Annotated in this window: 193 protein-coding genes and 1 pseudogene (1 of these 194 cut by a window edge); 95 read left to right on the top strand and 99 right to left on the bottom strand. The window is 70.6% G+C overall.

The genetic code is table 11. The features are described from left to right. On the top strand, positions 1 to 858 hold the 3' portion of the coding sequence (locus AB0I66_RS05475; protein WP_363206359.1) for a hypothetical protein. It extends 24 nt beyond the left edge of the window; 858 of the gene's 882 nt are visible here — the last part of the coding sequence; its start codon lies beyond the left edge, outside the window; its stop codon occupies positions 856 to 858. A gap of 95 nt (positions 859 to 953) precedes the next feature. After that, on the top strand, positions 954 to 1,811 hold the full coding sequence (locus AB0I66_RS05470; RefSeq protein WP_363206358.1) for a pectate lyase: 858 nt from the start codon (positions 954 to 956) through the stop codon (positions 1,809 to 1,811). A gap of 63 nt (positions 1,812 to 1,874) precedes the next feature. On the opposite strand, the gene AB0I66_RS05465 is transcribed toward AB0I66_RS05470, so the two are convergent. The 12 genes from AB0I66_RS05465 to AB0I66_RS05410 form a co-directional block, all read right to left on the bottom strand. Then, positions 1,875 to 2,981 (bottom strand): pectinesterase family protein, encoded by a 1,107-nt coding sequence (locus AB0I66_RS05465; RefSeq protein WP_363206357.1) that lies wholly within the window; start codon positions 2,979 to 2,981, stop codon positions 1,875 to 1,877. An 82-nt stretch (positions 2,982 to 3,063) separates the two neighbouring features. Next, positions 3,064 to 4,371, bottom strand: a complete 1,308-nt coding sequence (locus AB0I66_RS05460) for a polysaccharide lyase family 1 protein (protein WP_363206356.1) — start codon at positions 4,369 to 4,371, stop codon at positions 3,064 to 3,066. A 2-nt stretch (positions 4,372 to 4,373) separates the two neighbouring features. Next, positions 4,374 to 5,186 carry a rhamnogalacturonan acetylesterase gene (locus AB0I66_RS05455; protein ID WP_363206355.1) on the bottom strand — a complete coding sequence of 271 codons (813 nt, stop codon included), beginning with the start codon at positions 5,184 to 5,186 and terminating at the stop codon, positions 4,374 to 4,376. After that, positions 5,183 to 6,553 carry a sugar ABC transporter substrate-binding protein gene (locus AB0I66_RS05450; protein WP_363206354.1) on the bottom strand — a complete coding sequence of 457 codons (1,371 nt, stop codon included), beginning with the start codon at positions 6,551 to 6,553 and terminating at the stop codon, positions 5,183 to 5,185. The genes AB0I66_RS05455 and AB0I66_RS05450 overlap by 4 nt, the downstream gene beginning before the upstream one ends. A 67-nt stretch (positions 6,554 to 6,620) precedes the next feature. Next, entirely contained in the window at positions 6,621 to 8,177 is a 1,557-nt protein-coding gene (locus AB0I66_RS05445) for a family 43 glycosylhydrolase (RefSeq protein WP_363206695.1), read from the bottom strand. 11 nt (positions 8,178 to 8,188) lie between these two features. Further along, entirely contained in the window at positions 8,189 to 9,043 is an 855-nt protein-coding gene (locus AB0I66_RS05440; RefSeq protein ID WP_363206353.1) for a PmoA family protein, read from the bottom strand. Between the two features lie 7 nt (positions 9,044 to 9,050). Further along, entirely contained in the window at positions 9,051 to 10,298 is a 1,248-nt protein-coding gene (locus tag AB0I66_RS05435; RefSeq protein ID WP_363206352.1) for a Gfo/Idh/MocA family oxidoreductase, read from the bottom strand. Further along, positions 10,295 to 11,170 carry a carbohydrate ABC transporter permease gene (locus AB0I66_RS05430; RefSeq protein WP_363206694.1) on the bottom strand — a complete coding sequence of 292 codons (876 nt, stop codon included), beginning with the start codon at positions 11,168 to 11,170 and terminating at the stop codon, positions 10,295 to 10,297. Before AB0I66_RS05430 ends, AB0I66_RS05435 begins: the two co-directional genes overlap by 4 nt. Positions 11,171 to 11,202: 32 nt before the next feature. Next, positions 11,203 to 12,159, bottom strand: a complete 957-nt coding sequence (locus AB0I66_RS05425; RefSeq protein ID WP_363206351.1) for a sugar ABC transporter permease — start codon at positions 12,157 to 12,159, stop codon at positions 11,203 to 11,205. A gap of 107 nt (positions 12,160 to 12,266) precedes the next feature. Further along, positions 12,267 to 13,982, bottom strand: a complete 1,716-nt coding sequence (araD, locus tag AB0I66_RS05420; RefSeq protein ID WP_363206350.1) for an L-arabinonate dehydratase — start codon at positions 13,980 to 13,982, stop codon at positions 12,267 to 12,269. Then, on the bottom strand, positions 13,979 to 14,905 hold the full coding sequence (locus AB0I66_RS05415; RefSeq protein WP_363206349.1) for a dihydrodipicolinate synthase family protein: 927 nt from the start codon (positions 14,903 to 14,905) through the stop codon (positions 13,979 to 13,981). Before AB0I66_RS05415 ends, araD begins: the two co-directional genes overlap by 4 nt. After that, complete coding sequence (locus AB0I66_RS05410) at positions 14,902 to 15,546, bottom strand: GntR family transcriptional regulator (protein ID WP_363206348.1); 645 nt, start codon at positions 15,544 to 15,546, stop codon at positions 14,902 to 14,904. The genes AB0I66_RS05415 and AB0I66_RS05410 overlap by 4 nt, the downstream gene beginning before the upstream one ends. Positions 15,547 to 15,847: 301 nt before the next feature. Here AB0I66_RS05410 and AB0I66_RS05405 point away from each other — a divergent pair, with 301 nt between their 5' ends. From AB0I66_RS05405 to AB0I66_RS05385, 5 genes are all read left to right on the top strand, one after another. Next, positions 15,848 to 17,149, top strand: a complete 1,302-nt coding sequence (locus AB0I66_RS05405) for an extracellular solute-binding protein (protein WP_363206347.1) — start codon at positions 15,848 to 15,850, stop codon at positions 17,147 to 17,149. Beyond that, positions 17,125 to 18,150 (top strand): sugar ABC transporter permease, encoded by a 1,026-nt coding sequence (locus AB0I66_RS05400; protein WP_363206346.1) that lies wholly within the window; start codon positions 17,125 to 17,127, stop codon positions 18,148 to 18,150. Before AB0I66_RS05405 ends, AB0I66_RS05400 begins: the two co-directional genes overlap by 25 nt. Next, the gene (locus AB0I66_RS05395; protein ID WP_363206345.1) at positions 18,147 to 19,049 is read left to right on the top strand and encodes a carbohydrate ABC transporter permease; all 903 of its coding nucleotides are present in this window, start codon (positions 18,147 to 18,149) and stop codon (positions 19,047 to 19,049) included. The genes AB0I66_RS05400 and AB0I66_RS05395 overlap by 4 nt, the downstream gene beginning before the upstream one ends. Before the next feature lie 39 nt (positions 19,050 to 19,088). Next, the gene (locus tag AB0I66_RS05390; protein WP_363206693.1) at positions 19,089 to 19,640 is read left to right on the top strand and encodes a hypothetical protein; all 552 of its coding nucleotides are present in this window, start codon (positions 19,089 to 19,091) and stop codon (positions 19,638 to 19,640) included. Positions 19,641 to 19,728: 88 nt separating this feature from the next. Beyond that, entirely contained in the window at positions 19,729 to 22,455 is a 2,727-nt protein-coding gene (locus tag AB0I66_RS05385; protein WP_363206344.1) for a Tat pathway signal sequence domain protein, read from the top strand. Here the strand turns inward: AB0I66_RS05385 and AB0I66_RS05380 are convergent. The 5 genes from AB0I66_RS05380 to AB0I66_RS05360 are packed head-to-tail and all read right to left on the bottom strand — an operon-like array spanning position 22,452 to position 28,843. After that, entirely contained in the window at positions 22,452 to 23,165 is a 714-nt protein-coding gene (locus AB0I66_RS05380) for a hypothetical protein (RefSeq protein ID WP_363206343.1), read from the bottom strand. The genes AB0I66_RS05385 and AB0I66_RS05380 overlap by 4 nt on opposite strands. After that, positions 23,162 to 25,198, bottom strand: a complete 2,037-nt coding sequence (locus AB0I66_RS05375) for a beta-galactosidase (protein WP_363206342.1) — start codon at positions 25,196 to 25,198, stop codon at positions 23,162 to 23,164. Before AB0I66_RS05375 ends, AB0I66_RS05380 begins: the two co-directional genes overlap by 4 nt. 9 nt (positions 25,199 to 25,207) lie before the next feature. Then, positions 25,208 to 26,134, bottom strand: a complete 927-nt coding sequence (locus AB0I66_RS05370; protein ID WP_363206341.1) for a carbohydrate ABC transporter permease — start codon at positions 26,132 to 26,134, stop codon at positions 25,208 to 25,210. After that, the gene (locus tag AB0I66_RS05365; RefSeq protein WP_363206340.1) at positions 26,131 to 27,156 is read right to left on the bottom strand and encodes an ABC transporter permease subunit; all 1,026 of its coding nucleotides are present in this window, start codon (positions 27,154 to 27,156) and stop codon (positions 26,131 to 26,133) included. Before AB0I66_RS05365 ends, AB0I66_RS05370 begins: the two co-directional genes overlap by 4 nt. A gap of 1 nt (position 27,157) precedes the next feature. Further along, positions 27,158 to 28,843: an extracellular solute-binding protein gene (locus tag AB0I66_RS05360; RefSeq protein WP_363206339.1), complete on the bottom strand. Its 1,686-nt coding sequence runs from the start codon at positions 28,841 to 28,843 to the stop codon at positions 27,158 to 27,160. Positions 28,844 to 29,084: 241 nt separating this feature from the next. Between AB0I66_RS05360 and AB0I66_RS05355 the strand changes: the two genes are divergently transcribed. The 3 genes from AB0I66_RS05355 to AB0I66_RS05345 are packed head-to-tail and all read left to right on the top strand — an operon-like array spanning position 29,085 to position 35,079. After that, positions 29,085 to 31,952, top strand: coding sequence for a glycoside hydrolase family 3 C-terminal domain-containing protein (locus AB0I66_RS05355; protein WP_363206338.1), 2,868 nt, complete (start codon positions 29,085 to 29,087; stop codon positions 31,950 to 31,952). Next, positions 31,949 to 34,216, top strand: coding sequence for an alpha-xylosidase (gene yicI, locus AB0I66_RS05350; protein WP_363206337.1), 2,268 nt, complete (start codon positions 31,949 to 31,951; stop codon positions 34,214 to 34,216). Before AB0I66_RS05355 ends, yicI begins: the two co-directional genes overlap by 4 nt. A gap of 32 nt (positions 34,217 to 34,248) precedes the next feature. After that, positions 34,249 to 35,079 carry a pectate lyase gene (locus tag AB0I66_RS05345; protein ID WP_363206336.1) on the top strand — a complete coding sequence of 277 codons (831 nt, stop codon included), beginning with the start codon at positions 34,249 to 34,251 and terminating at the stop codon, positions 35,077 to 35,079. A 54-nt stretch (positions 35,080 to 35,133) separates the two neighbouring features. On the opposite strand, the gene AB0I66_RS05340 is transcribed toward AB0I66_RS05345, so the two are convergent. The 7 genes from AB0I66_RS05340 to AB0I66_RS05310 are packed head-to-tail and all read right to left on the bottom strand — an operon-like array spanning position 35,134 to position 43,466. Then, a complete protein-coding gene (locus AB0I66_RS05340; RefSeq protein ID WP_363206335.1) occupies positions 35,134 to 36,288 on the bottom strand; it encodes an aldose epimerase family protein in 1,155 nt (384 codons plus the stop codon). A gap of 33 nt (positions 36,289 to 36,321) precedes the next feature. Continuing rightward, on the bottom strand, positions 36,322 to 37,551 hold the full coding sequence (gene mmsB / locus AB0I66_RS05335; protein ID WP_363206334.1) for a multiple monosaccharide ABC transporter permease: 1,230 nt from the start codon (positions 37,549 to 37,551) through the stop codon (positions 36,322 to 36,324). Between the two features lie 10 nt (positions 37,552 to 37,561). Then, a complete protein-coding gene (gene mmsA, locus AB0I66_RS05330) occupies positions 37,562 to 39,121 on the bottom strand; it encodes a multiple monosaccharide ABC transporter ATP-binding protein (protein WP_363206333.1) in 1,560 nt (519 codons plus the stop codon). Continuing rightward, positions 39,118 to 40,236, bottom strand: a complete 1,119-nt coding sequence (chvE, locus tag AB0I66_RS05325) for a multiple monosaccharide ABC transporter substrate-binding protein (RefSeq protein ID WP_363206332.1) — start codon at positions 40,234 to 40,236, stop codon at positions 39,118 to 39,120. Before chvE ends, mmsA begins: the two co-directional genes overlap by 4 nt. A 3-nt stretch (positions 40,237 to 40,239) precedes the next feature. Next, positions 40,240 to 41,256: a hypothetical protein gene (locus tag AB0I66_RS05320; protein ID WP_363206331.1), complete on the bottom strand. Its 1,017-nt coding sequence runs from the start codon at positions 41,254 to 41,256 to the stop codon at positions 40,240 to 40,242. Between the two features lie 33 nt (positions 41,257 to 41,289). After that, positions 41,290 to 42,309, bottom strand: coding sequence for an alcohol dehydrogenase catalytic domain-containing protein (locus tag AB0I66_RS05315; protein ID WP_363206330.1), 1,020 nt, complete (start codon positions 42,307 to 42,309; stop codon positions 41,290 to 41,292). Next, on the bottom strand, positions 42,306 to 43,466 hold the full coding sequence (locus AB0I66_RS05310) for a mandelate racemase/muconate lactonizing enzyme family protein (RefSeq protein WP_363206329.1): 1,161 nt from the start codon (positions 43,464 to 43,466) through the stop codon (positions 42,306 to 42,308). Before AB0I66_RS05310 ends, AB0I66_RS05315 begins: the two co-directional genes overlap by 4 nt. 254 nt (positions 43,467 to 43,720) lie before the next feature. Between AB0I66_RS05310 and AB0I66_RS05305 the strand changes: the two genes are divergently transcribed. Continuing rightward, complete coding sequence (locus tag AB0I66_RS05305) at positions 43,721 to 44,488, top strand: IclR family transcriptional regulator (protein WP_363206328.1); 768 nt, start codon at positions 43,721 to 43,723, stop codon at positions 44,486 to 44,488. On the opposite strand, the gene AB0I66_RS05300 is transcribed toward AB0I66_RS05305, so the two are convergent. The 7 genes from AB0I66_RS05300 to AB0I66_RS05270 form a co-directional block, all read right to left on the bottom strand. Next, positions 44,485 to 45,003 carry a methylated-DNA--[protein]-cysteine S-methyltransferase gene (locus AB0I66_RS05300; protein ID WP_363206327.1) on the bottom strand — a complete coding sequence of 173 codons (519 nt, stop codon included), beginning with the start codon at positions 45,001 to 45,003 and terminating at the stop codon, positions 44,485 to 44,487. The genes AB0I66_RS05305 and AB0I66_RS05300 overlap by 4 nt on opposite strands. 97 nt (positions 45,004 to 45,100) lie before the next feature. Further along, positions 45,101 to 47,398: a glycoside hydrolase family 3 N-terminal domain-containing protein gene (locus tag AB0I66_RS05295; protein WP_363206326.1), complete on the bottom strand. Its 2,298-nt coding sequence runs from the start codon at positions 47,396 to 47,398 to the stop codon at positions 45,101 to 45,103. Next, positions 47,395 to 49,329 carry a cellulase family glycosylhydrolase gene (locus AB0I66_RS05290; RefSeq protein WP_363206325.1) on the bottom strand — a complete coding sequence of 645 codons (1,935 nt, stop codon included), beginning with the start codon at positions 49,327 to 49,329 and terminating at the stop codon, positions 47,395 to 47,397. Before AB0I66_RS05290 ends, AB0I66_RS05295 begins: the two co-directional genes overlap by 4 nt. 53 nt (positions 49,330 to 49,382) lie before the next feature. Beyond that, positions 49,383 to 50,432 carry a LacI family DNA-binding transcriptional regulator gene (locus AB0I66_RS05285; RefSeq protein ID WP_363206324.1) on the bottom strand — a complete coding sequence of 350 codons (1,050 nt, stop codon included), beginning with the start codon at positions 50,430 to 50,432 and terminating at the stop codon, positions 49,383 to 49,385. Beyond that, entirely contained in the window at positions 50,429 to 51,256 is an 828-nt protein-coding gene (locus tag AB0I66_RS05280; protein ID WP_363206323.1) for a carbohydrate ABC transporter permease, read from the bottom strand. The genes AB0I66_RS05285 and AB0I66_RS05280 overlap by 4 nt, the downstream gene beginning before the upstream one ends. 7 nt (positions 51,257 to 51,263) lie before the next feature. Continuing rightward, positions 51,264 to 52,196 carry a sugar ABC transporter permease gene (locus AB0I66_RS05275; protein WP_363206322.1) on the bottom strand — a complete coding sequence of 311 codons (933 nt, stop codon included), beginning with the start codon at positions 52,194 to 52,196 and terminating at the stop codon, positions 51,264 to 51,266. Positions 52,197 to 52,239: 43 nt separating this feature from the next. Continuing rightward, on the bottom strand, positions 52,240 to 53,532 hold the full coding sequence (locus AB0I66_RS05270; RefSeq protein ID WP_363206321.1) for an ABC transporter substrate-binding protein: 1,293 nt from the start codon (positions 53,530 to 53,532) through the stop codon (positions 52,240 to 52,242). Between the two features lie 259 nt (positions 53,533 to 53,791). Here AB0I66_RS05270 and AB0I66_RS05265 point away from each other — a divergent pair, with 259 nt between their 5' ends. Then, positions 53,792 to 55,813, top strand: a complete 2,022-nt coding sequence (locus AB0I66_RS05265; protein ID WP_363206320.1) for an NADPH-dependent 2,4-dienoyl-CoA reductase — start codon at positions 53,792 to 53,794, stop codon at positions 55,811 to 55,813. Between the two features lie 59 nt (positions 55,814 to 55,872). Next, complete coding sequence (locus tag AB0I66_RS05260; RefSeq protein WP_363206319.1) at positions 55,873 to 56,424, top strand: PadR family transcriptional regulator; 552 nt, start codon at positions 55,873 to 55,875, stop codon at positions 56,422 to 56,424. Between the two features lie 91 nt (positions 56,425 to 56,515). Here AB0I66_RS05260 and AB0I66_RS05255 read toward each other — a convergent pair whose 3' ends face one another. After that, entirely contained in the window at positions 56,516 to 57,028 is a 513-nt protein-coding gene (locus AB0I66_RS05255; RefSeq protein ID WP_363206318.1) for a hypothetical protein, read from the bottom strand. 200 nt (positions 57,029 to 57,228) lie between these two features. Continuing rightward, on the bottom strand, positions 57,229 to 58,119 hold the full coding sequence (locus tag AB0I66_RS05250) for a fibronectin type III domain-containing protein (RefSeq protein ID WP_363206692.1): 891 nt from the start codon (positions 58,117 to 58,119) through the stop codon (positions 57,229 to 57,231). A 363-nt stretch (positions 58,120 to 58,482) separates the two neighbouring features. Between AB0I66_RS05250 and AB0I66_RS05245 the strand changes: the two genes are divergently transcribed. Further along, the gene (locus AB0I66_RS05245; protein ID WP_363206691.1) at positions 58,483 to 59,112 is read left to right on the top strand and encodes a glycoside hydrolase family 75 protein; all 630 of its coding nucleotides are present in this window, start codon (positions 58,483 to 58,485) and stop codon (positions 59,110 to 59,112) included. 9 nt (positions 59,113 to 59,121) lie between these two features. On the opposite strand, the gene AB0I66_RS05240 is transcribed toward AB0I66_RS05245, so the two are convergent. The 3 genes from AB0I66_RS05240 to dhaK form a co-directional block, all read right to left on the bottom strand. Beyond that, entirely contained in the window at positions 59,122 to 59,532 is a 411-nt protein-coding gene (locus AB0I66_RS05240) for a PTS fructose transporter subunit IIA (RefSeq protein WP_363206317.1), read from the bottom strand. After that, complete coding sequence (gene dhaL / locus AB0I66_RS05235) at positions 59,525 to 60,133, bottom strand: dihydroxyacetone kinase subunit DhaL (protein WP_363206316.1); 609 nt, start codon at positions 60,131 to 60,133, stop codon at positions 59,525 to 59,527. The genes AB0I66_RS05240 and dhaL overlap by 8 nt, the downstream gene beginning before the upstream one ends. 95 nt (positions 60,134 to 60,228) lie before the next feature. Continuing rightward, positions 60,229 to 61,221: a dihydroxyacetone kinase subunit DhaK gene (dhaK, locus tag AB0I66_RS05230; RefSeq protein ID WP_363206315.1), complete on the bottom strand. Its 993-nt coding sequence runs from the start codon at positions 61,219 to 61,221 to the stop codon at positions 60,229 to 60,231. Between the two features lie 578 nt (positions 61,222 to 61,799). On the opposite strand from dhaK, the gene AB0I66_RS05225 reads away from it, so the two are divergent. From AB0I66_RS05225 to AB0I66_RS05170, 12 genes are all read left to right on the top strand, one after another. Continuing rightward, a complete protein-coding gene (locus AB0I66_RS05225; RefSeq protein WP_363206314.1) occupies positions 61,800 to 63,143 on the top strand; it encodes a hydroxymethylcytosylglucuronate/cytosylglucuronate synthase in 1,344 nt (447 codons plus the stop codon). Beyond that, positions 63,136 to 64,122, top strand: coding sequence for a cytosylglucuronate decarboxylase (gene blsE / locus AB0I66_RS05220; RefSeq protein ID WP_363206313.1), 987 nt, complete (start codon positions 63,136 to 63,138; stop codon positions 64,120 to 64,122). Before AB0I66_RS05225 ends, blsE begins: the two co-directional genes overlap by 8 nt. After that, a complete protein-coding gene (gene blsF / locus AB0I66_RS05215) occupies positions 64,110 to 65,033 on the top strand; it encodes a CGA synthase-related protein (RefSeq protein ID WP_363206312.1) in 924 nt (307 codons plus the stop codon). Before blsE ends, blsF begins: the two co-directional genes overlap by 13 nt. Before the next feature lie 32 nt (positions 65,034 to 65,065). Then, positions 65,066 to 66,241: an arginine 2,3-aminomutase gene (gene blsG, locus AB0I66_RS05210; RefSeq protein ID WP_363206311.1), complete on the top strand. Its 1,176-nt coding sequence runs from the start codon at positions 65,066 to 65,068 to the stop codon at positions 66,239 to 66,241. Further along, positions 66,238 to 67,416 (top strand): DegT/DnrJ/EryC1/StrS family aminotransferase, encoded by a 1,179-nt coding sequence (locus AB0I66_RS05205; RefSeq protein ID WP_363206310.1) that lies wholly within the window; start codon positions 66,238 to 66,240, stop codon positions 67,414 to 67,416. Before blsG ends, AB0I66_RS05205 begins: the two co-directional genes overlap by 4 nt. Continuing rightward, positions 67,413 to 68,657 (top strand): ATP-dependent carboxylate-amine ligase, encoded by a 1,245-nt coding sequence (locus tag AB0I66_RS05200; RefSeq protein ID WP_363206309.1) that lies wholly within the window; start codon positions 67,413 to 67,415, stop codon positions 68,655 to 68,657. Before AB0I66_RS05205 ends, AB0I66_RS05200 begins: the two co-directional genes overlap by 4 nt. 46 nt (positions 68,658 to 68,703) lie before the next feature. Beyond that, positions 68,704 to 69,972, top strand: a complete 1,269-nt coding sequence (locus AB0I66_RS05195) for an MFS transporter (RefSeq protein WP_363206308.1) — start codon at positions 68,704 to 68,706, stop codon at positions 69,970 to 69,972. A gap of 128 nt (positions 69,973 to 70,100) precedes the next feature. Then, positions 70,101 to 71,981: a hypothetical protein gene (locus AB0I66_RS05190; protein ID WP_363206307.1), complete on the top strand. Its 1,881-nt coding sequence runs from the start codon at positions 70,101 to 70,103 to the stop codon at positions 71,979 to 71,981. A 49-nt stretch (positions 71,982 to 72,030) separates the two neighbouring features. Beyond that, positions 72,031 to 72,672, top strand: a complete 642-nt coding sequence (locus AB0I66_RS05185) for a class I SAM-dependent methyltransferase (protein WP_363206306.1) — start codon at positions 72,031 to 72,033, stop codon at positions 72,670 to 72,672. 10 nt (positions 72,673 to 72,682) lie between these two features. Continuing rightward, positions 72,683 to 73,684 carry a thymidylate synthase gene (locus AB0I66_RS05180; protein WP_363206305.1) on the top strand — a complete coding sequence of 334 codons (1,002 nt, stop codon included), beginning with the start codon at positions 72,683 to 72,685 and terminating at the stop codon, positions 73,682 to 73,684. Next, on the top strand, positions 73,681 to 74,202 hold the full coding sequence (locus tag AB0I66_RS05175; RefSeq protein WP_363206304.1) for a hypothetical protein: 522 nt from the start codon (positions 73,681 to 73,683) through the stop codon (positions 74,200 to 74,202). Before AB0I66_RS05180 ends, AB0I66_RS05175 begins: the two co-directional genes overlap by 4 nt. Before the next feature lie 164 nt (positions 74,203 to 74,366). Next, positions 74,367 to 74,738 carry a VOC family protein gene (locus tag AB0I66_RS05170; RefSeq protein ID WP_363206303.1) on the top strand — a complete coding sequence of 124 codons (372 nt, stop codon included), beginning with the start codon at positions 74,367 to 74,369 and terminating at the stop codon, positions 74,736 to 74,738. Between the two features lie 6 nt (positions 74,739 to 74,744). On the opposite strand, the gene AB0I66_RS05165 is transcribed toward AB0I66_RS05170, so the two are convergent. The 10 genes from AB0I66_RS05165 to AB0I66_RS05120 all read right to left on the bottom strand — a co-directional run bounded on the left by AB0I66_RS05165 (position 74,745) and on the right by AB0I66_RS05120 (position 85,851). After that, a complete protein-coding gene (locus tag AB0I66_RS05165; RefSeq protein ID WP_363206302.1) occupies positions 74,745 to 75,389 on the bottom strand; it encodes an endonuclease in 645 nt (214 codons plus the stop codon). A 16-nt stretch (positions 75,390 to 75,405) separates the two neighbouring features. After that, positions 75,406 to 75,738 (bottom strand): hypothetical protein, encoded by a 333-nt coding sequence (locus AB0I66_RS05160; protein WP_363206301.1) that lies wholly within the window; start codon positions 75,736 to 75,738, stop codon positions 75,406 to 75,408. 36 nt (positions 75,739 to 75,774) lie between these two features. Further along, the gene (locus AB0I66_RS05155) at positions 75,775 to 76,263 is read right to left on the bottom strand and encodes a flavin reductase family protein (RefSeq protein ID WP_363206690.1); all 489 of its coding nucleotides are present in this window, start codon (positions 76,261 to 76,263) and stop codon (positions 75,775 to 75,777) included. A 14-nt stretch (positions 76,264 to 76,277) separates the two neighbouring features. Further along, positions 76,278 to 77,846 (bottom strand): FAD-dependent oxidoreductase, encoded by a 1,569-nt coding sequence (locus AB0I66_RS05150; protein ID WP_363206300.1) that lies wholly within the window; start codon positions 77,844 to 77,846, stop codon positions 76,278 to 76,280. Between the two features lie 149 nt (positions 77,847 to 77,995). Beyond that, the gene (locus AB0I66_RS05145) at positions 77,996 to 78,175 is read right to left on the bottom strand and encodes a hypothetical protein (RefSeq protein ID WP_363206299.1); all 180 of its coding nucleotides are present in this window, start codon (positions 78,173 to 78,175) and stop codon (positions 77,996 to 77,998) included. Between the two features lie 115 nt (positions 78,176 to 78,290). Continuing rightward, positions 78,291 to 80,321 (bottom strand): glycoside hydrolase, encoded by a 2,031-nt coding sequence (locus tag AB0I66_RS05140; protein ID WP_363206689.1) that lies wholly within the window; start codon positions 80,319 to 80,321, stop codon positions 78,291 to 78,293. Positions 80,322 to 80,432: 111 nt separating this feature from the next. After that, positions 80,433 to 82,484, bottom strand: a complete 2,052-nt coding sequence (locus AB0I66_RS05135) for a beta-galactosidase (protein ID WP_363206298.1) — start codon at positions 82,482 to 82,484, stop codon at positions 80,433 to 80,435. Positions 82,485 to 82,547: 63 nt separating this feature from the next. Next, the gene (locus tag AB0I66_RS05130) at positions 82,548 to 83,888 is read right to left on the bottom strand and encodes a sugar ABC transporter substrate-binding protein (RefSeq protein WP_363206297.1); all 1,341 of its coding nucleotides are present in this window, start codon (positions 83,886 to 83,888) and stop codon (positions 82,548 to 82,550) included. A 63-nt stretch (positions 83,889 to 83,951) separates the two neighbouring features. Next, positions 83,952 to 84,920 carry a carbohydrate ABC transporter permease gene (locus AB0I66_RS05125; RefSeq protein ID WP_363206296.1) on the bottom strand — a complete coding sequence of 323 codons (969 nt, stop codon included), beginning with the start codon at positions 84,918 to 84,920 and terminating at the stop codon, positions 83,952 to 83,954. Positions 84,921 to 84,924: 4 nt separating this feature from the next. Continuing rightward, a complete protein-coding gene (locus AB0I66_RS05120) occupies positions 84,925 to 85,851 on the bottom strand; it encodes a sugar ABC transporter permease (protein ID WP_363206295.1) in 927 nt (308 codons plus the stop codon). Between the two features lie 294 nt (positions 85,852 to 86,145). Here AB0I66_RS05120 and AB0I66_RS05115 point away from each other — a divergent pair, with 294 nt between their 5' ends. The 6 genes from AB0I66_RS05115 (at position 86,146) to AB0I66_RS05090 (ending at position 92,417) form a co-directional block, all read left to right on the top strand. Further along, positions 86,146 to 87,165 (top strand): LacI family DNA-binding transcriptional regulator, encoded by a 1,020-nt coding sequence (locus AB0I66_RS05115; protein ID WP_363206688.1) that lies wholly within the window; start codon positions 86,146 to 86,148, stop codon positions 87,163 to 87,165. Positions 87,166 to 87,216: 51 nt separating this feature from the next. Then, positions 87,217 to 88,770, top strand: coding sequence for an SDR family oxidoreductase (locus AB0I66_RS05110; protein WP_363206294.1), 1,554 nt, complete (start codon positions 87,217 to 87,219; stop codon positions 88,768 to 88,770). A gap of 73 nt (positions 88,771 to 88,843) precedes the next feature. Then, positions 88,844 to 89,428 carry a sigma-70 family RNA polymerase sigma factor gene (locus AB0I66_RS05105; RefSeq protein ID WP_363206293.1) on the top strand — a complete coding sequence of 195 codons (585 nt, stop codon included), beginning with the start codon at positions 88,844 to 88,846 and terminating at the stop codon, positions 89,426 to 89,428. Beyond that, positions 89,425 to 90,180 (top strand): anti-sigma factor, encoded by a 756-nt coding sequence (locus AB0I66_RS05100; RefSeq protein ID WP_363206292.1) that lies wholly within the window; start codon positions 89,425 to 89,427, stop codon positions 90,178 to 90,180. Before AB0I66_RS05105 ends, AB0I66_RS05100 begins: the two co-directional genes overlap by 4 nt. Positions 90,181 to 90,193: 13 nt before the next feature. Further along, positions 90,194 to 91,552, top strand: coding sequence for a deoxyribodipyrimidine photo-lyase (locus AB0I66_RS05095; RefSeq protein WP_363206291.1), 1,359 nt, complete (start codon positions 90,194 to 90,196; stop codon positions 91,550 to 91,552). Positions 91,553 to 91,778: 226 nt separating this feature from the next. Continuing rightward, positions 91,779 to 92,417, top strand: a complete 639-nt coding sequence (locus tag AB0I66_RS05090; protein ID WP_363206290.1) for a fasciclin domain-containing protein — start codon at positions 91,779 to 91,781, stop codon at positions 92,415 to 92,417. 105 nt (positions 92,418 to 92,522) lie between these two features. Here the strand turns inward: AB0I66_RS05090 and AB0I66_RS05085 are convergent, their stop codons facing one another. After that, positions 92,523 to 92,801, bottom strand: a complete 279-nt coding sequence (locus AB0I66_RS05085) for a metal-sensitive transcriptional regulator (protein WP_363206289.1) — start codon at positions 92,799 to 92,801, stop codon at positions 92,523 to 92,525. An 82-nt stretch (positions 92,802 to 92,883) separates the two neighbouring features. On the opposite strand from AB0I66_RS05085, the gene AB0I66_RS05080 reads away from it, so the two are divergent. Next, positions 92,884 to 93,444, top strand: coding sequence for a rhodanese-like domain-containing protein (locus AB0I66_RS05080; protein WP_363206288.1), 561 nt, complete (start codon positions 92,884 to 92,886; stop codon positions 93,442 to 93,444). Positions 93,445 to 93,465: 21 nt separating this feature from the next. On the opposite strand, the gene AB0I66_RS05075 is transcribed toward AB0I66_RS05080, so the two are convergent. From AB0I66_RS05075 to AB0I66_RS05060, 4 genes are read right to left on the bottom strand one after another with little or no spacing between them, the layout of a single operon-like run. Continuing rightward, entirely contained in the window at positions 93,466 to 94,050 is a 585-nt protein-coding gene (locus AB0I66_RS05075; RefSeq protein WP_363206287.1) for a hypothetical protein, read from the bottom strand. Further along, complete coding sequence (locus AB0I66_RS05070) at positions 94,034 to 94,996, bottom strand: DUF6286 domain-containing protein (protein WP_363206286.1); 963 nt, start codon at positions 94,994 to 94,996, stop codon at positions 94,034 to 94,036. Before AB0I66_RS05070 ends, AB0I66_RS05075 begins: the two co-directional genes overlap by 17 nt. Beyond that, positions 94,993 to 95,178: a hypothetical protein gene (locus AB0I66_RS05065; RefSeq protein ID WP_363206285.1), complete on the bottom strand. Its 186-nt coding sequence runs from the start codon at positions 95,176 to 95,178 to the stop codon at positions 94,993 to 94,995. Before AB0I66_RS05065 ends, AB0I66_RS05070 begins: the two co-directional genes overlap by 4 nt. A gap of 46 nt (positions 95,179 to 95,224) precedes the next feature. Further along, positions 95,225 to 95,746 (bottom strand): Asp23/Gls24 family envelope stress response protein, encoded by a 522-nt coding sequence (locus AB0I66_RS05060; protein ID WP_363206284.1) that lies wholly within the window; start codon positions 95,744 to 95,746, stop codon positions 95,225 to 95,227. 174 nt (positions 95,747 to 95,920) lie between these two features. Here AB0I66_RS05060 and AB0I66_RS05055 point away from each other — a divergent pair, with 174 nt between their 5' ends. The 4 genes from AB0I66_RS05055 (at position 95,921) to AB0I66_RS05040 (ending at position 98,108) form a co-directional block, all read left to right on the top strand. Continuing rightward, positions 95,921 to 96,508 carry a sigma-70 family RNA polymerase sigma factor gene (locus AB0I66_RS05055; RefSeq protein WP_363206283.1) on the top strand — a complete coding sequence of 196 codons (588 nt, stop codon included), beginning with the start codon at positions 95,921 to 95,923 and terminating at the stop codon, positions 96,506 to 96,508. Next, a complete protein-coding gene (locus tag AB0I66_RS05050) occupies positions 96,499 to 97,161 on the top strand; it encodes an Asp23/Gls24 family envelope stress response protein (RefSeq protein WP_363206282.1) in 663 nt (220 codons plus the stop codon). Before AB0I66_RS05055 ends, AB0I66_RS05050 begins: the two co-directional genes overlap by 10 nt. Continuing rightward, positions 97,158 to 97,505 carry an Asp23/Gls24 family envelope stress response protein gene (locus AB0I66_RS05045; protein ID WP_363206281.1) on the top strand — a complete coding sequence of 116 codons (348 nt, stop codon included), beginning with the start codon at positions 97,158 to 97,160 and terminating at the stop codon, positions 97,503 to 97,505. Before AB0I66_RS05050 ends, AB0I66_RS05045 begins: the two co-directional genes overlap by 4 nt. Positions 97,506 to 97,604: 99 nt before the next feature. Beyond that, entirely contained in the window at positions 97,605 to 98,108 is a 504-nt protein-coding gene (locus AB0I66_RS05040; protein WP_363206280.1) for an SRPBCC family protein, read from the top strand. A 152-nt stretch (positions 98,109 to 98,260) separates the two neighbouring features. Here the strand turns inward: AB0I66_RS05040 and AB0I66_RS05035 are convergent, their stop codons facing one another. Further along, on the bottom strand, positions 98,261 to 99,733 hold the full coding sequence (locus tag AB0I66_RS05035) for a UDP-N-acetylmuramoyl-L-alanyl-D-glutamate--2,6-diaminopimelate ligase (protein ID WP_363206279.1): 1,473 nt from the start codon (positions 99,731 to 99,733) through the stop codon (positions 98,261 to 98,263). A gap of 564 nt (positions 99,734 to 100,297) precedes the next feature. On the opposite strand from AB0I66_RS05035, the gene AB0I66_RS05030 reads away from it, so the two are divergent. After that, positions 100,298 to 101,032, top strand: coding sequence for a chitinase (locus AB0I66_RS05030; protein ID WP_363206278.1), 735 nt, complete (start codon positions 100,298 to 100,300; stop codon positions 101,030 to 101,032). Between the two features lie 177 nt (positions 101,033 to 101,209). Further along, positions 101,210 to 102,436 (top strand): cytochrome P450, encoded by a 1,227-nt coding sequence (locus tag AB0I66_RS05025; protein ID WP_363206277.1) that lies wholly within the window; start codon positions 101,210 to 101,212, stop codon positions 102,434 to 102,436. Positions 102,437 to 102,478: 42 nt separating this feature from the next. On the opposite strand, the gene AB0I66_RS05020 is transcribed toward AB0I66_RS05025, so the two are convergent. The 6 genes from AB0I66_RS05020 to AB0I66_RS04995 all read right to left on the bottom strand — a co-directional run bounded on the left by AB0I66_RS05020 (position 102,479) and on the right by AB0I66_RS04995 (position 108,056). After that, a complete protein-coding gene (locus AB0I66_RS05020) occupies positions 102,479 to 103,750 on the bottom strand; it encodes a cytochrome P450 (RefSeq protein WP_363206276.1) in 1,272 nt (423 codons plus the stop codon). After that, positions 103,747 to 104,361 (bottom strand): ATP/GTP-binding protein, encoded by a 615-nt coding sequence (locus AB0I66_RS05015; protein WP_363206275.1) that lies wholly within the window; start codon positions 104,359 to 104,361, stop codon positions 103,747 to 103,749. The genes AB0I66_RS05020 and AB0I66_RS05015 overlap by 4 nt, the downstream gene beginning before the upstream one ends. Then, on the bottom strand, positions 104,342 to 104,704 hold the full coding sequence (locus tag AB0I66_RS05010) for a DUF742 domain-containing protein (RefSeq protein WP_361840052.1): 363 nt from the start codon (positions 104,702 to 104,704) through the stop codon (positions 104,342 to 104,344). The genes AB0I66_RS05015 and AB0I66_RS05010 overlap by 20 nt, the downstream gene beginning before the upstream one ends. Further along, complete coding sequence (locus tag AB0I66_RS05005; protein WP_363206274.1) at positions 104,701 to 105,120, bottom strand: roadblock/LC7 domain-containing protein; 420 nt, start codon at positions 105,118 to 105,120, stop codon at positions 104,701 to 104,703. The genes AB0I66_RS05010 and AB0I66_RS05005 overlap by 4 nt, the downstream gene beginning before the upstream one ends. A gap of 115 nt (positions 105,121 to 105,235) precedes the next feature. Beyond that, positions 105,236 to 107,020 carry an ATP-binding protein gene (locus tag AB0I66_RS05000; protein WP_363206273.1) on the bottom strand — a complete coding sequence of 595 codons (1,785 nt, stop codon included), beginning with the start codon at positions 107,018 to 107,020 and terminating at the stop codon, positions 105,236 to 105,238. Positions 107,021 to 107,306: 286 nt separating this feature from the next. Beyond that, positions 107,307 to 108,056, bottom strand: coding sequence for a hypothetical protein (locus tag AB0I66_RS04995; RefSeq protein ID WP_363206272.1), 750 nt, complete (start codon positions 108,054 to 108,056; stop codon positions 107,307 to 107,309). Between the two features lie 162 nt (positions 108,057 to 108,218). Between AB0I66_RS04995 and AB0I66_RS04990 the strand changes: the two genes are divergently transcribed. Next, positions 108,219 to 108,617 (top strand): VOC family protein, encoded by a 399-nt coding sequence (locus AB0I66_RS04990; protein ID WP_363206271.1) that lies wholly within the window; start codon positions 108,219 to 108,221, stop codon positions 108,615 to 108,617. A gap of 16 nt (positions 108,618 to 108,633) precedes the next feature. Here the strand turns inward: AB0I66_RS04990 and AB0I66_RS04985 are convergent, their stop codons facing one another. The 4 genes from AB0I66_RS04985 to AB0I66_RS04970 all read right to left on the bottom strand — a co-directional run bounded on the left by AB0I66_RS04985 (position 108,634) and on the right by AB0I66_RS04970 (position 113,938). Further along, a complete protein-coding gene (locus tag AB0I66_RS04985; protein WP_363206270.1) occupies positions 108,634 to 108,882 on the bottom strand; it encodes a hypothetical protein in 249 nt (82 codons plus the stop codon). Positions 108,883 to 109,073: 191 nt separating this feature from the next. Beyond that, entirely contained in the window at positions 109,074 to 113,027 is a 3,954-nt protein-coding gene (locus tag AB0I66_RS04980; RefSeq protein ID WP_363206269.1) for a hypothetical protein, read from the bottom strand. A gap of 6 nt (positions 113,028 to 113,033) precedes the next feature. Then, positions 113,034 to 113,342 carry a trypco2 family protein gene (locus tag AB0I66_RS04975; protein WP_363206268.1) on the bottom strand — a complete coding sequence of 103 codons (309 nt, stop codon included), beginning with the start codon at positions 113,340 to 113,342 and terminating at the stop codon, positions 113,034 to 113,036. Between the two features lie 62 nt (positions 113,343 to 113,404). Beyond that, positions 113,405 to 113,938 (bottom strand): GNAT family N-acetyltransferase, encoded by a 534-nt coding sequence (locus AB0I66_RS04970; RefSeq protein WP_363206267.1) that lies wholly within the window; start codon positions 113,936 to 113,938, stop codon positions 113,405 to 113,407. Positions 113,939 to 113,964: 26 nt separating this feature from the next. On the opposite strand from AB0I66_RS04970, the pseudogene AB0I66_RS04965 reads away from it, so the two are divergent. Both AB0I66_RS04965 and AB0I66_RS04960 read left to right on the top strand, forming a co-directional pair. Then, positions 113,965 to 114,482 (top strand): annotated as a pseudogene (locus tag AB0I66_RS04965) (CGNR zinc finger domain-containing protein). Positions 114,483 to 114,689: 207 nt separating this feature from the next. After that, positions 114,690 to 116,288 carry a phosphodiester glycosidase family protein gene (locus AB0I66_RS04960; RefSeq protein ID WP_363206266.1) on the top strand — a complete coding sequence of 533 codons (1,599 nt, stop codon included), beginning with the start codon at positions 114,690 to 114,692 and terminating at the stop codon, positions 116,286 to 116,288. On the opposite strand, the gene AB0I66_RS04955 is transcribed toward AB0I66_RS04960, so the two are convergent. Continuing rightward, a complete protein-coding gene (locus AB0I66_RS04955) occupies positions 116,278 to 117,594 on the bottom strand; it encodes a cytochrome P450 (RefSeq protein ID WP_363206265.1) in 1,317 nt (438 codons plus the stop codon). The genes AB0I66_RS04960 and AB0I66_RS04955 overlap by 11 nt on opposite strands. A gap of 229 nt (positions 117,595 to 117,823) precedes the next feature. Between AB0I66_RS04955 and AB0I66_RS04950 the strand changes: the two genes are divergently transcribed. Then, entirely contained in the window at positions 117,824 to 120,043 is a 2,220-nt protein-coding gene (locus AB0I66_RS04950) for an NADP-dependent isocitrate dehydrogenase (protein WP_363206264.1), read from the top strand. A 162-nt stretch (positions 120,044 to 120,205) separates the two neighbouring features. Continuing rightward, entirely contained in the window at positions 120,206 to 121,384 is a 1,179-nt protein-coding gene (locus tag AB0I66_RS04945; RefSeq protein WP_363206263.1) for an acyl-CoA dehydrogenase family protein, read from the top strand. Positions 121,385 to 121,400: 16 nt separating this feature from the next. On the opposite strand, the gene AB0I66_RS04940 is transcribed toward AB0I66_RS04945, so the two are convergent. Further along, a complete protein-coding gene (locus AB0I66_RS04940) occupies positions 121,401 to 121,790 on the bottom strand; it encodes an ATP-binding protein (protein WP_363206687.1) in 390 nt (129 codons plus the stop codon). Positions 121,791 to 121,990: 200 nt separating this feature from the next. On the opposite strand from AB0I66_RS04940, the gene AB0I66_RS04935 reads away from it, so the two are divergent. Then, positions 121,991 to 122,368, top strand: coding sequence for an STAS domain-containing protein (locus AB0I66_RS04935; protein WP_363206262.1), 378 nt, complete (start codon positions 121,991 to 121,993; stop codon positions 122,366 to 122,368). A 35-nt stretch (positions 122,369 to 122,403) separates the two neighbouring features. On the opposite strand, the gene AB0I66_RS04930 is transcribed toward AB0I66_RS04935, so the two are convergent. The 6 genes from AB0I66_RS04930 to AB0I66_RS04905 all read right to left on the bottom strand — a co-directional run bounded on the left by AB0I66_RS04930 (position 122,404) and on the right by AB0I66_RS04905 (position 128,210). After that, a complete protein-coding gene (locus AB0I66_RS04930; protein ID WP_363206261.1) occupies positions 122,404 to 124,011 on the bottom strand; it encodes a fused response regulator/phosphatase in 1,608 nt (535 codons plus the stop codon). Then, entirely contained in the window at positions 124,008 to 125,414 is a 1,407-nt protein-coding gene (locus AB0I66_RS04925) for a HAMP domain-containing sensor histidine kinase (protein ID WP_363206686.1), read from the bottom strand. The genes AB0I66_RS04930 and AB0I66_RS04925 overlap by 4 nt, the downstream gene beginning before the upstream one ends. Before the next feature lie 69 nt (positions 125,415 to 125,483). Continuing rightward, a complete protein-coding gene (locus AB0I66_RS04920; protein ID WP_363206260.1) occupies positions 125,484 to 126,542 on the bottom strand; it encodes an ATP-binding SpoIIE family protein phosphatase in 1,059 nt (352 codons plus the stop codon). Positions 126,543 to 126,571: 29 nt separating this feature from the next. Further along, on the bottom strand, positions 126,572 to 126,994 hold the full coding sequence (locus tag AB0I66_RS04915; RefSeq protein ID WP_363206259.1) for an ATP-binding protein: 423 nt from the start codon (positions 126,992 to 126,994) through the stop codon (positions 126,572 to 126,574). After that, on the bottom strand, positions 126,991 to 127,362 hold the full coding sequence (locus tag AB0I66_RS04910) for an STAS domain-containing protein (RefSeq protein ID WP_363206258.1): 372 nt from the start codon (positions 127,360 to 127,362) through the stop codon (positions 126,991 to 126,993). The genes AB0I66_RS04915 and AB0I66_RS04910 overlap by 4 nt, the downstream gene beginning before the upstream one ends. Beyond that, on the bottom strand, positions 127,359 to 128,210 hold the full coding sequence (locus AB0I66_RS04905; RefSeq protein ID WP_363206257.1) for an STAS domain-containing protein: 852 nt from the start codon (positions 128,208 to 128,210) through the stop codon (positions 127,359 to 127,361). The genes AB0I66_RS04910 and AB0I66_RS04905 overlap by 4 nt, the downstream gene beginning before the upstream one ends. 260 nt (positions 128,211 to 128,470) lie before the next feature. Here AB0I66_RS04905 and AB0I66_RS04900 point away from each other — a divergent pair, with 260 nt between their 5' ends. The 7 genes from AB0I66_RS04900 to AB0I66_RS04870 all read left to right on the top strand — a co-directional run bounded on the left by AB0I66_RS04900 (position 128,471) and on the right by AB0I66_RS04870 (position 138,272). Continuing rightward, the gene (locus AB0I66_RS04900) at positions 128,471 to 129,844 is read left to right on the top strand and encodes an MFS transporter (protein ID WP_363206256.1); all 1,374 of its coding nucleotides are present in this window, start codon (positions 128,471 to 128,473) and stop codon (positions 129,842 to 129,844) included. 64 nt (positions 129,845 to 129,908) lie between these two features. Further along, a complete protein-coding gene (locus AB0I66_RS04895) occupies positions 129,909 to 130,769 on the top strand; it encodes a shikimate dehydrogenase (RefSeq protein ID WP_363206255.1) in 861 nt (286 codons plus the stop codon). A gap of 26 nt (positions 130,770 to 130,795) precedes the next feature. Beyond that, positions 130,796 to 132,604, top strand: a complete 1,809-nt coding sequence (locus AB0I66_RS04890) for a TIM barrel protein (protein ID WP_363206254.1) — start codon at positions 130,796 to 130,798, stop codon at positions 132,602 to 132,604. Positions 132,605 to 132,641: 37 nt separating this feature from the next. After that, on the top strand, positions 132,642 to 133,319 hold the full coding sequence (locus AB0I66_RS04885; protein ID WP_363206253.1) for a TetR/AcrR family transcriptional regulator: 678 nt from the start codon (positions 132,642 to 132,644) through the stop codon (positions 133,317 to 133,319). Between the two features lie 39 nt (positions 133,320 to 133,358). Continuing rightward, positions 133,359 to 134,312, top strand: a complete 954-nt coding sequence (locus AB0I66_RS04880) for an oxygenase MpaB family protein (RefSeq protein ID WP_363206252.1) — start codon at positions 133,359 to 133,361, stop codon at positions 134,310 to 134,312. Beyond that, a complete protein-coding gene (locus tag AB0I66_RS04875) occupies positions 134,294 to 136,531 on the top strand; it encodes a serine/threonine-protein kinase (RefSeq protein ID WP_363206251.1) in 2,238 nt (745 codons plus the stop codon). The genes AB0I66_RS04880 and AB0I66_RS04875 overlap by 19 nt, the downstream gene beginning before the upstream one ends. 190 nt (positions 136,532 to 136,721) lie before the next feature. Further along, complete coding sequence (locus tag AB0I66_RS04870; protein WP_363206250.1) at positions 136,722 to 138,272, top strand: NAD(P)/FAD-dependent oxidoreductase; 1,551 nt, start codon at positions 136,722 to 136,724, stop codon at positions 138,270 to 138,272. 14 nt (positions 138,273 to 138,286) lie between these two features. Here the strand turns inward: AB0I66_RS04870 and AB0I66_RS04865 are convergent, their stop codons facing one another. Next, the gene (locus AB0I66_RS04865) at positions 138,287 to 140,095 is read right to left on the bottom strand and encodes a serine hydrolase (RefSeq protein ID WP_363206249.1); all 1,809 of its coding nucleotides are present in this window, start codon (positions 140,093 to 140,095) and stop codon (positions 138,287 to 138,289) included. Between the two features lie 186 nt (positions 140,096 to 140,281). Here AB0I66_RS04865 and AB0I66_RS04860 point away from each other — a divergent pair, with 186 nt between their 5' ends. Further along, positions 140,282 to 141,385: a nitronate monooxygenase family protein gene (locus AB0I66_RS04860; protein WP_363206248.1), complete on the top strand. Its 1,104-nt coding sequence runs from the start codon at positions 140,282 to 140,284 to the stop codon at positions 141,383 to 141,385. 58 nt (positions 141,386 to 141,443) lie between these two features. Continuing rightward, positions 141,444 to 143,000 (top strand): acyl-CoA synthetase, encoded by a 1,557-nt coding sequence (locus AB0I66_RS04855; RefSeq protein WP_363206685.1) that lies wholly within the window; start codon positions 141,444 to 141,446, stop codon positions 142,998 to 143,000. A gap of 50 nt (positions 143,001 to 143,050) precedes the next feature. Here AB0I66_RS04855 and AB0I66_RS04850 read toward each other — a convergent pair whose 3' ends face one another. Together AB0I66_RS04850 and AB0I66_RS04845 are read right to left on the bottom strand one after the other, a co-directional pair. After that, the gene (locus tag AB0I66_RS04850; RefSeq protein ID WP_363206247.1) at positions 143,051 to 143,617 is read right to left on the bottom strand and encodes an EF-hand domain-containing protein; all 567 of its coding nucleotides are present in this window, start codon (positions 143,615 to 143,617) and stop codon (positions 143,051 to 143,053) included. 138 nt (positions 143,618 to 143,755) lie between these two features. After that, positions 143,756 to 146,176, bottom strand: a complete 2,421-nt coding sequence (locus AB0I66_RS04845; RefSeq protein ID WP_363206684.1) for a penicillin acylase family protein — start codon at positions 146,174 to 146,176, stop codon at positions 143,756 to 143,758. A gap of 167 nt (positions 146,177 to 146,343) precedes the next feature. On the opposite strand from AB0I66_RS04845, the gene AB0I66_RS04840 reads away from it, so the two are divergent. Continuing rightward, complete coding sequence (locus AB0I66_RS04840) at positions 146,344 to 147,852, top strand: acyl-CoA synthetase (RefSeq protein WP_363206246.1); 1,509 nt, start codon at positions 146,344 to 146,346, stop codon at positions 147,850 to 147,852. An 18-nt stretch (positions 147,853 to 147,870) separates the two neighbouring features. Here the strand turns inward: AB0I66_RS04840 and paaK are convergent, their stop codons facing one another. Then, positions 147,871 to 149,157 (bottom strand): phenylacetate--CoA ligase PaaK, encoded by a 1,287-nt coding sequence (gene paaK, locus AB0I66_RS04835; RefSeq protein ID WP_363206245.1) that lies wholly within the window; start codon positions 149,155 to 149,157, stop codon positions 147,871 to 147,873. A 178-nt stretch (positions 149,158 to 149,335) separates the two neighbouring features. Here paaK and AB0I66_RS04830 point away from each other — a divergent pair, with 178 nt between their 5' ends. After that, positions 149,336 to 150,181, top strand: coding sequence for an alpha/beta hydrolase (locus AB0I66_RS04830; RefSeq protein WP_363206244.1), 846 nt, complete (start codon positions 149,336 to 149,338; stop codon positions 150,179 to 150,181). 22 nt (positions 150,182 to 150,203) lie between these two features. Here the strand turns inward: AB0I66_RS04830 and AB0I66_RS04825 are convergent, their stop codons facing one another. Continuing rightward, positions 150,204 to 151,817, bottom strand: coding sequence for an acyl-CoA synthetase (locus AB0I66_RS04825; protein WP_363206243.1), 1,614 nt, complete (start codon positions 151,815 to 151,817; stop codon positions 150,204 to 150,206). Between the two features lie 205 nt (positions 151,818 to 152,022). On the opposite strand from AB0I66_RS04825, the gene AB0I66_RS04820 reads away from it, so the two are divergent. The 6 genes from AB0I66_RS04820 (at position 152,023) to AB0I66_RS04795 (ending at position 157,605) form a co-directional block, all read left to right on the top strand. After that, the gene (locus AB0I66_RS04820) at positions 152,023 to 152,823 is read left to right on the top strand and encodes a crotonase/enoyl-CoA hydratase family protein (RefSeq protein ID WP_363206242.1); all 801 of its coding nucleotides are present in this window, start codon (positions 152,023 to 152,025) and stop codon (positions 152,821 to 152,823) included. A gap of 107 nt (positions 152,824 to 152,930) precedes the next feature. After that, a complete protein-coding gene (locus AB0I66_RS04815; protein WP_363206241.1) occupies positions 152,931 to 153,890 on the top strand; it encodes an OB-fold domain-containing protein in 960 nt (319 codons plus the stop codon). Beyond that, positions 153,891 to 154,970 carry a thiolase domain-containing protein gene (locus AB0I66_RS04810; RefSeq protein WP_363206240.1) on the top strand — a complete coding sequence of 360 codons (1,080 nt, stop codon included), beginning with the start codon at positions 153,891 to 153,893 and terminating at the stop codon, positions 154,968 to 154,970. Further along, positions 154,967 to 156,151 (top strand): thiolase domain-containing protein, encoded by a 1,185-nt coding sequence (locus AB0I66_RS04805; RefSeq protein WP_363206239.1) that lies wholly within the window; start codon positions 154,967 to 154,969, stop codon positions 156,149 to 156,151. The genes AB0I66_RS04810 and AB0I66_RS04805 overlap by 4 nt, the downstream gene beginning before the upstream one ends. Positions 156,152 to 156,258: 107 nt before the next feature. Next, positions 156,259 to 156,522 carry a DUF397 domain-containing protein gene (locus tag AB0I66_RS04800; protein WP_336605706.1) on the top strand — a complete coding sequence of 88 codons (264 nt, stop codon included), beginning with the start codon at positions 156,259 to 156,261 and terminating at the stop codon, positions 156,520 to 156,522. Positions 156,523 to 156,690: 168 nt separating this feature from the next. Beyond that, positions 156,691 to 157,605 (top strand): universal stress protein, encoded by a 915-nt coding sequence (locus tag AB0I66_RS04795; RefSeq protein WP_363206238.1) that lies wholly within the window; start codon positions 156,691 to 156,693, stop codon positions 157,603 to 157,605. Positions 157,606 to 157,654: 49 nt separating this feature from the next. Here AB0I66_RS04795 and AB0I66_RS04790 read toward each other — a convergent pair whose 3' ends face one another. Continuing rightward, positions 157,655 to 158,386, bottom strand: coding sequence for a leucine-rich repeat domain-containing protein (locus AB0I66_RS04790; protein WP_363206237.1), 732 nt, complete (start codon positions 158,384 to 158,386; stop codon positions 157,655 to 157,657). 158 nt (positions 158,387 to 158,544) lie between these two features. Between AB0I66_RS04790 and AB0I66_RS04785 the strand changes: the two genes are divergently transcribed. The 3 genes from AB0I66_RS04785 to AB0I66_RS04775 all read left to right on the top strand — a co-directional run bounded on the left by AB0I66_RS04785 (position 158,545) and on the right by AB0I66_RS04775 (position 164,512). Then, positions 158,545 to 161,436, top strand: a complete 2,892-nt coding sequence (locus AB0I66_RS04785; protein ID WP_363206236.1) for an AAA family ATPase — start codon at positions 158,545 to 158,547, stop codon at positions 161,434 to 161,436. A gap of 96 nt (positions 161,437 to 161,532) precedes the next feature. Continuing rightward, entirely contained in the window at positions 161,533 to 162,033 is a 501-nt protein-coding gene (locus AB0I66_RS04780) for a hypothetical protein (protein ID WP_363206235.1), read from the top strand. Between the two features lie 136 nt (positions 162,034 to 162,169). Continuing rightward, entirely contained in the window at positions 162,170 to 164,512 is a 2,343-nt protein-coding gene (locus AB0I66_RS04775) for a glycoside hydrolase family 95 protein (RefSeq protein WP_363206234.1), read from the top strand. A gap of 71 nt (positions 164,513 to 164,583) precedes the next feature. Here AB0I66_RS04775 and AB0I66_RS04770 read toward each other — a convergent pair whose 3' ends face one another. Both AB0I66_RS04770 and AB0I66_RS04765 read right to left on the bottom strand, forming a co-directional pair. Next, positions 164,584 to 166,596, bottom strand: a complete 2,013-nt coding sequence (locus AB0I66_RS04770) for an N-acetylmuramoyl-L-alanine amidase (RefSeq protein ID WP_363206233.1) — start codon at positions 166,594 to 166,596, stop codon at positions 164,584 to 164,586. A gap of 208 nt (positions 166,597 to 166,804) precedes the next feature. Then, positions 166,805 to 167,998 (bottom strand): ROK family transcriptional regulator, encoded by a 1,194-nt coding sequence (locus AB0I66_RS04765; protein WP_363206232.1) that lies wholly within the window; start codon positions 167,996 to 167,998, stop codon positions 166,805 to 166,807. A gap of 191 nt (positions 167,999 to 168,189) precedes the next feature. On the opposite strand from AB0I66_RS04765, the gene AB0I66_RS04760 reads away from it, so the two are divergent. The 6 genes from AB0I66_RS04760 to AB0I66_RS04735 all read left to right on the top strand — a co-directional run bounded on the left by AB0I66_RS04760 (position 168,190) and on the right by AB0I66_RS04735 (position 177,020). Then, a complete protein-coding gene (locus tag AB0I66_RS04760) occupies positions 168,190 to 169,707 on the top strand; it encodes a sugar ABC transporter ATP-binding protein (RefSeq protein WP_363206683.1) in 1,518 nt (505 codons plus the stop codon). A gap of 32 nt (positions 169,708 to 169,739) precedes the next feature. After that, positions 169,740 to 170,708, top strand: a complete 969-nt coding sequence (locus tag AB0I66_RS04755) for an ABC transporter permease (protein ID WP_363206682.1) — start codon at positions 169,740 to 169,742, stop codon at positions 170,706 to 170,708. Next, entirely contained in the window at positions 170,705 to 171,715 is a 1,011-nt protein-coding gene (locus tag AB0I66_RS04750) for an ABC transporter permease (protein ID WP_363206231.1), read from the top strand. The genes AB0I66_RS04755 and AB0I66_RS04750 overlap by 4 nt, the downstream gene beginning before the upstream one ends. Next, positions 171,715 to 172,938, top strand: a complete 1,224-nt coding sequence (locus tag AB0I66_RS04745; protein ID WP_363206230.1) for an ABC transporter substrate-binding protein — start codon at positions 171,715 to 171,717, stop codon at positions 172,936 to 172,938. The genes AB0I66_RS04750 and AB0I66_RS04745 overlap by 1 nt, the downstream gene beginning before the upstream one ends. Then, positions 172,935 to 173,807, top strand: coding sequence for a sugar phosphate isomerase/epimerase family protein (locus AB0I66_RS04740; RefSeq protein WP_363206229.1), 873 nt, complete (start codon positions 172,935 to 172,937; stop codon positions 173,805 to 173,807). Before AB0I66_RS04745 ends, AB0I66_RS04740 begins: the two co-directional genes overlap by 4 nt. Positions 173,808 to 173,876: 69 nt before the next feature. After that, positions 173,877 to 177,020 (top strand): ThuA domain-containing protein, encoded by a 3,144-nt coding sequence (locus AB0I66_RS04735; RefSeq protein ID WP_363206228.1) that lies wholly within the window; start codon positions 173,877 to 173,879, stop codon positions 177,018 to 177,020. 106 nt (positions 177,021 to 177,126) lie between these two features. Here AB0I66_RS04735 and AB0I66_RS04730 read toward each other — a convergent pair whose 3' ends face one another. Then, positions 177,127 to 178,266 carry an aminoglycoside phosphotransferase family protein gene (locus AB0I66_RS04730; protein ID WP_363206227.1) on the bottom strand — a complete coding sequence of 380 codons (1,140 nt, stop codon included), beginning with the start codon at positions 178,264 to 178,266 and terminating at the stop codon, positions 177,127 to 177,129. A 235-nt stretch (positions 178,267 to 178,501) separates the two neighbouring features. On the opposite strand from AB0I66_RS04730, the gene AB0I66_RS04725 reads away from it, so the two are divergent. After that, positions 178,502 to 180,001, top strand: a complete 1,500-nt coding sequence (locus AB0I66_RS04725) for a hypothetical protein (RefSeq protein WP_363206226.1) — start codon at positions 178,502 to 178,504, stop codon at positions 179,999 to 180,001. 21 nt (positions 180,002 to 180,022) lie between these two features. On the opposite strand, the gene AB0I66_RS04720 is transcribed toward AB0I66_RS04725, so the two are convergent. The 3 genes from AB0I66_RS04720 to AB0I66_RS04710 form a co-directional block, all read right to left on the bottom strand. Beyond that, the gene (locus AB0I66_RS04720) at positions 180,023 to 181,447 is read right to left on the bottom strand and encodes a SpoIIE family protein phosphatase (protein WP_363206225.1); all 1,425 of its coding nucleotides are present in this window, start codon (positions 181,445 to 181,447) and stop codon (positions 180,023 to 180,025) included. Positions 181,448 to 181,616: 169 nt separating this feature from the next. Further along, on the bottom strand, positions 181,617 to 182,261 hold the full coding sequence (locus AB0I66_RS04715; protein WP_363206224.1) for a response regulator transcription factor: 645 nt from the start codon (positions 182,259 to 182,261) through the stop codon (positions 181,617 to 181,619). 12 nt (positions 182,262 to 182,273) lie between these two features. Further along, positions 182,274 to 183,740, bottom strand: a complete 1,467-nt coding sequence (locus AB0I66_RS04710; protein WP_363206223.1) for a sensor domain-containing protein — start codon at positions 183,738 to 183,740, stop codon at positions 182,274 to 182,276. 727 nt (positions 183,741 to 184,467) lie between these two features. Here AB0I66_RS04710 and AB0I66_RS04705 point away from each other — a divergent pair. From AB0I66_RS04705 to AB0I66_RS04685, 5 genes are all read left to right on the top strand, one after another. Further along, positions 184,468 to 185,058, top strand: a complete 591-nt coding sequence (locus tag AB0I66_RS04705; protein ID WP_363206222.1) for a hypothetical protein — start codon at positions 184,468 to 184,470, stop codon at positions 185,056 to 185,058. A 316-nt stretch (positions 185,059 to 185,374) separates the two neighbouring features. Next, positions 185,375 to 189,331, top strand: coding sequence for a P-loop NTPase fold protein (locus AB0I66_RS04700; RefSeq protein ID WP_363206221.1), 3,957 nt, complete (start codon positions 185,375 to 185,377; stop codon positions 189,329 to 189,331). Positions 189,332 to 190,130: 799 nt separating this feature from the next. Then, positions 190,131 to 190,652: a transposase gene (locus AB0I66_RS04695; RefSeq protein ID WP_363206220.1), complete on the top strand. Its 522-nt coding sequence runs from the start codon at positions 190,131 to 190,133 to the stop codon at positions 190,650 to 190,652. Positions 190,653 to 190,778: 126 nt separating this feature from the next. Further along, positions 190,779 to 191,162: an IS110 family transposase gene (locus AB0I66_RS04690; RefSeq protein ID WP_363206219.1), complete on the top strand. Its 384-nt coding sequence runs from the start codon at positions 190,779 to 190,781 to the stop codon at positions 191,160 to 191,162. 432 nt (positions 191,163 to 191,594) lie between these two features. Then, entirely contained in the window at positions 191,595 to 192,212 is a 618-nt protein-coding gene (locus AB0I66_RS04685; protein WP_363206218.1) for a hypothetical protein, read from the top strand. Between the two features lie 14 nt (positions 192,213 to 192,226). Here the strand turns inward: AB0I66_RS04685 and AB0I66_RS04680 are convergent, their stop codons facing one another. Then, positions 192,227 to 193,390: a hypothetical protein gene (locus AB0I66_RS04680; protein ID WP_363206217.1), complete on the bottom strand. Its 1,164-nt coding sequence runs from the start codon at positions 193,388 to 193,390 to the stop codon at positions 192,227 to 192,229. 3 nt (positions 193,391 to 193,393) lie between these two features. Continuing rightward, a complete protein-coding gene (locus tag AB0I66_RS04675) occupies positions 193,394 to 194,470 on the bottom strand; it encodes an XRE family transcriptional regulator (protein ID WP_363206216.1) in 1,077 nt (358 codons plus the stop codon). A 1,383-nt stretch (positions 194,471 to 195,853) separates the two neighbouring features. Between AB0I66_RS04675 and AB0I66_RS04670 the strand changes: the two genes are divergently transcribed. Both AB0I66_RS04670 and AB0I66_RS04665 read left to right on the top strand, forming a co-directional pair. After that, the gene (locus AB0I66_RS04670) at positions 195,854 to 196,210 is read left to right on the top strand and encodes an IS110 family transposase (RefSeq protein WP_363206681.1); all 357 of its coding nucleotides are present in this window, start codon (positions 195,854 to 195,856) and stop codon (positions 196,208 to 196,210) included. Positions 196,211 to 196,456: 246 nt separating this feature from the next. After that, positions 196,457 to 197,452, top strand: coding sequence for a hypothetical protein (locus tag AB0I66_RS04665; RefSeq protein WP_363206215.1), 996 nt, complete (start codon positions 196,457 to 196,459; stop codon positions 197,450 to 197,452). A 97-nt stretch (positions 197,453 to 197,549) separates the two neighbouring features. Here AB0I66_RS04665 and AB0I66_RS04660 read toward each other — a convergent pair whose 3' ends face one another. Continuing rightward, positions 197,550 to 198,047, bottom strand: coding sequence for a hypothetical protein (locus AB0I66_RS04660; RefSeq protein WP_363206214.1), 498 nt, complete (start codon positions 198,045 to 198,047; stop codon positions 197,550 to 197,552). A 1,311-nt stretch (positions 198,048 to 199,358) separates the two neighbouring features. Between AB0I66_RS04660 and AB0I66_RS04655 the strand changes: the two genes are divergently transcribed. The 9 genes from AB0I66_RS04655 (at position 199,359) to AB0I66_RS04615 (ending at position 209,533) form a co-directional block, all read left to right on the top strand. Beyond that, positions 199,359 to 199,571, top strand: a complete 213-nt coding sequence (locus AB0I66_RS04655; protein ID WP_363206213.1) for a helix-turn-helix domain-containing protein — start codon at positions 199,359 to 199,361, stop codon at positions 199,569 to 199,571. Positions 199,572 to 200,000: 429 nt separating this feature from the next. After that, positions 200,001 to 200,906 (top strand): hypothetical protein, encoded by a 906-nt coding sequence (locus AB0I66_RS04650; protein WP_363206212.1) that lies wholly within the window; start codon positions 200,001 to 200,003, stop codon positions 200,904 to 200,906. Between the two features lie 261 nt (positions 200,907 to 201,167). Continuing rightward, complete coding sequence (locus tag AB0I66_RS04645; protein ID WP_363206211.1) at positions 201,168 to 202,040, top strand: AraC family transcriptional regulator; 873 nt, start codon at positions 201,168 to 201,170, stop codon at positions 202,038 to 202,040. 166 nt (positions 202,041 to 202,206) lie between these two features. Beyond that, positions 202,207 to 203,106, top strand: coding sequence for an ABC transporter ATP-binding protein (locus tag AB0I66_RS04640; protein WP_363206210.1), 900 nt, complete (start codon positions 202,207 to 202,209; stop codon positions 203,104 to 203,106). Positions 203,107 to 203,165: 59 nt separating this feature from the next. After that, the gene (locus AB0I66_RS04635; RefSeq protein ID WP_363206209.1) at positions 203,166 to 204,230 is read left to right on the top strand and encodes an iron-siderophore ABC transporter substrate-binding protein; all 1,065 of its coding nucleotides are present in this window, start codon (positions 203,166 to 203,168) and stop codon (positions 204,228 to 204,230) included. Continuing rightward, the gene (locus AB0I66_RS04630; RefSeq protein ID WP_363206208.1) at positions 204,227 to 206,326 is read left to right on the top strand and encodes an iron ABC transporter permease; all 2,100 of its coding nucleotides are present in this window, start codon (positions 204,227 to 204,229) and stop codon (positions 206,324 to 206,326) included. Before AB0I66_RS04635 ends, AB0I66_RS04630 begins: the two co-directional genes overlap by 4 nt. Before the next feature lie 67 nt (positions 206,327 to 206,393). Further along, the gene (locus AB0I66_RS04625) at positions 206,394 to 207,479 is read left to right on the top strand and encodes a peptidase C39 family protein (protein ID WP_363206207.1); all 1,086 of its coding nucleotides are present in this window, start codon (positions 206,394 to 206,396) and stop codon (positions 207,477 to 207,479) included. Positions 207,480 to 207,503: 24 nt separating this feature from the next. Beyond that, positions 207,504 to 208,742: a GNAT family N-acetyltransferase gene (locus AB0I66_RS04620; protein WP_363206206.1), complete on the top strand. Its 1,239-nt coding sequence runs from the start codon at positions 207,504 to 207,506 to the stop codon at positions 208,740 to 208,742. 59 nt (positions 208,743 to 208,801) lie between these two features. Continuing rightward, positions 208,802 to 209,533: a hypothetical protein gene (locus tag AB0I66_RS04615; protein WP_363206205.1), complete on the top strand. Its 732-nt coding sequence runs from the start codon at positions 208,802 to 208,804 to the stop codon at positions 209,531 to 209,533. 21 nt (positions 209,534 to 209,554) lie between these two features. On the opposite strand, the gene AB0I66_RS04610 is transcribed toward AB0I66_RS04615, so the two are convergent. The 10 genes from AB0I66_RS04610 to AB0I66_RS04565 form a co-directional block, all read right to left on the bottom strand. Next, positions 209,555 to 210,169 (bottom strand): hypothetical protein, encoded by a 615-nt coding sequence (locus AB0I66_RS04610; RefSeq protein ID WP_363206204.1) that lies wholly within the window; start codon positions 210,167 to 210,169, stop codon positions 209,555 to 209,557. 67 nt (positions 210,170 to 210,236) lie between these two features. After that, on the bottom strand, positions 210,237 to 210,812 hold the full coding sequence (locus AB0I66_RS04605) for a hypothetical protein (RefSeq protein ID WP_363206203.1): 576 nt from the start codon (positions 210,810 to 210,812) through the stop codon (positions 210,237 to 210,239). Between the two features lie 199 nt (positions 210,813 to 211,011). After that, complete coding sequence (locus tag AB0I66_RS04600; RefSeq protein WP_363206202.1) at positions 211,012 to 211,866, bottom strand: endo alpha-1,4 polygalactosaminidase; 855 nt, start codon at positions 211,864 to 211,866, stop codon at positions 211,012 to 211,014. A gap of 127 nt (positions 211,867 to 211,993) precedes the next feature. Next, entirely contained in the window at positions 211,994 to 212,869 is an 876-nt protein-coding gene (locus tag AB0I66_RS04595) for an SIS domain-containing protein (RefSeq protein ID WP_363206201.1), read from the bottom strand. 73 nt (positions 212,870 to 212,942) lie between these two features. Further along, the gene (locus AB0I66_RS04590) at positions 212,943 to 214,253 is read right to left on the bottom strand and encodes an alpha-glucosidase/alpha-galactosidase (protein ID WP_363206200.1); all 1,311 of its coding nucleotides are present in this window, start codon (positions 214,251 to 214,253) and stop codon (positions 212,943 to 212,945) included. Continuing rightward, entirely contained in the window at positions 214,250 to 215,209 is a 960-nt protein-coding gene (locus AB0I66_RS04585) for a carbohydrate kinase family protein (RefSeq protein WP_363206199.1), read from the bottom strand. Before AB0I66_RS04585 ends, AB0I66_RS04590 begins: the two co-directional genes overlap by 4 nt. A gap of 45 nt (positions 215,210 to 215,254) precedes the next feature. Continuing rightward, the gene (locus tag AB0I66_RS04580; RefSeq protein ID WP_363206198.1) at positions 215,255 to 216,145 is read right to left on the bottom strand and encodes a carbohydrate ABC transporter permease; all 891 of its coding nucleotides are present in this window, start codon (positions 216,143 to 216,145) and stop codon (positions 215,255 to 215,257) included. Continuing rightward, positions 216,145 to 217,107, bottom strand: a complete 963-nt coding sequence (locus AB0I66_RS04575; RefSeq protein WP_363206197.1) for a sugar ABC transporter permease — start codon at positions 217,105 to 217,107, stop codon at positions 216,145 to 216,147. The genes AB0I66_RS04580 and AB0I66_RS04575 overlap by 1 nt, the downstream gene beginning before the upstream one ends. Positions 217,108 to 217,115: 8 nt before the next feature. Then, the gene (locus AB0I66_RS04570; RefSeq protein WP_363206196.1) at positions 217,116 to 218,444 is read right to left on the bottom strand and encodes an ABC transporter substrate-binding protein; all 1,329 of its coding nucleotides are present in this window, start codon (positions 218,442 to 218,444) and stop codon (positions 217,116 to 217,118) included. A gap of 115 nt (positions 218,445 to 218,559) precedes the next feature. Continuing rightward, positions 218,560 to 219,378 (bottom strand): endo alpha-1,4 polygalactosaminidase, encoded by an 819-nt coding sequence (locus tag AB0I66_RS04565; RefSeq protein WP_363206195.1) that lies wholly within the window; start codon positions 219,376 to 219,378, stop codon positions 218,560 to 218,562. A 269-nt stretch (positions 219,379 to 219,647) separates the two neighbouring features. Here AB0I66_RS04565 and AB0I66_RS04560 point away from each other — a divergent pair, with 269 nt between their 5' ends. Continuing rightward, positions 219,648 to 220,406 (top strand): DeoR/GlpR family DNA-binding transcription regulator, encoded by a 759-nt coding sequence (locus AB0I66_RS04560; protein WP_363206194.1) that lies wholly within the window; start codon positions 219,648 to 219,650, stop codon positions 220,404 to 220,406. Between the two features lie 21 nt (positions 220,407 to 220,427). Here AB0I66_RS04560 and hemC read toward each other — a convergent pair whose 3' ends face one another. Then, complete coding sequence (hemC, locus tag AB0I66_RS04555; RefSeq protein WP_363206193.1) at positions 220,428 to 221,363, bottom strand: hydroxymethylbilane synthase; 936 nt, start codon at positions 221,361 to 221,363, stop codon at positions 220,428 to 220,430. Between the two features lie 189 nt (positions 221,364 to 221,552). Here hemC and AB0I66_RS04550 point away from each other — a divergent pair, with 189 nt between their 5' ends. After that, positions 221,553 to 222,032 carry a GNAT family N-acetyltransferase gene (locus AB0I66_RS04550; RefSeq protein ID WP_363206192.1) on the top strand — a complete coding sequence of 160 codons (480 nt, stop codon included), beginning with the start codon at positions 221,553 to 221,555 and terminating at the stop codon, positions 222,030 to 222,032. A 15-nt stretch (positions 222,033 to 222,047) separates the two neighbouring features. On the opposite strand, the gene AB0I66_RS04545 is transcribed toward AB0I66_RS04550, so the two are convergent. From AB0I66_RS04545 to AB0I66_RS04535, 3 genes are all read right to left on the bottom strand, one after another. After that, positions 222,048 to 223,565 carry an MFS transporter gene (locus AB0I66_RS04545; RefSeq protein WP_363206191.1) on the bottom strand — a complete coding sequence of 506 codons (1,518 nt, stop codon included), beginning with the start codon at positions 223,563 to 223,565 and terminating at the stop codon, positions 222,048 to 222,050. Positions 223,566 to 223,584: 19 nt separating this feature from the next. Then, positions 223,585 to 225,111 carry an MFS transporter gene (locus AB0I66_RS04540; protein ID WP_363206190.1) on the bottom strand — a complete coding sequence of 509 codons (1,527 nt, stop codon included), beginning with the start codon at positions 225,109 to 225,111 and terminating at the stop codon, positions 223,585 to 223,587. A 128-nt stretch (positions 225,112 to 225,239) separates the two neighbouring features. Continuing rightward, positions 225,240 to 225,653, bottom strand: a complete 414-nt coding sequence (locus tag AB0I66_RS04535) for a VOC family protein (RefSeq protein WP_363206189.1) — start codon at positions 225,651 to 225,653, stop codon at positions 225,240 to 225,242. 326 nt (positions 225,654 to 225,979) lie between these two features. Between AB0I66_RS04535 and AB0I66_RS04530 the strand changes: the two genes are divergently transcribed. From AB0I66_RS04530 to AB0I66_RS04510, 5 genes are all read left to right on the top strand, one after another. Continuing rightward, positions 225,980 to 227,590: an ABC transporter substrate-binding protein gene (locus AB0I66_RS04530; RefSeq protein WP_363206188.1), complete on the top strand. Its 1,611-nt coding sequence runs from the start codon at positions 225,980 to 225,982 to the stop codon at positions 227,588 to 227,590. A gap of 11 nt (positions 227,591 to 227,601) precedes the next feature. After that, a complete protein-coding gene (locus tag AB0I66_RS04525; protein WP_363206187.1) occupies positions 227,602 to 228,555 on the top strand; it encodes an ABC transporter permease in 954 nt (317 codons plus the stop codon). A gap of 65 nt (positions 228,556 to 228,620) precedes the next feature. Next, entirely contained in the window at positions 228,621 to 229,442 is an 822-nt protein-coding gene (locus tag AB0I66_RS04520) for an ABC transporter permease (RefSeq protein WP_363206680.1), read from the top strand. Then, a complete protein-coding gene (locus AB0I66_RS04515) occupies positions 229,439 to 230,476 on the top strand; it encodes an ABC transporter ATP-binding protein (protein WP_363206186.1) in 1,038 nt (345 codons plus the stop codon). The genes AB0I66_RS04520 and AB0I66_RS04515 overlap by 4 nt, the downstream gene beginning before the upstream one ends. Continuing rightward, complete coding sequence (locus tag AB0I66_RS04510) at positions 230,473 to 230,661, top strand: hypothetical protein (RefSeq protein ID WP_363206185.1); 189 nt, start codon at positions 230,473 to 230,475, stop codon at positions 230,659 to 230,661. Before AB0I66_RS04515 ends, AB0I66_RS04510 begins: the two co-directional genes overlap by 4 nt. The last annotated feature ends 25 nt before the right edge of the window (positions 230,662 to 230,686 follow it).

Below are 230,686 nucleotides of genomic sequence, written 5' to 3'. Positions count from 1 at the left end.
CGCGATGCCGCGGCCGAGCACCGCCCCGACAGGGAACGGATGCTCGCCCGCGTCGAGCGCGGCATGGAGCGTGGCGCCGTCGACGACCTCGGGGCGGCCTCCTCCCGCGGCAGGCTGCGCCGGCCCGCCCCCTGGCTGCGCGTCGCGGGCGCTACCGCCGCCGTGGCCGGGGTCTTCGCGCTCGGCGGATACGCCGTCGCCTCCGTCGTCCAGGGCGAGGAGCCGCCGCCGAGCACCGTGGGCACGCCCGCCGCCCCCGATACCCCGGCCGGGCCCGGCCCCTCCGCCTCCGCGCCGGACGACGAGAACGCCGAACCCAGCTCGCCGGCGGAGCCCGCGCAGCCCTCGGGCAAGGCCACGAAGGGCACGCCCGGCAAGGACACGGACCCGGACACGAAACGGCCGCCGAAGAAGTCCGATCCGCCGCCCTCCACGCGGCGCCTGGCGCCGGATGCCAAGGGCGTCGAGGACGGCTACCTCTGGAGCGATGGCTCCGTCGACCCGCAGAGCAACGACTTCTGGGCGCAGAGCACTCTCACCTTCAAGACCGGAAAGCCGCTCACCGCGCTCAGCGTCGAACTGCGTGTCGCGCAGACCGGCGGAGTCAGCGACACGGGCAACTGGCGCTCCCTGCCCGCCGACGACTTCACGGTCTCCGTGCGCGAGGAGGGCGATGAGCTGGTCTACCGCTGGACGCTGAAGGCGGGCCGGACCGTCCCGGAGGGCGAACACGTCTTCGCGGGCCAGTACAACCACGCCGAGGGCGGCAGGGACGCGGGCGAGGACACCTACGCGGCGGAAGCGGCCGCGGCGGGCCAGGAGGCCGCGGTGCGCGGCGACTTCGCCCGTACCTCCTAGAGAATTCCCCGCAGGGCGGCAACCTTCCGCACCCGGGCGGAGACCAGCAGACGCAAGGTCCGCAAGGTCATCCCCCCAGCGAAAGAGCGGTCCCCATGACCACGCAACTGACCCCGCAACGAGCCGAACTGCGCAGGAACCGGAAGCGCCGCCTCACCCGCCGCCGCGCCGTGGGCGCGGCGGGCGGCGCGCTCCTGCTGACCGGCGCCACCCTCGGCGCCAACGTGCTGCTCTCCCCTGCCGGAGCGGCGACCACGGCGGCAGCCGCCTGGCCGACTCCCACCGGCAACAAGGCCGTCAGCAAGACGATCGAGGTGTCCGGCACATACGACGGCGGGCTCCAGCGCTTCTACGGCAGCGGAGACCTCGGCGGCGACGGCCAGGAGGAGGGCCAGGACCCGATCTTCAAGCTGAAGGACGGCGCGGTCCTGAAGAACGTAGTCCTGGGCAAGCCCGCCGCCGACGGCGTGCACTGCTCGGGCAGCTGCACCATCCAGAACGTGTGGTGGGAGGACGTCGGCGAGGACGCGGCCAGCTTCAAGGGCACCTCGTCCGGCGCGACGTACAACGTCACCGGTGGCGGCGCGAAGAAGGCCGACGACAAGGTCTTCCAGTTCAACGGCGCGGGCAAGCTGAACATCAGCGGTTTCCAGGTCTCGGACTTCGGCAAGCTGGTCCGCTCCTGCGGCAACTGCTCCAAGCAGTACAAGCGCACGATCACCGTCAACGACGTGGACGTGACCGCGCCCGGCAAGTCGCTGGTCGGCATCAACACCAACTACGGCGACACGGCGACCCTCCGCCAGATCCGCATCCACGGCGACTCCAGCAAGAAGATCAAGCCCTGCATCCGCTACACGGGCAACAGCTCGGGCGACGAGCCCAAGGAGACGGGCAGCGGCCCGGACGGCACGTACTGCAAGTACAGCGCGTCGGACATCAGCTACCAGTAGCCGTCACAGCGGACCACCAGTGACCAAGTCCCGGTCACTGGTGGTCCGTTGCCGTCGGTGCTCTCAGCGGAGCCGAGGTGTCCAGTCCCTCAGGTAGGCGGAACGTGTCGCGGACCGGGCCTGTGCACGCGTGAGTTGGGGGCGGTTGTCCGGGACGGTGACTGCCGCGCCGGGCCCCGTGTTGTGGTACTCCGCGAAGCGTTGGGACTGCCAGGGGTGGGCTTCGCGCATGTTCGCGTAGGGGGTTGTCGCGTCGATGCCGGGGCCCAGGCGGGTGTCGCGCACCGTGAGCATGGGGCGGGCCGTCGTGTCGGAGGTGGGGACCCAGGGGCGGGCCAGCTTGTAGTACGCGTCCGGGGCGCCGCTCGTCACCCGGCCGCGGGTGACCAGGTAGCCGCGCGGGTTGGCGACGGCGGTGGACGGCGCGAAGACGAAGCCGTACGGCGCTGCCGTCAGGTCGCTGCGGGTGAGCGTGTGGAAGCGGCAGCGCTCGAAGACCGCGGTGGCCCGGCCGAAGACGAAGTCGACGTCGCCCTCCACGTGGCAGTCGCGGAAGTACTGGCGGGCGAAGACGCCCAGGTCCACGGTGTCGGCGTAGAGGGTGTCCTGGTGGCCTAGGAACCGGCAGCGGAAGAACGCCGAGCGGTCGCCCATGACCTTGAGGGCGACGGCCTGCGTCCCCGTGTACTCGGGGTGGTCGGCGCGCAGCCAGTCGTTGGCGAACGTGATCGCGTGCGCGCTGAGACCGGCGGCCCGCACGGTCGTGGTGGCCGAGCCGCTGGTGCCGTAGGTGCCGGACCCGTCGGGCTTCGGGGTGCCCGCCGCGTTGTCGTACACGATGACCGTGTCGCGCGGGTCGCCGCTCGCGCCGATGAGCGTGAGTCCCGCGCTCGTCTCGGGGACGGTCACGGTCTCGCGGTACGTGCCCGGGGCGAGGACCAGTGTCCATCCGGGGCCGGAGGCGGCGTCCACCGCGGCCTGGACCGTGGTGTGGTCGCCGCCGCCCGCCGGGTCGACGTACAGCGTCCGGCGGGCGGGGCGCCGCTCGGCGGCGTGGGCGGGCGGCGTGCTGCCGAGGGCGAGAGCGGCCCCGGCACCCGAGCCCGCCGCGAGCAACGTACGCCGTCCGACAGGGGAGTTGAGGCGAACAGGGGAGTGGTGCGAGGGCATGGCTGCTCCTTCGCCGTGCGGTCAGGTGAGGTGAGTTGAGGAGAGGAGAGGAGAGGAGAGTGAGGTGGGAGGGTCGACCCGCTCAGTGGCGCTTGCCGGCGCCCGCGTGACGCGCGAGCAGTCCCGGCAGCTTGCGCGGGTCGTCCACCCGCGTCCGGAGGCTCGGCGTCCAGCCCGCACCCGACTGGAGGGTCTCCTCCGGGATCTCCGCGTTGTGCACGGCGATGAGATCGACGCGCTTGCCGTTGACGTAGTTGGCGTCGGCGGTGACCGGTGCCTCTTTCCACTTCTTCAGGATCTTCGCGGCGCTGATCCCGCGCGGCACCGTGAACGCGTTTTTCTGCGCGACCAGTCGGGACTCCTGGCCGATCCCGAACGAGTACTGGTAGCCGTTCGCCGGGACCACGTAGTGGTTGTTGTAGGCGTCGACCTGACCGAAGCGGACGCGCGGCGCACGCTCGACGATGTCCTTGAAGACGTTGTGATGCAGGGTGACCCGCAGCTTGCCGCGGTCGGTGGCGCCCGCGCTGTCACTGTTGCCGATCATCAGGGTCTTGTCGTGGTCGGCGAACACGTTCCAGGAGGCGGTGACCAGATCCGCGCCGCGCACGACGTCCAGCTCGCCGTCGTGCTGCTGATAGATCTCGCCGTAGTAGGACGGCAGTGAACTGTCGGGGTGCTCGCCGTCGGTGAACGTGTTGTGATCCACCCACACATGAGTCGAGCCGTACACGACCATGCTGTCGTACTCGGAGTTCCAGGCACCCCGGTCCCCGTCCGTGGGGTCCCACTGCGGGAAGCAGTCCAGCGGGCTCTCCAGGGTGAGGTTACGGACGACGACATTGTCCACGCCCTGGATCTGCAGGCTGCCGCCGACGATCCCGGCGTTCCTGCCGACGCCCACGATGGTCGTGTCGGCGGGTACGTACGCCTTGATCGCCGCGGCCTGCCGCGTCGCCGACGCCGCCCGCAGGTCCTCCTGTACGCCGCTGACCGGCGTGTCACGTCCCCACACGGCGGGGTCGTAGTCGGCGAGATAGCGGTCGAAGTCGTAGCCGTCCGCCTCGAACGCGGCGCAGCCCTGTGCCGTCGCGTTCAGCGTGCCCTTGATCTTGATGATCCGGGGAGCGCCCGCGTCGTCCGCGAGCGCGGCCCGCAGTTCTTCCCAGGTGGTGACGGTGTACGTGTGCGCCGCGTCGGCCCCGGCACCGCCGGTGGTCCCGCCGTCGGCCGACGCCCACCCGTCGCGCGGCGGCAGTACGTCGTGCCGGTGGGAGCCGGAGGCCGAGGCCGGCGCGCTGGTGACCGCCATCACCAGGGCGGTGCATCCGGCGAGCGCCGCCAAGGATCTGCGCGCGGCCACTCTCGGCGTGGCTTTCGTCGTCCTCATCGTCACGGTCCTTCCGGCCAGGTGATCCAGGATGGGGGTATCGCGGCGTCCAGCCGCCGCACGTCGCGCGGCGCGAGCACCTTGTGGTGCAGCAGCCCGGCCGCCACCAGGCGGGCCACTTCGATCGCGCCCGGCGGATTGAAGTGCGTGTTGTCCTGCTCGGTGGCGGTCCAGTTGAAGTACGCCTTGGTGGCCTCGACGCCGAGCTTCTGCCACAAGGCAAGGGACTGGGTCTGCACGTCGAGCAGCGGCACGTTCTCCGCCGCGGCGAGCGCGCGCATCGCCGCCGGGTACTCGCCGTGCGTGGGCAGAGCGGTGCCGTCCGCGTCGAACTTCCTGCGCTCCACGGCGGTTACGAGCACCGGCCGCGCGCCACGGGACCGCGCCCCGTCGACGTACTGCCTGAGGTAGTCCTGGTACGTCGACCAGGGCTCGGTGTAGCGGGTCGGGTCGGCGCTCTTCTCGTCGTTGTGCGCGAACTGGATCAGGAGGCGGTCGCCGGGTCTGATCGTCTCCAGGATCACCGTGAGCCGTCCCTCGTCGACGAAACTCTTCGAACTCCGGCCGTTCATCGCGTGGTTGGAGATCCGCATGCGGTCACGCAGAAAGAAGGGGAGGGCCATGCCCCAGCCGGTCTCGGGCGCCGCGTCCGCGTACTTCTGTGCGGCGGTGGAGTCGCCGGCGATGTAGAGGGTGGGCCTGGTGCCCGCCGGGCGGGCGAACGCCGCCGGGGCCGCGGCCGCCGCGAGCGGAAGGCTCGCGAGGGCCGCGACCGCACGGCGTCGGCCGACGCCGTGCGCGGGGTGCGCTGTCACTTGTTCTGTTCGTTCCACTCGGCCTGAGCCTTGTTGAGCTGCTCGGCGAGGGTGTCGAGGAAGTCCTTCGCGGACATCTTGCCGAGCAGGACCTTCTGGTAGTTCGGCTCGTTGTCGGCCTTGCTGATGGTGTTCCAGTCGGGCAGGTAGTACGGCAGCTGCACGATCTTCAGGGAGCCGTCGTTGAGCGCGGCGGCGGCCAGCTTCGTGGGCTCGGCCTCGTTCACCCAGGCGTCTTTGGAGGCCGCGGTGTTGGCGGGGATGGCGCCCGCGGACTCGTTCCACTTGCTGTTGGACTCGTGCGAGGCGGCGAACTCGATGAACTTCCAGGCCGCGGCCTTCTTCTTGCTGGACTTGAACAGGCCGAGCCCGTCGACGGGGTTGGAGACCTGGACACGGATGCCCGCGTCGGTCGTCGGGTTGGGCAGACCGCGGAACTTGCCCTCACCGAGCGCCTTCACGTGGTCCGTGTAGGAGCCGAGGTTGTGGCTGAGCATGCCGATCTGGCCGGTGTCCCACTGCGCGTTCATCTTCTTGAAGTCGTTGTTGACGTCGGCCTCGGGGGTGTTCTTCTTGTAGAGCCCGACGTACTTCTCCAGCGCCTTCACGTTCTTCGGGTCGTTGACGGTGGTCTTCTCGCCGTCCCAGAACGATCCGATGCCGGACTGGCCGTAGGCCGCGTCGAGGGCCTGCGCGATGGAACCCTCGCCGCCGCGGATGGTGTATCCGAACTTGTTGGAGTCCTTGTCGGTGAGCTTGTCGGCCGCCTTGTAGAACTTGCTCCAGGTGGTGGGGGCCTCCAGGCCCGCGGCCTTGAACAGGTCGGTGCGGTAGTACAGGACGCCGTTGCTCGCCGACGTGGGCACCGTGAAGAGCCGGTTGCCGCCGCCCGCCGCCCGGACGCTGTCCACCATGCCCGGGTTCAGCTTGCCTTCCAGGGAGCTGCCGTTGAGCCGGTCGTCCAGCGGCTCCAGGGCGTTCTGCGCGGAGATCCCGGCGAGCATCGCGGCACCGACGCCGCCGACGTCGGGCAGGCCGCCGCCCTGGATCGCGGTGTCGTACTTGGACTGGACGCTCTCGGCGGGGATCGGAACGTACTTGACGTGGATGTCCGGGTTCTTCGCCTCGAAGTCCTTGATGATCTCCTTCCAGACGTCGGTGCGGACACCGCCGTTGTTGTCCCAGAAGGTGATCTCGCCCTTGCCCGAGCCCTCCTTGCCCTTGTCTCCGCCCGCCCCGCTGCCGTCGTCGCCGCAGGCGGTGGCGGTCAGCGCGAACGCGGCGGTGAAGGCGACGGCTGCCACCGCGCGACGGCTTCTGCTTCTGTTTCCGAGTCCGCTTCTGTTCTTGCGGATGGTGAGGTTCATGGTCGGCTCTCTTCGTCGGATTACGGGTGGTGCGAGGTGATGTGGGGTCAGGGGGTGCGGTCCGGACTCAGTGCGTGGTGATCCGGAAGTGCGTGAACAGGGCTGTCCCGACCCCGTTCCGTCCTGTGGGCGCCGCGGCGAACAGGCCGAGCAGTGCGCCCACCCATCGCCATGGCGTCGCGGCGAAGACCTGGCCCGAGGGGCGGAAGCCGTCGCCGGTGTCGGCGGAGAAGCGGCAGCGGGCGCCCTCCGCGACGTCGATCCGCAGCCGCGCGGTGCCGTCGGCGGCGAGGCGCGGGTGTCCGGCGTCGCGCTCACGTTCCGCGACCGGTTCCGCGAACCGGTGCACGAGGCGGACCGTGCCGTCCTCGCCGCGCTCAAGGCCGATCCAGGCGAAAGCGTCGCCGAGCACGGCGAGCCCGGCCCTGGCGCCGTCCGCGGAGCCGTCGAGCCGGAGCCCGACCTCGACGGTGCACGGCGTGAGGGGAAGGCGCTGGGTCAGGACATGCGGCAGGCGGCGCAGGTCGTGGACTTCGGCGGACCTGACGCAGGTCAGCCGCAGTCCGTCCGACCCGTGCGAAGTCGCCCACCCCTCGGCGGGGTTGGCGGACCACTGCCACTGGCGGCCGTGCCGTCCGCCGGGGAAGTCGTCGTCGGTGGCGGGCGCGGACACGGGCTGCGGGGGCAGGGCGGGCTTCTTGTGTACGGCGACGGGGGCGCCGCCGTCCCCGATCACCGGCCAGCCGTCGGTGTCCCAGCGCATCGGCTGGAGGTGGACGACCCTGCCGTACGCGCCGCGCTGCTGGAAGTGCAGGAACCAGTCGTCGCCGGAGGGGGTGCGTACCCAGCCGCCCTGGTGCGGTCCGTTGACGTCGGTGTCGCCCTGCTCCAGGACGATCCGCTCCTCGTAGGGGCCGTGGAAGGTGCGGGAGCGGAAGGCGCCCTGCCAGCCGGTCTCGACCCCGCCGGCGGGGGCGAGGATCCAGAACCAGCCGTCGTGGCGGTACAGCTTGGGGCCCTCCAGCGTGAACCAGCCGGGCAGTTGGTCGGCGTCGATCAACACCCGCCCCTCGTCCAGGAGTTCACGGCCGTCAGGGCTCATGCGGTGACCGGTGAGCCGGTTCTTGATCCCGGAGCGCGACCTGGCCCAGGCGTGCACGAGATAGGCCTCGCCGCGCTCCTCGTCCCACAGCGGGCAGGCGTCGATGAGGCCCTTGCCCGCCTTCACGAGGTGCGGCGCGCTCCAAGGCCCGCGGATGTCGGGGGAGTTGACCTGGAAGATGCCGTGGTCCGGGTCGCCCCAGAAGATCCAGAACCGTCCCTCGTGGTGCCGGATCGACGGCGCCCACACCCCGCAGTCGTGCCGTGGCGCGGCGAACGACTCCGCGGGTTCGAGGCGCTCGAGGGCGTGCCCGATCAGGGTCCAGTTCACCAGGTCGCGGGAGTGCAGGAGCGGCAGCCCCGGGGCGCGCCCGAAGCTGGACGCGGTGAGGTAGAAGTCGTCGCCGACCCGGACGACGTCGGGGTCGGACCAGTCGGCGGCGAGGACGGGATTGCGGTAGGTCCCGTCGCCGAGGTCACCGGTGCGGCCGGTGAGACCACCGGGTTCGTAGGGGCCGCTCATCCGGGGGGCGTTCACGCGGTCACCGCCTTGCGGACGAGCCCCGCGGCCTCGGTCCGGCTCGGGCGGCCGTCGGAGACGACGGTGATGACACGGCGTACGACGGTCTCGCCGGGGCCGATCGGCAGGCGGCGTGAGTGCGCGAGCGAGGAGCCGACGCCGGGATACTCCGTGGTCCGCACGAACCACGGGTCACGCCGCGTCTCGGGCGTGGCCCCGGCGAAGACGAGCGTCCAGCCCTGACCGGAGAGGGCCACCCAGTCGGCCGTCGCTCCGTGCGCGGCGGCCTCGCCGTCGGCGTCCGCGGTGAACACCTCGGGGGGCCGTGTCTCCTTGGGGGCGCGCCAGAAGAAGCCTCCATAGGCGGCGCCGGAGCGGCCGTTGGTGGCGGGACTGCCGATCGAGATCTCCGCTGCGGCCGGGTTGGTGAGGGAGAACGTGAAGTCGAGGGCCCAGGCGGACGGGGTGAGGGGTGTGACGGCGACCGTGCGCCGCTCGCGCAGCAGCTCGCACTCGCCGTCGAGCCAGCCGATCTCCTCGACGAACCCGTCGGGGTCGCGCAGCTTGAACTCCAGATGGCGCTGTTCACCGTGGTTGTCGAGCTCGGTGGGCCCCTGGTCGCGGACGTAGGTGCGCCCGCCCCAGAAGTTGCGGCCCGCCGCGTCGGGCACGGCGACGCCCACGCCGAGGTGGTGCGGGTGGTCGGCCGGGCCGTACTCGGTGACGGGGAGGCCGCCGAAGGTGCGGACGGGGTGGAGGTAGGGGCGGGGCGCAAGGCGTGGGCCGGCCGAGGGGTGGATGACGTAGCGGCCGACGGGGCGGCCCGAGCAGCGCAGCATGAGCGCGGTGTCGGTCGCGGTTCTGTTCATGGCGTACTCACCTCGGTGGGGTTTCGGCGGTGGGTGACGGGGACGTGGGGGACTTGGAGGTGGAGGGCTCAGGGGCGGGCGGGCTGCCGGGCAGCGCCCAGAACGTGCCGAGCTCCGCGAAGCCGCACAGCGTGTCGGCGCTCGCCGCGACGAGCCCGTCGATGCCGTGCACGACCCGGCGCCGCACCCCTTCGTGCTCGCCGGGCACCGAGCGCCAGGCCTCGACCGGCAGGGGGAGTGGGTCGGGCGCCGTGCGGACCGCCTCGACGACCTTCATGAAGGCGCCCGTCGACGCCGGCGGAACCAGCAGTTCGGCACGGCCCGCGAGGTGATCGACAAGGTTTTCGAGGAGGTCCGTCCGCCCGTGAAGGACCTCCTCGGGCCCGTGCCCGGCGCGCTGCACGAGCACCCGGTCCTGCTTGTACCAGAACGTGATGCGGCCCCGGGTGCCGTGGACGATGACGTACGGCTCGTCGGGTCGCTCGGCGCAGAGGGTCGCGGCGACACCGATGCGGCCGCCGCGCGCGGTGCTGATCCCCACGAACGAGGTGTCGTCCGACTCGATGGCGTTGGCGCGGAACAGCTCCGTGTCCACCCGCGCGATGTCCTCGGCCCGCGTGGACCCGTCCACCGCCAGGGCGGTGGCGACGGCGTGGGCGAGGGGGTTGGTCAGGACCCCGTCCACGACGTCCACACCGTCCAGGCGGCGCCGCCCCGCCCAGGCCGCGCGCCGGTAGTACGCCTCGTCGCGGGCCCAGGCCCCCGCCGCGCCGACGCCCATCGGCTCCCCGACCGCGCCTTCGGCGACCAGGGCGCGGATGGCGGGCACGGCGTGCGAGCCGAGCGACTGGAACCCGACCTGGCAGACCACGCCCCCGGCGGCCACCGCGTCGGTGATCCGCCGGAACGCGGCGTACGAAGGGGCGGGCGGCTTCTCCAGGAGCAGGTGCACGCCACGCTCGGCGGCGGCCACGGCCAGGTCGGCGTGGGTGGGGATGGGCGTGCAGATGACGGCGACGGCGGCCTTGGTGGCGTCGAGCAGTCCCGCGAAGTCCGCGGACTGCGCGGGTTCGCCGAGTCCGTCGAGTTCGGCACCGGTCAGCGGTGCGAGCTCGCAGATCCCCACGAGGCGTACCAGACCCGCCTGTTGAAGGCGCCGGATGTTCTCCAGGTGCCATCTGCCGTGCCCACGCGCTCCGGCGAGGACCAGCGGCAGCGGGGTGCGGGGCGCCTTCGGGCCTGGGCCAGGGCTCATCCCTTCACCGCCCCGGCGCTGAACCCGGTGACCAGCCACTTCTGGATGAAGGCGAAGACGATCACGACGGGCAGGGCCGCGATGACGCCGCCGGCCGCGAGCGCGCCGAGGTCGACGCTGTCGGCGCCCATCAGCGTGGCGAGGCCGACCGGGATCGTCTGCTTGTCCTGGTTGGACAGGAACATCAGGGCGAACAGGAAGTGGTTCCAGCTGTGCACGAAGGCGAAGGAGCCGACGGCGATCAGGCCGGGCCGCAGCAGCGGCAGGACGACGGCGCAGAAGGCGCGGAAGCGTCCGCAGCCGTCGACCCAGGCGGCCTCCTCCAGGGAGTACGGCACGTTCTTGATGAACCCGCTGATCAGGATCATCGAGAGCGGCAGCTGGAAGACGGCCTCGGCGATGATGACGCTGCCGAGCGAGTTGATCATCTGCAGGTTGGCGAAGATCTGGAAGAGCGGCACCAGCATCAGCGCGCCCGGGATGAACTGCGAGCACAGAAGCGCCAGCATGAAGCCGCGCTTGATCTTGAAGTCGAAGCGGGCCAGGGCGTAGCCGCCGGCCAGGGCGACGACCGTGGTCATCACCATCGAGAGGACGCCGACGATGAGGCTGTTCTGGAAGAAGAGGCCGAAGCTGCGCTCGGTCCACACCTTGTCGAAGTGCTCGAAGGTGATCGGCCAGGGGAGCAGCGACGTCGAGCCCGCCGGGCGGATCGCGAAGAGCAGCATCCAGTAGAACGGGATGAGGGTGAAGAGGAGGTAGAGGCCGAGCGGGAGGTAGATCTGCCAGCGGGGGGCCTCGTCCCAGGGGCGCCGCTTCGGTGTGCGGGGGCCGCCGCGGCGGGGCTCGGCGGTCGCGGTGATGTCCGCCATGGCGCTGTCCCTGTCCAGGTGCTGAGTGGTGGTCACTTGTCCTGACCTCCGAACTTGCTCAGCCGCAGATAGACCATCGAGCAGAAGAGAAGGATCACGAACGCGATGGAGGTCAGCGCGGAGGCGTAACCGAAGTCGTGCGAGTCGACGGCGATGGAGGCGATGCGCAGCGGCAGGGTCGTCGTCTCGCCCGCGGGTCCGCCGCCGGTGAGGGTGTAGAGCAGGTCGACGTTGTTGAACTCCCAGACCGCGCGAAGCAGCGTGGAGAGGATGATCGCGTCCTTCAGGTGCGGCAGCGTGATGTGCATGAACTGCCGGAAGCGGCTCGCGCCGTCGACCTCCGCCGCCTCGTACAGGTCCTTCGAGACGGACTGCAGGTCGGCCAGGATGAGGATGGCGAAGAAGGGGACGCCGCGCCAGAGTTCGGCGACGACGACGGCGGGGAAGACGGTGCTGGTGTCCGAGAGCCAGGACGTCCCGTACGAGCCGATGCCCATGTCCGCGAGGTAACGGGTGATTCCTGTCTGCGAGTTGAAGATCAGCAGCCAGATCGTCGAGGTGAGCACGCCGGAGACGGCCCACGGCGAGAAGACCATGGCGCGGGCCATCGCGCGGCCGATGAACGTCTGGTTCACGATCAGCGCGAGCCCGAGGCCGAGCAGCAACTGCAGGACGACCTCGACGACGACCCACTGGAGGCTGAAGCCGAGCGTCTGCCAGAACTGCGGGTCCTCGGTGAACGCGGTGACGAAGTTGTCGAAGCCCGCGAAGCCGTCACGCCAGGGCTTGGTCGGGTTGTGGTGGCGCAGGCTGTAGTAGAAGACGCTGATGACGGGATAGGCGATGAAACCCACCATCAGGAGTCCGGCCGGCGCGATCAGCAGATACGGGAGCCTGCGCGGGGTCGCTCCCGTTCGGCGCCGGTGCGCACCCGGCACGCGGCGCCGGGGCGGTGGCTGCGGTGGCGCTTTCGCCACAGCTGAGGCCATGTCTGCTTCTCCGTTCTCAGGGGCGGCACACGGTCCGCGAGATGAAGCGCTTCGCAGACGTCGTTCGATATCTCGTACAAATAGAGAGCTGGGGACAGAGGCGGCGTTCAGCCCACGTACGGGTCGGGGACCTCGCCGTCGCGGGCCAGGAACGCGAAGTCGCAGCCGGTGTCGGCCTGGGTGATCTGCTCGTCGTAGAGCGCGCCGTAGCCGCGTCCGAAGCGGGCGGGCGGCGGTGTCCACGCGGCCCGTCGCCGGGCCAGCTCCTCGTCGGACACGTCGAGGCTGAGGGAGCGCGCCTCGACGTCCAGGGTGATCAGGTCGCCCGTGTTCACCAGGGCGAGCGGCCCGCCCACGTGCGACTCGGGCGCGATGTGCAGCACACACGCGCCGTACGACGTGCCGCTCATCCGCGCGTCGGAGATCCGCACCATGTCGCGCACCCCCTGCTTGAGCAGATGGTCGGGGATCGGGAGCATGCCGTACTCGGGCATCCCGGGGCCGCCCCTGGGGCCCGAACCCCGCAGCACGAGGACGTGATCGGCGGTGATGCCGAGCTCCGGGTCGTTGATGGTGCGCTGCATCTGCCGGTAGTCGTCGAAGACGACGGCCGGGCCGGTGTGGCGCAGCAGGCGCGGCTCGGCGGCGATGTGCTTGATGACGGCGCCGTCCGGGCAGAGGTTGCCGCGCAGCACCGCCACGCCGCCCTCGTCGGCCAGGGGCTTCGTGCGGGGCCGGATGACCTCGGGGTTGTGCACGACGGCCCCCGCGAGCTGTTCGCGCAGGCTGTCATGGGCGACGGTCGGCCGGTCAAGGTGCAGTACGTCGGTCAACTGGGCGAGGAACGCCGGGAGTCCGCCCGCGAAGTGGAAGTCCTCCATGAGGTACTGCCCGCCGGGGCGCAGGTTGGCGAGCACCGGCACGGTCCGCGCGATCCGGTCGAAGTCGTCGAGCGTGAGCCGTACGCCGCTGCGGCCCGCCATGGCGATCAGGTGGATCACCGCGTTGGTGGAACCGCCGAGCGCGAGCACGGTGGCGACCGCGTCCTCGTAGGCGTCAGCGGTGAGGAACCGCGACAACTTCAGGTCCTTGCGCACGAGTTCGACGATCCGCAGGCCGGACGCGGCCGCCATCCGGTCGTGCCCGGAGTCCACCGCGGGGATGGCGGAGGCGCCGGGCATCGTCACGCCGAGGGCCTCGGCCGCCGCGGTAAGCGTGGAGGCGGTGCCCATGGTCATGCAGTGCCCGGGGGAGCGGGCGAGGCCGTTCTCCAGCTCGGCCAGTTCGCAGTCGCCGATGAGGCCGGCGCGCTTGTCGTCCCAGTACTTCCACATGTCGGTGCCGGAACCGAGCACCTCGTTGCGCCAGTGGCCGGGGAGCATGGGCCCCGCGGGCACGAAGACCGTCGGCAGGTCGACGCTCGCGGCGCCCATGAGCAGGGCGGGCGTCGTCTTGTCGCAGCCCCCCATCAGCACGGCGCCGTCCACCGGATAGGACCGGAGCAGCTCCTCCGTCTCCATGGCGAGGAGATTCCGGTAGAGCATCGGCGTCGGCTTCTGGAACGTCTCCGAGAGCGTGGAGACGGGGAACTCCAGGGGGAAGCCGCCCGCCTGCCACACGCCGCGCTTGACCGCCTGGGCGCGGTCGCGCAGGTGGACGTGGCAGGGGTTGATGTCGGACCAGGTGTTCAGGATCGCGATGACGGGCTTGCCCAGATGCTCCTCGGGCAGATACCCGAGCTGCCGGGTGCGCGCCCGGTGACTGAAGGACCGCAGGCCGTCCGTGCCGTACCACTGGTGGCTGCGCAGCTCGTCGGGCCTCATGCCGACCACGCCTTCACCAGGGCCGCTATCTCGTCACGCCGCTCCTCGGGCAGCACCCGGCTCGGCGGGCGCACCTCGCGGCGGCACAGACCGAGCGCCGCCAGGGCTTCCTTGACGACCGTGACGTTGTCCGCTGACTGGTCGGCGGCGCGCAGTTCCTCGAAGCGGCGGATCCGCTCCCAGACGTCCATGGCCGCCGGATAGTCGCCGGCCCGCAGCGCCCGCAGCATGCTCAAGCTCACCTCGGGCGCGACGTTGACCAGGCCCGAGGTGAAGCCGGTGGCACCGACGGCCCAGTAGGCGGGCGCGTACAGCTCGGCGAGCCCCGCCACCCACACGAAGCGGTCGAGCCCCGCGTCCCGGGCGAACGCGGCGAAGGCGGCGGCGTCCGGGGTCGCGTACTTCGCTCCGATCACGTTGGGGCACAACTCGCGGAGATCCGCCAGACGTTCGCCGGTGAGGCGCGGATTGCGGATGTACGGGACGACACCCAGCTCGGGCACGGCGTCGGCGACGGCACGGTGGTAGTCGACCCAGCCGTCCTGCGACACGTACGGATGCACGGGCTGATGGACCATCACCATGTGTGCGCCGGCGTCCCGCGCATGCCGGGCCGCGGAGATCGCCGTCGGCAGATCGTGGCCGACACCGACGAGCACGAAGGCGCCGCTGCGGCTTGCCTCCTCCATGGTCAACTCGGTGACCAGGCGCCGCTCTTCGGGGTCGAGCGCGTAGAACTCGCCGGTGTTCCCGTTCGGGGTGAGTGTGCGCACGCCCCCGTCGGTGAGCCGCCTGACCAGGGCGCGGTAGGTGTCCTGCTCCACCGATCCGTCCTCGGCGAACGGTGTCACCGGGATCGCGACCACATCGGCGAGCGCCGAACGCAGTGCACCGAAGCGGGAGTCGAGGATCGGGCCGGTCATGAAAGCTCCCCTTCCGGGAACGCCCGCTGCACGAACGAGGCGATGTGGTCATGGAGTCCGCGTGCCGCCGCGTCGGCCTCGCCCGCGAGCGCGAGCCGCAGGATCTCCCGGTGCTCGGCCGCCTCCCGCTCCCAGGAGGGCAGCGTCGCCCAGGCGACGGCGGAGACCAGGGCCGCCTGGTCGCGCACCTCGTCGAGCATCCGGGAGAGCAGTGGGTTGCCGCACGGGACGTAGAGAGCGCGGTGGAACTCCCGGTTGGCCAGCGAGCGTTCGGCCGCGTCGGCGGCCGAGTCCGCACGCTCCAGGGCGTCGCGCGCCTCCTCCAGGAGGGCGCCGCTGCGGACGGTGCGCCGCAGGGCCTCCGGTTCGAGGAGCAGGCGTACGTCGTAGACCTCCTGCGCCATGGCCGCGTCGACCGTGCGCACGGTGGCTCCCTTGTACTGGCTCATGACGACGAGACCGGTCCCGGCGAGCGTCTTCAGCGCTTCCCGGACAGGCGTCTTGGAGACGGCGAACTGGGCGGCGAGCTCGGTCTCGACGAGGGGCTGGCCGGGCGCCAACTGCCCGGTGAGGATGCGGTGCTTGACCGCCTCGAGCACGTACTGCGTGCGCGAGGGGATGGGGTGGGGCGCAAAGTTCATCGATGCTCTCAGTCGTCGTGCGGCCCGTCGTGCGGTCACCGCTCAGGGCCGTCGTGCAGTCATCGCGTATCGCGTCTCATATATGACGTACGAAGTACGACGCGATGAAGCTAGGGCGCCAACCGGCTCGCGTCAACGTTTCGCGCAGGAAAACTCGTTCGAAATCTCGGAGTTGGAGGCCGCCGCCTCGAAGCGCTTCGACTGTTACCGCCCGACCCGTTGACGTACTCATCGCAGCTCCCTACCTTGTCCCGGCAAGCGCTTTCCTAAAACGATTCAATCGCGTAGCGGAGGACGAACTGTGCCGACGAATGGGGAAGTTGACAGGCGCGGCCTGTTGAAGCTGGCCGGTGGCTCCTTGGCGGCCATCGGACTGACCGCGGCGGGCTGCGGCGGCGGAAGCGGCTCCGGGGACGGGACCGTCACCATCCGGTACGCGTGGTGGGGCTCCGACGACCGCGCCAAGCGGATCAACCGCACCATCGAGCTCTTCGAGAAGAAGCACCCGAAGATCAAGGTGAAGACGGACTTCCAGCCCTACCTCGACTTCTGGAAGAAGTTCAACACCCAGGCGTCCGGCGGGAATCCGCCCGACGTCTTCCAGAACGCGATCGGCTTCCTGCGCAAGTACGACAAGCGCAACGTGCTGCTCGACCTGAACGCCCAGGCCAAGGCGGGCAACCTGCGCCTGGACGGATTCCGCGCGGGCCTGGAGAAGTTCGGCGAGGTCGACGGCAAGCTGCTCGGCGTCCCCGTCGGCAGCAACTCCATGGCCCTGGTGATCGACAAACCGGTCTTCGAGAAGGCCGGTGTCACCCCGGAGATGGGCTGGACCTGGGACGACTTCCACACCGCGATGGAGAAGATCCACAAGCAGGGCAGGGCGGGCGACAGCGGACTCTACGGCGTCATGTACCTCTACGACCCCTACCTGCGCCAGCAGGGCAAGGCCTTCTTCACCGAGAACGGCCTGGGCTTCGACGAGGCCGACCTCAAGGAGTGGTGGACCAAGGGGTACGCCGGGGTGAAGTCGGGCATCTACGCCGACCCGAAGAAGGTCGCCCAGATCAAGCCCAAGTCGGCCGTGGCCGCCGAGATCGCCGCGTCCGAGTTCACCTGGGACAACTTCACCGTCCGCTACAGCGCCGAGGGCAAGAGCGAGTACGGCCTGGCCCCGCTGCCGACCACCGACGGCAAGAAGACGGGCCAGTACCTCGGCTCGCTGATGCTCAGCGGCTCCAAGCGCACGCAACACCCAAAGGAAGTCGCGCAGTTCATCGACTTCATGGTGCACGACCCCGAGGTCGCCAAGATCATGGGCTACGACCGCGGGGTGCCCACCACGACCGCGCAGTACGAGGCGTACAAGCCCGCCGAGGAGCAGGACAAGGCGATCGCCTCGGTCAACAAGGAGATCGCCGCCTACGAGGAGCAGCTGGTCGACTCCGGTGTCCTGGGGACCATCACACCGCACCCGGCGGGCGCGGACGTCTGCGAGGCGGCGTTCCTTCGCATCGCGGAGGAACTGGCCCTGGGGGAGCGGTCGGTGGACGAAGCGGTGAAGCAGTTCTTCACCGAGTGCAAGACCGCGCTCGGTTCCTGATGGGCGGCACGATGGCGTCCCTCCAGGCCTCGGTGGCCGCGCCCGCCCCCGAGAAGCCCTCGCCGCCGGGCAGCCGACGCCTCCCCGAGGCAGCCCGGCGGCGACGGCGGGGCGAGAACATCGCCGGGTTCCTCTTCATGTCGCCGTGGCTCGCGGGTTTCCTGCTGCTCACGGCCGGGCCCATGGTCGCCTCGCTCTACTTCGCATTCACCGACTACAACCTGTTCGACGCCCCCAAGTGGATCGGCCTCGACAACTTCACCGAGATGTTCGGCGACCCGCGCTGGCGCAAGTCGGTGGAGGTGACGCTCTTGTACGTCGTCGTCGGCACCCCGCTCAAGCTGGCGGCCGCCCTCGGCGTGGCGCTGCTGCTCAACCAGAAGCGGCGCGGACAGGCCTTCTACCGGGCCGCGTTCTACGCGCCGTCCCTGATCGGAGCCAGCGTCTCGATCGCCGTCGTCTGGAAGGCGATCTTCTCCGACGACGCCATCGTCGACCGTACGCAGCGGGCGATCCTCGGCATGGACGTCGGCGGCTGGACCGGTGACCCGCAGTGGATCATCTACAGCCTGGTGGCCCTCACCGTCTGGCAGTTCGGCGCGCCGATGGTCATCTTCCTGGCCGGCCTGAAACAGGTGCCGCGCGAGCTGTACGAGGCGGCGGAGGTGGACGGCGCGGGCACCTGGCGGCGGTTCTGGAACATCACACTGCCGATGATCTCCCCGGTCCTCTTCTTCAACGTCCTCCTGGAGACCATCCACTCCTTCCAGATCTTCGCCTCGGCGTACATCGTCGGCGGCGGGGCGGGCGGCAACGCCTGTGGTCCGGCGGACGGTTCGCTCGTCTACACCTGCTATCTCTACGTCCAGGGCTTCGAGAACAGCCGGATGGGCCTCGCGTCGGCCATGGCCTGGATGCTGCTGCTCGCGGTGGCGCTCGTGACGGCGGTCCTGTTCTGGTCCCAGAAGCGCTGGGTGCACTACGAGGAGGGCGCCCGATGACCGCGTCGCACACACAGCCCGCACCGCACACCCAGCCCGCACCGCACGCACAGTCCGGCCGCCGACGGCGTTCGGCCGGGTCGCTCGCCTGGCACATCGGGTCCCTGGCCGTTCTCGCCGTGGTCCTCTACCCGGTGATCTGGGCGCTCGGCGGTTCGTTCAAGCCGAACGACGAGATCGTCGGCAGCCTCGTCCTGTTCCCGACCGACCCCGTCGTCGCGAACTACGCCGGTCTTGCCGACGGGATCGCCGACATCTCCATCTCCACCTTCTTCTCCAACTCGCTTTTCCTGGCGCTGGGTTCGGTGGCGGGAGTGCTGTTCTCCTGCTCCCTGGCGGCGTACGCCTTCGCGCGGATCAAGTTCGCGGGCCGCAACCTGCTCTTCGCCCTGATGATCGGCACCCTGCTCCTTCCGTACCACGTGCTCCTGATCCCGCAGTACGTCCTCTTCCAGAAGATGGGCCTGATCAACACCTACACGCCGCTCCTGCTCGGCAAGTATCTGGCGGTCGACGCCTTCTTCGTCTTCCTGATGGTGCAGTTCATGCGCAACCTGCCCAAGGAACTGGACGAGGCGGCACGGCTCGACGGCTGCGGGCACCTGCGGATCTACTGGTCGATCGTGCTTCCGCTGTGCAGGCCCGCGCTCATCACCAGCGCGATCTTCACCTTCATCAACTCCTGGAACGACTTCATGGGGCCGCTGATCTATCTCAACGACCCCTCGAAGTACACGGTCTCGCTCGGCCTGAAGATGTTCGTCGACCAGGAGGGCCTGGCCAACTACGGCGGCATGATCGCCATGTCCCTCGTCGCACTGCTGCCCGTCCTCGCGTTCTTCCTGGCCTTTCAGCGCTATCTGATCGACGGCATGGCCACGTCGGGTCTGAAGGGCTGAGGCCGCGTGAGCGGGACATCCATCAGAAGGTCCGTCTTCATGGACCGCTTCGGCGCCTTCGCCGAATGCCTGCTGACCGGGGTGTGGATCGCACTCGCCGCCCTCCCCCTGGTCACGCTCCCCGCCGCCTTCGCGGCGGGCTGCCGCCACCTGAACCGGCATCTGGCCCACGAGCCCTCCGGGTGGCGGGAGTTCACCGCGGATCTGCGTGCGGCGGCCCGGCGCGGCTGGCTGGTGGGTCTCGCCGGCTGGGCGGCGCTTGCCCTGCTCCTCGCCGACATCGCGTTCGTACGGGCGGGGCTGCCCGGTGGCACGTTCGTCGGCGCGGTCGGGGTCGTCGCTCTGTTCGTCCTGGTCGTCGCGGGGTTGCGGGCGGCCGCGAACTGGGGGCCCGGGGCTTCGTGGCGGGCACTCCTGACCGGGGCGGTGCGCCGTACGCTGCGCGATCCCGCCGGTTCGTTGGTGATCGTGTGCGGATTCGCCGTGGTCGTGGCGTCCGCGTGGTTCGCCCTGCCGCTCGCCGCCCCCGCGTTGGGGATGGTCGCCGCGGCTGCCCTGGCCGTCGAACGGCGTGGCGCGCCGGCGGCCTGACGCACGCCTCCCGAAGCCGACTCCGCCCGCGCCACCCCTGCACTGATCTGTCATGCCCACGTAAATCGTGCACCCAGAAAGGACCACCATGTCTCCGATCCCCCGCAGGTCCCTCCTCAAGGCCGCGGCCGTGGCCGGTGCCGCCGCGCAGTTCAGCTGGGTGCTCGGCCGTGGCGACGCCGAGGCGGCACCCCGTGCGGCGGCGGACGATGGGCCCGTCGGCATCGGCTGGCTGGAGAAGGGCGGGCTCGGTGCCGCGCCGGGCTCCACCTTCGGCGTCCCGTGGCCCGAGGGCGCCCACCCCGCCGGGCAGCCGTTCGCCCTCGCCACCGCCGACGGCAAGGACGTCCCCGTACAGACCTGGGAGACCGCCCACTGGCCCGACGGCTCGCTCAAGTGGAGCGCGCACGCGGTGGGCCCCGCGGCGGCGGGCACCGAGAAGTTCACCCTCAGGGCGGGGTCTCCCGCCGCACCGGACCAGGAGGTCAAGGTCACCGAGACCCGCCGGGCGATCACCGTCGACACGGGCGTCATCAAGGCCGTCATCGCCAAGGACGGCGAGAAGCTCGTCGAGTCCGTCACCCGCGACGGCGTGAAGATCGCCACCGACGGGCGGCTCGTCCTCCTCCGGCAGGGCGACCTCGACGACGGTGACCACGGCAACGCCAAGTGGGACCGCTTCGACGGCGAGATCAGCGGGGCCAAGGCCGAGCAGGACGGTCCCGTACGCGCCGTGGTCCGCATCGACGGCAAGCACCGCAAGGGCAGCCGCAGTTGGCTGCCATTCAGCGTGCGGCTGTACTTCTACGCGGGCGCCGACTCGTTCCGCATGGTGCACACCATCACCTACGACGGTGACGCGGAGAAGGACTTCATCCGCGGCCTCGGCGTCCGCTTCAGCGTGCCGATGCGCGACGCGGCGTACGACCGGCACATCCGTATCGCGGGTGAGGGCAAGGGGTTCCTGACCGAGGCGGTCAAGGGGATCACGGGACTGCGCCGCGACCCGGGCGCCGCGATCCGCACCGCCCAGGTCAAGGGCGAGAAGCTGCCGGACCCGGCGACCTGGGACCAGCGGGTCACCACCCGCCTGCAGTACATCCCCACCTGGGGCGACTACACCCTCGCCCAGCTCTCCGCCGACGGCTTCACCCTGCGCAAGCGGACCAAGCCGGGGCACACCTGGATCACGGCCGGGGGCGGTGGCCGGGCGAGTGGATTCGGGTACGTCGGCGGGGTCGGCGGCGGGTTCTCCTTCGGCCTGCGCGACTTCTGGGAGAAGCATCCCGCCCAGCTCGACATCCGGGGCGCCGCCGGCGACGAGGCCGAGGTCACCCTCTGGCTCTGGTCGCCCGAGGCCCAGCCGATGGACCTGCGCACGTACCACGACGGCCTGGGCCAGGACACCTACCCCGAGCAGATCGAGGGCCTCAACATCACCTACGAGGACTACGAACCTGGCTTCGGCACCCCGTACGGAATCGCCCGCACCAGCGAGCTCATGTTCTGGGCGAACGCGGCCACCCCTTCGGCGGCCACCCTCGTCGACCAGGCCGCCGCCGTCCGCACCCCGCCCCAGCTGGCCGCCGTTCCCGAGCACGTGACGAAGGCGGGCGTCTTCGGCGGTCTCTTCTCGCCCGTCGACCGCTCCTCGCCCGCGAAGGCGACGATCGAGGACCACCTCGACTTCCTCTTCACGTACTACAAGGACCAGGCCGATCAGCGCCGCTGGTACGGCTTCTGGGACTACGGCGACATCATGCACACCTACGACGAGGACCGTCACCAGTGGCGGTACGACGTCGGGGGCTACGCCTGGGACAACTCCGAGCTCTCGCCCGATCTCTGGCTCTGGTACGCCTACCTGCGCTCGGGCCGCTCCGACATCTTCCGTTTCGCCGAGGCCATGACCCGGCACACCGGCGAGGTCGACTCCTATCACCTGGGCAAGTGGGCGGGCCTGGGCACCCGGCACGGCGTGCAGCACTTCGCGGACAGCGCGAAGCAGCAGCGGATCTCCACCGCCGTCTACCGCCGCCCCTACTACTTCCTCACCGCCGACGAGCGGGTCGGCGACCTGATGCACGCCCTGGTCGACTCCGACGAGACGTTCCTCGTCCTCGACCCCCTGCGCAAGATCCGCACCGAACCGTACGAACCCGACCGCAACGCCCTGTCCATCGGCTTCGGCACCGACTGGAGCGGCCTCGCCGCGGCCTGGCTCACCGAGTGGGAACGCGGCGGCCCCAAGGCGGACAAGGCCGAGGCCCGTCTGCGCTCCACCATGGAGACCATCGCGGCCCAGCCCAACGGCTTCGTCCAGGGCAGCGGCCTCTACGACCTGGACACCGGGAAGTTCGCGGTGGCCGCCGAGCCCGCCGTGAACGTCTCGCACCTCTCCGCGATGTTCGGCCTGGTCGAGATGTGCGCCGAACTCATCGACCTCGTCGACCAGCCGAAGTTCAAGGAGGCATGGCTCGACTACTGCCGCTACTTCAACGCCACCAAGGCCGAGCAGAAGGAGCGCTACGGCAAGGACTTCGGCAGCCTGCTGCTCTTCCAGGGGCACTCCCGCCAGGACGCGTACGCCGCTGCTCGGCTGAAGGACGAGCAGCTCGCGGCACGCGCCTGGCAGAAGTTCCACGACAGCGACGGCTACACGAAGGCGATGAGCTGGGCCAGGACGGACCTGGAGGGCCCTGCGGTCCTGGAGCCCGGCTACGAGAACCTGCGGATCAACACCAACGAGACCGCGCTGTTCGGGCTCGCCGCCATCCAGAACCTCGCCCTGGTCGGCGACGAGCTCCCCGGCTAACCGCCGGACACGGTCAGGGAGTTGGTGGTGAAGTCGAGACCGCCGGCCGAGCCGCTGATCTCGTAGCCGAACTGCACGTCGCCGATGGTCTCGTTGCCCATCCAGCCCTTGGTGTTCTTGATCCACTTGAGGATCGGGAGGATGTCGACGGTCCCGGACGAGGAGTCGGAGGTGCGCAGGAAGGAGAACACCTCGTTGGCGCCGTTGGTGCCCTTGTAGACCGCCCAGGTGTGACCGCCCAGGCTCACCGTGCCCTGGGCGGTGCCGAGGGGTCCGACGTTCCCGTTGTAGTTGACCCAGAGCATTATCTCGTAGTCGTAGTCGGTGTCCCAGATGTCGTACGAGGAGTTGTAGTCGCCCGCCGACGGGACCTTGACGTTGTACGAGCTCTTCAGCGAGGACAGCGAGTCGACGGGCTTGCCGATGACCTTCTTGGAGTTCGGGTACGACTTGATGCCGCCGGTGTCGGGGTGGTCGGCGCGCACGCTCCACTTCGTGCCCGAATCCGCCGATATGCACTGGCTGCCCGCGCCCGAGCCCCAGATGTTGTTGTAGAGGGTGTAGCCGTTCAGGCTCGTGTTGCCCCACTGGTCGCAGGAGCTCCAGACGGCGGCCTGGGCGGGCGCGGAGGCGAGGCCGAGTGCCGCGCCCGCCGCCAGGGCGGGGGCGAGCAGCAGGCGGGTCAGCGTGCGGCGGGGGTGTCGTGTCATGTGTCGTCTCCAGGGTGGGGGGAGCACCACGGGTCCGGGGCGGGCCCGCGGTCGTCTTGTGCGGTGGGGCGCAGGACGGCCACACCGTGGCGGCCCAGGGTGATCGCACCCTCGGCCGCGCGGCCGGTCAGCAGATCGAGGTGCCGGCCGGGCAGGGGCACGGTCACCTGCTCGCGGCCGTGGTGCAGGAGGAACAGGAGATCGCCGCGGCGTACGGCCTCCACCGCGCGGGGGAGGCCTGCGAGCGGGGGCCGTACGCCTGCTTCGGCGGCCACGCGCGCGAGCAGGTCGCGAAGGGCCTCGGGCTCGGGGAGCGTGGACAGGTACCAGGCGCGGTCGCGGCGCAGCAGTGCGGGCAGCCCGTCGAGTTCGCCGCCCCGGTAGGCGGCGAGCGTCTTCGCGCTGTCGTCGGCCTCCAGCTCCTCCGACCAGAGCGTGCCGGTGAACTCCCCGCAGTCCACGCTCTCCCCGGCCTCCAGCGGCCACCATTCGTGCACGGTGCGGATGCCGAACAGCGCGCGGAGCCGGGCATCCATCCCGCCCGGCCGCACCCGGTCGTCCGCGTCGGCGACGCCGGTGAGGAAACCGCAGACGAGAGTGCCGCCGACGCGCACGTACGTCAGGAGGTTGTCGATCGCGGCGTCGGTGAGGAGATAGAGGTGCGGCACGGCGACCAGGCGGTACGGGGTCAGATCGTGCTCGGGGTGGGCGAAGTCGACGGGGGTGTCCGCCTCCCACAGTGCACGGTGCCAGGCGCCGAGCACCTGCGCGTGATCGACCAGGGAAGAGGGGCGGCCCTCCTGTCCGCTCGCCCACCAGGAGTCCCAGTCGTGCAGGACGGCGACCTCTGCGGTGACGCGGCTGCCCGCCACCTCGGGACCCACCAGGGCCAGCTCGGCACCCAGCTCCTTGACCTCCTGGAAGGTGCGGCCGTGCTCGCCCGCGTGGCTCAGCATCCCGGAGTGGAACTTCTCCGCGCCCTGCCGGGACTGGCGCCACTGGAAGTAGCAGACGGCGTCCGCGCCGCGTGCCACCGCCTGCCAGGACCAGAGGCGGTTCAGGCCGCGCGGCTTGGGGTGGTTCACGCCACGCCAGTTGACCGGACCCGCGGCCTGCTCCATCAGCATCCACGGGCCACCGCGTGCCTGCGAACGCGTCATGTCCTGTACCAGTGCGCCTTGTTGGGCGCCGAGCGGATCTCTGGGGTCCGGGTAGATGTCGACGGAGACGACGTCCTCCTGCGCGGCCCACATCCACGCGTCCTGCCCCGCCCACATCGGCATGAAGTTCGTGGTGACCGGCAGGTGCGGGGTGTGCGCGGTGACGATGTCCCGCTCGGCGCGGAAGCATTCGAGGAGGGCATTGGACGTGAAGCGCTTGAAGTCGAGCACCTGGGCGGGATTCTTCAGGTAGTGGGCGCGGCGGGGCGGCAGGATCTCCGCCCAGCTGTCATAGCCCTGGCCCCAGAAGGCGCTTCCCCAGGCCGAGTTGAGCGCGTCGATCGAGGGGTACTTCGCCCGGAGCCAGCGGCGGAACGCGACCGCCGCCTCGTCGCCCCAGTCGTAGGTGCAGTACTCGTTGTTGATGTGCCACATCGTGAGCGCGGGGTGGTGTGCGTACCGTGCCGCCAGGTCCTCGGTGATCGCGGCGGCGTAGCTGCGGTAGACGGCGCTGGAGTGCGCGAAGTGCTGGCGCGATCCCCACCACTCCACCTGCCCGTTCTCGTCCCGTGGCAGCGTCTCGGGGTGCAGTCGGCCCAGCCAGGGCGGGGGAGCGGAGGTCGGTGTGGCGAGGACGACCCCGATGCCGTGGTGGTGCAGCAGGTCCATCAGCCGGTCGAGCCAGCCGAACTCCCGTGCACCCGGGCGTGGTTCGAGTCTCGCCCAGGAGAAGACCCCGAGGGTGACGGAATTGACCGAGGCCTCGCGCATCAGGCGTACGTCGTCGAACCAGACCTCCTCGGGCCACTGCTCGGGGTTGTAGTCGCCGCCGAACAGGATCCGGCCACGGGTGGTGTCGTCGAGGGAAGGCATCGGTCGGGGTCAGCCCTTCACTGCGCCGGTGAGCATGCCCTGCTTGAAATGCCGCTGCACGAACGGGGAGAGCACGGCGACCGGCAGCAGCGCGAGGACCATCACGGCCATCTGGATGGCGAGCGGCGACAGATGTCCCGTGTTGATCGCCTGGGTGAGCCCCGTCGGCTTCTGCTGCTTGATCACCAGCTGCTGCATGACGTTCTGCAGCGGCATCATGTCCGGGTCGCTGAGGTAGATCGACGCGTTGAACCAGGCGCTCCAGTAGCCCACCGCGTAGAAGAGGGTGATGACCGCGATGACCGCGCGGGACAGGGGCATGACGATCCGCCACAGGATGCGCAGGTCACCGGCTCCGTCGATGCGGGCGCTCTCGATCAGCTCCTGCGCCGTGCCCATGAAGAACGCGCGAAGGACGAGGATGTTGAAGACGTTCACGGCGCTCGGCAGGATCAGCGACAGGTAGGTGTCCGTGAGTCCGAGGCCCTGCACCACCAGGTAGGTGGGGATGAGCCCGGCGCCGAAGAACATCGTGGCGACGATGAGCAGCAGGATCGGGCGGTGCAGGACCGATCCCGGGCGCGACAGACCGTACGCGCACAGGACGGACACCACCATGCTGAAGAGCGTGCCGACGACGGTGACGCCCACGCTGACCAGCGTGGCCCGCGACACCTGGCCGCCGCCGAGCAGCTCCTGGTAGTGGACGAAGGTGACGCCCCGGGGGATCACCACCAGGCCGCCGGTCTCGGTGATCGTCTTGACCGAGGAGAGACTGGTGACGACCACCACCCACACCGGGAAGAGGACCGCCAGACAGACCAGGGTCAGTGTCACGCCCTTGGTGGCGAGGCCGGCCCGCGTCGGGGGCTCCTCCCACACCGGACGCAGACCGGTCCTGCTGCCGGGTTTGATGCCGAAGTCGAGCACGCTCACCGCTTGTACACCCCCTGCTCGCCCATGAGGTGGGCGGCCTTGTTGGCGCCGAGCACCATCAGGAGGCCGAAGACGCCCTTGACGATGCCGATGGCGGCGCCGTAGCCGAAGTTGCCGTTGTCCAGGCCGGTGTTCCACACATAGGTGTCGAGGACCTCGGAGGCCGTGGGGCCCACGGCGGTGCGCTGGAGCAGGATCTGCTCGAAGCCGACCGTGAGCGCGTTGCCGACCTGGAGCACCAGGAGCAGGGCCACCACCGGTCGCAGGGCGGGCAGCTGGATGTGCCACATGCGCCGCCAGCGGTTCGCGCCGTCCATCGCCGAGGCCTCGTACAGGTCCGGGCTGACGGCGGCGAGCGCGGCGAGGAAGACGATGACGCCCCAGCCCGCGTCCTTCCAGACCATCTCGAAGGTGACCAGGAACTTGAACAGGCCCGGGTCGGTCATCAGGTCGAAGCCCTCGTGCCCGTGGTCCCGCAGGACCTGCGCGACCAGGCCCGCCCCGCCGAACATCTGCTGGAAGACCGTGATGACCAGGACCCAGGAGAAGAAGTGCGGCAGATAGAGGATCGCCTGCGCGACCGCCCGCACCCGGGGGCGCACGAAGCTGTTGATGAACAGCGCGAGCGCGATCGGCAGCGGGAAGAACAGCGTCAGCTGGATCGCGAAGATCGCCAGGGTGTTCCTGACCGCCTGCCAGAACAGCCGGTCCTCGACCATGTGCCGGAAGTGCTCGACGCCGATCCAGGGGCTCTGCGTCATCGCCTGGAACGCGTTGTCGGCGATGTAGGGGTCGTAGTCCTGGAAGGCGACGACGTTGCCGATCAGCGGCACGTAGTTGAAGACGAACAGGAGCAGCAGTGCGGGCAGCACCATCAGGAGCAGTACGCGGTCGCGGCGCAACCGGTGCCGCAGCGGGGCACGGGCAGGTGTCTTCTTCTTGACGGGGGGCGCGGCCCCGGCGGGCTCGGCAGGTGCCCGCCCGGTGGTGCTCTCGCGCGCGTGAGCGGTGCTCTGCGCCATGTCAGGACGCCGAGTCGCCGGTCGCCCCGGTCTCATCGAGCAGCTTCTTGTACCAGTCGCGCAGCTTGTCGCCGCCGCCCGACTTCCAGTCCGAAGCCGCCTGCTGCATGTCGGAGACCTTCTTGCGGCCCCGCACGATGTCCTTCTCCAGGTCCTCGAACTCGGCGTTCAGCTCGGTGTACCGGGTCGGCTCGATGATCATCATGCCGTGGAAGAGCGGCTTCTTCATGTGCGCGCCCTGACGCTGCTGCCACCCGACCATGCCCTCGGTGACGTCCGGCAGATCGGGGTAGGCGACGAAGGGCGCGGGCGACGCCAGGTACTCGTACGTCGAGAAGACCTCGTTGTTGCCCTTGCCGTTCTTGGTGAGGACGCCGTCCTTGTACGTGTGGTGGACACCCTCGACGCCGTACATGCGAAGGCGCTGCTCCTTGGAGCCGTAGGGCGCGGCCGTGAAGTTGGCGAGGGCGAGGATGTCGCGGACGGTCTTCTCGTCGGCCTTCTCGCTGATGAACGTCCAGATGTCGGCCGGCGGGCGCGCGTACAGCGTGGGCGCGCCGCCGTCGGGGGCGAAGTAGTCGAACGCCTCCATGCGGAACTTCTTGTTGTCCACGCGCTGCACGGCCGCCTTGCCGTACCAGTCGGAGAGGTCCTGGCAGTACATCCAGACCTTGCCCGCCGCGCACAGGTCGCCGATGCTGCCGGTCTCGGCCTTCGCGTCGGGGTGGACGAAGCCCGCCGAGTAGAGCTTGCGCGACCACTCCAGGGCTTCCAGGTACTCGTCGGTCTCGTAGCGGTTGACCAGCTTGCCGCCGACGCGCTTCCAGTAGTACGGCTTCTCGGGCAGCACCCCGAAGATGTTCCAGGCCGCCCAGCTCATGTCACCGCACGCCCACACCTTGCTCTTGGGGGCGTTGAGCTGCTTGCACAGGTCGTAGAACTCCTGGGCGCTGGTGGGAGCTTCGAGCCCCTCCTTCTCGAAGAGGTCGGTGCGGTAGAAGGGTGCGATGTTCGGGGTGGTCGCGGCGGGCATCGGCAGACCGCGCAGCTTGCCGCCGAAGATGGAGCGCTGCCAGGCGCCGCTCGGGATCGCCGCGAGGTTCGGGTACTCCTTGACCTTGTCGCCGCTCAAGTACGGCCCGAGGTCGAGGAACTTGTTGGCGACGGCGCTGGGTATCTTGCCGGTCAGTTCCCAGCCGGGCACGACCACGGCGTCCGGGACACCGCTGGAGGCGAGGACGGCGCCCAGCTTCTGGCCGTACGTGTCGCCCTGCTGGTTCTGCCACTTGACGCGGACACCGGCGGCCTTGTCCATCGCCGTCCAGTAGGGGTTGCCCTGCTTGGGCACGTTCCCCCAGATCGGCGCCATGACGGTGAACTCACCGCCCTTGCCCAGCTTCTGCGGCACCGACGTCTTCAGCTCTGCCGCGGGCAGGGCCTTGGTGAAGCCCGCGGCCGAGCCGTTCTTGGCGGGGATGTCCGGGCTGACGAGCTCCGACGCGGTGTACGCGGGGAGCAGGTCCTTGAGCTTCTTCCCCGTCGTGGTGCCCTCGTTGTTCGACCCGCTGCCTCCGCAGGCCGCGAGCAGAGGCGCTCCGCCGGCCACCGCGATCGCGGCGAGGCCCGAGGAGGCGAGGAAAGATCTCCGGCTCGAACGAGAGCTGTCGGAGAGGGAGTTCGGCGTCATTGCGTCAACCCTTCGTGGCGCGTGCCCGGACACACGGCGGTCACCGCCGGTCGGCTTTCGAAGCGCTTCGATATTGCTGCGAGGTTAAGTGAAGGCATGGGCTGTAACAAGAGGTGTTGCGCGAATGCCGCCTTGACATCGGCTGGAGCTGCGCCGAGCATCGAAGCGCTTCGAAGAACAAGCCGAAGAATGCCCACGAGCCACTTCCGCCGTGCCCACCGCTCGCCAAGGGGACCCGCACGTGACCGCAAGCCCGCCGCCTTTCCGTGACCCCGAACTGCCCCTGGACCAGCGCGTGGACGACCTGCTGTCCCGGCTGACCACCGACGAACGCGTCGCACTCCTGCACCAGTTCACGCCCGGCGTCGAGAGACTGGGCATCGCCCCGTTCCGCACCGGACAGGAGGCCCTGCACGGCGTCGCCTGGATGGGCCCCGCCACCGTCTTCCCGCAGGCCGTCGGGCTCGGCGCCACCTGGAACGACGGGCTCGTCCGCCGCGTCGGCGAGGCCGTCGCCACCGAGGCGCGCGCCATGCGCGCACGGGACGACCGCGTCGGCCTCAACGTCTGGGCGCCCACCGTGAACCTCCTGCGCCACCCGCTGTGGGGCAGGAACGAGGAGGGCTACTCGGAGGACCCCCGGCTCACCTCCGCGATCGCCGTCGCCTACACCCGGGGCCTGCGCGGCGACCATCCGCACCATTGGCGCACCGCCCCGGTGCTCAAGCACTGGCTGGCCCACAACAACGAGACGCACAGGGACACTTCGTCCGCCTCCGTGCGCCCGCGTGTCCTGCACGAGTACGACCTGCGGGCCTTCCGGACCGCCGTCGAGGCGGGTTCCGTGGCGGGGGTGATGCCCGCGTACAACCTGGTCAACGGCCGCCCCAACCACCTCTCGCCGTACCTCCGCGAGCAGTTGCGCACCTGGACCGACCAGGATCTTCTCGTCTGCTCCGACGCGGGCGCCCCCAGCAACCTCGTGGACTCCGAGAAGTACTTCGACACCCACGAGGAGGCCACCGCGGCGGCCCTCGTCGCGGGCGTGGACAGCTTCACCGACCACGGAACCGACGCGAGCATCATCACCGGGCGCATACAAAGGGCTCTGGAACAGGGCCTGTTGAGCCAGGAGGGCATCGACACGGCGGTGCGCCGTCAGTTGTCCGTCCGCTTCCGGCTCGGCGAGTTCGACCCCGGGCAGGGGCCGTACGCGGACCCGGCGACGCATGCCTTCGACACCCCAGGACACCGCGCGCTCGCCCGGGAAGCGGCCGAGCAGGCCGTCGTCCTGCTGAAGAACGACGGGCTGCTCCCGCTGGACGAAGGGACCCGGATCGCGGTCGTCGGACTCCTCGCCGACGAGTGCAAGACCGACTGGTACAGCGGCACCCTGATCCACCGCAGCACCCCCCTCGACGGACTGCGCGAACGGTTCGGCGCCCAAGGCGCGGACAGGGTCACCTTCACCGAAGGCGTCGACCGGGTGCGCCTGAAGTGCGCGGCCGGCTGGCTCCACGTGCCGCACCACGCGGAGGACGAGCGGACCGCCGCCGCCGAGATCGCCCTGGATCCGGCACTGCTCGCGGGCCGCACCGACCTGCCGCCGCTGACCTGCGGCCCCGAGCCCACCGAGTTCGCACTCGTCGACTGGGGAGGCGGCGCGTGGACACTGCGCGCCCCCGACGGCCGCTACCTCTCGGTCGCCGACGACGGCTTCGTGCGCGCCTCGGCGGACCGGCCGGGCGGCTGGGTCGTACAGGAGACGTTCGCGCTGGTCGGCCACGGTGACGGGTACCTCATCGCGCACACAGGGACGGGTGGGTACGTCTCTGTCGCCGCCGACGGCGTGAAGGTTGCCGACGAGCCCGAGCTCTTCACCGTCGAGATCCTGGAACGCGGCGAGGACGCCGTGGCCCGTGCCGCCGCGCAGGCCGACACGGTGATCGTCGTCGCCGGGAACGACCCCCACATCAACGGCCGCGAGATCGAGGACCGCACCACGCTCGCCCTGCCGCCCCACCAGGACCGCCTGTGGCGCGCGGCCCGCGCCGCCAACCCGCGCACCGCGCTCGCCCTGGTCTCCGCCTACCCGTACGCGGTCACCGACGCCCAGGCCGAACTGCCCGCACTGCTGTGGACCGCGCACGGCGGACAGGCCGCGGGCACCGCGCTCGCCCGGGTGCTCGCGGGCGACGTGTCCCCGGCCGGACGCCTCCCGCAGACCTGGTACGCCTCCGACTCCGACCTGCCGGACCTGCTCGACTACGACATCATCGGCTCCCGCCAGACCTACCTCTACTTCGACGGAGCCCCGCTCTACCCCTTCGGGCACGGCCTGGGTTACTCCTCCTTCGCGTACGAGGACCTGGTCGCCGAGCGCGAAGGGCCCTCGCTGCACGTCGCGTTCACCGTCACCAACACCGGGCCCCGCGCCGCGGACGAGGTGGCCCAGCTCTACACCCGGGCGCCCCAAGAGGCCGCCTCGCTCTTCGCCCTGCCGCACCGGCAGCTCGCCGCACACCGCCGCGTCCACCTCGCGGCCGGTGCCTCCTGCCGTCTGGAGTTCCAACTGCCGCTGCCCGACCTGGGGTTCTGGGACGTGCGGCACGACCGCTGGGCCCTGGCTCCCGGCGCGTACGAGATTCTCGCCGGGGCCTCAAGCGCCGACATCCGGCTCACCGCCACCGTGGACGTCGACGGTGACCCGATCGCCGCGAGGCCGGTGCGGCGAGCGGCCCTCGCGGCGACCGGCTACGACGAACAGCACGGCACCGAGATCGTCGACCGCGCCAGGACGTCGGGCGACGCCGTACGTCCACTGGACGACGCGACGGGCGAACTCCTTTTCCGAGCCTGCGACTTCGGCGAGGAAGTGAGCGGTGTGTCGGTCGAGGCCGCGGGGTCCGGGGCCGTCGACCTCATCTCGGGCAGCACCGCCACCACCGTCACCGTCCCACCGACCGGCGGCATCTACGACTACGCCACGCTCACCTCCGGCTTCACCGTCTCCGGAGTGCGCGATCTGCGCGTGCGGCTGCGCGGCCCCCTGCGGCTCGCCCGGCTCGCCTTCACCGCCACCACCGCCCGGCCGAGGGAGACCGCATGAAGTTCACCGACGGCTTCTGGCTGATGCGGGACGGGGTGCGCGCCTCGTACGCCACCGAGGTCCGCGAAGTACGCGAAGGCGAGGGGCGGTTCACCGCGTACGCCGCCGTCCACCGGGTCCGCGAGCGCGGCGACACCCTCAACACGCCGCTCGTCACCGTCGAGTGCTTCTCGCCCGCCGAGGGCGTGATCGGCGTACGGGCGACGCACCACGCGGGAAAGGCCGCGCACGGCCCGGAGTTCGGCCTGAACGCCGCCGAGGGCGCGGGCCTCGTGAAACGCGAGGGCACGGTCACCGAACTCACCAGCGGACCGCTCACCGTACGCCTCGACAGCGACAAGCCCTGGGGCCTCGAATTCCTCGACGCCGACCGGCAGCCGCTGACGGCCGTCGAGCGCAGGGGCACCGGCTTCGCCACCGCGCCGGACGGCAGCCACCACATGATCGGCCAACTCGCCCTGGGCGTAGGGGAGTACATCTACGGCCTCGGTGAACGCTTCACCCCGTACGTCAAGAACGGCCAGAACGTCGACATCTGGCAGGCCGACGGCGGCACCAGCAGCGAGCAGGCCTACAAGAACATCCCCTTCCACCTCTCCTCGCGCGGCTACGGAGTCTTCGTCAACCACCCCGGCAAGGTCTCGTACGAGATCGGCTCCGAGTCCGTCGGGCAGGTCCAGTTCAGCGTCGAGGACCAGTCGATCGAGTACTTCGTCATCGCCGGACCCACCCCGAAGGACGTCCTGCGCCGCTACACCGCGCTCACCGGCCGCCCCGCGCTGCCGCCCGCCTGGTCGTTCGGACTGTGGCTGACGACCTCCTTCTGCACGCCCTACGACGAGGAGACCGTCACCGCCTTCGTCGACGGCATGGCCGAGCGCGACATCCCCCTCGGCGTCTTCCACTTCGACTGCTTCTGGATGCGCGAGTACCAGTGGACCGACTTCCGCTGGGACCCCGAGGTCTTCCCCGACCCCGAGGGCATGCTGCGCAGGCTCCGCGAGCGGGGCCTGAAGATCAGCGTGTGGATCAACCCGTACATCGCACAGAGGTCAGCGCTCTTCGCCGAGGCCGCCGACCGGGGCTACCTCGTGAGACGGCCGAACGGCGACATCTGGCAGTGGGACCTCTGGCAGCCGGGCATGGCCCTGGTGGACTTCACGAACCCGGCCGCCCGCGAGTGGTACTCGGGCCACCTGCGCACCCTCCTCGACCAGGGCGTCGACTGCTTCAAGACGGACTTCGGCGAACGCGTCCCCACCGACGTCGTCTGGCACGACGGCTCGGACCCCGCCCGCATGCACAACTACTACGCGCAGCTCTACAACAGCACGGTCTTCGAACTCCTGGAGAAGGAACGCGGCCCCGGGGAAGCCGTCCTCTTCGCCCGCTCCGCGACGGCTGGCGGCCAGCAGTTCCCCGTCCACTGGGGCGGCGACTGCTTCGCCTCGCTGGGCGCCATGGCCGAGTCGCTGCGCGGCGGCCTCTCCCTCTCGCTGTCCGGCTTCGGTTTCTGGAGCCACGACATCGGCGGCTTCGAGGGCACCCCGGACCCGGCGGTCTTCAAACGCTGGCTCGCCTTCGGCCTGCTCTCCTCGCACAGCCGGCTGCACGGCAACGTCTCCTACCGGGTGCCGTGGGCCTTCGGTGACGAGGCCGTCGAGGTGGCCCGGAAGTTCACGCGGCTCAAGCACCGCCTCATGCCCTACCTGTACGCGGCCGCCGTCGAGGCCCACCGCACGGGCGTCCCCGTCATGCGCCCCATGCTCCTGGAGTTCCCGGCCGACCCCGCGTGCCGCACCCTGGACCGCCAGTACATGCTCGGCCCCGACCTCCTGGTCGCCCCGGTCTTCACCGCCGAGGGGGACGTCGAGTTCTACGTGCCCGAAGGCACCTGGACCCACCTCCTGACCGGCGAGACGGTCCAGGGCCCGGGCTGGCGCCGCGAGACCCACGGCTTCGACAGCCTCCCCCTGTATGTGCGTCCCGGCGCGCTGCTCCCGCTGGGCGCCGACACCCAGCGCGCGGACGGCGACTGGCTCCAGGACCTCACCCTCCTTCTCACCCCGGAGGCGGACGGCACGCAGATCACCGTGCCGGACCTGGCGGGCCGGCCCGCGGCCGTCTTCCGCGCCGCACGGGACGGCGCGGAGGTCGAGGTCACCGTGGAGGGGAGCACACGCCCCTTCACGGTGCGGACGGCGGCGAACTGGCCGGACCTGGGCGGCAACCCTTCGGCGGGCGGCGGCGACAAGGACGTGTAAGCCGACCCTCACCGAAGGAATGAACCGGGAACATGACCCCACGAGCGAACAAGCGCGTCCGTCATCGCCGAGGTCTCACCAAGCGCCGTGCCGTCGTCGGCGGCATCGCCGCGCTCGGCATGACCGGCGCCGCCCTCCTCACCACCACCATGATGTCGACGGCGGGGGCGGCGACATCATGGCCCGAGGCCAAGGGCCAGAAGCCGACGTCCAAGACCATCGAGGTCTCCGGCACCTACGACGGCGGTCTCAAGCGCCACTACGGCACCGGGGACCTGGGCGGCGACGGCCAGGACGAGGGCCAGGACCCCATCTTCAAGCTGAAGGACGGCGCGAGCCTCAAGAACGTCATCCTCGGCTCCCCGGCCGCGGACGGCGTCCACTGCTCGGGCAGCTGCACCCTGCAGAACGTGTGGTGGGAGGACGTCGGCGAGGACGCCGCGACCTTCAAGGGGACGTCGGCAGGCTCGACGTACACCGTCTACGGCGGTGGCGCGAAGAAGGCCGACGACAAGGTCTTCCAGTTCAACGGCGCGGGCAAGCTGGTCGTCACCAAGTTCCAGGTCTCCGACTTCGGCAAGCTGGTGCGGGCCTGCGGCAACTGCTCCAAGCAGTACCAGCGGAACATCATCGTGAACGACGTCGACATCACCGCTCCCGGCAAGTCGATCGTCGGCATCAACACCAACTACGGTGACACGGCCGCCCTGCGCAACATCCGCATCCACGGCGACAGCGGCAAGAAGATCGCCACCTGCGACCGCTTCACCGGCAACAACACCGGCGCCGAACCGCCCAAGACGGGCACGGGCCCCGACGGCAAGTACTGCAGGTTCACGTCCGCGGACATCAGCTACAAGTAGCGGACACGGCGATGCGGCACGGCCCGACCGGCCGTGCCGCATCGCCGTTCCGGCTCAGCGTGCCGAGAAGCCGTGCACCGTGCTCGACCGGTAGGTCTGGCCGGGGCGCAGCACCGTCGAGGGGAACTTCGGCTGGTTGGGGGAGTCCGGGAAGTGCTGGGTCTCCAGGCACATGCCGTCACCCTGCCGGTAGGTGCGCCCCGAGGGCCCGGTGAGGGTGCCGTCCAGGAAGTTCCCGGAGTAGAACTGCACGCCCGGCTCGGTCGTGGCGATCTTCAGGGTGCGCCCCGACTCCGGGTCCCGCAGCGTCGCGAAGTGCTCGGGGCGCTTGGTGATGCCCTTGTCCAGGACCCAGTTGTGGTCGAAGCCCTTGGCGGTCACCAGCTGCGGGTGGGCGACGCGGATGTCCTCGCCGACCTTCTTCGCGCGCCGGAAGTCGAAGGGCGTGCCCGCCACCTTCGCCAGCTCGCCCGTCGGGATGAGTCCGGCGTCGGTGGACGTGAACCGGGAGGCGGCCAGGGCCAGTTCATGTCCCATGACGTCGCCGCTGCCCTCGCCCGCGAGGTTGTAGTACGTGTGGTTCGTCAGGTTCACCACGGTCGCCTTGTCCGTGGTCGCCGCGTAGTCGATGCGCCAGTCGCCGCGCGCGTCGAGCGTGTACGTCACGGTGACCCGCAGCGTTCCGGGGTAGCCCATCTCGCCGTCGACGCTCGTGTAGTGCATGCGCAGGCCGACGCCGGAGGAGTCCTTGAACGGCTCGACGTCCCACACCCGCGTGTCGAAGCCCTTGGCCCCGCCGTGGAGGCTGTTCTCGCCGTCGTTCACCGAGAGCTGGTGGGTCTTGCCGTCCAGGGTGAAGCGGCCCTTGGCGATGCGGTTGCCGTAGCGGCCGATGAGCGCGCCGAAGAAGGTGGTCCCGGCGACGTACGCCTCGATGGTGTCGTAGCCGAGGGACACGTTGGTGTACCGGCCGCGGCGGTCCGGGAGTTCCAGGGACTGCACGATGCCGCCGTACGAGAGCACCTTCATGCGGGTGCCGCCGTTGGCCAGGGACCAGCGGTAGACCTTGGTGCCGTCGGCCAGCTTGCCGAAGAGCTCCTTGGTGGGCGTACCGCCAAAACCCGGTGACGCGTACGAGGTGCCGGCGACGGCGGCGGTGAGGCCGACGGCGGCGGCGGATGCCAGGACGGTGCGTCTGCTCGTTTCCATGTGCGGCTCCAGACGGGGAGGTTGGGGAGAGGACTAGCGGCCGACCTTGCGCTTGTTCCAGACGTCGAACCCGACCGCGGCAAGGAGCACCAGGCCCTTGATGACCTGCTGGTAGTCGGTGCCGATGTTCACCAGGGACATGCCGTTGTTGAGGACGCCGAGCACCAGGCCGCCGATCACGGCGCCCATCACCGTGCCGACGCCGCCGCTCATCGACGCACCGCCGATGAACGCCGCCGCGATGGCCTCGAGTTCGAAGTTCAGGCCCGCCTGCGGGGTGCCCGCGTTCAGGCGCGCCGCGTACACACAGCCCGCGAGCGCGGCAAGGACGCCCATGTTCACGAAGATCAGGAAGGTGACGCGCTTGTCCTTGACGCCGGACAGCTTCGCCGCCGCCTTGTTGCCGCCGAGCGCGTAGACGTGGCGGCCGACGACCGCGTTGCGCATCACATAGCCGAGGGTGATGAGCAGACCGCACATGATGAGGAGGACCACGGGTACGCCGTGGAAGCTCGCGAGGGTCAGCGTGAAGGCGATGACGGCGGCGGAGATCGCCACCAGCTTGGTCACCCACAGGCCCGTCGGCATCACGTCGAGGTCGTAGGCCAGCTGCTGCTTGCGGCTGCGCCACTCGCGGAACAGCAGGAACGCGACCGTCACGAAGCCGAGCACCAGCGTCGGGTTGTGGTACTGCGTGTACGGGCCCATCTCGGGGATGAAGCCCTTGGCGATGTTCTGGAAGCCCTCGGGGAACGGCGAGAGCGACTGGCCCTCCAGGACGATCTGCGTGAGACCGCGGAAGAGCAGCATCCCGGCCAGGGTCACGATGAACGACGGGATGCCGACATAGGCGATGAAGAAGCCCTGCCACGCTCCCGCGACCGCGCCGATGAGGAGCGAGAGGACGAGCGCGAGCACCCAGGGCATGTCGTGCTTGACCATCATCACCGCCGACATGGCGCCGACGAAGGCGACCAGGGAGCCGACGGACAGGTCGATGTGGCCGGCGATGATGACGATCATCATGCCGATGGCCAGGATGAGGATGTAGCCGTTCTGCTGGATCAGGTTGGACACGTTGTTCGGCAGGAGCAGCGTGCCGTCGGTCCAGATCTGGAACAGGATGACGATGAAGGCCAGGGCGACGAGCATGCCGTACTGGCGCATGTTGGAGCGCACGCTCTGCAGCAGCAGAGCACCCGTGGACTCCTTGGCGGACGGTGTGGACGACGCGTCACGTGGTGGTGTGGTCGTGGTGGTCATGGCGGCTGCCTCAGCTTCTGTTCTTGGTCATGTGGCGCATCAGGAGTTCCTGGGTGGCGTCCGCGCGGTCGACCTCACCGGTCAGCCGGCCCTCGGCCATCGTGTAGATCCGGTCGCACATCCCGAGCAGCTCGGACAGTTCGGAGGAGATGAACAGCACCGCCTTGCCCGAGGCCGCCAGCTTGTCGATGACGGTGTAGATCTCGTACTTCGCGCCGATGTCGATGCCGCGCGTCGGCTCGTCGAGGATCAGGACCTCGGGGTCGGCGTGGATCCACTTGCTCAGGACGACCTTCTGCTGATTGCCGCCCGAGAGCCGCCCCACCTGCTCGAAGACGGTGGGAGCCTTGATGTTCATCGACTTGCGGTAGCGCTCGGAGACGGAGCGTTCCTTGTGTTCGTCGACGAATCCGTCCCCCCGTCGCATGCCCGAGAGCGAGGCCAGGGAGATGTTGCGGTTGATGTTGTCGATGAGGTTGAGGCCGTACTGCTTGCGGTCCTCGGTGACGTACGCGATCCCCGCGTCGACCGCGGCGGGCACGTTCTTCGTCAGGACCTCGCGCCCGCCGACGGCCACCGTGCCCGTGACGTACTGGCCGTAGGAACGCCCGAAGACGGACATCGCGAGCTCGGTGCGGCCCGCGCCCATCAGGCCCGCGATGCCGACGATCTCGCCGCGCCGCACGGTGAGCGACACGTCGTCGACGACCTTGCGGTGGTGGTCGACCGGATGCCGCACCGTCCAGCCCTCGACGGACAGGGCGAGCGATCCGGCGTCCTCGCCCTCGTAGGGCGTGCGGTCGGGGAAGCGGTGGTCGAGGTCGCGGCCGACCATGCCGCGGATGATGCGGTCCTCCGCCACCTGCGGTTCGGAGGACGGCGTCTCACGCACCGTCAGGGTCTCGATGGTCTGCCCGTCGCGCAGGATCGTCACCGAGTCGGTGATGGCCCTGATCTCGTTCAGCTTGTGCGAGATGATGATGCAGGCGATGCCCTGGTCGCGCAGCTCCAGGATGAGGTCGAGGAGCTTGGCGCTGTCCTCGTCGTTCAAGGCGGCGGTCGGCTCGTCGAGGATGAGCAGCTTCACCTCCTTCGACAGGGCCTTGGCGATCTCGACCAGCTGCTGCTTGCCCACCCCGATGTCGGCGACCGGGGTCTGCGGCTTCTCCTTCAGGCCGACCCGCTTGAGCAGCGCGCTCGCCCTGCGCAGCGTGTCGTTCCAGTCGATGAAGCCCCGCGTGCTCTGTTCGTTGCCCAGGAAGATGTTCTCGGCGATGGACAGATACGGGACGAGCGCCAGCTCCTGATGGATGATCACGATGCCGTGCTTCTCGCTGGCGCGGATGTCCTTGAAGGCCATCTGCCGGCCCTCGAAGTGGATCTCGCCGTCGTAACTGCCGTGTTCGTGGACGCCGCTGAGGACCTTCATCAGCGTCGACTTGCCCGCGCCGTTCTCGCCGCAGATCGCGTGGATCTCCCCGGGGCGCACGGTCAGGTTCACGTCGGAGAGCGCCTTGACGCCGGGGAACGTCTTGGTGATGCCGCGCATCTCCAGCACGGGCCCGCTCATGAGAGCTGCCCTGCCTTGAAGTAGCCCTCGTCGACGAGGAGTTGGGTGTTGGACTTGTCGATGCTGACCGGGTCGAGAAGGAAGGACGGCACGGTCTTCTTGCCGTTGTTGTAGTCCTCGGTGTTGTTCACCTTGGGCTTCTTGTCGTTCAGGACCGCGTCACCCATGGCGACCGTCTGCTTGGCCAGCTTGCGGGTGTCCTTGAACACCGTCTGCGTCTGCTCGCCCCGGATGATGGACTTCACCGACGCGAGCTCCGCGTCCTGCCCGGTGATGACCGGCAGCGGCTGGCTCTTGGAGCCGTAACCCGCGCTCTTCAGCGCGGAGATGATCCCGATCGAGATCCCGTCGTACGGCGAGAGGACCGCGTCGACCTTCGCGGAGCCGTAGTTCTTGCTGATCAGGTCGTCCATGCGCTTCTGCGCGGTGCCGCCGTCCCAGCGCAGCGTGGTCGCCTGGTTCATCTTCGTCTGCTTGCTGCGGACGGTGAGCTGGCCGCTCTTGAAGTACGGCTCGAGCACCTTCATGGCGCCGTTCCAGAAGTACTTGGTGTTGTTGTCGTCCGGTGAGCCCGCGAACAACTCGATGTTCTTGGCGTCGCCGCCCTTCTCGGGCTTGCCCAGCTTCAGCTTGTCGACGATGTACTGGGCTTCCAGACGGCCGACGCGCTCGTTGTCGAACGACGCGTAGTAGTCGACGTTCTCCGTGCCGAGGATGAGGCGGTCGTACGAGATCACGGGGATGTTCGCGTCGGCCGCGCGCTGCAGGACCTCGGTGAGCGCGGAGCCGTCGATGGCGGCGACCACCAGGAGACTGCGCCCCTTGGTGATCATGTTCTCCAGCTGGGCGATCTGGTTCTCGACCTTGTCGTCGCCGTACTGCAGATCGGTCTTGTAGCCGGCCTTCTCGAACTGCTCGGCCATGTTGTTGCCGTCGGCTATCCACCGCTCGGAGGACTTGGTGGGCATCGCGAGACCGATGGTGCTGCCCTTGCCCTCTTCGGGCTGATAGCGGCTGCCGCCCTTGGCCTCCTGGCCGCAGGCGGTCAACGAGCCGAGCAGGACGACGGTGGCCACCGCGGCGGTGAGCCGCATGCGGGATATGCGGGTTCTCATGGATCAGTCCCCTTCCGGGACGGGGAAGCGCTGGAGCTCGCCGGGCAGGCGTGAGCCGAGCGGAGACATCCCGCCGTCCGCGCCGTGCCGGGCGAGCAGGTCGAGGGCGAGACGGCCACGCCGGACCCGCTCGCGGGCGGTGTCCAGGGTGTGGTCGCGCAGGTGGGCACCGTAGGGGTAGATGCCGGGTGACTTGCTCAGACCGAACTTGAGGTAGAGCGGGGCGCCGCGCCGGATCAGTTCGGCGGCCTCGTACATCCGGACGTAGCCGCCGAGGTCGTCGGGCGCCTCGACGTACAGGTCCATCGGGGCGCGGCTGGTCCGGCGGATCTCCGTGAAGTGGTCCAGGGTGAGGTCGGACGGGACGTTGAGCGAGTCGGCGCCGAGCCGCTCGTAGACCGCGTACGACGCCGGGTTGACGGGGCCGATCAGGGCCGACACCTTGAACGTGGTGTCGGCGGGGAGCACACCGGCGACCCGCAGCCGGTGCAGCGTCCACAGCACGCCCTCGTCGGCGACGAGGAGGCATTTCACGCCCAACTCGGTGGCCCGCACGGCGTCTTCGACGCAGCCGGCGAGCGCGTCATGGCCGCGCGAGCGCAGCCCCGCGCCGCCGGAGTCGGTGCGGGTCGCTGCACCGATGTCCCAGGTGCCGCGCGGCCCGGTGAACAGGCACAGCTCGATGTCCCGCTCGGCGCAGGCCTCCACCATCTCGGTGATCTCGACGTCGGAGAGCATCCAGATGCCGCTGCCCTGGCTGATCCGGTGGACCGGCACGTCGAGCCGCGAGCTCTCCTTGAGGACGACGGCCAGCGCCTCCGGCCCCTCCACGGAGGGGATCTCGGTGCGCCAGGTGCCGCCGTCGGGGAACGCGTGCGGGGACGCGTCGGCCGGATCGACGGCGGGTACGGGGTGCCCGATGCGGGCGAGGGCGTCGACGCCGGGGCGGCGAGGTGCTGACGGGCTGGTCACGGGACTCCCATACGCAGTGAACTCTGCTGTGTTCGATACTTCGGACATTGGTCGGTTCGGTGGGTACGTCTCAGGCACGTCTCAGGGGCGCAGCAGCACCTTCCCGGTCTTCGGGTCGCCGCCGCCGACCAGCGCCACCGCCTCGCCGAACTGCTCCAGCGGGAACTCGTGCGTGATGAGCGGCGCCGGGTCGAGCAGGCCGAGCCCGAACGCGCGGACCGCGTCCGACCAGGCGCGGGACGGCGCGCCGAAGACGCTGCGCACCTCCAGCTGACTCAGCGAGAGATGCACCGGGTCGATGCCGGCCGCGCCGGGCGTGAACATGCCGGTCAGCACGACCCGGCCGCCCCTGCGCGCGAGCAGACACGAAGAGGCGGCCGTGGTCGGCGCCCCCGCGGTCTCCACCACGAGGTCGAAACGGCCGTGGTACCCCTCCGCCTCGGCGGGCGTCAGGCTCTCGCTCGCCCCGAACTCAAGTGCCTGGCGGCCGCGCTCGGCCCGCGGGTCGATCACGACGAGCTCGCCGGGCGAGGCCGCGGCGAGGAGCTGCACCGCCAGCATCCCGAGGGTGCCCGCACCGACCACCGCGATCCGCTCGCCGGGCCTCGGCCGCCCCGTCCGCACCGCGCCGGCGATCACCGCGGCGGGTTCGAGCAGGGCCGCGGCGGCCAGGTCCGCGTCCGCGGGCAGGAGGTGCAACAGCCGGGCGGGCACGACGACGTGGTCGGCGAAGGCACCGGGCTCGGTGAAGCCGGTCTCCGCGTAGCCGCCGCCGCACAGGCTCGTCTCGCCCTCGCGGCAGCGCTCGCAGGTCCCGCAGGCCCGGAACCCCTCGGCGACGGTCTTCTGCCCGGTGAGCGTCGGGTCGACGCCCTCGCCGGTGGCCTCGACGGTGCCGGACCACTCGTGCCCGGGGATCACCGGATAGCGCACGTAGGCGGGGTCCCGATGACCGTCGTACACCTCGCGGTCGCTCATGCAGATCCCCGCCGCCGCCACCCTGACCAGGACCTCACCGGGTCCCGGCTCGGGCCGCGCCCCGACCGTGAGCCGGTGCTCGCCCGGCCGGTCGACGACGATCGCGCGTGAGTCGCCGCTCACGCGCCGGCCGCCTTGGGGGCGCGCTTCTCCCAGCCCTCGGCCCACAGGTCGAACCGCGCCTGCTGCTGCGGGAACTCGGCCGCCGCGTCCGTGTCGAGCTCGACGCCGAGGCCCGGTTCGTGCGACACCTCGAAGTAGCCGTCGACGACCTGGGGAGCGCCCTTGACGACCTTCTTGATCTCCGCGTCCGCGAAGTCGTTGAAGTGCTCCAGGATCTTGAAGTTGGGCGTGCAGGCGGCGACTTGGAGCGAGGCCGCGGTCAGCACCGAGCCGCCGACGTTGTGCGGCGCGACCAGCGTGTAGTGCGTCTCCGCGGTCGCGGCCAGCTTGCGGGTCTCCAGGATGCCGCCGATGTGGCCGACGTCCGGCTGGATGATGTCCGCGGCCTGCGACTCGAAGAGCTCGCGGAACTCGATCCGGTCGTGGATGCGCTCGCCGGTGGCGATCGGCATGTCGACCTTGGCGGCGACCTTCTCCAGGGCCTTGAGGTTCTCCGGCGGCACCGGCTCCTCGAGCCAGGCCGGCTTGAACGGCGCCAGTTCCCGCGCGAGGCGCACGGCGGTGGACGGGCTGAACCGGCCGTGCATCTCCAGCATCAGCTCGGCGTCCGGACCGATCGCGTCCCGCACCGCCTCGATGAGCGAGACCGCGTACGACGTGCCCGCCTGGTCGAGCTCGAAGTGCCCGGTCCCGAACGGGTCGATCTTCAGGGCGCGGTAGCCGCGCTCCATCACGGCCTGTGCGGCCTTGTGGTAGGCCTCAGGAGTGCGCTCGGTGGTGTACCAGCCGTTCGCGTAGGCCTTGACCTTGTCGGTGACCTTGCCGCCCAGAAGCTGCCAGACCGGCACGCCGAGCGCCTTGCCCTTGATGTCCCAGCAGGCCATCTCCACACAGGCGATGCCCGACATGACGATCTCGCCGGCCCGGCCGTAGTCGCCGTACTTCATCCGCCGCACGAGGTCCTCGACCGCGAACGGATCGGACCCCACGACGTGATTGGCCGCCGCCTCGCGGAGGTAGCCGAGCAGGGCGTCGGTGTGGCCGAGCATGCGGGTCTCGCCGACGCCGGTGAGCCCCTCGTCGGTATGGACCTGGACGTAGGTGAGATTGCGCCACGGCGTCCCCACCACGTGCGTGCTGATTCCCGTAATACGCAAGGCAGTTGCCCCTTGGTTGTTCGGTATTTCGTCACACGTTCGAAATGTTGGCGTGACCGTATTCACGCAGGCGGCAGGGTGTCAATGGGTCGCGCGAAACGGTCTTGGGCCGACCCGTGACCCTCGGGCCGTTGCGCGTCGAACGTCGCTGTGTCTAGCCTGTGTTCGTCATATCGATCGTTGACCGAAGTTTCGGACGCGTCTGCAAGCCTGACGTGGACGCGATTTCGGCCGCACGGGGTGGGAGGCCGACCATGGGACGACTCGTTCCCGCGGTGACCAGGGCGCTGGACATACTGGAACTGTTCCTGGAGGGCGACGGGACGCTGTCAGCCCCCGAGGTCACCCGCAGGCTCCGGCTGCCGCGGACCACCGTGCACGAACTGCTCACCACCCTCGCCGCCCGCTCGTACCTTGTCCAGATACCGGACCAGACGGGTCGATACCGCCTCGGCGTACGGGCCTACCAGCTCGGCAGCCGGTACGCGGAGCAGCTCGACCTCGCCGCGGAGGGCCAGCAGGTGGCCCGCGAGGTCGCCGAGACCTGCGACGAGACGGTCCACGTGGCGGTCCTGGAGGACACGGACGTCATCTACATCGCCAAGGTGGACTCCACGCACGCCGTGCGCATGGTCTCCGCCGCGGGCCGCAAACTGCCCGCCCACTGCACGTCGGTCGGCAAGATGCTGCTCGCCTCGCTGCCCCAGACGGAGCTCGAATCCCGGCTCGCGGGGCGGGAGTTGGCGGCGATGACGCAGAACAGCATCACGGAGCCGGACGCGCTGCTCGCCGCGCTCGCCGACATCCGGGAGCGCGGTGTCGCGGCCGAACACCGCGAGTCGAACCCGGACGTCAGCTGCGTGGCCGCCCCGGTCCGCGACAGCGCGGGTCAAGTCGTCGCAGCGCTCTCCATCTCTGTGCCGATGATCCGCTGGAGCGAGCAGCGTGAAGAGGAACTGGCCGAGCTGGCGGCCAAGGGCGCGGGTGACCTCTCGGAGCGCCTGGGCCACCGCGGACGCTAGTGCGCCGACTCAAGGTCCAGGAGCCGCCGCTTGGCCTCCAGGCCACCCGCGTACCCGGTCAGTGAGCCGTCGGCGCCGATGACCCGGTGGCAGGGGCGGACGACGAGCAGCGGGTTGCGTCCGATCGCCGTGCCCAGGGCGCGCACCGCCACACGCGAGAGGCCGAGCTGTTCGGCGAGCTTCCCGTACGTCGTGGTCGTGCCGTACGGGAGGGTGTCGAGGGCCTGCCAGACCCGCCGCTGGAAGTCGGTGCCGACGCCGCTCGCGTACTGGATGTCAAAACGCGTCAGGGTCCCGTCGAAGTACGCGCGCAGCTGCCCGGCGATCACGGCGAAGGCCTCGTCGTCGCGCACCCACCCGTCCTGGACGACGACGCCGCCCTTCTGTCCCGGCAGGGACAGCGACGCCAGCGCGATGCCGCCGTGCGCGGTGGCCGACTCCTCGCCGACCAGCAGCAGCTCGCCCAGCGGGCTCTCGACGGTCGTGTAGACGGCCTTGGCCATGACCTTGCTCATCAGGTGCTCCCTCTCACCCCGGCGACCTGTCCCCGGTGACGTCCCCAAGTCTGCGGGGGTACGGGGGCGCGCGGCTGGCGGGATTCGGACGTGGCGCTCATGAGGGTGTCAGCGTCAGACGGGCGCCGCTCGTGCGGTCGGACGAAGGTCCGGTCTCAAGGAGGAGCTCGCCCGGCTCCACGACGGACTCCAGGGCGCGGTCCAGCGAGGCAAGGGTATCCGCCTCGACGACGAAGGCGACCTCGGCCCGCTCGCCGGGGGCCAGGTCCACGCGGGCGAAGCCCCGCAGCTCACGGACGCGCGGCCAGGAACAGGATCCCGAAAGGCGGCGCACATAGAGCTGCACGGTCTCCCGCACGGGGCGCGCGCCCGTGTTCGTCACGGCGACGGTGCAGGTGAGCGCCGGGTCGGTGACCGGGGCCCGGGTGCGCGAGAGGCGGGGCTCCCCGTACTCGACGGTCGTGTACGAGAGCCCGTGGCCGAAGGCGTGCAGCGCGGTGGCGGGCTGGTCGACGTAACCCCGGTAGCCGTGATCCTTGGCGTTGTAGAACACCGGCAGCTGGGCGGCCGAGCGCGGCACGGAGACCGGAAGCCGCCCCACGGGTTCCGCGCGCCCGAAGAGCACGTCGGCCACCGCCCGGCCTCCCCACGGTCCCGGATACCAGGCGCAGAGCACGGCACGGGCCTGCCCGGACAGCTCCGGCACGGCATGCGGCCGCCCCTGGACGAGGACCACGACGACGGGCGTGCCGGTGGCGGCCACGGCGTCGAGCAGCGCCGACTGGCCGCCCGGCAGACTCAAGTCGGCGAGGTCGACCCCTTCGCCGCAGATCATGCCCACCGGGGCGCCCGAGGCGACGACGGCCGCGCCGTTGCTGTCGAAGCGCGTGTCGGCCTCCCGTGCGCTGGACCCGCCGAGCACGAGCACGGCCGTGTCCGCGCTCGCGGCGAGCGCCACCGCCTCCGCGATCCCGGCGCGGTCGTCGCCGACCAGCTCACAGCCCCGCGCGTACGTCACGTCGACCCCTTGCGGCGCAACCGCCCTGATGCCGTCGAGGACGGTCAGGCCGGTGCCGGGGCGTTGCGGCGCGGTGTAGTCGCCGAGCTGCTGGGGGAGCGCGTCGGCGTTCGGGCCGATGACGGCGATGCGGGGAGGGGTCGCCAGGGGGAGGGTCGCCCCGTCGTGGCCCAGGAGGACGACGGACTCGCGGGCCAGCCGCTCGCTCAGCTCCTCCATGGCGTGCGCGTTCTCACCAGTCTGCTCGCCGATGTAGGGCCGCTCGAAGAGACCCAGACGGAACTTCAGCGTCAGGACGCGGGCGACCGCCGCGTCCAGGGCGTCCTCGGAGACCAGGCCCCGCTCCACCGCCTCCGCGAGCCGGGGGAAGCAGCCGTCCCACAGGCTCAGGTCGGTGCCCGCGTCCAGCGCGAGCGCGCCCGCGGCGACCGGGTCACCGGCGAGACGCACGAGACGGTCGAGCGCGCACCCGTCGGCCATGACCAGACCGGTGAACCCCCAGCGCTCGCGCAGCAGACCGGTGAGCAGCGCGCGGTTGGCCGCGCACGGCAGACCGTCGAACTCGTTGTACGCGGCCATGACGCCGGCCGCCCCGGCGCGAGCTCCCGCCCGCGCCGCGACCAGGTGGATCTCGTGGAGTTCGCGCGGGCCGAGCTCCGTGGCCGCGCTGTTGCGGCCGCCGACCGTCGCGCCCTGCCCTGCGAAGTGCTTGAGCACGACCGCCGCCCGGTCCGGGGCGTACGAGGTGCCGCCGCCCTGCATGCCCCGCACGAGCGCCTCCGTGAAGCGCGCCGCCAGATACGGGTCCTCGCCGAAGCACTCCTCGGCGCGGCCCCAGCGTGGATCCCGGACGAGGTCGAGCGCGGAGACGAGGGCGACATGGCCGCCCCGGGCGCGCAGCTCGGCCGCCGCGCCCGCCGCCGCGGCCTCGTACAGTTCCGGGTCCCAGGTCGCGCCCACCGCGAGATTCACCGGCAGGACCGTGCCGTCCAGGGCCTGATGGCCGTGCGGGACCTCCTCGACGAGGAGGACCGGGATGCCGAGCCGGGTGCTCGACATGACGTGCCGCTGCACCGAGTCGGCCACCCGCGCCGCGTCCGCCGCGGTGATGCCGTCCGCGAGCGTCACGCCCGACCACGGGTCGGCCCGCTGAAGGCCGTACAGCGCGCCCATCCCGTCGAACGCGGCGACCTCGGCGCGGAAGGCGTCCGTCAGGCGGTGTCCGTCCCGAGGGTCGGCCGTGCGCTCGTAGGCGTCCCAGCCGTACATCCGCTGGTTGACCTGGCCCACCTTCTCGGTGAGCGTCATCCGGGAGAGCAGATCGCGCACCCGGTCGGCGACCGGGGCGTCCGCCTGCCGGTACAGCGGCCCGCTCATCGCTGTTCGAGGACGCGCACGCCGAACGGGGCGAGCCGCACCTCCTCCACCGCCTCGCCGGTCTCCCGGTCGTGCAGCGAACCCTTCACCGAGGGACGCGCCGTCAGCTCCTCGTCCGACTGGCTGACCAGCCACACGAAGCGCCGCCCGTCCTCGTGCACCAGGGCGTCCGCCGATATGTACGGGCTCTCGACGGTGACCGGCCGCTCCACGCCCGCGAGTTCGGCAAGGGCCGCGTACAGCCGGTGCGTCTGCTCGGGGTTGACGCGGGCCGTGCGCGCGGCCATGTGCTCCAGGGGGTAGGTGGCGAGGACCGTGCGGCCCCGCCCCGTCTCGTGGACGAGGAGCGCCGGGCGGCCGTGCGCGTCCTTCGCCACGACGCGCGCCCCGGTCGGCACGACCGGCAGATAGGCGCGGCTGTCCTCGTTTCCGGCGACCGGGAAGCGCAGGGTCTCGCCCGCCGCGATGCCCCCGAACTCCTCGGTGAAGGTCATCTCGAGGACGTCGTCCTCGATGGGTTCGGCCACTCCATAGGTGAGCTGGAGCTCGACCCCGAAGAGACCGTCCAGGTCGTCGAACCACGGGCCGCGCGTCCCGGGGTGCTCGCCGGAGCAGAACGAGAGATACACGGTGGCGCCCTCGCGGGCCCGCCGCTCCAGCTCGCGCCGGGTGCGGGTGGTCAACTGCCGGGTGGACGGCAGGAGATACAGCGCCGCGTCCCCGGGAAGCCCGTCCGCCTCGCGCATCAGGCCCACCGGGAGGTCGGCCCCGCGCGCGGCGACGTATCCCTGGTGGAGGGAGGTGAAGATCAGCGGCCGGTCGGCGGGGCGGCTGTAGGGGTAGCCGCGCTCCAGGAAGGCGGGCACGACGAGCGCCGCTTCCGCGTCCGAGCGGCGGCAGCGGGCGAAGTCGACCTGCTTCAACACGGTTGAGAACGCGGCGAGTTCGTGGAGTGGGGCCTTTGGAGTGCCCGTGCTGTCCGTGATGCCGAAGTGCATCTCGAAGGGGTGATGGTCGTACGGCGACTGGTCCCACAGGTCGTCGTAGTCGGTGTTGTTCCAGGCCATCCAGCCGGTCGCGCCGCCGAGGAGGGAGTTGTGGAGCGTCTGGCGGTAGTAGATGCCCGCGTTCTCGGCCGACACGGTGTCCGTGGAGAGGCCGAACTCCTCCAGGATCACCGGCTGTTCGGTGACTCCGGCCAGCTCGCACTCGAACGCGGCGCGGTAGTGCTGACGTACGCGGTCCGTGTCGGAGCGGTAGACGTGCGGGCCCACGAAGTCGACGTACTCGGCCGTGTCCCGCAGAGAGAAGCCGTTGTCGCGGCCCGTCACCTCGATGCCCCACGCGCCGTCGCCGAGCGACACCGGCTGGGTGCCGCCCGCCGCGCGTACCGCGTCGCACATGAACTGGGCCCAGGCGGTGACGACATCGCTCGACGGCGGGTCCACCTGGTAGATGCGGCCGTAGCCCGGCATCTCGTTGGTGATGAGCCAGCCGGTGACGGCCGGGTGGTCCTTGAAGCGGCGCGTCATCTGCGACACGAACCACGCCTGGCGGCCGACGAGCCACACGTCCTCGTACAGGTCGCGGTCCCCGCGCCACGCCGGGTCCCAGTTCTCGCCCGACATGTGCCCGACGATGAAGGTGGGCACCGTGCCCATGCCCGCCTCGGTGTGCGCGTCGAGGAAGTCGCGGAAGCGGTCGCACAACTCCTCGTCGATCCGGTGCGGTTCGGGGTGGAAGTCCGGCCAGTAGAAGAACGAGCGGGTCATCGTCAGGCCGTGCTCACGCAGCACGGAGAGTTCCTCCCGGACCGTCTTCGGGTCGTAGTTCCGCCACATCAGCGGACCGCCGGTACGGGACCAGAAGTTGGCGCCGATCCAGGGCAGGACGGCGGAGTCGTGGGTGAGCTGGGCGCTGTGGCGTCGCATGGTGGTACTCAGGTCTTTCCGTGCGGGGGTGGAGAGGTGATCTGAAGCGGCGGTCAGTGGGCGGGGCCCGTCGACTCGCGGACGACAAGGCGTGGCCGGTCGTCGAGCGACACGGGCGGCACGTCCTCGCCGCACTGCGCGAGCAGCGCCCGCGCGGCGGCCGCGCCGACCCGCTGCACCTGCTGGTCGACGGTCGTCAGACGCGGGTGCAGCCAGCGGCCGATCGGAAGGTTGTCGTAGCCGACGACGGACAGGTCGTCCGGGACGCGCAGGCCGGCGCGTTGGGCCGCGCCGATGCCGCACACCGCCATGGAGTCGTTGGCGTACATGACGGCGGTGGGGCGCTCCGCCATGCCGAGGAGTTCCTCCGTCGCGGCGACCGCCGCCGCCTCGGAGAAGTCGGTGCTCAGGACGGCGGCGGGCGCAAGTCCCTTGAGCAGCAGGGTCTCTTCGAATACCGACCGGCGCAGCCCGGTGTGCAGCAGTTCGCCGGGCCCCGACACATAGGCGATGCGTCGGTGGCCGAGCTCCATGAGGTGGTCGACGGCCTCGTGTATGCCGGCGCCCTGGTTGCCCAGGCCCACGGTGGGCACGGGCGCGTCCGGGTGGGGCGCGCCGAGCAGCACGGCGGGCAGCCCCAGGCAGCGCAGGAGCGGCGGGCGTGGATCGTCGGCGCGGGCGTCGGTCAGGACGGCGCCGTCCACGCGGCCCTCGGCGGCCAGACGCTCGTACAGCGCGCTCTCCTCGGCCACGTCCGTGACCAGGTGGAGCAGCAAGCCGTAGCCGCGCGGCGCCAGTTCGCCCTCCAGGCCGGTGATCAGCTCGCTGAAGTGCGGGTCGGCGCCGAGCACGTCGGTGGGGCGGCGCACCACGAGGGCGAGCGTGCGGGTGCGCGCGCTGCGCAGCGCCGTGGCCGTGGCGCTGGGCGACCAGCCGAGCTCGGCCGCGGCGTCCAGGATGCGGCGCCGGGTGGCCTCGGAGATGCGGCCCTTGGCGTTGAAGGCCTGCGAGACGGCGGCCGTGGAGACCCCGGCCGCCGCGGCGACCGCCTTGATCGTCGGACGCCCGCCGCTGTCCCTGCCCGACGTGATCGACCCGTTCACATCTTCACCGCCCCACTGACGAGGGCCTGCTGCATCCGCTTCTGCAGCACCGTGTAGACGGCCCATACCGGTACGAGAGTCAGTACCGTACCGGCGGTCAGCACCCCGTAATCCGTCCCCGTCAGGGACTTGAGGGTGGGCAGGGCGACCTGCACGGTGCGCTGGGACGGGTCGGGGCCGATGATGACGAGCGAGTAGAGGTACTCGTTCCAGAACGTCAGGAAGTTCAGGAGCAGCACCGTCGCGATGCCGGGCAGACACATCGGCGTGTAGACGTGCCGCAGGACCGCGAACGTCGACGCGCCGTCCATCCGCGCCGCCTCCTCCATCTCCTTGGGGATGGTCCGCATGAACTGCACCAGGATGACGACGGACAGCGGCATCGCGGTGGCGGGCAGGAAGAGCACCATGAACAAGCGGGTGTGGAACAAGCCCGTCGCCGCGGCGAGCAGGAACGTCGGGAAGAGCGCGGCGAACGTCGGGATGAGGAAGCCGAGGGAGAAGACCTTCTCCACGAACGCGCCGAGCGGGCCCGTCGCGCGGGCGATCGCGAACGCCGCCGGAATCGCGAGCGCCAGCGTCAGCACCAGCGAAAAGACCGTCACCAGCGCCGAGTTGACGACCGCGAGCCCCAGGTCGGCGCTCTCGAAGGCCGTGCCGAAGTTGCCGAAGGACAGTGAGGTGGGCAGTGAGAAGGGGCTTGCGAAGATCTGCTCGTTCGTCTTGAAGGCGGAGGCGAGCAGGTAGTAGAGGGGGACGACGAGCAGCGCCGCGTACGCCCACGCCACGATGTGAGCGGGCAGCCAGGACTTTCCGTGTTTCACAGTGACCTCAGTAGTTCTGGCGAAAAGCGCGGCGGATGGTGAGCAGGCCGACGAGGCCGACCAGGAAGAGGATCACGCCGACGGTCTGGCTGTAGCCGAGGTCGGCCGCGATGAACGCCTTCTGGTAGACGAGGAACGACAGCGTCGTCGACGAACTGCCGGGACCGCCCTGCGTCAGGAGCAGGACGTGCTGGGCCGACCCGAAGAACGTCCAGAGGAACTGGAGCATCGTCACCACGCCCACGTACTCGCGGATGACCGGGAAGTGCACGCGCCACATCGTCCGCCAGTGCCCGGCGCCGTCCAGTTGTGCCGCCTCACCCAACTCCTCGGGCACACTCCCGAGCCGGGCCGCGAACAGGACGGCGGTGAAGCCGATGCCACCCCAGACGTCGAGCACGATCAGACAGGCGAGCGCCGTCGAGGGAGAGGCGAGCCAGGCGTCGGTCACCGAGCCGAGGCCCACCGACTTCAGCGCGCCGTTGACCAGGCCGTCGGGGGAGAGCGCCGCGTAGAACACCATCGCCTTGGCCGGGGTGGAGATCAGGCCGGGGATGAAGAGGAGGTAGCGCAGGACCTTGTGACCCGGCGGCTTCTGCGCCACGTAGTAGCCCAGCATGTACGCGCACACGATCATGATCGGCAGCGCGACGGCGAGCTGGACCGCCGTGTTGCGCACGGCGTCCCAGAACACCGGGTCGTCGAAGACCGTGCGGACGTTGTCGAACCCGGCGAACGAGACGGGCTGCAGCATGCCCGGCCAGTGCAGGGCCGCGATCACGAAGATCGCGATCATCGGGCCGACCATGAACACCAGGTACCAGACCAGGGCGGGGACGGCGAGGATCGTGCCGCCTTCCTGGCGGCGCCTGCGGACAGGTGGCTTGGCGGGTGCGGGGCGGACCTCGGTCCCGCCCGGCGTCGACATCGTTGTCGTCATCTCGGGTGACTCCCAGAAGGCTCGGGCAGCTCGGCCGGGCGGCTCATGCGGTGCGGTACGCGGCTTCGAGCACGGAGCGCACCTTGGCGGGACTCGTGCCGCGCGTGAAGGCCGTGCTGGTCGCGGTGATCAGCGGCTGGGTCGCGGCAGGCGGCACGTACAGATCGGGCAGCAGGGCCTGGCTGACGTCGGTGCCGAGCTGCTGCGCGGCGGCGACCAGCGGGAAGTCCGTGCTGAGGGTGTCGGAGCGCAGCGCCATGTCGCGGCCGCTCTCCTTGATGAAGCGCGAGACGGTCTCGGGGCGGTACATGAAGCGCAGGAACTTCTCGACCGCGTCCAGCTTCTTCGTGCCGTTCGGGCTGATCCAGAAACCGATCAGGGTGTACGTGCGCAGGATCGTCGGCTTCTCGTGCGCGGCACCCGGGGCGAGCGGCCACCCGCCGACCTCGGTGTGCCGCGCGATCTTCTCCGGGACCTTGGCGAGCGCCGACGACATGGCGGACTGGACGGCGGCGGCGCCCGTGTTGAACTGCGTCGTCATCGTGTCGGAGGTCAGGCCCTGCGCCTTGTCGGCGAAGACGCCCGCGTCGCGCAGGGCGGTGAAGTACTCGATGCCCTCGCGGGCGCCACGGCTGCCGCTGAAGTCGCCGCTCGTGAAGACCTTCCGCGCCTCGTCGGGGGAGAGGAAGGTCTGGATGATCTGGGCGAGGAGCTTCTGGCCCGTCCAGTCGTTGCCGCCGACGGTCACCGGCGCGATGCCCTTGGCGCGGAGCTTGCGGGCCGCGCCGATCAGATGGTCGCCGGTGGTGGGGATCGCGTCGACCCCGGCCTTGTCGAGCAGCGCGGTGTTGTAGGCGACCGGCCAGTTGGTGGCGAAGTACGGGAAGGCCCGCAGCCGTCCCTTGCCGTCGGTCCAGGCGTCCAGGGCGACGGGCAGGACGCGCTTACGCAGCCCCCAGTCGTCCATGTAGCCCTTGACGTCGACGGTGGCCCCGACATCGGTCCAGGCCAGCGTCTTGTCGTAGAGGTTCACCATGACGACGTCCGGCTCCTTGCGGGCCAGCCGTGAGGTCTCGTAGACCTGCGCGAGGTCGTCGCCGTTGACCAGGTTCTTCACCTTCAGGCCCGGGTTCTCGTCCCGGAAGGTGTTCAGGGCGGACAGGTACGTGGGCGAGCCCGGCGCGGTGGTGCCGAGCTGGCTGTGCACCACGAGCGTGTCGGGATCGGAATCCGCCGACGCCAGCGTGGAACAGCCGGCGAGGGCGGGCAGGGTGGTGGCGGCGGCCAGGCCTGAACCTGCGGCGAGGAAGCCGCGCCGACTCATCGTTGAGCGCACAGCGAGATGACTCCAACCAGGGCGATGACAACCAGGGGTTAATCGATATACCTGCGGGGGTGCGAGGAGCGTAGAAGTGCTTCGTTGAATGGTCAATCCCCTGTTGCGCACGGTGAATCTTCCGGCGAAAGCGGCAAAAAGGTCACCGAGTGTTGGTTGAGCCGAAGTGGCGCCCGCCACGTCTTTATGCAACTAGTTGCACAAGGGGTCGGCGTCCTCTAGAACTGTCCCGACGACACATCGCGTACGGAGGGCCCGCATGAGCCGCTACCCGAACCTGCTGAACCCCCTGGACCTGGGCTTCACCACCCTGCCCAACCGGGTTCTGATGGGATCCATGCACGTGGGCCTCGAAGAGGCGCCGGACGGTTTCCGGCGGATGGCGGAGTTCTACGCGACCCGTGCGCGCGGCGGCGTCGGCCTCATCGTCACGGGCGGCATCGCCCCGAACGAGCTCGGCCGCCCCTGGGACGGCGGCGCCAAGCTGACCACCGAGGCGGAGGCCGAGGAGCACGCGGGCATCACGGCCGCCGTGCACGCCGAGGGCGGCAAGATCGCCATGCAGATCCTGCACTTCGGGCGGTACGCCTACCACGAGGGCCTGGTCGCGCCGAGCGCGATCAAGGCGCCGATCAGCCCCTTCGTGCCGCGCGCCCTTCAGGACGCCGAGGTCGAGCAGACCGTCGAGGACTTCGTGCGCGCCGCCGAGCTCGCCAAGCTCGCGGGCTACGACGGCGTCGAGGTCATGGGCTCCGAGGGCTACCTGATCAACGAGTTCATCGCGGCGCCCACCAACCAGCGCGACGACCGCTGGGGCGGCTCCTACGAGAACCGCATCCGCTTCCCCGTCGAGATCGTCCGGCGCATACGCGAGCGTGTCGGAGCGGACTTCATCATCATCTACCGCCTCTCCATGCTGGACCTGATCCCCGGCGGCTCGACCCTCGACGAGGTCGTCCAGCTGGCCAAGGAGATCGAGGCGGCGGGCGCCACGATCATCAACACCGGCATCGGCTGGCACGAGGCACGCATCCCCACCATCGCCACCTCCGTGCCGCGCGGCGCGTACACCTTCGTCACGAAGAAGGTCATGGGCCAGGTCTCCGTGCCGCTCGTGACCACCAACCGCATCAACACCCCTGAGATCGCCGAGCAGTTGCTCGCCGACGGCGCCGCCGACATGGTCTCCCTGGCCCGCCCGCTGCTCGCCGACCCGGACTTCGTGGCCAAGGCGAAGGCCGAGCAGCCCGATGCCATCAACACCTGCATCGGCTGCAACCAGGCCTGCCTGGACCACACCTTCAACCTACAGATCACCTCCTGCCTGGTGAACCCGCGCGCCTGCCACGAGACCGAGCTCGTCCTCGCGCCGACCCGCACCAAGAAGCGTGTCGCGGTCGTCGGCGCGGGCCCGGCCGGACTCGCCTTCGCGGTGTCGGCGGCCGAGCGCGGCCACGCGGTCACGCTCATCGACGCTGCGTCCGAGATCGGCGGCCAGCTCAACGTCGCCCGCAAGGTCCCCGGCAAGGAAGAGTTCGACGAGACCCTGCGCTACTTCCGCACCCAGCTCGAACTGCACGGCGTGGACGTCCGGTTGAACACCCGCGCCACCGCGGAGAGCCTCGCGGCGGCGGCGTACGACGAGGTCGTCGTCGCCACCGGCGTCAGCCCGCGCACCCCCGAGATCCCCGGCATCGACCACCCCAGCGTGGTCGGCTACCTCGACGTGCTGCGCGACAGCGCGCCCGTCGGAGAGCGTGTGGCGATCATCGGCGCGGGCGGCATCGGCTTCGACGTGGCCGAGTACCTCACCGACAGCGGCGACAAGGCGAGCCTGGACCCGGCGACGTACTTCCGTCAGTGGGGCGTCGACATGGACTACAAGGACCGCGGCGGCCTGACCGCGCCCGACCGTCCCACCCCGCCGCGCTCGGTCCACCTCCTGCAGCGCAAGACCTCCAAGGTCGGCCAGGGCCTCGGCAAGACCACGGGCTGGATCCACCGCACCGAGCTGCGCCACCGCGGCGTCACGATGGTCGCGGGCGCGAGCTACGACCTCATCGACGACGCGGGCCTGCACATCACCGTCGACGGACAGTCCACGGTCATCCCCGTCGACACGGTCGTCCTCTGCTCGGGCCAGGACCCGCGCCGTGACCTGTACGAGGAGCTGCTCGCCGGCGGGCACAGCGCGCACCTCATCGGGGGCGCGGACGTGGCGGCCGAGCTGGACGCCAAGCGCGCCATCAAGCAGGGCACGGAGCTGGCCGCGGCGCTGTGACACCCGTGGCCCCGTGACCCCGGGCGCCCGCTCCGGACGCCGTACCTAGGATGGCCGCCATGTCACTCCCGCACGCGATCCTCACCGCCCTGTTGGAGAAGCCTTCGTCAGGGCTCGAGCTGACCCGCAGGTTCGACAAGTCGATCGGCTACTTCTGGTCGGCCACGCACCAGCAGATCTATCGCGAGCTGGGGAAACTGGAGCGGGAGGGGTCCATCCGCGCCCTTGAGCAACAGCAGGCCACGCGCGGGCAGAAGAAGGAGTACGAGGTCCTGCCCGCGGGCCGCGCCGAGCTGGCCCGCTGGACGGCCGCGAGCCAGGACCCCAAGCCGCTGCGGGACACGCTCCTGCTGCGTCTGCGGGCGGCCGCGGTCGTCGGCACGGAAGGCATCGAGGCGGACCTGCACCGCCATCTCGCCCTGCACCGGAGCCAGTTGGCCGAGTACGAGGAGATCGAGAAGAGGGACTTCCCGCCGGGCAAGGACGCGGTGGAGGACCGACTGAGGCATGTGGTGCTGCGGGCCGGGATCGACCTGGAGACGTTCTGGACGCAGTGGCTGGAGCAGACCCTGGAGGAGCTCGGGGCGCCCGACCCGGCACGTGACGCCTGACGCCCCGACGCCTGACGCCCACGTGAGCGGCGGCTGCCGCCGGCCCGGCCCGAGTCGGGACCGGGGGCAGCCGCTTCTTCGTGACCCTGGATCAGAGCCTGTGCTGCGCACCTCGGCGACGCAGGTACCAGGCGCCGCCACCACCCGCGGCCAGGACCACGAGGGCCCCGCCCGCGACGAGGGTGGTGGTGCCGTAGTCCTCGCTGCCGCCGCCGAGACCGCCCCGGACGCCGCGCGCGGGCGCCGTCGTGGACGCGGTGGTCGGCGACGCCCCGACGGTGACCGTCTGGGAACCGGCCGTCGTGCCGTCCTCGCAGATCACCGCCACCGTGTGCAGGCCGGTGCTGACGTTCTGCCAGGAGGCGCTGCCGCCCGTCAGTTCCATCTGCCTGCCTTGGGCGAAGCTTGCCTGGCCGTTGCTCATCAGCGAGGCGTTGCCTCCGTCGGGGCACGCCGCCGTGGTCACCGTGACCGTCGATCCCCTGGCGGTGACCGTGATTCCTCCGGCGGCGGCGGACGCCGACGGAGCGGTCAGTGCCATCGGAAGCGCAGCCGCGGCGGCGATGGTCAGGCCGGAGCGGACGAATATCTGAAGTGTGCGCATGAGTCTGCCCTCCGGTGGCACGGGAGGCGGTACATCCCATGCGCCGCCGGGGGTAGGGAAGCGCCCGTGCTACCTGCCGATGAGCCAACGTGCCATCCGGCAAGGCCGCATGCGGACAGCCACCGGGCAGGTGACGGAATCCTTCGTACGGCCGACAGCCGCCGTCCCGGCCCGCGGCCGATCCGGTGGCTTGCCCGGCGTCAGGGGCGCGGGCCCGTGGTGACCGTCCGCTCGGGGGAGTAGCCGCCCCACGTCCCGTCGGGAAGCTTGGCCCGGAGCTTCACGCGGTGGCTGTCGCCCGGGTCCCTGCCCACGTAGAAGCTGTGCTTGGCCTTGTCCCGTGGCGCCGTGCCGCCGAACACCAGCGAGGTGGCGTTCTTCCCGTCGAGATGGATTTGGTACTCCGCGACCGCGCCGCCGGTGCGCGGCGGCGTCCACGCCAGGTCGATGTAGTACGCCCCGTCGTCGAGGCGCGTCTTCGCGCGGAAGTTCGTGGGTGCCGTGCCGCTCCCGTCGTCCCGGCCCGCCGCGGTGGTCAGGCGGACGACTCGGCTCGCGGGGGACGCGTTGTCGGCCGCGTCCAGGGCCTTGACGGTGAAGCGGTAGGCGGTGCCCGGCCGCAGCCCCGTGACCAGGGTCCTGCGCTCGTTCCCGCCCACGCTGTGGATCTTCGACGAGCCCTGGTAGATCTCGTACGAGGCGACGCCCTTGTCGTCCTTGGCGGCTCCCCAGGACAGCGTCACCGCCCGGCTCCCCTCGACCGTGCCCCGCGGGGAGCCGGGACGGGAGGGCGGCTCGCGGTCGGCGGAGGCCGCGGCGGGCGTGGTGACCGTCAGCTTCTTGCTGGCCGGTCCGACGTTCCCCTCGGCGTCCCGGGCGCGGACGGTGAAGGTGTAGGCGGTCGACGGCTTCAGGCCGACGACGTCCACCATGTGCTTTTCGCCGGGCACGCGCTCGACCCTGGTGGCGCCCCGGTAGACGTCGTAACCGGTGACCTTGGTGTCGTCCGTCGCCTGGTTCCACATGACATGGGCGGTGGTGGCGCTGCCCGCCTGGACCGTGACGCCCCGGGGCGCGGCCGGGGGCTGCATGTCCTTCGCGTCCTGGTCGCCGCCCCATGCGCAGGAGGTGAGGGTGCAGGCGGTGAGGGTGCAGGCGGTGACGGCCAGGAGGGCGGACAGGTGGGGGGTCCGTCGCACGGTCGTGCCTTCCGTTCGGGCGGCATTGGTCCGGACCTATTTGACAGGGCTGTCGGGTGCACATCAAGGGGTCCGGCGTGCGCGGTCCCTGCCTCGGCGGTGGCCGAGGTGTAGGGGCCGGGACAGATTGGCATGTCTGGTCACGTGCTCCAGGCAGTCGGCCCTCCCTCCGAACGGCCGCCAGCCCCTCCCCACGGAAGGCTTTCTCACGTGCGCACCACGATCCCGGCGCTCGCCGTCGCCGCCGCCACCACCCTGATCGCCCCCGCGGCCCCGCCCGCCGCGGCATATCCCCAGGAAGGAACCGTGTCCGCCGCCGCGCTCCTCGCCAAGGTGACGTCCTGCGAGCAGGTGTCGAGCGGCAAGTACCGTACGGACAGCGGAGCCCCCGCGGACATCCCCGTATGCGGCAAGCGGGGTGCGGTGTTCTGGAAGGCCGACATGGACATCGACTGCGACGGCCGGCCGAGCAAGGCCTGCAACCGGCAGACGGACCCGCTGTTCCAGGACACCACCGCGTTCCAGGAATCCAACGGCCGCCAGCTCAGCGCGGAGCAGCTCCCGTACGTCGTCTTGCCGGGCCCGAGCAGCCGCTGGAATTACGCGAAGCACGGCATCACGGGCGGCTCGGTGGTCGCCGTGATCCATCAGGACAAGGTCCTGTACGCCGTCGTCGGCGACACCGGGCCCACCGACCTCATCGGCGAGGCGTCGTACGCGTCGGCGAAGTCGCTCGGCATCAATCCCGATCCCAGGACGGGCGGCACCGGCGCGGGGGTCACCTACATCGTCTTCGAGGGCCCCAGGGCGTCCCCCATCGAGAGCCACCAGGCCGCGGTCACCCAAGGCGACGCGCTGGCCCGGCAGTTCCTCCGCCAGAACTGACCTCCTGGCTCACACCTTCCGGTAGGAGTACGCCTCAGCCGCCGCGGCCTCCACCGCCGCGAGGTCGGCGCCCGCCGAGGCGGTCACCACCGCCGCGACCGCGCCCTCCACGAAGGGGGCGTCCACCAGACGGGCGCCCTCCGGGAGTTCGTCGCCCTCGGCGATCAGCGCCTTCACGGTCAGGACCGCGCTGCCCAGGTCGGTGAGGATCGCGACACCCGCGCCGCCGTCCACCTTCGCGGCTGCCGCGGAGATGAGCTCCGCGCTCGTGCCGAGGCCGCCGTCCTCGGTGCCGCCCGCGGCGGCCACGGGTGCGGTCGACCCGCCGCCCGCGAGCCCCGTGGCGAGTGCGGCGACGGCTTCGGCGACGGGGCCGCTGTGCGAGACGAGGACGATGCCGACCAGCTTGTCGTCAGTCACGGCCGGCCTCCGCGGTCTGCGCGAGCGCGTCGAAGAGGAGCGCCGACGAGGTCGCCCCGGGGTCCTGGTGCCCGATGCTGCGCTCGCCCAGATAGCTGGCCCGCCCCTTGCGCGCCTGCAGCGGGGTCGTGGCCAGGGCGCCCTCGTTCGCCGCGGTGCGCGCCGCCGCGAACGACTCCCCGAGCGCGTCGACCGCGGGGACGAGGGCGTCCAGCATGGTCTTGTCGCCGGGCGCCGCGCCACCGAGCGCGCTGACGGCGTCCACGCCCGTGCGCAGCGCGTCGGCGAACTCCTGCTCGCTTACCTCGGCGGCGTCACCGAGCGTCTTGCCGGTGCGCCGGAGCAGGGTGCCGTAGAGCGGCCCTGAGGCGCCCCCCACGGTCGAGATCAACTGCCGTCCCGCCAGGGTGAGCACGGCCCCCGGCGTGGCCGGCACCTCCTTCTCCAGCGTGGCCACCACGGCGGTGAACCCGCGCTGCAGATTGCTGCCGTGGTCGGCGTCGCCGATCGGCGAGTCCAGTTCGGTGAGCCGCTGCGCCTCCCGGTCGACGAGTGCGGCGGCCGAGGTCAGCCAGTGACGGAAGAATGCGGCGTCGAGCACGGAAACTCCTTGCGCGGTAGAACAGTTGGGCAAAGTCGCACGAGCGGTACGAGTGGCACGAGCGGTATGTGGTGAGGGCGGGACACCGGTACGGATCAGATACCCCAGCGGAGCCCCGCCGTACGCACCGGGGCGTTCCAGAGCCGCAGCAGTTCCTCGTCGACCTGGCACAGCGTGACGGAAGCCCCGGCCATGTCCAGCGAGGTCACGTAGTTGCCGACCAGGGTGTGTGCCACGACGACCCCGCGCTCGGCGAGGACGCGCTGGACCTCGGCGTTGAATCCGTACAGCTCGAGCAGGGGGGTGGCCCCCATGCCGTTGACGAGCACGAGCACGGGGTTGCGGGGACTGAGGTCGTCGAGCACCACGTTCACCGCGTACTCGGCGATCTCGCTCGACGTCATCATCGGGCGCCGCTCACGTCCGGGCTCGCCGTGGATTCCGACGCCCAACTCCAGTTCGCCCGGGGGCAGATCGAAGGTCGGGCTGCCCTTGGCGGGCGTGGAGCAGGCGCTCAGGGCGACCCCGAAACTGCGCGCGTTCTCGTTCACCTGCCGGGCGATCGACTCGACCCGCTCCAGCGGCATGCCCTCGTCGGCGGCGGCTCCGGCGATCTTCTCGACGTAGAGCGTCGCGCCGGTGCCGCGACGTCCCGCCGTGTAAAGGCTGTCGGTGACGGCCACGTCGTCGTTGACGAGCACCTTGGCGACCTGGATGCCCTCGTCCTCGGCGAGCTCCGCGGCCATGTCGAAGTTGAGGACGTCCCCCGTGTAGTTCTTCACGACGAACAGGACCCCCGCCCCGCTGTCCACGGCGGCCGCCGCCCGCACCATCTGGTCCGGCACGGGCGAGGTGAACACCTCGCCGGGGCAGGCTGCGGAGAGCATTCCCGGCCCGACGAACCCGCCGTGCAGCGGTTCATGCCCGGAACCTCCGCCGGAGACCAGGGCCACCTTCCCGTCGACGGGGGCGTCCCTGCGTACGATCACGCGGTTCTCCACGTCGATCGTCAGGTCCGGATGCGCGGCCGCCATGCCTCGCAGCGCGTCCGCTACGACTGTCTCCGCGACGTTGATCAGCATCTTCACGGGTACCTCCTGGTGACATCGGCAAGGCTGGGTGTCGCTGGGACGCGAGGTCCCGAGGTCAGTATCAAGGCAGTGGCGTAAAGATGCGCGAAGCTCGGACGAAGGTGCCGGTCGGCCGGGCGAAAGAGACTCCCGGGGCACCCCTCGCACGGCATGTGCCAGTGGCCTCTTTCGGCCGTTGTTCCGGGTCGTCCCGCTGACCGTCCTCGGTCGCCAAAACGGCTTGTTGGAGAGGGTGTCGGGTGCCCCCACGGTCACCCGCGCACTCCGTTCGCCCTTGGGATGCCGGTGCTTGGAACGTGTCATTCGGGTGAGTCCGGGCGTGGCGCGTGCGCGTCTTATTGCAATCAGTTCGCAACTACTTATGGATGGCCAGAAGGTGACAGGGGGGCCTTTGCGTCGCCTGGGGACAGGGGTGATCGTGTGGGAAGCGGAGGGACTCCCTCTGCGCCAGGGTCACCGTGGACGACCGCCGCGGCGCGGCCCGAATGCACCCGCCATCCCGACGTGACATTCCCTCCCCGTACTCACCCGACGGGGGCCACACCCCGGCCCCGGCAAGGGAGTTGGACAGAACGATGCATGGTGTACGCCCCCCGGACCCGTCGGCCGTCCGGGAGAAACCCGCCCCCGCCCCCGGCGCACCCGCCATGACCCCCGCCGCCGAACCGGCCATCGTCGCCGTCGCGGGCGCCGAGTTCGGCTGGGGAAGCTCCGGCAAGCTGAGCGCCGTCCTTGCCGCACTGCGCGAACGGTCCGCTCGTCCGCTGAGGTTCGTCGGCCTCGCCTCCGGCCTCGGACGGCCGCTCCTTGCCCGGCACGGGGTCGACCGCTGGTACGACCTGCCGGTCGGGGGGCCCGCGGGGGAGAGCGCCGATGCCGTGGCGAAGGTCGTGGAGGCGGAGCGGATCGACGCCGCCGTCGTCGTGCTCGACGGACCGGCGGCCATGGCCCTGGAGGCCGCGGGCGTGCCGACCGTGTTCGTGGACAGCCTGCCGTTCCTGTGGACCGAGGGCGACCTGCCCGAACTTCCGCTGAAGGTCTCCGTCTACTGCGCGCAGCAGAGCGTCGAGTTGCCGCAGGAGTGCCTCGGCGTACTGGCCTCCGTACGCGAACTGCGCTGGGTCGAGGCCGTGATCGGCGCTCCCCCCGACCTCCCGGCGCCCCGGATGAGCCGGCCACGGCCCTTCCGGCGCGCCCTGGTGAACCTGGGCGGCCTGCGCGCCCCCGGCCTCGCCGACTGGACGCGCTATCCGGAGATCGTCGTGCCCGCAGTGCTGGAGGCCCTGGCAACATACGGGGTCCGTGAGGCGCATGTGGCCGGCAATCTGCCCGCCGATCTGGCCGAGCGGCTCTGCGCGGCGAGCGGCGCGGACCTGCGCGTCACGGCGGGCCCGCTCTCCCACGGCGAGTTCCTCCACCGGCTCGCGGCCTGCGACCTGCTGCTCACCTCGCCGGGTCTGACCACCCTCCTTGAGGCCGGCAGCCTCTCGGTGCCCACGGTCTGCCTGCCCCCGCAGAACCTCAGCCAGATCTTCAACGGCCGCTTCCACGGCCGGGCCGTGCTCGCCGACGTCAGAGTCGTCTGGCCCTCGTCGGTCTTCGCCGAGAGCGAGGTCCTGGCCCATCGGGCGCAGGGCGAGGATGCGGCCCTTCGCGTCATCTACGGGGGGATCACCGCCGCTGCCGGGGCGCAACAGGCCCGGGGCAGCGTGACCGCCGTGCGTGACGGCGTGCTCGAGGCCCTCCGCCGCGCGTCGGAAGGCGCCGTGTGGGGAGGACTCGCCGCTCACGTCGGCATCGGCGGCGCCGCCCAGGTGGCCGACGCCCTGCTCGGCGTACTCGACAGGGAGCCGCTGCCCGGCCCCGCCCGGCCCGCGGCTCCGCGTACCGTCCAGGAAGGCATCGACGTACATGACTGAGCGTCAGCGCTATCTCTTCATCAGGATCCTGGAAGCCTGCAACGCGGACTGCTTCATGTGCGAGTTCGCGCTCTCCCGTGACACGTTCCGCTTCTCGCCGGAGGACTTCGCCGAGCTGCTGCCCAAGGCCCGCGCGGCCGGAGTGGCGTACGTGCGGTTCACCGGCGGCGAACCGCTCATGCACCGCGACGTCGTCGAACTCGTGCGGGCGGGCACGGACGCGGGCATGAAGATGTCCATGATCACCAACGGCATGATGCTGCCGAAGAAGGCCGCACGCCTCGCCGAGGCGGGCCTCGCCCAGGTGATCGTCAGCCTCGACGGCGGATCCGCCGCGACGCACGACGTCTACCGGCGTTCTCCCGGCATGTTCGACAACGGCCTGCAGGGGCTGCGCGACGCCGCGGCCCTCGGCGTCCTGCCCCGGGTCAACACGGTGGTCGGGCCGCACAACTACACCGAGATGCCGCAGCTGCAGAAGGTCCTCACCGAGGCCGGCGTCAAACAGTGGGAACTCTCCGCACTGAAGCTGGAGCGCTCCATCACCTATCCCGACCCCGATCACGTCCGCGCGGTCTGCGACCCGATCTACGACGCCGACCCCGCCACCCACCTCGTGCCCCTCGGCAAGCGCTTCTACGGGGACACCCGGGAGGAGCAGGACCGCTACTTCGCCGAATCGCTGACCCCGCGCGCCTCCGAACCCCTGTGCCACGTCGTGGACGACGTGATCTACATCGACGGCAAGTACGGGCGCATGTACGCCTGCAGCTGCCTCCCGCACCGGGAGGGGGAAGACCTGGGCGGTGCCCCGCTGCGCGAAGGCGGCACCATCCACCTGGACACCCCGGTCTTCCGCAGCCACGCGGACTTCTTCCGCGAGCGGGGACCCGACATGTGCGGCGGCTGCTCCACCACGGCCGCCGGGTACAGCGACGACGTCGCACGGCTCGGGGTGGCGGCGCCGTGGCAGTACTGAACCCCGGCGGTCCCGCCCCGCAGCCGTCAGGGCCCGCCCCGCGCCGGGTGCTGCTCGTGACGCGCGACGAGGAACTCGACTCGCTGCTCGCCGGGCGCCGGATCGCCGCGCACCTGACGGACCTGGAGCCCACCGCGGGCGACGGGCCGCCGCCGGACGTGGCCCTGGTCTGCGACGACGATGCCGCCACCCGCCGTCTGCTCGACCTCGGCGTGCCGGTGGTACGGGTGCACTCGGGGCACAAGGCCGCCGTCGACCCCGTGACCGACGGCGCACTGCACCGCGTGCACCGTCCGGGATGGCTCCCGGGCCCCTGGCCCGCGACGCCGGGCGGCGCGCGCACCACCGGGGTGCTCGCCCCCGTACGGACGGCGCGTGGGCGGCAGCGGAGCGGCAGTCTGCTGCTGCTCTCGCTGTGGGGGGTACCGGACGGGGAGGCGGACGCGTTCACCTCCGGGCCGCTGCGCGCGCTCGCAGCGGAGGCGGTGCGCCGCACACAGCGGTGCGAGGTGGTGTGCGACACGCGCGTCGAGAGTGTGCGTGCCGCGCTCGAAGGGCTCGACGGCGTACGCGTTCGACGCGCCGCCGACACCGACGTCGACGCCCTGCACGCCGACGCCGAACTGCTCCTCGCCGCACCCACCCTGGGCGCGGTGGCACTCGCCCAGGCCCGGCGCGCGCCGCTCGCCTTCCTGCCGCCGCTCGGCGACGGGCAGCGTGACCTCGCCGAGCGCATGGCCCGCGCGCTCCCCGTCCCCGTGGCCGCCGACCCGCGCGGTCCGTCCCTCTGGTCCCCCGGGCAGCCGGGCGCACCGGACCCGTGGTCAGCCCTCGACGGCGCCGCGGACGACCTGCGGGGCGCCCAGCGCGTCGCCCGCACCCTGCGCCAACTCTCCCTCGCACCCCTGTGACAGGTCACTCACCCGCCGAACCTGGAGACACCATGCCCCGCACTCCTGGAGCCACAGACGCGGACCGCCACCCCCTACCGGACCGGCCGGGAATTCCCGGGATCACCGAGGCGGAGTGGAACGACTGGCGCTGGCACATGCGCAAGCGTGTCACCAACGTCGACAAGGCACGGCAGTGGATCAACCTCACCGCCGACGAGGAACAGGCCATCGACAAGTCGGCGGGCAAGTACCGCTGGAGCGTCACCCCCTACTACGCGTCCCTCATGGACCCGGACGACCCCACCTGCCCGATCCGGCAGCAGGCCGTGCCCGCGCTCGGCGAGCTCGCGGAGTACAGCGGCGCCGAAGTCGATCCCGTGGGCGACATGTTCTACCGCAAGACCAACCGGGTGGTGCACAAGTACCCCGACCGCGTGATCATGCTGATCACCGAGGCCTGCCCGGTCTACTGCCGGCACTGCACGCGCAAGTTCCACACCACCGACGTCGACGGCAGCTACTTCCGCGACAACGAGGGCGAGTCCTTCGAGGAGGACCTGCGCTACATCGCCGAACATCCCGAGATCCGCGACGTGTTGCTCACCGGCGGCGACCCGCTCTCCTACCGCGACGGCAAGCTGGAGGAGATCATCTCCGGCCTGCGGGCCATCCCCAGCGTGGAGATCATCCGCATCGGCAGCCGCTTCCCCGTCCTGCTGCCCCAGCGCGTCACGGACGAGCTGTGCGAGATGCTCGCGCGCTACCACCCGGTCTGGCTGAACACCCACTTCAACCATCCGAAGGAGATCACCCCGGAGTCCGCGGCCGCGGTCGACCGGCTGCTGCGCCACGGCATCCCGGTGGGCAACCAGACCGTGCTTCTGCGCGGCGTCAACGACGACGTCACGACCATGCGCACCCTGATGACCGAGCTCCTGCGCATCAGGGTCAGGCCGTACTACCTCTACCACTGCGACAACGTCACCGGCGTGTCCCACTTCATGACCTCCATCGAGAAGGGCTGGGAAATCATGGAGGGCCTGCAGGGGCACATCACCGGCTTCGGCGTCCCGCAGTACGTGCTGACGACGAAGATCGGCAAGATCCCCATCGCCCAGCCGTACTACTCCCGCGTGCCCGAAGGCCTGCTGCTCCGCAACTACCGAGGCCAGGAGATGGTCGTCGACGCCTCGGTGCACCCCATCACGGAGGCTGACGCGACATGACCCTCGACAAACGGCTCGGACTGCGCTTCCTCCCCTACGGCGCCAACTACCTCGACTGGTCCGACATGCACGAGCTGCGTGCCGCGATCGAGCACGGGGTCCTCTTCCGCTACCAGACGGAGACCGAGAGCGTCGCCTCGCGCCTCGAACGCCGGGTCGGGGAGCGGCTCGGCGCCGACCATGTGCTGGCGGTGCACAACTGCACCGAGGCGCTGCGGCTCGCCCTGGTCTCCACCCGCCCGCGCGTCGGCGACGTCGTGCACATACCCGCGGTCACGTTCGTCGCGGTGGCGGGCGCCGTGCTCTCCAGCGGGCTCATCCCGGTCCTGGTGGACGTCGACGACTCGCTCTCCATGGACACCTCGCTGATCCCCGAGGGCGCCCAACGGGCCGTCGTCGCCCACATGGAGGGCACGGTCGCACCGCTGCCCGACGGTGTCCCGTACGTCATCGAGGACAGTGCCCAGGCGCTCGGCGCCACCTTCCCCGACGGGCGGCACACCGGAACCCGTGGGTACGCGGGCACCTTCAGCTTCCACCACAACAAAGTGCTGACCTCGGGGGAGGGCGGGCTGCTCGTCACGAACGACCCGGCCGCCTGGGAGACCATGCGCTGCTATCACGACCACGGCTCCGCACGGGTGCCCGGCCGCTACCCCACCTGGAACGAGGACGCCTACTACGGCGAGAACCTGGTCACCAGCGAGGAGGTCGCCGCCGTCCAGTACCAGCAGTTCCGCCACCTCGACGAGGTGCTCTCCGGCCTGGAGCGCCACCACGCCATCGCCATGGAGGAGCTGCCCGACCGCAGCGGACTCGACATCCTGCCCAGAGCGGCGGGCGACGTGAAGATCAGCCTGCGATTCCGTTGCGAGAGCCGGGAGTTACGCGACGCCGCCGTGTCCGCGCTCACCGAGCGGGGAATCGCGAACTGGACGCTCAACAAGTATCTCCTGCCCGACCATCCCGTGGTCGCCGGACGGCGTTCGCTCTACGCCGACGGCTTCCCCTGGAACCTCGCCCCCGAGCAGCCGCTCGCCCTCAGCCGCGACGGGTTCGCCCGCACCAGGGACCTCCTCGACCGCACCCTGTGCGTGCCGCTCTCACCGGAGCTCTCCGAGGCCGAACAGGTCCTCGCGGTCAAGGCGGTCCGCCAGGCCCTGGAGAGCGTGTGAACGCGCCACCCGTGCTCCTGATGGCGGACGACCGCGCCTCCTCCTTCACCCGGTACGCCGTGGACGCCCTGCCCGGCCGCCTTGTCCTGCTGCGGTTCGCCTCGGCACGCCAGGACCTCTCGGAGGCGTACGTACGGCAGACCGCGCACGTGCCCGCGTTCTGGGTGAACGAGCGGCTTCCGCCGGAGGACGAGGCGGCCCGCTACCGCGCCTGGGCCGCACAACTCCCCGCCGCGCCCACCCGGTTCTGCAACCCGTCCGAACCGCGCCAGGACATCGCCCAGCGGTTCGCCGCCCTGGCAGGCCTGCCTCACCTGACGGAACATCAGGTGAGCTGGGTGCGCGACAAGGCAGCGATGAAGGACAAGTTCCGTGAGCTGGGCCTGCTCACCGCCCGGTACGCGCGGGTCTCCACGGCGCAGGAGGCCGCGGAGTTCGCCGCGCGGTGCGGCTGGCCCGTGGTGCTGAAGCCCGTGGACTCCTTCGCCTGCGTCGACACCTTCCGGCTCACCGGCCCCGACCAGCTGGCCGACGTGGCCCTGGAAGGCCGGTCCTGGCTGGTCGAGGAACACCTGGGCGGCACCGAGTGGGAAGTGTGCGGGCTCATCCACGAGGGCGAGGTGCTCGACGCGTGGCCGAGCGCGATGCCGTGCCGCCCGCTGGACATCGTCGACGGCGCGATGAACGCCAACATAAGTGTCGCCACCGACGAGGGCCCGCCGTTCGACCTGCGCGGCATGCTCCAGCGGATCGTCACCGGCATGGGGATCGACCACGGGTACGCCCACATGGAGTTCTTCGTCGTCGGTCACGAGGTGTACGCGGGCGAGATCGGGGTCCGGCTCGCGGGCTGCGAGATCACCGCCAACCACGGATACGCCTACGGCTTCGACGTGTTCGGCGCCACGCTCGACGCATACCTCGGCCGCCGCCCCTTCCTCGACTACTCCGGGCGCCGCTGCGCGGGAGACCTGCTGCTGCCGCTGCCGGGCTCGGGGACCGTGCACCGCATCACCGCCGAGGATGACCTGCTGAGCCTGCCCGGCGTGGTCAAGAGCGTCCTCAGATACCGCGAGGGGGACCTCGTGGAGGCACGCCGCGCCTCGCACAACGCGTCCGGATACGTCCACGTGACCGGAGCGTCGATCGCCGAGGTGGAACGGCGCATGCGCGGCGTACTCGACGCCTTCACGATCGAAGTGATCACCCAGACCCCGGCGGCCAGAACGCTGCAGCACTGAGTCACCCCCTCGCCGGCCCGCACCCGGCCACCACGGAACAGGAACCATGGAATCGAAGCCGAACGGCCTTGCCCGCCGTCTCGCCGCCCTGCTCACCCGCCGTCAGATCGCGGGACCCGCCTGGTGGAGCGTGGTCTCCAGGCTCCCCGTCTACCTCATGTCCCTCGCCATGGTGCTCCTCGTGCGCGAACAGGGCGGCAGCTACGCCCAGGCCGGTCTGGTCTCCGCGCTCTACACCGTCGGCATGGCGCTCGGCAGCCCGCTCATCGCCCGGCGGGTCGACCGGCACGGCCGCAGGACCGTCCTGCTGCTGACCGGCGTCGGCTATCCGGCGGCGCTCACCGCGCTGGTGTGGGCGACCGAGCCGGGCGACTGGGCGCAGCCGGCCCTGGCGGTGCTCGCCGGTATCGCGCTTCCCCCGGCGAACGCCTGCATGCGGTCGCTGTGGGCGCGCCTGCCGCTGCGCGACGACGAGCGGGAGACCGCCTACCTGTGGGAGGCGCTGCTCACCGAAGTCCTGGTCATCGGGGCGCCGTTGATGCTCGCGGGCCTGATGCTGACGGGGTCTGCCGGAGCCGCGTTGACCACCGTCTCGGTGATCGGCGGCATCGGGGCGATCGGCCTCGCCTTCACCCGCGTACCCGCGGAGGTCGACGGCGAGACGGCGACGCCGGGCAAGGACGACGCGGGGGACGGGACCGGCCGTGGCGGTCTCCTCGGCCCCCTGCGCTCCTCGCCGATGCTCGCGCTGACCGCCGTCATGGCACTCAGCGCCGTGCCCGTCGGCCTGATGACGCTGGCCATCCCCGCCTTCGTCGACGAGCACGGCTCGCGGGGCAGCACCGGCCTGGTGTACGCCTGCTGGGGCATCGGCAGCGCCCTGGGAGCCCTGTGGCTGGGGCGCTCCCAGTCCGAGGTCGCGGTGCACCTGCGCTTCCCGCGCCTGGTGCTCGCCTTCGCCGTCGGCACGGGGCTTCCGCTGCTCGCGACCTCGCAGCTCACCCTCGCGCTCGCGCTCGCGGTCGGCAGCGTGCCCATCGCGCTCGTCTCCGCCAGCGAGATGTCCCTGGTCAGCCTCCTCGCGGACAGCGGCTCACTCACCGAGGCGTTCACCTGGGCATCCCTGGCCACGGTGGTGGGAGACGCACTCGGCCAGCAGGCGGGCGGGCTCCTCATGGAACCCGCGGGCCCGCGGGGCGTCTTCGCCGCGGCCTTCGGCACCGCACTCGCCGCCGCCCTGGTCGCCTTCGCCTGCCGGGGCCTGATGGGGCGCACGACAGCGGTCCGCGTGCCCACCGAAGCGGGGGAGCGGTGACCGGGCGGGGAGCGGCCCGCGCGCCTCCGGCGGCCCCGCTCCCGGACAGTCACCCGCCCCACACGTCACTCCTCGCAGGGTCAGCGTAAGAAAACGCAGGTCAGCGTAAGAACACGAGGTAACGCTTCATGAAATCCGCCGTCTCCCGACCGAGCCACGAGCCGTCGCGACCAGAGCCTGACAGCGCGCTGTTCGGTCCGGTGAAGTACGCCGATCTCGCCACGGCCGTACGGGAGTTCCTCGACGCACCCGAGCGGACGCCGATCCCCGTACCGGTCGACGACCGGGACGACCTGGTCCACAGCGTGGCCCTGGCATCGCGCCTCTACTCCGGTGTGCGCCGCCCGGCCCCCCTGGACTTCGGCGTCGTGCTCGGCCCGTCCGAACTGGCCGACGCCGTCGTGGATCTGGCCCGCCCGCTCGCCCGCGAGTGGCTCACCGAGGACGACCTCGCCGGCTTCCACGACCGGCCCCCGGGCACGCTCCTGCTGGTGGGCACCTACGCCCGGCTCAACCTCGACCCGGTGCGCCCGCTGCTCCTCGCCACCTACCGGGACGCCCGGCGGGGCCTGTCCCTGCTCAGCGGCCGCGACGGGACCTCGGTGGCGTGGAACATCGCCAAGCAGTACGCCGCGATCCCCGCGGACCTCGAGGCGCTCGGCCTGTTCACGGACACCGACCGGCCGCCGCGGCTCCCCGGGGTCAAGGTCTTCGACGACCGCGACTTCGAACGGCACGACATCCAGGAGGAGATCCTCGGCACCCGGTGGCGCCGCGTCGTCTTCCAGGGCCACGGCAAGGACGACAGCATCAACCTCGGCGAGTTCACCATCTGCGGCCTGAACGAGACCGCGACCGCCGAGCCCGGTGTCCTGGCCCCCCGGTGCGCCTACGGGCTGCCCTGCTACAAGCCCGAGGACAAGCTCGTCCCGCTCAACAAGGTCGAGGCGGCGGAGCTGGTCCTCAGCGCCTGCAACAGCGGCCCGCTCGCCGACCTCGCGCTCTACGACCCCAAGTACCAACTCCTGCTCAACGCCCTCGACAGCCCGGCACGCACGATCGTGTCCGCCGTCTCCGTGCACGACTCCGACCGGCCCGAGAACGTCGCCTGGATGCTCGCCGCCGCCACCGGGGCGGACTCCGTGGACACCCTCAACGCCAGCCTGGCGGGCTCTCATCCGTACCCCGCGTTCATGCGCTTCGGCTTGCCGGGACAGCCACAGGACACCCCGGCACCGCCGCCGCCCTCCGACCACGCCCCCGACCCGCTGGTCCTCACCGTCGGCCGCCGGCTCTCCGCGCTGCTCACGTCGGACCTGCTGCCGCACAACCACGGCCTGCGCCCGCGCCTGGGCAAACTAGCCCGCAAGGTGGACCTCCTGGTGGCCCGGCCCACCCACCTCGCGGACCAGTCGCCCGAGGAGATCCGCTCGTCCCTCTCGGCGGACCTGCAGTCCCTCGACCATGTGATCGCCGGGCAGGTCTCGGAGAACCCCGAGAACGAGATCATGAACTACCCCGCCCACTTCGGTGACCGCAGCTCACTGGACCCCGACGTCCACGAGGTGCTCTGCCACTGCGGCCGCCCCGCCCAGGAGTTCGCCCGCCGAGGACTGCTCCCGCACATCCTCGACACCCTCTGCGTGGTGTGCATGCGCTGCGGTGACGTCACCTTCCGCGTCCCCGACGCGCCGCAACTTCTCGCCTACGCCGCCGACGAGGTGGAACAGGGCGGCGTGCTCGAAGTGCGCGCCTCTCTCACCGCGGCGCGACCCGGCCCCGTACGGCTCGGCCTGTTCCTGCCGAGCTATCTGCGCGACGACACCACCGTGGAACCGGAACGGATCAAGGTACGGGGCTCCGACGACCGCGCAAGGGACGTCGTCTTCACGGTGCGGTTCGCGCCCGACACCGCCCCGCAGGCCTACTACTTCACGGTTTTCGCCGTACAGGACCTCGCTGTCTCGACCGCCCGGCGGCACTTCGGAGTCGTCCCGGGCCACGACTGAAAAGGCGCCCCCCACCACCCCGGCACCCACACGACGAAGGACGGCAGTCATGGAGAAGACCCCCGAGAAGACCCGGACCAAGACCCCCGCACCGGACATCCAGCTCATCGACCACGACGGCGAGGTGACCCTGAGCATCGGCGGCGAACAGGCCATGCAGGCCTGGGAACGCGACCTGATGTGGGCCAGCGCCGACCTGCTCTGCCGGCACGGCAAGGACTTCTACGAGGTGGGCCTCGGCCTCGGACTCTCCGCCCTGCGCATCGCAGAGAACCCCGCCACCCGCAGCCACACCGTCCTCGAACTCTTCGGAGAGGTCGAAGACCTCTTCCGCGAGCAGCATCCGAAGCTCCCCGGGACGCTCTCCATCGAGCGGGGCGACTTCTTCCAGCGGGTCTTCGAGCTGGAGACGGAGAGCATCGACGGCATGTTCTTCGACCCCGCGCTCGACATGGAGGTGTGGAAGGACGAGGAACTGTGGCGCAAGGCCATGCCGGAGGTCGTCCGCGCGCTGCGCCCCGGCGGAGTGTTCATCCCCTTCTTCAGCACCAAGCCCGAGCTGCGATGGCAGTACGTCAAGCACTTCCGCACCATCCGCGTGGAGCGCCACCCGTACACCGCCTACGACACCACCGAGTACACCTACGGCACCTCGGGTGACGCGTACATCCAGTGCTTCTACAAGGACTGACGGGGGCCACGTGCACAGCACCTATGAAACCGTCGAGGACGCCTACCTGACGGAGTTACGGAGCACCTACCTCGGCGCGCCCTTCCGCAACGCCCCGCGCGGCTTTCCCAGCCGTGAGCGACTGGGCGCCGGATTCCTGGTCCGCCGCCCCGTCCAGCGGCATGTCGCGCTGCCGGCCCGCAGGTCCAACCTGGTCTTCAACTTCGCCGAAGCCCTCTGGTACCTGTCCGGTTCCGCCGACCTGGAGCTCGTCGCCCACTACGCCCCGAGCATCCGCAAGTACTCGTCCGACGGCGCCACCCTGACCGGCACCGCCTATGGACCACGGATATTCGACTACCGGGGGACAGGGCTCGACCAGTGGCGCAGCGTCATCGACGTACTGGCGGAGGACCCCGACAGCAAACGCGCGGTCGTGCAGATCTTCCACCCGGGCGAACTGCGCGAGCCCGGCAACATCGATGTCGCGTGCACCCTCGCCCTGCAGTTCATGCTCCGCGAGGGGAAGCTGCACGCCGTCGGCTACATGCGTGCCAACGACGCCTACCGCGGCATGGTCAGCGACGTCTTCTCCTTCACCTTCCTCCTGGAGATGCTCGCCCGGCAGCTGGGTGCCGAGGTCGGGAGCTACGTCCACCAGGTGGGCTCCCTGCACGTGTACGACAGTGACGCCCCGCTCGTGGAACGCGTCCTGCGGGAGGGCGCGGACCACCCGGACCCGGAGCCGTTCCCCACGATGCCCGCCGGGGACAACTGGCCGCACGTGCGCGACGTGCTGCGGATCGAGGCACAACTGCGCACCGACCGCCTGCGGCTTGGCCCCGCCGCACTGCGCGCCCTGGACCTGCCCCGCTACTGGCAGGACGTGACCGGGCTGTTCGAGCTGCACCGGCAACTGACCTTCGAGCGCGGGACTGACCGTGAGCTGCTCGACGAACTGCCGCCCCTGTACCGCCGCATGATGCTGTCCCGCTGGCCCCGTACCGCTGCCGACCAGGAGGTCTCCGCATGACGATGACACCCGCCCGTGAGCTCGCCGGTGAGCTCGGCGTCGACACCCTTTTCCTCGCCGGGCCCTTCCTCCAGCTGCTCGATCCCGCCACCGGTGAGATGCCGTCGGGGACGCGGGCGCCCTTCGCCTCCCTGATCGAGCACTTCGAGGGGCACGGGTTCAGCGTCCACAACGCGCACCGCCGTGAGGCGTGGGGCGCGGAGCTGATGTCACCCGACCAGTGCACCCCGCTCGACCAGGAGGAGATCCGCAAGGCCGACGTCTTCGTGGCCTTCCCCGGGCTGCCCGCCTCTCCCGGCACGCACATAGAGATGGGCTGGGCCAGCGCCTTCGACAAACCGATCGTGCTGCTCCTGGAGGAGGGCCGGGAGTACGCGTTCCTCGTCCGCGGGCTGCACGCGGTGGCGACGGTCGAGTACGTCGTCTTCAGCGACCTGGAGTCCTCGCTGCCCGCCATCGACGCGGCGGTACGGCACGCGGTCGCGCGACAGCGTGAGGCGCGGGACCTGCGCCGCTGAGAGGCGGAGCCCCCGTCGGCCCGCCGACGGGGGCTCCCCGGTTCCCCGCGTGCCGTCGTGACGCCCGCCGCCGTGAGAGGCACCGGGAAAGCGGTGGGTTTACGGTGAAACGGCGGGGAACCCGATTCCCCTCTGCACGTCGAGACGCGGGAGGCGAACCGTCCATGGCGATCGCGACCTACCAGCTGGTTGCGCTGGACTGCCCCGAGCCCGAGCCGTTGGCCCGCTTCTACCAGGCGGTGCTCGGCGGCGAGATCCGGCAGTACGACGACGACTGGTACGACCTGTACGCCACCGGCGGCGCCCGTATCTCCTTCCAACGCGCACCGGACCACCGCCCGCCCAAATGGCCGCAGGCGGAGTCGGATTCGCAGCAGCTGCACCTGGACTTCACCGTCTCCGACATGGCGAAGGCGCACGACGAGGTGCTCGCGGTCGGGGCGGCTCCGCTCGACGTCGACGACCAGGGCGGTGAGCGGGGCTGGCGGGTCTACGCCGACCCGGCGGGCCACCCCTTCTGCCTCTGCCAGGACTGAACGGCTTCAGGCGGCGTCGCGGGCCGACTGAGCGAGCTTCCGGTCGAGGGCGGCACGGACGAGTGCCGCCGCGGTGACCCCCGGCTTCTCGTCGCCCGCGAGCCGCAACAGCGCGGACGTGTCCCGGGGCAGCCCGAGACGCTCGGCTCCTTGCAGCACCTTGGCGTCGAAGCGGGGCGCGTACTCGGTCCACACGTCCTGCACCTCGCGCAAGAAGATGTCCGCGCCGGTGGGCCCTAGGCCCGGCACCTCACGAAGCAGGCGGGTCAGGTCCGCCGCGTCTCCGTCGGCCTGTTCCCGCATCCGGCGCAGGTCGCCGCCCCATGCGTCGAGCACGAGACGGGCGCCGTCGCCGAGCTGGGTCGCGGTCCGTTCGTCGTAGCGCCGGTATCCGCCGCGCCCCAGGGCGTCGACTCGCTGCTGCCAGGTGGCGTCGGCCATCTGGCGCGGTCCGCGCATCCCCGCCTCGTGCAGCGAGCGGGTGGTCGCCACCGCCACGGATGCCCGGATCCGGGCGCTGAGCAGGCAGGACAGGACGAGCGTGCGATAGAGCGGCTGGGGGGTGTCGGCGACCTTGATGCCCGCCTCCGCCGCGTACGTCTGTCCCGACGTCCTGAGCAGTTCCCGCATCACAGCCTTCTGGCCGGCCATGTCTCCCCTTCCTCGTTCAGTGCCGTGGCCCGTCGTGGTCCTGGTGGCGGTGGCGGTGGTGCGGGGCCGTGAGGACGGCCAGGGCCAGCAGCGCCAGGATCGCGAAGAGGAGCGCGAGGCCCGCCAGGGCCCAGGGGCTGGGAGGTTCGCCGCTGAGGGAACGCGTCGCCCACACCCCGAAGAGCACGGCGAGCGCAAGGAAGAGCGGCGTGTAGACGTAGGTGAGCAGATGGCGCAGGCGATGGGCCCGGAGTGTCTCCGGGAGCGGGTGCCCGCGACGGCCGCGATGTTCGCCGTTCATGGCCGCCTCCAGCAGCTGAGGGCGCAGGCTGCCGTTGGTCCTTGACACGCTCCAGGATAGTCCTGCCCGCCCGCGATCCCGGCGTCACGCGGGATGGCCGGGGGAGAGGTCGGAGACGTCGCTCAGGCGCAGCAGCTTCTCGTGCGGCGGCGGGTCCGCGCCCGCCTCCACCGGGGTGAGATGGAAGCCCACGTGATCTCCCCAGTCGGCGTGCCGCTCGACCTTGCCGACGTACCAGGCGCAGGAGTCCATGAGCACGGGAGCCCCGCCCGCGCGCGGCTCCCACCGCACCCGGGCGAACTTGTCGACCCGCTTGCCGCACTCGCCGCCGAACAACTGCGCCAGGTGATGCTGATCCCGCCCGAGGAGATGCACGCCGAGGAACTCCGCGTCGCGGGCCACCTCATACGTGTGGTTGGCCCGGGACAGCCACACCACGAAGCGCGGCGGTTCAAGGGCGCACTGCGAGGCGAAGCCGACCAGACAGCCGGCCGGTGCGTCATCGGCGCCCGCCGCCGTCACCACGTGCATCGGGTAGTCGAGCCGGTCGGTGAATCCGTCCACGGCCACCAAGGCGACCACCTCTCCTAGGCCGGGGTGTCCGGGGAATCCGGGGAATCCGGGGTCTCGCGTGGTTCCAGGGGATGAGTGGCGGGGCCGTGCAGGACCGAGCCGTCCGTCCCGAAGCGCGAGCCGTGGCAGGGGCACTCCCAGACGCACTCGGCGTCGTTGAACTGCACCAGGCAGCCCAGATGGGTGCAGCGCGCGGAGAGCGCGGTGGTGTGCCCGCTCTCGTCGCGGTAGACCGCGCACCGCTTGCCCTGCACGCGTACGACGGCTCCGCTGCCGGGCGGGATGTCGGTCAGCGAGTCGACGTGGCTGGTGTGCAGCCGGTCGCCGACGAAGTGTTTCGCCGCGGACGCCTGATAGGAGGCGAGTTGCCCGGCGTCGCGCATCGGGGGCAGCCGCCGCGGGTCGTACAGCTCGGTCCACGCCGGTCGCGGTCCGCCCGCGATGTGGGCGGTGAGCAGGCGCCCCGCCATCACGCCGTTGCTCATGCCCCAGCCGCCGAAGCCGGTGGCGACGAAGACGTGCTGGGTGCCGGGGTGGGCGTGGCCGACGTACGGCAGCCGGTCGGCGGAGTCGTTGTCCTGCGCCGCCCACCGGTAGGCCTCGCCCTTCTCGGCGAAGTGCGGCAGGTGCTCGCGTGCCCAGGCCTCCAGCCGGTCGAACCGCTCGCTGACGCCGCCCGCGCCCGGTTCGAAGGACTCTCCGGTGACGATGAGCAGGCGGCGCCCGTCGTCGTAGGGGGCGCTGCGCAGCGAACGGGTCCCGCCCTCCGGCGTGATGTACATGCCCTGGGGAGCCGCGTCCGACGGGACGGGCGCCGCGATCACCAGCTCCCGGTGGGGCTTGATCCGGGTGAAGAGCAGGGTGCGGTCGAAGATGGGGTAGTGCGTGGCGATGACCGTGTCGCGTGCGTCGACGGTGATCCCGGACTCCGTGGTGAGCCGGCAGCGGGCGCCGTCGTGCAGCGCGGTGACCCGGGCCCGCTCGAAGATCCGCCCTCCGGCGCGGGTGATGTTCTCGGCCAGACCCAGCAGGAACTTCCTTGGGTGGAACTGCAGTTGGCCGTCCACGCGTACCGCGCCGGCGACCTCGAAGGGCAGTTCCGTCTCGGTCACGAAGGACGCGTCGAGTCCGGCCCGGCGTGCCGCGTCGGCCTCCTGCCGCAGCTCGTCGACGCGTGCGGGGTCCTGTGCGTAGGTGAAGGCGGGGGCGGGTTCCAGCTCGGCGTCGATGTCCAGCTCGGCGCAGAGGGCCGCGGTCCGCTCGACCGCCTCCTGCTGCGAGAGCGCGTACAGCCGGGCGTCGTCGGCGCCGTGTCTCGATTCGAGGCCGGCATAGATGAGGCCGTGTGCGGCGGTCAGTTTGGCCGTGGTGTAGCCGCTCACGCCCGCGGCGATCCGGTCGGCCTCCAGGACGACGACGTCGAGTCCGGCGCGGACCAGGTCCCAGGCGGTGCAGAGCCCGGCGATGCCTCCGCCGATGACCGCGACGTCCGCCGACAGATCCGCCTCGGGGGCCGGATATCCGGTACCGGGCGTGGTCGTGATCCAGTACGACTCGTCGACTGTCCGGTGGTGCGTGGTCATGTGTTCTCCTACGTGGTCATCACGACGCTGGCGTGGACGAGTACCCCCGGCGCGGGATCTCAGTGGTCGCGCGTCCGCGTCGCACGCACTGCCGAGGGGCGCACCCAAGCGCTTGGGTGCGCCCCTCGGGGCCATGCGCGGTCCGTGCGTCAGACCAGGTCGTCGTCCATGCCCTGACGACGCTGGGCGCGCTCGTCGCCCTGCTCACGCTCCTGCTGACGGTGCTGGCCCGGCTGCGCGGGGTCCTGGTCGCGACGGCCCCGCTGCGGGGGCTCCTGCCGGGCGGGGGCCTGACGGGACGGGTCGGCGGACCGCTTTTGCTTGCCCATGAGTTCACTCCTGGTGAGGGCGGATTGGTCTTCTCCAGCGTGACACGCCCGGTGACCCTGCGCATATCGAACAGTCGCGGAGGGTGATAGTCCCAGGTGAGACCCGGTGTCGAGGTCAGGTCACGTCGGTCACCCGCCAGCGCTGGTTGGCGCCGGAGTTCGGTGTCCACGTCGTGACGGCCGCTCCGTCGTGCGTGGCCTGGCCGCCGACCTCCAGGAGCCTGCCCGTGGCGGCGTTGACGAGGGTCCATGTGCCGTCACCGGTCGTGGACATGATCCACTGGGCGGCCTTGCCGCGGGGGCCGGTGTCGGCCTCGACCACCGGGACACCGTCACGGACGGCCAGCCGCTTGCCCTCGGCGGGGCTGGTGAAGACGTACCGCCGCTGATTGCCGGTGTCGCCGCTGATCTGGCGCAGCCGCCAGCGCCGGTCCGCCGTGTCCGCCGACGACTTGATGACGAGGCCGGTGCCGTCGTCGGCGACCGTGAGCGCCTTGCCGCTCTGGACGCCGGTCAGCTCGTACGTGTGGTTCTTCCGCAGCAGGGCGGCGTCCTTCGCCACTCCGGAGACCCCCTTGACGAGGAAGGACGTCACCGACTGCGCGGGCACCTCGAAGGTGGCCTGCTTGCCGCGGACGTCGACGGCGTCGTGCCGTTCGAGCTTGCCCTCGGCGCTGGTCACCACGGGCGTGACGGTGGCTCGGCCGCTCACGTGGCCGAACTTGGAGAGGTCGACCGTGACCGACCGCGCGGCGGTCGAGCCGTTGACGTGGACGACGGTCGCCCCGTCGCCCTTGCGGGTCACGGCGGCGGCGCTCGACGTGTCGTCGACCTTGACCAGCCGGTCGCCGGGCCTGATGAAGTGGGTGAAGTTGCGGGCCGTGTCGAACTTGGTGTTCGTCCGGACCGGGCAGGTCTCCAGGGTGTCCTCGGAGGTGCAGCTGAACGGCAGTTGGATGCTGCCCCAGTTGCCGCCCTTGGCGGATTCGCCGCCGGGCTTCATGTTGTCGTAGTCCTCGACCGGCTGCCAGAACACCCAGGCCTTCGGCTCCAGTTCGCGCAGGTCGTCGACCATCCGCTGGGCCATGCCGAGGCCCGGCCGCATGTCGTCGAAGTCCTGCCCGTCACCCCAGTCGCCCTCGACCTCGCTCATCCACAGCGGCTTGTCCTCGGCCTTGGCCAGGTCGCGCACGCTGGTGCGGCCGTCCGTGCCGTACGTGTGCACGTTCATCTGGCCGACGGCATCCCTGACCTCGCGCGGATAGGAGTTCCAGTTGCGCGTGAAGGTGGTGGGGTTGGTCTCGTCCATCGCGGCGATCTCCGTGCCGCTCCGGGACTTCCTGAGCGCCGGGTCGAGGGCGCTGATCACCTTCTGCTGGAGCTCGGGGCCGATGTGGGCTCCCTCCTGACGGCCGCCGACGGGCTCGCCGTCCGCTCCGAGGCGGGTTCCCCAGTAATCGGTGTTGGGTTCGTTGAACGGGTCGAGGGTGTCGACCTTGATGCCGTGCGCCTTCTCGAGACGCTTGGTCGCGCCCACCAGGTAGGAGGCGAAGTCGTCGACCGACTCGGACTTGAGCTGGTCCTCGCTCGCGTCGAAGCCACCGGAGACGTAACCGCTCTTGGTCATGAACCAGGGCGGCGAATTGCTGAACGTCTCCCAGTGGTCGACGTCGTCCTTGATCCGGTCGACCCACCAGCGCTGGGTGGCGTCGGCCTTGGGGTTCCAGTCGGCCGGGTCCGTGGCGCTCCACCAGTCGGTGTCCTCGCGCGTGGTGCCCGCCGGTGCCTTCCACCAGCCCTCGACCGCGCCGCCGGGGCGCAGATAGTCCTTGACGTCGGGGGCGTTGCCGCCGCCGATGTTGTAGCGGGCGATGTTGAGGCCGAGCCCGTCGTCACCGAAGAGCAGCTCCGCCAGCTTCTCGCGTATCTCCTTCGGGTAGTCGCCGGTGGCGTTCGCGAACCAGACCAGGCTCGTGCCCCAGCCCTCGAACCTCTCGTGCTGATAGGAGGGGTCGGGCCGCACGGTGACGGCCGCGGAGGCCGCCGCGGCCGGCTGCGACGGGACGGTGAGCAGGGCCGCCCCGGTGGCCAGGGCGGTGGTGCCGACGACGCCGATGAGGCGCCTGGTACGGGTTCTCGTGCGGATGGAGGATGCCAACGTGTGCTCCCAACGCGGGTGCGCTTGGGGGCGTGCCGTGCCGCGTCAGGGCAGGACGGCACGCCCCGTGGACGGGGTGGCGCTGAACAGGAGGGGGTGTCAGAGGGCGGGCTGTCGCAGGACGGCGACTTCCCTGGGCTGCAGGACGAGGCCGCCGTCGGTGGTTTCCGGGGTCTCGCCGACGAGGATCTCGCCGGTCAGGCCGGGCAGCGGCACGCTCTCGTCGGTCCGGTTGACCAGGAACAGATAGCGGCTTTCGGCGGCACGCCGTACGGCCAGCTCGACGCGCCCGCGTGCGGGGGCGGGCAGTTCGCTCTCGACGCCGGCCGTGGCGAGGAGCTCCGGCAGCAGGACGGTGAGGCCGTCCGCGCCGAGCCGGGTGGAGACGTACGCGGCCGAACCGCGGCCCGCGGCACGGCGGGTGACGGCGGGACGCTCGGCGTAGGCACCGCTGCGGTAGCGGGCGAGCACCTGCACCTCCGGTCCCGTGACGGTGATCCGGTCGGTCCACACCGTGCCCGTCGTGGCGTTGTCCAGCGTGACCGTGTCGTCGGCGAGCAGCGGCCCGAACTCCTCGACACGGATGCCGAGCAGCTCGCGCAGCGCCCCCGGATAACCGCCGAGCCAGATGTGGTCGTTCTCGTCGACGATGCCGGAGAAGTAGGTCGTGACCAGATGGCCGCCGCCCTCGACATAGCGCGTGAGCTCCTTGGCAAGGGCCTCGGGGACCACGTGCAGCACAGGTGCGATCAGGACGTCGTACGAGGTCACGTCGGTGCGGGTGGTGACGACGTCGGCGCGGATGCCGAGGGCGAGGAGCGCGGAGTACCAGTCGAGTGCCTCCTGGTGGTAGTCGAGACGGGAGGTGGGGTGGGAGTCCAGTTCGCTGGCCCACCACGAGTCCCAGTCGAAGAGCACGGCCACGCGTGCCGGTTCGCGCACGGCCCCCGCGACGGGCGTCAGCGCCTTGAGGGTCTGCCCCAGAGCGGTCACCGCACGGAACACCTCACTGTCGGCGCCGGCGTGCGGCACCATCGCCGAGTGGTACTTCTCGGCACCGGCCGCCGACTGGCGCCACTGGAAGAAGCACACCGCGTCGGCGCCGTGCGCGACGTGCAGCAGGGAGTCGCGGGCCAGGTCACCCCGGCGCTTGGCGAGGTTGACCGGCTGCCAGTTGACGGCGCTGGTGGAGTGCTCCATGAGGAACCACGGGCGGTGGCCCGCCACGGAGCTGGTGAGGTTGGCGGAGAAGGACAGCTCGTCCCGCGCCTGCGGTCCCGGCACGACGTAGTGGTCGTTCGAGACGAAGTCGATCTCGCCGGCCCAGTCGGCGTAGTCCATGCCCTTCGTGCCGCCCATCACCATGAAGTTCGTGGTGACGGGCACCTCCGGGGTGACCTCGCGCAGCACGTCACGCTCCGCGCGCAGATACTCCTTGAGGGCGTCCGAGGAGAACCGCTTGAAGTCCAGCTGCTGGGTGGGATTCGGATGCGACGCCGCGAGCCGCGGCGGCAGGATCTGCTCCCAGTCGCTGTAACGCTGCGCCCAAAAGGCCGTGCCCCAGGCGTGGTTGAGGCCGTCAAGGGTGGTGTAGCGGGTGCGCAGCCAGTCGCGGAAGGAGCGGGCCGCGTCGTCGGAGTAGTCGTAAATGTTGTGGCAGCCCAGCTCGTTGGAGACGTGCCAGGCCACGAGCGCCGGATGGTCGGCGTAGCGCAGTGCCATCTCGCGCACCAGGCGCAGCGCGTGCTCCCGGAAGACGGGGGAGGTCGGCCGCCAGTGCTGCCGCGCTCCCGGCCACACCGTCTCACCGGAGGCGGTCACCGGGAGGATCTCCGGGTGCGCCGCGGTGAGCCAGGGCGGCGGGGACGCGGTGGCGGTGGCCAGGTCGACCCCGATGCCGCCCGCGTGCAGCAGGTCCATGACCTCGTCGAGCCACGCGAAGTCCCAGGTGTCCGCGTCGGGCTGGATGCGGGCCCAGGAGAAGATCCCCACGGAGACGATGTTGACGCCGGCCTCGCGCATCAGCCGGACGTCCTCCTCCCAGACCGCGCGCGGCCACTGCTCGGGGTTGTAGTCGGCGCCGTACGCGAGCCGGGGGGAGGTGTCACCGTCCGGTCCGCGCAGCAGCCGGGACGGGAGGGTGGGGGGCATGGTGGTCCTTCCGGTGTGGTGCTCGGGGGCGATCGTGAGGTACGGGGTGCGGTCCGGGCCGCGTCACTTCTGGATGCTGAATCCCTGCTCGGAGCCGTACTTGACGGAGGCGTCCTGCCAGGACTTCAGACCCTTGGACAGAGGGGTGCCGGAGACGTAGGCCTTGCCCGCGGTGTCGTTGAAGATCGAGTTGGCGTACACCTGGTAGGGCAGGTAGCTCCAGTCGTCGGCGACGTTCGCCGCGGACTCGGCGAACACCTTGTTGGCCTTCTGGCCGCCGAAGTACGGGAACTCGGTGTTCTGGAACGCCTTGGACTCCAGGTCCTTGGTGGTCGCCGGGAAGGCGCCTTCCTTGATGCGGGTCTGCACGCCCTTGCCGGAGTTGGCGTACTCGACGAAGGCGTACGCGAGTTCCTTGTTCTTGCCGAGTTCCGGCAGGGCGAGTGAACTGCCGCCGTTCTCGGCGCTCGCCTTGTCGCCCGCGGTCCACTGGGGCAGGGGGGCCGCGCGCCAGTCGCCGGAGGCCTCCTTCACGCCGGAGGCGAAGTTGGCGGGCATCCAGGCGCCGGTGGGCAGGGTCGCGAGGGTGCCGTCACCGAAGGACTTGTACCACTCGTCGGTCCAGGGGTTGATCGGCGCGACCAGCTTCTCGTCGATGAGCTTCTGCCAGGTCTCGGTGTAGGCGCGGGCGCCCTTGTCGGAGAAGTCGACGCCCACCTTGGTGCCGTCGACCTTGTAGGGGCGCGAACCGGCCTGCCACAGCAGGCTGGTGGTCAGGCCCGCGTCTCCCGTGTCACTGGTGATGTACGCCTTCGGGTCGGCCTTGTGCAGCTTGCGGGCGGCTTCGAGGTACTCGTCCCAGGTCGTCGGCACCTTGATCTTGTGCTTGTCGAAGACCTTCTTGTTGTAGAAGAGGGCCATGGGGCCGGAGTCCATCGGCAGGGCGTAGACGCCGTCTCCGGACTTCACCGCGTTCCAGGGGCCCGGCGAGTAGGACTTGGCGAGCTTGTCCGCGCCGAAGGGGGTGAGGTCGGTGATGTCCTTGGTCAGGGCGTACTGACTCAGCGCGTAGTACTCGACCTGGGCGACGTCGGGGACGCCCTTCTTCGCGGAGATGGCGTTCTGCAGGGCCGTGTACTGGTCCTTGTTGGTGCCCGCGTTCACCAACTCGACGTCGACGGCCGGGTGTTCCTTCTCGAAATCGGTGACGACCTTCTTAAGGGTGGGCTCCCATGCCCACACCTTGACCTTGCCGCCCTTCTTCAGGGCCGCCTCGATGTCCGCCGACGAGACCTGCTTCTGGTCGGATGCGTCGTCGTCGGAGCCGCCGCAGGCGGTCGCCCCCAGGGTGAGGGCGCAGACGATACCTATGCCGCGCAGCAGGCGGCGGGTGTTCTGGGGCATGGCGATGCTTCCACTTCTTCGTGGTTCGGCAGGGGCGGAATGAGCTCAACTGGCGTGCGGGCGCTACTCCTTGACGCTTCCGGCGGCGAGCCCGGACTGCCAGTACTTCTGGAGCAGCAGGAACGCGGCGATCAGCGGCAGGACGGTGATCAGTGAACCGGTGATCACGAGATGGAAGACGGGATCGCCGCCCGCTGTCGCGGCCTGGGCGTTCCAGCTGTCGAGGCCCAGGGTCAGCGGGTACCAGTCCGGGTCCTTGAGCATGATCAGCGGCAGGAAATAGTTGTTCCAGGTCGCGACCATCGTGAAGAGCAGGACGGTCACGGTGCCGGGCGCGAGAAGCGGCATGGCGACCTGGAAGAAGGTGCGCAGCTCGCTCGCCCCGTCGATGCGGGCGGCCTCCATCAGCTCGGCGGGGATGGCCTCGGTGGCGAACACCCACATCAGATAGAGGCCGAAGGGCGAGATGAGCGAGGGGATCAGGACGGCCCAGGGCGTGTCGGTCAGGCCCATCTTGCTGAACATCAGGAAGGTGGGCACCGCCAGGGCCGTGCCCGGTACGGCGACGGCGCCGATGACGACGGCGAAGACGCCGCGCTTGCCGGGGAAGTCGAACTTCGCGAGGGCGTAACCGCCAAGTACCGCGAGGAAGGTGGCGCCCCCGGCGCCGACCACGACGTAGAGCAGGGTGTTCAGGAACCAGCGGGTGAAGACGCCGTCGTCGTACGTGAACGTCGCGCTGATGTTGTCCCACAAGGCGAAGTCCCCGCCGAACCACAGGCCGAACGAACCGGCGAGCCCCTCCTGGGTCTTGGTGGCGCTGATGACCAGCCACAGCAGCGGTATCAGGCTGTAGAGCAGGACCAGGCCGGTGAGCACGGTGAGCAGGACGCTGCGCCGGGGCCGGCCCGCGGTGTGCCGTCGGGCGGTGCGGGCGCGCGGGGTCCGCAGCCGGGGTGCGGCACCCGGCGTGCGGGCGGGCGCGGAGGCGGTCGGGGGAGCGGTGGTGACGGGGCTGCTGGGTCCGGTCATCGGGTCACGCTCCCTTGCGCATGCCGCGCAGCTGGACGACGTAGGCGATGACCATGGTGATCAGGCCCATGACGATGGCGACCGTCGCGGAGTAGTTCTGCTGCTGGCCGGAGAACGACAGCGAGTAGGTGTAGAGGTTGGGGGTGTAGTCGGTGGTGATGGCGTTGGGCGCGAGGTTCTGCAGGATGCTCGGCTCGTTGAACAGCTGGAAGCTGCCGATGATCGAGAAGATCGTCGCGATGATCAGGGCGCCGCGGATCGCGGGGAGTTTGATGGCCGTGATCACCCGGAGCTGACCGGCACCGTCGATCTCCGCGGCCTCGTACAGGGAGTGCGGGACGACGCGGAGCGCGGAGTAGAAGATCAGCATGTTGTAGCCCACGAACTCCCAGGTGACGATGTTGCCGATCGACGCGAGGACCAGGCCCGGCGAGAGCGGGTCGGGCAGCGAGACGCCCAGGGCGTCGTTGATGTCGCCCACGAGCCCGAAGCGGGTGCCGTACAGGAAGCCCCACATCAGCGAGGCCACCACGGCGGGCACGGCATAGGGCAGGAAGACCGAGATCCGGAAGAAGTCCTTGCCGTAGAGGCGGCCGCTGTCCAGGGCGAGGGCCACCAGCAGGGCGATGCCCAGCATGATCGGGACCTGCACCGCGAGGAACAGGGAAACCCGGCCCAGGGACGCCCAGAACTGGCCGTCGCTCAGGGCCTGTTGGTAGTTGTCCAGGCCCACGAACGTGGTGCCGCCGATGAGCTGGTCGCGGAAGAGGCTCAGATAGACCGAGTAGGCGAGGGGAGCGAGGAAGACCAGGGCGAACACCGCCACGAAGGGGCCGATGAACCCCCAGCCCGTCCAGGAACGGCGGTTCCCCGATGACGGGGGCCGGGCCGCACGCCGCTCGGCGGCCCGTTGCAGGTGAAGCGTCGTCATGTCGTTCCTCGCTCGTCCATCTCACTCGTCCGTCTCGGAGCAGGCGTCACGTGGCGCGATGTTTGCGTAAACATCGCGCTGCGGCAAGGGAACTACCGAGCAGGGCGGGGTGTTATGTTTACGTAAACATTCGGTGGCGGAATGTCTACACTGCCCCGATGGCGACGGTCAAGGGTCGTCGGGAAGACCGGGACACACGCGGCGAGGGAGACAGTGACAGCACCACGGAACACTTCGGCGAACGGCACCCCGGGCGGACGGGAGCGGGCCGCGCGCCGCGGGCAGAGCGCGTCCATGGCCGACGTGGCCCGGCTCGCCGGCGTCTCCTCGCAGACCGTCTCCCGCGTCTCCAACGGGTTCCCGGGCGTCAACGAAGAGACCCGGCAGCAGGTGCTCGCCGCCATGAAGGAACTCGGCTACCGGCCCAACAGCGCGGCCCGCGCCCTCAAACGCGGCGAGTTCCGCACCATCGGCCTGATCACCTTCACCCTCTCCACCACCGGCAACGTACGCACCATCGACGCGATCGCCACCTCCGCCGCCCAGGAGGGGTACGCCGTCACGCTGCTCCCCGTCGCCGTCCCCACCCAGGACGAGGTGCGCGGCGCCTTCTCCCGGCTCGGGGAACTCGCCGTCGACGCCGTCATCGTCATCATGGAGAAACATCTCCTCGACGCGGCGGCCCTCTCCCTGCCGCCCCACGTCCAGGTCGTCGTGGCCGACTCGGACGCAGGGGACCGCTACACCGTGGTCGACACCGACCAGGCGGGCGGCACCCGCGACGCCGTACGGCACCTGCTCGACCTCGGCCACCGCACGGTCTGGCACCTCGCCGGGCCCGAGGACTCCTACGCCGCGCAACGCCGCGCCGATGCCTGGCGCGCGACGCTCGAAGCGGCCGGGCGCGCCGTGCCGCCCCTCGTGCGCGGCGACTGGTCGGCGGAGTCGGGCTACCGGGCAGGTCTCGGGATCGCCGACCAGCTCGGGATCGCCGACCAGGAGGACTGCACGGCGGTGTTCGCGGCCAACGACCAGATGGCACTGGGCCTGCTGCGCGCCCTGCACGAGCGTGGCCGCAGGGTTCCGCAGGACGTCAGCGTCATCGGCTTCGACGACATCCCCGAGTCCGGTTCCTTCCTGCCTCCCCTGACGACCGTCCACCAGGACTTCGCCGAAGTGGGCCGCCGCTGCGTCGAGGGAGTCCTGCGCCAGATGCGGCAGAGCGCCCCGGAGCGCGGCACCACGCTGGTGCCCACGCGGCTCGTCCTGCGCGAGAGCACCGCACGGCCGCCCGTCCGGACGCCTTCCCGCTGATTCCGGGGGAAGGTGGGGAGGCGAGGACATCGTTCGAGGCCGGAGGCTCCCATGAACAGCGGCGACAGTGGCGGCAGCGGCGAAGGCGGCGCCGGCGGCCGGGGTGCGCAGGGGCTGCGCTGCCTGGTGACCGGGGCGACCGGATACATCGGGGGACGGCTCGTCCCCGAACTGCTCGACGCGGGGCACCAGGTGCGGTGCATGGCCCGCTCGCCCGGCAAGCTGCGCGACTACCCCTGGGCCGGGCGGGCCGAGGTGGTGCGCGGTGACGCCTCCGACGCCGAGTCGGTCGGCGACGCCATGCGGGACATCGACGTCGCGTACTACCTCATCCACGCGCTCGGCACCGGATCCGGCTTCGAGAAGACGGACCGGAAAGCGGCCCGGATCTTCGCCGAGCAGGCCCGCGCGGCGGGCGTACGGCGCATCGTCTACCTGGGCGGCCTGACCCCCGAGGACATCCCCGAGAAGGACCTCTCCCCGCATCTGCGCTCACGGGCCGAAGTGGGCCGGATCCTCCTGGAGTCCGGCGTGCCGGCCACCGTGCTCCGCGCCGCCGTGATCATCGGCTCCGGCTCCGCGTCCTTCGAGATGCTGCGCTACCTCACCGAACGCCTGCCGGTCATGGTCACCCCGAGCTGGGTGAGCACCAAGATCCAGCCCATCGCCGTGCGCGACGTCCTGCGCTACCTCGTGGGCAGCGCCACCATGCCCGACGACGTCAGCCGCACCTTCGACATCGGCGGCCCCGACGTCGTCACCTACCGCGACATGATGAGCAGGTACGCGGTCGTGGCGAAGCTGCCGCACCGCCTCATCCTGCCCGTGCCCATGCTCTCCCCGGGCCTCTCCAGCCACTGGGTCGGCCTGATCACCCCCGTACCGGCCTCGATCGCACGCCCGCTGGCGGAATCCCTGCGGCATGAGGTCATCTGCCACGAACACGACATCGCCCGGTACGTGCCCGACGCGCCCGGCGTCCCGATGAGCTTCGACAGGGCGCTCGCGCTGGCCCTCGAACGCGTGAAGGACGCCCAGGTCAGCACCCGTTGGTCGTCCGCGTCGGTGCCCGGCGCCCCCAGCGACCCGCTGCCCACCGACCCCGACTGGGCGGGCGGCAGCCTCTACTCCGACTGCCAGGAACGGACCGTGGACGCCTCGCCACAGGCCCTGTGGGGCGTCGTGGAAGGCGTGGGAGGCGACAACGGCTGGTACTCCTTCCCGCTCGCCTGGGCGGTGCGCGGCTGGCTCGACCGGCTCGTCGGCGGGGTCGGGCTGCGACGGGGCCGCCGCGACGCCCAGCGGCTGCGGGTGGGGGACTCGCTGGACTTCTGGCGCGTCGAGGAGATCGAACCGGGACGGCTGCTGCGGCTGCGGGCCGAGATGCGGCTGCCGGGCCTCGCCTGGCTCGAGATGAGCGCGGACGAGGACGAGAAGGGCCGCACCCGCTACCGGCAGCGGGCGCTCTTCCACCCGCACGGCCTCCTCGGCCACGCGTACTGGTGGAGCGTCTCGCCCTTCCACTCGCTCGTCTTCGGCGGCATGGCCCGCAACATCACACGTACGGCCGAACAGCGCACCGTCAAAATCACCCAGAAATCGTGACACACGGGCAATCCGGCGGCGCAACGGCTCCGAATCACCTCTGAAGGCGACCAGCGTCCAGGAGGATCACCGGGTGAACGAAGTGGTACACATCAGCGGGGCTCCCTCCGCGGGCCCCGATCTCGCCGAGCTGCTCAGCAGGGTGGCGCGCGGCGACCAACAGGCCTTCGCCTCGCTGTACGACGTGGTCTGTTCTCCCGTCCTCGGGCTCGTGCGCACGGTGCTGCGTGACCCGGCCCAGTCCGAAGAGGTCGCCCAGGAAGTGCTGGTGGAGGTGTGGCGGTCGGCCGCCCGCTACCGGCAGGAGCGGGGGAGTGTCATGAACTGGGTCCTGACGCTGGCGCACCGCAGGGCGGTGGACCGCGTCCGGTCCGTCCAGGCGTCGGCCGAGCGCGACCACAAGGCGGCGCTGCTCGAACGCACCCCCGCCTTCCACGAGGTGAGCGAGCAGGTCGAGACCCGCCTTGAACGCGAGCAAGTGCGCCGCTGCCTGCGCACCCTGACCGAACTGCAGCGGCAGTCGGTGACGCTTGCCTACTACCGGGGCCTGACCTACCGGGAGGTCGGCGAACTGCTCTCCGTGCCCCTGGGGACGGTCAAGACCCGGCTGCGCGACGGTCTCATCCGGCTGCGCGACTGCCTGGGGGTGAGCGCATGACCGCCGCCGACCTGCACACGCTGACGGGTGCGTACGTCCTGCACGCCCTCTCCGACGAGGAGCGCACCGAGTTCGAGCGGCACCTGGAGGTGTGCGAGGCCTGCGCCCAGGAAGTGCGCGAACTGGCCGCCACGGCGGGGCGTCTGGCCCGCGCCGTCTCGGTCGCCCCGCCCCCGGACATGAGGGCCGAGGTGCTGCGGCGCGTCGCCACGGTCCGCCAGCAGCCGCCGCACACGCCCACGCCGGGAAAGACCACCGGTGGCACGGGCACCGGCCGGCGTCTGTCCCGCTTCGCCCTCGCCGCGTGCCTGGCCGCCGCCGCGGGGTTCGGCGGCATCGCCGTATGGCAGCACGAGCGGGCCGACGAGGCGGGCCGGCGCGAGGTGGAGGCCATGCGTCAGACCGAGCAGCTGGCCCAGGTGCTCGCGGCACCGGACGCCAAGGCCACGACCAAGGAGCTGTCCGACGGCGCGACCGGCACGGTCGTGGTGGCCAAGAGCCGCAACCAAGCCGCCTTCGTGGCGGCCAAGATGCCCGAGCCGCCGTCGGGCAAGGTCTACCAACTCTGGTTCAACGACGACGGATCGATGCGTTCGGCCGGCCTGATGAACCCGGGCCGCAGCACCGAGGCGGTGCTCCTGGACGGTCCGGTGGACCAGGCGTCCGGCATCGGCATCACCGTCGAGCCGGCGGGCGGCTCCGAGGAGCCGACGTCCGACCCGGTGGCCCTGATGAACTTCCCCACGGCATGAGGAGCCGCAGAAAGTGACTGTATCGATCGTCCTCTTCACCTCCGACCTGCGCCTGCACGACCATCCGCCGCTGCGGGCGGCACTGAACGAAGCGGACCGGATCGTCCCGCTGTTCGTGTACGACGAGGGGGTGCGGAGCACGGGATTCGCCGTGCCGAACCGGCGTGCCTTTCTCGCCGACTGCCTGGAGGATCTCGACTCGGGGCTCCGCAAGCGCGGTGGCCGCCTCGTGGTCCGCAGCGGTGATGTCGTCGACCAGGTCCGCAAGGTGGTGAAGGAGACCGAGGCACAGCGGCTGCATGTCTCGGGAGGGGTGAGCCGTTACGCGACGCGGCGCGAGGAGCGGCTGCGGACCGCGCTGGACGGCACCGGCTGCGAACTGGTCGTACATGACGCGGTCATCACGGCCGTCGCTCCGGGGGAGGTGCTCCCCACGGGCAAGGACCACTACGCGGTGTTCACCCCGTACTTCCGGCGCTGGACGTCGGAAGGGGTCCGCGACTTTCTCGCCGCCCCGCGCAAGGTGCGGGTCGCCGACGTGGAGTCGGACCCGGTGCTGCCGCGAGCGGAGATCAGCGGCGTCTCGCCGGGACTCGGCGCCGGCGGCGAGGACACCGGGCGCCGGCTGCTGCGGTCCTGGCTGAGCGGCGGTGTCGAGGAGTACGAGGACGGCCAGGACGACGTCGCCGGTGACGCGACATCGCGGCTCTCGCCCCATCTCCACTTCGGCACCCTGTCGGCGGCCGAGGTCATCCACGGGGCGAACCGTCAAGGTTCCTCCGGGGCGCAGGCGTTCGTCCGGCAGCTGGCCTGGCGGGACTTCCACCACCAGGTCCTCGCGGCCCGCCCGGACGCGGCGGGCAAGGACTACCGCCCGCACGGCGACCGGTGGCGCACGAACGAGAAGGAGATCAACGCCTGGATCGAGGGGCGCACCGGCTACCCCTTCGTGGACGCGGCGATGCGACAACTGCGCCACGAGGGCTGGATGCACAACCGGGGGCGCCTGGTGGTGGCCAGCTTCCTCACCAAGACCCTCTACGTCGACTGGCGGGTGGGCGCAAGGCACTTCCTGAGCCTCCTGGTCGACGGCGACGTCGCCAACAACCAGATGAACTGGCAGTGGGCGGCGGGCACCGGCACCGACACCCGCCCCAACCGGGTCCTCAACCCCGTCATCCAGGGCAAGCGCTTCGACCCGGGCGGCAGTTACGTACGCCGCTGGGTGCCCGAACTCGCGGAGGTCCCCGACCGGTACGTCCACGAGCCGTGGAAGCTCCCGGACCGCGACCGGGCGGATCTCGACTACCCCGAACCGGTCGTCGAACTGGCGGAGGCCCGCGCCCGCTTCGAGCAGGCCAGAGACGCCTGACCGCTGAGGGGTGCCCGGCACGCCCGGCAACCGGAGGGGCTTGCGTACCCGATCGGGTGAATGTGGATCTGCGACCAATCCTTGCCCCGCTCCGCGCCGAATTCCCCGTGTGAGCGAAGAACGGATGACGTCGGGACGGCGCGCGGGGGCGGTGGCGCCCGTGCCCTGACGGCGCCCGCTCCCGGCCACCCCCAAGCATGTAACGACGCAAGGAGAAACCATGTCCATGTACTCCACCCGAATCCGCCGTGCCGCGGTCGCCGTCGCCGCGGCGGCGGTCCTGCCGATCGCCCTGACGGCCTGCTCGGACAGCGGCGACAAGGACACCAAGGCCGCGGACTCCACGCCCAGCGCGCAGGAGACCAAGTCGGACGACGCGATGAAGGCGAACGAACCGTTCGGACCGGCCTGTTCGTCGGTTCCCGAGAGCGGCGCGGGCTCCTTTGACGGGATGGCGAAGGACCCGGTCGCCACCGCGGCGTCGAACAACCCCGAGCTGTCCACCCTGGTCACGGCGGTCAAGAAGGCCGGCCTGGTGGACACCCTGAACAACGCCAAGAACATCACGGTGTTCGCGCCGACCAACGACGCGTTCGCCAAGATCCCCAAGGCCGACCTGGACAAGGTGCTCAACGACAAGGCCCAGCTCACCAAGATCCTCACCTACCACGTGGTGGGCAAGAAGCTGACGCCGCAGCAGCTGGAGAACGGCTCCTTCGAGACTCTGGAGAAGAGCAAGCTCACCACCGCGGGCTCCGGTACGGAGTACAAGGTCAACGACACGTCGAACGTCGTCTGCGGCAACGTCCCGACGGCCAACGCCACGGTCTACATCGTCGACACGGTCCTGATGCCGAAGAGCTGACGCGGACCGCGACCCTGATCGCCTCCGCCGCCCCTGCCCCGGGGCGGCGGAGGTTTCGCGCGCTCAGGCCAGGGAGCTCAGGCCAGGGAGCTCGGGCCAGCGAGCTCAGGCCAGCGAGAGAAAGAGCTTCTCCAGGCGGGCCCGCATCTCGTCGCGGTCGGCGGGGGACTGCTCACCCTCGGCCATGCAGTGCTGGAGCCCGGTCGCGATGATCGCGAACCCGGCCCGGTCAAGCGCGCGGGAGACCGCGGCCAACTGCGTGATCACGTCCTCGCAGTCCCTGCCGTCCTCGATCATCTTGATGATCCCGGCGATCTGTCCCTGCGCCCTGCGCAGCCGGTTCAGCACGGACCTCAGCTCGTCGGCCGCCATCTCAAGCTGCACGCTGCCACCCTCCATTAATACCCCGGGGGGTATTGTAGCCTGCGAGGGTGAGAGCCTTGGCTCAACGAAAGGACAGCCCCACATGACTCCCCCCACCGATCTGGCGCCCGCCCAGGCTGCCGCCCGCCTGGACCGCTACACCGTCATCGATGTGCGCACCCCCGGCGAGTTCGCCTCCGGTCATCTGCCCGGAGCCCACAACATCCCCGTCGACCACCTGCACATGGCGCTGCCCGAGCTGAAGGCCGCCGCCGCCCGTGGCGAGCTCCTGATGGTCTGCGCCTCCGGGAACCGCTCCGCCTCCGCGTGCGACGAGCTGGCCGCCGCCGACATCCCCGCCGCCACCCTGGCCGGCGGCACCACGGCCTGGGCCGCGGAGGGCCACCCCCTGCACCCCTCTCAGGGGGCGCCGACGGCCTGGCCGATGGAGCGCCAGGTGCGGCTCGCCGCCGGGTCCCTGGTCGTGCTCGGCCTCGCCGCGGGCACCCGCTTCCGTCCCGCGCGCTGGCTGGCCGCGGGGGTCGGCGCCGGCCTGGTCTTCTCCGCCGTCACCAACACCTGTGGCATGGCCACCGCCCTCTCCAGGCTTCCGCACAACCGCCCGCGCGCCGATGACCTGCGCACCACGCTGGAAGCCTTGTAGTCCACTGTCCCGCCGGTCCGTTCAGTGGATGCGGCGTGCCCGGTGCGTCCGGGTCGTGAGGCGTACGTCTGCCTCCAGGACGCGGGGTGCCGCCGCCGCCCGAGCCTCGGCGACGGCGCCCCCGGCGAGCTCGCGCAGCACCGCGTCCGGGGAACCGTCGGGGTCCAGGACCAGTGTGATGCGGGCGCGCAGCCGCCGGGGACGCCCGAGCAGCCGTACATGGGCGCGGGCCACGCCGTCGACCGCTCGGGCGCGGTCGGCCATGACGGAGGCCAGCGCCTTGGCCGAGAGAGTGACGCCCGGTTGCCCCAGCGGCAGTTCGCGCGGGCGGCCGGTGCGGATCTGGGCCGCGGCCCAGCCGAGGAACAGGACGGCGCCGACCGCGAGGACGGCGATCACGACGGGCGTCCACCAGCCGTGATCGCGCCAGCGGCCGAGCATCTCCTCGTCCAGCCACACCCGGTCCGCTTCGACACGGGGCACTGCCGACGGCAGCCGCTCCCGGACGGGAGCCGCCGCGGACGCCAGCACGGCTCCCGCGAGCAGGAGAACTGCCGCCGCGCAGAACAGAGTTGAGCGGTTCGTGCTGCTACGGAGTCGGCTCATCGGGCGTGCTCCTCTCCGCCTCGTCGGGCCCGCCATCGGGATCCGCCGGGGCGCGCCAGGCGGGTTCCGTGCTCAGCCGCACGCGCAGCCGCAGCGGCCGGGCGAGTCCGAGCCCGGCGGCCGCCGCCTCGGCGGCCTCGGTCACCGCCCGCCGCGCACCCTCCAGGTCGCCGAACCCGAGCCCGGCACGCACCCGCGCCGTGCGGCGGCCGACCCTGACCCGCACCCGGCCGACGCCCGCCACGTCGCTCACGGCATCCCGCAGGAGGATGGCGACCGCCCCGCGGTCCAGGACGGCCCGCATCCCCGTCAGCGGCGGCCGCATCGGCAGGACGCCGCGCCTGCCCGGTGTGACGGCGAGGACCAGCAGCCACACACCGAGCGCGAACACACCGACCGCCGCGAGAACACCGGTGGTCGCGGCGCTGTCCGGGCCATGCGTGGAGAGCCACTCCATCGCGTCGGTCCGCCACCGCGCGGGAGCGTTCCCGGCGGCGTGCACCGACACGACGTCGTACAGCAGCCCCCCGCAGACCGCGGCCGCGACCAGCAGCAACACCCCTACGGGCAGGCGGCGTTGCGACCACGGCCGGTGTGCGCGCAGCCGGGCGGCCTCGACCGGCGGAGCGAGCTGCCCGGCGGACAGCTCCCGCCGCGAAAGGCCCCGGACACGGACACGCGCCGAGGACACGGTGAGGCCGGTGAGCCGGGCGGTGCGCTCGGCGACATGCGCGCGCACGCTCTCGCCCGACTCGTCGAGCACCGCCGGGTAAGGCAGGGTCACGGTGACATCGACCCGGGCGCGGCGGCCGCGTACGGCCGCCGAACCCTTGCGGACCTCGACCGCGTCGGCTGCCGCCGCCTCCGTCGCGGCGCGTTCCGCGATGCGCCGCACCGCGCGTTCCGCGACGGTCGTCGTGCCGCGCTGTGCCGCGGGCGTGGTCATCGGCGCTCCCGGTCACGCCCGCCGAGGAAGGCGCGCAGGTCCGTGCCGTCGTCGACGAGACGCCCCAGGACGAAGCCGACCGCGCCGAGCGCGGCGACCAGGAGGAACGCGCCGAAGCCGCCGAACCACCCGGCGAATCCCAGGGCCATGCCCGCCATCAGGCCGACCAGAGCTGTGCTCACCACTCACCTCACACCGCAGAAGGGAACGTCCTGGACCACCGGCGTGCTACTCGACGCGCGTCTCGGTGCCGGAGTCCGCGTTGTCGTCCTCGGGCAGGTGGACGTCGTTGACGGCGACGTTCACCTCGACCACCTCGAGGCCGGTGATGCGCTCCACCGCCGAGATGACGTTCTCGCGCACGTCGTGGGCGACGTCCGTGATGGGCACGCCGTACTCGACGACGATGTCGAGGTCGATCGCCGTCTGCCGCTCGCCGACCTCGACCTTCACCCCGCGGCCGACGTTGGGGCGCCCGCCGGGGACGCGGTCGCGCACGGCGCCGATGGTGCGCGACAGGCCGCCGCCCATGTCGAACACGCCCGGGATCTCGCGGGCTGCCATGCCGGCGATCTTTACGACCACGACATCGGCGATGGATGTCTTGCCTCGCGTCGCCGCCGGCTGGGCCGCGCCGGTGGCCCCGCTGACGGTGATGGCTCCCGGGGTGCTCCTGCGGGCCTCGCCGGAGAGTTCCTTCTCGGTGCTGCCGGGCGCGGCCGTCTTCGAACTGAGGTCCTGCGTCGTCATGGTGGCATCTCCTCGGGGATCGTCGGGCTCTTCTTCTGCTCCGACCCGAGTACCCCCGGTCCGTTACGCGCCTCACGGGAATTTCCTCGCCAGGGAGGTAGCTTTCCTGGGCCGCGTAACGCGGTGGGCCCTGCGTGTGTCGTACGAGCGCGACCGAACTGAGAGGAGCCGCGTGTGCCGGGCGACCGGGGCGGAACAGCCGACGAGGCGGACGCGTCCGCGAGACGTGACGACGGACTGCTCGCGGTGCGGGCGGCGGAAGGCGACGAGGAGGCCTTCGAGGCCCTCGTGCACCGGCACGCGCCGATGGCGCTGCGCCTGGCCACGCGCCTGCTCGGAAGCCGCCCGGAGGCGGAGGACGCCGTGCAGGATTCCTTCGTCAGCGCCTGGCGCAAGCTGCCGGAGTTCCGCAGGGACGCGCAGTTCGGGACGTGGATCTATCGCATCGTCACCAATCGCTGTCTCAACGTGCTGCGCTCGCGGCGGCCCGTCGTGGCGCTCGACGGCCTGCCCGAGCCGGCCGCTCCGGAGCACGAGGTCTCGCCCGCGCGGGTGGCCGAGGGGCACGCGGCGGTGGCGGATCTGGCGCGGGCGATGGAGGGCCTCTCGCCGGAGCAGCGGGTGTGCTGGGTGCTGCGGGAGCTGGACGGCGCGTCGTACGAGTCCATCGCCGAGACGGTCGGGATCAGCACGGAGGCGGTCCGCGGCCGTGTCTTCCGGGCGCGGCGCTATCTGACGGAGGCGATGGCCGCATGGCGATGAACGGGGAATCCGTGCCGGACGACGAGCGGGAGGCGGGCTTCGGAGTGCTGCCCGAGGGTGAACTGCTGCCCTGCGGCCGCGAGTTGTCGCAAGTCTGGGAACAGTGGGAGGCGGGCGTGCCCGATCCCCACGCCGACGGCTGCCCGCACTGCACCCAGGCCCTGGACGCCCTGCGACAGCTGGAGGGGATCGTCACCGAGGCGCGCGACACCTCACCGCGTGAGCAGGACACCTCCGCGCTCACCGGCCGTGTCATGGACGTGGTGCGGCTCGAACTGCGTCCGGGCAGGACGCTGCCCCTGGGCGACGAGGACGAGGACGCCTGGATCGTGGAGGCCGCGGCGGCCAGGACGGTGCGGGCCGCCGCGGAGTCCCTGCCGGGCGTGCGCGCGGGAAGCTGCCGCATCGGCCCGCTGGACGAGGCCGCGGCCCCCGCGCCCGCGGGGCGCCTCGCGCGCGGGCCGGTCAGGATCAGTGTCGAGGTGCAGGTGCCGCTCCCCTGGAACCTGCCGGAGGTCGCCGACCGGGTGCGGGGCCGGGTCCTCGACGCGGTGGACGAGCAACTGGGGATGCGGGTCGCGGTCGTCGACGTGACGATCAGCGACCTCATCGACGACGCGGATGACGACAGCGCGGAAGGGCGGCAGCGATGAGCGATCGAGACGTTTCGCGCGTGGTGGCGAACGCCGTCATAGAGGCGGTCATCGGCACTCCGGGGGTGGCCTTCCTGCGGCCGGGTCTCGCGGATCTCCTGCGGTCGTCCGCCGTGCTCAGGCGCGGTCTGCCCAGCACCCCGGCGGGTTCCGCGGGCGTGCAGGTGCGGCGGGAGAAGGACAGCCGGAGCTGGGGCGTGGAGGTGTACGTCGTCCTGCACCGGGGACGGCGGACCCTGGACGTGACCCGGGAGGTGCGCTCGGCGGCGGCCGAGGCCGTCGGCCTGGCGACCGGAGACCCGGGCACGCCCCGGATCACCGTCACGGTCACCGGCCTCGTCTGAGCCGCTCCCGGGCGCCTCGCGCCGAGAGTCCCCGGGAGCACGGGGGCTGACATTTAAGCTACCGGTGAGTAAGGTCGCGGGTCGAGGATCGGAGTTGTCATGACCCGCACGTTCACAGTGTCACGAAGCATCCTGGTCGAGGCGTCACCGCGGACGGTGTACGAGCAGGTCAGCCAGCCCGCCCTGATGGGGCGCTGGAGCCCCGAGAACCTCGGCGCGACCGTGCCCGGAGGCGAGGAGCCCGCCGCCGTCGGCCTGGTCTTCGAGGGGCACAACAAGCGCGGCCCGTTCCGCTGGACCACCCGCTGCACGGTGACCAAGGCCGAGCAGGGGAGGCGCTTCGCCTTCCGCGTGCACGCGATCGGACTGAAGCGCCCCCGGCTGCGGGCCCCCATCGCCACCTGGGAGTACCGCTTCGAGGACTGCGACGGCGGCACCAAGGTGACCGAGACGTGGACGGACGACAGGCGTTCCTGGCCCACTTTCGTGGCCAACGGCTTCGACCGCCTGGCCACAGGGGGCCGCACCTTCGCGGTCTTCCAGGTCGGCAACATCGACCGGACGCTGAAGAACCTCAAGCGGGAGCTGGAGACGGCTCGCTGACCGCGCGGCGGCCTGGTCGGCCTCGTCGCCGGCGCCGCGGTCCGGTGATCGGGGCGATCGGCGTGTCGGCCGCTCCCGGCGGGAGGCTGATGTCGGTGCCGTTCGCGAGGTCGCCGAGCGGCCCGACGAACCGTCCGCCTGCCGGATCGCCCCTACAGCGCGTCGAGTTCGCGGACGACGGTCATGTCGTCGAAGGGGATGAGCTGTTCGCCGACGATCTGGTGCGGCTCGCTGCCCTTGCCGGCGACGAGCAGGACGTCGCCCCGGCGCGCGGCGGACAACGCACTCGCGATCGCCGCACGGCGGTCGGCCAGCCGTCGGAAGGGGGTCCCGGTGGACGTCAGGCCGGGGACGATCTGGTCCAGGATGGCCTCGGGGTCCTCGTCGCGGGGGTTGTCCGAGGTGAGGACGCACAGATCGGAGTGACGGCCCGCGATCTCGCCCATCAGGGCCCGCTTGGTGGTGTCACGGTCGCCGCCGCAGCCGAAGACGGTGATCACCGACCCGGTCGCGAAGCCGCGGATCGTGGCGAGGACCTTTTCGAGGGAGTCCGGCGAGTGCGCGTAGTCGACGATCACGCAGGCCCCTCGCGCGGTGGTGAAGCGTTCGAGCCGGCCCGGGGTGGGCGGCATCCGGTCCAGGGCCTCGACGAGCGCAGGCAGTTCGTGTCCCAGCAGATGGCACGCGGCGAGAGTGGCCAGCGCGTTGGACACCGAAAAGCGGCCCGGTATCGGGATGGCGGCGGGGTACTTGCGCCCGTCGTGGTGGAGCGTGAAGCGGGTGCCCTGCGCGTCCACGGCCAGGTCGCTCGCCCGGTAGGCCGCCGGCGCGTCCAGGCCGTACGTGGTCACCGCGCCCGGCATCATCGCGGTGATCTCGGCACTGACGGGGTCGTCGGCGTTGACCACCGCGCGGTCGCAGAGCCCGGCGAACAGGCGCAGCTTGGCGTTCTTGTAGTGCTCCATCGTCCCGTGGTCGTCCAGGTGGTCCTGGGTGAGGTTGGTGAAGACACCGATGCCCACGGGCACATGGTCCAGGCGCCGCTGCAACAGCCCCATGGACGTGGCCTCGAGCACCACGCTGCTCGTCTCCTGGTCGCGCATGTGGCCGAGGAGGTAGTGCAGGTCCGGTGACTCGGGGGTGCTCAGGACCGAGCGCGGCATCGGGATCCGCTCCGTGCCGATCCGGCTTCCCGAGGTGCCGATCACTCCCACTTTCGCGCCCGTGGCCAGCCTGAGCGCTGACTCGATCATGTACGAGACGGAGGTCTTGCCGTTCGTCCCCGTGATCGCCACGACGTTCATCGCGCGGCCGGGCTCGCCGTAGTACCGGGAGGCGACGAGTGAGGCGGCCGCCCGTGCGTCGCTCACCCGCACCACGCACCCCCGCCCCGGGGGTTCCGAGTGCGGCAGCGCGCCGTCCTCGGCGAGGACGGCCACCGCCCCTCGTTCCAGTGCCCGGCTGATGCCCCCGGGGCCGCCCTCCTCATGGCCGGGAACGGCGATGTAGAGCGAGCCGGACGTCACCTGTCCGGCATCGAAGGTCACTCCCGCGGTGACCGGTACTCCCGGGTCACCGTGCAGAACGTGGTGGTCGTGCCCGTCGAGCAATGCGCTGAGCTTCACAACAGTCCCCTCGAAGGCGGTCCGCGGCGCACCGCGCACGCCCGGCCTGAGGGGCAGGGCGACGGCGAGCCGGAATCCGCGGTGATACGCGTAAGGCGAGCGGGCCCCACAGGGGGATATCTGCGTGCGGCCGATGGGCCAGGACGGCCGGGGACGCTACCTGCGGGCCGCACGACCGGTCGCAGGGGACCTTCTGGGCCGTGGAGGGCTGAGCGCAGGTGGTCGGGCGGAGCAGGGACCTGCCCGACACCGCTTCAGTGTACGGCCGCGCGGGTCCGCCGCCGACAGACCGGATGATGCCCCGCGTTCTCCGCTTTCAACTGCGGACATCTGAAGGGCTATTGACGCGGACGCGTCACTCGGTATGGTCTAGTCCAACGGTAGGAGTCATTCCGGAGAGCTGCAGCTCCCGGTGCTCCGGTGCGATCACCGGTGGGCCCTGCCGTGTCTCTCGGCGCCTCCCACCCCACGCGCGCGCTCAAGAGGCGGCTTGTATCCCTCCCCCCACCACGTGACGGGTGGCCGTGCGCACGCACGCGCCGACCCGCCAAGGAGTGATCCCCCATGCGTCCTCGTGTCCTTGCCGCGCTGACCGCCACCGCGTCCGCCGCGGCACTCGCCCTCCTGACCCTCGCCCCCAACGCCTCCGCCGAGAAGGCGACGGGGGAGCGGGCCGCGGCGGAATTCCTCGTCAGCGAGGCCCAGCTCAACGAGATGTTCCCGAACCGGAACTCCTTCTACACCTACAGCGGGCTCACCCAGGCGCTCAGCGCCTACCCCGAGTTCACCGGGACCGGCAGCGAGACCGTGCGCAAGCAGGAGGCCGCGGCCTTCCTGGCGAACGTCAGCCACGAGACGGGCGGCCTGGTCCACGTCGTCGAGCAGAACACCGCAAACTACCCGCACTACTGCGACAGTTCCCAGCCGTACGGCTGTCCGGCGGGCAACGACAAGTACTACGGCCGCGGCCCGATCCAGCTCAGCTGGAACTTCAACTACAAGGCGGCGGGCGACGCCCTGAAGATCGACCTCCTGAACAACCCGGACCTCGTGCAGAACGATCCGGCCGTGGCGTGGAAGACCGGTCTCTGGTACTGGAACACGCAGAACGGCCCGGGAACCATGACGCCGCACAACGCCATGGTCAACGGCGCGGGCTTCGGCGAGACGATCCGCAGCATCAACGGCAGCCTGGAATGCGACGGGAAGAACCCTCAGCAGGTGCAGAGCCGCATCAACAACTACACGAAGTTCACCGGGATCCTCGGCGTCGCGACGGGCGACAAGCTCAGCTGCTGACGGCCCCGGCTTCCCGGCCCGGACTCCCCCTCGCTCCGTCGGCTTCGATCCGATGGGGCGAGGGGCGATTTTCGGCCAACGTTAGTGTAGTGCTCAACGATCGGCCGGGAGGGGCTGGTTGGCTCCGTAAGTGATCAATAGCCTGGAGCGCGTCGCCTTTCCCGACCTAGGAGCCATATGTCCACCGCGCAGCAGGTCCCTGACATCCTCTCGCCCGAGTTCGCCAAGGACCCGTATCCGGCCTACCAGGCGATGCGGGAGAACGCACCGCTCTTCTGGCACGAGGCGACACAGAGCTGGATCATCTCGCGGTACGCGGACGTCGAGCGCGTGTTCAAGGACAAGGCCTCGCAGTTCACCACCGACAACTACGACTGGCAGATCGAGCCCGTCCACGGCAAGACGATCCTCCAGCTCAGCGGCCGCGAGCACTCCGTGCGGCGCGCGCTCGTCGCACCGGCGTTCCGCGGCAGCGACCTGCAGGAGAAATTCCTGCCCGTCATAGAACGCAACTCCCGCGAACTCATCGACACCTTCCGGCACACCGGCAGCGTCGACCTGGTCGAGGGCTACGCCACCCGCTTCCCCGTCAACGTCATCGCCGACATGCTCGGCCTGGACAAGTCCGACCACGCCCGCTTCCACGGCTGGTACACCACCGTCATCGCCTTCCTCGGCAACCTGGCGGGCGACGCCGAGGTCGCGGCGGCCGGTGAACGCACCCGGGTGGAGTTCGCCGAGTACATGATCCCGATCATCCGGGAGCGCCGCGACCACCTCGGCGACGACCTGCTCTCCACGCTGTGCGCCGCCGAGGTGGACGGCGTACGCATGAGCGACGAGGACATCAAGGCCTTCTGCAGCCTGCTGCTCGCGGCGGGCGGCGAGACCACCGACAAGGCCATCGCCAGCATCTTCGCCAACCTCCTGATGCACCCCGAACAGCTCGAGGCCGTCCGGCAGGACCGCAGCCTGATAGCCCGCGCCTTCGCCGAGACCCTGCGCTACACGCCGCCCGTCCACATGATCATGCGGCAGTCCGCGACCGACGTGGAGGTCACCGGCGGCACCATCCCCGCCGGGGCCACCGTCACCTGCCTGATCGGCTCGGCCAACCGTGACGAGGAGCGCTACCGCGAGCCGGACCGCTTCGACATCTTCCGCGACGACCTGACCACGACGACCGCGTTCTCCGCCGCCGCAGACCATCTCTCCTTCGCCCTCGGCCGGCACTTCTGCGTGGGCGCGCTGCTCGCCAAGGCCGAGGTGGAGATCGGCGTCGACCAGCTCCTGGACGCGATGCCTGACGTGCGGCTCGCGAAGGGCTTCGACCCCGTGGAGCAGGGTGTGTTCACCCGGGGGCCGCAGTCCCTGCCGGTGGAGTTCACGCCCGCCACTGTCTGACCCTCAAGGGGCGCCGCCGGCAGGCGGCGCCCCGGTACCGGCTCAGTGTGCCACTGGCGTGAACTGCACCGGCAGCGACGTCAGACCGCGCATCCAGATGGACGGCCGCCACGTCAACTCGTGCGGCTCCACCGCGAGCACCAGGTCCGGCAGCCGCTCCAGGAGCGTCTCGACCGCGGTCCTCGCGATGACGTCGGCGAGCAGCGGAGCCGGGTACGGGCAGCGGTGCTCGCCGTGGCTGAAGGAGAGATGCGCGGAGTTCTCCGGGCCGACATGCGACTCGGGCCAGATCTGCGGGTCGGTGTTGGCCGCGGCGAGGCCGAGCACCAGACAGTCGCCCGCCCGGATCTGCCGACCGCCGAGCTGGGTGTCGCGCACCGCCCAGCGGCCGATGAAGTTCTGCGTGGGCGTGTCCAGCCACAACACCTCGTTGAGCGCCTCGCCCACGCTCAGCCGCCCGCCGGACACGTTGAGCGCGAAACGCTCGTCGGTCAGCATCAACCGCAGGGTGTTGCAGATCCAGTTGGCCGTCGGCTGCTGCGCCGCCGCGATGATGGAGATCAGGTCCTGGACGATCTCCTCGTCGGTGAGGCCCGCCGAGTGCGTCAGCATCCGCGAGGTGACGTCCGCGCCGGGCTTCTCGCGCTTCTCCTTCACCAGGAGCTGGATCCGCTCCCCGACGCGCGTGTAGGCCGCCACGGGGTCGTCGCCCTCATGCGCGTCCAGCGAGATCCGCAGGTCGTCCACGAGCTGCTGCGTGTCCGTGCCCTCGTGCGGCATGCCGCACATCTGCACCGCGGCCACCATGGGCAGCGCGTGCGCGTACGCGTCCATCAGCTCGGCCTGGCCGCTGCCGGCGAACTCGGCGATCAGCCGGTCGGCGATCCGGGCGCTGTCCCTGGCGAGTTCGAACTGGTCGACCCCCTCCAGGGCCTCCGTGATCACCCCGGCCCGCCTGCGGTGCTCCTCGCCCTCGGCGAACAGGACCGAGGGCTGGTAGCCGACGAACGGCAGCAGCGGCCAGTCGGCGGGGATGTTCTCCCACTGGTTCCAGCGCCGCGAGTCACGGGCGAACAGATCGTCGTGCCCGGTCACATAGCTGACCTCGGAGTAGCCGAGCACCAGCCACGCGGGCACGTCGCCGTCGAGGAGCACCGGCGCCACCGCGCCGTGCTCCCTGCGCAGGCTGCGGTAGAGCTGCGACGGCGTCTGCTGGTACTCCAGACCGCCCAGGCGCACCGCGCCCGTACCCGCGTGTGCCGGGCACCCGGGCGGCGGGCTCTGCTCGAAGGGGGATCCGGTCGGCTCGGTCACGTCGTCATCTCCTGGGCCATGGCCAGTGCGTAGAGGTGGTCCACGAGGGTGATCAGGACGTCCTTGCCCGACGACCTGACCCGTGCGTCGCAGTCGATCAGCGGCACGTGGTCGGGCAGCGCGAGCGCCTGCCGGATCTCCTCCAGCGAATGCGTCGAGGTGTCGTCGTCGAACCGGTTGACGGCCACCACGAACGGGGTCTTGTGGTGTTCGAGCCGGTCGATGGCGTACCAGGAGTCGTCCATCCGCCGGGTGTCGACCAGGACGACCGCCCCGAGCGTGCCGGAGAAGAGCCGGTCCCACAGGAACCAGAAACGCTCCTGCCCGGGAGCGCCGAACAGGTAGAGCACCACACGCTCGTTGAGGCTGATCCGGCCGAAGTCGAACGCCACGGTCGTCGTGGTCTTGGCGGCCACGTCGGCCGTCTCGTCGACGCCGACACCGGCCTGCGTCATCACCTCTTCGGTGTTCAGCGGACGGATCTCGCTGACCGAGCGGACCAGCGTGGTCTTGCCGACCCCGAAGCCGCCCACGACGACGATCTTCAGGCCGGTCTCGGCAGTGTCGGACAGCGGCGTCCGGGAGGGCAGCTCAGATGTTGCGGAGCCCATGGAGCACCTCCTTGAGAAGGGCGGAATCGGGGATCGAGGCGGCCGAGCCGGCCGCGCGGGGGTGGCGGGCGGTGATCCGGCCCATCGCGAGCAGGTCACCGAGGAGGATCCGCACCACCGTGATCGGCAGCTTCATCTCCGCCGCGATCTCCACCACGGCCGTCGGATGCCGGCACAGTTCGAGGATCCGTACGTGCTCCGACTGCATCCCCGCGGTGGGCTCGCACTCGCTCACCACCAGCGTGACCAGGTCGAACGAATCGTCGTCGGCGCGGCTGCGACCGCCGGTGACCGTGTAGAGCCGGTCCGGATCACCGATGTCCACGGGCCTGCGCGGCGTCACGAGGAGCCGCTGCCTTCGGTCTGGGCGCGCGGCTCGGCGCGCAGGTGCTCACCGATCTGTTCGACCAGTTCGGTCATCTGATGCCCCACCACTCCGGGATCGGCGTTCTCCTCGGCCACCACCGCCAGGTGCGCTCCCTGGCCGGCCTCGACGATGAAGAGCAGTCCGCCGTGGAACTCGGTCATGGAGTGCCGGACGCCGCCGGTCCCGTCGCCGAACTCCATGGAGGCGCCCTGGGCGAGCGCCTGGATACCGGAGCAGATCGCCGCCAGCTGATCAGCCTGGTCGAGCGTCAGATGCTCGCTCCAGCACAGCTTCAGGCCGTCCCGGGAGAGCACCAGGGCGTGCCGCGTTCCGGGGGTGCGCTTCAGGAGGCTCTGCAGGAGCCAGGTCAGGCTGTTGTCAGTGGTCTGCATGGTAGGCGGGGCGAGATGCGCGGGTCGTCCGGTCACCTGCCCGTCCCTCCAATCTCACGAATTACGAGCGGGGAAGGGGGCGCCAGAGCCCGGGCGCCGTGCGGGTGGCTTCGGTCTACTCGGCGGGCGGCGGCCCGGAATCGGCGGGGGACTCGGGCGCCGCGGGGGAGCCGGGCACGTCGCCCGCCGCCCGCCGCCCGCGGTGGAAGGCACCGAAACGGGACCCGGCGTCGCGCGGCGGCAACCCCGCGTCGCCGGAGAGAGCCCCGGATCCGGCCGCGGCGTCGGACGCCGCCCTGCGCTGCTCGCGCTCACGCTCCGCCTCGGCCATGGTGCGCCCCGGGGCGCGCACGGGCAGGCCGTTGGGCGTGGCGGCGGCGGGGCGGGCAGGCTCCGGCAGGGGCTGCGCCTGAGCGGCGCCCGCGGGCTGCGCGGGGGCGGCGGGCTGCTCCGGGGCTACGGGGAGCTCCGCGGCGGCCGGTGCGGGGGCCGTCGGGAGCGGCGCGGGCGCCGGCTCGACGTTGCGCGGGGCGAGCTGCTGCGGAGCGGGGTCGCGCTGCTGGGCCAGGAGCTGCGGGGGCAGCAGCACCACGACGCCCGTGCCGCCGCGCGAGGACGGACGGAAGTTGACGCTCATGCCGTACTTCGCGGCGAGACGCCCGACCACCGCGAGACCGAGGCGGGTGCCCTGCAGCGAGGCCAGGTCCGTGATGTGCCCGGAGACCGACTCCTCGGCGCGGCGCATCGCCGCGTCGGCCATCTTCAGGCCGCTGTCCTCGATCGTCACGACGATCCCGGCGCTGCGCTCCTCCACATAGACGTGCACCTCGTCGATGGGCGGGGAGAAGTTCGCCGCGTTGTCCATGAGTTCGGCGAGGACGTGCATGACGCCCTCGGCGGCGAAACCGGCGATGGCCACCGTCGTCGAGCAGTGCAGCCGCACCCGCTGGTACGCGGAGATCCGGCCCACCGCACCCCGCAGGATGCTCTCCATGACGATCGGCTTGTTCCAGGCACGGCTGGAACGGCCGCCCATCAGCAGGGCGAGACGGTCGGTCATGAGACCCAGCTGGGAGGTGCTGTGGTCCAGGCGCAGCAGATCGCCGAAGACCTCCACGCCGTGCCGCTCCTGCATGTCCCGCAGGTCGGCGAGCATGCTCACGGACTTGGCCTGCACACGGCTCAGTGCCTTGGCCGAGGCCGCCTGTGCGGCCGCGGCGCGCCGCTCGCTGTAGGCGAGCTCGCGGACGAACAATTCGGCGGGCACGCGCAGCAGGGGGTTGCGCGGCCAGTCGAGGCCGGCGAGGACCGTGTCCGCGGAGGCGCCGTCACGCAGCCGCTCGATCGCCGTGGGCAGCGTCACCGCCGTCAGCTGGTCCAACTCCGCCGCTGCCTGCGCGAGTTGCCCCTGGGCGTGGTCGCGCCGCGAGTCGACGTCGGCCGCGTGCCGCACGGTCTCCTCCACCACGGAGGCGAACTCGTGGACGATCTGGCGCAGTTGCGGATCCGACGGCGGCGCGGTCTGCGCCAGCGTCTCACTCGCGCTGGTCCCGTCGCGCAACCGTTTCATCACGGTCGGCAGCGTGACGGTCAGCAGGTGCGCGGACTCGGCACCCTGCCGCGCGATCTGCGCCTTGAGGGCTGCGGCCTCGGCGTGGTCCGCGTCGGCGGCCCCGCGGACCCGCTTGACGTGCAGGGACGTCGTCACGAGCGCGATCGCCAGACACAGCCAGCCGGCCAGGACCGAGGCCACCGTCCAGACCCGGGCGTTCTCCGGTGCCATGACGCCCGCCACGGCACCGGCCACGGCGGTCACCACCAGCACGACCACGGGCAGGGTCGACGCGGGCCGGCGCGCCTTCGCTATTCGGTGCGGGCTGGGGGGAGCAGGCACGGGCATTCAGCGGTCCCTCGGTCCTTGAGTGCAGGTAAGCAACGAGCCGACCGATGTACGCATCGGTCGCGGGCCCGGCGGAAACGTCGAAGGGGACGGCGATCTTCCGGACCACACTCCGCGCCATGCTAGCCACCTCGCGAGGCGCGCAGGACAGCGAGGCGGAACAGGCCGACCCGAAGGGGCTTTCGTCGTGATCTGACCCCTCGAACATGGCACCGTGATAATGGAGTTCGACCTTGCGGCGACACTTCACGGTGCCACGTCGCGCCGACAACGGGACGGCGGCGGGTCAGTCGACCGTCGAGGTCTCCGTGATCTCGTACGCCTCGATACCCGGAGCCGCGAGGAGATCCGCGACGCAGGCCGCCGAACCGCCGACATACGTGCTCACCAGATCGACGTCACCGGCCACGCACCAGGCGCGGTCCTCGGGCCACCAGAGGTCGGGGAGCTCGGGTGCCGCCTCGTCGGGTTCGCCCCCGGGAACGGGGAACGCGGGGGAGTCGGCGTCGTCCAGCGGCCCGGAGAGCAGGATCTCGTGACGGCCCGGTGTGCGGAACACGGGATACCCGTCCCAGTTGTACTGGCCGTACCCCTCCCAGAGTCCGTACCAGCAGCGCTCGGGGGTGCCGGTGTGCCCGGCCAGCACGGAGATCAGGGCGCGGGCCACACCTGCGGGGGTCGGGCCCTCGTCGGGGTGCTCGTCCCAGACACCGGGGACGGCCGGGGCGTCCTCGTTGCGGTAGAGAAGCCGGTCATCCCCGAGGCCGATCAGCTCGTGCCAGCGCGTCCCCGCCGACACCGAACGGCCGTACGAGGCGGCCACCTCGTCCCACCGCACCGGTTTCGTGCCGAGCCAGGCCGGGTGCAGGATCCGCGCGTACGCGTCGAAGCCGGGGGCGCAGACTCCCGCGACCGTGCCGAACCCGTCGTCGTGGGGCGGGCGTTGCTCCAGCCAGCGGGCCGGCGAGAGGTCGTGCCGCTCGACGCGGAGACGGCCGTAGGCGGACGGGGGCTGGCACTGGTCGACGAGGCGCATGCCCCCAGTGTCGCCTGTGCCGTGACGTCCCACGGCCCACACACGCAGGCCGATTGAGGCGGACGGGGCGGGGCACTCGGACAGCCGTGGGGCGGCCGACTGAGCGGCCGCCCGTCTCCATTGCGATCCACGCCGACTTGATGCCGACCGAAGAGGGACCCCATGGGTGTGAAGAAGACCGCCGTCGTCGTCCTTGACTGCGCGAAGCCCGAAGAGCTCGCGGAGTTCTACGCGGGCCTGCTCGGAGGCACGGCCGGCATGGGCACCGATCCCGACTACGTCGAGGTGTCCGACGCGCAGGGCCTGCGCATGGCGATCCACCGCGACTACGGCTACGCGCCTCCGAGCTGGCCGCGCCCCGAGGACTCCCAGCAGGCGCACCTCAGGATTCTGGTGGACCGCGGCGACATCGACGAGGCGGAGCGCGAGGCCGTCGGCCTGGGCGCCCGGCCCGTGGACACCAAGGACAACTCCGGCCCCCGGGACACCCGGACCTACAGCGACCCGGCAGGGCACTCGTTCACCCTTGCCGTGTCCGCCGAGCCCAGGGTGTCCCGCTGAGCGCGGTGAGTCCCGCTCAGCCGGAGGGCTCGTCCGGCACCGGCTGGTCCGGGCGCACGCCGCCCGAGTGCGGCGCACCGCGCCGGCCGGTGCCCGCCTCGTCCGTGTCCGGTACGTCGTCGTCGGCGTCCGGGGCATTGCCCGTGGTGGCCGCGTCGTCGTCCGGCTCCCAGTGGTCCTCCTCGTCCGACGCCTGCTGATCGGGCAGATCCCTCGGCACGGGCGTCTCGTCCTCACCCCGGGTCTCGGGCAGTTCCTCGCTCACGGCATTCCCTCCAGTCCTGGTCACCGAGCCCCGCGCGGTCGCACGGCGGCTTCCACTGCGCAGGCGCGGCTACCCGCCGCACCCGCGTCAACACCTCGTACTGCTTCACGGTGGCCCGTTGCGGGCGGGCCGGCCACGCGAGGGGGGCCGGTTGCCGGGCCGCGGCCGGATTCCGCTGAGCGCGGGCGGCCTCAGTCCATGTCGTAGTGGAAGGCGGGAAACGGCACGTCGCGGACCGTCTGGTACCAGGCGGTCTCTGCCTCCTGCGGGTTCGCCTGCGCGGCCAGGGCCATGGCCTGCCAGGCATTCGATTCGAGGGTCTGGAGTCCCTGCTGCCGCGCGAACTCGATGCCCCGTACGAGTGCGACAACGGCGTCCCCCACCCGGTCGGCGAGGCGGTAGCACTCACCAAGCATCATCAGTGCCGAACTCAGGCGCCCGTTCTCTCCGGGGGAGAGCCTGGTCGAGGCGGCGTAGAGCCGGGTCGCGGTCTCGGCGAGTACCACGGCTGCCTGCGTCTGATCATTGTCGGTGAGCCGGACGGTCAGGGCGATCAGCTTGTCCCCGAACGCCCCGAGCATCTCGCCGTCGAGGTCATCGGCGAGTCCGTTGCAGAGTTCCGCGAACTCCACCATCTCCTCGAGGACGTACTGCTGCCCGGACGACTCCTCCGCCATGTTGAACTGCATGTAGAGCGCGCCTGCCATGTCCCGCCGCCACTCGACCGCAGCCCGGCCGGAAGCCTCACGCAACACGGCGACCAGTTCACGGGCGTATGGCAGGGCCTCGTCGTACCGCTCGGCCTCTGCCAGCCGTCGCACCGCGTCGTTGAGGGTCCGCAGCAGATCGGCACGCTCGTCCTCGGACCTGTCCACACGAGCGCGCCGCAGCACGATCAGCTCCTCGATCGCTCTCAGCGCCCCGGCCGAGTCGCCCGCCGCGTCCAGGTGATCGGCCAGCGTCGTCAAAGCCTCTGTGAAGTAGGGCTCGTAGAGGTCCCTGTCTACTTTGCTGAGGTTGCGGTAAAGGCTGACGGCCTCGTCCGCCTGTCTCAGGTCGCGCGGTTCGCCGGTGCCATGGTCCATGACCATGTGCATCGACTTCTCCGTACCCGATGAGCCGACGACCGGCAGATGCGTGGTCATCACGAGCACCGGCAGGTAGACCCAGGGCTTGGACTCCCGCAGATGACCGTAGAGCCGCGTGACCAGCATGGTCGACCGCATGAGCCGGTCCGAGTCGTCACCGGGAGTCCTGATGTAGAGCGACATGACGCTGCGCACCGCTGACACGAAGCGGTGGAGGTAGGCGGCCGGGTTGCCGCGGGTCAGCGTCTCGTAGACTTCGACCGCCTCGTACGCGGCTGACGTGGCCGTCGGATCGCCCGCCGACCTGCGAAAGGCGATCAGATTGTGCAGGGAGAGCGCGAGACCGGCCAGATGGATGTCCGGGCGTGCCTCTGCCAGTTCGCGGCGGACGGCCACCACATGCTCGCCCTCGGCCAACGCCTCGTCGTGACGACCGGCCGCGCGCAGCGCCATGGCCAGGTTCGCCTGCCATCTGGCCCGATCGGCGCGCAGGCCGTCGATGTCGGCCCGCGTGGTGTGTGTCTCGGCTTGTGCCGCGGCGATGAGCTGACCGTACGTGTCCGTGACCCATTCGAGGTGGCGTACCGCGTCCTCGGGCTGACCCGCCTCCATGACCCGCAGGCCGAGCGTACCGATCGCGCGCAGCAAGGATTCGATGGGCAGGTCGGCGTCTTCCAGAGAGTTGAGTGTCTCGAAGGCTTGCTGAGCGCGCCGGGCTGCTTCCTCGGCGCGTCCATTCGCCGCCAGCTCCGCCGTCAACGCCTGGAACGCTCCGGCGAGTTCGCGTCGGTGTTCAGGTCGGTCGGCAGGCAGTACCTCCCGTATCGCTACGGCATCCTCCAGGTTCCGCAGCGCGAGCCCGCGCCGGCCGACACCCTCGAGTCGCGCAGCCTCGTCCTGCAGCGCCTCGGCCAGACGGCGGCGGTTCGGCTCCGAGTCGTCGGCCGCCACCGCGCCGCGCCAGTGAGCGGTGACGTCCGCGAGAATTTCGGCGGCGAAGTGCGCGAGCCGCTGGCTGTGGAGGGGGATCGCGTCGGCGAGCCGGGCGAGTTGCGCGGGCCCGAGCTGTGCGCGTTCGAGCCCGGTCAGCGCGTCGAGCAGCGGACCCGGATTCTCGGTCTCGGCGACCACCCGTACTGCTTCCGGCAGGTTCTCTCCCAGAGCGGGCACCAGGGCCCGCAACCGGTCGTCGACGTCTGGCTGGTGCAGACCGGCCCGGGCGAGCACGGTGAGTCCCCTGCGTACCTGCTGGGGCGCACACCGCTCCATGAGGGGCCCGAGCAGGTTCGCGCCCTTGCGCAGCACGTCTGCCACCAGGTACTCGGCGAGCAGGTCCGGCTGCAGCGAACCCCAGTAGACCGTGGACTCCCCGCTCGGCGCGGGATACAGGTCCTTCAGCCAGAGGCGGATGCGCAGCTGCTGATCCTCATCCGTCGCGGAAAGACCGGGCAGCGCGGCGAGCAGCCGCTCCGCCTGCGGTTCGTCGGTCGCGCCGTACAGCGCCGCGGCGGCAACGGCCCGGCGCTGGGTGCGCTCGTGCACCGTGATGCCCGAAACCCTTGCCGCCAAGCTCCAGTACGGCTCTTCGTGCTCCAGGATCACCGCCTCGGCGCGGCGGGCTCCGACGTCGCGCTCGGGCTCCAGCAGGGCTGCGAGCGCCTCCATATGGACGGCGAGCGCCGCGTCGTATCGCTCATGCCGCAGATCGGGCGGTTCCAGCGCCGGGCGCCGCCAGTCAGGCAGGGCCGTCTCCAGTCGTACGGCAAAGTCTTCCCAGGCGTCCTCGAAGAGCTGCCGTCTGCCCTCCGCCGAGCGCTCCAGCGGGGCCAGTTCCGCCACCTCGGCGGCCCGCAACACCTCTCTGACCCCATTGGCCTGGCGGAGGACCTGTTCCCACCAGTCGCCCGCGGAACGTGACACGAGAAGCAGCCTGAGTCGCACCCCGCTCTCGGCCGAGATCATGGCCTCGACGAGTTCTTCGATGTGCCCGACAGGCCGTTCGTCCGTGCGGCGCGGCCTGGTCTCCGCGTAGTCGACGACCAGGAGCGTGGGCCGGGCTGCCCGCTTGATCAATCCGGCGACAGCCGCGCTGTCAGCGGCGCGCGTCGCGTCAAGGAAACCGCAGGTCCACTCGCTGCCCAGACGCGTCATCAGCTCCAGCGCGAGCCGGGTCTTGCCCTGTCCACCCGGCCCGGTGAGCATGCGTGTCGGCGAACCTGTCTCCTCGCCGCACCAGGCCACGAGCTGCCGGAGTTCGTCCTCCCGTCCGTGGAAACGAGCGGCTCTGCTCTCGGCGCGCAACAGAGACGCGGGAGAGAACGAACCGGTGGGAGGGTGCTTGGGCCTGCCGAGGAAGGTGCTGAACTCCACCGATTCGACGGACGGACTGCTGCCGAGTGCCGCGCGAAAGCCCCGGTCGGCGGCGACCAGTGCACCGACCGGACGGCAGACCAGACGACTGTCGCCCGCGGTCCCGGTCGCGAGAACCACTGCGGTCACCAGGCCGTGGCTCAGCACTGCGGCGCCCGACATGCCCTTCCACGACTCGCGGCCCAGGGCATGGTCCGGCCGTACGAAGAGGTATCCGGCCCGCGGACCGGTGCCGGGAACGATGCTGCCCGGCATCCGCTCCAGGTCCCTGACCAAAGTCCCGGGTGTCTCCGTCCCGTACGACTGGACGGCGGCGAACCCCGTGAACTCGCACCGCACGTCCGTCGCCAGGGTGGTCAACCGTCCCCAGCGGACGCCCGGACCCGGCCCGTCCGTCGATTCCGTGAGTGGGCGCGCCGTCCTCAGAAGGGCCACGTCGTCGGCGTCGGTGCCGCCAGGTCCCGGCCAGACGACCGTGGCCTCGCACCAGTCCCCGCCTGCCGCGGAGCGCACGGTGATGCCCTCGCGGTTGCGCACGGCCCGGGGAGCCTCCCGGAAGATCCGGTCCGTGCCGCGTACCCCGTCGGCGACCACGTGCAGTGCGGTGAGCACGAGGCGCGGACCCACCAGGTAACCCGAGCCGTAGCCGCCGGCGCACCACACCTCCACGACCCGGCCGTTGATCACGCCCGATTACCTGGGGGGCCCGGTGACCGAGGAGTCGGAGATGTGCGGCGGCGCACCGCTCTCCGTGTCCCTGGGCTTGAGCACGAGCTTGACGCGATGCGCGGTGGCAGTCGAACTCCCCTGGCTGCCGCCCGCCCCGATGACCCAGACCTTGACGTTTCCTTCGCGCCGGTCGTCCTCGGTCACCGAGACAGAGAACTCCAACTCAATGTCGCCGAGCTCGAATTGGACCCGTTGTCCCATGGATCTGCTCATCGAATCCGCGAGTTGGTCACGGATCGCGTCGACGACCGTGGTCAGCTCCAGTCCCGGCATGGCACTCCCTGCCCTCGTGGGTGATCGGCCGCCGACCACCGTGCTCCACCCCGGCGACGCCGTCAAGGGCGCCAGTACAGGGCCGGGTCGGGGTGGTCGGTGAAGCCGAGGGCTCGGTAGAGGGGGGCGCCCTCGGGGGAGGCGTACAAGTCCACGCGGGTCACCTCGCGTTCCCTGAACCAGTCGAGCAGAGCCCCCATCAGCGCGCGGCTGTGGCCCCGCCGCCGGTGGGACGGGTCCGTGACCACGCCGATCACCAGGCCGACCCGGCCGTTGCGCAGATGCGGGCCCGGCAGCCGCTGCTCGACCGAGCCGATGACGCAGGCGGCCAGGCCTTTCCCGTTCCCGGCGCTCCCGTCGGCGTCCACGACGAGGATCCGCATGCATTCCGTGGCCATGTGGTCCTCAAGGACCGTGGCCAGGTCGTTCTGCCAGCCGGTGTCTCCCGAGGGCGGGCTGAAGTATGCGCCGCCGAGGTTCTCGAACAGCAGAGCCCGCAGACGTACGAGTTCGGTTATGTCGTCGTACGTCGCCGGGCGCGCTGCCGGGCTGGTGGATGGGCGTGCGGGGGCGCCGTTCTCGGTGTGTCGTGACATGGCGATCAGCCTGATGTAATGGTCTTGTGCACCTCAACCCTTACGGCGAGGAGGTCGTGAATCTGGCCGCCGACCTCGCCAACCGGCGCCCGCAGACCGCCGGTGAACTCGCGGACCGCTGCCGCGCGGCCGGGCTCGTCCTGGAGCGCCCCGTCACGCCGGGAGACCTCGACCGCGCGCGCTGGACCGGTGGGAGAAGGTCGTCGACGCCGTCGAGGAGGACGAGCGTGTCGAACTGCTCAATCAGATGCTGGCGGCATCCGCCGCCCACCCGCGCCTGACCGACCACGCGGGCTCGGGCTGGCACCTGCACTATCGCGAGGAACAGCAGCCGCTCGGCGCCCTGCTGCATCAACTGATCTCCGTGGGCACGGCGCTGCACCTGTCCGGTCGGGGGATGCACCGGCTCCGGCGGTGTGCCGTGACCGAGTGCGTCACGATCTTCGCCGACACCTCACGCACCGGGCGGCAGCGTTACTGCTCCCAGCGGTGTGCCAACCGGGACGCGGTCCGCAGGCACCGGGCGCGGAGCCCGCGGGACTGAATCCGCGCTCAAATGCCGCGAGCGGGGCCTGTTTTCCGGGCGGACTTCTGGTATTCACTCCTGGGATCGGTCGCCGCCCGCGCGCTCACGTTCGCTGCGTGTCGACGCGCGTTCCGAGCGCTCCGTGCCTGCGCCCGCAGGTTCGCCCATGTGCCGGCAGGTGCGCCCATGTGCCCGCAGGTGTACCTACGCGATCCGGGAGTCCCCGTGGCCCTTGCCCGCCGCCCCTTCAGAGCTGCCGCGAAGGCGTCGGTGGTCGCCGTCGCCGCCGCGGGACTCCTCGCCCCCGGCGTCGTCGTCGACCGCTACGGGACCAGCGCGGCGGCAGCGTCTCCGCCTGCCGTCGCCCCAACTGCCCCCGTCCCCGCGCCGATCGCCGACTGGCCGCACGAGCGTCTCGCCTCCGGCGTCGATCTGTACCAGGGGACCATCTCGGGGCGTCCCGGCGCCGACCACTGGACGGTGACCGTGCGTGCGAACGGCGCGCATCTTGCCGCCGAGCGGGACGCGCGGGCGCTCGCGGAGAAGGTGCGCGGGGCCGGGTTCGGCGCGCGTGCCGAGGCGGTCACGTGGCCGCGGGGCTCCGACCGGCACGGGGTGGTCGGGGCGCGGGTGCGGGTGGGGGAGTACGGCACGCGAGCCGAGGCCGACTCCGCGCGCAAAGCCCTGGCCGACGCAGGGTTCGACGCGGTGAGCGAGTGGACCGGCGCCGACGGTCTGCCCGGCACCGGAGTGGCCCGTGTCAAGGTGGCCGTCGTCGATCCGAAGCGCCACGGCGGCGCGATGAAGGGCACGTACGGCACGGGTGTCGCGGGCCGCGAGACGGTGAGCTCCATGGCCGCGGGCGACGACGCCCTGCTCGGTGTCAACGCGGGCTTCTTCGTTATGGAGGGCAAGGACGGCGTGCCGGGCGCGGCGGCCGGAATCGCCGCGTACGAAGGCGAGTTGCAGAGCGCGGCGACCGGCGGCCGGATCGCCGCGGTGCTGCGCGGCGACGGCCTGCGCCCCGAGTTCAAGAAGCTCAGGACGGACCTCCGGGTCCGCGCGGGGTCGGCCTCCGCGGTCGTGGACGGCATCAACCGCGTGCCGGGTCTGATCCGCAACTGCGGCGGTGTCGGCGGCGATTCCCCGACCGAACGCCCGCAGCACGACGTGACCTGCACCGACCCCGACGAGATCGTGAGGTTCACCGACGAGCTCGGCGCTGACACCCCGGCGGGCGAGGGGGTGGAGGCGGTGCTCGACGCGAGCGGGCACGTACGGGAGGTGCGTGCGCGCGGGGGCGCGGTGCCGGATGGCGGCAGCGTCCTCGCCGGCATCGGTACGGGCGCCACCTGGCTGCGTACGCACGCGAAGCCGGGCGCCACGCTGGACGTGGACCAGCGGATTCTCGACGAACGGGGCCGGAAGCTGAGGCTGGGCCCGCAGGACGACATCGTCAACGGTGGCCCCGAGCTGGTGCGCGGCGGCAAGGTCGCGGTCAACTACGGCGCCGACGGCATCGTGCGCGCCGGTGACCCTTCCTTCGCCTACACCTGGGGAATCAAGCGCAACCCGCGCATGCTCCTGGGCGTCGACCGGCAGGGACGCCTGCTCCTGGTGGGCGCGGACGGCAGGCAGCCCGGTCTGAGCGACGGCCTCGGCCTGGGCGAGGCGGCGGACCTGATGAAATCACTGGGCGCGGTGCACGCCATGGCCCTGGACGGCGGCGGCTCCGTCACGATGACGGTGAACGGCAAGACGATCAACTCGCCCTCGGACGGCACCGAACGCCCGGTGGGCGACGCGCTGTTGCTCACACGCTGACGGGGAGGCGGCGGGGACCGCGGACCAAAAGGCCCGGCCGGTAGGGAAGTTGTACCGGATCGGCCGTCAGGTGGAGCGTGGGGAAGGCCGCCAGGAGCCGGGGGAGTGCGATCGTCGCCTCCAGGCGGGCGAGTCGTGAGCCGACGCAGAAGTGGGGCCCGTGGCCGAAGGCGGCGTGCGGCGCGGTACGGGTGCCTTCGGGCGTCGGCGTCGGCGTCGGCGTCTCGTCCGGAAGGTGGCGGCCGGGGCGGAAGGCGTCCGGGTCGGGGAAATGGCGTGGGTCGCGGTTGGCTGCGGCGAGTACGGCGAGGACGGAGGCGCCCGCGGGTATGACCACGCCCTCGCCGAGGTCCACCTCCTCGGTCGTGTGCCGCCAGGTCGTGCCCTCCAGCGGGCTGGCGTGGCGGAGCGTCTCCTCGACGACGGCGGGCCAGCGCGCGGGATCGCGGCGGGCTGCCGCCAGCTCCTCGGGGTGGGTGAGCAGCAGCAGCGACGCCGATGCCAGCAGGTTCATCGTGGTCTCGTAACCCGCGAAGAGGAGGAGGAACGCCATGGCGAGCAGCTCCCCGTCGTCCAGGCTGCCGTCCTGGCCGGAGCCGGAGCCGGACCCGGACCCGGACCCGGACCCGGACCCGGACCCGGAGCCTGCGTCCTGGGTCAGCGTGCTGAACAGGTCCGGGCCGGGCGTCCGCCGCTTCCGGGCGATGAGCTCGGTGAAATAGCCGTACAGACCGGTCCACGCCTCGTCCACCGCCCCCGGCTCCAGCGCGTCGGCGGGCGAGCCGACCCGGTAGGTCCAGTCCCGCAGATCCGCGCGGTCGGCCTCCGGCACCCCGAGCACCTCGCCGATCACGAGGACGGGCAGCGGAAAGGCGAAGGCGTCCACGAGGTCCACGCCGCCCTCCCGCCGCATCTGCCGTTCCATCCCCCGCAGGAGCCCGGTGGTCAGCTCCTCGATCCGGGGCCGCAGCGCGTCCACGCGGCGCGGGGCGAACGCAGCGGTGGTCAGGCGGCGCAGCCGGGTGTGGTCGGGGGCGTCGGAGTTGAGCATGTGCCGGGCCAGGCAGGCGCGGGCGTGCTGCGCGGGCGAGTCCTCCTTCGGTCGTCCGGCGTCCCGAGGGGGCACGTTCGAGAAGCGGGGGTCGGCGAGGACGGCCCGCGTCCGCTCGTACCCGGTGACGAGCCAGGCGTACGTCCCGTTGGCGAGCGGGACCCGCGCGGCGGGCCCCTGGTCGCGCAGGCGGGCGTAGTAGGGAAACGGGTCGCGTGCGAAGGCGGGGTCGGCGGGGTCCAGTTGAGCGATCATCCGCTCATCCTCGCCGCGCGGGCTCGGCCGCGAAGGCCCGGTGACCGCCAGGAACAGCGGACCGGACCTTGTGGGAACCGGACAGCAACCATCCGTGGAGGCGGTTGCCACGGAGCGTGACGGGGGCTACGTCCTGTGACGCCCGCAATGCGGGGCCGCTTCGTGGAAGCGGGCGATCACGAGATATCTTGATGTCGAGCAATGTTGCAGACGTGGAGCGGAGCACCCGGTGACTGACTCGACCATCATCTACACCCAGACCGACGAGGCCCCGGCCCTCGCGACCTATTCGTTCTTGCCGGTGGTCAGGGCCTACGCCTCGACGGCCGGGGTCGCCGTGGAGAGCCGTGACATCTCCCTGGCGGGGCGCATCATCGCTCTCTTCCCCGAGTTCCTCGAGGAGAGCCAGCGCATCGAAGACGCCCTCGCCGAGCTGGGCGAGCTGGCCAAGACGCCCGGCGCGAACATCATCAAGCTGCCGAACATCTCGGCCTCGACCCCGCAGCTGAAGGCGGCCGTCGCCGAGCTGCAGTCGCAGGGCTACGCGCTGCCGAACTACCCGGAGGACCCGAAGACCGACGCGGAGAAGGACATCCGCGCCCGGTACGACAAGGTCAAGGGCAGCGCCGTCAACCCGGTCCTGCGCGAGGGCAACTCCGACCGCCGCGCCCCCGCCTCGGTGAAGAACTACGCCAAGGCGCACCCGCACCGCATGGGCGCCTGGACGGCCGACTCGAAGACGAACGTCGCCACCATGGGCGTCGACGACTTCCGCTCCACCGAGAAGTCGGTGACCGTCGCCGAGGCCGACACGCTGCGCATCGAGTTCACCGGCGAGGACGGCAGCACCACCGTGCTGCGCGAGTCCGTACCGGTCCTCGCGGGCGAGGTCGTCGACACCTCCGTCATGCGCGTGGGTCCGCTGCGCGAGTTCCTCACCGCGCAGATCGCCAAGGCCAAGGCCGACGGCGTGCTGTTCTCCGTGCACCTCAAGGCCACGATGATGAAGGTCTCCGACCCGATCATCTTCGGCCACGTCGTGCGCGCCTTCTTCCCGAAGACGTTCGCCGCGTACGGCGAGGCGCTGGCCGGCGCGGGCCTGAGCCCGAACGACGGTCTGGGCGGCATCCTCAACGGCCTTGCCGCGCTTCCCGAGGGCGAGCAGATCAAGGCGTCCTTCGAGGCCGAGCTCGCCGAGGGCCCGGAGCTCGCGATGGTCGACTCCTCCAAGGGCATCACGAACCTGCACGTGCCCTCCGACGTCATCGTCGACGCCTCGATGCCCGCGATGATCCGCACCTCCGGCCACATGTGGGGCCCGGACGACGGCGAGCACGACACCCTCGCGGTGCTGCCCGACTCCAGCTACGCCGGCGTGTACCAGGTCGTCATCGACGACTGCCGCGCCCACGGCGCCTTCGACCCGGCGACGATGGGCTCGGTGCCCAACGTCGGCCTCATGGCGCAGAAGGCCGAGGAGTACGGCAGCCACGACAAGACCTTCGAGCTCGCCGCGTCCGGCACGGTGCGCGTGCTGAACAAGGCCGGCGACGTCGTCCTGGAGCAGGCCGTCTCCACCGGTGACATCTTCCGGATGTGCCAGGCCAAGGACGCCCCGATCCGCGACTGGGTCAAGCTGGCCGTCAACCGCGCCCGCGCGACCGGCTCGCCGGCCGTGTTCTGGCTCGACGAGACCCGCGCGCACGACGCGCAGCTCATCGAGAAGGTCAAGGCGTACCTGCCCGAGCACGACACCGACGGTCTGCAGATCGAGATCATGTCGCCGGTGGACGCGACCGCGTTCTCCCTGGAGCGCATCCGTCGCGGCGAGGACACCATCTCGGTGACCGGCAACGTGCTCCGTGACTACCTCACGGACCTGTTCCCGATCCTGGAGCTCGGCACCAGCGCCAAGATGCTCTCCATCGTTCCGCTCATGAACGGCGGCGGCCTCTTCGAGACGGGCGCGGGCGGCTCCGCCCCCAAGCACGTCCAGCAGCTGGTCCGCGAGAACTACCTGCGCTGGGACAGCCTGGGCGAGTTCCTCGCCCTGGCCTCCAGCTTCGAGCACCTCGCGCAGACCACGGACAACGCCAGCGCCCAGGTCCTGGCCGACACCCTCGACCGCGCGACGGCGACGTTCCTGGAGAAGGACAAGTCGCCGACCCGTCGCCTCGGCGGCATCGACAACCGCGGCAGCCACTTCTACCTGGCCATGTACTGGGCCCAGGAGCTGGCCAAGCAGACCGCGGACGCGCAGCTCGCGGAGTCGTTCGCCCCGCTGGCCAAGACGCTGGTGGAGCAGGAGCAGACCATCGTCGACGAGCTGAACGGCGTCCAGGGCTCGCCCGCGGACATCGGCGGCTACTACCAGCCCGACGAGACGAAGGCCGCATCGGTGATGCGCCCGTCGGCCACCCTGAACAAGGCGCTGGCTCTGCTCGGCTGAGCACACAGTGCCTGACAGAGTCCCGCCCCGGCAGCACCATCGCTGCCGGGGCGGAGCCATGTCCGGTACTCCGTGTCGCTGCCATTCCCTATTTCTGCAACGCGTTCTACTGTGTCCGCCGTCAAGCCCGAGCGTCGGGAGCCAGCGGAAGCAGGAGGGGTCGTGCACCTCGAATACACGCCTGAGCAGCGGCAGTTGCGTACCGAGCTGCGGTCGTACTTCGCCGAGCTGGTGCCCGACAACGCGTACGCGCGCTACGCCGATCCCGCCACGCAGAAGCGGTTCTACCGGGAGACCATCCGGCGGCTCGGCGGGGACGGGTGGCTCGGTGTCGGGTGGCCCGAGGAGTACGGCGGCCGTGGGCTCTCGCCGATGGAGCAGTTCATCTTCTTCGACGAGGCCGCGCAGGCAGGTGTGCCGCTGCCGTTGATGGCGTTGAACACCGTCGGGCCGACCCTGATGCAGTTCGGCACGGAGGAGCAGAAGGCGTACTTCCTGCCGAAGATCCTCTCCGGTGAGCTCGACTTCGCGATCGGCTACAGCGAGCCGGACGCGGGCACCGACCTGGCCGCCCTGAAGACCAAGGCGGTCCGCGAGGGCGATGAGTATGTCGTCGACGGGCGGAAGATCTGGACCACCAACGGCGACACCGCCGACTGGGTCTGGCTCGCCGTCCGCACCGACCCGGACGCCCCGCCCCACAAGGGCATCACCATGCTCCTCGTGCCGACGAGCGACCCCGGCTACTCCTGCACCCTCATCAACACCCTCGCCTCGCACGACACCACGGCGAGCTACTACGAGAACATCCGCGTCCCCGTCTCGCGCCGCGTGGGCGAGGAGAACAAGGGTTGGCGGCTCATCACCAACCAGCTCAACCACGAACGCGTCACGCTCGCCGCGCACGGCACCATGGCCATCCGCGCCTTCCACAACGTGCAGCGCTGGGCGGCCGACACCAAGCTCGCCGACGGCCGCCGCGTGATCGACCTGGGCTGGGTCCGTCAGCGCCTGGCCAGGACGCACACCAAGCTGGACGCGATGAAGCTCCTCAACTGGCAGATGGTGAACGCCGTCCAGGAGGGCACCCTCACCCCCCAGGACGCCTCCGCCGTGAAGGTGTACGGCTCCGAGGCGCGCAGGGACGCGTACGCCTGGCTCATGGAAGTGGTCGGCTCGGCGGGATCGCTCAAGGAGGGCTCCGCGGGCGCCGTGCTCCACGGCGAGCTCGAACGCGGCTACCGCAGCGCCGTCATCTTCACCTTCGGCGGCGGCAACAACGAGATCCAGCGCGAGATCATCTCCTGGATCGGCCTGGGGATGCCACGGGTGCGCCGCTGACGCCGTGCCCCGGGGATCAGGTGCTGCTCAGGTCGTCGAGCAGTGCGATGGTGACGGTGATGCTCTTGCCCGACTCCTCCTGTCGCGTCTCGAAGGCCTGGGCCACGGCCAGCACGATCTCCAGTCCGTGCTGGCCCACCCGGCCCGCGTCGGCGGGGCGGGCCTGCGGCAGGACCGGCAGGGAGTCGCGCACCACCACTTCGATCGCCTCGCCGGTGATCCGCAGGTTCACCAGGACGGGCCCGGGGGCGTACTTGAGGGCGTTGGTCACCAACTCGCTGATGACCAACTGCGTCAGGTCCGTCGCGCGCCGCGAGACGGGGAAACCGTGGTCGGCGCGCATCCGGGCGAGGAACCCGGCGGCCAGCTGCCGTGCCCGGGCGATGCACGAGACGGTCCCGTCCAGCTCGAAGGCGAACGTCGTGGCCTTCGTGAACTCCGCAGTCTCCGCGGCCGGTTCGTCCGGCGGCTTGCCGTCGTCACACACGGCGTGGCTCGCAGATCATTCGCCCCATGGATCCGTTCCCGATCGTGCCGGCACGTCCTCCGGGTGTACGTTACCGTCGGCCCGACACACGAGGCTCCAAATGTGCAAGCATCGTCAGCATGGCTGAGGAACGAATGGCTGGCAGCGAACGAGCCCGGCGGACCGAGCAGTTCTCGGTCCTCGCCACGCCTCTCGGCGACGTCACGGTCCTGACGGTCGCCGGTGAGATCGATCTGGACACCAGTGCTGACATACGCCGGGCGCTCGCGGCCGTCGCGGCGCCCCGTCCGCGCGTGGTGGTGGACCTGCGACGCGTCACCTTCATCGACTCCAGCGCCATCAACGTCTTCATCGCCGCCCACCGGGACCTCACCGGGGCCGGCGGCTGGCTGCGTCTCGCCGGCCCCGCGGAGTCCGTGACCCGGACCCTGGAGATCGTCGGCATCGACACCTGCATCGACATCCTCCCCACCCTCGGCGAAGCCCTCGACAAGTGACCGCGCCATCGCCTCATCGGCCCTGTCCTGCCTGATCAGCGCAGATCCGCGGCGAGCAACGCGATGTCGTCGTCCTTCCCTCTCCCGAATCTGTCCAGGAGATGGTCGCTGAGGTCCTGCAGTCCGGGCGGGCCGGCCGTGACCGCCTCCATGAAGGCGGTGAGCGTGACGCTCAGGGAGATGTTGCGCACCTCGACCAGTCCGTCGGTGACGAGCAGCAGCCGGGTGCCCGGCGGGGTGGCCAAGGCCGTCGGGGCCGGATGGGGCGCACGCAGTCCGAGGATCGGTCCGTGGGGAGTGTGGAACCGGGCGTGGCCGTCCGGGCCGACCACGAGCGGCGGGATGTGGCCGGCGTTGGCGACCTGCAGACGCCGGCCCCCTGGTTCGACGAGGGCCAGACAGAGGGTGGCCGTCACGGTCGGCTGCGAGTGGGCCAGCAGTGTTTCGAGACGGCCGAGGATCTGCTGGGGCGGGTGCCCTTCGATGGCGTAGGCGCGCAGCGCGTGACGCAACTCGCCCATCACGGTGGCCGCCCTCAGCGAGTGGCCGAGCACGTCGCCTATCGCCAGCAACAGGCCCCCGGCGGTGGGGATCGCCTCGTAGAAGTCCCCGCCGATCTCCGCGTTCTCGGAGGCGGGCAGATAGCGGAAGGCCAGGTCGATGCCGTCGACCGTGGGAAGGTCGCTCGGCAGGAAGGAGCGTTGCAGCGCCAGGGCGAGCGTGTGTTCCTCGTTGTAGGTGCGCAGCGCTTCCAGCGACAGCGCGCAGGCGTGGGCCAGCTGTTGGAGCAGATGCTCGTCATCCGTTCCGGTGAGCGCGTCGGCGGGGACGGCGAGGCAGACAGGAGGGCGCCCGCGCTTGGTCCGTGCCACCGCCATGGCGATCTGCCCGCCCTCCAAATGGTCCGCGTGCAGCAATGCCTGCCACTGACCCCGTGGGACCTGGGCGATCGTCGCACCGGTCCCGTCGCCCAGGCTCTGCTGGAGCAGCCGGTCGAGCACGTCCGGCCGTGCCGCATGCGTCCGGATCGTCGCCGCCGGGCCCTCGCTCGTGCTGTGGACCGCTTGCCCCTCGGGCGAGAGGAAGACCGCGCTGGCCGGGGACGACAGCAGTCGGGCGGTGCCCCCGGTGGCCGCCGAGGCGAAGGAGTGGAAGCCGATCGCGCTGTAGACGGACATGGTCGCATCGTTGAGGGTGAGGAGCCGCTCGGCGAGTTGCTCCGCCCGGCGCCGTGCCCTGGCGTAGCGCAGCGTGGCCGTGACCGTGGCGAGCAACTCATCCGGGTCGAGGGGCTGGTTGAGGTAGGTGTCCGCGCCTCGCCGAAGCCCTTCGGCGTGGTCCTCCGCGCTGACGGCAGACGCGGAGATGTGGATGACGGGCAGGGCGGCCGTGCCGGCGTTGCTCTTGATCTTCTCGCTCAGCTCGAACCCGCTCATGTCCGGCAGGCGCACGTCCACGATGGCGATCTCCGGCAAGGGTCTGTCCGGCGCGGCGAGATGTCTGAGGCCCTCGGCCGCGTTCTTCGCGCCGATCACCTCATGTCCCGCACGCTCCAGCCAGCTGGTGAGGAGGTACAGGTTGGTCTCGCTGTCCTCGACGACCAGGATGCTGGCGCCGTCGGCGTCCCGAGAGCTGTCGATCACTGTGCGCCTCCGCCGGCTTCCTCGCCGCGTTTGTCGGGTGTGCGAACCGGGACGAGCACGTCCACCCGTGTGCCGACCCCGAGCGTGCTGGTGAGCCTGAGTGTGCCGCCGATGAGCTCGGTGAGCGTGCGGGCGTACGGCAGTCCGAGCCCGGTGCCCGCATGCCCGCTCTGGTGGGGGCCGCGGACCTGGTAGAACTCCTCGAAGACGCGGCTGAGTTCTTCCGCCGGGATACCGACTCCCGTGTCGGTGATCGTGACGCGCAGCGACGGCGGCCGGTCTTCGTTCACGCCGACGTCCAGCCGTACTTCACCCTCGTCGGTGAACTTGCAGGCGTTGGACATCAGGTTGCGCAGGACGTGGGTGAGGAGTTTCTCGTCCGTGACCACCGTGGGCAGACCCTTCAGGTCCGGGGTGACGACAGAGACGCCCCTGCTTCCGTAGGTGCCTTCGAACGTGGCGCTCAGCTGGGTCACGAGCAGACGCAGGTCGACCGGCGCGTGCTGGACGTCGAGCAGCCCTGATTCGGCCTTGGCCACGTCGAGGAGATCGCTGACGAGGGACAGGACCGTCTGCCCCGACGCCTCGATCAACGTGATCTGCCGTCGTTGCTCCGCCGACAACGGCTCCGAACCAGGGTCGAGCAGCAGGCGGACCAGGGCGACGACGGCGTTGATCGGTGCGCGCAGTTCGTGGCTGATGTTGGTCCAGAACCGCGTCTTGGCCTCGCTGGCCTCTCGGAGCTGCCGGGACTTCTCGTCCAGTTCCGAATGCAGGGCGAGGACACCGATGTTGGTGGTCTCGAGTTCCTTGGTGAGCTCCGTGTAGAGGGCGAGCACCCCCTGGTTGGTCTCCTCCAACTCCGTGTTGAGGCGGCGCAGTTCCTCGTTGAGCCGGCGCAGTTCCTCGCGCTGGGCTCGTGTCTCCTCCAGCGTCGTGATCAGATCGCGGGTCTGGGTCCTGAGGAAGTCGGTCTCCGTGGTCGGACCGGCCTGGCCCAGGGCCTGGGTCAGCCGCTCGTCCATCTCGGCGGCCGTGAGGTGGTTCACCGGCAGCGGCTGTCGGACGGTGACGCGGCCGCCCGTCTCATGGGGTGCGAACTCGCTCACGACGAGCCGGGAGACCAGTTGCAGGGTTTCCGGTGTCGGTTTCCGGCCGGAGCCCCACTCGAACGTCACGACGAGCACGGGCTGCTCGCCGGACTCGGAACGGAAGGCGACGTTGCCGACACCGCGGCCGAGATGGTCCCGGCCCAACTCGCTGAGGGCGGTGGCCAGTCGGACCTGGTCCTGCTGCTCGAGGCCGAGGGCCGCGGCAGCCCGCTGGGCGCCGCGTCTGAGCCGGAACACGTCCTGCGCGGAGGCGAGGACGAGGGAGGCCGCCGTGTGCGGTCCGTGGCTCACGCCGCCGGCGCGTCGACCGGGGATGTGCCCGGGAGAGTCAGCAGGCACGTCCGTCCCGCCTTTCGCTGGTCACCAGGCCCCCTTTGCCACCACCACGCTGGCATCGTCGCGGCGCACGCCGGCTTCACGCAACAGCTGCCCGGCGACGACGAGCGGCGAATGGTGAAGAAGCCCGGGGAGCGCCGTGTGATCCCACCGCTCGGTGAGCCCGTCGGAGTGCATGGCCAGGGCCCCGCCTTCGGGCAGCTGCTCCTCGAACGTCCGCAGACGACGCATGTTCGCGCCGACGATCCCTGGCACCGACAGCAATGTCCTGCGGGTTTCGTGGCTGATGAGGAAGCCGCTGATGTTGCCGATGCCGCAGTACCGGACCCGTCCGTGGGCCGGTTCGATCCTGGCGACCGCCGCCGCGCCGCCCCGGGTTCCCCGAAGGGCGTGGTGGATCGCGTTCATGATGTCTTCCGGTTCGGTGGCGGACGTGTCGTGGAACGCGTTCACGGCCGCCGTACTGGCGCGGGCCGCCAGCGGGCCGTGCCCCAGGCCGTCGCACATCATGACGAGAACGGCTGGCTGATGGGGTGTTGCGCCGGCATCGGTGCCGGTGGTGCCGGTGGGGCCGGTGTCGAGCCGGGCGCTCCAGGCGTCACCGCAGGTCATCTCGCCGCTGATGGGCCGGGTGACACCGGAGACGCACGGCCGCCCGGCCGACATCGCCGCCGTCACGCCGTGGTCGTCCGCCCGCCGCGACCAGAACTGTGCCGCCATCACCGTTCCCTTGCCGGGCACGGAGTGAATGTCGAAGTGGTCGGCCAGCCTGGCCACGGCGCCGAGCCCGATGCCGAGTGTGCCGGCGCTGGAGGCTCCGTCGGCCAGCGCGGCGGACACGTCGACCATGCCGGGCCCCGAGTCGACGGTGACGAACTCCACCGCGGCTTCTTCGTCCGTGTGCAGCGTCCTGAGCAGGAGCGCTCCGTCCGTGGCGTGGCGCTGGATGTTGGTGGCGGCCTCGGTGACGGCCAGGGCGACCTCCGCGGCGCGATGCGTGTCGAGACCGATCCGGCGGGCCAGGGCGGACGCCGACCCGCGTGCCGAGGCCGACAGGGACGGACCGTCCCGGAACCAGCTCATGTCACGGCTGGCCAGTATGATCCGGGCCCTCACCGGGCCCACTTGATGATGGTGACCGTGGTGCCCACGCCGACCTCCGTCACGAGTTCGAACTCGTCGACGAGTCGCCGGGCACCACTGAGCCCCAGGCCCAGACCGGTGCCGGAGGTCCAGCCGTCCGTCATCGCCTGTGCCACGTCCGCGATGCCGGGACCCTCGTCCTTGAAGAGCGCCGCGATTCCCTGGCGGCCGTCCTTCGTGACGATCCCCGCCGTGACCGACCCGCCGCCCCCGTACACGAGGGTGTTGCGCGCCAGCTCGCTCGCCGCCGTGATCATCTTCGTCTGGTCGACGAGCGAGAGGCGGCACTGCTGTGCCAGGCCTCGGATGGTCTGTCTGATGCCCACCACGTCCCTGTTGTGGGCGATGGGGTGGACCTGCGGCGCCTCGTCAGGCAGCCAGGGCGCTGTCACGCCTCGTCCGCGGAGGAGGAGCGCCGAAGCCGCGCCAGGCCTTTCTCGAGGTCGAGTGCCGTGCTCACCCCGCCGAGTGAAAGCCCGAGTTCCACGAGCGTGATGGCGACCGCGGGCCGCATCCCGACCACCACGGTCCGTGCGTCGAGCATGCGGGAGATGTCCGCGATCGTCGCCAGCATGCGCCCGACGAAGGAGTCGACGATCTCCAGCGCCGTGATGTCGATGATGACGCCCCGAGCGGAGCGGTTCACGATCTGCTCGGCCAGGTCCTCCTGCAACTGCAGGACGGTCTGGTCCTCCAGGTCGAACTGGATGGAGACCACAAGGACTTCGCCGATCCGCAGGATCGGCACCCGCTCGGTCACAGCTGACCGGCCTTGCGGGCGACCATCTCGACGCCCGACTTCTTCAGGGCCAGCTTGAGCGCGTCCGCGAGGCTCGCCTTGGTGACGATGCCGTCGAACTCGATGCCCAGCGCCACGATCGTCTGCGCGATCTGCGGTCGGATGCCAGAGATGGTGCATTCGGCACCCATGAGGCGGGCCGCGACGATCGTCTTCAGCAGATGCTGCGCCACTTGTGTGTCCACCGCGGGTACGCCGGTGATGTCGATGATGGCCTGCTCGGAACCGGTGTCCACCAGCGCCTGGAGCAGTTTCTCCATGACGACCTGGGTGCGTGCGGAGTCCAGCGTGCCCACCAGGGGCACGGCGATGACGCCGTCCCACAGCCGCACCACGGGCGTGGAAAGCTCCATGAGTTGCTCGGCCTGTGCGGAGATGAGCTCCTCGCGGGTCCGGGTGTACGTCTCGATCGTGAACAGGCCGAGGCCGTCCAGTACGCGGCTGAGACGGCCGTAGGCGCGGATCTCCTCGACCGTGCCGTCCTGGAGCACGGGTTCCAGGACCTGCTTCAGCGCGAAGACGCTCACCGCCGTCTCCGTGGGCGAGAAACCCTGCCGTGCCCTGTTCCTCGACAGCTCCATCAGGAGGGCGCGCACCTCTGACATCTGTTCGCCGTGTACGTCGCTCGCGCCCTGGCCGAGTGCCTGCGTCAGCGCTTCGTGCAACTCGCCCAGTTCTCGGCTCAGTTCGGCGACGCTCACACGGCCTTTCAGCGTGCCCGAGACCTGCTGGACCCACTCGCCGGCCAGGTCCCGGTCCTTGGCCGACAGCAACCCCACCAGCTCGACCGCACTGCCCTGTTCAGCCACGTGACTGCTCCCCATTTTTGTCCTTCTCGGCCTAGCGCCGCAGCGTACGGCACGGGGATATGGCGGGTGAGCCGATCCGGGGAAGCTCACCGATCCGGGGTCAGGTGTGCCGACCGACTGTGGGTGCCCGATGTATTGACACGGCCCGAGGGGCGGGCGAGCATCTCACCCAAGTTAATTAACTATCTAGTGCGTTAACTACGTCCCCTCGCGGCCTGCCTCCCCGTTCGTGGCCGGGCCGCTCTCCCCGAGGAGTTCACGTGTCCGCTCACCCGCAGGCCGATCCGCCACCGGCCGCGCCGCCCCAGGGCAGGCCACGCAAGGCCGCCTTCGCCGCCTGGATCGGCAGCGCGCTGGAGTACTACGACTTCTTCATCTACGGCAGTGCCGCCGCCCTCGTCTTCCCCAAGGTCTTCTTCGACCCGGACGACCCGGCCACCGCCACCCTGATCTCGCTGGCCACCTTCGGCGTCGCGTACGCGGCCCGCCCGCTCGGGGCCCTCGTGCTCGGCCACTTCGGCGACCGGCTCGGCCGCCGGAAGATCATGGTGTGGACACTGATCCTGATGGGGCTCTCCACTTTCCTCATCGGCTGTCTGCCCACGTACGCCCAGGTCGGCACCATCGCCCCGGTGCTCCTCGTCCTGATGCGGGTGTTCCAGGGCCTGTCCGCGGCCGGCGAGCAGGCCAGCGCCAACGCGATGACGCTGGAGCACGCGCCGGAGGACCGGCGCGGCTACTACACGAGCTTCACGCTCAACGGCACCCAGGCCGGTCAGCTCCTGGCGACCCTGGTGTTCCTGCCCGTCGCCGCACTGCCGGACGAGCAGCTCTACAGCTGGGGCTGGCGCATCCCGTTCCTGCTGAGCGCCCTGGTCGCCGTCGCCGGATACGTCATCCGCCGCACCCTCGACGAGACCCCCGTCTTCCAGCAGGTCTCCGCCGACCAGGAGGTGGCCAAGATGCCGCTGGCGGATCTGCTCAGGAACCACTGGGCCGACGTGCTGCGGGTGGTCGCCGCCGCGCTGATCGCGACGGTCAGCACGATCTTCTCCGTCTGGGCCCTCTCCTTCGCCACGACCGACACGGTCGGCCTGGACAAGACGGGCATGCTCTGGGTCGCGGGCAGCGCCAACGCCGTGGCCCTGCTCGCCATCCCGCTCTGGGCCAGGCTCTCCGACCGGATCGGCCGCAAGCCCGTCTTCCTCGTCGGGGCGATCGGCAGCGGAGTGATGATCTTCGTCTACCTGTGGGCGATCTCCACCGGCGACTACCCCCTGGTCTTCGTGACCGGCGTCCTCCTCTTCGGTGTCGTCTACAGCGCGGCCAACGGCATCTGGCCCTCGTTCTACGGCGAGATGTTCCCCGCCAGGGTCCGTCTCTCCGGCATGGCCATCGGCACCCAGATCGGCTTCGCCATCGCAGGCTTCGCGGTCACCTTCGCGGCCCAGATCGACGGCCCCGACGGAGACGGCTGGGTCGGCGTCGCGGTCTTCACCGCCGCCTTCTGTGCGATCTGCGCGATCGCCGTGGCCACCGGGCGCGAGACGCACCGCGTGCCCACCGCCGAACTGGGGGCACGTGCCGGGGAAGCGAAGGCGCCGACGGCGACGCCCGAGGCCGCCGCCCTCTGAACCGGCCGCGCCTCGACCGCGCCCTCGTGAACGACCGTGCCAAGACGACTTACAGGAAGCATCGATGACCTCGTACCTCACCGGCCTGATCGGCTCCGGCATCGGCCCCTCCCTGAGCCCGGCCCTGCACGAACGCGAGGCGGACCGGCACGGTGTCCGCCTCGTGTACCGCACCCTCGACATCGACGTGCTGGGCGTCGCACCCGAGGCCGTCGGGGAGCTGGTGCGCGCCGCCCGGCTCCTCGGCTTCGACGGCCTGAACATCACCCACCCCTGCAAGCAGCTGGTCATCGAGCACCTGGACGAGCTCGCCCCCGACGCCGCCGAGCTCGGCGCCGTCAACACCGTTGTCTTCAAGGACGGCCGCGCCATCGGGCACAACACCGATGCCACCGGCTTCGCCCAGTCCTTCGCCCGGGGCCTCGCCGACGCGCCGACCGGTGACGTCGTACAGCTCGGCGCGGGTGGCGCGGGCGCCGCGGTGGCGCACGCCCTGCTGAACCTCGGCGTCGACCGCATCACCCTCATCGACACCGACCCGGCCCGCTCCGCCGGCCTCGCCGCCGCGCTGACCTCACGCTTCGGCCCCGGCCGCGCGGCGTCCGCGCCCAGCACGGCGACGGCCGAGCGCCTCGCCGCCGCGGACGGGCTCGTGCACGCCACCCCGACCGGCATGGTCGCGCACCCCGGCCTGCCTCTGCCTGCCGCCCTGCTCAGGCCCGGCCTGTGGGTGGCCGAAGTCGTCTACCGGCCGCTGGAGACCGAGCTGTTGCGCGAGGCCCGCGCGATCGGCTGCCGCACCCTCGACGGCGGCGGGATGGCCGTGTTCCAGGCCGCCGACGCCTTCCGGCTCTTCACCGGGCTCGAACCGCACACCGGACCGATGCTCGCCGACCTCGGCGATCTGGCCGCCTTCCCGGCCTGATCTTCCCGGCCTGACAGGAGACATCCATGCGCAAATCGATCGCCACCGTCTCGCTCAGCGGCCCGCTCTCCGAGAAGCTCACCGCCATCGCCACCGCCGGATTCGACGGCGTGGAGATCTTCGAGAACGACCTGCTCGGCGCCCCGCTCAGCCCCGAGGACGTACGGCTGCGCTGCGCGGACCTCGGCCTGGGCATCGACCTCTACCAGCCGTTCCGCGACTTCGAGGCCGTCCCGGCCGACGTGCTCGCCCGCAACCTGCGGCGCGCGGAGCGCAAGTTCGAGGTGATGGAGCGCCTTGGCGCCGACCTGCTCCTCGTCTGCTCCAGCGTCGCCCCCGAGTCCGTCGACGACGACGCGCTCGCCGCCGAGCAACTGCGGCTGCTCGCCGACCGGGCGGCGGCCCACGGCATCCGCATCGCCTACGAGGCCCTGGCCTGGGGACGGCACGTCAGCACGTACGACCACGCCTGGCGGATCGTCGAGCAGGCGGATCACCCGGCTCTCGGCACCTGCCTCGACAGCTTCCACATCCTCTCCCGCGGCTCCGACCCCAAGGGCATCGCGGACATCCCCGGCGAGAAGATCTTCTTCCTGCAGCTCGCGGACGCGCCCCTGATGGCGATGGACGTCCTCCAGTGGAGCAGGCACTACCGCTGCTTCCCCGGCCAGGGCGGCTTCGACGTCGCCGCCCTGGTGTCCGCCGCCGTGCGGGCCGGATACCAAGGGCCCCTGTCCCTGGAGGTGTTCAACGACGTCTTCCGGCAGGCGGGGGCGGCCTCCACCGCCGTCGACGCGCTGCGCTCGCTGCTCCTCCTGGAGGAGCGGGCAGGTCTGTCCGCGCTCCCCGCCGCGGCCGTCCCCTCCGGCTTCGCCTTCGCCGAGCTGACCGCGGCCGACACCGAACCGCTGCGCGGAGTCCTCGGGGCGCTCGGCTTCGCCCACACCGCACGGCACCACTGGAAACCGGTCGAACTGTGGGAACAGGGCGAGGCCCGCATCCTGCTCAACACCGGTGTCAGCGGCCGCCGTCAGGACCCCGCGCTGACCGCCGTCGGCGTGGAGACCCCCGACCCGGACCGGGCCGCACGGCGTGCCGAGGAGGTGCTCGCCCCCGTCGTGCCGAGGCGCAGGGCGCCGCAGGACGCCCCGCTCGACGCGGTCGCCGCACCCGACGGCACGGAGTTCTTCCTCTGCCGCACGGAGCAGCCCGACCACCCCAGCTGGACCGGTGACTTCACCGGCGTCGCGTCGCGCGCGCTGCCGGGGGAGGAGGCCGGCGAGCAGGCCGGGGCCGTCCGCCGCATCGACCACATCGCCCTCACCCAGCCCTGGCACCAGTTCGACGAGGCATCGCTGTTCCACCGGGGAGTGCTGGGCCTGGAGGCGGACGACAGCCTCGATCTGGCCGACCCCTACGGCCTCGTGCGCAGCCGGGCCGTCGCGTCCCCCGACGGAGGTGTCCGCATCGTACTCAACGTCGCGCCGGCGCCAGACGCCGAGGGCGCCCGACTGCAGCACATCGCCCTGGCCACCGACGACATCGTCCGCGCCGCCCGGCGCGTCCGCGAGGCCGGCGCGAGCCTGCTCCCGATCCCCGCCAACTACTACGACGACCTCGCCGCCCGTCACGAACTGGAGCCAGGGCACCTGGCCACCCTCGCGGAGCTGGGCATCCTCTACGACCGAGACGAGAACGGGGAGTTCCTGCACTGCTACACCGCCACGGTCGGGCGCGTCTTCTTCGAGTTGGTGCAGCGCACGGACGGCTACCGGGGCTACGGGGCGCAGAACGCGGGCGTACGGCTCGCGGCCCAGTATCTGCACCAGCATTAGACTGACCGGCGCCGATGAGTCCGCCCTGAGGAGCCGCATGGCCGCCGCCGTCCCCCCGTCGCCCCCGCCCGTCAAACGCACCCGGGACGCGGCCCGTACACAGGGGGAGATCCTGGACGTGGCGACCGAGGAGTTCGCCCGCATGGGCTACGCGGGGGCCAGGGTGGACGAGATCGCCGCCCGCATGCGGACCACGAAGCGGATGATCTACTACTACTTCGGCAGCAAGGACCAGCTGTTCACCGCGGTCCTTGAGCGGGCGTACAAGGTCATCCGGCACGAGGAGCAGCAGCTCGACGTCGGACACCTGGACCCGGTGTCCGCGATCCGCCGCCTGGCCGAGCTCACCTTCGACCACCACGAGGCACATCCGGACTTCATCCGCCTCGTCAGCATCGAGAACATCCACGAGGCCAAGCACATCGGCGCCTCGCCCAGTCTCGGCTCCCTCAGCTCCCCGGCGATCGACGTCATCGCCTCGATCCTCGAAGCCGGGCGCGAGCAGGGCGTGTTCACCGCCGAGGTGGACGCCGTGGACCTGCACGCGATGATCAGCTCGTTCTGCTTCTTCCGCGTCTCCAACCGGCACACCTTCCGCACGCTCTTCGGCCGCGACCTCACCGAGGCCTCGCGCCGTGCGCACTACCGGACGATGCTGGGGGACATGGTCATCTCCTACCTGACCTCGGACCGGCCGAGCGCACAGGGGAGTTGAGACCCCCGGAGGCGTAGCCTGCGGCCAGGAGGTGGTTGTATGCGCGAGGCATCCTCATCGGGACACCCGGGGGCACCGGACCCCGGGCTCTTCGGGCCCTCGTCCGTGACCTGGCAGATGCACGGCGACCCGATGATGTGGGTCGCCGGGATCCGCGCCCTGTATCTGCAGGCGCTGCACCCCCGCGCGGTCCGCGGCGTCATGCAGAACTCCGACTTCCGCAAGGACGCCTGGGGCCGCCTCATGCGGACCGCCAACTTCGTGGGGACCATCTCGTACGGCACCACCGAGGTCGCCGAGCACGCGGGGGCGCGCGTGCGGAAGATCCACACGATGATAAAAGCCACCGATCCCGACACGGGGGAGCGGTACGGCGTCGACGAGCCCGAGCTGCTGCTGTGGGTGCACTGCGCCGAGATCGACTCCTATCTGCACGTCGCGCGCCGGTCGGGATTCCGCCTCACCGGCGAACTCGCCGACCGTTATGTCGCCGAACAACGGGAGAGCGCCCGGCTCGTCGGCCTCGATCCCGACGACGTTCCTGCGTCGACCGCCGAGCTCGCCGCGTACTTCGCGCGCGTGCGGCCCGAGCTGGCCGCCGGACCAGAGGCGCGCGACGTCGACGACTTCCTCCAACGGCCGCCCACGCACCCCCTGTTGATCCCGGCGCGCGCCCTCCTGTGGCGGCGCGTGGCGAACCTGGCGTACGCCTCGTTGCCGCCATACGCCCACGAGCTGTACGGCAGGACGGCCCCGCCGCCCGCCACCGTGACCCGTCGGCTCGGCACCACCGGAACCATCCTGCGCACCGTTCCCGCACGTCTGCGCTGGCAACTTCCCCCGAAGCACATTCTGCGGGCCATGGCCAGGCTCGGGCCCGGCGCCCGGCCTGCCCCGTACAAACTCGACAGTCGGACAGCCATACTGGACGAGCCGGGGAGGGCGAGGCGAGGCAACGGGGGCGACGGACGGAGATGGCGGACACCAGGCTGATCCAGGGCCGGTACCGGCTACTGGACCTGATCGGGCGCGGCGGCATGGGCGAGGTGTGGCGTGCCCGCGACGAGTCGCTCGGGCGCAGGGTCGCCGTGAAGTGCCTCAAGCCGATGGGGCCCCAGCACGACCAGTCCTTCACGCGCGTGCTGCGTGAGCGCTTCCGGCGCGAGGCGCGGGTCGCGGCGGCGCTCCAGCATCGCGGCGTCACCGTCGTCCATGACTTCGGGGAGCACGACGGCGTCCTGTATCTGGTCATGGAGCTGCTCGAAGGACGCAACCTCAGTCAGCTCCTGGAGGACAACAAACAGCATCCGCTGCCCGTCGCGGACGTCGTGGAGATCGCCGACCAGGTCTCCGCCGCGCTCGCGTACACCCATGAGCAGGGCATCGTGCACCGCGACCTGAAGCCCGCGAACATCATGCGGCTCACGGACGGCACGGTGAAGATCTGCGACTTCGGGATCGCCAGGCTCGGCCACGACATCGGCTTCACCTCGCGTCTGACGGGCACGGGCATCGCGATGGGCACGCCCCACTACATGTCGCCCGAGCAGATCAGCGGCGCCCAGGTCGACCAGCGGAGCGACCTCTACTCCTTCGGGTGCGTGCTCTACGAGATCGCCACCGGGGCGCCGCCCTTCGACCTGGAGGACGCCTGGGCGGTGCTCGTCGGCCACCGCGACACGCCGCCCGAACCGCCGCGCAGGCACCGGGACGAGCTCCCCGAGTACTTCGAGAAGATCGTCCTCGACCTGCTCGCCAAGGAACCGGACGAGCGCCCCAGCGACGCACGCGAACTGGGACGCCGCATCGTCACCGGCCGCACGGTCCCCTCGTACGTCCCGACCGTCGTCACCCCGCCCGTGCGCCGCCCGGAGCAGCCGCCCTCGCGCGAGCCCCGGCTGCCCTCGTGGACCCGCGGCATGACCACCGGGCACAAGGCGAACGGCGCCTCCGAACTGCGGACGACGCCGCCCGACGCGGCGGCGGGCCTGACCGGAGAGTGGATTCCGCGCGCCGACGCGCGCCGGGCCGCCGCCCCGCATCGGCCCGAACGGCCCACACCGTCCCCCGAGGTGGTCGCCACGCTCGTCAGCCGGCACAACGCGGGCCTGAGCCTCGGGCGCCTCGGCCGCTGGGCGGAGGCGGGTGAGGTGCATCGCGCGGTGGCCGCCGAGCGGGAGCACGCGCTGGGCCCCGACCACCCGGACACGCTCGCCAGCCGGTACGAGGTGGGCTTCACGCTCAGCCGCACCGGCCGGGCCGCCGACGCCCTGCGGGAGTACGGCCGCGTCGCCCAGGGCAGGGAGCGCACGCTGGGCCCCGAGCACCCGGACACGCTGGCCGCGCGGCAGGAAATGGCGTATGTCATGGGGCAGTTGGGGCGGCACTTCGAGGCCCACCAGGTGTATACGTCGGTCCTCGCCGTCCGGGAGCGGACCGCGGGCGCCGATCATCCCGACACCCTGCGCTGCCGGCACAACCTGGCGTACAACCTCAGCAGGCTCGGCCGCCTGGAGGACTCCTACAAGCTGGCCCGTGACGTGGCGACGGCCCGGGCGCGTGTCCTCGGGGCCACGCACCCCGACACCCTCGTCACGCGGTACGAAGTCGCCTACGCGCTAGGCCAGTTGGGGCGCTGGCCCGAGGCTCTCCAGACGTACCGCGAGGTCGCCGACGCGCGGGTGCGGGCGCTGGGCGCCGATCACCCCGACACCCTTGCCGCCCGTTACGAGGTGGGCATCAGCCTCGGCAGGCTCGGCCGCAGCGGCGAGGCCCTGGAGCTGTACCGCGACCTGATCGACGACCGCACCCGGGTGAACGGCCCCTCCGACCCCGAGACCCTGCGCGCCCGGCACGGCCTCGGCGTCAACCTCGGCCGTCAGGGCCGCTGGGAGGAAGCGCTCGCCGAGGCCCGTGACGTCTGCGCGATCCGCGAACGTGTCCTCGGCGGCGACCACCCGGACACCCTGGTCAGCCGCCGCGAGGTGGCCGTGGGCCTCGGCTGGCTCGGCCGCTGGGCCGACGCCCTGACCGAGTACCGCCGGGTCGCCGCCGCCCGCGAGCAGGTCCTCGGCGCCGACCACCCCGACGCCCTGGCCAGCCGCAACGACGAGGCGCACTGCCTGGAGCAGCTGGGCCGCGGCACGGAGGCGGTCGAGCTGTACCGCCGGGTGGCGGCGCTGCGCCAGCGGCGGGCTACGGGAGGGCACTGACGCGCGGGGGCGCGTTGTGCCGGACGTCGTCGGTCCGTGGCCGACTGCCGGCACGTCGTGGCCGGTCGCGCAGTTCCCCGCGCCCCTTTGGGGCGTGTTCCGCCCGGTGGAGGGGCGACTGGCGGCACGTCGTGGCTTGTCGCGCAGTTCCTCGCGCCCCTTTGGGGCGCTCCACGTGTTACCAAGGGCTATGCCTCCTCGCGATCGATACGACGCCGTCATCGTCGGCGGTGGTCACAACGGGCTTGTGGCCGCCGCCTATCTCGCCCGCGCCGGACGTTCCGTCCTGCTCCTGGAGCGGCTCTCCGGGACGGGCGGGGCCGCCGTGTCCAGCCGTCCCTTCGCCGGGGTCGACGCCCGGCTCTCGCGCTACTCGTACCTGGTCAGCCTGCTGCCGCGGAAGATCGTCAGGGATCTGGACCTGGACTTCCGGGTGCGCACCCGCACCGTCTCCTCGTACACCCCGACCGAGCGCGACGGCGCGGCGACGGGACTGCTCGTGGGCGGTGGCGAGGCACGCACCAGGGACGCGTTCGAGCGGCTCACCGGCGGGCCGCGCGAGTACGAGGCCTGGCGGGAGTTCTACGCGATGACGGGGCACGTCGCCGAGCAGGTGTTCCCCACGCTCACCGAGCCCCTGCCCACACGCGACGCCCTGCGCGAGCGGATCGGTGACGAGGCCGCCTGGCGCGCGCTGTTCGAGGAGCCCATCGGCGCCACGATCGAGGAGCGCTTCGCCGACGACCTGGTGCGCGGCGTGGTGCTCACCGACGCCCTCATCGGAACGTTCGCCGACGCCCACGACCCGTCCCTGCGGCAGAACCGCTGCTTCCTCTACCACGTCATCGGCGGCGGCACCGGCGACTGGAACGTGCCCGTCGGCGGCATGGGCGCCCTCACCGCAGCCCTGGCCGCCTCCGCCCGCGCGGCCGGAGCCGAGCTCGCCACCGGCCACGAAGTCATCCGCATCGAGTCGGACGGGCGGAGCGCCGAGGTCACGTACCGCACACCCGAGCGCGAGGCCACCGTCGCCGCCCGGCACGTCCTGGTCAACGCCTCACCGCAGGAGCTCGCCGCCCTGGTCGGCGACGCCCCGCCCGCCCCGGCCGAAGGCGCCCAGCTCAAGGTGAACATGCTGCTCGAACGGCTGCCGAGGCTGCGCGACACATCGGTCGACCCGCACGAGGCCTTCGCCGGGACCTTCCACATCGGGGAGGGCTACGGGGAGTTGGGAGCCGCGTACGCCCAGGCCGCGGCCGGTGAGCTGCCCGCCGCGCCGCCCTCCGAGATCTACTGCCACTCCCTGACCGATCCCAGCATCCTCGCCCCCGAACTCGTGGAGCGCGGCTGCCAGACCCTCACCCTCTTCGGGCTCCACACCCCCGCCCGTCTCTTCGCCCAGGACAACGACGCCGTACGCGCCGAGCTCCTGAAGTCGACCCTGGCGCAGCTGGACGCGCACCTGGCCGAGCCGCTCGCCGACTGCCTGGCCACCGACGCCGAAGGACGCCCCTGCATCGAGGCCAAGACCCCCCTGGACCTGGAACGCGACCTGCGTCTGCCCGGCGGCAACATCTTCCACCGCGACCTGGCCTTCCCCTACGCGCAGGAGGGCACCGGCCGCTGGGGCGTGGAGACACCGCACGCGAACGTCCTGCTGTGCGGGGCGGGCGCCGTGCGCGGTGGCGGGGTCAGCGGCATTCCCGGGCACAACGCCGCGATGGCCGCGCTGGGGGAGTAGGCCCCGACCCTGCCTCAGTCGGCCGAAGGGGCCCAGCCGACCGCCTCGATACGGGCCGCGTCGGCGGGCCGTGCCTCGTCGAAGACCGTGCGGGCACCGTCCTCGACCCGCAGCCCGTCGGCGTACGCGCCGCGCCCCACGTACAGCTGGTCCGTCGTGTACCGCCAGCGCAGCTGGACCCGTGCGCCCCGCCACGGCGAGAGGTCCGCGGCGAGGCGGTGCCAGACGCGTCCCGACCAGCCGGACGCCGTGCCGTCGGGGTGCTGTCGAGGGGGCGTCCCCCGGTGCTCGGTGGTGAACGCGACCGGCTGCCATGTCGTGCCGTCGTCGCGCGAGGCCTCCAGGCGCAGGGCGTCCGAACCCGGCTCGGTGTCCCACCACAGCTCGCACCGCAGCTTGGCCCGGTCCGTCGCCAGGGTGAGGGGCGGCAGGGTCAGCGTGGCCGTCGCCGCGCTCGCCATGCCGGAGAACCACGCGGTGCGTCCGCGCGCCGGACGCACCGGGACGGCGCGTGCCATGCGGTTCGCCGCGGCCACCCTGGGCGCCGACCCGGAGCGCCAGCTGCGCACCGGGTGGACCGAGTTGCCGAGGACGACGAGGAACGAGTCGGTCGTCGGGTCGAGGACGAGAGAGGTCCCGGTGAATCCGGTGTGGCCCGCGGTGCGCGGCGTGGCCATCGCGCCCATGTACCAGTGCTGGTAGAGCTCGAAGCCCAGGCCGTGCTCGTCCCCGGGGAAAGCCGTGTTGAAGTCGGTGAACAGCAGCTTCACGGACGCGTCCGAGAGGATGCGGGAGCGGCCGTACACCCCGCCGTTGAGCAGCGTGCGGCCGAGGATCGCCAGGTCCCAGGCGCAGGAGAAGACCCCCGCGTGCCCCGCGACCCCGCCGAGGCCGAAGGCGTTCTCGTCGTGCACCTCGCCCCACACCATGCCGCGGTCGAGGCCCGACCAGGGCAAGCGGGCGTCCTCGGTGGCGGCGGTCTTCGGCCGCCAGGACGCGGGCGGGTTGTAGCGGGTGCGATGCATCCCGAGAGGCGCGGTGATCTCGTCGCGGAGCAGGGTGTCCAGGCGACGGCCGGTGATCTCTTCGAGGACCAGCTGCAGCGAGATCAGGTTCAGGTCCGAGTAGAGGTACTTGGTGCCCGGCGGGTTGAGCGGCGCCTCCTGCCAGATGAGGCGCAACTGGCCCTCGCGCGTGGGTTCCTTGAAGAGCGGGATCCAGGAACGGAACCCCGAGGTGTGGGTGAGAAGCTGGCGGACGGTGATGTCCTGCTTGCCGGCGCCCCCGAAATCGGGGAGGTACGAGGCGACCTTCGCCTCCAGTTCCAGCTTGCCCCGCTCGATCTGCTGCACCGCGAGCAGCGAGGTGAACAGCTTGGAGACGGAGGCGAGGTCGAAGACCGTGTCTTTGGCCATCGGGATCTGCCGGTCGGCCGGCAGCTCGACGCCGGTGTCGGTCTTCTCGTCGTACGCCGAATAGCGCACGGCCTTGCCGATGGGCTGGTGCAGGGCGACCGTGCCGCCGCGTCCCGCGAGCAGGACGGCGCCCGCGTACCACGGGTGCTTGGGGGAGGGGTCGAGGAACTGCTCGGCGTCGGCGACCAGTTGCCGCAGGTGCCCGGCGAGCAGCCCGGCGCGTTCGGGGGAGCCGGGCCGCAGCGTCGGACGCTTGGCCGCGGCCGCGGATTCCGCCGCCGCGGCAGGGCCGGCGGGGAACGGCACCAGTGCCAGCGCACCGCCCAACGCCACGACGCGCGCGCCCAGTTGGCGTCTGCTCAGTCCGCCGCCCGCTCTGTCGGACGCCGCCCCGTTGTCCTCGGCCATGACCGTGCCCCCTCCTGGAACGCTTCTGGAGCGATCCTGGGCTGAAATTATCTTTCGGGATCACAAGAGACTGCTGAAACTTTCATGTCAGTGCCGGGCTCTGTCAACCACAGGCGCCCGTCAAAGATCTGACACTGCATCAGAAATTCTCTTCCGTCGTCCGGGCGGCTGCGGCATCCTGCGCCCATGCAGACAGACCTGAGCAGGAAACTGGGGATCGAGCACGCCGTCTTCGGCTTCACGCCCTTCCCGGCGGTGGCCGCCGCCATCAGCAGGGCGGGCGGATTCGGTGTCCTCGGTGCGGTCCGCTACACGGCGCCCGACGAGCTGGCCCGGGATCTCGACTGGATGCAGGAGCACGTCGGCGACCGGCCCTACGGACTCGATGTCGTGATGCCCGCCAAGAAGGTCGAGGGGGTGAGCGAGGCCGACGTCGAGGCGATGATCCCCGAAGGCCACCGGCAGTTCGTCAAGGACACCCTCGCCAAGCACGGCGTACCCGAACTGGCCGAAGGGGAGGCGTCGGGCTGGCGCATCACCGGGTGGATGGAGCAGGTCGCCCGCAATCAGCTCGACGTCGCCTTCGACTACCCGATCAAGCTCCTCGCCAACGCACTCGGCTCACCGCCCGCCGACGTCATCCAGCGCGCCCACGACCACGACGTACTCGTCGCCGCGCTCGCGGGCAGTGCCCGCCACGCCCGCAAGCACGCCGACGCGGGCATCGACATCGTCGTCGCGCAGGGCTACGAGGCGGGCGGCCACACCGGTGAGATCGCCTCCATGGTCCTGACACCGGAGGCCGTCGAGGCCGTCGCGCCGCTGCCGGTGCTCGCGGCGGGCGGCATCGGCAGCGGGGACCAGATCGCGGCCGCGTTCGCCCTCGGCGCGCAGGGCGTGTGGCTGGGCTCCCTCTGGCTCACCACGACGGAGGCCGACATGCACTCGCGGGCGCTCACCGAGAAGCTTCTGGCGGCGGGCTCGGGCGACACGGTCCGCTCACGCGCCCTGACGGGCAAACCCGCACGCCAGCTGCGCACCGAGTGGACGGACGCCTGGGACGACCCGGACGGACCCGGCACGCTGCCCATGCCGCTGCAGGGGCTCCTGGTCGCCGAGGCGGTGTCGCGCATCCAGAAGTACGAGGTCCAGGAGCTGCTCGGCACTCCCGTCGGGCAGATCGTCGGCCGCATGAACAGCGAACGCAGCGTCCAGGCCGTGTTCGACGACCTGACCAGCGGGTTCGAGCGCGCCATCGACCGCGTGAACCGCGTCGCCGGACGCGACTGACGCCTGACGACCGACGACCGACGACCGACGAGACGGAGGAGAGGTCCTTATGAGCAGCATGCCGGGCAGTACGCCCCCCAACGGCTTCTGGGCGCAGGCCGAGGCGGACCCGGACCGCGTGGTCCTGACCGCGCCCGACGGCGAGGAGTGGACCGCGCGGCGCCTGCACGCGGCGACCAACCAACTCGTCCACGGGCTGCGCGCCGCCGGCCTGGAGCGCGGCGACGCCTTCGCCGTCGTGCTGCCCAACGGCGTCGAGTTCCTCACCGCGTATCTGGCGGCATCCCAGGCCGGTCTCTATCTCGTCCCGGTCAACCACCATCTGGTCGGGCCCGAGATCGCCTGGATCGTCGCCGACTCGGGGGCGAAGGTGCTGATCGCGCACGAGCGCTTCGGGCAGGCCGCGACGTCCGCCGCCGACGAGGCGAAGCTGCCGGCCACGCACCGGTACGCCGTGGGTGACGTGCCCGGCTTCCGCCCCTACCCCGAACTCCTGGCGGGGCAGCCGGAGTCGGCGCCCGAGGACCGCACGCTCGGCTGGGTCATGAACTACACCTCGGGCACGACGGGACGCCCACGCGGCATCCGCCGCCCGCTGTCCGGCAAACTCCCCGAGGAGTCCTACCTCGGCGGCTTCCTCGGCATCTTCGGCGTCAAGCCCTTCGACGGCAACGTGCACCTCGTCTGCTCGCCGCTCTACCACACCGCGGTCCTCCAGTTCGCGGGCGCGGCCCTGCACATCGGCCATCCGCTGGTCCTGATGGACAAGTGGACGCCCGAGGAGATGCTGCGTCTCATCGACACCTACACGTGCACGCACACCCACATGGTGCCGACCCAGTTCCACCGCCTCCTCGCACTGCCGGACGAGACGAAGGCGGCGTACGACGTGTCGTCGATGCGCCATGCCATCCACGGCGCGGCGCCCTGTCCCGACCACGTCAAGCGGGCGATGATCGAGTGGTGGGGCGAGTGCGTCGAGGAGTACTACGCGGCCAGTGAGGGCGGCGGCGCGTTCGCCACCGCGCAGGACTGGCTGAAGCGGCCGGGCACCGTCGGCAAGGCCTGGCCCATCAGCGAACTCGCCGTCTTCGACGACGACGGCAACCCGCTGCCGCCCGGTGAACTCGGCACCGTCTACATGAAGATGAGCACCGGCGGATTCTCGTACCACAAGGACGAGTCCAAGACGAAGAAGAACCGCATCGGCGACTTCTTCACCGTCGGCGACCTCGGCTATCTGGACGAGGACGGCTTTCTCTACCTGCGCGACCGCAAGATCGACATGATCATCTCGGGCGGGGTGAACATCTACCCGGCCGAGATCGAGTCCGCGCTGCTCACGCACCCGGCCGTCGCGGACGCGGCCGCGTTCGGCATCCCGCACGACGAGTGGGGCGAGCAGGTCAAGGCGGTGGTGGAGGTGGCCGAAGGCCACGAGGCGGGCGACGGGCTCGCCGCCGAGATCCTCGACCACTGCGAACGCCAACTGGCCGGCTACAAGCGTCCGAAGAGCGTCGACTTCATCGAGACCATGCCGCGCGACCCGAACGGCAAGCTCTACAAGCGAAGGCTGCGGGAGCCGTACTGGGAGGGGCGGGAGCGCTCGCTCTAGCCATTTGCCGCCCGGCCGGCACCGCGCCGCGGTGCCGGCCGGGCAGTACGTCAGAACGCTTCGAGCGGGCCGAGGAGCCAGGACCCGGCCGAATGCGGGTGTTCGTCGAAGTAGAACTCCCGGATGGCCTCCAGGAGTTCGTACCGTTCGATCAAGCCGTCCGTGTCGTAGTCGAGGCGTCCGAAGACCTCGCGCGCGTCCGCCTCCGGCAGGTTCATCAGGGCCCCGCTCCAGCGCACCTGTTCGTCGCGGGTCAGTTTGCCGTCGCCGTCCGCGTCGGCGATGTCCATGATCGCGTCGAGGAACGGGACGTATCCGTCGTCGAAGGTCTCGGGAGTCTCCAGGAGCCCCGCCGCGAACGCGGACTTGTACTCCGCCTCGCTGATGCGGCTGTCCTTGTCCACGTCGGCGACCAGCGCGAGGTGTTCCCACAGCCCCAGGGAGAGCTCCCGCAGCCGCGCCAGCGGCTTGGAGTCAGGACCGTGGCCGAAGGCCTCGCCGAGCCGGGCCACGGACCTCTCGAAGTCCGCGCGCTCGATGAACCCGTCGCCGTCGTCGTCGTACGTCGCGAACCTCCGGGACAGCTTGCGGTCCAGGAACGCGGATGCCTTCACCATGGTTCCTCCCCTGAGAGACGTCCCCACCTTTGGAGACGTCCCCACCTTTCTAACGGAGCCGGCCGGGTCCGCCCAGGGAGCGCGAGGCTCCTTGCAGGACGGACCCGGCCGGTTCCGGTGCGGTCAGGGTGCGAGGCCTCAGCGGCGTTCACGCACCTTGACCACCTTGAGCTTCGGGTCCCGCATGATGTCCTTCTCGCAGAACCGCGACGTCACCCAGCGCTCATCGGCGTACAGCCGCGTCTGATCGCGGTAGTGCGGCGAGTTCGGGTTGGACGACTGCGAGTAGGTGAGCAGCGTGCGTGCCTTCGGGCAGTGGCTCTTGTCCCAGCCGACCGCCTGGATATGGCTGGAACCGTGTGCCACCTCGGTGTAGCCGCCGCCCTTGGCGTCCCACACCGGCTCGACCTTGTTCCACACGCCGATCGACTCCGTGCCGCCATGGATCGGCAGTCGCTCCGAGCCGCGTACGACGAACTGGTTCTTCCCCAGCGGCGCGTCGAGGGCGATGCCCGCCCCGCGCAGCTCGGACACCGCGTCGGCCAGCGCGGTCGCGAAGCCCGGCGCGGTCGTGTCGAGGGTGTTCGGCGTGCGCACCGGATCGGCGGCGGAGAACGGCACCTTCCACAGCCGGGCGTTCGGCACGGCCGCGACCAGCTTGCGCCAGAACCGGTCGAAGAGCAGGGCGCCCCTGCTGTCCGTGTCCATGTCGTGGTCCCACGCCTTGAGGGCGGCACACGCCTTGCGTACGTCGACAGCCGTGCCGTCGCTGCCCGTTGCCCTGCCGCCCGGCAGCGCCGCGCACGCACGCGCCGCGTCGTCGGCGGCCAGGTCACCCGCGGGGGCACGGTTCGCGAACTGCTGCTTCTGGAGGTCCGCGACCGTCAGGCCACCCTCCTTCGCCATCGCCGCGACATCCTCGACGGCGCCGCGCGTGCGCATGGAACGTTGGGTGCCGATCGTCCCGAAGACCCGCTCGTAGCCCGTGATCGGCCGGTCGGCGTTGCTCAGCCAGGCGCTGTCGTTGGAATTCTCCGCGTACGGCGCGTCCTTGATGGTCGGCATCTTCGACGGGCCGAAGATGCCGGGCTGGACGGCGTCCTTGTCCGACCCGATGGCGCAGTCACCACGCGAACCGTCCAGCACGGCCACGCCCGACGCCGGATAGGTCACCTTGCCCAGGTCCGTGGAGCAGCGCGTGGCCAGGTCGTCGGTGATGCGGGGCAGCACCTGCGACTGGCTGAGCAGCGAGTGGCCCTTGCGGTCCGCGGCGACCGTGTTGACCCAGGGCAGCCCTTGCGTGTCGCGCAGGGCCTTGAGCACGCCGTCGGTGGAGCGGGCCTTGCCGAAGCCGAGGTCGGTGTCGGTGCCGCGCAGGTTCACGGCGTTGGGGTCGTTCAGGGCGTACGCGGTCTTCGCCGACCAGGGCAGCGGAAGCTGGGCGCCGAGGCCGGTGGTGACCGGGCCGTACCGGGTCCACCACTGGGTGCGGGTCACCGGGGCGCCGTTCTTGACCGGCACCTCGACCGTCCGCTCCGTCATCTTCTCCGGCTTGCCGTCCACCAGATAGGTGGTCGGGTCCGCGGGGTCCAGCGTGAGCTGGTGCAGATTGAGGGTCACGCCGGTCGCCACCGTGTGGCTCCACGCCACATCGCCGTTGAAGCCGATGTTGATGACGCTCGTGCCGAGCAGCGAACCGCCCGAGACGTTCAGCTCGCCGGGGATGGTCTGCTGCGACTGCCAGAAACGCCGCCCGCCCTGCCAGGGGTAGTGCGGATTGCCGAGCAGCAGGCCCTTGCCGTTCGCGGTGGTCTTCCCGCTGAACGCGACGGCGTTGGAGCCCATGACGGCGTCCTCGGCCGAGAAGAGGTCGCGTGCGGCCTTCGCCGTGCGCTCGGGGTCGGCCTTGCGGTCCGGGGCATCGGAGCCCGGCGGCTGCGCGGCGGTGATGCCGTCGATGCCGCGCCCCTGACCGCCGAGCACCTGCACGGCGAAGCCCTGGCGGGCCACGTCGAGGGAGGTGATCGGGCGCAGCCATTTGGCGCCCTTGCAGGCGGGGTCGGTGACGCGGTTCTGCTTCAGCCAGGCGTTGTAGCCCGCCGCGAAGCCGCTCATCAGCTTTTTCGACGTGGCGCTCGGGCCCGCCGGGGCGGGCTGCTTGAGCAGCTTCTCCACGGTGCGTGTGTCCCGCACGCCGCCGAAGTAGAGGTCGCTGGCCAGGTTCGTGGTCGCCGAGGACAGGGAGCCGTCCGGCTTGCCGTCGGCGCCGAAGTAGCGTGACCGTTCCCCGCGCACGGTCACGTACCCCTCGGCGAGGGTGCACACCTGGTCGGCGGCCTGCGCCCAGCCGGTGCCGAAGCCGAGGTTCTCGTAGTCCTTGGCGAGGATGTGCGGGATGCCGTACTGGGTGTAGCGGAGGGTGGCGGACAGGCCGCCGCCGGACGGGCGGGCGTCACGGCCCTCCGCCGCGCCGGCGGTGGCGGCGGAGGACGGCAGGAAGGCCGCGGCGGTCAACAGGCTGATGCCCAGGGCCGTGAAACGTCTGGTGCGGGTGCGCATACGCATGGTGCCTCCCAACAGAGGTGAGGGAAGGGGCGGTTGAGCGTACCAAGCGGTATGTCTCTTGATCGAGTACTGCGACGGGTCGGGTTCGCACCCGTACGGATCAGGTCCGCACCCCGTACGGAGCCTTGACCGCCGCGACGCACGCGGCACAGGATCACGCCATGACGGGTGTACGCAGCAATACGGTCGACGATGTCCTGGGACGCAGTGCGCGGCGCGTGCCGGGGCGGGTGGCACTGCGCTATGGGGAGCGCGTCTGGACCTACCGGGAACTCGACGACGCCGTCACGCATGCGGCGGCGCACCTCCATCGCGAGGGGCTCAGGGACGGCGCCCGGGTCGGTGCCTACGGACACAACTCCGACGCGTACGTCATCGGCTTCCTGGCCTGCGCCCGCGCGGGCCTGGTGCACGTGCCCATCAACCACAACCTCGAGGGCGACGACCTCACGTACATCATCGAGCAGTCGGGCAGCTCGGCGGTCCTGGTCGACCCGCACCTGCGGCACCGGCTGCCCGCCACCGTGCGCGCGATGCCGCTGCGGGACGCCGCGGGCTCGCTGCTCGAACACACCCAGGGACGCGAGGGCGAAGCCGTCTTCCTCCTGGGCCCCGACCACAGCGGTGACCTGGCCCAACTGCTCTACACCTCCGGCACGACCGCACTGCCCAAGGGCGCGATGATGACCCACCGCGCCCTCGTCCACGAGTACGTCAGCGCCATCACCGCCCTGGACCTCAGGGAGACCGACAAGCCGGTCCACGCCCTGCCGCTCTACCACTCGGCGCAGATGCACGTCTTCCTGCTGCCCTATCTGGCGATCGGCGCCGAGAACACGATCATCGACGCGCCCGACGCCGAGCGGATCTTCGAGCTCGTCGAGGCGGGCCACGCCGACAGCCTCTTCGCGCCGCCCACGGTGTGGATCGGCCTCTCGCAGCACCCCGGCTTCACCACGCGTGACCTCGGCGGCCTGCGCAAGGCCTACTACGGGGCGTCGATCATGCCCGTCCCCGTCCTGGAGCGGCTGCGCGAACGGCTGCCGTCGCTCGCCTTCTACAACTGCTTCGGGCAGAGCGAGATCGGCCCGCTCGCCACGGTCCTCGGGCCCGACGAGCACGAGGGGCGGATGGACTCCTGCGGGCGCCCCGTGCTCTTCGTGGAGGCGCGAATCGTGGACGAGCGCGGCCTTGAGGTGCCCGACGGCACCCAGGGCGAAGTCGTCTACCACTCACCGCAGTTGTGCGAGGGCTACTGGGACAAGCCGGAGGAGACCAAGGAAGCGTTCCGTGACGGATGGTTCCACTCGGGGGACCTGGCGGTACGGGACGAGGACGGCTACTTCACCGTCGTCGACCGGGTGAAGGACGTCATCAACTCCGGCGGCGTCCTCGTCGCGTCCCGCCAGGTCGAGGACGCGCTCTACACCCACGAAGGCGTCGCGGAGACCGCCGTGATCGGGCTGCCGGACGAGCGCTGGATCGAAGCGGTCACCGCGGTCGTCGTACGCAAGGGAGAGGTCACCGAAGCGGAACTCATCGAGCACGCGCGCGAGAAGCTCGCCCACTTCAAGGCGCCCAAACGGGTCCTCTTCGTGGACGAGCTGCCGCGCAACGCGAGCGGGAAGATCCTCAAGCGGGAGCTGCGGGACCGCTTCAGCGCGTCGTAGCCGCCGCGGACCCCGTGACTACTTGTCGCGCAGGTCCACGATCCGCTTGAACTTGCCCACCGACCGCTCGATGGTCTCCGGATCGACGATCTCGACCTTCACCGAGACACCGATGCCGTCCTTCACGGCCGTCGCGATCTCCCGGGCCGCCGCGTCGCGCCGCTCGGGAGTCGTGTCCGCGCGGGACTCGGCCCGGACCGTCAGCGCGTCCATGCGGCCCTCGCGGGTCAGACGCAGCTGGAAGTGCGGGGCGACGCCCGGCGTCCGCAGGACGATCTCCTCCACCTGGGTGGGGAAGAGGTTCACCCCGCGCAGGATCACCATGTCGTCCGACCGGCCCGTGATCTTCTCCATCCGGCGGAAGACCCGTGCGGTGCCGGGCAGGAGCCGGGTCAGGTCGCGGGTGCGGTAGCGGATGACGGGCATGGCCTCCTTGGTGAGGGAGGTGAAGACCAGTTCGCCGCGCTCGCCGTCCGGCAGGGCCTCGCCCGTGATCGGGTCCACCACCTCCGGATAGAAGTGGTCCTCCCAGATGTGCAGGCCGTCCTTGGTCTCCACGCACTCCTGGGCGACTCCGGGGCCGATGACCTCCGAGAGCCCGTATATGTCGACCGCGTCGATCGCGAACCGCTCCTCGATCTCGCGGCGCATCTCCTCCGTCCACGGCTCGGCGCCGAAGATGCCGACCTTGAGGGACGTCGTGCGCGGGTCGACGCCCTGGCGCTCGAACTCCTCCAGGAGCGTGAGCATGTATGAGGGCGTGACCATGATGATCTCGGGGCGGAAGTCCTGGATCAGCTGGACCTGGCGCGCCGTCATGCCGCCGGACGCGGGAATGACCGTACAGCCGAGCCGTTCGGCCCCGTAGTGCGCGCCGAGTCCGCCGGTGAACAGGCCGTATCCGTACGCCACATGGACCTTGTGGCCGGGGCGGCCGCCCGCCGCGCGGATCGAGCGGGCGACGACGTCCGCCCACATCGTCAGGTCCTGCTCGGTGTAGCCGACGACCGTGGGCCGGCCCGTGGTGCCGCTGGACGCGTGCAGGCGCCGTACCTCGGACTGCTCGACCGCGAACATCCCGAACGGGTAGTTGTCCCGCAGGTCGGTCTTGGCCGTGAGGGGGAAGCGGGACAGGTCGGCGAGCGTGCGGCAGTCGTCGGGGCGCAGGCCCGCCTTGTCGAACGCGGCCCGGTAGAAGGGCACGTTCTCGTACGCGTGCAGCAAGGTGTCCTGGAGGCGCTCCAGCTGCAGTGCCTCGAGCTCCGCGCGCCCGAGGCGCTCCGCCGCGTCCAGCATGGCCGTCATATGCGGTTTCTCCCGTCCCAAACGGGCGACCGATCATTCGGTCGTCGATCTTCCGTCGAGCTCAGTAATCCAGCCCCCGGGGGCGGCCGTCAAGGGATCGCGCAGCACCGCCTTGAGCTGCGGCGCTATGGCCGAACAACGTTGTCCGGGTGTGGCGCGAGATGTGATGATCACCCCTATGCCGACCTTTACCGCATCCGACGGGACCGAGCTGGCCTACCACGAGAAGGGAGAGGGCGAGCCGCTGCTCTGCGTGCCGGGCGGCCCCATGCGGGCCTCCGCCTACTTCGGGGACCTCGGCGGCCTGACGGCACACCGCCGGCTGATCATGCTCGACCTGCGCGGCACGGGCGACTCCGCGGTGCCGGCCGACCCCGCGACGTACCGCTGCGACCGGCACGTGGACGACGTCGAGGCGCTGCGCGAGCACCTGGGCCTGGACGGGATCGACCTGCTCGGCCATTCGGCGGCGGGCGGCATCACCACGCTGTACGCGGCACGTCACCCCAAGCGCATCCGCCGCCTCGTCCTGATCACTCCGGCCACCCAGTCGCTCGGCCTCGTTCCGGGTGCCAGGGACCACCGTGACGCCGCGGCGGCTCACCGGGACGAGCCCTGGTACCCGGCCGCCGAGGCCGCGCTGGACGAGGTCGAGGCCGGACGCAGCCCCGCCGAGGTGTGGGACGCGCTCGCACCCCTGGGCTACGGCCGCTGGGACGCCGCCGCGCAGGCGCACCAGGCGGCGAGCGCCCGGGAGAAGAACGCCGAGGCGGCCGCGGTGTTCTACGGCGAGGGCGCCTTCGACCCGCCCGCCACGCGCGCAGCCCTGAGCGGCCTCACGGCGCCGGTGCTCGTCCTCGCGGGGGAGCACGACGGTGTCCCGAACCCCGCCCACGCGCAGGAGTTCGCCGGGTTCTTCCCGGGCGGTGTACGGCAAGTGCAGCCGGGCGGCGGGCACTTCCCGTGGCTGGACGACCCGGAGTGGTTCGCGCGGCGGGTGGCGGGATTCCTCGCGCAGGACTAGGGCTAGGACTCGCCACGCCGTCTCAACCCCCCGCCGCCACCGACTTCGCCCACCTGTAGTCCGCCTTGCCGCTCGGGGAGCGCTGGATCCGCGGGGTGAAGACCACGGCGCGGGGGATCTTGTAGCCGGCGAGGTGGGTGCGGCAGTGGGTCTGGAGGGCTTCGAGGTCCAACGGGGGTGCTCCTTCCCGTAGTTGGACGACTGCGGCCACGCGGTTGCCCCAGCGCTCGTCGGGGACCCCGGCGACCAGCGCGTCGTACACGTCCGGATGGGACTTGAGCGCCTGCTCGACCTCCTCCGGATACACCTTCTCGCCACCGGTGTTGATGCACTGCGAGCCCCGGCCGAGGACGGTGACGATGCCCTCCTCGTCGACCGTGGCCATGTCGCCGAGCAGCACCCAGCGCTCCTCGCCCTTCTGGAAGAACGTCTCGGCGGTCTTCGCCGGGTCGTTGTAGTAGCCGAGCGGCACATGGCCGCGCTGGGCCAGGCGGCCCACGACGCCCACCGGCACCGGGTCGTGGGTGACCAGGTCCACCACCTGCGTGCGTTCGTTGACCTCCAGGCGGAAGCCCTTCTCCGGGCCGGAGTCGTCCGTCGCCTTGCCGTTGGAGCCGGACTCGGAGGAGCCGAAGTTGTTCAGGAGCAGAACGTTGGGGGCCAGCTCCTGGAACTGGGCGCGCACCGTCTCCGACATGATCGCCCCGGAGGACGAGACGCTGAAGAGCGACGACAGGTCCGTGCCCTTGAGTGGTCCGTGCAGGGCGTCGATGAGCGGCCTGAGCATCGCGTCGCCCACCAGCGACACGCTGGAGACCTTCTCCCGCTCGATCGTGCGGAGCAGCTCCTCGGGCACGTACTTGCGGTGAATGGCCACCCGCTGGCCGTAGTTGAAGGCGATGAACGACGTCAGCGTCGAGGTGCCGTGCATCAGCGGGGGAGCGGGGAAGAACGTGATGCCGGGACCGCCCGCCGCGACGCGCTCCGCCAGCTCCTCGGCCCGCTTCACCGGCTCGCCCGCGGGCTCACCGCCGAAGAGTCCGGCGAAGAACAGGTCCTCCTGGCGCCACATGACACCCTTGGGCATGCCGGTGGTGCCGCCGGTGTAGATGATGAACAAGTCGTCCGCCGAGCGCGGACCGAAGCCGCGCTCCGGCGAACCCGCCGCCTCCGCCTCGGCGAAGGCCACCGCGTCGAGCGCGGGCGCGTCGTCCGGCGGGGTCCCCACCCGTACCAGATGCCGCAGCTTCTCCGTGCGCGGCAACGCCGCCGCGACCCGCCCGGTGAACTCCGCGTCGAAGACGAGCGCGGCGAGATCGGCGTCGCGGTAGAGGTAGACCAACTCCTCTTCCACGTAACGGTAGTTGACGTTGACAGGGACAAGGCGGGCCTTGAGGCAGGCGAGGACGGTCTGGAGGTACTCGACGCCGTTGTAGAGGTGCAGCCCCAGATGCTCGCCGGGCTTCAGGCCGCTGTCGATCAGGTGGTGGGCGATGCGGTTGGCGGCCCGGTCGAGCTCGGCGTACGTCAGCCTGCGTTCCTCCCCGGTGCCGGGGTGATCGATGTACACGAGCGCCTCGCGGTCGGGGACCACGTCGACGACCGACTCGAACAGGTCGGCAAGGTTGTACTCCACCGCTCCTCCTGACCCCGGCGTCATCTCTTCTTGTCTGCTGGCCTTCTTGTCTTGTGGCGGTCATCAGAGCAGAGGCGCCCACAAGTGTGAAGGGTCCCCGTTCAAGAAATCTGACTGACTGTCAGAAAACTATTGAACTGGCTCCCCGCCTACTGCAACCTGTTCCAGGTCCGAAGCCGACAGCAGGCGAAGAGGGAGCACGGCCATGGGTGGGACGGAACATCTCGCTGTGCAGCGCGAAGGCGCCACACTGATACTCACGCTCAACCGGCCGGAGGCGAAGAACGCGCTCTCGCTGCCGATGCTGGTGGGCCTCTACGACGGATGGGTGGCCGCCGACGAGGACGACGCGATCCGCTCCGTCGTGCTCACCGGAGCGGGCGGCGCGTTCTGCGCCGGCATGGACCTCAAGGCACTCGCCGGCAAGGGCATGGACGGCGAGCAGTACCGGGACCGCATGAAGGCCGATCCCGACCTGCACTGGAAGGCGATGCTGCGCCACCACCGCCCCCGTAAACCCATCATCGCCGCCGTCGAGGGGTACTGCGTCGCGGGCGGCACGGAGATCCTCCAGGGCACCGACATCCGCGTCGCGGGCGAGTCCGCGACGTTCGGGCTCTTCGAGGTCAAGCGCGGCCTTTTCCCCATCGGCGGCTCGACCGTCCGCCTCCCGCGCCAGATTCCCCGTACGCACGCCCTGGAGATGCTGCTCACCGGGCGGCCCTACACAGCGGCCGAGGCCGCGTCGATCGGCCTCGTCGGGCAGGTCGTCCCGGACGGCACCGCCCTGGAGAAGGCCCTCGCCATCGCCGAGCAGATCAACGCGTGCGGGCCGCTCGCCGTCGAGGCGGTCAAGGCGTCCGTGTACGAGGCCGCCGAGATGTCCGAGGCGGACGGCCTCGCGGCGGAGCTGAAGCGGGGGTGGCCGATCTTTGACACCGCCGATGCGAAGGAGGGCTCCAGAGCCTTTGCCGAGAAACGTGACCCGGTGTTTCGGCGGGCGTAGGTCTTGTTTCGCCCGCGGGCCGGTGGGGGCTGGTCGCGCAGTTCCCCGCGCCCCTGACGGGGCGCCACCGCGCCGCCGTCCCCTCGTCTGGAAACGGAGCTTTGGTCATGTCAATCGCCTCCTCATCCGAAGTGCTGCGTGCGCCTCTTGTCGTCGAGTTTCCCTTTACGCGGTCCCTCGGGCCCGTGCAGAGCGCCTTTCTCACCGGGCTGCGGGAGCGCACCGTGCTCGGGGTGAAGACCACCGACGGGCGCACGCTCGTTCCGCCCGTCGAGTACGACCCCGTGACCGCCGACGAGATCCGCGATCTCGTCGAGGTCGCCGCCACCGGCACCGTCACCACCTGGGCCTGGAACCACGAACCCCGCCGGGGGCAGCCCCTGGACCACCCCTTCGCCTGGGTCCTGGTGAAACTCGACGGCGCAGACACCGCCCTGCTGCATGCCCTGGACGCGCCGGGCCCCGACGCCGTCAGGACCGGCATGCGCGTCCGGATCCGCTGGGCCGGCGAACGCGTCGGCGCCATCACCGACATCGCCTGCTTCGAGGCGGATGAAGGTGGCGATGAAGGCCAAGTCGGTCCGCACAGCGGCGAGTTCACCGACCCCGTCACCGGCATCGTCGCCGCCGCGCGCCTCGACTACACCTACGCGCCGGGACGCGCGCAGACCGCCTACATCAAGGCGCTCTCCGAGCGGAAGACCGTCGGCGAGCGCTGCCCCTCCTGCCGCAAGGTCTACGTACCGCCCCGCGGTGCCTGCCCCACCTGCGGCGTCGCCACGGCCGAGCGGGTCGAGGTCGGGCCACGCGGCACCGTCACCACGTACTGCATCGTCAACATCAAGGCGAAGAACCTCGACATCGAAGTGCCCTACGTCTACGCGCACATCGCCCTGGACGGCGCCGATCTCGCCCTGCACGCGCGTATCGCGGGCATCCCCTACGACCAGGTGCGGATGGGGCTTCGCGTCGAGCCGGTGTGGGCCGAGGGCGCCCGCTTCCCCGATCACTACCGGCCCACGGGCGAGCCGGACGCCGACTACGACACGTACAAGGAGCTGGTGTAGATGCCGTCCGCCAAGCCGTCGGTGATGCGGCCCGTCCGGGACATCGCCATCGTGGCCTTCGGGCAGACCGACCACCTGCGCTCCACCGACGAGCTCTCCGAGGTGGAGATGCTCATGCCGGTCCTGCACCAGGTCCTCGCCGCCACCGGCCTGAAGACCAGCGACATCGGCTTCACCTGCTCGGGCTCGTCGGACTACCTCGCGGGACGCGCCTTCTCCTTCACGATGGCGCTGGACGGGGTGGGGGCCTGGCCGCCGATCTCCGAGTCGCACGTCGAGATGGACGGCGCCTGGGCTCTGTACGAGGCATGGACCAAGCTGCTCACCGGCGACGCCGACACCGCGCTCGTGTACTCCTACGGCAAGTCGTCCCCCGGGTCGGTGCGTGACGTGCTGACCCGGCAGCTCGACCCGTACTACGTGGCGCCCCTCTGGCCGGACTCGGTGGCGCTCGCCGCACTCCAGGCGCAGGCCCTGATCGACGCGGGGGACGCCGACGAGCCCGCGCTCGCCGGGGTCGCGGCGCGCAGCCGCCGGGACGCGACCGACAACCCGCACGCGCAGCTGCGCGGAGCGGTGCCGCAGGGCGACTACCTCGTACGTCCCCTGCGTACCGGTGACTGCCCGCCCATCGGGGACGGGGCCGCCGCCGTGATCCTCGCGGCGGGGGACCGGGCCCGTGAGCTGTGCGAGCGGCCCGCGTGGATACGCGGCATCGACCACCGCATGGAAGCGCACAGCCTGGGCGTGCGCGACCTCAGCGACTCACCGTCCAGCCGCCTGGCCGCCGAACGCGCCGGGGCCTTCGAACGGCCCGTGGACACTGCCGAGTTGCACGCGCCGTTCACCTCCCAGGAGCTCGTCCTGCGCAAGGCGCTGAAACTGGGCGACGACATCGCGGTGAATCCGTCCGGGGGCGCCCTCGCCGCGAACCCCGTCATGGCCGCCGGATTGATCCGGCTCGGTGAGGCTGCCGCCCGCATCCACCGGGGCGAGTCGGACCGGGCCCTCGCGCATGCCACATCCGGCCCGTGCCTGCAGCAGAACCTGGTCGCCGTCCTCGAAGGAGAGTCGTCATGAGCGGGGTGAGTGGGACGGGCAAGGAGCCCGTGGCCGTCGTCGGGATCGGCCAGACCAAGCACGTCGCCGCCCGGCGGGACGTGTCGATCGCGGGCCTCGTCCGGGAGGCCGCCCAACAGGCCCTAGCGGACGCCGAGTTGACGTGGGCCGACATCGACGCCGTGGTCATCGGCAAGGCGCCGGACTTCTTCGAGGGCGTCATGATGCCCGAGCTGTACCTCGCCGACGCGCTCGGCGCGGTGGGCAAACCCATGCTGCGCGTCCACACCGCGGGCTCCGTCGGCGGCTCCACGGCCCTGGTCGCCTCGAACCTGGTCGCGGGCCGCGTCCACGGCACCGTGCTCACCCTCGCCTTCGAAAAACAGTCGGAATCCAACGCGATGTGGGGGCTCTCCCTCCCCATCCCCTTCCAGCAGCCGCTCCTCGCGGGCGCGGGCGGCTTCTTCGCCCCGCATGTGCGCGCGTACATGCGGCGCACCGCCGCCCCCGACACGGTCGGCTCGCTCGTCGCGTACAAGGACCGCCGCAACGCCCTGAAGAACCCCTACGCACACCTGCACGAACAGGACATCACCCTGGAGAAGGTCCAGGCGTCGCCGATGCTCTGGGACCCGATCCGCTACTCCGAGACCTGCCCGTCGTCCGACGGGGCCTGCGCCATGATCCTCACCGACCGCGCGGGCGCGGCCCGTTCGCCGAGGCCACCAGCCTGGATGCACGGCGGCGCCATGCGCAGCGAGCCGACCCTCTTCGCGGGCAAGGACTTCGTGTCGCCGCAGGCGGGCAAGGACTGCGCCGCCGACGTCTACCGGCAGGCGGGCATCAGCGACCCGCGGCGCGACATCGACGCCGTCGAGATGTACGTGCCGTTCTCCTGGTACGAGCCGATGTGGCTGGAGAACCTGGGCTTCGCCGAGGAGGGCGAGGGCTGGAAACTGACCGAGGCGGGCGTGACGGAGCTGGACGGCGACCTGCCCGTCAACATGTCGGGCGGCGTCCTCTCCACCAATCCCATCGGTGCCTCGGGCATGATCCGCTTCGCCGAAGCGGCACTTCAGGTGCGCGGCCAGGCCGGTGAGCATCAGATCGACGGGGCCCGCAGGGCGCTCGGACACGCCTACGGAGGCGGCTCGCAGTTCTTCGCCATGTGGCTCGTCGGCGCGGAGCCGCCCACGACGTGACGGGTGTGCCGCGCCGGACGGACGGGTGTCCTCCTGCCGCGGCCTGTCCGGCACCGGTACCGAAAGCTAGGCTGGCGGGCGGACGACGCATCGGGAGGAGCACGGACGTGGCCGAAGGCACCATTCAGCAGCATCCGCTCGCAGGTCAGCAGCGCCCGCTCGCGGGCTGGGACAAGCCGGAGCTCGACCTCAGCACAGCGGACTGGCAATCGAGCAGCGAGGGGCGGGGTGATGTGGAGATCGCCTTTGTCGAGGGCTTCATCGCGATGCGCAACGCAGGCCGTCCCGAGAGCCCGTCCCTCATCTTCACCCCGGCGGAGTGGGGAGCGTTCGTGCACGGCGCGCGTGCGGGGGAGTTCGACCTGACGTAGGCCGTGTGGGGCGTTGTGACCCCTCGTCTCCGGCTGTCGCGACCGCTCGCGGCTCGTGCCGTGCTGACCTGGTGACCTCGGAATCCGCCGCCGGCCCGCCTCCCGCACGGGGCGGGGGCCGGCAGCGGAGCCGGTCGACCTTGGCCTTGCGCCGGAGACGAGGAAGCCATGAGTGACGACGCCCCCGTTGACCCTGTCGCGGCCGTCGACGGACCTGTCGTCGTGGCCGTAGACGGATCGGCCGGCAGCGACCACGCCCTGGAATGGGCCCTGACCGCGGCGCGCCTGCGGGACGCGCCGCTGCGGATCGTGCACGTACGGCAGTACGCGATGCCGCTCGCCGACGGTCCGTACATGCCGGCCATCGATCACCGCCCGGACGCCGACCCGGTCGTCGACCGGGTGCGCGCGGCCCTGGAGGGGCGGGCGCAGCTGCCCCCGCTGACCGTCGAGGTCATGGAGGGCACCCCGGGGCGGGACATCCCCCGGCTCGGCGACGCGGCGCGGCTCCTTGTCCTCGGGTCGCGCGGGCGCGGCGGCTTCGCCAGCCTGCTGCTCGGCTCGAACGGCATCGCGTGCGCGCGCGAAGCGGCGTGTCCCGTGGTCGTGGTGCGGCCGGACAAGGAACTCACGGCGGGGGCCGAGCCGTGCGTGGTGCTCGGCCTGGACGCGCTCTCCCCGCACGCGTACACGATCGGCTACGCCTTCGCGGAGGCGGCGCTGCGCGGCGCGGTGCTCCGGGTCGTGAGCGCCTATCCCGGGCCCGTCCTCGTCTACACCGCCACCGGAGACTTCGTGACCTCGGCGGAGGCGGACGCGGCGACCGCGGCGCAGTACACGGAGCTGGCGGGCGAGCAGCTCGCGCCCTTCCAGGAGCGGTACCCGAACGTGCGCGTCGAGAGGGAGGTCCTGCCGGGGGACGCGGCGGGTCTCCTGGTGGACGCCTCGCGGGAGGCGGAGCTCGTGGTGGTGGGACGACACCACAGCCGCAGGTCGCTGGGGCGGCTGATGGGATCGGTGACCAACGCGGTGCTGCTGCACGCGAAGGGCGCGGTGGCCGTGGTGCCTCCGGAGTCCCGGTAGGGGCGGTCTCTTCGGGTCGGGCTGCACCCTCCGGCCCGGTCCCTGGGCCTCACCGCAGCACCACGCACCCCCGCTCCTCCAGCCTCCGCAGCAGTTCCTCCGGCACGGCGACCTCGTTCCAGCGCAGGTCGAGTTTCTCCAGCGCGGGCAGGTCGCCGATCCAGGGCGGGAGCTCTCGCAGCCGGTTGGACCGCAGATCGAGCCGCCGCAACAAGGGCAGGCCGCGCACGGCCTCGGGGACTCTCTCGAACTCGTTCTCCCGCAGCTCCAGTTCACGCACCTCGCGCAAGTCGCCCAGCGAGTCGGGGAGCGACGTGAGGCGGTTGCCGCGCAGCCACAGCTCACGCAGGGCCTTCAAGGCGCCCAGCGACGAAGAGACCGAGGTGAGGCGGTTGTGCTGGGCGCGCAGTTCCACCAGGGAGGCGAGCGAGCCCAGGGTGTCCGGCAGCGCCGTCAGCCGGTTCTCGCCCACGTTGAGATAGGTCAGCCGCTTCAGGTTGCCCAGGGTGTCCGGCAGCGACGTGAGGTGGTTGTCGTGGACGTAGAGGAAGCGGCTCAGGGCGGTCAGACCGCCCAGCTCCGGCGGGAGTTCGGTGAGGAGGTTATGGCCCAGGTCCAGTGTGTGCAGTGAGGTCAGGGTGCCGATCCGGGCGGGGAGCCGCGTCAGCGCGTTGTCGGGCAGGAGCAGCACCTCCAGGGACGTGTGGTGCCACACCTCGGCGGGGACGTCGCTCAGGCCGCCGTGCCAGTAGTTGAGTACGTTCTCGGAGTCGACCGTCACATGAATTCCTTTCGTCCGCAGTGGCTGACCATGGCACGTGGCACCGCTGTGGCCGAATCGGCTCCCGGCGGGCCCCACGGGCGTAACCTGAAGTGCCTGAAGTCCAGGGCCCGCGCCGCGAGAAGCGCCCGGCGCACCACCGTGGCGAGGGGTGTCCCATGGTGCAGCACGTCACCCACGGCAAGCGGATCCTCTTCGAGCGTGAAAGCGAACTCCAAGCGGTCGACGAGGCGTTGAGCGAGCTGTGCGGCCTTTCGCGGGACGGCTCCGAGCCGCCGGACAGGCCCCGCGGCGCCCTCATCGCCTTCGCCGGGCGAGCGGGCCTCGGCAAGACCTCCCTGCTCGCCGAGGCGCGGCGCCGCGCCGTCGCCAAGGGCTGCACCGTGGCGTCGGCCCGCGGCGGTGACCAGGAGCAGCGGGTCGCCTTCCACGTGGTGCGGCAACTGGTCCAGCCGCTGCTCGCCTCCGTCCCGGACGCGGAACTGCGGGACGTGCTCGGCAGCTGGTACGCCATCGTCGGCCCCGCCCTGGGGCTGTGCGCGCCGCCGGACGACGCGCCGCCCGACCCGCAGGGGCTGCGGGACGGTCTCGACTGGGTGCTCACCCATCTCGCCGTGCAGCGCGCCCCGCTGGTCGTCGTGATCGACGACGCGCACTGGGCCGACGCCGAGTCGCTGAGCTGGCTCTCCGCCTTCGCTCCGCGCGCGGAAGCCCTGCCGTTGCTGCTGATCGTCGCCTACCGACCCGAGGAACTGCCCGCGCACGCCGAGGAGTTCAGAGGTCTGCCCGGACGTGCCGGGCAGCGGCCCATCGGACTCGAACCGCTCAGCGCCACCGCCGTCGCCCGCCTCGTACGCGACTCGCTCGGCGCCCGCGCCGACGACGCGTTCTGCCGCGAGTGCTGGGCGGTGACCGCGGGCAATCCGTTCGAGGCCGTGGAACTGACCGCGAAGGTGCGCGACCGCGGTCTCACCCCGGACGAGGCCGGCGCGCATCTGCTGCGTGATCTCGCCGCGGCCGTCAAGGGCAGCGGCCTCGTCGCCCGCCTTGAGCGCCTTGGCACCTCCACCGTCCGGTTCGCCTGGGCCTGCGCCGTCCTGGGCACCTCGATCTCCCCGGCACTGGCCGCGACCGTCGCGGGCATCGGCGAGCGCGAGGCCGCCGACTGCGCGGACCGGCTGCGCCGCGCCCGGGTCCTGACCGGCGCCCGCACCCTGGAATTCGTGCACCCGCTGATCGCCACCGCCGTCTACCGCGCCATCCCCTGCGGCGTGCGCGTCGCCCTGCACGGGCAGGCAGCCTGGACGGTGGTCAACGCGGGACTCGGGGCGTCCGCCGCCGCACGCCATCTCCTGGAGGTCCACCCCGACGGCGACACCTGGGTCGTGCAGCAACTGCGCGCCGCCGCCCGCGAGACCGTCCGCGCGGGCGCCCCCGACGCCGCACGGCGCTATCTGGCCCGCGCCCTGCGGGAACCCCCGCCCTGGGAGGACCGCGCCGCCGTCCTGTACGAACTCGGCTGCGCGTCCCTCCTGACCGAACCGGCGACCACCGTCAACCACCTGCGCGCCGCGCTGGAGGAGCCCATCACCGATCCGGCCCTGCGCCACGGCATCGTCTACCGCCTCTCCCAGGTCCTCGCCCACTCCGACCGCCTCGGCGAGGCCTCCGACACCCTCGCCCGGGAGATCCGGCTGACCACCGAGCCACGGGTGCGGATCCGGATGCAGGCCGAGCAGTTCATGTGGGACGCCTTCCGGGCCGACGAGCCGGACTCGCCCGCCCGTTCACGGCGCCTCGCCCGGCTCGCCGACCGGCTGCCGGGGCACGACCTCACCGAGCGGTACATCATCGGGCTGCGCGCCTGGGACGCGATGCTGCGCGCGGAACCCGCCGGGACGGCCGTGCGCAACGCCGAGCGCGCCCTGGTCGGCGGGCTCGGCTGGGCCGAGGAGGGCCGGGGCTTCGAGGTCCCCGTCCTGGTCGCGCTCACCTTCCTGTACGCCGACCGCCCCGGCCGGGCCGAGGAACTGTTCGCCGCCGGGATCGCCGACTTCGAGCGGCAGGGCTGGCGCGGCGCCCATCTGTCGTTCGCGTACACGCTGCTCGGGTACGTGCGTTTCCGCCGCGGGCGCCTCGCCGAGGCCGAGGACTTCGTGCGCGCGGGGCTGCGGATCGCCGAACGGGTCGGGCCGGGAACCCCCGCCCACTGGTACGCCGTCGGCATCCTCGTCGAGATCCTGCTGGCCCGTGGCCGCGTCGGCGAGGCCACCCGCACCGCGGAGGAGTACGGCTTCGGGGCGCCGTTCCCCGCGGCCGTCGTCTTCCCCGACGCGCAGGCCGTGCACGGTGAACTGCTGCTCGCCCGCGGTCTCACCAAGGACGCGGCCGCCGAACTCGGCGCGGCGGGGCGCCGCCTCGACCCGCGCGGCATGCGCAACCCCGCCTGGTGTCCCTGGCAGCTGCACCTCGCGCTCGCCGAGGCCGCGGACGCCCCCGAGCGGGCCCTCGACACCGCGTACGAGGCGGTGCGGCGTGCCCGCAGGTTCGCCACCGCGTCGGCGGTCGGGCAGGCGCTGCGGATCACGGCCGAGGTGGCGTCGGGCTCCGCGCGCATCAAGCTCCTGGAGGAGTCCGTGAGCCACCTGGAGCGGTCGCCGGCGGCATACGAACTCGCCTGTGCGCTGGTGTGCCTCGGCGCCGAACTGCGACGCGCCGGACGCCCCAAGGACGCCGCCGACCCCCTCTACCGGGGGTTGGAGGCGGCCGTCCAGTGCGGCGCCGACGGCCTGGTCGAGCAGGCCCGCGACGAGCTGGCCGCGGCGGGCCTGCGCCCACGCCTGCTGCACAGCACCGAGACCGACACGCTCACCGCGCGCGAGCGGACCGCCGCGATGCTCACCGCCCGCGGCGAGTGCACCGCCCGGGTCGCCGATGAGCTGCACACCGACGAGCCGGCGGTCGTGCGGCTGCTGTCCGCCGTCTACCGGAAAGTGGGAACGGACCGCTCCGGTCTCGCCGCCGCACTCGCGCCCCACGACCCCCGCTGACCTCGTGCTGAACACCGTCCCGCCCACCGCCGCGCCTCGCACGGAGCGGCGCCGCCCCCGCGCCGGGAACCACCGCGGGCCACGTACCATTGGCGCATGTCCTTCCTCCGCCGCCGCAGCTCCGCCACTCCCGCCGGGCCGGACTTCGATGTCCTCGCCATGGACCCGGGTGACTGGCCCGGCAATCTCGGCGCGGGCCTGCTGCCCGCCCCCGACGGCAGCTGCCAGGGCGTCTTCCTGCGCTACGACCTCTTCGGCGGGCGCGGCCCCGCGATGATCATCGGCAATCTGCCCGAGGGCTCCCCGGCGCGTGACACGGCCGACGACGAGGTGCCCTTCGAGGTGGCCCAGCTGCTCCTCGCGCTGGAGAACGACGAGGAGGTCACCGTCGTCACCACCGAGGACATGCCGGTGATGCAGGGCGACAACCTCCTCATCGTGCGTCGGCTCAAGCTCTCGGAAAGCCGTGTCTCCTGCGTGCAGTTCGACCGCAGCGACGGCGTCCTGGTGACCATCGCCGCCTGGGACCGGCCGATCACCGACGATCTGTACGCCCTCCTGAAGCCGCTGCCCGCGGAGCTCTTCCAGCAGGGCTGACGCGCCCGGCACCCCCGCAGGCCATTCGCCCACCCCTCTCGCCGGAGGGGTGGGTTTTGTCATGTGCCTTGCCAGGCCAGTCATCGGACTTTTAACGTGACCGGTCATGACTCCCGGGATCTCGCGAAGAACCACGATGAAGTCCGCCGTAGGCGGAGCAGCCGTACTGGCATCGGGTGGAGGCGTGCTCTCCGGTACCGCGACCGCAGCTGACAGCGACCGCGATGGGCGCGATACCTCCGATGAATCGTTGCTCTGGTATGCGACGCCCGCCGCCGACTGGGAACGCGAGGCCCTCCCCATCGGCAACGGCGCACTCGGTGCCATGATCTTCGGCACCCTCGCCTCCGAGCGGCTCCAGTTCAACGAGAAGACCCTGTGGACCGGCGGCCCCGGCTCCCGCGAGGGCTACGACCACGGAAACTGGCGCGAGGCCAGGCCCGGCGCCCTCGCCGCGGTGCAGAAGGAACTGGACGAGAAGGGCAGGCTCGCCCCCGACGCGGTCGCCGCCGACCTCGGTCAGTCCCGCCGCGGCTACGGCGCCCACCAGACCTTCGGCGACCTGCACCTCGACGTGCCCGGCGCACCGGCCGAGCCCGACGCCACGTACCGCCGCACCCTCGACCTCGCCACCGGCCTGGCGACCGTCACGTACACCCACCAAAAGGTGCGCCACGAGCGGGAGTTCTTCGCCTCGTACCCCGACGGCGTGCTCGTCGGGCGCCTCAGCGCGGACCGCCCCGCGAGCGTCACCTGCACCCTGCGCCACACCTCGCCCCGCGCCGACTGCACCGCGAAGGCGGACGGCGACCGGATCGCCGTACGCGGCGAACTCGCCGACAACGGCCTGAAGTTCGAGGCGCAGCTGCGCGTCGTGCACCGGGGCGGCACGCGCACGGCGAACGCGGACGGCAGCATCACCGTGACCGGCGCCGACCACGTCTGGTTCGCGCTCGCCGCCGGAACGGACTACGCCGACACCTACCCCGACTACCGCGGCGACGACCCGCACGCCCGCGTCACCGGCACCGTCGACAAGGCCGTCGCCCGCGGCCACGGCGCGCTGCGCGCCCGCCATCTGCGCGACCACCGCGACCTGTTCGACCGCGTGACCCTCGACATCGGCCAGGCCGCTCCCGCCGATGTCCCGACCGACCAGCTGCTCAAGGGGTACGGGGGAGGTGCGAGCGCTGCCGACCGAGCCCTCGAAGCCCTCTTCTTCCAGTACGGCCGCTACCTCCTCATCGCCTCCTCGCGGCCGGGCTCGCTGCCCGCCAACCTCCAGGGCGTGTGGAACAACAGCACCACCCCGCCCTGGTCAGCCGACTACCACACCAACATCAACCTCCAGATGAACTACTGGCTCGCCGAGGCCGCCAACCTCCCCGAGACCACTGCCCCCTACGACCGCTTCGTCGAGGCGCTGCGCGTGCCGGGGCGGCGCACGGCCAAGGAGATGTTCGGTTCACGGGGCTGGGTGGTGCACAACGAGACCAACCCCTACGGCTTCACCGGCGTCCACGACTGGTCGACCGCCTTCTGGTTCCCCGAGGCCGCCGCCTGGCTCACCGCGCAGCTCTACGAGCACTACCGCTTCGGCGGCTCCACCGCGTACCTGCGCACCACTGCCTACCCGGTGATGAAGGAGGCCGCCGAGTTCTGGCTCGACAACCTGCGCGTCGATCCGCGCGACGGCACCCTCGTCGTCACCCCGAGCTACTCGCCGGAGCACGGCGACTTCACCGCGGGTGACTCCATGGCGCAGCAGATCGTGCACGACCTGCTCACCAACACCCTGGAAGCGGCCCGGGTGCTCGGCGACTCGGCCGCCTTCCGCGCCGAGCTGGAGAAGACCCTGGGCAAGCTCGACCCCGGCCTGCGCGTCGGCTCCTGGGGCCAGCTCCAGGAGTGGAAGGCCGACCTGGACGACAGGACCGACGACCACCGGCACGTCTCCCACCTCTACGCCCTGCACCCCGGCCGCCAGATCCAGCCGGGCAGCAAGTGGGCCGACGCCGCCAAGGTCTCCTTGACCGCGCGCGGCGACGGCGGCACCGGCTGGTCCAAGGCGTGGAAGGTCAACTTCTGGGCGCGGCTCCGCGACGGCGACCACGCGCACAAGATGCTCGCCGAACAGCTGAAGTCCTCGACGCTGCCGAACCTCTGGGACACCCATCCGCCGTTCCAGATCGACGGCAACTTCGGGGCGACCTCGGGCATCGTGGAGATGCTCCTGCAGAGCCAGTTCGACGTCATCGAGGTGCTGCCCGCGCTGCCCGCGAGCTGGCCCGAGGGATCGGTGCGCGGGCTGCGGGCACGCGGCGGGGCGCGCCTCGACGTCGCGTGGTCGGTCGGCCGGGCCACCCGCATCGTCCTCACCGCCACCCGCACCCGCGAACTCACCGTGCGCAGCGACCTGTTGACGGGCGGCGAGCAGACCTTCAAGGCGCGGGCCGGACAGCGCTACGTCTTCGACTGAGCACCCCTCCGCCCAGACGTCAGGGCCGGGCCCGCCCCCACGCGAACCCGGCCCCGACCGTCATCGGCGCTCTAGGAGCCCGATCGCACCACCTTCACGTCGGCCGCCCGGACGTACGCCACGCGATGCCCGAACTGCACCTTGTAGTACATGTCCTTGCCGCGCACCACCTTGTGCGGCGTCGTGTCGAACGTCGGCGCGTAGAAGTACTCGCCCGGCACCTTGCCGCCGGTCGCGTACTCCTGTCCCGCGAGGAGCTTGTACGGCAGCGGCGTGACCGCCTGCACAGGGACACCCGCCGGGTACGCCTCCTTCTCCGGGTAGGCGCGTCCGTACACCGGGACCTCCTGGGCATCGCCCTTCGGCGTCACCACGAGGCCCTTCGCGTCGACGGCCGTCGGCTGCTTCCGCGGGTTCTTGAACCAGGCCTTCTGGCCCAGGTACCAGACGGCGGTCCAGTCGCCCTTGCGCTCGGCGACCGCGTACTGCTGGCCGGTGGAAAGGCGGGCACCGGTGTCGTTCACGCCGATCGTCGAGTCGCCGCCGCCGGGCCGCAGGCCGATGTCCTTGATGAGCGGCGCGTCGTCACGGGGCTCGGTGTGGACGCGTACCGCGGCCGAGCCGTGCGGCACGCACGTCTCGCCCGGCTTGACGCAGCCCGTGTACTCCGGCCGGTTCTCGGAGTACTCGGGTGCCACCGTCACCAGGCCGCCGTTCGGGCCCGCCGTGCGCTTGAACGGCTTGCCCATCAGCGTGAAGTAGTGCTGCCAGTCCCAGTACGGGCCCGGGTCGGTGTGCATGCCCGCGATCGTCGACGGCAGCGTGCCCGGGACGTTGTCGTGGCCGATGATGTGTTGGCGGTCCAGCGGGATGCGGTACTTCTTGGCGAGGTACTTCACCAGGCGCGCCGACGAGCGGTACATCGCCTCCGTGTACCAGGTGTCGGGCGCCGTCAGGAAGCCCTCGTGCTCCAGTCCGATCGACTTGGAGTTCACGTACCAGTTGCCCGCGTGCCAGGCGACGTCCTTGGCCTTCACGTGCTGGGCGATGTGGCCGTCGGTGGAGCGCAGGGTGTACTGCCAGGAGACGTACGTGGGGTCCTGCACCATGTTGAGGACGCCTTCCCAGCGGCCTTCGGTGTCATGGACGACGATGGTGTCGATGCGCTGGCTCTTGGGCCGGTCCGCCAGGTCGTGGTTGCCGTAGTCGTCGTTGCCGTTCGGGTCCTTGAACTCCTCGTACGGAGCCGGGATCCACTCGCACGACACGGTCGTCGGGCACTCGGTCTCGCCCTTCGGTGCCTTCCGCAGCCCCATGCCCCGGACCTGCGCGGCATCCGGCTTCAGGCCGGCGACCGGCGCGAGCGCCATCTGCTGGCCGGCGTCCGTGGTGCGCGACTGCCCGTCGTGGATGACGGCGAAGACGTCGTTGGCGTACGTCGCCGCGGTGGCCTGGTCGTCCGCGCCGGAGAAGCGGGCGATCGCGCCGTACCACTCGGCCGGGTCGTCGCTCAGCGGCTTGCCGAGCTTCTTCTGCGCGGCGGCGAGCAGGGCGGCACCGCCGCGTACGTTGGCGGCGGGGTCGGTGCGCAGCCGCTCCGCGGGGAGACCGCTGACCTCGGCGGCGCGGCGCAGGGTTTTCAGCCGGGCGGGCAGTTCGGAGTTCTCGGGCGCCTTGGCCGTGAACTCCTCAGGCTTGAGGACTCCCCGGGACGCGTCGCCGCGCGGGTCCTCCTCGCCCTCGCTGTGGTGCGGGGCGCCGGCGACCGCGGTGCGCGCGTCGGTGAGGTGCATGGGGCCGTACCCGCCGGTCACGCTCGGCGCGCCGCCGTGCGCGTCCCAGCGGGACTGCAGATAGGACACCCCGAGCAGCACGCTCTGCGGTACGCGGTATTCGGCGGCCGCGGCCGCGAAGGCGCCCTGCAGCTCACCGCCCGCACCGGGAGCGCCCGGCGACGAGGCGGAGGAGGTGGACGGGGCGGCACCGAGCAGCGGAAGCAGCAGGCCGGCGGAGACAAGGGCGCCCGCGGTCCTGACGGCGCGTCTGCGCGCGGCAGGGGTACGGACGGTGGGGGATCCTCGCAAGGCAGCCTCCTGGGGCGGTGAAGCGTGATGGGGCGTGCGGGGCCGGGCGTGCGTCAGTGGTACCGGCTCTCCGACGATCCGTCAATCATGCCCAGGAGCGCGGATTTCCCATGTCAGCGCCGGTCCCGGCGGGTTTCGCCCCAGGAGGCCGCACGGCCTGCGGCGCGTCAGTGGAGTGGACCAATGAGGTCTGGTCCACCTGTTCGGATCAGCGGGCCGCACCCGACAAGGCCCGGTCCACCTGCTGCGGGGACAGCGCGTGCTCGACGGCCAGGATGCCCGCGCCGATGGCCGCCGCGTTCTCGCCCGTACGGCTGGGCTCGATCCGCAGCACATGGGTGGCCAAGGGGTGCGACCTTCGGTACACCGCCTCCCGTACGCCCGCGAGGAGCTGGTCGTGCACGGCGGCCAGCGCCCCGCCGACCACCACCGTGTCCGGATTGAAGAAGTTCACCAGGCCCGCAAGGACCTCGCCCACCGCTCGGCCCGCCTCGCGCACCATGCGGACGGCGTCGCGGTTGCCGGACTTCACGAGCTGGACGACATCACTGCCCGAGGTCGCTCGCAGGCCGAGCTCGGACAGCTTGCGGGCGATGGCCGCACCGCCCGCCACCGCCTCCAGGCAGCCGGAGTTGCCGCACCGGCAGGGGTCCTCGATGTCGCCCACCCGGATGTGCCCGATGTCGCCCGCGCTGCCCTGCGCGCCCCGGTGCAGCCGTCCGTCGGCGACGATGCCGCAGCCGATGCCCGTGCCCACCTTGATGTAGAGCAGATAGCGCGTGTCGGGGAAGGCGCGGCGCTGCTCGGCGAGCGCCATCACGTTCACGTCGTTGTCGACGAGGGCCCGGGGCCCGAACCGCTCGGCGAAGAACTCCGGGATGGGGAACTGGTGCCAGCCCGGCATGATCGGCGGATCCACCGGACGGCCCGTCGAGAACTCCACGGGCCCCGGCACACCGACCCCGATGGACTGGAGCGACGCGGAATCGCGCTCGGTCTCATTGAGCAGGGTGTGCAGCGTCCGCTCGACGTGGCCGAGCACCTCCTGCGGGCCGTCCGCGATGGAGATCGGGTCCTCGCGCAGGGCGAGCATCTCGCCGCCGATGTCCAGGAGGGCGACCCGGCAGTGCGAAGCGCCCAAGTCGACGCCCGCCACCGCGTGTTCACGCGTGCGCAGGCGCAGCCGCCGCGGTGGCCGACCGCCCGTCGAGCCGCCGTCCGCCTCCTCGGTGAGGAAGCCGTGCGCGATCAGCGCGTCCACCCGCTGGGACACCGTCGACCGCGCGAGCCCCGTCATCCGGGCGATGTCGGCGCGGGTCTCCACCGCCCCCGTGCGGAGCAGGGCGAGGACTTCGCCGGGTGTCGACGGTACGGAAACGGGGTGATCCGGCGCTCCAGACATGGCAGCAACCTTAGGGACGAGTTTGGCTGCTCACAAGGCTGATGCTGTTCGACGATCGACCTAAGTGCCCGTCAACTCGCTTGTACAGAAAGCTGCTTGGGCCCTTGACAGGTCAAAGCTCCCTCATCACATTGCTCTGCAGACCGCTGCCGAAGGAGCCGAGGGTGCAGGCGATGCAGGCGACGCAACAGATGTTGGCGATGCGCGGGGTGTCCAAGAGCTTTCTCGGAGTGCGAGTGCTGCACGGGGTGTCGCTCGACCTCGCTGCCGGCGAGGTGCACGCGCTTGTCGGTGAGAACGGCGCCGGCAAGTCCACCTTGATGAAGGTCCTCGCGGGCGAACACGTCCCCGACGAGGGCAGCATCGTGCTCGACGGAACGGAGCATGCCTTCAGCCACCCGGCGCAGGCCCAGGCCGCCGGAGTCGGCATCATCCATCAGGAGTTCGCGCTGCTCCCGCACCGGACGGTCGCGGAAAACGTCTTCCTGGGCCGCGAGCCGACCCGCTACGGCCTCGTCGACCGCCGCACGATGGAGGCCCGCACGGCGGAGCTCCTGGCCGAGGTCGGCGTAGCGGGCATCACGCCCCGCACCTACATCCGGGACCTGTCCGTCGCCCGCCAGCAGACCGTCGAGATCGTCAAGGCGCTCGCCTCCGACGTCCGCGTCCTGGTCATGGACGAGCCGACCGCGCCGCTCGCCGACCACGAGGCCGGCCTCCTGCACGGCCTCGTGCGCCGCCTCGCGGCCCGCGGCCTCGGCATCCTGTACATCTCGCACCGGCTGCGCGAGGTCTTCGACCTCTCGCAGCGGATCACGGTGCTGAAGGACGGCCGTCACGTCACGACGGTGCGGACCGAGGACACCGACACCGACCAGGTCGTACGCGCCATGGTGGGCCGGGAGCTGAGCGCCTACTACCCGCCGCGCGCCCACCCCGCCGACATCGGCGAGGTACGCCTCGCCGTCACGGGCGGCGGCAACGACCGGCTGAGCGGCATCGACCTGACGCTGCGCGCCGGCGAGATCACCGGCATCGCGGGCCTGGAGGGCTCCGGCCGTACGTCCCTGGCGAGGGCCCTGTTCGGCGCCGCCCCGTTCACCTGCGGGACCATGACGGTGAACGGCGAAGTCCTGCGGCCCGCCGGACCGCGCCAGGCCATCCGCGCCGGGATCGCCCTGGTGACCGAGGACCGCAAGGCCGAGGGGCTCGCCCTGCGGCAATCCGTGCGCGACAACGCCCTGCTCGTCACGCGCGCCGTACCGGCCCGCGGGGAGCCGCCCGCCGCCCGCGAACTCACCGCGCTCCTCGAACGGGTACGGCTGCAGGCGCGCGGCGAGGACCAGGAGGCCCGCTATCTCTCCGGCGGCAACCAGCAGAAGGTCGTCATCGCCAAGTGGCTCGCCGCCCGCCCCCGCGTCCTGCTCTTCGACGAACCGACCCGGGGCGTCGACGTGGGCGCCAAGGCCGCCATCCACACCCTGGTCCGCGAACTGGCCCGCGAGGGCATCGCGGTCCTGATCGTCTCCTCCGAGCTGCCCGAACTCATCGGCATGAGCGACCGCGTCCTCGTCATGGCCGAGGGCCGCATCGCCGGGGAGCTGCCGGCGGGGGCGTCCGAGGAGGACGTGATGCGCCTCGCCACGAGTGCCCCGGCCGGAGACATCAACGACCCGAGCGCCCCGTCCGGAAAGGATTCCGTCGCGTGAGCGGTACCAGCCTCGCCCCACCGCCCGCCCCCCTGAAGACCCGCGCCCCGAGCCGCAGCAGGCTCACCGATCCCGCCGTCGGCGTCTGGCTCGCCGCCGGGGCCGTCACCGCGCTCGGCTGGATCGTGGTCGCCGCACGCGGCGGCGACTTCCTCACGCTCTCGAACGTCGTCGGCATCCTGCAGAACTGCGTCGCCCTCGGGCTGGTCGCCGTGGGCCAGACCGCCGTCATCCTCACCGGCTCCCTCGACCTGTCGGTGGCGTATCTGATCAGCCTCGGCACGCTCGTGGCCGCCACCACCATGGAGGACGGCAGCGTCGTCACCGCGGTGCTCGCCGTCCTCGCCCTGTCGGCGGCCGTCGGGCTCGCCAACGGGCTCATCGTGACCGGGCTCAAGGTCAACGCGTTCATCGCGACGCTCGGCACCGCGTTCATCCTGCGCGGCTGGATCGAGGACAACTACACGGGCCCGGCGGGCAGGGTCCCCGCCTCCTTCCAGCACCTGGGCTACGACCGGATGGGCCCGATCCCCGTCTCGCTCTTCCTGCTCGCGGCCGTCGCCGCCGCGATGTGGCTGATCACCCGCCGCACCCGCTTCGGGCATCACCTGTACGCCACGGGCGGCGACGAACACGCGGCCCGGCTCTCCGGCGTCCGCACCCGCCGCACGATCATCGCCGCGCACGTCCTGTGCTCGCTCTGCGTCGGCGCCGCCGCCCTCTTCCTCGCCTCACGGCTCGGCGCGGGCGCCCCCTGGGCCGGCACCGAGGCCCGCTACGACCTGGAGTCGATCGCCGCCGTCGTCCTCGGCGGCACCATCCTGGCGGGCGGGCGCGGGGGAGTGGCGGGCACCCTCGGCGGAGTCCTGGTGCTCGCCGTGCTCGACTCCGTCTTCAACCAGCTCGGCGTCGACCCGTTCTTCAAGAACGTCGTGCGCGGCGTCGTCATCATCGCCGCCGTCGCGATCTACGCCCGGCGCGGCAGCAGGAGGTCCGCATGAGCAGCGGCGCGGCAACCGCCGCCCCATACAAGCGAGTCGTACGTTCCCTCGGCACCGGAGCGCCCGTCTACGCGCTCCTCGTCGTCCTGCTCGCCGCACTCGCCGTCACCGACCCGGGCTTCTACGAACCCGACCGCTTCCTCGCCTTCGTCAAGCGTGCCGCGCCCCTGGTGATCCTCGCCGCCGGACAGTATCTGGTCATCGTCTGCGGCGAGTTCGACCTGTCGGTCGGGGCGATCGTCACCGCCGGTGTCGTCGCGGCGGCCGAGGTCTACGGCTCGTTTCCCGACGCACCGTGGCCGCTCATCACGGCGGGCCTGCTGCTCGCGGGCGCGGTCACCGGCCTCGTCAGCGGGCTGATCACCACCCGCCTGAGAGTGCCCTCGTTCATCACCACGCTCGGCATGATGCTGATCCTGGAGGGTGCCGTCTTCTTCTGGACGGGTGGTTCCCCGCACGGGCAACTCTCGGAAGGCTTCCGGCAGATGGGGCGCGGCACCGCCATGGGCTGGCTGCCCTGGGCGGTCCTCGCCTGCCTCGCCGCGGGCATCGTCGCCGTCCTGCTCATGCGCTCCGACTTCGGCCGTACGTTGATCGCGACCGGCGACAGCGAACGCGCCGCCGGCCTCGCCGGAGTCCGCGTGCACCGCGCCCGCGTCATCGCCTTCGTCCTGTCCGGCGCGGCGGCGGCGCTCGCCGCGGTACTCGTCGGCGGCTTCTCCGGGGTCTCCGCGCAGGCGGGCCGCGGCTACGAGTTCGAGGCGATCACCGCCGTGGTCCTCGGCGGAGTCGTGCTCGGCGGCGGCCGGGGCAGCGTGGTCGCCGCGATGGCGGGCGCCTTCTCGCTGCAGGCCCTGTTCACGCTGCTCAACCTCCAGGGCGTATCGGGTGCCCTGGAGTCCACCGTCCAGGGCGTCATCGTCATCGCCGCGGTCGGGCTGGGGGCCGCCGACTGGTCCCGGCTGCGCCGCCGTCGTACTCACTCCTCGGAAGGCAGACCCTTGTGATGAACATCCGTGTGAACCGCAGGCGCGCGCTCACGCCCGCCGCCGCCGCTCTGCTCGCGGGCGCACTGCTCACCTCCTGCTCCAGCGACACGCCCCCCGACTCGCCCGCCGCCGCCTCGCAGTCCGCCGGATCCGACGAGGGCGGTGACAAACCCTCCAAGTTCTTCGAACAGGCCGAGTACGAGCGTCAGTTGAAGCTCGGCAAAGAGACCCCCGAGGGCCCGAACGACAAGCCCTGGGAGCAGATGCTCGAACCGCAGATGACCGACACCGCCCAGTACAAGAAGAAGGGCTCGGGCGGCACCCACCTCTGCTTCTCGAATGCCGGAGTCTTCAACCCCTGGCGCCAGGTCGGCCTGAAGAACATGAAGGCCGAGGTGAAGCAGCACAAGGAGATCGACGACTTCACCGTCCTCGACGCGCAGGGCAAGGACGACAAGCAGATCTCCGACATCCAGGAGCTCGCGGGCAACAAGGACTGCGACGCGCTCATCGTCTCGCCGAACACCACCGCCACCCTCACCCCGGCGGTGAAGGAGGCCTGCGGCAAGCTCCCCGTGATCGTCTTCGACCGGGGTGTGGAGACCGACTGCGCCGTCACCTTCGTCAACCCCATCGGCGGCTACGGCTACGGCGCGGTCGCCGCGGACTTCCTCGTCGACAAGGTCAAGCCCAAGGGCAAGATCCTCGCCCTGCGCATCTCACCCGGCGTGGACGTCCTGGAGACCCGCTGGTCGGCGGCGAAGCTCGCCTTCGACAAGAGTGAACTGGACGTCGTGGAGGCCAAGTTCACCGACGGCGACCCCGCCAAGACGAAGTCGATCGTCTCCGACGCGATCTCCCGGCACGGGTCCATCGACGGCGTCTGGATGGACTCCGGCGCCACGGCCGTCGCCGCCGTCGAGGCCTTCGAGGACGCGGGCGTCGACGTGCCGCCGATCACCGGCGAGGACCAGCAGGACTTCCTCCAGGCGTGGAAGGACAAGAAGCTCACCGCGATCGCCCCCACCTATCCGACCTTCCAGTGGCGCACGCCGGTCATCGCGGCCCTGCGCATCCTGGACGGAAAAGAGGTCCCCAAGGAGTGGAAGCTGCCGCAGCCCACGATCACGCAGGCCAATCTCGACGAGTACCTCCAGGAGGGCATGCCGCCGCTGCACTACGCGATGTGCGGTTGCCAGGACATGCCGGGCTTCCCCGGAGACTGGGGAGGCAAGAAGTGACGTACGCCGCCTGGAAGTTGGGCGCGAACCCCTGGATCTGGCACTCGCCGGTCACCACCGAGGTGCTCGGCGAGACGCTGCCCCGCCTCGCGGGCTGGGGCTTCGACTGCGCGGAACTTCCCCTGGAACAGCCCGACGACTGGGAGCCCGCCGCGGTGGCGAAGCTGCTCGACGTCACGGGCCTTGCCCCCGCTGCGGTCGTCGCCGTCATGCCGGACGAGCGCAACCTCGTCCGCGCCGATCAGGGCACCCTGCGCGCCACCCAGGACTACCTCCGCCGCTGCGTCGACGCGGCGCACGCGATCGGAGCCCCCGTGGTGGCGGGCCCGGTGTACGCGGCGGTCGGCCGGACCTGGCGGATGGACCGGGCGGCGCGGGCGGCGGCGTACGAGGAGTGGCGCGAGCACATCGCGCCGGTCGTCGAGTACGCGGCACGCGCCGGTGTCCGTATCGCCGTCGAGCCCCTCAACCGCTACGAGACGAGCCTGTTCAACACCGTCGCCCAGACCCTGGAGGGCCTCGAAGGCCTGCCCGAGGAGTCGATCGGCGTCGCTCTGGACACCTACCACCAGAACATCGAGGAGCACTCCCTGCCCGAGGCGGTCCGTACGGCGGCAAGGCGCATCGCCCACGTCCAGGTGTGCGCCAACGACCGCGGCGCCCCCGGCGCCGACCACCTCGACTGGCCCGGCTTCCTGCGCGCGCTGGGCGAGTCCGCTTACCGAGGGCCGCTCTGCATCGAGTCGTTCACGGCACACAACGACGCCATCGCCGTCGCCGCCTCCGTCTGGCGGCCCCTCGCGCCCAGCCAGGACGCGCTCGCCACCGACGGACTCGGCTTCCTGCGCCGAACCCTGGCCGCCCTCTGACGTCCGACCCTCTGACATCCGGCAATCCCGCACGTCCGTCCCGTCCTTCCCAGCAGAGAGGACCACCCCATGGACTGTCATGCGCGTGACAGAAGGCTGCGTGACACGAAAGGCTTACGAAGAACGGTGATCGCGCTCGTCGCGGCGCTGCTCCTCGCCGTCGGGTTCCTGCCCGCCACCTCCAGCGCCGCGGACAAGGCGCCCGCCTTCCGTGCGCTGCTCTTCACCAAGGCCGTCGGCTACGTCCACGACTCCATCCCGGCCGGCGTCCAGATGGTCAAGGAGCAGGCGGAGGCGAACAACTTCGAGGTCGTCCAGACCGACGACGCGACCGTCTTCGACGACGCGAAGCTCAAGGACTTCGACGTCATCATCATGCTGCAGAACTCCGGCATGGTCTGGGACACCGACGCCCAGCGCGACGCCATGAAGACGTACGTGAAGAGCGGCAAGGGAGTCGTCGCCCTGCACAACACCCTCGACATGGGCGTCGAGGACTCCTTCCCCTGGTGGGACGACCTCATCAACGCCGGTGCCCACATGCCCGCCCACTCACCGGGCGTCCTGAAGGGCACCGCCAAGGTCGCCGACCGCGCGCACCCCTCCACCAAGGGCCTTCCCGAGCGCTGGGAGCGCCCGGAGGAGTGGTACAACTTCGACAAGAACCCCCGCGGCGACGTGCACGTCCTGGTCACCGCCGACGAGACCACGTACGACCCGGGCGGCTCCAAGATGGGCGCCGACCACCCCATCTCCTGGTGCCGCAACGCCGAGGGCGGCAAGGTCTGGGCCACCGCCATGGGCCACGACAAGGCGTCGTACAGCGAGCCCGCCTTCCGCGAGCACGTGCTCGGCGGCATCCAGTGGGCCGCGGGCAACAAGCCCGGCGACTGCGGCGGCACGGTCTGGTCCGGCTACGAGAAGACCGCCCTGGACGACAACACGGCCGACCCGATGGAACTGGACGTCGCCAAGGACGGCAAGGTCTTTTACGTCCAGCGCAGCGGCGAGGTGAAGATCTTCGACCCGAAGAGCCACTCCACGTCCACGGCGGGCAAGCTCGACGTCTACACCGGCGGCGAGGACGGCCTCGTCGGCATGGAACTGGACCCCAAGTTCGCCACCAACCGCTGGATCTACCTCTACTACGCCCCCGCCAAGGCGACGGACGACGTCAACCGCCTCTCCCGCTTCACGGTCAAGAAGGACAACACCCTCGACCTCGCCAGCGAGAAGAAGCTCCTGGACGTCCCCGCCTACCGCGACCGCACCTTCCCCGAGCCCGGCCACACCGGCGGCGCCGTCGAGTTCGGCCCGAACCGCACGCTCTACCTCGGCGTCGGCGACGACACCCCGCCCAACCTCGACCCCAACTGGCAGGGCTACGCCCCTCTCGACTGGCGCGAGGGCAAGCAGATGCTGGACGCGGCCCGCACCGCGGGCAACACCAACGACCTGCGCGGCAAGATCCTGCGCATCAAGCCCACGGACAAGGGCGGCTACACCATCCCCAAGGGCAACCTCTTCGCCAAGGGCACCGCGAAGACCCGCCCCGAGATCTACGCGATGGGCTTCCGCAATCCCTTCCGTTTCACCGTCGACCCCAAGACGGGCTACGTGCACGCCTCGGACTACGGCCCCGACCGCGGCGCCCCGACCACCGACCGCGGCCCTGAGGGCCTGGTCGAGTACAACGTCATCAAGAAGGCGGGCAACTTCGGCTGGCCCTTCTGCCACGGCAACAACCAGGCGTACGCCCCCTACAACCCCGACACCCAGGAAGTCGGCGCCAAGTTCGACTGCGCCATGCCCGTCAACCCCTCGCCGAACAACACCGGCCTGAAGGACCTGCCGACACTCCAGCAGCCCGAGATCTGGTACGGCTACGGCGAGTCCAAGGAGTTCCCGGAGATGGGCGCGGGCGGCTCGGCACCGATGAGCGGCCCCGTCTACCACTACGACGCCAAGAACCCCTCCAAGACGAAGTTCCCCGCCTACTTCGAGGGCGCGAGCTTCTTCTACGAGTGGGCCCGCGACTCGGTCAAGGAGATCCGCTTCGACAAGAGCGGCAAGCTCCTGAAGATCAACGACTTCCTGAAGACGGCGAAGTTCGCCAAGCCGATGGACATGACCTTCGGCCCCGACGGCTCCCTGTACGTCCTGGAGTGGGGCAGCGAGTTCGGCGGCGGCAACAACGACTCCGGGCTCTACCGCATCGACTACGCCCAGGGCCAGCGCACCCCGCTCGCCCAGGCCAAGGCATCGGCCACCAACGGCCCGACCCCGCTGAAGGTCGACTTCTCCAGCGAGGGCAGCAAGGACCCCGACGGTGATCCGCTCACCTTCGCCTGGGACTTCGACGGCGACGGCACCTACGACTCCACCGAGGCCAGCCCCTCCCACACCTACGACACCAAGGGAGACTTCAACGCCCAGCTGAAGGTCACCGACTCCACCGGCAAGTCCGGCTACGCCAACGTGCCCGTCACCGCGGGCAACACGGCCCCCAAGGTGAAGGTCGAGACCCCGGTCGACGGCAAACTCATCGAGTTCGGCGACAAGATCCCCTACAAGGTCACGGTCACCGATCCCGAGGACGGCACGATCGACTGCTCCAAGGTCACCGTCAACCCGGCCCTCGGCCACGACGACCACGAGCACCCCACCACCGACATCCCCGGCTGCGAAGGCACCGTGGACACCGGTGACCTGGGCGGCCACCCCGAGGGCGCCGACCTCACCTACGTCCTCAACGCCAAGTACACCGACAAGGGCGGCGACGGCGTCAGCGCCCTCACCGGCTACGGCCGCTCCGTCATGCACCCCAAGCACAAGCAGGCGGAGTACCACGACGACCAGTCGGGGACCCGCATCGTCTCCCAGGAGGGCGCCGAGAACGGCAAACGTATCGGTGACATCAGTGACGGCGACTGGATCGCGTACAGCCCGATGAGTGTCGAGGGCGTCAGCAAGGTCAGCTACAAGCTGTCCTCGCCGTACGGCGTCGGCTCGATCGAGCTGCGCGCGGATGCCCCGGACGGCAAACTGCTCGCCACCACGCCCGTCCCCAACACCGGGGGCTGGGACACCTACCAGGCCACACCCGACGTGCCGGTCGAAGCCCTGTCCGGCACCCACAAGCTGTACGTGGTCTTCAAATCGCCGCAGAACAATTCCTTCGACGTGGACGCGGTGCAGTTCACCACGTCATAGTCACCCGGAAGTAGCCGCAGGAAGTCGCCGTCGGAAGTCGCCGGGGGCATAGAAAAGTCCGCAGTGCGCCGCTGTCCAAGGCGCACTGCGGACCTTCTCCCCCCGGTCAGCGAGTGCCGACGGCCGCGCGCACGGCGCGGCGTGCCAGCTGGCAGTCGTCGTGCAACCGCCTCAGCAGCAGCCGCTGCTCCTCACCGGATGTCGCGGCACCGGGGTGGGCCGGCCCCGGTGCCGCAGGCGACGTGTCGTGCATGGAACGCTGCACGGCCATCTCGTACGTACGGATCTCCCGGGTCAGCACCAGCATCAGGTTGACCAGGAACGCGTCACGCGCCGCCGGACCCTGCTCCTGCGCCAGCTGACTGATCTCGCGCCGCGCGACCGGTGCGTCACCGAGCACCGACCACAGCGTCGCCAGGTCATAGCCCGGCAGATACCAGCCCGCGTGCTCCCAGTCCACGAACACCGGACCGGCCGGGGACAGCAGGATGTTCGAGAGGAGCGCGTCACCGTGGCAGAACTGCCACGTGCCGTGCTGTCCTGCCGAGTGCGCGATGCCGTGCAGCAGCTTCTGCAGGTCGCCCATGTCCCGGTCGGTCAGCAGCCCCAGCTCATGGAAGCGGTTGATCCGCTTGCCGTAGTCCATGGGCCTGCCGAACAGCTCCTGCGGTGGACGCCACCGGTTGAGGTGGCGGATGGAGTTGAGCGCGAGGCGCACGTCCGCGCGCGGCGGCGCCTCCACGGGATGGCGGGACAGCGCGGCGACGCGTCCCTGCATCCGCTCGATCACCAGCGTGCAGTCCTCGGGGTCCGCGGCGATGAGCCGCGGGGCCCGGACCGGAGGACGGTGCCGGACGAACGAGCGGTATGCCGCTATCTCGTGCCGGATCCGCTCGGCCCACGCGGGCGAGTGGTCCAGTAAACATTTGGCGATCGCGGTGCTGCGTCCTGTGGTCCCCACCAGCAGTACGGTGCGTCCGCTGCGGCGGAGCACCTGTACCGGGTTGAACTCCGGACAGATGCGGTGCACCGAGGCGATCGCGGTGCGCAGTTGCGCCCCCTGGGGGCCTGACAAGTCGAGTCTCCCGCTGAGCGGTTGCGTGCCGGGCCCCGGAACGCGTCGCGTCCGGCCGGCGCCGAGCGACCCGGCCGCGGGGCGCGCGGGCTCCAGATACGGGCCGCTGCCGGGCTGTCGGCTGTGCAGTGGCCGGGGCGGGGCGGACACGGAGGACGATGCTGTGTACATGGGCGATACAGATCCCTTCGTGTGCCTGCGAATTGCGGCGCCTCCCGTCCCCGGCCCCTTTGGGAGCACCCTGGGGAATGTCCCGCGGTGGGCCGGGTCGGGGTGGCGCATTCCTACCTGACACCCGGCGTCCCCTGGCACACCATGTGGCGCACCCTGGCGAACCCTGGCGAATAGTCGCCCAGCAACTGACAGAGGGTTACTGTCAACTCAGCCGAGAACCTGGGGGCTTGACGTGAACGGACAACCCAACACCCGACTGTCGGACCTTTTCGGCCTGGCAGGCTGGTCCAAAGGGGAGCTCGCGAGACTGGTGAACCGGCAGGCGGCGGCCATGGGCCATCCGCAGCTGGCCACCGACACCTCGCGGGTACGGCGGTGGATCGACATGGGAGAAATTCCGCGCGATCCCGTGCCCCGGGTGCTGGCGGCTCTGTTCACCGAGCGTCTCGGCCGTGTCGTGACCATTGAGGATCTTGGTCTGGTCCGGCACGGGCGCGTGGGGAAGCAGCGTGGCGACGGGAGTGTGGAGCACCCCGACGGCATGCCGTGGGCGCCCGAACGGACAGCCGCGGTCCTCACCGAATTCACGGGAATGGACCTCATGCTCAACCGACGCGGCTTGGTGGGCGCGGGTGCCGCGCTCGCCGCCGGCTCCGCACTGACCGGCGCCATGCACGACTGGCTGCACACCGATCCGGCCCTTGCTGCCGACGCTCCCCGAACCGACCATCCCCTGCACGCCGACCCCGCTGGGTTCGACCGCTATGAGGCCGCCCCCATCGGGTCGCAGGAGATCGAGGAACTGGAGACCTCCGTCGAGGTGTTCCGGGCCTGGGACGCCTCCCGTGGCGGAGGGCTGCAGCGCAAGGCTGTGGTGGGACAGCTCAACGAAGTGGGCGGCATGCTCGCCTACCGACACCCCGACCATCTCCAGCGCCGCCTGTGGGGCGTCGCTGCCAATCTCGCCGTCCTCGCGGGCTGGATGTCGCACGACGTCGGCCTGGAGCCCACGGCGCAGAAGTACTTCGTGATCGCCGCGCACGCGGCCCGCGAGGGCGGCGACCGGCCGCGCGCCGGCGAGGCCCTGTCCCGGGCCGCGCGCCAGATGGTGCATCTGGGGCGCCCCGACGACGCCCTGGATCTGATGAAACTCGCCCAGTCGGGTTCGGGCGAGGAGATGCTGCCGCGCACGCAGGCCATGCTCTACACCATCGAGGCCTGGGCACAGGCGTCGATGGGCAAGGGCCAGGCGATGCGGCGCACCCTCGGCATCGCGGAGGACCTGTTCGTCTCCGACAAGGGGGACGTACCCCCGCCCAGCTGGATGCAGATGTTCGACGAGGCGGACATGCACGGCATGCAGGCCCTGGCCTTCCGCACCCTCGCCGATCACGACGCGTCCGCCGCCAACACCGCCCAGCGCCATGCCCGGGAGGCCATCGACCTGCGGGCCAAGGGCCGCGACCGCTCGCAGATCTTCGACTACATCTCACTGGCATCGGCATGCTTCATCGCCGACGACCCCGAACAGGCCGATCGGTACGCACGGTTGGCGCTGGTGTCGATGGGGTCGAACTCCTCGCTGCGCACGTGGGACCGGCTGCGTGAGATGTACCGCCTGACGGCCCAGTACTCGGGCTACCCGAAGATCGAGGATCTGCGCGAGGAGATCAAGCTGGCGCTGCCCAAGGCGTCGGCCAAGACCGGAGGTGGCAGCCGGGTCCGCGCATAGGACCCGGCACGGCTCGGGGGGTCAGGAACCCACCCGGGCGATCAACAGGCAGGCGTCGTCCTCACGTGGGGCCACGCCGAACTCTTCGACGACCGTCCTCACACAGTCCTGCGCACCCCGCGTGTCCGTGAAGCGTGGCGCGAGCGCGAGCAGCCGGCTCGTGGCCGCGTCCCTGGCGCGCCGCGGGACCAGCCCATCGGTGTGCAGCAACAGCAGGTCTCCGGGCGCGAGTTGCACTTCGGCCTGCTCGTACGTGGCTCCGGAGGTCGCCCCGAGGATCACTCCACCCGGTGGCGTCAGCGCGCGCCCCGTCCCGTCGCGGAACAGCAGCGGGGCGGGGTGTCCCGCCTGCGCCCAGCTGAGGGTGCGGGTGGCGGGGGTGTACTGGCAGCAGACGGCGCTGCCGAGGGCCGGTTGCGCGGTGCTGTCCAGCAACTGATTGAGCCAGCACATCAGTTGGGCGGGCCTGACTCCGGCGACGGCCATGCCGCGTACCGCGCCGAGCAGCATCGCCATGCCCGACGTGACGGTGACGCCATGTCCCGTGAGGTCGCCGACGCTGAGCAGGAACTGGCCGTCGGGCAGCTCCATCGCGTCGTACCAGTCGCCGCCGATCAGTGAGCTCGTGGAGGAGGGGAGGTAGTGCGCGGCGAGGTCCAGTGCGGCGGGTCCGCCGTGCGGGAACCGCAGGGAACCGCGCCACGGCGGCAGCACGGCCTCCTGCAGTTCGACCGCGAGCCGGTGCTCTGTCTGCGCGATGTGCCGCTGGCGCTGCAACGAGTCACGGGTCTCGCGCACCACTCGCTGGCTGCGGCGCAGCTCGCTGACGTCCCGCAAGACCGCCCACATCGAGGCGGTGCTGCCATCAGCGGCGAGCACGGGCTCGCCCATCATGTGCACCTGTCGGACGCCGCCGTCGGGGCGCACGACACGGAACTCGCCGTCGATCGGCTTCCCGTCGATCAGGCAGTCCGTGACCATGGCCGTCAGCATCGGCTGGTCGTCGGCGTGCACCAGGGAGGGCAGTTCGTCGAGGGAGAGCGGGGGAGCTTCCGGGTCCCGCCCGAGGATTTGGTACAGCTCGCCCGACCAGCTCGCCTCGTCGTTCAGGAGGTTCCACTCCGCGCTGCCGACCCGGCTGAGCAGTGAGCCCTGCTGGGGTTCGAGCGGCGGGGGTACGGCCGGAGCGGCGGGCTCCACGGCCGGTTGCGCGGGTCCGTCCCGCAACTGCGCGAGGTGGTCGTCCAAGTCGTTGAGCTGGTGGACCGCCAGGTCGCACAGAGCGCGTTGCCAGCGCCCCTGCGGGTCGCTCTGGTCGGGCACGGCATCACGGCGTACGGCGTCGACCTGGCCGCGGAGCCGACGTGTCTGCGTGATCAGCGCTTCGACCGAGCCGCGCTCGGGCGGCTGGGCGGAAGGGCGGTCCGCGAAGACATGGGACGGCATGAGGTGCTCCGTTGAGGATGCGGTGCGACCAAACGGGCGGGATGGACCGCTAATGACTTTCGCACAGCGGGGGGTGGCTCGTAAGGGATTTGGCAACACACGACGTGTGGTTGCATGTGGCATATGTCTGTGTCCTTCGGAACGATATGTTCCGGTGGCGCGATCCCGATCACCCGCGCAAGTAACGGACAACGGCCAGCACACGGCGGTTGTGGTCATGTGACGCGGGCAGCCCGAGCTTGTCGAAGACGGCGGCCACATGCTTCTCCACCGTCCCCGCCGAGACGACGAGACTCTGCGCGATCGCCGCGTTGGACCGCCCCTCGGCCATCAGCGAGAGCACCTCGCGCTCCCGGTCGGTGAGAGGCGCGAGCTCCTCCGCGCGGCGTCCGGCCCCCGCCAGCTGCGTGACGACCTCGGGGTCCAGAGCCGTACCCCCGGCGGCCACCCGCTCCAGGGCGTCGGTGAACTCCGCGACGTTGGCGACCCGGTCCTTGAGGAGGTAGCCGACCCCCGCCGACCCCGCCGCGAGCAGCCGCGTGGCGTACTTCGTCTCCACGTACTGCGAGAAGAGCAGCACGCCCGTGCCGGGGTGGTCGCGGCGGATGTCGATGGCCGCGCGGAGCCCTTCGTCCGTGTGCGTCGGAGGCATCCGGATGTCGGTCACCGCGACGTCCGGACGGTGCTCGGCCACCGCGGCCCGCAGCAAGTCCCCGTCGCTCACGGACGCACAGATCTCGTGCCCGCGCTCCTGGAGCATCTGACCCAGCAACTCCCGCAGTACGGCGGCATCCTCGGCGATCACGACGCGCATGGCGGCATGCTCTCACGCGTGCAGCGGCAGCTCGACGGTGACCGCCGTCGGCCCGCCCTCGGGACTTCTGACATCCATCCGCCCATCGACCGTACGTACGCGTTGCAAGAGTCCCGTGAGCCCGCTCCCCGCGCCGGCATCCGCTCCACCACCCCCGTCGTCTCCGACCTGCAGAAGAAGCCGCCCGTCCAACTGGGCCACCGTGATGGACGCCCGCCGGGCCCCGCTGTGCTTGATGACGTTCGCGAGCAGCTCGGCCGCGCAGAAGTACGCGATGGTCTCGATGGCCGGGGTCGGCCGCTCCGGTATCTCCGTCACCAGGTCGACGGGGATGCTGCTGCGCGCGGTGAGCGTGGCGAGCGCGTCCGGCAGTCCGTCGTCGAGGACCGGGGGATGGAGGCCGCGGGCCAGATCCCGCAGCTCGGTGAGGGCCTCGGTGGCGTGGTGATGGGCTCCGTCGACGAGTTGACGCAGGCGGGCGACATCCAGTGGCGCACCGCCTCGGCCGCCGTCCTGTCCCTCGACAGTTGCCTCGCTCTCACCGAGCCGTTGCCTGATCATGTCGAGACTCATCGCCACCGCGACGAGGCGGACCTGGGCCCCGTCGTGGAGATCGCGCTCGACCCGGCGGAGGAGCGCCACCGAGTCGTCCACGGCGAGCGCACGTGTCTCCTCCAAGTCGCGTACCCGATCGGCCAGTTGTCCCGGCCCGAGCAGCGCGCCGATGAGCCACCGATCGGCCTCGGTCACCAGACGGGTCACCCAGGGCGCGCACAGCAGAATCCCCGCACCGACGGCGACCGCGAAGAACGTGCCGCCGAAGCTGTCCGCATCCGGGCCACCGAAGAAGAAGGGGGTGAGCACCGGCATGCCCTCGGGGGAGCCGGGCTCGGGACGTTGCCCGAAGAGCGCCCACCGCAGCGGCGCCGTGAGGTTGATCAGTCCCACGAGCCACCACAGGACGGCGTACGCCCCCAGACAGCCGACCGGCAGCTTCGCCAGGACATAGGCGGCCGACCGCCAGCCGACCCCGTCCGACAGCCGGGCGTCGAGTCGATTGACCCACCGCCCCTCCGGACGCAACGGTGGCGGCGCGACGGTCCGGTCCCCGAGGAACAGCGCCGCAAGGCGACGATGCGCGCCGCCCAGCACACGGGCCACTTGCAGCCCCGAGATGAACAGAAGCGCCCCGAGCACCGCGAACAGCACCGACACGGTGAAGCCCGCGCCCAGGGCCAGCACCACCGCGAGAAGCACGCCACCCACGAGAGCCAACGGAAACCCGAGCAGGCAGTACGCCACATCGGCCCACGCCCGCCTGGTGAGCGGGGCGCGCCCCACGGCTCGTACGAGGGCGCGCGCCCCTCGCGCGCCCGTCGGCGTCCCGGGGCGCTCCGGCGCACCAGAGGTGGTGGAGCCGCCGGCCCACGACCGGACCGTCGGCCCGCCCCGCTCGGTGAGACCTCGAGCCTCCGTCATCACAACCCCCGCTGAGACCTTGACCTGATACGGCCGGACAACCTCACGTTAGGCCCCCGCCGCGGCCCGCCGGAACGCGGATTTCCTCCGTCTCGCCTGGGGGTTTTCCCCCAGGCACCGGGGTGCGCACCAAGGGCGGGCTGGCCAGGGAGAACTTCGCTGGGGGCGCTCGGCGAAGGGCCGCAGTTCCCTTTTGTGCCCGCGAGTTCCCGGGATTTCCCGCGCGGGTGTGCAACAGACGTGCAATGGGCCAGCCGCCCGAACTCGCCCTCAAGCCGCTTGGGAGCGAGCGTTCTGCGGCGGTGGGCGATCGACGCCGTCTCTGCCGGTTCTCGCGTACTGCGTCGTGCGCGGTCGCAGCGCTGGGCGGCCCTGAGCGCACCGCTGCTGCGCCATGGGCGCAGATGCCTCTGTCACACCTCTACTTCGACCACGTCGTCGTCATCACCCGAGCAGAGAGGACTGGTTGATGATCCCCGAGTACCCCCGCCCCGCGATGTCCCTCGCCTTTCAGGGGGCTGCCGTCACCGATGCGTCCGCCGCGGTCGGCACCGAGACCCCGACCGAGCCGGAGCGGAGCAGGCCTGTTACTGCGCGAACCAAGCAGGTCCAGCATGATCCTGGAGAGCCAGTTAGGGGCCTCCTCCGTGAACCTCCTTCTGGAGCTCGCGAGGAAACGCCTTTCGAACAACGGTTCACTCTGCGCGCAGTAACGGGGATTGCCGGGATGGTTGTCGGGCTGACGTTCCTTTTCGGCTTCGGCAATGTGTGGACCCTGGCGTTGAGTCTGGGCGTGCCGCCGTGGGTGGCGCCGCTGGTGGCCCCGGCCGTAGACCTGTCGGTGCTCGGCCTCTTACTGGCTATCCGTCACATGGCGCTGCATGGTGCTCGGCGCGAACAGATGCGGCCGGCACGTCGTTTGCTGATCTTCTCCAGCACGATGACGTTGGCGTTGAACGTGGCGGCACCGCTGATCGCAGGCCAAGTGGGCAAGGCGGCCTTTGACGCCGTCGGCCCGTTGCTGCTCATTGGTTGGGCCGAAGTGGGCCCCGGCCTGCTGCAGACCATCAGCGGGATTCAGCAAACGGCCGCCTCCGAACGCGTTGATAGGGAGGTCACCGAGTCACTGCCGTGCGGTGATGACTTGCTGGAAAGGGCCCGGCAGGAGGATGCGAGTCACCGGGAGGCGTTTCAACGGCCGATCTCGGCGGAGACGCTGCGCAAGCGCCTTCACGTCGGTGCTGCCCGGTCCCGGACGTTGGTAGCTGTTGTGCGAGCCGACAGGCATGGGCTGCCGAACGCTCCGCCCAGTAAGTAGCTTCGACGACAGTAGAACCGTGAGGAAAGTGGTGATCTCCACGGCAGCGCACGCTTCGGCTGGTCTGGTCGCTCTACCTGACACTTGGAGGTCATTCGCCTTCCTCTCTCCCCGACGGGCAGGGATTTCGGGTAGCCCGTCCGTTGAGCACCTGCCTGAATTGCGAAGTGGAGGGTGGCCGGCTTCTGCAGGGGCCAGGCCACGGAGGCGATGCCCCCTTCGAGCCCCTGACTGCCTTCCCTCAGCCTTTCAGGAATGTCAGTGCTCGCTCGTAGGATTCACGCACCTGTCGGAACGGCTGCATCGGAAGTGATCAGTGGCGCCTCAACTCCCCTGGACGATCGAGGACATCGCAATCGGCCACAGTCGTGAGGACCTCTTCGACCACCACTCGGTGGCTCGGCAGCTCGCGCGCACTGTCACGGCCGCCGGTCAGTCCCTGGCGATTGGACTGCTCGGGCCGTTCGGCAGCGGCAAGTCGTCCGTCGTCCGCCTACTCACGACGGAACTGGCGGTGAACAAGAAGTGGGCTGTGCTGCACGTCAGCGCAGAGCACCACAGCGGGGTGGCCCGGGCGAGAGCACTGATGTACGCCTTGCTCGACGAGGCCCACCGACAGGATCTCATCGGCTCTAACGAGTACGCGAGCCAGCGGGCCTGCCTTGAGGGCGGCCGCCAGCACACCCTGCCGCGCCCAGGTCCGCTTTCCCGCGTGCCGGGACGCGCGGGCTGGGGCCGATACCTGCACGCGGCCTGGACCGGGCTTGCCTGGGTCGGCGCCATGCTCGGCATGCTGTGGCTCATCGGCGCGGCCGCCGTTGTCGTCGCTCATCGGCTCGGCGTGGGCGAGGGCGTGCCCGCACCCACGTGGTTCGCCGCCGAAGGTGCCACCTCCCTGACCGCAGTCTTGGTGAGCGCCGCTGCCATATCCGCGGTACTCGCGGCCGGCAAAGAAGGTGCCCTGCAGACTCTCAGGGCCTACGAGATCACGGTGACGAGTCCTCGGCCGGACTCCACCGATGAACTGGAGCAGGCCTTCACACGGCTCCTGCTTTCCGTCGAGCGTCGTCTAGTGATCGCCGTGGACGACATCGATCGCCTTGCCGCGTCCGACGTGCTCGAAGCGCTCACCACTTTGCGTAGTTTTCTGCTGACAGGACACCAACAGCAGGTCAAGCAGCCAGTGTTCGTGCTGTCCTGCGACGAGAGTATCGTCCGGGAGGCAATCGTCGGGGTGCGACCGGGACTTGCGCATCGCCCCGCTGACGTTACGGCGGGGCATCCTGTCTCCGGTGCGCCGCGACAGGCCATCGGAGCAAGACCCGACGCCGCCCCGGCAGACGCGCGCTCCGAGACCTCGACTGCCACTCGCAAGGCGACCGAGGAGGCTGCCCAGGAATACCTGAACAAGCTGTTCACGGTCCGTTTGGTACTGCCCGCGCCGGGCGACGCCGACCTGCGAGACTACGCCGCTGAACTCCTCATGCACGGTGTGTCGCCACACCCTGCCGTGGCCGAGCTCGGCGGCGAGGCGGAAGTGCGCACCCTCCTCGATGTGCTCGTCCACCAAGGTGTGCGCGATCCCCGGCACGTGATCCGCCTTCTGAACTCCTTCTTCACCGAGTTCCAGCTCGCGCGGTTTCGTGAGCGCCCCGCTGGTGTCCGCCCGCCCCGCATCGCGGCCGGGGAAGTCACCGGGTTCCCTGTGGAACTGGCCAGGCTGACGGTGCTCCGGCACGACTTCCGTGAGCTCTACGACGCCATCTGCGCCGAGGAGGATCTCCTTCATCTGCTCGACGACGCGCTCCTGGGAGACGAGCAGAGGTTGCACGACCCCCTTCTGCAGCCCTACATGATCGGCACAACCCCGACCCGCCCGGACTTCGGATGCCACCCGGGCCTGCGCTACCTCCTGGCCACCGCAGCCAGGGCCCGGGTGCGCCGCCCTGCCCGCATCGGCCCGCTTCTGACTCTCGGATCGAGCCAGGCCAGCCGTCTATTGGGCAGCGAGATGGCCACGGACATCCAGCAGGAGCTGATCGGTCGGGACGGCGCGGCTTTCGCGCGGCGACTGGCCGCGGCGGACGCGCTCCCCCGCGTGCTTCAGGCCGCGGCGGTAGCCCTTGACGCGGCCCGCCCGGGCCAGGACCTCGACAACGCCGTAACGGCGGCGATCACCGCCCTTGGGCAGACCACCGAATTGTTCACGGACATTCCGCCGGAAGAGGCCCGACCACTGCGGGCACTCACTGACAGCATCGCCCGTCGCCGACCCGAGTTGACCTTGGACGTCCCCTCTCACCTCCTCGTCCCGCTGCTTGGCCTCACCGACGAGGCCCACCTGCCTCGCCTCCTCGCGACCCTGCGCGAGCAGCCCCAGGACGCCGGGGAAGCGACGCTATGGGCGCAGAACTTGATGGAACTGCCAGCAGGCGCCCACGCCGACGAACTGGCCCCTGCTGTCGACGCCTATTTCACCTATCTCACCGAGGGCGGCGACGACGAGGACCTCGCCTTCTGGATCGACGACGACCGGAGCGCCCACCGTCCTGTGTGGCCCGCCAGTGCCTTCGCCGCACTGCTGACCCGGGCCGCCCGCAGCGAAGACCGTCACGTCCTTGCTCCCGTGGGTGCAGCGGCGATTGAATACGCCGACATCCACCGCTGGAACCGCCCCGTCGCCCTAGCTCTCTTGAACTGCCTCCAAGCCGACCTGCCCGCCCGTCGCGAAGCCATCCGTGTGCTCGCCCACAGCACCGGCCCGGATGCGGAATGGGAAGATTCTCGCAACAGCGACACATATGACACGCTCGCAGCTCAGCTCACCGTGGCCGTCGCTGTCTCCTGCACGGAAGATGAGGACACCGACAGTGTCCTCGCTGGCCTCGAATTGCTCGCGCAGTGGCTCCCCGCCGTCAAGAATCTCGCCGAGACTGCGAAAATCACCCACGCTGTCGCCGAAGCCGTCGGCTCCGTGGCGGGCGACGACCCGCAGATTGCTTGTACGGCAGGTGATGTGCTGCGTGGGCTGCCCGAGGTCGATGCCGCGCTCTGCGTACGCGCGCTCGCTGACCGGCTCTTGGAGCACCAAGGCCCGGGGGACGCCATCGGCCCTGCTCTTCGTGACGTACTCGTCGACTACCTGCACCGCGCCCCGGAGGCCTATGAACAACCCGTTGGCGACGCTGTAGAGGCCTGCGTGTCCGCCCTGACCTCCGGCCTCACTGGGCACGATGCGGCGGGACGTTTCGCCCGCGAGACGCTCCCGGCCCTACTCACCACGCGGGTCGGCCGCGAGCGGGCCTCGAACCTGGCAGCCCTCCTCATAGGCGCAGTGCCAGCTAACCAACCGAACGTCGCCGAGGAACTCCTCCCCAGCGCGCATGTCCTTCTGAAAGACAACACGGCACGCGCCGCCCACCTCCCACAGGCCGTTCAGCTTATGCACCAACTGGTCAGCCATGGGCAACCGGTGATTGCCCTGACCTTCATGGCGCGCTACGTCACGGAGGCCTCCGTCGACGTCACCTGCCTGCGCTGGTACGCACCGCACTGGCCGGACCTGGACGTCGACACCCGCGACAGGGTCGGGGCGGCTGCCCAACGGGCAGACCTGCCCGATGAGTTGCGCGACTGCCTCGTACGCCACCTCGCAGAGTCCGAGTCCGATCGACCTTGGGTGCACGCAAATGAGCTGTGGCCGCGCGCCACTGCAGCGCAGCGTGCCACCCTCCTGGCGAACGCCCGCGGCCGCGCGCCCGCCCTCGCGGAACGGGCAGCGGACAGCGACGCCGACATCCTGTGCGCCGCGCTGGTCGAGGCAGGGGGTGACCTTGATCACGTACTGAGACTCATGAGTGACGCGGCGTTCGCCGACGACTCGATCCTCGCCTACGTACGGGCCGCGGCGAACGAAGAGCACTGGACGCCAGAGCAGTGTGACATTGCCATCGCCGCCAGCACGGATCCCGGCCAGGTGTGGTCCTTCGCTGAGGAGTTGCTGACCGAAGGCCAGACTCCCGCACTGCGTGGCGCCAATCTTGTCGGCTCCCTCATTGCCCACCACGCGGCGGCGATCCCGCCCGACCTGGTCAACATCCTCAAGCAACCTCTGCGCGAGGCCGACGAGCCACTGGCGGAGGCGGTCGGGCAGGCCTTGCGCGGCCACCCCAAACTTGCCCGCAAGCTACGTGACGCCATGGCCGGCTATAGCGCAGCGACGCCGCAGCGTCGACGTAACGCAGCATTCAAGAAGGCGAGCGGACTCGCCTAACGAGCGAAAGATGTGCGTTCCGCTCTTTCGACCTGATCGGTCGACAGGGCGGGGCCCGGAGGAGGAAGTGCAGCAAGTCCAACCGGCGCCTCTGAGCCATGGCAGGGTTCCTTGCCTGCTGAACGGTCCACGCTGCGGTGGGGTGGGCGGTGACGCCGGTGAGGTGGATGCGACGGGTGACGGCGTACACCGTGGACAGGATCACGAAACATGATCCCAGGTGGGGCGGGGCCGCTGCTCAGAGTCCCGTGCTCCCGGTTCTTTGCGGCGAGGGGCTTCAAAGCTGGACGGCCATTCGTGTGTTTGAGCCTCACAGGGTGTGCCCGCCGCCGCTGATCGCTCCTGCTCCCTCGAACACTTGGATAGGCACCTGCCTCACTGAAGTGAACCCGCTTGCTGTCGGCACTGGGCATTGGCTGTCGAGTTGGCTCCACTGACGATCGGGTCTGAACAGAGGGGCCAACGTGTTGAGTGGGGCGGAAGGATAGGCGGGTGCTGTCCCGGGTCCGGGGGTTGACTCATGACATGCCTGACCGAAGTGTCCAAGCCTCACGGTGTCGGCCGTTGGCCGGGGACGGTGCGTTGTCGGTGCCGGGCTGGCGGGGGTGTGTCCCGATAGGGGCCTACCGATCACTGTGGCGTCCTCACGATTCTGACCGCCAGGCGCGGCCCGGTACCGGCAACGCGACACGTCATCGGACGAAGGAGAAGCGGGGCCGTGTCCAGTTCGACCGTGCCCAGTACGTCCCCTCCTCTGAAGCCCCGTCGGCGCCGTCCTGCGGGGTAGGTGGTGCTGGGCGTGGACACGCACCGCGACAATCATGTGGCTGCGGCGCTTTCCTTGTCCGGGGCAGTCCTTGGCACCGAGGAGTTCCCGGCCACCGCGGCGGGCTACCGCGCTCTGCTGAAGTGGGCCAAGAAGTCGGGAACTGTGAAGCGCGCCGGGGTGGAGGGGATCGGTACCTATGGGGCGTCCTTGTCGCGCTACCTGCTGGGCCAGGACGTGGACGTGTTCGACGTGAACCGAATGGACCGGGCGGATTGCCGTCGGCGCGGCAAAACGGATCCGCTCGATGCCCAGAACGCGGCGCGAGCGGTACTGAGCGGACGGGCCCGCGCCCGGGCCAAAGCGGGCGACGGGCCGGTGCAGATCGCCACGATGTACAAGCTCACGAAAGTGTCGGCTGTCAAAGACCGCACGCAGGCCCTCAATCAGCTCAAGGCCGTCCTCGTCACCGCGGACCCCGCCCTGCGGGAAGAGCTGACCCAACTGGGTAATGCTGAGCTCTTCCGCACCTGGGTGCAGTTCACCGATGTGTGAGTTCGTGACGAGGTTGGCGTGGAGTCGGTGCTGCGGGCCACCCGGATCACACTGAGCCTGTTGGCAAGCCGGATAGGTTAGCTCTCCGAGCAGATCCGGGATGTAGAGGCTCGTCTGACCCGGCTCGTGGAGCGCCACGTCCCGCAGCTGCTCGAGGTGGTGGGGATCGGACCGGACACGGCCGTCACGTTGTTGATAACGGTGGGGGACAACCCGGAACGTCTGGACAGCGAAGCGTTCTTCGCCGCACTATGCGGGGTCAGCCCCGTCGAGCGTTCCTCGGGACGCTGGCAGTTCCGCCGACTCAACCGCGGCGGTGACCGCCAGGCCAACGCCGCGCTGCACCGCATCGTGTTCACGCGCCTACGGGTCGACCCGCGCACCCAGGCAAACTACGAGCGCCGGATCAAAGAGGGCAAGACCCGGCGTGAAATCGTCCGCTGCCTCAAACGCTACGCGGCCCGGGAGGTCTTCCACCTGGTCAAACAGCTACAGCCCGACCCCCGGTAATAGGGGCTGTCGTGACAGATGTTGACCCCCCGTCGGCCTGCGGGGCTGCTGGCGCGGCGCTGGTCGGCCGCGACTTGGGAGTAGATGCTTCCGGTAGGTCGGGGCGCCCAAGAATTCGAACAGCTGTAGGCATCGTGGCGCGGGATGGCTACGATCGCAGTCGCCAGTCCGTGACCTGTTGTGGGTGCGGATGGTGCAGCGATTGGGCGCCGGATGACCGATGCGGAGCTATCCGGGGTAGCGGTCGACGATCGCACGAGTGTCCGTACTAGCCTTGCCGTTCGTTTGGACGCGTTCCCGTGTCCAGGGCCGGTCGAGGTCTGTTGGCTTTGTTGTTGAGGCTGCTTCCGGTGGCGCGGGGCAAGCGGTAAGGATGAGCGCGTACAGCCCTGCTGGGGAGAGTGTCGGTGCAGGACGAGAGCGGGTTGGTCGATGGCAATCGCGGCACGAGAGCCCTTGGGTGTGGTTGCGGGAGCGCTGGCCCCCGGCGATCTCGTACCCCGCGATGCGAACCTGGCGGTTGTTGAAGCCGAGGGAGCGAAGGTCGTTGCGGCCTACCGAGTCGAGGCGCGAGAGCGCGAGCGACGGGCGGCTGCGGGTATGCCACCCCTGACGCGACCGGATGCCCTGAACCTCTTGATGGCGCTGCCGCTCGGCGAGCCTGTTCCTGCCGGATCACTGAACGGCAGGGAACGCCGAGCGTTGAAGAGCCTGCCGAAGGGGGCGGTGGTCCGACGCGACGGATCGATTACCCGTCTGGCAACCCAGCCGGTCCACGTCGACATGGTGTTCGTGCCCGGACGCAGCTGGGAATCGGCGATGGAGCGGGCCGAGCGGTTCACGCCATTCACTGCTCGTTCCGTATTGATCGATGGCGCGTTGCGGCGCAAGAACGAGGCGGTGATGCGCGCTGACTTCTACGGCATCGGATTGCTCCACGTCCAGGGTGATGCGGTCGAGGTTGTTGTGCCACCCAGCCCCTTCGTGCGCAAGCGCTATACGGTTGCCGGCTGGAAATTCCTGGAAGACGTCCACCGTCAGCTCCCCTGAGGGGGTGCATCCGGCTACTGAGTGACAGGCAACGTCGCCCATGCTTTGAGCGGCGCGGGTACCTGGAACCCGGACTTGGGACTCGCACCCATTCCGATGCGCTGGTTTTCCAGTGCGTAGTGGTCGACGGCTGCAGCGCATTTGTTGCGCCACCACGTCCTACGCTCGGAGCCGGCTCGGTAGCTGGCCATGTCGCTGACCCATGCGCCCCAGGTGTGGATGTTGTGGTTCTCGGCCTCACGCCGCGTTTCACCGTCGGAAAGGTAAAAGCTGTCGAGGCTGCGCCCGTCGCACTCCTCGCAGTCGCAGGTTGCCGGATCGGCATTGCCGTAGACCTTGGACAAGAACTCGGCGCCCTTGAAGCACATCAACTGCGGCATCAGGATGTGCGGGTACGTGGGCCCGCCACCGCGCTTGCCTATCTGGGCCTTCTCGTCGGGCGGTATCGCGTGGCGGAGCGAGCTCTGGACGCCGATTCCCGCGCAGAGGGCGCCGTGAGCCATCACGTCGAGAGCTGCGAGGTCTGTGCGCAACAGTGACATGTGCTCGACCTCGGTGAACAGCCTGCGCAAGTTGGCCGGGATGTCCTTCGTCTGTCCCAGCGGGTCGAACTGGCGGAAGAGGATGACTGCCTTCGGGTGGCGGATCTTGTCGCAGACCGCGATCAGTTGGCCGATGTTCTCCCGGCTCAGCCAGGTGACATCGATCGGAAGGGAGACAAGGGTATCTGCTCGCTCGATGCGGTTGGCTTCCCGCAAAACCGCTTTCAGGGCACGGGAGTTCGCCGGCGGTATGTAGCCGGTGGGTGTCAGCGCTGCGGTTGCCCCTCGAGCCTTCTGGAAGTTCAGCGAGGTGTCCACGGCGGCGAACAGTTCGTCGGGAGGAGCCATGAACGGCTCCTCCACCGTTGCCGTGTACGTGGTGTACACGGCGCTGTCGATCAGCAGAGTGCCCTGGTAGCCGACGTCGGCGCGGAGCTGGAAGGCACGTGCGTCAGCGTTGGTACCCGTCATGACCACGCCGCTCAGGCCGTCATCGAGGGCCGGGCGAGGTCGGGGAGTGTACTGGGCATGTTCGTGCAATAGTACCCGGCCCTGCAGGAGCGGCACCGCTGCCACGGTGTGGTCGAGCGTCTTCACGGCGGGCGGTCGCCGCCTGGGATCGGGAGCGTTGCTCATGAATCACCTCGCAGAAGGGTCCGGCACGTCCTTGTGTCCGGACGGAGAAGAAGCGCACAAGTAGATCTCGTGGAACTCCTCACGACCCAGGCCCGCCAGCTGAGCGGTCTCGGTCGCACTGAGGTGGTGCTGTCCCTCAAGCCGGGTGACGGCCTGGGCGATATGGTGCGGGGTCTCGCGCCGGATGGCGACTGGTTCGTTGGTTCGGTAGCCGAGCGCGGACAACTCGACCATGAGCGTGCGGTACTGCCATTCGCTGATCACGCTCAGGTCCACGGCCCGCCGGATGAGAGCGGCCATGGAGACCCCCCAGCGGGCTTTGAGATCCATGAGGCGGGCAACGTCGACGCCGGGCTTCAACTCGCCCAGGATGGCCTCGTGCGGCATGAGGAATTCAGCGGCGAACCGGTCGGCTTGGGCCTCCTGAGTACGCCCCTCGCCCGGCTCGTGGTGCATGATCAGATGGCCCAGCTCGTGAGCGAGGCTGAAGCGTGAACGATCCCCGGGGGCAGTGGAGTTGAGGAGTACCAGCGGCGCCCTGCCGTGCGGCCACTGGCTGACGGCGTCGAGTTCGGTGGTACCCAGATCGCGGACGACGACCAGGGCGCCGGCGTCTTCGAGCAGCGCGACCAGGTCGTCGATGGGGCCGGTGGGAACGTTCCACTCTTCGCGTACCGTCTCCGCAGCGTCCGCGGGAGTGTCGAAGTCGTTGACCTCAATGGGCCTGAACCGGTGGGGACGACGGGAGTCTACTGCCTGCGTCACCGCTTCGACCTGGAGGCGGGTGAGCGCCAGCGTCGCATGAATCCGGCGCAGCGCAGGGGCTCCCAACGAGGCCCGCTTCCGGTGGTGTATCAGCCCGATGCCTACCCCGGCCGTATCAGTGGCCTGGCACAACATCTCGGGGGTGAAGTGAAGCGCGGCGGCGAACAGATGTACCCGCTCGGCCCGGACCGGGATGCGTCCGGCCTCGGCCCGGCTTACGTACCCCTGCGTGATGCGGTTGCCGTCCACCTGCGACATCTGCTCGGCAAGCTCGGACTGGGTCCACCCCCGGGAGTCGCGCGCCAGGGCGAGCATGGCGGGATCCGCCAGCAACTCCTTCTGATCACTCACGGCCCACCTCCAGCCCTGGCAAGTCTCAACCCCACTAAGGATACACGGTTTTATCCCTCGAAATATTCCTGACATGATCCGTAAGTTGCCATGCCTCCAGGGATACCACGCGCCACCGACAGTCCAAGTTCACGTCTCTTGAACGTCGTTGGGCGAGGGGAGGTCTTCACTTGCATGATCCGCCCGAGACGGTGGATCGCTGCGCAGATCAGGAGGTCGCTCCACGGAGGAACACAGGGTTGCCGCATCGCGTTCGTCACGGCTGTATCTCTCGCACGTTCGCCGCCATCAACGAACATCAGTTGCCGCATAGGTGCGGTCGGCGGTCGAGTTTGAGCACCTCGGGTTCGGATGTTGTGGGGGCACGAGGATGGGTGGGTGCTGTCCCGGATCTGGGGTCTGGCTCCTGACATCTCTGACCGACGTGTCCTGGTCTCACAGTGTCGGCCGTGGGTCGGGGATGGTGCGTTGTCGGTGCCGGGCCGGCGGGGTGTGTCCCGATAGGGGCCTGCTGATTGTCGTGGCGTCTTCACGATTCTGACCGTCTGACGCGGCCCGGTGCCGGCAACGCGACGCGCCGTCGGACTGGAAGGGGAACGACATGTCGACTTCGATCGTGCCCAGTACGTCGCTCGCGCCGCAGCCTCGCCGTCGCCGTCCTGTGGGGGAGGTGGTACTGGGAGTGGATACGCACCGGGATGCCCACGTGGCTGCGGTGCTCTCCGTGACCGGGGCAGCGCTGGAAGCCGATGAGTTCCTGGCCACTGCGGCCGGGTACCGGGATTTGCTGAAGTGGGCCAGGAAGTCGGGTGTGGTGAGGCGGGCCGGGGTGGAGGGGGGCGTCCCTGTCGCGCTATTTGCTGGCGCAGGGAGTGGACGTGTTGGACGTGAATCGGATGGACCGGGCGGATCGCCGGCGGCGCGGCAAATCGGATCCGCTGGATGCGCAGAACGCGGCGCGAGCTGTGCTGAGCGGGCGGGCCCGTGCACGAGCCAAGGCGGGCGACGGGCCGGTGCATATCGCCAGGATGTACAGACTCACGAAGGTGTCAGCCATCAAAGCCCGCACGCAGGCCATCAACCAGCTCATAGCCGTTCTCATCACCGCCGATCCAGCCTTGCGGGAAGAACTGGCTGGACTGGGCAATGCCGAACTCTTCCGTACCTGTAAGGGCTTCGCCGATGAGAGTGGTGGCGATGAGGTCGGCGAGGAGTCGGTGCTGCAGGCAACTCGGATCACGTTAGGTCTGCTGGCTGACCGGATCGGCCAGCTCTCCGAGCAGATCCGGGAGGTGGACGCTCGTATGGCCCGGCTCGTGGAGTGGCCGTGCCCCGCAGCTGTTGGAGGTGGTGGGGATCGGTCCGGACACGGCCGTCGCTCTGCTGATCGCGGTGGGGGACAACCCGGAACGTCTAGGCAGCGAAGCGTCGTTCGCAGCGTTGTGCGGGGTCAGTCCGGTCGAGCGTTCCTCGGGGCGCCGGCAGTTCCGCCGCCTTAACCGCGGCGGTGACCGGCAGGCGAATGCTGCGCTCCACCGCATCGTGTTCTCTCGCCTGCGGGTAGATCCGCGCAACCAGACCTACTACGAGCGCCGGATCAAAGAAGGCAAGACCCGGCGCGAAATCGTCCGGTGTCTCAAGCGCTATGCGGCTCGGGAGGTCTTCCACCTCATCGGACAGCCACAGCCAGAAGCCCGTGCATAGGGAATGTGTGCCAGAACAGGCGGTGCACGTGCGGATTGGAGGTCGGCACTGCTTGCGTCCGGCGGACCTCCGGCTGACCTTAGACCGTCGCCGACAGGTGGAGGACTCGACGCGCACCATGGCGGCGTCGAGCGCTACGTCAGCCTCCCCGATGGTCTCGTCTGCGGCTGTCTGCCCTGGAACTTTGGTGGATGCAGGCACAATGGATTGCACGTTGTTGCGGGCGTGAGCTCTGGGGAGGGCGTTGTGGAGTTCAGAAAGAGAACGCTGGAAAGGCTTGGCGATCTCATTTGCGGAAACCTCGGTTCGGACGCCCCCGCCCCTCGGGGGGATGCTGAGCCTCCGTACTTTCACTACCGGTCGAGCAGATACATCACCGAATTCTTCGGGGACCTCGACATGGACTGGGAGCACGACGGGTCAACTCGGCATCGCTGGGTCGCGGGCGTTCTTGAGCGTCTGTTGGCGGAATCGCACGACGGGCCCGCGCACCCTCCGGAGTCTTTCTGCCGGGTGATCGACCACTTGATGGACCCGGCCGATGCCCTCAATGAAGGGCGTGACCGTTCCAACGCCTTGAGGCAGTTGAATGACGTGCTGTCCCGTGAGGGCTTCGATGCCTTCTACGGCGAGGATGGGCATTGCTATCTGCGGCACTTGGGAACGAAGACGGTCTCAACGTTGGCCAAGAACCCGCATCGTCCCCTGAGCGTCGCCGAAGTGGAGCGGCGTGCGGGCCTCGCTGCGTTCTTGGACTCCTGCAGTGAGGATGAGCTCATCGAGGAGGTGCTGCTGCCGTTGTTCCGGCAGCTGGGGTTCCACCGGATCACTGCGGCCGGGCACCGGGACAAGGCGCTGGAGTACGGCAAGGACATTTGGATGCGCTACACGTTGCCAACCCAGCACTTCTTGTACTTCGGGATCCAGGTCAAGCGCGGCAAGCTGGACGCTACTGGGAGGTTCAGGGCCGGCAACGCCAACATCGCCGAGATCCATAATCAGGCGCTGATGATGCTGGCGCACGAAATCTTCGACCCGGAGACCAACCGACGTGTCCTCGTCGACCATGCATTCATCGTGGCCGGCGGGGAAATCACCAAGGCTGCGCGCAACTGGCTGGGCAACGCGTTGGATGCGGCTAAGCGGAGCCAGATCATGTTCATGGATCGCGACGACATCCTGAACCAGTACGTCGTGAGTAGCCTGCCGCTTCCCGCTGGCGCGTCAGCGGCACCACGTTGATGTCGCCTCACGGCCACTGTTGTCGGCGGGGTGCGCAAGGACAGTCCCCGTCAGGCATAGCGCACGCCTGGATCAATGTCTCTTCAGCAGTGGAGAATCACAGATGGATGCAGCGATACTCCGGCCCGTCCGTGGTCCGTTCCTCGGCCTGGAGGAAGGACTGCAGACGGCGCTCGGCGCGTCGCCGGGCTTGGTAGGTGGCGGCGGGAGACTTTTCGTGCGCCTGTGCCCAGTCCGCGACGGACTCCTGTTCCAGACGTGTACGACCGATGAGGTCCGCCTCGGTCCGGGTCAGGACTCCGACTCGGACTGCACGGGCCAGGACCAGGTCCGGGTGGCCCCATGGCGGTTTCGGGGGAGCGGAACGGAAGCCGGGCGGCACCGGGACGGGAGCGTCCAAGGCCTCGTACAGCGTCGCGAGTCCCTGGCGGTAGGCCGCCCAGCGCAGTCGGACGTGCGGACGCGGACGCTCAAGGTCGATCGTGGCCAGAGCCCCGAGGAACCCGGCGAGCACCTCGGCCTGCAGATCAAATGGATCCCCCGGGAACCTCGCCGACGCCCACTGGCAGATCCCGGCCAATGCCGGGAGGGCCATTCCGGCGCAAGCCAGAGTCCAGGTGGAACCCTCCGTACGCGCGCGCCGTACGAGCAACGCCCAGACCTCGTCCCGCGTGCGACGCGGACAGCCGCCGCGCATCAGTCGCGTACGCAATTCATCAAGGGGGATCTGGCGATTGGGCAGGCCAGTGAAGGACCGCCCGTCCACAGACAGCGGTTCAGGACCGGCTACCAGCAAGGCAAAGCATTGCTCGGCCGTATCCAACGGCAAGGAGGCGTCCGCGGGTTGACGTCTGAAGGGGCTGCACTTGCGAGGTCCTTGGGTCATGGGGGGCGTCTCTCTTCCTGAATGGAAGTGATGAGGCACCCAGCAAGAGGCACTGTCGACAAGCAGGGACCAACGGGCGCATAAGGAAGGGCGTGGACGGCTCTGCCGCAGGGTGCTGGGGGTACGGCGGTCGTCGGCTGTCGAGCAGATCTCGCCGCGGACTCTGCAACGAGGGACACTCGCGGCGCTTAGTAACGCCGTAGTACGGCTGACCAGCACATTTAGTCGTGGTCTTGAGCACTTCCGTACTCAGAGCGCGGTATCCACGACCGCTAAAGCTCATGACTTCGCCGGCCCGTGTCGAAAACCCGGGCGGCGCTCGGCCTCTTGAAGTGACAGGACACCTCACTCAAGGGGACGAGAGGGATCGAAGATGCCACAGCCTCATCACACGTCCGACGGGCGCGACGACAGCGGCTGGATGCGGCACGCCGTTGTCGGTGTCGTCTCTCACTACTGTCAGCCCCACGAGAGCGTGCTCGTGGTCACAGCGCAAACAGATGAGCCTCGCGAAGATCAAGGCTTGGCGCTGAATGCGGTGGCCGAGTCCGCCTCCGGACTGAGTAGGACCCTAGAGGTACGCACGGTCCTGCCGACAGAACCCTTCCCGCTGCCGCACCGGGGTGTGGGCTCGGCATCAAAGTCGCGAAGCGGACCGTTGCAAAAGCCACTCGGTCCGCGATCGGTCTGGCAGAGGACCGATACGGACCGGCCGGACTCCAGTGAGACGGACCCGCGCTGCTTCGACATAGTGATCGCGTGTGTGGACGCACGGTCGACTGACTGGGTTGAACGTGTTCCCTGGGACGCTCTTGTCGGGCCGGCTGGACTCCTCGCCTTCCTTGTCCACAGTCCTGAGGCGAGCGGCGACGCGACAGCGTTTCGTGGGCTCCTGTACCCAGTTGCCCGCCGCGCCGGCTTGATCCTGCTGGACCAAATCATCCTGTGCACCCTTCCCGTGCACACCCGCGTGCTGTTGTTCATGCGCCCGCTCCCGGCGGTCAGGCATCCGGATTGCTGATGGCGAACTCCCCTAAACCCGATCACTGGCTGACAGCCCAGGAAGCGGCTGACCGCCTCCGAATCAAGCGCAAGACGCTCTACAACTGGGCGAGCACTTGGGAGGTCGAGCGTCGCGGCCCCGAGCCGCTTCGCATGGGCGGCCGGGCATTGCGCTACCGGGAATCGGATGTCGACCGGTACATCGACGCGAGGCAGCAGCAGTCACCTTGAGACACCCCGAGTGAACGACAGGAGGTACCACATGACCAGGGAGGAGCCATACGACCGATGGCACAAGGCACGTCCGGAGCCAGGTGAGCCGGAATGCCCGGAGCACCCCGGCCTGGTGCCGAGCGCTGCGCACGGTTGTGCCCAACGGTGGCAGGCGCGTTGGCGAGACAAGTCTGGCCGACAGCAGACCAAGTCCTTTCCGAAGAACAAGAAGCAAGCGGCTTTGTCGTTTCAGCGCAGCCAGCGCGCAGCCGTCGACGAGGGGAGGGCCCCCTCCCGCATCGCGGCCGGAGGCCGCAGGAGGGAGGACCGACGATTGCCGAGTACGCGGAGACGTTCCTGTCGCGCCACGAGGGCCGGAAAGGGACCGTCGAGCAGTACGGGTACTGCCTGCGAAGGCATGTGGTTCCGTCCCTGGGTCCTCGGCTCGTGAATGACGTAAAGCGTGGAGAGTATCGGGATTTCTTCAGTACGTTGAAAAGCGGTGGTATGTCGCCTGCCGGCCGTATCCATGTCAAGAAGGCGCTGTCGGTCATGCTGTCTATGGCAGTGGAAGACGGCTACCTGGACGGCAACCCAGTATTCGGAATCCGCTTGCCACAGAGCAGAGGTCGCAATGTTCAGCTGACTTGGCAATACGTCGTAGCGCTGGCCGAGCAAATCAATCCCCGATACGAGCTATTGATTTGGTACGGGGCGCTGCAGGCGCTGCGGTCCATGGAAGCTACTGGGGTGCGCCGTTCAGATATGGAGGCCCTCCCCGGAAAGCAGACGGTGGTAGAGCAGCGACAGAAGGGGAAGGCGGTTCCCTTGAAGACGGGTGCGAGCGAGTCCTCCCTTGACGTTGGTTCGTTCCTGCTTGATAAGTACCGGGCGCACCTGACACGTTGGCGGGCTCCGCTCTCGGAATCGGAACTGAGGCAGAGGGAGCAACGTGGCCTGCCGCCTTTCACGGAGGAATACGACCATCTGGTCAGCGTCACTAGGAACCGGACGCCTGTGACGCAGAATTCGTTGAGCTTTGTATTCGACTTGGCGAAGTCGCGGGCGCGCGCCAAAGGGATCGCGGTACCGGAGGAGGCCACGTTCCGAGACCTGCGGCACTTTGTGGACGCGGTGCTTATGGCTTCGGGGTTGGAGCCGCGCAAGGTCCAAGCCCGGATGCGCCATGCTCGTCTGGCCGAGACGTTGGATACGTACGGCTATCTGGTGTGGGAGGTGGACTGGGTGAACGCCCCCGCCTCGTTCGAGGAGCTGTACGGCATCCGGGCGCTACCTGGACTGCCCAAGGCCGCTCTGGTGCCCCGAGCCAAGCGCGTGAGGCGGGCCAAGTAGCCGGAGTCTGTTAGGGGAGCCCGTTGTGCCTGGGAAGAGTGCGTCGAGTCAGAGGAAGGACGGAAGCCGTGATCACCAAGGCGCGTACTCCCGTCCTCTGTGGCCCTCAGATCCCGCGTCGCATGTGCATTGGATGTGCAACGCGATCGGCGCCTCGGGGCGTGTGCGCAGCTCAGCGCACCTTCATAGGTGCACTCAAGGTGTTCTGGGGGTTTTCCCCCAGGCGCAAGGGCGCGGACCAGCGCGGATAGACTCATTTTCATGGTTCGAGCGTCCCGTGGTGAGGCGACCCCCGGGATGTGGCGGCGCGAGGCGGACACCGTGCTGCGGCGGGCCGAGGCGCTGCCGGCGCAGGCGGCGGCGGGGGCCATCCTTGCCGGGTTCCGGGTGGTCCGCGCTCCCACGGAGTGGTCCCCGCACGCACATCCCTTGCACGAGCTCGTCTGGGTGCGCGGGGGAACGCTGACGTCCTGTGTGGGGGACCGCGTCTTCACCGTGGTCGAAGGGCATGGGCTGTGGATGCCCGCCGGAGTGGTGCACGCGGGCCGCGCAACCGCGGGTGCGGAGTTCTCCGACGCCTTCTTCGCCCTCGATCGCACGCCGTTCGCGTTCACGGAACCCAAGGCGATCGCGATGACGCCCTTGCTGGAGTCGCTGCTCACCCATCTCTCCCGCACGGATCTTGACGCGGAGGCCCGGGCACGTGCCGAGTCGGTCGTCTTCGACGTGATCCAACCCTCGGAGCGGCAGTTCTCCCTGCAGCTGCCGGGCGACCCCCGGATCGACGCGATAGCCGAAGCCCTGCTGGACGATCCCTCCGACAGCCGCTCGCTGGAGGAGTGGGCGCGGCACCTCGGGACCAGCGACCGCACCATCACCCGCGCCTTCCGCCAGACGACGGGTCTCTCCTTCGCGCAGTGGCGTCAGATGCTGCGCGTGCACCGGGCTCTGATGCTCCTCGCCGAGGGCTTCGACGTGACCACGGTCTCCGAGGTGCTCGGCTACGCCCAGCCCAGCTCCTTCATCGCCGCCTTCCGGCGGGTCATGGGCACCACGCCGGGCGCGTTCTTCGCCGCGTCGGACGGCGCACTCGGTGATGTCCGGAATTCCGTATCGAGTGACCAGAACTCCTGATTGTCGACGCGGCAAGCGGAATATAACCTTCTCGGAGTTAGGTAACCCTTAGTTGGTGCTCGCCGTGCACGGTGCTGTCCGTGCACGGGTGAGTGCGCGGCCTGGCCGGTGAAACCGGACGGAGGGGTGCCGCAGCCCTCGCCCCTCCGATCGTCCGGACCCCCTCATGTTCACAAGCCCATTCCGGCCTGCCGCACAATCGGTGACCGGTCCCGCCGCTCCGGTGGCCGCCCTCCACGGGCACGACCTGGAGCTTCGCTACAGCGGCAAGCCGGTCGTCCACGGCGTCTCCGTCACGCTGGAACCCGGCCGTGCGACAGCCCTGGTGGGGCCGAACGGCAGCGGCAAGTCCACGCTGCTGCGCGCGCTGTCCCGACTGCATCGGGTGGACGGCGGCCGGGTGACACTCGGCGCCCCCGACGGTCAGCAAGACCCCGACGGTCAGCAAGCCCCTGACGGACGGCCCGAGCGCGACGCGGCCTTGCTCAGCCCCCGTCAGTTCGCCCGCGAGGTCACGCTGTTCTCCCAGTCGCGGCCCGCTCCCCAGGGGCTGACGGTCGCGGAGGTCGTCGCGTTCGGACGCCATCCCTACCGGCGTGGCTTCGCCGGACCGACCGCCGAGGACCGGACCGCCGTCGACCACGCGATGGGGGTCACCGGCGTACGGGACATGTCCGGCCGCCAGGTCGGAGAACTCTCCGGCGGGGAGATGCAACGCGTCTGGCTCGCCGCCTGCCTGGCACAGGAGACCGGCGTCGTGCTCCTCGACGAGCCGACCAACCATCTGGACCTGCGCTACCAGTTCGCGACGCTCGACCTGGTACGGGATCTCGTCGAGGAGCACGGCATCGCGGTCGGGATCGTGCTGCACGACCTCGACCAGGCCTCGCGTGTCGCGGACACGCTCGTCCTCATGAGCTCGGGCCGTGTGTACGCCGCCGGCACTCCCGCCGACGTCCTGACCGCCGAGAACATCGGCGAGGTCTACGACATCCGCGTCGAGGTGAGCACCGACCCCCGGACAGGCCGCCTCCGCATCGACCCACTCGGCCGCCACCTGTCCTGAACAGGCCGACGCCACGTCGCTCCCGCATCACTTGAGAAACCTGAGAAAGAGGACCCTTCATGAACCGTGCCCATCGCCTGGCGGCATCAGCCTCCACCGGGCTCGCCCTGCTCGCCGCGACGGCCTGCGGTACGACCGACGTCGACAAGGCCGCGGCCGGCGGCAGCGCCGACACGGCCCCCGCGTCGAAGAGCTGCTCCAAGGACACCACCAGCACCTCGACGAAGCCGGTCTCCTTCAAGGACGGCGTCGGCCGCCAGGTGAAGCTCGACAAGCCCGCCAAGCGGATCGCGGTCCTCGAATGGCAGCAGGTCGAAGACGCGCTGACCCTGTGCGTCACCCCCACCGCCGTCTCCGACGCGAAGGGATACCGCACCTGGGTCAGCGCGGAGAAGCTGCCCAAGGGCGTGACGGACATCGGCACCCGTGAGGAGCCGGACCTCGACACCCTCTACGCGGCCAAGCCCGACCTCATCGTCGTGGAGGCGTTCGACGCCCAGGACGAGATGATCAAGAAGCTGGAGAAGCGGGGCGTCCCCGTGATGGCCACGCGAGGAGCGGACCCGAAGGACCCGATCGGGAACATGCGCAAGGTCTTCGGCATGATCGGCGAGGCGACGGGACGCACCGAGCGGGCCGGCCAGGTGCTCGAGCAGTTCGACCAGCACCTCGCGACGGCGAAGAAGAAGGTCACCGACGCCGACCTGCCGACGAAGAAGTTCGTGTTCTTCGACGGATGGCTCGAGGGAGGCAACCTCACGGTCCGCCCCTACAGCGACGGCGCCCTCTTCACCGAGATAGGCAAGGAACTCGGCCTGAAGCCCGCGTGGACCAACGACGTCAACAAGAAGCACGGTGACGGCGGTGTCGACCCCGCCTACGGCCTCGCGCAGACCGACGTCGAGGGCCTCACCGGGGTGGGCGACGCCAACCTCTTCTACGCCAACGACGAAGGCGCCGGCGGATACGTCGGGGCGCTGCGCAAGAACCCGATCTGGAAGACCCTCCCGGCCGTCAAGGAAGGCCGCGCCCACGCGTTCCCGGCCCGGGTGTGGGGCGCCGGTGGCCCGCGCTCCAACGAGCAGGCGATCGACGCCTACGTCGACGTACTCGACAAGAAGTGAGCACAGTACGTACTGCCGCACCCGAAGCGGGACCGCTGCCGCGCGCCGAGCGCGGCGGCGGCCCCGCCGGGGCGGCGGTCCTGGCGGCCCTCCTCGTCGCGACCGTCCTGGTGGGCATGTGGCACCTGACCCAGGGGACATCGGGAGTCGGCGTCGGCGACCTGCTGCGCCATCTCGCCGGGGAACCCGAGACCACCGGTGGCGCGCCGGTCGGCGAGATCCTCACCGGCTCACGCTTGCCGCGCCTGCTCGCGGGCGTGGCGGTGGGCTTCGCCCTCGGCTGCGCAGGCACGCTGCTCCAGTCCGTCACGCACAACACGCTCGCCTCGCCCGACACCCTCGCCGTCACGGCCGGTGCGCACTTCTCCCTCACGCTCGTCGCCGCCTTCGGCCTCGCCGTGCCGCTGTGGGCCTCGGGCGCCGTCGCCTTCGCCGGTGGCCTGGTCGCCGCGGCGCTCGTGCTGCTGCTCGCGGGCCGGGCCGCGGGTACCGCGGGCACGCGCCTCATCCTCGCCGGATCGGCGACGGCGCTGGCTTTGGACGCCGCGACCGGGATGTTCCTCATCCTGTTCGACCAGAACACGACCGGTCTCTTCGCCTGGGGGAGCGGCTCACTCGCGCAGCTGAACATCGACGCGTCGATACGGGCCATCCCCCTCATCGGCGTGCTGCTGTTCGGCGCCCTGGCCCTGTCCAGGCGGCTGGACGTGATGAATCTCGGGGACGACACCGCATCCACCCTCGGTGTGCCCATCCGGAGCACCCGCGTGATCGCGGTGGTCTCCGCGGTACTCCTGACCAGCACCGCGGTGACCCTCGCGGGCCCGATGGCCTTCGTCGGTCTCGGCGCCCCCGTCCTGGCCCGCCTGATCGCGGGGCGGGTCCGCGCGCTGCGCCGGCACCTGCTCCAGATCCCGGCGGCCGGCCTGCTCGGCGCGCTGCTCATCCTGCTCGCGGACGCGGTCCTGCGTGCGGTGCAGGGGGCGGACGGAGCGGCCTCCATCCCCACCGGTGTGCCGACCGCGCTGCTCGGCTCCGTCGTGATCGTGGTCCTCGCGCTGCGGCTGCGCGACACCGGCCAACTCCGCCAACCCCCGCGCACGCGCGTCGCCGTACGCTCCCGCCGCGCGTACCTCCTCGTCGTGTCCGGCGCCTTGGCCCTGCTGGCCGTGGCGGCCCTCGTGGCGGTCCTGGCCGGCAGCCTCTGGCTGCGGACGGGAGACATCGGCCTCTGGGTCCAGGGCGCCGCCCCGGATCTGATCGGCCAGGCGCTCGACGACCGGGTCCCGCGGGTGACCGCCGCGATCCTCGCCGGCGCGGCGCTCGGTCTGGCCGGCTGCGTCGTGCAGAGCACCGTACGCAACCCCCTCGCGGAGCCAGGAGTGCTCGGCATCACGGCGGGCGCCGGGCTCGGCGCGGCGAGCGTCGTCACGTCGGGCCTGCCCGGTGGACGGCCGGTGCTCATCGCGGTCGCCGTCGCGGCCGGGCTCGCCACCTTCGCGGTGATCGCCCTGCTGTCCTGGCGCGGCGGTTTCCTGCCCGACCGGTTCGTGCTGATCGGCATCGGCATGGGGTACGGGATCAGCTCCGTCACCACCTTCCTCCTGCTGCGCGCCGACCCGTACAACACGCCGCGGATCTTCACCTGGCTCTCCGGCACGACTTACGGGCGCACGTTCCCCGACGTCGTCCCGGTCGCGGTGGCGCTGGCTCTCGCCCTGCCCGTGCTGCTGGCCATGCGCGGCCGGCTCGACCTGCTCGCCGTCGACGAGGACACCCCGCGCATCGTGGGGGTCAGGGTGGAACGCACCCGCTTCACCGCCCTGGCGGTCGCCGCGGTGCTCGCGGCGCTCAGCGTGATCGCCGTCGGTGTCGTCGGTTTCGTGGGGCTCGTCGCCCCGCATCTCGCCCGTTCCCTCGTGGGCGCCCGGCACGGTCGCGCGATCCCGGTCGCGATGCTGCTCGGCGGGGTCCTTGTATGCGTGGCCGACGCCCTCGGCCGCACGCTCGTCGCTCCCGCCCAGGTACCGGCGGGCCTCATGATCGCCCTGGTCGGCGCACCATACTTCGTGTGGGTGCTCCGCAAGTCCCGCTGAACGACCGCCCCTCGTTCCCCGTCCGTCCCGTCCTTCCCTCTCCGTCCCGCCGGTAGGAGCACCCAGCATGTCGCCCCATCAGGAAACGCCCGCGCGGCCCGCAGAGCCCGTGCGGAGCATCGTCGTTCCCTACGAGCGAGACGCCCCGCCGACCCAACTGGCGCGGCTCGCCGACCACGAGGTGTCGGAGCGCTGGCGAGCGGTCGACCGCTCCGCCCACACCCCGCACATCGTGGCCGTACCCGGCGACGACGGCGAGGACTGGACCGCTGCCGCGCTCGTGACGGCACGCCCGGGCACGGCCTATCTGAAGGTCGTGGATGCCGTCGGCGACGTACCGGCAGCTATGGAGGCGGTCGTCGCCCACGCACGCCACCGAGATCTCGCGCAGCTCAAGTGGGAAGGGTGGTCGGCGCGCCCCGAGGACGCCGCTGCCGCCGGCTTCGCCCCGTTGGGCCCTCCGCTCACGCAGTCGGAGGGGGCGGCGGGACCGGCCACCGGTTACGTGCGCTGGCTGCGCGACGGCGTACCGAGCGAGCCGCCGTACTACGGGCAGAGCACGCACTTCACCTGCGGCGCCGTCACCGCCCTGGTCGCGCAGGCGCACGCGGGGAGGCTGCCGCGGGAGGCCCTTGACCGGCAGGCGGAGTTGACGCTGTGGCGCGATGCCACCAACTTCCTCGCGTGCGAGCCCGTCGGTCTTGGCGTCGCCGTGAGCCGGGCCTGGCCCGCGTCCCCGGTCGCGGTCCACCTGGACACCGACCGGCCGGTCATGCTCGACCACTACCCGGAGAGCGACCAGGAGTGGCGTGCCCTGCTCCAGCGCGCCTCCCGCGCGGACGCGGAACGCATCGGTGTCCCGGTCGACCCGAGCCGCCTCTCCCTGACCGCGGTCCGGGAGGCGATCGGCCGAGGCGCGCACGTACTGCTCCTGCTCTCGCTCGACCGGATGCAGGGGTTCGAGGTGCCGCACTGGGTGCTCTGCCACGGTGTCGTACCCGGCGCCGTCGTCATCGACGATCCCTGGGCCAACGCGGCGACGGGGGACACTTGGGTCGACGCCCATCTCCTGCCCGTCCCCGACCCGTCGCTCGACGCGATGTCGGCCATCTCGCCGGATGGCGTTCGCGGCGCGGTGACCATCAGCGCCTGATATCTCGACAAGGAAGCAACAGCGATGCACATTCGTCCCACGACCGACGAGGACCTGGACGTCTTCGTCGACACGGTCCACGCGGCCTTCGGGCAGTTCCCGGAAACCCCGGTCGCGGAGGGCGGGCGCTGGTGGTCGGCGCTCGAAATGGACCGCGGTCTCCTGGCCGTCACAGCCGACGGGCGGCCGGTGGGCACCGCCGCCGCGTACTCCTTCGACCTCACCCTGCCCGGTCAGATACCCACTCCGGTCGCCGGAGTGAGCGCGGTCGGCGTCCTGCCCTCGCACCGGCGGCGTGGCGTGCTCAGCGCGATGATGCGGCACCAGCTCACCGATGTGCGGGCCCGGGGCGAGTTCCTCTCGGTGCTCCTGGCCTCCGAGGCGCCGATCTACGGCAGGTTCGGTTACGGCCCGGCGACCTACACCGCCCGGCTGACGGTGCCGCGCCACCGAGCCGCCCTCGCGGTTCCCCGGGCGCGGGCGACGGCCGACGCACCGGAGACCGAGAGCCGCACGGACAGCGGGTCGGTCGAGGTGCTGCGGCGCGCCGAGTGCGGCGAGATCCTCGAAGAGGTCTACGACCGGTACCGCCGCGCCCAGACCGGCGCGCTGTCCCGGCCGCACCGCTGGTGGGCCCTGGGAGCGGGGCAGTCGCCGGTCTCGCCCGCACCGCGCTATGTCGCCGTCCACCGGGACGCCGACGGCACGGCCGACGGATACGCCAGTTACTCCGTCGGCGAACCCAACACCCTCACGGTCGACGAGACCATAGCCACCGACGACGCGGTCTTCACCGCCCTGGCCCGGTTCGTGCTCGGACACGACCTGGTCTCGCAGGTCGTGTTCCGGCACGTCCCGCCCGAGCACCCGCTGCGCTGGCAACTGGCCGACTTCCGGGCAGGGACGGTCGGCGACCACACGGACTGGCTGTGGGTGCGCCTCCTCGATGTCCCGCGTGCCCTGACGGCACGCGGCTGGTTCGCCGACGGTGAGCTGGTCCTCGACGTCGACGACCCGTTCCTCGGCGAGCACGGCCGCTACCTCCTGACGGTCCGCGACGGCAAGGCCGCCTGCGTCCCCACGGACCGCCGGCCCGACCTGTCCCTGGACATAAGGGACTTGGGCTCGCTCTACCTGGGCGGCACCGCCCCGAGCACGCTCGTGCGCGCGGGACACATCCGGGCCCACCGCCCGGACGCCACCGTCCTCGCGGACGCACTTTTCCGCACGGGACGGGCGCCGCACTGCCTGCACTGGTTCTGACGTAAGGTCTGCGCGTCGCAGACGCGGAAGATCAGCGGCAGATCAAGGGGGCAGCGGCGATGTGGTCAGCATGTCGTGAGGCAGTGGGTGCGGTGGTGGCCGCCGGGGTGGTCGTGGCCGTCGCGGGGTGTTCGGCGCGGGGTTCGGCCGAGGCCCTGGAGCCGAAGGAATCAGCTCCGGCGTCGGCGTCGGCGTCTCCGTCGTCGTCTCCGAGCCCGTCCTCACCGTTGACGGCCCGGCAGTTGAAGGATCTGCTGCTGGCGGACGGGGATGTGCCGGGGATCGACAGCGCGCCGGTGCAGGGGCCCGTGCCCAAGTACGATCCGCGGGTTCTGGTGCCGGGGCCGGGATGTCAGGACGTGTTCGACGCGCTCGTGGCGCATGACGCGTCCACGTCCGTGATCCAGGACTTCTGGTGGCGGAACAACCAGTGGGGCGGCCGGACTTGGCTGGCCTCGTATGTCGGGGACGGCGCGTCTAGGCAGTTCCGAGGGCTCGTGCAGGGGCTCAAGACGTGCGAGACCTTGGTGGGGCAGACCCCGGAGGGGAAGCTCAACTCCCGCATCACCATGTCGAAGGCGCCCGACGGCCTCGGTGACGAGGCCGTCGCCTTCGACCTGAGCATGGACGGCCCCAAGGGCACCGTGCTGTCCGACCACCACATCTGGGTGCGGGTGGGTGCCCTCACCGTGGAGTTCAGCGACCGGGGTGCACAGCGCACCCCCGGCTTCCCTCTCGATGTGGTGGCCGGCAAGCAGCTCGACCGGCTCACGCAAGGGCCGCGTGACTGACGCGGCGGAGCCGGCGGTGCGTCAGCCGCAGTGTTCGGCCTTCTCCTGGTCCGTCATGGGGCGGGTGTGCTGCGTCTTGGTGCTCGGCGCGTCCGGCTTCGGGCCGGTCGCGTCGAAGGGCGCGTACCAGATGTAGTGGCCGTGGAACTTGTCCTCGAAGTGCAGCTCGTAGGTGCCCTTGACGCGCTGCATCTGCGACTCGCGTGTGACCCAGCCGACCTCGCCGGGGCGGACGTCGACGTTGGTCGTGGCGGTCTCGGTGTGCGAGCTCTCCCAGGTGTGCCCGTACGAGGTCTCGATGCTTACCTTGAACACCTCGGCGAAGCCGTACTCCGCGCTGAGCGAGACTCCGACGCTGTTGGACTCGCCGGTCGTGTCCGCCCAGGAGATGCTGGAACGCTGCAGGTCGGGCGTGCAGTTGTAGGCGCTGTCGCCCACCTGGTGCGCCTCGCCCATCGAGTCGGTGCCGGGTCCTTCGGGGTGGAAGACGCACGAGTCGGTGCCGTTGTCGCACTTGTCGAGCAGTTCGCGGATGGTGGGGGGTTCCTCGTCGGCCTGCGCGGCGGGCGCGAGGGCGAGGCCGCCCGCGGTGGTCATCGCCGCCAGCAGGACGGTCAGACGGGTACGGGTGATCATGTGTGATCTCCAGTGGGGGGAAGGTGATGCAGGTGGGGGGAAACGCGCACGAGAGCGCGGCAGCGATCTAGCTGAAGCCGATCGACTGGGTGCGGTCGTTCATCATCTGGCCGACGTCCGAGGTGTTCTCGTCGAACGGTCCGTCGCGGTCACCGCCGAGGTTGGGCTCGGGGTAGAGCCAGATCGCGCAGTTGCCCCAGGGCTGCACGGAGGAGATGCGGTTCTTCCAGTCGTCGCCGAGGTCGTACTGCCAGTTGACCCAGCCGTCCTTCTCGCAGAGCGAGGGGCCGCTGATGGTGAGCGAGTCGCCCGAGAAACCGGGATCGCTGAAGAACGTTCCCTGGATGACGTCCCCGGCCTGCGCGCGGAACGAGGACGAGTCGACGGCGGCCCGTGGGGTGGCCGGTGCGTCCGTGACACTGCCGTTGCCGGCTCGGACCATGGCCTCGGCGAACGTGCCGAAGCAGGTCTGCTTTCCGGTGGTCGCGTCCAGTACGCAGTGTCGTTCCGTCGGTTCGTCTGCTCCGGTCGGTTCGTCGGCGCCCGCCGACTGGGTCGAGACGGTGCAGACCAGGCCGGTGGTGACCGCGAGCGCGGCCCCCGTCAAACGGCTGCGGCGCGTGTTCTTGTTCCGTGTCGCCATACGGATACCTCCATTTCTGGCGTGGGCACATCACCATCCTGTGTAGTGGCTGCGGTCCCGCGTCCGCGGCTGGAATCTCGAATTCCTGTGCCGATAGGGGCGGTTGAGGCGACTCGGGCACCGTGAGAGGGCCCTTCGGGCACGACGAAGGGTGAAACGGTCAGAAGCGGATACCGCGCCGATTCGTGGCGAACGGTCATCAGCACTGCGCGAAGACGTACCCCTTCGCTCCCTTGGGGCTGACGTCGCGGTCGCGCAGGGTGACGGAAAGGCGAGAGCCCCAGGCGTCACAGGCGTTGCGGTAGTCCTTGCGCGTGTACTCGACGGCGAAGACCTTGTCGTCGTAGGCGTCGGCGAAGTCGCCGCACTCCTTGTACGCCGCGCACTCCTCGACCACGGCGAAGTCGAGACCGACACGACGGCGCTCGGGGAGGAGGTCGGTGGTGTTCTTCTGGGCGATGGCCAGGCCACGGCTGTGCGCCCGCTCGGCGAGCAGTTCGGCGAAGGCGGCGGCGTGCCCGGTCGTGAGGAGATCGTCCGAACGCTCGTAGGAGTCGAGGTTGTCGGGCTCCACGGCGTCGTAACCCGCGTCGGCGCAGCCGTCGATCCACGGCCCGACGACCTCCATCAGCTCCCGGCGCTTGCCGGGCGTGGAGATGTCCAGGAGCGGCTCCTCCCAGTCCTCGTCGATCACCAGGGAACCTGCGTCGTCCTTCAGGAGCAGGTCCGGGTGGTTCTTCTTCCACCAGGTGATGGCCTTGCCCGGCTGGGTCTGGAAGGCGTTGACGTAGCACACGTTGTAGAGGCCGTCGGCCGGTTCGGCGGTGCGGTCGCGGGACACCGCCCGCACGGCGTCGGCGGGCGGGTAGGGGCCGCCGAGCTGGTAGTCGAAGACGGCGTTCGCCTCCGGTGCGCGTACGGCGTCCGACTGGTCCGTGGCCGGGGTGTCCTTGCCGTCGTCGGTGGTACAAGCGGCAGCGGCCAGGAGGAGGGCGGCGGCGCAGGCGGCCAGCCGGGCGGGGCGCGAACGGTACGGGTGGTACGGGGGGTGCATCGGAGACTTCCGTTCGGGGCGGCTGCCGGTGTGGGTTCCGTGTGGCGAAATGTGGCGCGATGTCGATCTTACGTATGTCAGCCGGGGCCTCGGCGGGCAGGATGACCTCGGACCGGCGCGAGGCGGTTCAGGGCAGGACCACCGAGCGGGTCAGATGGGCCGGCTTGTCGGGGTCGCGCCCCGCGTCCTCGGCAAGGCGCACGGCAAGACGCTGGGCGAGCACGAGTTCCGCGAGCGGGTCGAGCTCAGGGCGGCGAAGGTACGCGCCGGTGGCCTCGATCCGGGCGGCCAGCTCCGCGGGCAGCGGCGACAGGCTACACACGGCTCGTCCGGGTCCGGCCACCGCGATGGGGCCGTGGCGGTACTCCATGACGGGGTAGGACTCGGTCCACCGGGCCGCCGCCTCACGCACCTTGAGCGCCGCCTCGTGCGCGAGCCCGGCGTGCCAGCCGTCGCCGAGGAAGGTCACCTGCTCCGCCGCCACCAGCCGTGGATCCAGCGGCGCGCTCAGGGCCGTGGCCACGTCGGTCAGTGCCCGGTCGACGTCGTGTCCCAAGTGGGCCAGCAGGAGCATCAGTTGAGTGGTCGGATAGCGGGTCTGGACGACGGACCGTTCGTCGGCGTGGTCGAGGATGATCACGTCGTCGGCGGCGCGCGCGGCGGGCGACCGGGGCACCGCCGTGAGCGTGGTGACGCGCGCGGAGGAGCGGGCCCCGAGGGCGGTGAGGACCTCGGTGGTGGTGCCGGAACGGGTGAGGGCCAGGATGCGGTCGTAGGGGCGGTGCAACCGGGCCGCGGACGCGGGGAACGCGTCGGTGGGGCCGTGCCCCAGGTCCTCCCGCAGGTGCGCGTAGGCCTGGGCCATGAACAGCGACGTACCGCAGCCGATCACGGCGACCCGCTCGCCCTTGGCGGGCAATGCCTGTGCGTATTCCGGGAGTTGCTTCAGCGCGTACTCCCAGCACTGCGGCTGGGAGTCGATTTCCTGGCTCGTGAGCGACATGGCGGGTGCTTTCTCTGGCCGGTCAGGTGAAGGCGATGGGGTGGGCGTGATGGGACGGGTGTGACGGGGCGGCTCAGTGGCCCAGCAGAAGGCGCAAGGACGGCTGGAGGCGCTCCGCGTGGGCGCTGACCATGTCGTCGCACAGCCGCCAGATCTGTTCCACGGGCAGGGCCGCCGCCGTGGCCGGGTCCGTCATCGCGGCGTGCCGGATGTGGCGCGGCTCGTCGTCGATGGCGGCGCGTACGACCAGGTCGTTCATGCTGAGGTACGTGCGGTTGAGCGCCGCCAGTTGCGGGGGCAGCGAGCCCACGCGGGTGGGCTGGATGCCGGAGGCGTCGACGAGGCAGGGCACCTCGACCACCCCGTGGCCCGGGAGATTGTCGATCAGGCCGTGGTTGGGGACGTTGCCGTAGACGGTGCGCGGGGTGCCGGTCACGATGCTGTGGATGATCTGCGGGGCGTACTCCATGGTGCCCTCGACGGTGAGCGGTTCACCGGCGGCCAGGGCGTCACGGGTGTGGTGATAGGCGGCGACGTTCTCCTCGACGATGCCGAGGTAGGCGCCGACCGGCAGCCGCAGGCGCTCGATCTCGCTGTCATGGTGCAGGTACCAGGGGACGTACTCGGAGGAGTGCTCGCTGGTCTCGGTGGGGTAGAAGCCGAGCCGCCGGTACATGTCGACGCGGACGCGGCGCCGCAACTGCGCGTCCCCCGCAATGAGTTCGTCGAGCCGTGGGTAGAGGTCGCGGCCCTGGTGCTCGAACTTCAGCACCCACGCCTGATGGTTGACGCCCGCCGCCCGGTAGGTGATCTCCTCGTACGGGACGTCGATCAGCTCGGCCAGATCCCGCATGGTCCAGTACACGGAGTGGCACAGGCCCACGACCCGGGTCAGGCCGGTGGCCCGGCTGAGGTACTGGATGTTCATGGCCATGGGGTTGGTGTAGTTCAGGAGCCATGCGTCCGGGCACAGTTCGGCGATGTCCGCGCCGAGGGCCTTCAGGAGCGGGAAGGTGCGCAGGGCGCGGAAGATGCCGCCGATGCCGAGGGTGTCGCCGATGGTCTGGCGCAGTCCGTGACCGGCCGGGATCTCGAAGTCGGTGCGGGTGGCCTCGCCCATGCCGACCTGCACGATGTTGATGACGAAGTCCGCGCCTTCCAGGGCCGCGCGGCGGTCGGCGTGGCTCGTGACGGTGGCGTGCGCGCCGAGATGTCCGGCGATGTAGGAGGCCGCGGCCTGTGCGGTGGTCAGACGTTCGGCGTCGATGTCGTGCAGGGCGATGTGGGCGCCCTTCAGTTCGGGGAAGGCGAAGAGGTCGGCGAGCAGGCCCTGGGTGAAGACGACGCTGCCGGCGCCGATGAAGGCGATCTTGGGGTGGGTCATGAGGCGTGCGCTCCGCTCGGGGTGGTGTGGGCGAGGACTTCGTCCCGCGTGGGCTGGGCCTGCGTGCCGCCGTGGGCGCGGGTGGACAGCGACCCGCAGGCGACGGCGAACCGCAGCGCCTCGTGCGGGGGCCGTCCGTCGAGCAGCGCGGTGATGAATCCGGCGTCGAAGCTGTCCCCGGCGCCGACGGTGTCGACGGGGGTCAGGGGCAGGCCCGGTGCGGTCAGCAGGGTGTGGCCGTTGTGACAGAGGGCGCCCGCGGCGCCGTTCTTGACGACGATCAACGGGACGCGGGCGGCCAGGAGTTCGGCCGCGCGCTCCGGGCTGCCGCCCGTCGGTGTCCCCGCCAGGTGCAGGGCTTCTCGGGCGTTGGGCAGCAGGATGTCGGTCTCGGCGAGCACGGCGTCGAGGGCTGCCCGGTCCCACCGCCCCGACGGGTCGTCCTGGGTGTCCAGGGACGTGCTCGCGCCGTGCCATCGTGCGGTGCGCAGCAGCCGGGGCAGGTCGGCGGCCAGGCGGGGCTGGAGGAAGTACGAGGCGGCGTGGACGTGCCGGGTGTCGGCAAGGAGCTCGGCGGGAACGTCGTCGCCGCTGACGGTGGTCAGAGTGCCCGGAGAGGTGAGGATGGCCCGGTCCTCGCCCTGGGTGAGCACGACGGTGAGCGGGGTCGGCCGGGAGGCGTCCGTCCGCAGGGCCCGGGTGTCGACGCCGCGTGCGGTGAGCGCGTCGCGCATGTAGCGCCCGGCCTCGTCATCGCCCACGCGCCCGGCGAAGGCCACCTTCAGGCCCAGGCGGGCGGCCCCGCACGCCATGATCGCCGCCGAGCCGCCGAGGGTCAGGGCCCCGGCGTCGACGAGTTGTTCACGCTGGCCGAAGGCGAGCGGGCCGGTCAGCGGGCCCAGGATCACATCGGGGTTGGCGTCCCCGATCACGAGCAGATCGTACGAGGGGGGCATCGACTTCCTTCGGGTCGTACGGGGGAGGGGGCGGAAAAGGGAAGGTCAGCCCTTCAGGCCGCTGGAGGTGACCGAGCGGATGAAGGCCTTCTGGGCGAAGAGGAACGCGAGCAGGACCGGGAGGACGGTGATCACGTTGCCCGCCATCACCGCGGACCAGCGGGTGTGGTGCTGCCCCTGGAAGGTGGTGAGTCCCAGCTGCAGCGTGTACTGGGTGTCGTGGTTGATCGCGATGAGCGGCCAGGTCAGGTCGTTCCACGTGGTGAGGAAGGTCAGTACGGCCACCGTGGCGAGCGCGGGCCGAGCGAGTGGCAGCACGATCGACCAGAGGACCCGCAGCCGCGAACAGCCGTCGATCCAGGCGGCCTCCTCCAGTTCCCTGGGCAGGGAGAGGAAGAACTGCCGCAGCAGGAACACCGCGAACGGCGTGACCAGGGAAGGCACGATCAGGGCGCCGAGGGTGTCGATGAGGCCGAGCTTCTTCATCACGAGGAAGGTGGGGATCATCGTCAGCTGGAAGGGCACCGCCATCGTCGCCAGCATCAGCACGAGCAGCGTCCGCGAGCCACGGAAGCGCATGCGTGCGAACGCGTAGCCGCCGAGCGCGCCGAAGACGAGGTTCGACGTGACCGCGACGGCGGAGACGATCGCGGAGTTCAGGAGCCAGCGCGGGAACATGGCGTTGCCGAGCACATAGCGGTAGCCGCCCAGATCGACGCTCGACGGCCACAGCGCCGGCGGGAAGCGGTTGATCTCGGCGTTGCTCATCACCGAGCTCAGGAGCAGCCAGATCAGCGGCACCGCGAAGAGCAGCGCCAGCGGGGCGAGCAGCGCGTGCCAGCCGCTGAACGGCAACCGGAAGCGGCGGTGGCGCAGGGCTGCGGGTCCGGCGGCCCGGCGCGCGGTGGCCTCGGGTGCGGTGGTCGTCGCGGTCATTAGGTGGCTGCTTTCGTACGAAGGGTGCGCTCACGGCCGGGGCCGCGGCCACGGACCACGCGCAGCACGACGGCCACCACGAACAGGGCGAGCGCCAGGACGTACGCGGCCGCGGCGCCGTACCCGGCGGTGAAGTTCTTGAAGGCCTGCTCCCAGATGAAGTAGACGATCACCGTGGTCGACCCGAGGGGCCCGCCCTTGGTGGTCACATAGACGAGGTCGAAGACCTGAAGGGACTGGATGGTCTGCCACAGCAGCAGGAACACGCTGACCGGGGAGAGCGCGGGCAGTGTCACGTGCCGCAGCAGATGCCACCGCCCCGCGCCGTCCAGGCGGGCCGCCTCGATCAGTGACTGCTCGACGTCCTGCAGCGCGGCCAGGTAGATGACGGTGCACAGCCCGGTGCCGCTCCACAGCGTGATCGCGACCAGCACGAACAGTGCCTGCGAGGAGTCGGTGAGGAAGCCCTGCGGCGAGATCCCCAGGCGGTGGAGCACGGAGTTGGCCGCCCCGAACTCGGGATCGAGGATGAACGAGAACAGCACGCCCTGGGCGGTGGCCGAGATGACGAACGGCACGAAGAACAAGGTGCGGTACAGGCCGACGAAGCGGATGCGCCGGTTCAGGGCCAGGGCGAGGGCAAGGCCGATGGCGATGCTCAGGGGCACGTACAAGAGGGTGTAGAGCAGGGTGTTGCGCACGGCCTGGCTGAAGTGCGGGTCCTGGGACAGCGCCCGGTAGTTGTCCAGGCCCACCCAACGGCTGGGCGTGACAAGGTCATTGGCCTGGAAGGACAGCAGCAGCGACCACACGACCGGCAGGACGCTCAGTCCGAGGATGACGACAACGGCGGGGGAGACGAAGGCCCAGGCGGTGGCGGTCTCGCCGCGGCGCCGACGGCGCAGGGTGCGTCGGCCGGACGGGTCCGGCGGCAGGGTCAGGGGGCGGGGAAGTGGCGGCATGTCGGTCCTCAACGCGGGATCAGGAGGGAGGCGTTGGCCTCTTCGGCGCAGGAGCGCACCGCGTCGGCGGGGCTCTTGCGGCCGAGCAGCACGGAGACGACCGCCTGCCCGAGGGACTGGGAGATGCGGGGGTAGGCGGCGTGCACGGGGCGGACCCGCGCCGACGTGACCGCCTCGGTGAACACCGGAAGGCCGGGCATGTCGGCGGCGTGCTCGCGCCAGGCCGGGCGGTCCTGGCTGCGCCGGCTCAGCGGGAGGCTGCCAGCCTCGACGGCCCAACGGCTGTCCTGGGCAGGCTGGTTGAGCCAGGTGACGAAGGTGCGAGCGGCCGCCTCCCGGGCCTCGCCGTTGTCGAAGACCGTCCAGGTGTCGGGGCCCGAGATGGTCATGGGGCGCCGGCTGAAGCTGGGCATCGGCACGACGTGATAATCGACCTTGGCCTGCGCGATGTCCGGCAGCTGCCAGGGCCCGGTGGGCACCATGCCCATGCGTCCGGAGAGGAAGACCTGGTACATCTGCTCGCTGCCGGGCTTGGGGTCGACGTACACGCTCTTGTCGCGCACCAGGTCCCGTACGACCTCGAGGGCGCGGACGCCTTCCTTCGCGAAGCCGATGCCGCGTCCGTCGTCGGCGATCACGTCGCCACCCAGATCCCACACCATCGGCCACATCCGCCACACGGTGTCCTCGTCACCCGTGCCGGGCCAGCCGGTGCCGAAACGGCCGCGGGAGGCGTCGGTCAGGCGGCGTGCCGTGTCGGTGAACTCCTGCCAGGTCCAGCCCGGTTCGGGCAGATCGAGTCCCGCCTGCGCGAAAAGCTTCTTGTTGCAGACCACGGCGAGGCAGTCCAGGAGCGCGGGCACCGCACGGACCCGGCCGTTGACGGTGACGGCCTGCCGGGCCGGGGCCCAGAAGTTGCGCCACGGCGTCGGCCCCTCCCGCACGTGGGTGGTCAGGTCGACCACCTGGGGGCTCCGGGCGACGCTGGCCAGGTCGGAGCCGAAGACGTACGCGATGTCGGGGTAGGAACCCGCGGCGAGCGCGGCGGTGATCTTCTGGAGCATGGCGTCGGCGAGGACACCGCCGCCCATGTCGACGCGGATGTCCGGATGAGCGGCGTGAAAACGGGCCACCAGTCCCTTGAGGACTGTCGCCGCGGTGTCCGTCTGGCCGTGCCACAGCTGGATGGTCACCCGCCCGTCGGGCCCGACTCCGTCGGCGGCCCCCGTGCCGCAGCCGGCCAGCGCGCCCCCGCCCGCCACCATCGCGGCCGCGCCGCCCGCGCGCAGCACACTGCGCCGTGACGGCCTGCCCGGCGCTCGGGGTCCTGTGCTCATCACTGCCTCCAGGGGGATCGGGTGCCCGCGCGGCGCGAGAGGTCCATGGGCATGCGGAGGCCATGGGCCGGTGCTTTCACGGCGGGGTAGGGAGAGGTCGAAAGGGTTGGGGAGCTCAGCAGGTCTCGCGGAGGTGGCCGGCGCTGCCCGCTGGTGTCACGTCGACGTCTCGGCGCACGATGCCCAACCGGTCGCCGTAGTCCGCGCAGGCCTTGCGCAGGCCGGCGTCCGTGTACTCGATGACCAGGACGTCGTCGCCGAACGCGGAGGTGTAGTCCCCGCATTCGTCGTACGCGCCGCACTCCTCGGCGACGGCGAAGTCGAGCCCCGTCCGTTCGCGCTCGCCGGCCAGCTGCGGAGTGTTCTTCTGCGCGACGGCCAGGCCCTGTTCGTGGGCGTGCGCGGAGAGCAGCGCGACGTACGACATGGCCTGGTCGGCCGTCAGCAGGTCGGGGAAGCGGGTGAAGGTGTCGTAGTTGTCCGGCTCGACGGCCTGGAAGCCCTTGTCGGCGCAGCCGTCGATCCAGCCGCCGACCTTGGCGGCGATGCGCTCGCGTCTGGACGCGGTGCGGATGTCAAGGACGGCCTCGCCCCATTCGCCGTCGTACACGACATCGCCGTTGCCGTCCCGCAGCAGCAGGTCGGGATCCCAGTCGTCCTCCGCCCCCGGCTGGGCCTGGAAGGCGTTGAGGTAGCAGATGTTGTAGAGGCCGGGAGCGGGGGCCGCCGCCGCGTCCCGGCTGACGGTCTCGACCCCGGCGAGCGGTGTGTACGCGCCACCGATCTGGTAGTCGAACCCGGCGTGACGCGGCGGCAGCGGGGCGGCGGTCGCGCCCGCGGAGGCGGTCGACGGGGCGAGCAGGCAGGCGGCGGCGGTGGCCGTGAGGGCCGCGGACGCGGCGACACCCCTGCGCAGAACACGATTGAGGCTCATCTCAGAGCTCCAGATGTCTGGGGGCACGTCCCCGCCTCGGACACGGGAAGGGTCCTGGCGACTCAGTCCGGGCTCATGGCCGAGGCCAACTACCGGCTAGGCGTACCTCTGCGCCGAGTGCTCGGCATCGGCGTGCCAGGGAGTTAATCGAGCAGCTTCGGTCATGTCAAGAGATGAGGGCTGAAGAGCACTTGGCCGACTCACGCACAAACGCGCACGATTTCTGCGGGACTCTGCTCGTAACGGCATCCGGGGTCTATGCTCGCCCAGTGCTGAGAAGCGACCGCCAGGCGCGGATACTTGAGCATGTCGCCGCCCAGGGCAGCGCCGACGTCACGCAGTTGGCCGGACTGCTCGGCGTCTCGCAGGCCACGGTGCGCCGGGACCTGCGGCAGCTGAGCGACCAGCGGCTCCTCGAACGCACGCACGGCGGCGCGGTCCTCGGCAACGTGAGCATCGAGGTGCCGCTGAAGCACCGGATCGACCAGCGTTCCCCGCAGAAGCAGGCCATCGCGCGGGCCGCCGCCCGGCTGGTCCCCGCAGGTGCGGTGGTGGGTCTGACCGGCGGCAGCACCACCACGGAGGTGGCCAGGCTGCTCGCCGACCGCGGCCCCGTCACGATCGTCACCAACGCCGTGAACATCGCGGCCGCCCTGGTCCTGCGCCCGACCGTCACCCTGATCGTGGTCGGCGGCACCGCCCGCAGCGAGAGCTACGAACTGGTGGGCCCCATCGCGGAGAAGACCCTCGCCGACCACCACACGGACATCGCGTTCCTCGGGGTGGACGGCATCAGTGCCGCCCACGGGTGCACCACGCACGATCAGTTGGAGGCGGCCACCGACCGCGCCTTCGCGGGACACAGCAGCCGTACGGTCGTGGTCGCCGACCACACCAAGATCGGCAGGGCGACGTTCGCCAAGATCTGCCCGACGGCCGGGGTGCACACCCTCGTGACCGACGCCGGGGCGACCGGCGACGAGCTGGACGCCATCGCCGCCGTCGGTGTGCGGGTCACCGTCGCGTGAGCACCGCCGGTCGAGGAAGGGTCAGTGTGCGATCGAGTCGATCAGCTCGCGCGCGCCCTGGCGCAGCAGCGTGACCGCCACGGACGTGCCGAGCGTCGCCGGGTCGAGCGGCCCGGCCCACTCGTGGGCGTTGAGGACCGTCTTGCCGTCCGGGGTGAAGACCCGGGCGCGCAGCGAGAGGTCGCCGCCCCGCTCGCAGCGCGCGTACCCCGCGATGGGGGAGTTGCAGTGGCCCTGCAGGACGTGCAGGAACATGCGCTCGGCGGTGGCCTCCCGCCAGGCCTCCGGGTCACCGAGGCCCGACACGGCGTCGATGGTCCGCGTGTCCTCCTCGCGGCACTGCAGCGCCAGGATGCCCGCGCCGATCGGCGGGCACATCGTCTCCACCGAGAGCACCTCGGTGACCACGTTCATGCGGTCGATGCGCTCGAGGCCCGACACCGCGAGCAGCAGCGCGTCCGCGTCGCCCGCGGCCAGCTTCTCCATCCGGCGCCCGGCGTTCCCGCGCATCGGGACGCACTCCAACTCCGGGTGCGAGGCGGCCAGTTGGGCGATGCGGCGCACGGACGAGGTGCCGATGCGGGTTCCCGCGGGGAGCTCGTCCAGGGTGAGCCCGCCGGGGTGGATGAGCGCGTCACGGATGTCGTCGCGCCTGAGGAACGCGGCGAAGGTGGTGCCCGCCGGAAGCGGCCGGTCCGCCGGTACGTCCTTGACGCAGTGCACCGCGAGGTCCGCCTCGCCGGCGAGCAGCGCCGCGTCGACCTCCTTGGTGAACGCGCCCTTGCCGCCGAGCTTCGCGAGGTCCCCCATCCAGCGGTCCCCGGAGGTCGTGACCGGCACGACCTCCGTACGGATCCCGGGGTGCAGCGCGGCGAGTTCGGCGCGTACGCGCTCCACCTGGGCCAGCGCCATGGGGGAGGAACGGGAGACGATGCGGATCAGCTCAGGAGCGGACATGCGCACCACGATAGGCGCTTCCCACCGCCATCTGTTAAAGGGCGTCGCACGGGAACCGCGGGTCCGGTCGGCCCGGTGAGCCCGGCCGGTCCTGGCGTGCGTGACGCACCCGGCCCTCATAGCGTGAGAAGCAGCCGGTCACCGTCCTGCCCCCGCGCGGGTCCCGGCGTCCGTCACCTGGGAGGTTCCATGTCAGCCGCCGACGCACACCAGCGGTCCCCGATCGTTCTCGAACGCATGGCCCCCACCCATCTGGCCGACGTACTGGCCCTGGGACGTGAGCTGTACGACACGTCGGTGAAGCCGTACACCTCCTGGTCCCTCTCGGCGATCGCCCGGCATCTGGACGCCGACGCCTCCTCCTGCTGGGTGGCGCTCGACGGTGGTGATCTCGCCGGGTTCGTCCTCGGCTCGATGGGGTTCGACCAGCGCGCGGACTGGGGGAACCTGGAGTGGATCGCCAGCGCCCCCGCCCATCAGGGCAAGGGCGTCGCCAGCCATCTGGTGCAGGCCTGCTGCGCGACGCTGACCGCCGCCGGGGCCACCGCCGTGGTGACCGACGTCGAGTCGCGCAACACCGCCTCCGCCACGCTGATGCGGCGCAACGGCTTCGAGGAGAGCGTGACCGTCACCCTCTTCGTGCGCGAGGCACCGGACGCGGCGGTCTGACGGACCCCTCCGTCGCTACCCCGCGCAGTCCTTGCCCGGCTCCAACGGCGGCGCCTCGACGCCCAGATGGGACTTGCAACGCGGCGTGTTCCCCGCGTCCTGGTGCCAGGACGCGGGCCGCGGGCGGATGAAGAGCGCCGCCGCTGCCGCCGCGAGGACGAACAGGCCCGCGCAGCCCACGGCCGCCTTGCCGAACGCCGAGTTCAGCGCGCCCGCGTCCGCGTACGCCGTGCCCGAGAGACCCACCGCCAGCGGCAGCGCGGCGACGACCAGCATCTGGGCCACCCGTGCCGCGGTGTTGTTGACGCCGCTGGCCAGACCCGCGCGCCCCGCGTCGACCGAGGCGAGGACCGTCGCGGTCAGCGGAGCCACGAACAGGCTCATCCCCAGGCCGAGGACCACGACCGCGGGGAGGACTTCCGTGACGTACGCGGCCCCGGGCTCGATCCGCAGCATCAGGAGTGCCCCAGCGGCCGCGGTCAACGGGCCCGCGACCAGCGGCAAGGTGGGCCCGACGCGGCGCGCCAGATCACCCGCGGCGGCCGAGAGCAGCAGCATCAGGACCGTGATCGGCAGCGTCGCCGTGCCCGCCTGCAACGCGTCGTAGCCCAGCGTCGTCTGCAACTGGACCGGCAGCATGAACAAGAGCCCGCCGATGGCCGCGTACAGGCACAGCGTCATGACGTTGGCGGCGCTGAACAGGCGGGAGCGGAAGAGGGAGAGCGGCAGCATCGGGTTGCGGCGGCGGTGCTCGACGACGACGAAGGCGACCCCCGCCGCGAGCCCGCCGAGCCCCGGCAGGAGCGCCGCCGCCGACGAGTCTCCCGCGGCGCCGATCAGCGCGAAGCTGATGCCCGCGAGGCACAGTGCCGCCAGGCACGCCCCCGTCACGTCGAACGGCTTCTCCGCGGCGCCCTCGGACCGGCTCTCCGGCACGTGCCGGACCGCGAAGAGGACGAGTGCCGCCAGCGGCACGTTGATCAGGAAGATCCACCGCCAGCCGGGGCCGTCGATCAGCCAGCCGCCCAGGAACGGCCCGACCGCGCCCGCCACCCCGCCGAGCCCCGACCAGGCACCCACCGCGCGTGCCTGGTCCTTCGGCCGGAACGACGTACGCACCAGGGCGAGCGACCCCGGCGTGAGGAGCGCGCCGCCGATGCCCTGCAACGCCCGCGCCGCGATGAGCATCCCCGCGTTCTGCGCGAGCCCGCACAAGGCCGAGGCGACGGCGAACCACACGACGCCGATGACCAGGGTGCGCCGCCGCCCGATCCGGTCGCCGAGCGCCCCGCCGAGCAGCAGCAGCGCGGAGAGCGTGAGCATGTAGGCGTTGACGACCCACTGCAGGGACGCGAGTGACGTGTCCAGGTCCCGGCCGAGGGTGGGCAGGGCGACGTTGACCACCGTGCCGTCCAGCATCGCCATCCCCGACGCCAGGACGGCGCAGGTGAGCACCCAGCGGCCCCGTGCCGAGGCCAGTGCGACACCTCCGTCGGCGTCGTCCGTCGCCGAAGCCTCGGATGCGGTTGCCATCGCCCTCCGTCCGTCCTGCCTACATGTGCACCGCGCTGCCGCCCGCGTCCGAGTGGACCGGTGCTCCCCTGCGGTACAGCACGACCGTAACGATCAGCCCGACCGCGAAGAAGACCGCCGACCAGGTGTACGCGGTCGAGTAACTCTCCATCGCGGACTGGGCCTTCACCTGGGGCGTCGGATTCTTGCCCACGAGGTAGTTGGCCGCGGCGCTCGTCGCCAGGGAGTTGAGCAGGGCGGTGCCGATCGAACCGCCCACCTGCTGGCTGGTGTTGACCATCGCCGACGCCACTCCCGCGTCGTGCGCGGCGACCCCGGCGGTGGCCATGCTCATCGCCGGCGCGAAGACCAGACCGAGTCCGAGACCGGCGACGAGCAGCGGCGGCAGCACGTGCGCCGCGTACCCGCTGTGCACGTCGAGTGCGGTGAGCCAGGCCATCGCGGCGGCCGCCAGGCCCATGCCGAGCGGCACGATCGGCTTCGCGCCGAACCGCGGCACGAGCACGTTGGTCGTGACGACGGAGATCACCACCATCACGGCGACCATCGGCAGGAACGCGAGCCCTGTCTTGACCGGCGTGTAGCCGAGGATCTGCTGGAGGTAGTAGGTCAGGAACAGGAAGACACCGAACATGCCCGCGCCGGAGATGAACATCGCGAGGAACGACGCCCCGCGGTCCCGGTCGAGCACCACCCGCAGCGGGAGCAGCGGGTGTGCGGCCCGCGTCTGCCACCAGGCGAAGGCCGCCACGAGGACGGCGCCGACCACGAGGAAGCCCCAGGTGTCCACGTCGCTCCAGGCGTGCGTCTCGGCGTTGGAGAAGCCGTAGACGATGCAGAAGAGGCCCGCGGAGACCAGCAGGGTGCCGGGCACGTCCAGCTTCGGCCGGTCGGCGGGCCTGCCGCCGTGCAGCAGCCGGGCGCCGCCCAGCATGGCGAACACCGCGAAGATCAGGTTCACGTACAGGCACCAGCGCCAGTCCAGGTACTCGGTCAGGATGCCGCCGAGAAGCAGACCGACCGCGCCGCCCGCGCCCGCGATGGCGCCGTAGATGCCGAACGCCTTGGCGCGTTCCTTGGGGTCGGTGAACGTCGTGGTGAGCAGGGACAGCGCGGCCGGTGCCAGGAGCGCGCCGAACACGCCCTGCAGGGCGCGGGCCACCACCAGCATGGTGAAACTGGACGCCGCGCCGCCGAGGGCCGAGGCGAGCGCGAAGCCGCCGAGACCGGCGAGGAAGACGACCTTGCGGCCCACCAGGTCGGCGATGCGCCCGCCGAGGAGCAGCAGGCTGCCGAAGGCGAGCGCGTACGCGGTGACGATCCACTGGCGGTTGCCGTCGCTGAACCCGAGGTCCTGCTGGGCCGAGGGCAGCGCGATGTTCACGATCGTCGCGTCGAGGACGACCATGAGCTGGGCTATGCCGACGATGCCGAGGATGAGCCAGCGGTGCTCGTGGCTTCCGCCGCTGGGATGTGGGGGAGCGGAGGCGCTTGATCCTGCGGTCTGCCCCGCTTCGAAGGGCTCGGGCGCGGGCGAGCGGTCCATCGGTGCCTCCAGACGTCCCCCGCCTCTCAAGACATCCCCGTCACACCGTAGACGCGCTGCTCAGAGCCCGCGACCGGGGCATGGTGAGGCCCGGGCCGCGGAGCCGTCGAGCAGTGCGGCGGGGACGGTCAGCTCTGCGGCTGGCTGATGTTGACCATCCAGGGGATGCCGAAGCGGTCCGTGCACATGCCGAACACGTCGCCCCACATCTGCTTCTCCAGCGGCACGGCGACCGAGCCGCCGGCGGACAACTTCTCCCAGTAGCCGCGCAGCTCGGCCTCGTCGTCGCCGCTGAGGCTCACCGAGAAGTTGTTGCCCGGGGTGTGGTCCATGCCGGGCGGTGTGTCGGCGCCCATCAGGGTGAAGCCGTTCGGTGCCTCGAGCATGCCGTGCATGATCTTGTCGGCGGACGGAGTGTCCTGCTGGCCGGCTTCACCGAAGGTGTGGAGCGCGAGCTCGCCGCCGAAGACCTCCTTGTAGAACTCCAGGGCCTGGCGGGCGTCGCCGCCGAAGCTCAGATACGGGTTGAGTCGCGAGACCATGAAAACCTCCCGGAACGGGGTGGAACGGTCAGTAGCGCGGAGACTAGCGCGGGGCACTGACATCGGCCCGGCGAGCGACGGGCGCCCGGCCGGGCGCCGGGCATGCGGGGACGCGACGGGCATGCGACACGTCGTCCCCTGATGGACGGAAAGTCCGCTGCATGTAGCGTGCAGCCATTTGTCGCACCCGGTTATTCAATCTTCATCAAATACGGTCCGGCATCCGGACGGACCCCTTGTGTGCGGACTGTATGCGAAATACGTTCTGCCGTATTCCTTGATCGTCCACGATCAGCCCGGAACCACCCTGGCGGAGGTACCTACCCGTGCGCCGAAAAGCGGTTGCCCTCGCGGCAGTTGCCCTGGTGATGTCCCTGACGGCGGGCTGCGGCTCCCTGCAGTCCTCGGCCACCGAGGTCGGCGGTGAACGCATGACCGACGACCGTCCCGTGCGGGACGGCGGCACTCTCACCGTCGCCCTCAACTCCGACCCGGACAAGCTCGACCCGACCCTCGCGCAGACCCTCGTGGGCCGCACCGTCTTCGCCGGGATGTGCGAGAAGCTCTACGACATCGACGAGCGCGGGACGGTGATCCCGCAGCTGGCCGAAGCCCTGCCCAAGACGTCGAAGGACGGCCGCACCGTCACCTTCGCCCTGCGCAAAGGCCTCAGGTTCAGCGACGGCACCAAGCTGGACGCGGCCGCCGCCGTCACCTCGCTGCTGCGCCACCGCGACCTCGCGGGCTCCGCGCGCGCCACAGAACTCGCGCCGCTCTCGAAGGCGGAGGCGACCGGCCCGTACACCGTGAAGCTCACGCTCAAGCAGGCCTACGTACCGCTCACGGCCGTCCTGGCCGACCGCTCCGGCATGGTGATGTCACCCGCCGCGCTCAAGAAGTACGGCAAGAACTTCACCAACCACCCGTCCTGTGTCGGCCCGTTCAAGTACGTGGAGCGGGTCGGCGGCGACCGCATCGTGCTCGCCAAGGACCCGAACTACTACGCGGCCGACCAGGTCCACCTCGACAAGGTGATCTACAAGCCGATACCCGACGGCAACGTACGCCTGGCCAACCTGCGTTCCGGGGACATCCAGGTGGGCGACCAGATGACACCCGTCGACGTGCGCAGCGCGCTCACCGAGCCCGACCTCCAGCTCTTCAACTCGCCCTCGCTCGGCTACCAGGGCATCGGCTTCAACGTCGGAAACGTCAAGGGCCTGGGCGAGAAGCCGGGCCGCATCGACACGCCTCTCGCGCGTGAACCCCGGGTCCGTGAGGCCTTCGAGCTCGCCATCGACCGTGACCTCATCAACAAGGTCGTCTTCCAGGGCATGTACGAGCCCGCCTGCGGCCCCGTCTCGCCCGAGTCCGCCATCGCCCCCGGCGTCAAGGCGACGGCCTGCCCCAAACGGGACGTCGCCAAGGCCAAGCGGCTCCTGAAGGAAGCCGGGGTGAAGACACCGGTCCGCATCGAGCTGAAGGTGTCCACCACGCCCGAATCCAGCCGCATCGGACAGGTCGTACAGGCCATGACCAAGGAGGCGGGCTTCGCGGTCACGCTGCGCCCCACCGAGTACGCCACGATGCTCGAGGAAACCGACTCCGGACGCTACGACGCCTTCACCAGCGGCTGGTCGGGGCGGCTCGACCCGGACGGCAACATCGCCAGCTTCCTCCAGACACGCGGCGCGATGAACGCCTACGGGCTCTCGGACCCCGGCATCGACCGGCTGGTCGAGCGCGGCCGCGCCGAGGCCGACCCGGAGGAACGCAGCAAGATCTACGGGGAGTTGACCCGCCGCGCCCAGGAGCGGCGCGGGCTCATCTACCTCTACCGCCAGAAGAACTACATCGTCGCCGGCAAGGACGTCGCGGGCGTGCGCGTCTACGGAGACGGTCTGGTCCGCCTCTCGACTGCGGGGTACACCCGATGAGCCTGAGCCCCATGACGTCCTATCTGCTCACCCGCGTACGCCAGTCCCTCATCACACTCGTCCTCGTCAGCATGGTCGTCTTCGCCGGCATCCGCGCCCTGCCGGGCGACCCGGCGCTCGCACTCGCCGGTGAGGAGCGCAGCCCCGAGGCACTCGCCGCCATCCGCGAGAGCTACGGCCTGAACGACAACATCGTCGTCCAGTACGGGCGATTCATCGGCCACGCGATCACCGGCGACCTGGGGACCTCCTCACGCACCGGCCTCCCCGTCTCCGACGCGATCGCCGCCGCCCTGCCCATCACCCTCGAACTGGCCGCTCTCTCCCTGCTGCTTGCGGTCACGGTCGGCATCGGTGCGGGCATCGTCGCCGCCGTGCGACGCGGAAAGCCGGAGGAGTGGCTCGCCAACGCGCTCGCCCTCCTCGGGCTCTCCGTCCCCACCTTCTGGCTCGGCATGGTCCTGGTCCTCGGCCTCGCCATCGCCGTGCCGGTCTTCTCGGCCTCCGGATACGTGCCCTTCGGCACCGACCCGCTGGACAACCTGCGCCGCATGGTGCTGCCCGCGATCGTCCTCGGCTCGGGGCTGGCGGCCGTCGTGATGCGCCAGACGCGGGCGGCGATGCTCGACTCGCTCTCCGCCGACTACGTCCGCACCGCGCGGGCCAAGGGCCTGTCCCGGCGAGAGGTCATCGGCGGCCACGCGCTGCGCAACTCCCTGGTCACCGTCGTGACCGTGCTCGGCCTCCAGCTCGGACACCTCATCTCGGGAGCCGTCGTCACCGAGCAGATCTTCGTTTTGCCCGGCTTCGGCAAGCTCACCATCGACGCCGTCTTCACCCGCGACTACGCGACCCTGCAAGGCGTGGTGCTGTGCACCTCCGCCGCGTACATCCTCATCAACCTGCTGGTCGACGTGGCGTATTCGGTCATCGACCCGCGCATCCGGCTCGGAGGTGCCCGGTGACGACAGCGGTGCTCACACGACTGCGGCGGACACGTTCCGCCACGGCGGGCAAAGGCAGCGGCAAGCTGCGCGCCCTGCGCAGGAACCGGCTCGCCATGACCGGCGGCGTCATCGCCGCCGTGTTCGTCCTCGCGGCGCTCTTCGCGCCACTGGTCGCGCCGTACGACCCCGCGCGCCCAGATTTCGCGGACGCGCTCGCCGCGCCCAGCTGGTCGCACTGGCTCGGCACCGACGACCTCGGCCGCGACCAGCTGTCCCGCGTCGTGTACGGGGCGCGGGCCTCCATGCAGGTGGGCGTGGTGGCGGTGGCGCTCGCATTCGTCGTCGGCGTACCGCTGGGGCTGCTCGCGGGCTACTACGGCAAGTTCACCGACAGCGTGGTCTCCCGGCTCACCGACACGATGCTGGCCTTCCCCTTCCTGGTGCTCGCCGTGGGGCTCGCCGCCGTGCTCGGCCCCTCGCTCACCAACGCGACCATCGCGATCGGGATCTCACAGATCCCGGCCGTCATCCGCATCACCCGCGCGGAGACCTTGCGGCTGCGGCACGTCGACTACGTGGCCGCCGCCGTCGCCAACGGAGGCGGTGACGCCACCGTCCTCTTCCGGCACATCCTGCCCAACGCCACCTCCGCGCTGACCGTCCAGGCGACCGTCGGCATCCCCGCCGCGATCATCGGGGAGGCGCTGCTCAGCTTCCTCGGCCTGGGAGTGCAGCCCCCCGAGGCGTCGCTCGGCGTGATGCTCTCCGGCGCCCAGTCCTTCCTCGCGCCCGCGCCGTGGATGGCGGTCTTCCCCGGGCTCGCGGTCGTCGCCGCCACCCTGGCGTTCAACCTGCTCGGCGACGGCCTGCGGGACGTCCTCGACCCCCGAGGAGCCACCCGATGAGTCACCCCGTCAGCAATCCCGTACTGAGCGTGCGCGACCTGTCGGTCTCCTTCCGCTCCGACACCCGCACCGTGCACGCCGTCGACCACCTGTCGTACGACGTCGCGCCGGGCGAAGTGCTCGCGGTGGTCGGTGAGTCGGGATGCGGCAAGTCCGTCACGGCGATGGCCGTGATGGGGCTCCTGCCGCCCACCGCGCACATCGAGGGGTCGATCAGACTCGGCGGCGCCGAGCTCGCAGGGGCGAGCGAGAAGGAACTCGGGCGGGTCCGCGGCAAGGACATCGCGATGATCTTCCAGGAGCCGATGACCTCGCTCAACCCGGTCCTGACGATCGGCCGGCAGATAGGCGAGGTGCTCCGCCGCCACCAGGGCCTGTCGAAGAAGGAGGCACGCGCGCGTGCCGTCGACCTCCTCGACCTGGTGGGCATCCCCGCGCCCGCCCAGCGCGTCGACGAGTATCCGCACCAGCTCAGCGGCGGTATGCGGCAACGCGTCATGATCGCGATAGCCGTCGCCTGCGATCCGTCCGTCCTGATCGCCGACGAGCCGACCACCGCGCTCGACGTCACCGTCCAGGCGGGCATCCTCGAAGTCCTGCAGTCCCTGCGGGAACGGCTCGGCACCGCGATCGTGCTGATCACCCACGACCTGGGCGTGGTGGCCGACACCGCCGACCGCGTCCTGGTCATGTACGCGGGCCGCCCCGTCGAACAGGCCCCGGTGCACGAACTGTTCGCCGAGCCGCGCCACCCGTACACCCGCGGCCTCCTCGGCGCGGTCCTCCGCCCTGGCGGCGAGGGCAAGCGGCGGCTGCCCGAGATCCCCGGCCTCGTGCCGAGTCTCGACGCGCAGCCGGACGCCTGCACCTTCGCCCCGCGCTGCGCGCACGCCGACGACCGATGCACCACCGGCAGGCCCGGCTTCAAGGCGGTCTCCCGCACCGCCGGAGCCGATGCCGCGCACCGCGCGGCCTGCTGGCACCCGCAGGACGCCGCGGTTCTCACGCCCACCATTCAGGAGGCCGGACAGTGACTCCCACGCAGACTCGCGAAGCCGAGACGGCCCCGGTGCTCGAACTGGTCGACCTGGGACGGCACTTCGCCTCACCTGGCGGTCTCGTGCGGGCCGCCGATGGCGATGCCGCGCACCGTGCGGCCTGCTGGCATCCGCAGGACGCCGTCGTTCTCGCGCCCACCATTCAGGAGGCCGGACAGTGACTCCCACGCAGACACGTGAAGCCGT

The sequence above is a fragment of the Streptomyces sp. NPDC050439 genome (assembly GCF_040655335.1).
Classification (GTDB): domain Bacteria; phylum Actinomycetota; class Actinomycetes; order Streptomycetales; family Streptomycetaceae; genus Streptomyces.
Note: the sequence above shows the minus strand (reverse complement) of the source record. Positions and strands in the feature narration are given on the sequence as shown.

Coding starts and splice junctions, on each gene's coding strand:
- AB0I66_RS05470 (WP_363206358.1), top strand. CDS start 954: ATGACCACGCAACTGACCCCGCAACGAGCCGAACTGCGCAGGAACCGG.
- AB0I66_RS05465 (WP_363206357.1), bottom strand. CDS start 2,981: ATGCCCTCGCACCACTCCCCTGTTCGCCTCAACTCCCCTGTCGGACGG.
- AB0I66_RS05460 (WP_363206356.1), bottom strand. CDS start 4,371: ATGAGGACGACGAAAGCCACGCCGAGAGTGGCCGCGCGCAGATCCTTG.
- AB0I66_RS05450 (WP_363206354.1), bottom strand. CDS start 6,553: ATGAACCTCACCATCCGCAAGAACAGAAGCGGACTCGGAAACAGAAGC.
- AB0I66_RS05445 (WP_363206695.1), bottom strand. CDS start 8,177: ATGAGCGGCCCCTACGAACCCGGTGGTCTCACCGGCCGCACCGGTGAC.
- AB0I66_RS05440 (WP_363206353.1), bottom strand. CDS start 9,043: ATGAACAGAACCGCGACCGACACCGCGCTCATGCTGCGCTGCTCGGGC.
- AB0I66_RS05435 (WP_363206352.1), bottom strand. CDS start 10,298: ATGAGCCCTGGCCCAGGCCCGAAGGCGCCCCGCACCCCGCTGCCGCTG.
- AB0I66_RS05430 (WP_363206694.1), bottom strand. CDS start 11,170: ATGGCGGACATCACCGCGACCGCCGAGCCCCGCCGCGGCGGCCCCCGC.
- AB0I66_RS05425 (WP_363206351.1), bottom strand. CDS start 12,159: ATGGCCTCAGCTGTGGCGAAAGCGCCACCGCAGCCACCGCCCCGGCGC.
- araD (WP_363206350.1), bottom strand. CDS start 13,982: ATGAGGCCCGACGAGCTGCGCAGCCACCAGTGGTACGGCACGGACGGC.
- AB0I66_RS05415 (WP_363206349.1), bottom strand. CDS start 14,905: ATGACCGGCCCGATCCTCGACTCCCGCTTCGGTGCACTGCGTTCGGCG.
- AB0I66_RS05410 (WP_363206348.1), bottom strand. CDS start 15,546: ATGAACTTTGCGCCCCACCCCATCCCCTCGCGCACGCAGTACGTGCTC.
- AB0I66_RS05395 (WP_363206345.1), top strand. CDS start 18,147: ATGACCGCGTCGCACACACAGCCCGCACCGCACACCCAGCCCGCACCG.
- AB0I66_RS05390 (WP_363206693.1), top strand. CDS start 19,089: ATGGACCGCTTCGGCGCCTTCGCCGAATGCCTGCTGACCGGGGTGTGG.
- AB0I66_RS05385 (WP_363206344.1), top strand. CDS start 19,729: ATGTCTCCGATCCCCCGCAGGTCCCTCCTCAAGGCCGCGGCCGTGGCC.
- AB0I66_RS05380 (WP_363206343.1), bottom strand. CDS start 23,165: ATGACACGACACCCCCGCCGCACGCTGACCCGCCTGCTGCTCGCCCCC.
- AB0I66_RS05375 (WP_363206342.1), bottom strand. CDS start 25,198: ATGCCTTCCCTCGACGACACCACCCGTGGCCGGATCCTGTTCGGCGGC.
- AB0I66_RS05365 (WP_363206340.1), bottom strand. CDS start 27,156: ATGGCGCAGAGCACCGCTCACGCGCGCGAGAGCACCACCGGGCGGGCA.
- AB0I66_RS05360 (WP_363206339.1), bottom strand. CDS start 28,843: ATGACGCCGAACTCCCTCTCCGACAGCTCTCGTTCGAGCCGGAGATCT.
- yicI (WP_363206337.1), top strand. CDS start 31,949: ATGAAGTTCACCGACGGCTTCTGGCTGATGCGGGACGGGGTGCGCGCC.
- AB0I66_RS05345 (WP_363206336.1), top strand. CDS start 34,249: ATGACCCCACGAGCGAACAAGCGCGTCCGTCATCGCCGAGGTCTCACC.
- AB0I66_RS05340 (WP_363206335.1), bottom strand. CDS start 36,288: ATGGAAACGAGCAGACGCACCGTCCTGGCATCCGCCGCCGCCGTCGGC.
- mmsB (WP_363206334.1), bottom strand. CDS start 37,551: ATGACCACCACGACCACACCACCACGTGACGCGTCGTCCACACCGTCC.
- mmsA (WP_363206333.1), bottom strand. CDS start 39,121: ATGAGCGGGCCCGTGCTGGAGATGCGCGGCATCACCAAGACGTTCCCC.
- chvE (WP_363206332.1), bottom strand. CDS start 40,236: ATGAGAACCCGCATATCCCGCATGCGGCTCACCGCCGCGGTGGCCACC.
- AB0I66_RS05320 (WP_363206331.1), bottom strand. CDS start 41,256: ATGTCCGAAGTATCGAACACAGCAGAGTTCACTGCGTATGGGAGTCCC.
- AB0I66_RS05305 (WP_363206328.1), top strand. CDS start 43,721: ATGGGACGACTCGTTCCCGCGGTGACCAGGGCGCTGGACATACTGGAA.
- AB0I66_RS05300 (WP_363206327.1), bottom strand. CDS start 45,003: ATGAGCAAGGTCATGGCCAAGGCCGTCTACACGACCGTCGAGAGCCCG.
- AB0I66_RS05295 (WP_363206326.1), bottom strand. CDS start 47,398: ATGAGCGGGCCGCTGTACCGGCAGGCGGACGCCCCGGTCGCCGACCGG.
- AB0I66_RS05290 (WP_363206325.1), bottom strand. CDS start 49,329: ATGCGACGCCACAGCGCCCAGCTCACCCACGACTCCGCCGTCCTGCCC.
- AB0I66_RS05275 (WP_363206322.1), bottom strand. CDS start 52,196: ATGACGACAACGATGTCGACGCCGGGCGGGACCGAGGTCCGCCCCGCA.
- AB0I66_RS05265 (WP_363206320.1), top strand. CDS start 53,792: ATGAGCCGCTACCCGAACCTGCTGAACCCCCTGGACCTGGGCTTCACC.
- AB0I66_RS05260 (WP_363206319.1), top strand. CDS start 55,873: ATGTCACTCCCGCACGCGATCCTCACCGCCCTGTTGGAGAAGCCTTCG.
- AB0I66_RS05255 (WP_363206318.1), bottom strand. CDS start 57,028: ATGCGCACACTTCAGATATTCGTCCGCTCCGGCCTGACCATCGCCGCC.
- AB0I66_RS05250 (WP_363206692.1), bottom strand. CDS start 58,119: ATGCAGCCCCCGGCCGCGCCCCGGGGCGTCACGGTCCAGGCGGGCAGC.
- AB0I66_RS05225 (WP_363206314.1), top strand. CDS start 61,800: ATGCATGGTGTACGCCCCCCGGACCCGTCGGCCGTCCGGGAGAAACCC.
- blsE (WP_363206313.1), top strand. CDS start 63,136: ATGACTGAGCGTCAGCGCTATCTCTTCATCAGGATCCTGGAAGCCTGC.
- blsG (WP_363206311.1), top strand. CDS start 65,066: ATGCCCCGCACTCCTGGAGCCACAGACGCGGACCGCCACCCCCTACCG.
- AB0I66_RS05205 (WP_363206310.1), top strand. CDS start 66,238: ATGACCCTCGACAAACGGCTCGGACTGCGCTTCCTCCCCTACGGCGCC.
- AB0I66_RS05195 (WP_363206308.1), top strand. CDS start 68,704: ATGGAATCGAAGCCGAACGGCCTTGCCCGCCGTCTCGCCGCCCTGCTC.
- AB0I66_RS05190 (WP_363206307.1), top strand. CDS start 70,101: ATGAAATCCGCCGTCTCCCGACCGAGCCACGAGCCGTCGCGACCAGAG.
- AB0I66_RS05185 (WP_363206306.1), top strand. CDS start 72,031: ATGGAGAAGACCCCCGAGAAGACCCGGACCAAGACCCCCGCACCGGAC.
- AB0I66_RS05175 (WP_363206304.1), top strand. CDS start 73,681: ATGACGATGACACCCGCCCGTGAGCTCGCCGGTGAGCTCGGCGTCGAC.
- AB0I66_RS05170 (WP_363206303.1), top strand. CDS start 74,367: ATGGCGATCGCGACCTACCAGCTGGTTGCGCTGGACTGCCCCGAGCCC.
- AB0I66_RS05165 (WP_363206302.1), bottom strand. CDS start 75,389: ATGGCCGGCCAGAAGGCTGTGATGCGGGAACTGCTCAGGACGTCGGGA.
- AB0I66_RS05150 (WP_363206300.1), bottom strand. CDS start 77,846: ATGACCACGCACCACCGGACAGTCGACGAGTCGTACTGGATCACGACC.
- AB0I66_RS05145 (WP_363206299.1), bottom strand. CDS start 78,175: ATGGGCAAGCAAAAGCGGTCCGCCGACCCGTCCCGTCAGGCCCCCGCC.
- AB0I66_RS05135 (WP_363206298.1), bottom strand. CDS start 82,484: ATGCCCCCCACCCTCCCGTCCCGGCTGCTGCGCGGACCGGACGGTGAC.
- AB0I66_RS05130 (WP_363206297.1), bottom strand. CDS start 83,888: ATGCCCCAGAACACCCGCCGCCTGCTGCGCGGCATAGGTATCGTCTGC.
- AB0I66_RS05125 (WP_363206296.1), bottom strand. CDS start 84,920: ATGACCGGACCCAGCAGCCCCGTCACCACCGCTCCCCCGACCGCCTCC.
- AB0I66_RS05120 (WP_363206295.1), bottom strand. CDS start 85,851: ATGACGACGCTTCACCTGCAACGGGCCGCCGAGCGGCGTGCGGCCCGG.
- AB0I66_RS05115 (WP_363206688.1), top strand. CDS start 86,146: ATGGCCGACGTGGCCCGGCTCGCCGGCGTCTCCTCGCAGACCGTCTCC.
- AB0I66_RS05110 (WP_363206294.1), top strand. CDS start 87,217: ATGAACAGCGGCGACAGTGGCGGCAGCGGCGAAGGCGGCGCCGGCGGC.
- AB0I66_RS05100 (WP_363206292.1), top strand. CDS start 89,425: ATGACCGCCGCCGACCTGCACACGCTGACGGGTGCGTACGTCCTGCAC.
- AB0I66_RS05090 (WP_363206290.1), top strand. CDS start 91,779: ATGTACTCCACCCGAATCCGCCGTGCCGCGGTCGCCGTCGCCGCGGCG.
- AB0I66_RS05080 (WP_363206288.1), top strand. CDS start 92,884: ATGACTCCCCCCACCGATCTGGCGCCCGCCCAGGCTGCCGCCCGCCTG.
- AB0I66_RS05075 (WP_363206287.1), bottom strand. CDS start 94,050: ATGAGCCGACTCCGTAGCAGCACGAACCGCTCAACTCTGTTCTGCGCG.
- AB0I66_RS05070 (WP_363206286.1), bottom strand. CDS start 94,996: ATGACCACGCCCGCGGCACAGCGCGGCACGACGACCGTCGCGGAACGC.
- AB0I66_RS05060 (WP_363206284.1), bottom strand. CDS start 95,746: ATGACGACGCAGGACCTCAGTTCGAAGACGGCCGCGCCCGGCAGCACC.
- AB0I66_RS05050 (WP_363206282.1), top strand. CDS start 96,499: ATGGCGATGAACGGGGAATCCGTGCCGGACGACGAGCGGGAGGCGGGC.
- AB0I66_RS05045 (WP_363206281.1), top strand. CDS start 97,158: ATGAGCGATCGAGACGTTTCGCGCGTGGTGGCGAACGCCGTCATAGAG.
- AB0I66_RS05040 (WP_363206280.1), top strand. CDS start 97,605: ATGACCCGCACGTTCACAGTGTCACGAAGCATCCTGGTCGAGGCGTCA.
- AB0I66_RS05030 (WP_363206278.1), top strand. CDS start 100,298: ATGCGTCCTCGTGTCCTTGCCGCGCTGACCGCCACCGCGTCCGCCGCG.
- AB0I66_RS05025 (WP_363206277.1), top strand. CDS start 101,210: ATGTCCACCGCGCAGCAGGTCCCTGACATCCTCTCGCCCGAGTTCGCC.
- AB0I66_RS05015 (WP_363206275.1), bottom strand. CDS start 104,361: ATGGGCTCCGCAACATCTGAGCTGCCCTCCCGGACGCCGCTGTCCGAC.
- AB0I66_RS05005 (WP_363206274.1), bottom strand. CDS start 105,120: ATGCAGACCACTGACAACAGCCTGACCTGGCTCCTGCAGAGCCTCCTG.
- AB0I66_RS05000 (WP_363206273.1), bottom strand. CDS start 107,020: ATGCCCGTGCCTGCTCCCCCCAGCCCGCACCGAATAGCGAAGGCGCGC.
- AB0I66_RS04995 (WP_363206272.1), bottom strand. CDS start 108,056: ATGCGCCTCGTCGACCAGTGCCAGCCCCCGTCCGCCTACGGCCGTCTC.
- AB0I66_RS04990 (WP_363206271.1), top strand. CDS start 108,219: ATGGGTGTGAAGAAGACCGCCGTCGTCGTCCTTGACTGCGCGAAGCCC.
- AB0I66_RS04975 (WP_363206268.1), bottom strand. CDS start 113,342: ATGCCGGGACTGGAGCTGACCACGGTCGTCGACGCGATCCGTGACCAA.
- AB0I66_RS04970 (WP_363206267.1), bottom strand. CDS start 113,938: ATGTCACGACACACCGAGAACGGCGCCCCCGCACGCCCATCCACCAGC.
- AB0I66_RS04955 (WP_363206265.1), bottom strand. CDS start 117,594: ATGATCGCTCAACTGGACCCCGCCGACCCCGCCTTCGCACGCGACCCG.
- AB0I66_RS04935 (WP_363206262.1), top strand. CDS start 121,991: ATGGCTGAGGAACGAATGGCTGGCAGCGAACGAGCCCGGCGGACCGAG.
- AB0I66_RS04920 (WP_363206260.1), bottom strand. CDS start 126,542: ATGAGCTGGTTCCGGGACGGTCCGTCCCTGTCGGCCTCGGCACGCGGG.
- AB0I66_RS04895 (WP_363206255.1), top strand. CDS start 129,909: ATGACCTCGTACCTCACCGGCCTGATCGGCTCCGGCATCGGCCCCTCC.
- AB0I66_RS04890 (WP_363206254.1), top strand. CDS start 130,796: ATGCGCAAATCGATCGCCACCGTCTCGCTCAGCGGCCCGCTCTCCGAG.
- AB0I66_RS04885 (WP_363206253.1), top strand. CDS start 132,642: ATGGCCGCCGCCGTCCCCCCGTCGCCCCCGCCCGTCAAACGCACCCGG.
- AB0I66_RS04880 (WP_363206252.1), top strand. CDS start 133,359: ATGCGCGAGGCATCCTCATCGGGACACCCGGGGGCACCGGACCCCGGG.
- AB0I66_RS04875 (WP_363206251.1), top strand. CDS start 134,294: ATGGCGGACACCAGGCTGATCCAGGGCCGGTACCGGCTACTGGACCTG.
- AB0I66_RS04870 (WP_363206250.1), top strand. CDS start 136,722: ATGCCTCCTCGCGATCGATACGACGCCGTCATCGTCGGCGGTGGTCAC.
- AB0I66_RS04865 (WP_363206249.1), bottom strand. CDS start 140,095: ATGGCCGAGGACAACGGGGCGGCGTCCGACAGAGCGGGCGGCGGACTG.
- AB0I66_RS04860 (WP_363206248.1), top strand. CDS start 140,282: ATGCAGACAGACCTGAGCAGGAAACTGGGGATCGAGCACGCCGTCTTC.
- AB0I66_RS04855 (WP_363206685.1), top strand. CDS start 141,444: ATGCCGGGCAGTACGCCCCCCAACGGCTTCTGGGCGCAGGCCGAGGCG.
- AB0I66_RS04850 (WP_363206247.1), bottom strand. CDS start 143,617: ATGGTGAAGGCATCCGCGTTCCTGGACCGCAAGCTGTCCCGGAGGTTC.
- AB0I66_RS04845 (WP_363206684.1), bottom strand. CDS start 146,176: ATGCGCACCCGCACCAGACGTTTCACGGCCCTGGGCATCAGCCTGTTG.
- AB0I66_RS04840 (WP_363206246.1), top strand. CDS start 146,344: ATGACGGGTGTACGCAGCAATACGGTCGACGATGTCCTGGGACGCAGT.
- paaK (WP_363206245.1), bottom strand. CDS start 149,157: ATGACGGCCATGCTGGACGCGGCGGAGCGCCTCGGGCGCGCGGAGCTC.
- AB0I66_RS04830 (WP_363206244.1), top strand. CDS start 149,336: ATGCCGACCTTTACCGCATCCGACGGGACCGAGCTGGCCTACCACGAG.
- AB0I66_RS04820 (WP_363206242.1), top strand. CDS start 152,023: ATGGGTGGGACGGAACATCTCGCTGTGCAGCGCGAAGGCGCCACACTG.
- AB0I66_RS04815 (WP_363206241.1), top strand. CDS start 152,931: ATGTCAATCGCCTCCTCATCCGAAGTGCTGCGTGCGCCTCTTGTCGTC.
- AB0I66_RS04810 (WP_363206240.1), top strand. CDS start 153,891: ATGCCGTCCGCCAAGCCGTCGGTGATGCGGCCCGTCCGGGACATCGCC.
- AB0I66_RS04805 (WP_363206239.1), top strand. CDS start 154,967: ATGAGCGGGGTGAGTGGGACGGGCAAGGAGCCCGTGGCCGTCGTCGGG.
- AB0I66_RS04795 (WP_363206238.1), top strand. CDS start 156,691: ATGAGTGACGACGCCCCCGTTGACCCTGTCGCGGCCGTCGACGGACCT.
- AB0I66_RS04785 (WP_363206236.1), top strand. CDS start 158,545: ATGGTGCAGCACGTCACCCACGGCAAGCGGATCCTCTTCGAGCGTGAA.
- AB0I66_RS04780 (WP_363206235.1), top strand. CDS start 161,533: ATGTCCTTCCTCCGCCGCCGCAGCTCCGCCACTCCCGCCGGGCCGGAC.
- AB0I66_RS04775 (WP_363206234.1), top strand. CDS start 162,170: ATGAAGTCCGCCGTAGGCGGAGCAGCCGTACTGGCATCGGGTGGAGGC.
- AB0I66_RS04765 (WP_363206232.1), bottom strand. CDS start 167,998: ATGTCTGGAGCGCCGGATCACCCCGTTTCCGTACCGTCGACACCCGGC.
- AB0I66_RS04760 (WP_363206683.1), top strand. CDS start 168,190: ATGTTGGCGATGCGCGGGGTGTCCAAGAGCTTTCTCGGAGTGCGAGTG.
- AB0I66_RS04750 (WP_363206231.1), top strand. CDS start 170,705: ATGAGCAGCGGCGCGGCAACCGCCGCCCCATACAAGCGAGTCGTACGT.
- AB0I66_RS04745 (WP_363206230.1), top strand. CDS start 171,715: ATGAACATCCGTGTGAACCGCAGGCGCGCGCTCACGCCCGCCGCCGCC.
- AB0I66_RS04735 (WP_363206228.1), top strand. CDS start 173,877: ATGGACTGTCATGCGCGTGACAGAAGGCTGCGTGACACGAAAGGCTTA.
- AB0I66_RS04730 (WP_363206227.1), bottom strand. CDS start 178,266: ATGTACACAGCATCGTCCTCCGTGTCCGCCCCGCCCCGGCCACTGCAC.
- AB0I66_RS04720 (WP_363206225.1), bottom strand. CDS start 181,447: ATGCCGTCCCATGTCTTCGCGGACCGCCCTTCCGCCCAGCCGCCCGAG.
- AB0I66_RS04715 (WP_363206224.1), bottom strand. CDS start 182,261: ATGCGCGTCGTGATCGCCGAGGATGCCGCCGTACTGCGGGAGTTGCTG.
- AB0I66_RS04710 (WP_363206223.1), bottom strand. CDS start 183,740: ATGACGGAGGCTCGAGGTCTCACCGAGCGGGGCGGGCCGACGGTCCGG.
- AB0I66_RS04705 (WP_363206222.1), top strand. CDS start 184,468: ATGGTTGTCGGGCTGACGTTCCTTTTCGGCTTCGGCAATGTGTGGACC.
- AB0I66_RS04685 (WP_363206218.1), top strand. CDS start 191,595: ATGGCAATCGCGGCACGAGAGCCCTTGGGTGTGGTTGCGGGAGCGCTG.
- AB0I66_RS04680 (WP_363206217.1), bottom strand. CDS start 193,390: ATGAGCAACGCTCCCGATCCCAGGCGGCGACCGCCCGCCGTGAAGACG.
- AB0I66_RS04675 (WP_363206216.1), bottom strand. CDS start 194,470: ATGCTCGCCCTGGCGCGCGACTCCCGGGGGTGGACCCAGTCCGAGCTT.
- AB0I66_RS04660 (WP_363206214.1), bottom strand. CDS start 198,047: ATGGCCCTCCCGGCATTGGCCGGGATCTGCCAGTGGGCGTCGGCGAGG.
- AB0I66_RS04655 (WP_363206213.1), top strand. CDS start 199,359: ATGGCGAACTCCCCTAAACCCGATCACTGGCTGACAGCCCAGGAAGCG.
- AB0I66_RS04645 (WP_363206211.1), top strand. CDS start 201,168: ATGGTTCGAGCGTCCCGTGGTGAGGCGACCCCCGGGATGTGGCGGCGC.
- AB0I66_RS04640 (WP_363206210.1), top strand. CDS start 202,207: ATGTTCACAAGCCCATTCCGGCCTGCCGCACAATCGGTGACCGGTCCC.
- AB0I66_RS04635 (WP_363206209.1), top strand. CDS start 203,166: ATGAACCGTGCCCATCGCCTGGCGGCATCAGCCTCCACCGGGCTCGCC.
- AB0I66_RS04625 (WP_363206207.1), top strand. CDS start 206,394: ATGTCGCCCCATCAGGAAACGCCCGCGCGGCCCGCAGAGCCCGTGCGG.
- AB0I66_RS04620 (WP_363206206.1), top strand. CDS start 207,504: ATGCACATTCGTCCCACGACCGACGAGGACCTGGACGTCTTCGTCGAC.
- AB0I66_RS04615 (WP_363206205.1), top strand. CDS start 208,802: ATGTGGTCAGCATGTCGTGAGGCAGTGGGTGCGGTGGTGGCCGCCGGG.
- AB0I66_RS04610 (WP_363206204.1), bottom strand. CDS start 210,169: ATGATCACCCGTACCCGTCTGACCGTCCTGCTGGCGGCGATGACCACC.
- AB0I66_RS04605 (WP_363206203.1), bottom strand. CDS start 210,812: ATGGCGACACGGAACAAGAACACGCGCCGCAGCCGTTTGACGGGGGCC.
- AB0I66_RS04600 (WP_363206202.1), bottom strand. CDS start 211,866: ATGCACCCCCCGTACCACCCGTACCGTTCGCGCCCCGCCCGGCTGGCC.
- AB0I66_RS04595 (WP_363206201.1), bottom strand. CDS start 212,869: ATGTCGCTCACGAGCCAGGAAATCGACTCCCAGCCGCAGTGCTGGGAG.
- AB0I66_RS04590 (WP_363206200.1), bottom strand. CDS start 214,253: ATGACCCACCCCAAGATCGCCTTCATCGGCGCCGGCAGCGTCGTCTTC.
- AB0I66_RS04585 (WP_363206199.1), bottom strand. CDS start 215,209: ATGCCCCCCTCGTACGATCTGCTCGTGATCGGGGACGCCAACCCCGAT.
- AB0I66_RS04580 (WP_363206198.1), bottom strand. CDS start 216,145: ATGACCGCGACGACCACCGCACCCGAGGCCACCGCGCGCCGGGCCGCC.
- AB0I66_RS04575 (WP_363206197.1), bottom strand. CDS start 217,107: ATGCCGCCACTTCCCCGCCCCCTGACCCTGCCGCCGGACCCGTCCGGC.
- AB0I66_RS04570 (WP_363206196.1), bottom strand. CDS start 218,444: ATGAGCACAGGACCCCGAGCGCCGGGCAGGCCGTCACGGCGCAGTGTG.
- AB0I66_RS04565 (WP_363206195.1), bottom strand. CDS start 219,378: ATGAGCCTCAATCGTGTTCTGCGCAGGGGTGTCGCCGCGTCCGCGGCC.
- hemC (WP_363206193.1), bottom strand. CDS start 221,363: ATGTCCGCTCCTGAGCTGATCCGCATCGTCTCCCGTTCCTCCCCCATG.
- AB0I66_RS04550 (WP_363206192.1), top strand. CDS start 221,553: ATGTCAGCCGCCGACGCACACCAGCGGTCCCCGATCGTTCTCGAACGC.
- AB0I66_RS04545 (WP_363206191.1), bottom strand. CDS start 223,565: ATGGCAACCGCATCCGAGGCTTCGGCGACGGACGACGCCGACGGAGGT.
- AB0I66_RS04540 (WP_363206190.1), bottom strand. CDS start 225,111: ATGGACCGCTCGCCCGCGCCCGAGCCCTTCGAAGCGGGGCAGACCGCA.
- AB0I66_RS04535 (WP_363206189.1), bottom strand. CDS start 225,653: ATGGTCTCGCGACTCAACCCGTATCTGAGCTTCGGCGGCGACGCCCGC.
- AB0I66_RS04525 (WP_363206187.1), top strand. CDS start 227,602: ATGACGTCCTATCTGCTCACCCGCGTACGCCAGTCCCTCATCACACTC.
- AB0I66_RS04515 (WP_363206186.1), top strand. CDS start 229,439: ATGAGTCACCCCGTCAGCAATCCCGTACTGAGCGTGCGCGACCTGTCG.